The organism is Cryobacterium sandaracinum, assembly GCF_004403415.1.
Classification (GTDB): Bacteria; Actinomycetota; Actinomycetes; order Actinomycetales; family Microbacteriaceae; genus Cryobacterium; species Cryobacterium sandaracinum.
Genome location: NZ_SOGO01000033.1, coordinates 1 through 167,396 on the forward strand (window position 1 = coordinate 1; position 167,396 = coordinate 167,396).

A 167,396-nucleotide genomic window follows, 5' to 3' on the forward strand; every position below is an offset into this window, starting at 1 on the left:
CAAGGGGGGCGGTGGCCGGGGTGGCCGCCGTGGCCGGCGTGCCGAGCGGCACGAGCAGGGCGGCGGGCGCCGAGGCTTCGGCCTGCTTCAGGTTCACGGTGGCCGCGCGGTCACCGGCGACGGATGTCCCTGCGGCCGCGCCGAGGCCGGTGGGCGCCGTGAGGCCCGTGGGCGCCGTGCCCGCGACAGTCGCTCCGGCGGAAGATGCTGTCCCGGCTACGGGCCCTGCGGTGGCACCGGGCCCTGCGGCGGTGACGGGCGCGGCGGTGACGGGCGCGGCGGTGACGGGCGCTACGGCGGCGGGTGCTACGGTGGCGGGTGCTACGGTGGCGGGTGCTGCGGCGGCGGGTGCCGGTGGCACCGGCATCGGGGCAGCGAGAGTCCCGGCCGGAAGCGCGGTACCGCCAGCGGCGTTCGCTGCGGTGAAAGTGTTGGAGTCTGCGGCGGACGTCTCCGTGGAGTCTGAGTCGGCTTCGGATTCGGTGGCGGCGATGGTGGAAGTCTCGGCGGTGCCGGCGGTGCCGGCGGCGGCGGTCGGGATGGTCACGGCCTCGGTCCCGACGGAGTCGGCGAGGGCAGCACTGTCGGCTCCGGTGGCTTTCGCACCGGTCGGCAGTGGCGAGAGGCTGAACCCGGCGGCGGTCGGGATGGCGCGCGGCTGCTGGTGCTCCGGGGCCGGCGCCGCGCCGGTCAGGGCGTTCCTCAGATCAGTGGTCGGTCCGGAGGCCGGTTCGGCGGTGCGCTCCGAGGTCGGCTCGGGAGCCCGGGATGAGGTTGACGCGGAACCCGGCGGAGACGCGATCGCCGAGGTGCGCGGGCCCACGAGGGTGCCCTGCAGCACGGACGCGAATGAGCCGGCACCCGGGCGGGCACCCAGCGGGCCACGCGAAGCCGAGGGGGAGGCGGCGGCGGAGGAGGCGGATGAGGACGCGGCAGCGGATGAGGACGCGGATGCCAGCGCCTGCGCCGCGGTGTGGGGCGTCGGCGCCAGCCGGACGGACGTGGCGCTCATCGGGAGGCTCCGTTCATGAATGAGGCCAGTGCGGCGCTGAGCTGGCTGCCGGCGGCTGACGAAGCGGAGGCCGTGCTCGAGGACGCCGGGCTCGCGGTGGCGGCCGGGGCATCCGGAATCACACGGCGGATGGTGTCGATCTCGGAGTCGTCCATGTAGGCCTCGACCAGTGAGACCGTGCGGCCCTCGTAGGGCGCGTGGATGACCTTGTTGTCGCCGGCGTAGATCAGGATGTGCTCGCCGCCGCCGGTGACGATCAGGTCACCGGGCTTGGCCTCGGCGAGGGAGCCGACCTCGGTGCCGATCTTCATCTGGCCCGACACGAGGCGCGGCACGTCTATGCCCATTTCGGCATACACGGTTTGCACCAACCCGGAACAGTCCATGCCGCTGGCGTCTTCACCGCCGAAGACGTAGGGCACGCCCAGGTACTTCTTCGCGGCGTCGACCACGTCGGCGCCGGTGGCCCCACCCGGGCTCGGTGCGGCCGGGCCGACCGCGGCGGCGCCCGACGCCGACGCGAGGGCGTCGGCGAAGGTGTTCGCCGAGGTGCTCGCGCCCGCCCCGGCGGTGGCGCTGCCGGCTGCGGCAGTAGCCTGCGCCTTCTGGGCGTTCGCCCCGGCCGAGAGCTGAACGAGTGTCGCCTGGATCTCGCTGACCCGGCTCATCGCCGCGATCATGGTCATCGCGGGTCACCGCCCGCGCCCCGGTTGCGGTGCCAGCCGGTCGACGCAATCTCGTCGAGGATGGCCTGTTCGCGGTGCAGGTCGTTGGCCGCGACCAGGGCTCCGTGCCTGCCCTCGAGCTTCTCCAACCGCACCGTATCGGCACGGGTCGCTTCGAAGGCGACCTGCGCCTCGCCGACGGCAACCTGGTAGTTGCGGCCGAGGGCCTCCATGTCGGCCAACATGCTGTGCGCCGAGGCGCGGGCGGAGGCGATCGCCGACAGCGTGTCAGCCCCGCTGGCCAGACTCGGCGCGTGCCGCAGAGTGGCCCTGGTCGCGGCCCGGCGAGCCGCGTTCGCCTGAACGACGGCGTTGGCCTGGGCTAGGTCGCCGGCGGCCTGGTCCTGCTGCAGGTGCCTAAGCCGGAGGAGCCCGGCCAAAGCGAAAGTGCGTTTCATCAGAGCGCCCCCAGCGTTCGAGTAAGTGTCGTGAGTTGGTCCCAAGCGAGCGGGGCCGAGGTCTGGTCGTCCATGCGCTGCTGGAGGAACGCGTTGATGGCGCCCTCGTTGTCGACGGCGGCGTCGACAAGCGGGTTCGTGCCCCGCCGGTACGCGCCGACGTCGAGCAGGTCCTGCGCGGTGCGGCGTGCGGCGAGCACCCGGCGCAACAGGCCGGCGACCTGGTTCTGCTCGGGGCTGTTGACCCGGGAGGCGACACGGGAGATCGAGGAGAGCGCGTCGACAGCGGGGAAATGGCCGAGGACAGCCAGTTTGCGGTCGAGTACGACGTGTCCGTCGAGGATCGAGCGGGCGGCATCCGCAATCGGTTCATTGTGGTCGTCGCCGTCGACGAGCACCGTGTAGACGCCCGTGATCGACCCGGTTTCGTCGGTGCCGGCCCGTTCGAGTAGGCGGGCGAGCAGGGAGAAGGTCGAGGGCGGATAACCGCGGGTGGCAGGGGGTTCGCCGACCGAGAGGCCGATCTCGCGCTGGGCCATCGCCACCCGGGTGAGTGAATCCATCATCAGCATCACGTCGGCTCCCTCGTCACGGAACGACTCGGCGATCCGGGTGGCCAGGAAGGCGGCGCGCAGCCGCATCATGGCCGGTTCGTCGGAGGTGGACACGACCACGATCGAACGGGCGAGCCCCTCGGGTCCGAGGTCGTCTTCAAGGAATTCGCGCACCTCGCGGCCGCGCTCCCCCACCAGGGCGATGACCGAGACCTCCGCGTCGGTGCCGCGGGCGATCATCGAAAGCAGCGAGGACTTGCCGACGCCGGAGCCGGCGAACAGGCCCATCCGCTGTCCCTTCCCGACGGTGGTGAGGGTGTCGAGCACGCGCACACCCAACTGGAGCGGCGTCTGGATGCGGGAGCGGGCCATCGCGGAGGGGCTGTCGTGATCGAGGCCGACGAACCGGGCACCGGAGAGAGGGCCTTTGCCGTCGATGGGCCGGCCGAGGCCGTCGATGACGCGCCCGAACAGGCCGGCGCCGGTGGGCACGAGGTGCGGGGTTCCGTCCGAGCGCACGGGCGCGCCGATCCGAATACCGGTCATCCGGCCGAGCGGCATGCACCGGATGCCGCCCTGCGTCGTGGCGACCACCTCGGCGTCGATCTCCCCGCCGTCGCCGACCGTGACCAGATCGCCGATCGCGGAATTGAGCCCGCGCACCTCCAGACCGAGACCGACGATCGAAGAGACGACGCCCACCCGCTGGGGCCGCGCGGCGTCGAGGGCGGAGCGGATCTTTCCCGCGCGCGGACGCCAGGCGGGGGCCTGCGCCAGGGTCACGACCGGGCTCCGGTGAGGGCGGCCTTCGCGCGGGTAAGCGCGGTGCCGATCCGGGCGTCAAGGAATCCATCGGGGAACTCGGCGATCGCGTCGCCACGGGCGAGGTCGGCGTCCGCCGTGAAGTCCACGCCGGCATCCGCGCGGGTGATCAGGTCGATCAGAGCAAGGTCGGCGGGGTTCATCCGCACGGAGTGCGGGCGAACGGTACCGAGTGCGCCGGTGGTGACGGTCGCACCGGTCACTCCGGTCGCGAGGGCGCGGCCCAGTGCGGCCCGCGCCGAGGCGTCGGCGTCGCCGAGTGAGTAGCTGAGGATCGCTTCGGCCAGCTCGAGCGCGGTCGCGACAAGGGTGTCCTCCGCCTCCTGGATCACCGGAACGGTGCGCTCGTGCAGCGCGGCGGCGGCGGCACCCAGCAGCGCGACCGCCCGGTCGATCCGCGCCTGGCCGATGGCACCGGCGGCGGCCTGCTCGGCGTCGAGCCGCGCGATCCGGGCATCCACCTCGGCGGCGGCCGCCCGGAGTCCCGCGGTGTAGCCGGCGGCGTGCCCCCGGGCCCGGGAGGCGTCGCCGCCTGCGTCCCGCTCGCCCTGCAGGCTGGGGAAGGTCACGGCGGAGAAGTTCGACCGGGCGGTCGCTGCGTCAAACAACATAGTCGTCCTCCTCGGCACGTTGCACGGTGATGCTCCCCTGCGCCTCGAGGTCGCGGATGGCCCGCACGATCGTGGCGCGCGCTTCCTCGACCTGCGACACCCGCACGGGCGCCATGGCTTTGACCTCGTCGTCGAGGATCTCCCGGTTGCGCTCGGACAGGTTGGTGCGAATGATCGAGACCACAGCGTCCGCGGAGCCCTTCATGGCGATGGCGAGGATGCCCGCGTCGATGCCGCGGAGCACCTGCTGTACGTCTCGGTTTTCGAGCTTGACGATGTCGGCGAAGGTCAGCATCCGTGACCGGACCTCTTCGGCCAGGGCCGGATCGCGCGCATCGAGGGCTTCGAGAAGGGCGCGTTCGGTGGCCACATCGGCCCGGTTGATGATCTCGACGAGCGGCTGGATACCGCCGACGATCTCCACCGAGTCGCGGGAGGAGGCGACGGCGCCGACCCGGGCCTTGAGGGTCTCGGTGACCACGCGCACGGCCTCGGGGGTGGCCGTGCCCATGCCGGCGATGCACTGCGCCACCTCCGCGCGCAGGTCGGCGTCGAGGCCGCCGAGCACGGCGGAGGCGTGCCCGGGGCGCAGGTGCGCGAGCACGAGCGCGATGGTCTGGGGCAATTCGCCGTCAAGCAGGGTGAGGATCTGCAACGGCTCGGCGGCGTCGAGAAACTCGAAGGCCTTGCCGGCCATCGACGAGGCCACCTTGACCATGACGCCGGCCGCTCGTTCCGCGCCGAAGGATGCCTCAAGCAGGCCGATCGCATAGGCGTGACCGCCGCGCCGGGTATGGGCACCCTTGACCGTGAGTTCGTGGAACTCCAGAACGGTGGTTTCGGTCACCTCCGGGTCGACCCGGCGCAACTGCACCATCTCCGCGGCGATATCGGCCGCCTCGGCCTCGGTGAACTGCTTCATCACTTCGGTGGCGCGCTGGTGCTCCATGCTCATCAGCACCACGGCGACCTTCTGCGTGCCGGTCAGGGCCGGCTGGGCGTCGATCATGCGGGCTGCCGGTCATCCATCAGGCCGCGGAGGTATTCCGCGGTCTTCGCAGGGTCACGCTGAGCGAGTGCGTCGATCTCCACCCGCATCCGGTCGGAGGCCGGCGGCAGATAGGCCACGGTCGGGGTGGGGTCGATCATGATCGGCGCGATCGGGGCGCTCAGCGGGAACGGCACCTCCGGCACGGACAGCGCGGGCCGGACCTCCATCATTTCGTCAAGCTCGATGGACTCGCGGCTCTGGCGGCGCGAACGACGCGCGTAGAGGATGAGCCCCAGCACGAAAGTGATGACAATCCCCGCGGTGATGATGGCGATGCGCATGATCTCTGCGAACCGGTCGGCGGCGGCCGCCGCTTCGGTCGCCGCGAGGGCCGCGGCGGCATCCTCTGCCGCGCCGCCGTTGAAGCTGACTACCTCCACGGTGACCGCGTCGCCGCGCTGCACGTCGATGCCGGCGGCCGAGGCCACCAGCGAGGTGACGTCGGCGACGTTGAGCTGACCCACGACGTCGGCGTTCACGGCCACCGAGACCGTCTGCCGGTTGATCTCCCCGGCCGGGATGGTGCGGGTCTCGGTGACCTTGTTGACCGCGTTGTTCTTGGTGGTGTCCTCGGAGGTGAAGGTTCCATCGCCCTCGGTGCCCGCCGGGACGGCGATGTTGTCCGGGCCGAGGACGCCGGCCGCGGAGCCGCCGGAGCCCGTGTACGACTCGGTTTTGACGGCCTCGTTGAGGGCCGGGGCATCCGTCGGGGTGGTGAACGATTCCTCGACCCGCTGGGCCGACTGGTAGCTCATGTCGGCGGCCACGACGACGGTGGCGTTGCCGGGCCCGACGACCTTGTCCAGCATGGCCTGCACGGCCCCCCGCACGCGGTCCTCGTAGGCGCCGGCCTGCTGGTCGGCGGATCCGGTCGCTCCCACGCCGACCGCCGAGAGCACGACACCCGTGGAGTCGATGACGGCCACGTCGGTGGGTGCCATCCCGGCGATGGAGGCCGAGGTGAGGTGCACGATGGACTGCACCTGGTCGGCGTTCAGGGTGCTGCCGGTGGCCGTCTCCACGAAGACGGATGCCGTGGGGTCGCTCTGCTCCGACGCGAACACGGTCTCTTCGGGGATCGCCAGGCGCACCGAGGCGTTCTTGACGCCCTTCATGGCCTTGACGGTGTTGGCGAGTTCGCCCTCGAGCGCCCGCTTGTAGGTGACCGACTGCTGGAACTCGCTGGAAGTGACACCCATGGTGTCGAGCAGCCCGTAGCCGCCCGTGCTGGAGGACGGCAGGCCGGCTGCGGCGGCCTTGAGGCGCTCGTCGTAGACGTTCTGCTGCGGCACCAGGATCGTCGCGCCACCGTCGCTGAGCTCGTAGGCGACGCCGTCGGTGCGAAGCTGCTCGACGATGGTATTCGCGTCGGAACCGCTCAGCCCGGAGAACAGGGGCGTGAAGGCCGGCTTGGTGGCCCACATGCTCAGGGCGGCGATGCCTAGGGCAAGCACGGCGACGCCGATGATGGCGACCGTGCGCTGGGCGACGGAGAAGGACCGGATGCTCTGGCCGAGGCGTGCGAAGGCCGACGTGATCGGGCGCGGCATCAGGCCTGCATCCTCATGATCTCGTTGAACGCGTCGACACCCTTATTGCGCACGGCGGCCACGAGTTCGAGGGTGACCTGGGCGCGAGTCGAGGCCAGGGTGGCCGAGTGGATGTCGGTCAGGTTTCCGGTTACGGCCTGCACCGTGAGGGTGGTGGAGGTGGCCTGCAGCTGCTGCAGATTGTCGACAGCGCCGACCAGGGCGCTGCCGAAGGCCGAACCGTCGGTGCCCTGGCTCCCCGTGGTTCCCTGCACACCCTGCATGCCCTGCACGCCGGAGAGGTATCCCGTGCCGGTCACGGACTGGATCGGGTTGATCGAACCGATGGTCATCAGGAGCGTCCAATCTGGAGTGCGGCTTCGTAGGTCGTCTTGGCACGGTCGACGACGGCGGCGTTGGCCTGGTAGCCGCGCTGCGCCATGATCAGCGCGCCCATCTGCTCGGCCATGTCGACGTCCGGGCGGCGCACGTAGCCGGCCTCGTCGGCGAGTGGGTTGCTCGGGTCGAAGGTCAGGATTCCCTCGGCGTCGCCGAGTGCCGTCCCGGCCGCATAGGCTCCGGTGGTGCCTTGGCCGGCCTGGGCGACGATGTAGCGCGCCTGGAAGGCGTCACCGTCGGTGGCGGTGACCGTGTTGGCGTTGGCGATGTTGTCCGCGACGGCGTCGAGCCATTTGCGGTGCAGGGTGAGGCCGCTGCCGGCAATCCCGATGGCGTCGAGGGTCATCAGCTGGTTCGCATCGCGGAGCGCATGGCCGTGAACGGTCCGTTGACGGCCTGCGCCGCGAACTGGTACCGCAGCACGGTGTCGATGTTGGAGAGGGTCTCGGTGTCGAGGTTGACGTTGTTGCCGTCGAGGCGGGTGGGCTCGAGGGAACTGGCGGTGGTGGCGACAGTGCTGCCGCTGCCGGCCTGCACAGACTGCGCCAGGGCATCCTCGAACGCCACACGCTTGGCGTGGTAGTTCGGCGTGTTCACGTTCGCGATGTTGTTCGCGATGGTGCGCTGGCGCAGGGCCAGCCCGTCCAGCGCGCTGGAGAGCGCCGTCATGGTCACGGATTCAAACACGGATACCCGATTCGTCGGCAAAACGAGGGCGGCCGATCCGTGGCCTGTGGTCGAGCAATCCCTGCTCGCTCCTAGCTATCGGCCGGTGGCCGAGGCGCGTAAGGAGTTGTCGCGGAACTTCTTTCCTCACGTTTTCGAGCGGAACCCCGCAACTGTTGTCGAAACGGACAACTGTTGCCCGCGCACGGGCAACAAATGTCCGAGCGGGCAACAGTTGGCCCGCAGCGGCGGTAGCCGGCAACGGGCGCGAGGTGGGCGGGCAGTCAGCCGGCTATGTCGAGGTAGACGGCCTGGTCGGTGTGCTGGGCCGAGATGATGGTGCGCACTGCGGCGAGGTGCACGCCGGCGGAGCGCCGGGCATCCTCGATCTCGCTGATCAGTTCGAGCTGGCCGGAGAGCAGGCGCCGGGCGCGCGTCTCGAGGTCGGCGGGCAGCTGGCCCAGGTGTTCGGGCGCACGCCACTGCACGCCGGCAGAGAAGCGCTCCCCCGGGCCGGCCAGCACGGCGTCGCGGGCGCCCGAGCCGAGGCTCGACTCGAGCTGGTCGAGCACATCCAGCCACTCCTGGCGGTCGTTCGCAGATTCGTGGGTGTCGAGCAGAACCCTAGGCAAGACCGTACTCCCCGCCGGCACGCGCCGCGCTCTGGGCCGGCAGCAGCTCGGCCGCTTCGTGCCAGGTCTGCCGCAGCGGCTCGAGCAGGGCGATGGCCTCCCGGGTACGGGCGACATCCCGATGGATGTTGGCGCTCATCAACGCGTTGGACACGTAGGTGTACAGGGCGAACAGACCCTCGCCGCCCTCCCAGGCCTCCACGTTGAGCGAGGTCGACAGTTCGGAGACGATCGCCTGGGCGTGCAGGAGGTGCTCCGAGGCGACGGCCCAGTCCTCGATATTCTGGGCGATCTCGGCGCGGCCGAGATCGAGCAGCAACCGGTCGTAGAGCATCGTGAGCAGGCGCACCGGCGTGGCCGAGAGCACCGCTTCGCGGTTCAACTGTGCGCGCCGGGCCTGTGCCCCACCCATCATGCTCATAACAGCCATCATCATCCTGTGCTCGAGGTCGGGAGCCCGGCAACCTGGGCACTCAGCCACGAGGACTGTGCTTTCAGGGCGCTGAGCTGGGTTTCCAGTGCGGTGTAGGTGCTCTGCAGGGTCGCCCGGCGGGTGGCCAGGCTGCGGTCCCAGTCGGCGATGCGGTCGCCTAAGTTCTTGACCGTGGACTGCTGACCGGTGATCTTCGCGGTGATCTGACCGTCGTATTTGTCCGAGGCCGATGACGCCGCTGCTGCGACGCGGGTCGCGATCTCCTGCACTGCTGCTTTGACGGTTACCGGGTCCTTGGCGAGGGCCGCGGCGAACTTGGCCGCGTCGAACTCCATGGTGCCGGATCGGGTGATGCTGATGCCGTACTCCGACGGCGAGTGCCCGTTGATCGGTGCCGAGGCGGCCGTGAGAATGCGCTGCTTAACGTCGCGCACGGTGCTGTCGCTGGTGAAGATGCCGGCCGACAACACGGCGGCCCCCGACGCGTTGGTGCTGTTGACGACCGCGGACTTGGTGGAGATCAGCGCGAAGACGCCGTTCAGGGAGCTAACCAGACCCGAGGCCAGGGAGCCGATCTGCGCGTCGTCACGAGCGACCTTGATGGTGACGGGGTCAACGGAGACGGCGGATACCGTGATCGCGACGCCGGGCAGCAGGTTCGCGAACGTGTTGGTAGCCGAGGTGATCGTCTGGGCGGCGGTGCTACCGGCCCACAGGGTGACGCTGGCGTCCTGGGCGGTGCGGATGACGGCGGCACCCGCGGCGGCCAGCAAATCGGGCGCGCTGTTCGCCGTGACCTCGGCGGCGGTGCCCTGATAGACACTGAAGGCCTTGGCCGCACCGGAGTCATTCCCGGTGAACTGGAGCCGGTACTGGGCGACGCCGCCGGCATCCACTCCGGACGCGACCTTCGTGGCGGTAACTCCTGTGTTGGCGGCGTTGATGGCCGTGGCGACGGCGTCGAGAGAGGTCGAGCTGACGGAGATCTCGGTCGTGACACCGCCGGAGACGATGGTCAGCACGGCCGGGTCGGCGGGCCAGGCGGTCATGGCCGCGGAGACGCCGACCTGGCTGCGAGCGAGGTTGGTGACGACGACGTCGAGTTGCCCGGCGCTGGCGTTGGCCGAGACCGCCGTCGTGACGGTGGGAGAGGTACTGGTGGCCGAATAGAGGTCGAGTGCGGCCGGCTTCGCGGCCTTGCCGGCCAGATCGGCCAGGCCGGCGATCTGGGTGTTGAGGCCCTGCAGCGCCGAGATCAGGTTCTGCGACGAGGAGACCTTGGCCTTCAGCAGCGTCTGCGGAACGGCTTCGACCTGCATCAGGGAGTTGATCAGGGAGGTGGTGTCGAGCCCGGAGACGAGTCCGTCGATGGCGTTCGTCATGTCTTCCCCTCCTTACGTTTCTGCGATCAAGCTGGATGGTGCGGGTGTAAACGTGAATGGCTGGTGGCGACCGAGGGATGAGGTCCAGTTCATCTCTTAGGTCACCACCAGCCATAGTTCACCGTGCGGTTTCCCGAAAGGTTCAGCTACTCAGGGTTAGCGGAGCAGCGACAGCACGCCCTGAGCGGACTGGTTGGCCTGCGCGAGCATGGCGGTACCGGCCTGCGAGAGGATGCTGGAACGGGTGTACTTGACCATTTCCTCGGCCATGTCGGTGTCGCGGATGCGCGAGCCGGCAGCGGTGAGGTTCTCCTTGGAGACGGCCAGGTTCTTGATGACGCTCTCGAACCGGTTCTGGTTCGCGCCAAGCTCGGCGCGTGACGTGGACACGGCCTTGATGTTCAGGTCCAGTGCGGCGATGGTGGACAGGGCCGTTGCTGCGTCCTTGAAACCGTCAGTCGCTGCAGTGCCCAGCACCTCAATGGCGGCACCGATAGTAGACACGTTCGTGAGATTCACGACAATCTGGTCGGTTGCAGCGACGCTGCCAGCGCCGACCTGGAAGGTCAGCGACGCCTTGACGCCGTCGAGCAGGGCCGTACCGTTGAAGTTGGTCGAGGCCCCGATACGGGTAAGTTCCTTGCCCAGGGCAAGAACCTCGGTCGTGATCGCGGTACGCGAATCGGTGTTGTTCGAGTCGTTGCCGGCCTGGACTGCGAGGTCACGAACGCGCTGCAGGATCGAGGTGACCTCGTTCAAGGAGCCCTCAGCGGTCTGGATGACCGAGATGCCGTCCTGGGCGTTGCGGCTGGCGACCGTGAGGCCACCGACCTGCGACTTGAGACCCTCGGAGATGGCCAGGCCGGCCGCGTCATCCGCTGCGCGGTTGATGCGGAGGCCGCTGGAGAGCTTCTCCAGGGACTTGGACATGTCGTTCTGCGTGGCGGCCAGGTTGCGGTACGTGTTGTTGGCCGCGAGGTTGGTGTTGATCTGCATACCCATGATGAAATCCTCCGTGATTGGGTGGTGAACGCCAGGCCATCCATGGCCTGACACTGTGAGCTATCGGCCTCTGCTGTGACCGCGTTAGCCGTTGATCGAAAAAACTTCCCGGGTGTCTGAACCGGCAGGATCGGCAGCATCCGTCGACCCGGCGGCGTACGCCACCCCGCTCGCGGTGGCGAGGCCGAGCATGGCCTGGTCGGCGAGGCGGGCGAGGTAGGCGCTGCGGCGGGCCGGCGCGATGCGGGACTCGGGAACGTATTCCACCTCGGCGTCGTCGGAGTAGTGCGTGCCCAGGCCGTCGCGGAGCAGACGGATGGCCTCCGCCCGCTGCTGAGACACCGCCGAGTGGGTGATTCCGAGCTCGACCGCGATCTCCTTGACCGAGCGGTCGTCGAAGTAGACCTGCTGCACGATCACGCGCATCTTATCCGGCAGTGCCGCGATGGCGGCGTGCAGGTAGGCCAGGCGCTCGGCGGAGAGCAGCGAGTCGCCGGGGAGTTCGGTTCCGGAAACCAGGAACTCGGCGGTGGCGTCGTCGAGGGTCGAGACGGTGCGCTCGGAGTCGGACAGGCCGGCGATCGCGGTCTCCCGGTCGACGCCGAGGGCGGCGGCAACCTCGTCGACGGATGCCGCGCGGCCGAGGGCGCCGGCCAGCGTCTGCTGAACGGCACGGGTCTCCTTGATGCGGCGGCGGGCCATCCGAGTGGCCCAGTCATTGGAGCGCATCTCGTCGGCGAAGGCGCCGATGATGCGGCGCCGGGCGAACGCTCCGAACGGAACGCCGAGGTCGGCGTTGAAGGCATCCGCCGAGGTGATCAGGGCGAGAGCTCCGGCCGAGGCCAGGTCGTCGCGGGAGAGGTGCCGGGCCTTGGCCCAGGTTTCGGAAACGAGGTAGCCGACGAGCGGGAGGTTATCCATCACCAACTGGTTGCGTTCTGCACGATTCACACGGAACTCCCTGAGTGCTTGACACCTGAATTGTCCCGATCGATCAGGCAAGGGCCTGGTCGAACGAGTGGCCGGGTAGGCACGGGGACGTTGCGAGAAAGCGGGGATGTGACGCAGGGTTTCGGGGCCCAGGCCACAGAACTTCGCGGCCATGATTAAAACGTAAAGGTGCGGTCGGTGGCCGAATGCGCAACGGTGCCCCCACAACGGGGCCAGGCACCCCCACATCGGGGCGGATCACCCCGCAACGGGGGCCAGGCATCCGGTGTCTGCCGGAATCGTGTCCTCTCTTTAGTGGACACCTTCAGTCTCGGCTGGCAGTCTGAAATCCACACCGTGGCTAACCGGGGGCCGTCACCTGCCGATAGTCGTAGTAACAAGCCGTTGACCTGCGCGATTTTGCGCGGACCGGCCGCACCAGACGACAGGCAGTTGGAGGAGACGTGGGCGCCAATGAACTATCAGCGTTGCTGTGGCGCGAGCGGGAGCTCCTCGAACTGCTCGTCTTCAAACTCGACGAGGAACAGCTGCTGCTGACCAACGGCAAGACCCGCTGGCTGCAACAGGGCACCCGTGAGGTGGAGCAGGTGCTCGGCCACGTTCGGGATGCCGGCCTCGCCCGCTCGGTCGAGGTTGCCGCCGTCGCCCTCGATTGGGGAACGGCCGAAGACGCCACCCTGCGCGAGCTCGTGGCTCACGCCCCCGCCGGCCCATGGTCCGAGATCATGGCCGCGCACCTCAAGGCGATGGGTGAACTGACCACCCAGATCAAGGAACTGCGCGACGCCAACGAGCAGCTGCTGCGCTCCGCCGCCCGCTCCAGCCAGGAGACCCTGGCCGACGTGCGCGCGAACACTCAGACGTATGACGCCACCGGGGCCGCCGGTGCGCGCCCCACCGGCTCCCGACTTTTCGACCAGATTCTGTGAGGGTGCCGCGATGAGCACCTTCGGAGGACTCAACACCGCCTACACCGGCCTGGTCGCCGCCCGGCAGGGTCTCGACGTCGTGGGCCAGAACATCGCCAACGCGAGCACGGAGGGGTACACCCGGCAGCGGGTGACGACCTCCGCGGTAGACGCGTCGACCCGTGTGGGCCTGATGAATTCCGGGGTGCGCCCCGGCCAGGGTGTCAGCGTCGACGGAATCGCCCGCCTCGGCAGCGCGTCGCTGGACGCCCAGGTGCGCGGCACCGCCGCGGTCGCCGGATACTCCGCGGTGCGGGCGAACGCGCTGAGCGCCGTCGAGGCCTCGCTGAAGGAGCCCGGCGAGAACGGGCTCTCCGCCCAGCTGCAGGAGTTCTGGGCCGGCTGGCACGACGTGGCCAACGCCGCCGGTGAGACCGCGCCCGCCGGGGTGCTGCTGGCCCAGGCCGGCGCCGTCACCACCCAGATCAGGCAGGGGTACCAGGCGGTCGCCGCAAAGTGGTCGTCGGAACGCGGAAGCGTGGACACCATGGTCGCCGAGATTAACGGCGCCGCCGCCCAGGTGGCCGAGCTGAACGCGCGCATCCGTCAGTCGATTGCTGGCGGCGGAAACGCCAACGAGCTGATCGACCAGCGCAGCGGTCTCACCACGACCCTGGCCGCCCTCACCGGCGGCACCGTCGTCAACCGCCCCGACGGCACCGTCGACGTGCTCGTGGGCGGCAACGCGCTGGTCACCGGCGACACCGCCCGCCCACTCGTTGCGCTCGGTGCCCGCACCCTCGACGGTCCGAACGGCCTCACCGACCCGGTCGGCACCGCCGGGCCCGTGCGCGTGGAGTGGGCCGACCGCACCGGCGCGATCCCCGTCGACGGCGGCGAGCTCGCCGGCGCGCTCTCCCTGCTCACGAAAACGGATGCCGCCGGCACCGGCGGCGCCCTCGCCGAAGCCGCCGCGGCGTACAACTCCTTCGCCACGGGCCTGGCCGCGAAGGTCAACGCGATCTATTCCACCGGCGACAACTCGACCCGCCCCGGCCCCTTCTTCGGCTCGGCGGGAACGGGACCGGCCGCGCTCGGCCTGTCCGTCCTGCCGACGAACGCCGCCGAGCTCTCAACCGGGCTCACCGCGAACGGCGCCCTCGACGGCTCCATCGCCGACAGGATCGCCCAGCTCGGCGCCGGCACGGTCGTGGACGCCGCGGGAAACCCGGTGCGGTCCCCCAGCACCGACTGGTCGAACATTGTCACCTCGCTGGCCGTGACCACGAAGAACGCGCTGCGCCAGGCATCCCTCGCCGACCTCACCTCGACCGCCGCGGTGGGCGCTCAGCTCTCGAACTCCTCCGTCGATCTCGACGAGGAGAACGTCAACCTGCTTATGTTCCAGCACGCGTACCAGGGCGCCGCCCGGGTGCTGACCGCCGTGGACGAAATGCTCGACACCCTGATCAATCGCACCGGACTGGTGGGAAGGTAACCCATGATCGCCCGCGTCACCTCCCAGACCCAGATGCGCTCCGCGCAGACCAATCTGCAGGCCAACCTCGCCCGGATGGCGCAGTTGCAGGAGCAGGCCACCTCGCTCAAGGCCATCGCCCGCCCCTCCGACGACCCCGCTCGGGCAGCCGATTCCCTCACCGTGCGCGCCGAGCAGCGCGCGGTCACGCAGTACGCCCGCAACGCCGACAACGGCGACGGCTGGCTCACCACCGCCAGCATGGCACTGGCCGAGGCCACGAACCTGCTGAACCAGGTGCGCGACCTGACCGTGCAGGGTGCCAACGACGGTGCTCTCTCCCCCGCCGCGAAGGAGGCCATCGCGGCCCGCCTCGACGGCCTCACCCAGAACCTGCTCGCGCAGGCGAACGCCGACTACCTGGGCCGCAGCGTCTTCGCCGGAAATTCGGATGCCGGGCTCGCCTTCCGGGACGACCCCGACTTCACCTTCACGGGCACCGCGACCGCGAGCGTCGACCGCCGCATCGGCGCGGACACCACCGTGAGGGTCGACGCCGACGGCGCCGCCATCTTCGGCACGGCTACGAATTCGATTTTTGCTCTGATCGGCACCATCGCCGACGACTTGCGCACCGGCACGAACGTGGGTACCCACCTCACAGCCATAGACTTGGCAATGAAGACCGTGCTCACGGCGCAGACCGATGTCGGTGTGCGTCAGGCCCAGATCCAGAAAGCCGGGGAAGCACTCGTGCAGCACAAGGGAAATCTCGAGGCCCAGCGGGCCGGAATCGAGGATGTCGACCTCGGCCAGGCCATCCTCGACCTGAAACTGCAGGAGGTCACCTACCAGGCGGCCCTGTCGGTCACCGCCCGGGTGCTCCAGCCGACGCTGATGGACTTCCTCCGATGAGCGCCGTTTCGACCGCCGGCACCGTGACCGCCGCCCTGAGCTTCGTGTCCCCGCCGCCCGGGCTGGACCCGCTGACCGAGTTCAGCCTGACCGAGATTCCCGGCGCCGACGGCCTGTTCTCGCTGCAGTCCGCAGAGGACCAGCGAACCCGTCTGTTCGTGCTCGACGCATCCGTCTACTTGCCCGACTACTCCCCCGTGATCAGCGACGAGCACGCGGCATCGCTCGACCTGACCGGGCCGGATGACGCGCTGCTGCTCGTGGTGACGAACCCCGGCGAGGACGGAACGACCGTGAACCTGATGGCGCCGATCGTCGTCAATGCCGCCACCGGTCGCTCGGCGCAGATCATCCTCGACGGCCAGGACTGGCCGCTCCGCGCCGAGCTGGGTGCCCACTCGGCCTGAGCGGACGGCTCACCCTGCCGGCTTGGCGACCGAGTGGCTGCACTGCTGGGTGTCGCCCGGCGGATAGCCTTCGGATATGACCCAGGGCATCGATCTGCATTCCGGCGCAGACCACCTCCCCGCAGCACTCGACGTTGAGACGCTCCTGGCCGGCTGGATGCCGGTCGACCCGGCCCAGGCCCGGTTGCGAAGCGCGTATATCGACTTCGTGCGGGCGGGCCGCGGTTCTGCGCTCGACCGCGACGGCGGCGCCCAGCATCTGACCGCGAGTTGCTTCGTCTTCACTCCGGACATGAGTCGCGTGCTGCTCTGCTTCCATAAAAAGGGCCGGTTCTGGGTGCAACTCGGCGGGCACATCGAGGCATCCGACCTCTCCGTGGCCGCGGCCGCCCTGCGCGAGGCCCGCGAAGAGGGCGGCATCGCCGAACTCAGTCCTCTCGACGGCCGACTCGTCGCCGGGACCGGCGACCCGTTGCCGGTCGACGTGCACCGGCACGCGCTCAGTTCGCGGTTCGGGCGCTGCACCACGCACTGGGACATCGGTTTCGCGGCTGTCGCACGGGCCGATGCGATGCCCGTGACGAGCCACGAGAGCGAAGACGTCGCCTGGTGGCCGACGGATGCCCTGCCGCAGCAGGTCCCGCAGGGTTTCGGCGACCGCCTGGCCGTGGTGCTTCGCGAGTTGGCACACCGGCTGGCAGCGCACTGAGTACGCGCCGAGCACGCACCGGGCACGCGCCGAGCACGCGCCGAGCATGACGGCCAAGCGAGGGACCGGGCTGCGCCTCCGCGCCGCCCGGGATCGGTGAGTGGGGTGACTGGGGTGGCTAGATCGTCTGCGAGATGCAGATGAAGTTGCCTTCGGTGTCGCGGAACCAGGCCGATTTTATGTCTTCGGCCGTGACGACCCCGTTCACCGTCTTCATGCCGGGGATGTCGAATTCCTCGAAGACGACTCCGCGTTCGCGGAGCGTGCTCATCTCGGTGTCGAGGTCATCCGTGATCCAGCCCATCTGGGCGTTCTGGGCCGTGCCGGCGTTACTGGTCTCGTAGATCTCGAAGACCGATCCCGACCCGACGTGGTACACGAGGACTCCCTCGTTGGTTTCGTCGGGGTCGAGGACAAGCGCGTCGTGGTAGAACGACTGGGCTCGTTTGAGGTCCGCCGCCGGTAACACGGTGTGCAGTTCTTTCATCATTGTGAAACGCCTCCTTGGTGGTGCAGGTGATTCGTGGCGCGTGTGGAGGGGTAGACGTTGAAGCCGCCGCGTATCGGGCATCCCGCGCCGCACTGGATGTCGATCAGGGCGTGCTTCCGAGGCGGAGAGCCGACTGTCGGTGAAGCGGTGAGCGCGAATCGTGGCCGGAACTCCTCGCCCAGCAGGGGTAGGTTGACCACCCCGGCGGGCGTTGACTTTTCGCTTTTTCCACCTCAAACATACGCCGAAGGCCCGCCCGAGTGAAGAGCCGTTTCCGATGGCCAGCCCCGGTGGTCGGCCCGGTGGTCGGCCCGGTGGTCGAGCTTGTCGAGACCCGGTGCGTCGACCTCCAGAGGTTCGCCGGGGCATCCGTCGCGGTCGAATTCGCTGACCTCGGAGATTCTCGCGACACGCCGGGCAACCGGCGACCACAACCGGTTTTTTGCCAGAAATCTCCGCGTTTACGTGACAACGGATGCGTGCCGCCGGCCCAGTAGCGGATGCCCGCAGCGGGCCCTGGGCGCATTGCTCTACTCCTCCACAATACGGGTGTGATCAGGTTATCCACAGGGTACTGACGGGTGCCGATCTGGCCCCACGAATGTCAGTGGCCGCCCGTAACGTGTGACTCATGAAGCCCTCCTACCGTGAGCAGCTAGAACGCCTGGGTCGTCACTTCGATGCGATCCGGGAGACGCAGGCGGAGTCCGCCCGGGTCGACGCCCGCCTGGCCGAGCAGGTCGATCAGGCCCGCAGGTTCGCCGAGGTACTGGCCCTGGACGCGGTCCAGGCAGCCAAAGACAAGGCTCGGGAAGGTCCTCCGGCCATATCCGGGGTCACGGCCGGGGTGCCTCGTGCCCGGTGGGATGCCGCCATGGTCGCCAAACGGGAGTTCGTCACCGAGCTGGCGTGCACCCTGCGGCTGCCGGTGCGCTCGACCGAGACCCTGATCGCCGAAAGCCAGACCCTGATGAATGAGCTGCCCGCCACCCGGGCCGCGCTGCAGGACGGGTCGATCACGTACCGGCACGCGCAGGCGATCATGAACCAGGCCTGGTCACTCCCCGCCGAGGCACTGGCCGGGTTCGAAGAGGCGCTGTTGAAATCCGCTCCGCACCTGACCGTGGCCAACCTGAAGTACAAGGCACGCGTCATGCGGGAACGGCAGCACCCGGAGTCGATCACAGCCCGGCACCAGAAATCGGTGGCCGACCGCAAGGTGGTCTTCGAGCCGGAGCCCGACGGGATGGCGTCGCTGTACTGGTTCGACTCGGCGGAGAAGGTGAAGGCCGGGTACGACCGCCTCACCGTGATGGGGATGAGCCTGCAGGGCCCGAACGAGACCCGCGCGTTGACGCAGCTGCGGGCGGACGTCTTCGAAGACCTCATCCTCGACGGGGTCACCGCCTCCGGGGTGGGCAAGGGAATCCGGGGCTCGGTGCACGTGACCGTCCCGGTGATGACGCTCCTCGGCCACTCCGAGGAACCCGGGCACCTCGAGGGATACGGACCGATCGACCCCGACACCGCACGCGAGATCGCGGCTCGGGCACCCGGCTTCATCCGAGTCCTGATCCACCCGGAGACGGGAGTGGTGCTCTCGGTCGGGCGCACCCGCTACAAGGTGCCGAAGGAACTGCGACGGTACCTCCGGGTGCGAGACGAAACCTGCCGGTGGCCGGGCTGCCGCCGGGCGGCGACACAGTGCGACATCGACCACACCCTCGACTGGCAGTTCGACGGGCTGACGGAGCACGACAACCTGGCGCATCTGTGTCCGGCCGACCATGCGCTGAAGTCAGAGACCCGGTGGACCTACATGCACCTGTCGGACGGCACGCTGAAGTGGACATCGCCGACCGGGCGCACGTTTATCAGTGAGCCGGCCACGATCATCCGTGCGCCGGAGCGTCGACCGAAGCCGGGGCCGCATCCGCCGCCGAGGCCTTCATCTGACGCGAGGTCTCGGCCACCCGAAGCGGACGAGCCGCCACCGTTCTGATGTTCCACCGTTTTGATGCCCTGATGCTCGCAGCGTCGGACGCGCTCAGCGACCGACTCAGTGCGCGGCGTCGACGAATTTCAACCCGACGACGCACCCCACCAGGCCGAGGATGAGCACAATCTTCAGCAGGGAGGCCGGCTCAGCGCCGAAGACCATGGCGTAGAGCACGGTGAGCGCCGCGCCGATCCCGACCCAGACGGCATACGCGGTCCCGGTCGAGATGTCCCGCATGGCAAAGGCCAGCCCGCCCATGCTGAGCACGAGTGCCACCGCGAACACGACGGATGGCCACAGTCGGGTGAACCCGTCCGACTTACCGAGCGCCGTGGCCCAAACGGCTTCCAGGACCCCGGACATAATGAGGATGATCCACGACATGACAACAGCTCCCGTGGCCAGTCTTGTCGCGTGCCGGGTACTGAACCGTCGTCCGGAGCCGCGTCGCGCGGCCTCCGACCACCCTAGCCTCCGAGCCTGCGCGATCCCTGCGCAGACCTACACAAGCCCTACACGAGCCCTACCCCGCGAGCAGAGCCGCCTCGAACGCCACCCACGGCAGCATCGCGCACTTGACGCGGGCCGGGTAGCGGGAGACGCCGGCGAAGGCGGCAGCGTCACCGAGCACCTCCTCGTCGGGCTCGATCGTGCCGCGCGAGCGCAGCATCTCGCGGAAGGTATTCAGCACGGCCCGCGCGGTGGCGACGTTCTCGCCCCGCACGATGTCGTGCAGCACAGATGCCGAGGCCATCGAAATCGAGCATCCGTCGCCGGCCCAGGCGAACTCCTCGATCACGACGTCGTCGGCAGGCTCGCCGGCCGACGCGGGCGAGCCGCCGGATTCACCGGCACGCAGGCCGATGCGCACGGTCACCTCGTCCCCGCAGGTCGTGTTCAACTGGTGCGACTCCGTCACGCGCGACCCGGAACCCGCACCGGCAGGAGAAGCAGCGCCAAGAGAAGCACCGGCAGCAGTCCCGGCTGCCTCGAGCGGTGGCAGCCCCTCCGCCGAGGCACCGTTCCGGGACTTGGCGTGGTCGAGGATGATCTGCTGGTAGAGCTGCTGCATGGCACTTTGGGTCATGACTTCACTCCGAAGAACGGGGCAACCTCGGCCAGGGTCGCCAGGAACCGGTCCACCTCGTCGGTGGTCGTGTACAGGTAGGTGCTCGCCCGCGTCGACGCGGTCACGCCGAGCCGGCGGTGCAGCGGCTGGGCGCAATGGTGCCCGACGCGCACCGCGATACCGGCCTCGTCGAGGTACTGACCGACATCGTGGGCGTGCACCCCGGCCAGGTCGAAACTGGCCAGACCAATGCGGTCGACTCCGGCCGGCGGCCCGAGCAGACGCACCCCGGGGATGCCGACGAGCCCAGCCACGAGGCGCTGCCCCAGTTGGGCCTCGCGCGCGGCGATGCGTTCTATCCCGGTCTCGGTCAGGTACTCCACCGCGGCGGCCAGGGCGATCGCCTGGGAGATGCGCTGGGTACCGGCCTCGAACCGCTGCGGCGGGGCGAGGAACTCGGCGGTGTGCATGTCCACGGTGGTGATCATGGATCCGCCGGTGAGGAACGGCGGCATGCCCGCGAGCAGCTCGGCCTTGCCGTAGAGCACACCGATGCCGGTCGGGCCGAGCATCTTGTGCCCGGAGAAGACGGCGAAGTCCACGTCGAGGGCGGCGACATCCACAGGCAGATGCGGCACCGACTGGCAGGCGTCCAGCAGCACCAGCGCGCCCACCGAGCGGGCCAGAGCTACGAGCTCGGCGACCGGGTTGATCGTGCCCACCACGTTGGAGGCGTGCGTGAGCGCGAGCAGGCGGGTGCGGGCTCCGATGACTCCCGCCGCCGCGGCCAGGTCGAGCGTGCCGTCATCTAGAACCGGGATGAACCGCAGGGTCGCGCCGGTACGCAACGCGAGCTGCTGCCACGGAATCAGGTTGGCGTGGTGCTCCATCTCGGTGACGACGATCTCGTCGCCGGCGCCGAGTGAGAATCGTGTCGCCGCGGGGCCGCCGAGGCCGAGCGACGCGTTGGAAAAGGCGTAGGCGACGAGGTTGATGCCCTCGGTCGCGTTCGACGTCCAGACGATCTCGTCGGCCTTCGCCCCGATGAACGCGGCCACGGTCGCCCGGGCTGCCTCGAACGTCTCGGTGGCTCCGAACGCGAGCGTGTGGGCCCCGCGGTGCACGGCTGCGTTGCGCTGCTCGTAGAACTCCTGCTCGGCCTCCATGACGCTGAGCGGGTTCTGCGAGGTAGCGCCCGAGTCGAGGTAATTGAGCGGATGCCCATTGACCAGCTGATCGAGGATCGGGAAGTCGTTGCGGATGCGGTCGACTTCCTCGTCCGTCAGCGGGCGAGCCATCGCACGGGTGGACGGTGAAGCGGAAGACGTCATATCATCCAGCGTATTCCCTCCCCCGGGCAATGCACACCGAACTCTGACAGGGGTGTCACGGCGAGGCAGACAGGTCGAGCCCGAACGTCAGGGCCCGGGTGAACTCGGCCTGCGGGTGCGCGAACACCGAACGGGTCGGCCCCTCCTCGATGATGCGCCCGCCCTGCAGCACAATCACCCGGTCGGCCAGCGCGAGGGCGTCGAGCGGGTCGTGGGTGACCAGGATGACGGACCGATCGAGCAGTACCCGGTGCAGCAACTGTCGCTGGGCGGGCACCGCCGCCACGTCGAGCGCGGTCATGGGCTCGTCGAGCAGCAGCAGCCGCGGGCTGGCCGCGAGAGCCCGGGCCACCGCGACCCGCTGGGCCTGGCCGCCGGACAGCATCCCGGGCCGCCGGTCGGCGAAGTCGGACACCTCGGCGGCGGCGAGCCACTCGTCGGCGAGAAGTCGTGACGCAGCCCGGGATTCCCCCGAGCTGCGCGGCCCGAACGCCACATTGTCGCGCACGTTCAGGTGCGGGAAGAGCAGCGGCTCCTGGGCGAGCAGCACCGTGCGTCGGGCGTGCGGCGGTGTGAAGATGCCCGGCCGCCTACCATCGGCACGGTCTGCACCGTCGGCACGGTCTGCACCGTCGGCCGCCAGATCGAAGAAGACCTGCCCGTCGAGGGTGGCCCGACCCGAATCGGGCCGCAGCAGACCCGCGCAGAGCTCGAGAATGGTGGACTTGCCGGCCCCGTTGGAGCCGAGCAGCGCCACCGTCTCGCCCGGCGACACGGTGAAGGCGACCTCCAGTCCGCGCCGGCGCATCACGGCGGCCAGTTCGAAGGTCACGAGAGTCCGCGCGGCCGGTGGGTGGCGACCATCACGATCAGGGCGACGGCCACGAGGAGGAGAGCCAGGGCGACGGCCGCATCCGCATCCGTTTCCCGCTGCAGGTAGATCTCGAGCGGCAGCGTGCGGGTGACCCCCTGCAGGCTGCCGGCGAACGTGAGGGTCGCCCCGAACTCACCGAGCGCGCGCGCGAACGCGAGCACCGCGCCGGAGAGCAGACCGGGCAGCACCAGCGGAAGCGTCACCCGCCGGAAGACCGTGCCGGGGGTGGCGCCGAGCGTGGCGGCGACCGCCTCGAAGCGCGCGCCGGAGGCCCGCAGGGTCGCCTCCACGCTCAGCACCAGGAACGGCAGCGCCACGAAGGTCTGCGCGAGCACGACGGCGGTGGTCGAGAACGCGATCTGGATGCCGAGCACCTCGAAGGTCTCGCCGAGCAGGCCGCGGCGCCCGAAGGTCGACAGCAGGGCGATACCGCCCACAACGGGCGGCAGCACGAGCGGCAGCAGAACGACGGCGCGCACGAGGCGTTGTCCGGGAAACCGGCTGCGGGCCAGGCCGAGAGCCATCGGCACGCCGAACAGCAGGCAGAGCACGGTGCTCATCATGGCGGTGCGCAGGCTGAGCAGCAGCGCCGCGACCGCCGCTTCGGAGGTCACGAGCGCACCGAACCGGGACCAGTCAACGCGCAGGGTCATGCCCACGATCGGCAGCACGATGAACAGGACGCCGAGGGCAGCCACGAGGAGGGTCCAGCGGGGCACGCCGAGGGTGACCCGGCCGTCGTGGGGGCCGGTGTGGGAGTCGGAGCGACTCACCACCACCTCACGGCGCGCCAAAACCGGCCACCCCGAGCACGGTCTGACCGGTCGCTCCGGTCACGAACCGGGTGAAGGCTGCCCCGAGCAGCGCCTGCTCACTGCCCGCCACGACGGCGATCGGGTATTCATTCACGGCCTGATCTGCCTCCGGCACCGGGATGCCGAGAACCGCGTCGCCGGCGGAGGTGACGTCGGTCACATAGACGAGCCCGGCATCCGCGTCGCCCGATGTGACCTTGCCGAGCACGCCGGTGACGGCGTTCTCTTCGCTCACCGGCGCGAGCCGGACGCCGGCCGCCGCCTCGAGGGCCGGCAGCGCGGCGCCGCACGGCACCTGCGGCGCGCAGACCACTACGTCCACATTCGGCGCGGCGAGGTCGGCGAAGGAATCGATGCCGGCCGGGTTGTCGGCGGGCACGGCGATCATGAGGGTGTTGGTGGCGAAGACCACCGGGACGCCGTCGAGGAGGCCGTCGCCGCTGAGCTTGGCCATGGTCCTGGCGTCCGCCGCCGCGAACACATCGGCAGGGGCGCCCTCCCGGATCTGGGTCACGAGGTCGGCCGATCCCCCGAAGTTGAGCGCGACCGTTACGCCGGGATGGACGGCCTCGAACCGGTCGGCCAGCTCGGTGAAGGTCTCGGTGAGGGATGCCGCGGCGAACACGGTGAGCGTCTCGCCCTGCTCCGTAGACGCCCCGGTTGCCCCCGACGAGGCCCCGGCCGTTCCTGCGCAGCCGGCCAGCACGACGGATGCCGCCGCCAGCCCGACCGCGACGCGCACGCTCCACAATCGGGTCACGACTGGCCCTTCGGGGTTTCGACGATCACGGTGGTGGCCTTGACCACGGCCACGGCCACCGACCCCGGCACCAGGCCGAGGTCACGCACGGCCTCGGTGCTCATCAGGGACACCACCCGGTGGGGGCCGCACTGCAGCTCGACCTGGCTCATCACCGGATCGCTCACCACGCGGGTGACCAGCCCGACGAAACGGTTGCGGGCCGAGCTCGCCGTCGTGGACGGATCCGCGGGCGACAGCGCGTCCTCTCGGGCCAGCGCGGTCTCCCGGGCCAGGTGGGCCAGGTCGGATCCGTCGACGACCATGCGTCCGGCGTCGTCGGTGCTCGCGGCGAGCGCCCCATTGTCGATCCAGCGCCGCAGGGTGTCGTCGCTGACCCCGAGGTATCCGGCGGCTTCCTTAATCCGTATCTGAGACATATTGAGCATCTTATTACCGCATCTGCGGAATAGACACCGGGAGGGGCGGGAACGCGGCTGCCGCAGTGGGGCAGGATGGAGCGCGTGACCGCCACAGCGAACCTTCCGTCGACTCCGTCCGAACCCACCGAACCACGCGCACCGCGCGCACCGCGCCGCGCGCAGGTCATTGTCGCCTCCACCCGCGCCGCGGCCGGGGTCTACCCGGACCGCACCGGCCCCGTCCTCGATGCCTGGCTGCGAGAGCGCGGCTTCACGCTCGGCGAGCGCCGCATCGTGCCCGACGGCGCCCCGGTCGGCGCTGCCCTGATCGAGGCCCTCGACGCTGGCATCGACCTTGTGATCACCACGGGCGGCACGGGCGTCAGCCCCCACGACCTCACCCCCGAGCAGACCCTCCCGCACCTCGACCGGCTGCTCCCCGGGCTGATGGAGGAATTCCGCCGCCGCGGCGCCGCATCCACCCCTCTGGCCGTCATCTCGCGCGGTCACGCCGGGATCGCCCGCGGGCGCACCCTGGTGATCAACCTCCCCGGCTCCCCCAACGGCGTGAAGGATGGACTGGGTCTCCTCGCCGACGTGCTCGACCACATCCTCGACCAGCTCCACGGTGTGGACCACTAGCTGGACTAGCCCCACTGGCTCCAGTAGCCCCACTGGCCCCTCTGGCTCCACTAGCCCCACTGGCTCCGGCCCGAACGAATTCGACGGAGATTCTGGTCAAATCGGCACAAAACACGCCTAAAGTCCGCTTTTAGCTCAAAATCTCCGTCGAATTGGTTCGCCCCCGCCCTTCCGCGCACCCGTGCCCTGCGCGAAAACAGGGTGGCTCGCCGTGAGGATGCCGCGAGCGAGCGCGTCGACTCGCGGGGCGACACGGGCGAGTGGATAATTCAGGGTGTCGACCTGCACCCGAGCGGTCGAGTGAGGGAAACGATGGACCTCAACACCGTGCTCACGATCACCCCCGCCCGTCACCGGGGCGATCTCGCGCTCCTCGACGCCCAGGTGGCCCCGCTCGCGGGCGGCTCCGACCTGTTCGCCGACCCGCAGACGCACCTCACCGGGCTGGTCGACCTGCAGACCCTGGGCTGGCCCGCTCTGACCCTGACGACGGATGCCGGCACCCCGGACACCGGCCCAGGTGCCGCCACCGGCACGGATGCCCACACCGGCGAGCGCGCCACCGGCACCACCCCCGGCCTCGTCATCGCCGCCACCTGCACCATCGCCGAACTCTCCCGGCTGGCGGCCGCACCCGGCTGGACCGCGCATCCGCTGATCTACCAGTGCTGCACCGCCCTCTACGGCTCATTCAAGATCTGGAACGTCGCCACCGTCGGCGGCAACCTCTGCGCCTCCCTGCCGGCCGGCCCGATGACCAGCCTGGCTGCCGCCCTCGACGCGGAGGTGCTGATCTGGCGTCGTGACGGCAGCGACGAACGGATGCCCGCAGCGTCCTTCGTCACCGGCAACACCACCAACGCGCTCCGCACCGGCGATGTGCTGCGGTCCATCCACGTGCCGACCTCTTCGCTGGCGGCCCGCACCGCATACCGCAAGATCGCCCTCTCCCCACTCGGCCGCTCCGGCGCCGTGCTGATCGGCCGGCTCGACCGCGCCGACCTCTCCGACAGCGACGACACGACCGCCCGCGACGCCAGCGACGGCACCGGCCGCTTCGTGCTCACCGTCACCGCCGGCACTGTGCGTCCGGTGCAACTGCGCTACGATTCCCTGCCCGACGCGGGCACACTCGCCCAGGACATCGCCGCCATCGACTGCTGGTTCACGGATGCCCACGGCGCCGCCGACTGGCGCCGCGCCGTGAGCGGCGTGCTCGGCGAGGAGATCCGAGCAGAGCTGGAACAGCAGCCCGAACCGAGACAAGAACCCGAACCGGCCGCGCGAGACCAGGCGGCACCCCGGAACGGAGACCGCTCATGAGATTCCAGATCAACGGCGAACCCGTCGACGCCTCCCCTGCCCCCGGGCAGTGCCTGCGCTCCTTCATCCGCGACCAGGAGCACTTCGAAGTCAAGAAGGGCTGCGACACCGGCGACTGCGGCGCCTGCTCCGTGTTGGTCGACGGCACTCCGGTGCACTCCTGCATCTACCCGGCGTTCCGGGCCGAGGGCACAGAGGTCACGACCGTGGCCGGGCTCGGCCTGCCCGGTGATCTGGCCCCGATCCAGCAGCGCTTCGTCGACGCCGCCGGGTTCCAATGCGGGTTCTGCACCGCCGGCATGATCGTGACCGCGTCCGCCCTGACCGAGACCGACCTTGACGACCTCCCCCGCCTGCTCAAGGGCAACCTGTGCCGCTGTACCGGCTACCGCGCCATCGAGGACGCCATCCGCGGCAGCCACACCCCCGTCAACGGCTCAGCCAGGTCAGACAGCTCCTGTCGCACCGACGCACCGGCACGCACCGGCCTGGGCCCGGTCGTCCAGACCGGACCGCGCCCCGGCACGGTCGGCACCTCCCTGGCGGCCCCGGCCAGCGAACGCGTGGTCAGCGGGCAGGAGCCGTACACCCTCGACGTCACGGTGCCCGGCCTCCTGCACCTCAGCGTGCTGCAGAGCACGCAGGCGCACGCGCGCATCCGTTCAATCCAAACCGAGGCAGCCGCGGCCCTGCCCGGGGTGCACGCCGTGCTCACCCACGCCGACTCCCCGGCCACCCTGTTCTCCACCGCCCGGCACGAGGACCGCCTCGACGACCCCGACGACACCCTCGTGCTCGATTCGGTCGTGCGGTTCCGCGGCCAGCGCGTCGCGGCCGTCGTCGCCGACACCCTCGCCATCGCCGAGGCCGCCTGCCGCCTGATCGAGATCGACTACGAGACGCTCCCGGCCGTCTTCGACCCGCACGCCGCTCTCCTGCCCGGCGCTCCCCTGGTGCACGGCGACAAGGATGCCACCGCGAGCCGGCTGGCCGACCCGACCCGCAACCTGGTGGCCGAGCTGCACGGCGAATACGGCGACATCGCGGCCGGCCTGGCCGGCGCCGCCCACAGCGTTAGCGGAACCTGGCAGACCCAACGGGTGGCGCATACCCATTTGGAGACGCACGCCACCATCGGCTGGCTGGAGCCCGGCACGGCAGACGCATCGGCAAGCGGCGACCGGCTCATCCTGCGCACCAGTTCCCAGGTGCCGTTCCTGGTGCACCGCGAGATCTGCCGCCTGTTCGCCCTCGACCCGGGGCGGCTGCGCGTGTTCACAGCCCGGGTCGGCGGCGGCTTCGGCGGCAAGCAGGAAATTTTGACCGAGGACATCGTCGCGCTCGCGGTGCTGAAGACCGGGCGCCCCGTGCAATACGAGTTCAGCCGTTCCGACGAGTTCACCCTCTCCCCGTCCCGTCACCCCATGCGCATCGACGTCACCCTCGGCGCCGACGACGCCGGCCGCCTCACCGCACTGAAGCTGGGTGTACTCGCCGACACCGGCGCCTATGGCAACCACGGCCCCGGGGTGATGTTCCACGGCAGCTCCGAGTCGGTCAGCCTCTATCGGGTGCCCAACAAGCGGGTGGATGCCCGAAGCGTCTACACGAACAATCTCCCCTCGGGCGCCTTCCGCGGCTACGGCCTCGGCCAGGTGATCTTCGGCGTCGAGTCCGCACTCGACGAGCTCGCCCGCACCGTCGGCATCAACCCGTTCGACCTGCGCCGGCGAAACTCGGTCGGCCCGAACGACCCGCTCGTGGTCACCCACGTGGAGGGTGAGGACCTCATCTTCGGCAGCTACGGACTCGACCAGTGCTTCGACCTGGCCCAGACGGCCCTGGCCCGCGGCAACGGCGCCACCGTGCCGCTCGGCGAGCACTGGAAGACCGGCGAGGGCATGGCCACCGCCATGATCGCGACCACCCCGCCGCGCGGGCACTACGCGCAGGCCTCGGTCACCCTCGAAAACGCGGTCCTCGAATCCCCCACCCACTACACCGTCCGCGTCGGCACGGCCGAGTTCGGCAACGGCACCACCACGGTGCACGCGCAGCTCGCCGCCACGGCCCTGCACACGACTCCCGACCGGATCGAGATCCTGCAGTCCGACACGGATGCCATCGGCTACGACACCGGCGCGTTCGGCTCCGCGGGCGTCGTCATCGCCGGCAAGGCCGTGCTCGCGGCGGCGAACGACCTGGCCGACACGCTGCGGTCCGCCGCCACGGAGAGGCACCCGGAGATCCCCGCCGCCGCCTGGACCCTGGAACCCGACGGGCTGCGCAGCGGAGCGGTGTTCACGTCGCTGGCCGAACTGGCCGGGCAGGCATCCGTAACCGGGGCATCCGCGCCCGGGGCCTCCGCTCTCCGCGGTGTCGGCGCCGAAGACGGCGCCCGCCGCTCGGTGGCGTTCAACGTGCACGCGTTCCGGGTGGCCGTGAACACGCAGACCGGCGAGGTGCGCATTCTGCAGTCGATCCAGGCGGCGGATGCCGGGGTCGTGATGAACCCGGAGCAGTGCCGCGGCCAGATCGAGGGTGGGGTCGCGCAGGCGATCGGCACCGCGCTCTACGAGGAGGTCATCCTCGACGGGGCGGGCACCGTGACCACGAGCGTGCTGCGGAATTACCACATCCCGCAGCTCGCCGACCTGCCCGTGACCGAGGTGTACTTCGCGGACACGAGCGACGTGCTCGGCCCGTTCGGGGCGAAGTCGATGAGCGAGTCGCCCTACAACCCGGTGGCGCCCGCCCTGGCGAACGCGGTGCGCGACGCCATCGGCATCCGTCCCACCGAACTGCCGATGTCGCGCGACCGGATCTGGCGGCTGCTGCACCTCGTTCGCTCCTGAACGGGGTGCGATCCGCGGGTTACCGCTTCTTCGCCGTCCGCTCCTGCGCGTCGACGAGCACCGCGACCGTGCGGGCGGGAACCGTTACCGTGCCGGTCGCCGCGTCCCAGGTCGTCGACTTGACGAGCGCATCCGTCCCGGCGGCCTGGATGCCGCTGAGGGCGTAGCCGCGCCCGGCCAACTCGCTGAGCAGAACCGTCTGAGGTTCGGGGCTGGCGTTGAAGAGCACCAGCAGGCCGTCCAGTTTCTTGTCGACGTCGCCTCCCACCGTGTCGTCGACGCTCATCGCGATGACGCCGGGGGTGGCGTCCGGTCCGCTAGCCGGGAAGGTCAGCTTCTGGTTGATCAGCTTCGCATCGCCGAGCCGGAACAGTTCAGTCGACTGTTTGAGGCGCAGCAGGTCCTGGGCCTGGGCCGACGCGAAGCTGATGTCGTCCGGCGTCGGCTTGAGGGCCGGGTCCTCGAGCAGCGGGCGCATGATGGCCCACTTGTCCTCGTTGGCGGCCGCTGACGGCAGACCGACGCCGAAGTTGCTGGTCTGGCCGGTCCAGTCGATGCGGTTGAACCAGTCGCCCGAGTTGTAGCTGTCGCGGTCGAGCGACTTCGAGCGCAGCAGGTCGGTTCCGGCGTGCCAGAGCGATGGCGCCTGCGACAGGGTCGCGGTGGCAAGGGACAGGGTGTTCATTCGCACCCGGTCACTCATCCCGGTGTCGGCCGGCAGCTTGAGGGCGAGCAGGTCGTAGAGCGTCTCGTTGTCGTGCGCGTCGACGTAGTTGATCACCTCGTCCGGCTGGTCCGCATACCCGGCCGGCGACCCGTTGTAGTCGAGTTCGTCGCCGCGCTTCACCGTGCCGTCGCTGGTGACGAAGCTGAAGTCGCGCAGGTTCGCGGCCAGGCCGAGCCGCACCAGGTCGCTGGCCTGCCCGAGCCGGGCGAGCGCCTGCTCGGGGGTGCCGTTGATCGCCACGCCGTTGGGATCGGTGCCGAGCCCGGTGCCGAAGCCCTGCTGCTGCACGGTGCTGCCGTCGACGGGGCTGCCGCCATGCACCGCGTCGCGCAGCCGGTCGTTGAACGTGCCGATGCCGGTTCCGCCCAGCTGGCCCTGCGTCGCCTGCTCGAACAGGGCGTTGTTCGCGACCTCGCCGAAGTTCCAGCCCTCACCGTAGAGGTAGATCGCCTGGCCGTTCACGCCGTCCTTTTTCAGGGTGAGCGCGTCGAGGGCATCCCGCACGGCCAGCAGGTTGGCCTTCGAGTGGTGGCCCATCAGGTCGAACCGGAACCCGTCCACGCGGTACTCCTTCGCCCAGAGCACGACGGAGTCGACCATGAGCTTCTGGGCCAGTTCGTGCTCGGTGGCGATGTTCTGGCAGCAGGTGGAGGTCTCGACGGAGCCTTGCGGGTTGAGACGGTGGTAGTAACCGGGCACGACCTGGTCGAGCACCGATTTCTCCCCCTGGCCGCTCTGCGCGGTGTGGTTGAACACCTCGTCGAGTACGACCTGCAGGCCGTCCTCGTGCAGGGCCCCCACCATGCCGCGGAACTCGGCCACCCGGGCGCCGCCGTGGGCATTCACCGCGTAGGACCCCTCCGGCGCCGAGAAGTGGAACGGGTCGTAGCCCCAGTTGAATCCGTCCTGGTCCCTGATCGCCTGGATGCACGCCTGCTGGCCCGGCGAGGCCGGTCCGAAGGAGGCCAGGTCGCAGGCCGGAACGGCCTGGAGGGCGCGGTCTTCCTGGATCGTGGCGATGTCGAAGGTCGGCAGCAGGTGCACGGTGTTGAGCCCGGCAGCCGCCAGCTCGGACAGATGCCGGGTTCCCGCGCTGTCGACCCCGAACGCGCCGTAGGTGCCGCGGAGCTCTTCCGGCACGGTGTCGTCGGAGATCGAGAAGTCGCGCACGTGCAGTTCGTAGATCGACCGGTCCACGGCCTTCTCGATGACCGGCGCCTTCGCTTTCTCCCACGCCTTGGGGCGGTAAGCCTTATCGGCCAGGTCGATGAGCACCGACCGGGTGGAGTTCTGCGTCAGGGCGACCGAGTACGGGTCGGTGACCTGGTTCACCTCGATCTTCCCCGTCGTCGGCGCGAACACCGTGACCTCGAAGACGAAGGATGCGCCGGTCCAGTTCTTGGCGCCGGTCGCGGTCCACGTGCCGTCATCCTGGCGCGTCAACGCGATGCGCTCCGGGTCGGCCGTGTCGCCCGCCGTCCAGACGAGCGCGTCGACGTTCTGCGCCGTGGGAGCCCAGACCGCGATCGTGGGCCGCTTCTTGGACCAGGTGATGCCGAGCGTCCGGTCCGCTGCGGCATCCGCGTAGAGGTCGTCGAGCACGCCGGGCAGTTGCACGCCCGTGAACGCGGTGAGGATGCCTGTGGTGTCGTCGGTGCCGGTGCCGGTGCCGGACTGGGCCACCGCCAGCTGGGTGGTCAGCAGCCGTTCCAGCTCCACCCGGTCCACACCGACCGGGCGCAGGGCCACGGACCCGGCGAGGGCCGGGAAACGCGCTTTCTCCGCGTCGGAGAGACCGGCCGGGTCGTACTCGAGGGCGACCGTGTCACCGCCGGTCACCGCTCCGTCGACGACCGCCAGGTCGGCGGACGACGAGGAGTGCAGCGTGTAACCGAGCGCGGCCGGGTCGGCATTCGCGGGCAGCAGGTCACGCGGCCAGGCGAGGGTCTTCTCGCTCACCCAGTGCGCGCGCTGCGCTCCGGTGCCGGCCAGCGGCGGGTCGGTCACCGTGATCGTGAGCACGTGGGCGACGAGGTCGTAGCTGAACAGGGTTTCCTTGCCCTCGGTGGCCGTGAACGACAGGTTCGCTCCGTTCGGCACGCCGTCGGCGCCATAGTTCTCGTCCCAGCCGAGGTTGTGCGCGACCTTCGCCTCGTACGAGCCGGTCGGCAGGGTGTTCGAACTCAGGGTGAGGATGCCGTCGCCGTCCACGTCCTGCAGCCAGGTTGCGAGGCAGTCCGGTTTCCAGTCTCCGGGGCAACCGGCCTCCTCCTGGAAGGAACCGGCCGCGACGACGATATCGCCCTCGGCCGTGCCCTGAAAGAAGTTGTTGCGCGGGTCGAAGTAGAACGTGACCGGGCCGCCGTCGGTCGTGTAGCTCACGTTGTCGCCGCCGGGAACCCCGCCGGAACCGTAGTTGAGGTCCCAGGAGCCGTTGACGGCGATCTTGTACTCGTAGTCGCCGGCCGGAAGGTCGAAGGTGCCGGCGTAGATGCCGTCGGCCCGGAGGGTCAGTTTCGCGGCCTCACAGCCGGGCTGCCAGTCCCCGGCACAACCCATCTCGGAGTTGTGACTACCGGCCACCGTGACCAGGTCGATCGCGGCGTCGGGCGTGCCGGTATCGGCGAGCGAAACCGTGTTGCCCACGGAGGCGAAGCTGGACGCGGCGGCCCGCTGGCCGGCGGCATCCGTGGAGACGGCGCGGTACTCGACCAGGGTGCCCGTGGCGAGGCCGGCGGTGTCGTGGAAGACCCGCGGAGTGGTGTCTTCGGCGGTGCCGAGGCTGGTCCACGCAGTGTCACCCACGACCCGCCAGGCGAAGCCGGTCTCCTGCCAGGTCCCGTCGTCGACGGTGGCCCCGACGGGTGAGACGCCGGTGACGCCGGCTCCGGCTGCCGGGGCGGCGACCGTGATCGCGGCGGCCGCGGCCGGAGCGCTGACGGGTCGGTCGGCCACGAACACGACCGAGCCGCGGGCCGGCACGGTGACGGCCAGATCCCCGGTGTCGCCGGATACCGCGGAAGCGGTGTCGCCGAACAGCACCGAGTAGGACGCACCCGTGGTGAGGGTGGGGATCGTCACGGTTTTCGCCGCGGCCGAGTTGTTGACGGCGACGAGGTGTTCGATCTTCTCCGTGCGGTCGACCCGGCTGAACGCGTAGACGCCGGCCCCGGTGTCGGCGTAGCGCTCGATCTGGGCGCCCGTCGCGAGGGCCGGGTGGTCGCTCCGCAGCGCGGAGAGCTCAGCGATCCGACTGTAGAGCGGCGCATCCGTCCCGAACCGGTCGATCGAACCGGCGGTCTCGCCGGTGATCAGCGGCTGGTTCGCGTACTCGGGCACCTGGCTGGCGAACAGCGACTGGCGGGCGTCCTTGTCGCCGCCCGCGCCCATGAAACCCTGCTCGTCGCCGTAGTAGACCACCGGCTGGCCGCGGGTCAGGAACATGAGCTCGTGGGCGAGCACGTCGCGGGCAAGCGGGTCATCGGTGTTCTTCAGGAAGTAGCCGATCCGGCCCATGTCGTGGTTGCCGAGGAAGGTCGGCAGCGCGGAGGCGTTGGAGTCGGGAGTCGTGTAGAGGTCGTCGGAGGCGAACAGCTGGCTGAGCCCCTTCGCGGAGTTGCCGGCGGCGAAGCTGGTCGCCTGCGACTGGAATCCGAAGTCGAGCACCGAGTTGAGGTCGGTCTTGCGCACGTACGGGGACGTCTTCGCGGCATCCGCGTCGTAGACCTCACCGAACATGAAGAAGTCGGGCTTGCCCGCGGCGTGCGCGTAGTCGAGCACCTGCGTGGACCACGTGTCCCAGAACTCCAGGTTGACGTGCTTGACCGTGTCGATGCGGAAGCCGTCGATACCGAGGTCGACCCAGTCCGTGTATACGTCGACGAAGCCGTTCACGACGGCCGGGTTCTCGGTCATCAGGTCGTCGAGGCCGGAGAAGTCGCCGTCGAGGTTGCTCTCACCCTCGAAGGTCGAATCTCCCCGGTTGTGGTAAAGCGTCGGGTCGTTCAGCCAGGCCGGCACCTTGGCCGTGGCGTCGGCGGCCGCGACGAACGGCGTGTAGGGGAAGGATGTCCCGTCGAGGGTCGGGAATTCGTCGGTCCCCGCGTAGTCGGCCGGGTCGAAGGGCTCGCCGGCCGCGGTCGTGTAGGGCGACGTCGCCTTGTCGATGTAGGAGTACTGCTTCTCCTCGTTGTCGATGACGTCGGCGGTGTGGTTGGTGATGATGTCGAAGTACACCTTGATGCCGCGGGCGTGCGCGTCGTCGATGAGCGCCTTGAGCTCGGCGTTGGTGCCGAGGTGCGGGTCGATCTGGGTGAAGTCGGTGATCCAGTAGCCGTGGTAGCCCGCGGACGCGTTCGCGCCCTCGCCCTGCACGGCCCGGTTCTTGAAGGACGGCGTGAGCCAGAGGGCGCTCGTGCCGAGACCCTCGATGTAGTCGAGCTGGGAACGGAGCCCGGCGAGGTCGCCGCCGTTGTAGAAACCCTTGTTCGCGGGGTCGTAGCCGGATACCAGTGGGTCGTCGCCGAGGCCGGCGGTGTTGTTGGCCGGGTCGGCGTCCTTGAACCGGTCGGTCATCACGAAGTAGAACTGCTCGTCGCTGCCGGGCTGGCGGATGGGCGCGGCCGCCACGGCCTCGTCCTCCGCGGAGTAGGCACCGGCCAGGGAGAGTACCTCGAGGCCGACGCGCTTCCGGCCGAGGTCGAAGGTGAAGCTCATTCGGCTTTCACCGGCGATGGTCAGCGGGACGTTGTCGGCGCCACCGTCCAGCCCGTAGGTCTCGTCCCACGCGTCGTTGAGGGCGACCTTGTAGTCGTAGCTGCCGGCCGGCACCGTGAACTCGGCGGACCAGACCCCGTCGACGCCCGTCGGGGCCAGCTCGGTGGACTCGCAGGCCGGCTGCCAGTCCTCCGTGCAGCCCAACTCGCTCTGCAGGCTGCCGACCAGGGCGACCGTCGGGGTGGCGGCGGCCGCGGACATCTCGGAGAAGGCGAGACCGGAGAGAACGATCGCGCCGGCTCCGATCGTGGCCACAATGCGGCGGATGGCCGGGCGGCGTGTAGCGGTGCGTTTCGTCAACAGTGACTCCCCCTGTCTCGCGCCCGGTGGCGCTGAGAACAACAGATGTGACGCTACTCCGTCGCGTACCGCTTATGCAAGCGTTTGCTGCAAGCGTTTACTTGATCGCGCGGCGGTCGAGCCTGACGACCCCCAATACACTGAACGAGTCCGGTGGAAACGAGTCCAGTGGAAGAGAACGACGAACAGAGAACGGGCTCTCACGTGACACCGTCCAGCCGGGTCTACCGCGGCCACATCTTCCACATTGCCGGCTCCCCCACCGTGGCCGCCGCGCACCGGCACCTCGTGTCCCTGCCCGACGGCGTCCTGGTGACCACCGACACGGGCCGGATCGCCTGGGTGGGCTCATTCGTCGACCTCCCTGCCGTCTACGAAACCCTGGCGGTCACCGACAACCGGGGCGGTTTCATCCTGCCCGGCTTCGTCGACACCCACGTGCACTTCCCGCAGACCTATTCCACGGATTCCTATGGCGGCGGCCAGCTGCTCGAGTGGCTGGACAACTGCGTCTTCCCGGCCGAGGCTCGCCTGGCCGACCCCGGGTTCGGCGAGCAGATCGCCCGGGACTTCACCCGTCGCCGCGTCGCCGCGGGCACGACCAGCGCCCTGGTCTTCGGCTCCGCGTTCCCTCCCGCGCAGGACGCCCTGTTCGAGGAGTCGCACCGGGCCGGACTGCGCCTGGTCAGCGGGCGCGGAATCCAGACGGTCGGTTCGAAGCCCTCGCAGGCGCTGCTCACGAGCGAGGCCAGGGCCCTGGAGCTTGTGACGGATGAGATCGCCCGCTGGCACGCGGTCGACACCGGCGACGCCGCCACCGCGCTGCTTCAGGTGGCGGTGGTGCCGCGATTCAGCCTCTCCGTCACCCCCACGACCCTGGCGGGGCTCGGCGAGCTCTACGACGCGGTGCGCGGCCAGGGGGTCTACTTCCACAGCCACCTGAACGAGAACAACCGGCCCGGCACGGGCGAGATCGAGGCCGTGAAGTCGGTCTACCAGGTCGACACCTACCTCGACACCTACGACGGCCGGTTCCTGCCGGGTTCGGCGCGAGGCGGGTCGAGCCTGCTGGGGCGGCGCAGCATCCTCGCCCACGCCGTGCACTGCGAGAACAGCGAGCTGGCTCGCCTGGCCGAGACGGGAACGAGCGTGGCGCACTGCCCCACGTCGCAGCAGTTCCTGGGATCGGGCACCATGCCGTGGCTGCGCACGACGTCGTTCGGCGTGAATGTGGCGATCGGGTCGGATGTCGGCGCGGGCGACGAATGGCTCATCTCCCGGGTGCTCAACGACTGTTTCAAGGTGCACCTCTCCGAGCCCGGAGAGGCGGGCCTGTCGCTGGATCCGGCCGCCCTGCTCTTCACCGGCACCCTGGCCGGCGCGCGCGCACTCGACATGGAGGCCCGGTTCGGCAACTTCGACGTGGGCAAGGACGCCGACTTCCTCCTGATCGAGCCGGACCGCTGGGAGCCCCTTGCCACGGTGCTCGAGCGCGGCATCCGGGCCGACGACGAGGAGATGGCCACCGACCAGACCCTCTTCGCGCTTCTGCTGGCCCTCCGCCAGCCCGCGATCGCCGGCGTCTTCGTGCGCGGCCGCCGGGTGCTCGCCCCGACCGGTGGTTGAGCCGCCCGGCGATTGAGCCGCCCTCCCGCCTTCCAGTCCCGCCCTCAATCCCGTCCTGGCCGAACGAATTCGACGGAGATTTTGCTTAGAACCGGCCCCGAGCATCCGTTTGGGCGCGAAATCGGTGAAATCTCCGTCGAATTCGTCAGGGGTTGATGGACTAAAAGGTGAGAATCGTGCGGGCCGTGCCCGACCGACCTTCACACCCGTGCCCACACCCGCACCGCCCTACGATGGCAGGCATGGCCACTTCCTCCGCACCAATCGCCGGCCTCGTGCTCGCAGCCGGCGCCGGCTCCCGTTACGGCATGCCGAAGGCACTTGCGCGAGGCGACGACGGCATCCCCTGGCTGGTGCGCACGATCCGCACGCTCACGGATGCCGGCTGCTCACCGGTGATCGTCGTGCTCGGCGCCGAAACCGCAGAAGTCCGGGCACTGCTCCACCAATTCGGCATGACCCCGTCGGTCGTCCTCACGCAGGCTGAAGACTGGGCAGAGGGACTCTCCGCGTCCCTGCGGGCGGGCCTGCGACAAGCCACCGAGCTGCAGGCCACCGAGCTCCTGCCTGCTCCGGTCGCCGTGGCGATCGTCCCGGTCGATATCCCGGGTCTGCTGCCCGGCACGGTCGCACGACTGATCGGCACCCTGCCCATCGACACCCTGCCCATCGACACCCTGCCCGGTGACACCGTGCCCGGTGCCACGGATGCCGACGCGAACCCCGTCGGCCCGCTCACGCTCCGGCAGGCAGGCTTCGACGCCCGCCCGGGACACCCGGTGGTGATCGGGCGAGCACACTGGGGCGCGCTCATCGACACCGCCACCGGCGACACCGGCGCACGTCCCTACCTGCGTTCTCACAACACCCGGCTGGTCGATTGCGCCGACCTCGAGACCGGGCTCGACGTCGACACGCGCGATTGAGCACCGAAACCGCACCGCACCACGCCCCCGGACACCGGCCACACCGGGTTGGAATTGCCCCCCCTCCGTGTGAGGCTTAACCCGTGCCGAAGACTGACGAACGACTCGATCTGCGAGACGCCGTGTCCCTCGATCGCCCCTGGATCACCATCGTCTGGGACGACCCGGTGAACCTGATGTCCTACGTCTCCTACGTGTTCCGCAGCTACTTCGGCATCTCCGCCTTGGAGTCCGAGCGCCTCATGCTGCAGGTGCACAACGACGGGAAGGCCGTCGTCGCTTCCGGCAACCGGGAAGCAATGGAACGCCACGTCGAAGCCATGCACGGCTACGGGCTGTGGGCCACCCTCGCCAAGGCCGACGCATGATGCAGTTCATGACGGGCAGCGAGAACGCCCGCAGCGTGACCGCCCGGTTCGAACCCGTCGAGATCGGCCTGTTGCGCCTGGCCGCGAGCCAGCTGATTGACCTGCTGGAGGGCGCCGAAACCCACGCACTCGGCACATCCGGTGACCCGGCCCTGCGTCGGCTGCTGCCGGATGCCTACGCCGATGACCCCGAGGCCGCCGCGGAATTCCGCCGGTTCACCGCCGATGACCTGCTCGAGCGCAAGGTGCGGAACGCCCGGTGCATGCTTGCGACGCTCGGCGAGGAACCGCCCGCCGACATCGCCGACGAACCGAACGACGCCGAGCTACCTGCGACCGCCGACGCGGCCGCATCCGCCGAGGCGCCCGTGATTATCGACCTCGACGCCGACGACGTGCAGTCCTGGCTGCGCACGCTCACCGACCTGCGCCTCACCCTTGCCGAACGCCTCGAGATCGGGCCCGACGGGGTGCCGGCGCGGAGCGCCGACGCGGCACCGTTCCTGAACGACATCTACGATTGGTTCGGTATGGTGCAGGAATCCCTGGTCTACGCGATCGACGTCTGACCTCCCGGATACTCGCAACCTACAGCTCGACCGGCACCGCCAGCAGCGCCGCGTACGCGCGCTTGGGCCCGGCCCCGCCCTGCAGCGAGGAACTCAACCGATCCAGGCTTCGCCGGGCGTCCCCGTCGAGCGCGAGCAGTTCGGCTATTCCGGCCCGAAGCTCCTCAACCGTAGCCGTGTTGGGCGCGAGGGACAGCCCGAATCCGGCCGCTTCGACCGCGGCGGCCCCGGCGAACTGGTCGGTGGAGAAGGGCAGCAGCAGCAGTGGCACCCCCGAGGTCATCGCCTCGGTGACGCTGTTGTTGCCGCCGTGCGACACCGCCAGAGCCGAGCGCGCCAGCACGGTGACCTGCGGCAGGAACGCGCGCACGAGCCAGGAGTCGGGGATCGGCCCGAGTTCCGCGGGGTCGGTGGCACCGGTGGCGACGGCCACCCGCACGTCGAGTGCGGCAAGCGCCTCGGCCACCCGGGCGAGAACATCCCCGCGCACCGACAGGAAGCTGCCGAAACTGACATAGACGATGGGCCGGTCACTGTCGGCGGCGAGCCAGGCGTTCACCTCGCCGTCGGCGGCCTCGTTGCGCACGGCGGAGCCGAGGAACGCGTGCGGCGGCAGCAACTCGCCACGTGCGGTGTCGTGCAGCTCGGCCGGATAATTGAGCAGCAGGATGTCTCCGGACTCCATGAACGCATCCGGGCTCGGCAGCGCGGCCGGGTCGAGAACCCGCAGGGCGTCGTTCCACTGGGTGGTGAACGCATCCCGCACGCTCTCGCAGATCGTCAGGAGTGCGCCGAGGTCGTCGCTGTCGGGCGCGAAGGCGAGCGGCCACTCCGGCGGGAAACCGTAGACCTCCGCGCCCACGGGCAGCGCCGACGGGTGACCGAGCACCACATCGGCGTGACGGATGCCCGCACTCACCAAAGCGAGGCGCGCACTGAACGCCAGGTGATCGACGATCACGTGGTCGGGTTGCACCTCGGCCACGATGAGCTGTACCGCGCGGGCCACCTCCACCGGGTTCCAGAGCAGATCGCTGCTGCGTGCCTCGGCCTGGAAACAGAGCGTTTCCACCATTCCGAGCCGGGTGGCGTCGAAGAACCCGCGGAGCGCGTCGTCCTCGCCCGTCGGCTGTTCCTCGGCGCGGATCGTGCCGGGGTTCGAGCCGCGGCCCACTTGCAGGTGTATGCGCTCGAATCCGAACGCGGCCACGATGTCGGCAGTGGCCGAGCCGCTGGCCACCACGACGCGTTCGCCGGCCTCCAGCCACGCGGTGCCCAGAGTGGCCAGCGGGAACAGGTGGGAGGCGTAGTCCGGGCTGATGATCAGCAGCGTCATGAAACGCTCATCAGGTACGCGCCCGACTCGTTCGTGTCGGCGACGTCGCGGTAGACCCGGGTCAGCGTCTCAGCCATGGCCTGGATCGTGAAGGAACGCGACACCATTTCCCCGGCCCGGTCCGCGTACTCCGGTCCGAGGGGGCCGGCAGCCAAATCGAGTGCAGCGATGATCCCGCCCGCCAGGGCCGTTTGGTTGCCGGTGTCGACGAGGAAACCCGTCACTGCGTGCTCCACATAGGTGGCCGGGCCGCCGGAATTCGGGGCGACGACGGTGAGCCCGGTCGCCATGGCCTCAAGCAGGGCGATGCCGAATTCTTCCTTCATGCTCGCGCAGACATACGCCCCATTGGGGGCCGCCAGTCCGGGCCGGCCGTACCGGGCCGCGGCCAGCCAGTGCGCCACGGTGTCGTTGGTGCGGTGCCCGGCGAGCAGTAGGCCCTGGTCGGCCGCATTGGCGAGGTCGACGACCGCGGCCATCTGGTCCAGCTGGCTTTTCTCGTCGAGGGAGGGAGAATTCAGGTCCCCGCCGAGGATGAGCAGGTTGCAGCGGGCGCGCAGGTCAACATCCGCAGCCCACGCCTGCACCAGGGCAGCCATGCCCTTGACGCGGTGCAGGCGTCCGACGGTGACGGCGAGCGGAAGCCCGCGCCGGCTCAGCGGGAGGGTGGTGAGCAGGTCGTCCAGTTCGGCTAGCGCCGCTGCGCCCGCCGCGCCAGCCGCGCTGGTCACGCCGGTCGCGCCGGTCGCGTGCGCGGCGGGCGGGTCGGCCGCGAGTCGGGCATCCGCCAGGGCACGCTCGATCACGGCGAGGTCGATGCCCTCCGCGATCACGGAGTGGCGTTCCGGATGCTGCCGGATATCGATTCCCACAAGGTCGCGCATGTCACGCCGCAGCTCGGGCCTCGGGAAGAGAACGGTGTGCGCGGCATCCGCGGCCAGCCGCTGCACGAGCCGGGCCCGGAACCAGAAGTGCTCGGTCTCGTCGACCGTGCCGAAGTTCGCCCGGGTGAGCACCCCGGAACTGTCGAGGGAGTGGATGACGCTGTGCGGGTCGGGGGCCACCGTGAACACGATCGGAATGTCGAGCTCGCGGGCGACGGTGGAGGCAGCCAGCGTGCCGATGTCGGCCATTCGCAGGTGGATCGCGTCGACGGTGCCGGCGGCGCGCAGAATGCGACGGATGCCGCGCTGCGTCGCAATCCGCCGCGGCCAGGCATCGACCGAGGCGACGGGTTCGCCCAGGAAGGGCACGGTCGCGAAGGCGTGCTCCGCGAGGGAAGACCCGACCTCGGACAAAGAGGTGAGCGCGCCGGCGAAGCTGCCGCGGGAGAGGGTGAGCACCCGTTCCACGGAGCCGCCGCGCTCACTGCCGCCGCTGCCGCTGCCGCCGGAGACGAGCGCGTCGCCCAGGCGCACGAGCAGCGTGGCGATGCCGCCGTTATCGCCGGCTCCCACCTGGCTGAGTTCGCGGTCGATGTCGGCGTGCAGGAAGAGTTGGGCCACCGTCAGCCCCCGGCTCCACGGCGGGCGCGGGTAGGCCGGCACGGTCAGGTCGATCAGGGCGAGCCGGGCCACATCGGCAAGCACGCCGCTGCCCTGCGACAGGTCGCTCACGATACGGATGTTGGCCTCGTTCGGACCGAGGTCGCCGATGGCCGCGATCGCCGCCGCACGCACCGCGTTCGGCTCGGAGCCGTCGACTGCGACCCGGCGCAGCAGACGTTCGGGGATGCGCCCGGCGATGAGACCCATCGTTTCGACCAGGCGGGCGCGGGCGCCGCACTCATGCACGCCGATCAGGGTGCCCTCGAGGGCGAGCGCCACATGCACCGGCACCGACGAGCTCCACTGCTCCAGCGTGCGCTGGGCGATCATGCCGGAGAAGCCGCCGTCGACCACCATGCTCAGCAGTCCGGAGATCGCCTCGAACCGGGGCAGCCGGGCGCCGAACGCCCACGCCGTGTGTTCGCGGATGAAGAGGGAGTCGTGGGTGAGCAGCGACACGAGCACGTCATCCGCGGACTCGTCGAACACCTGGCCGAGCGAGTGAATGGCCGCGATCGCGGTCAGCTGGTCGCCAGGGTCGGTCGCCGCCTGCGCGAGCAGGCGCACGGCGCGGATGCCGCCGTCCCGGCTCGCTGCGATGGTCAGGTCGTCGGCGCAGCGAATGCCGTCCAGGATTGACCGGGTCTGCCGCATCGTGTCCAGCGTCGTGTGAGTTCCCACGGTGCCCCCTCTGTCTCCTGCTTCAAGCAGTCCGATCCGAACATACACGTAGCCGATGTCGGAACGTCCTGTGAAATGGAGCAAAATGGTTACATGACACGACGCGCTCCGATCGAAGACATCAACGAAGACAATCTGGTCGTCACGAAGCCGAAGAAGTCCGCGGCCGGAGTGGAAGCGGTTCTGGTGGCGCTCGATCGCGGGTTCGCGCAGGCCGGCGTTCCCCGCACGGCGAAGGCGCTGCTGCGCCTCAACCAGCGCGACGGCACCGACTGCCCGGGCTGCGCGTGGCCGGAGTCGCAGGGCCACCGCAAGACCGCGGAGTTCTGTGAGAACGGCGCCAAGGCCGTCGCCGAGGAGAGCACCCTGCGCACCGTGACGCCGGCGTTCTGGGCCGAGCACTCGATCGAGGAGCTCGCCACGAAGACCGAGTACTGGCTCGGCAACCAGGGCCGTATCACGCATCCGGTGGTCATCCGTCCCGGCGACACGCACTACTCCCAGATCTCCTGGAACGAAGCCTTCGAGCTCATCGGCGAGCGGATCCGAGCCACCGTTCCCGACCGTACGGTCTTCTACACCTCGGGACGCACCGCCAACGAGGCGGCGTTCCTCTACCAGCTGTTCGCCCGCTCGATCGGCACGAACAACCTGCCCGACTGCTCGAACATGTGCCACGAGTCCTCCGGAAGCGCCATGAACGCCACCATCGGCATCGGCAAGGGCACCGTTTCGCTCGAAGACATCCACCATGCCGAGCTGATCCTCGTCGTCGGCCAGAACCCGGGCACCAACCACCCGCGGATGCTGTCGGCCCTCAAGGAGTGCAAGGACAACGGTGGCCGGGTCGTCGCCGTCAACCCGCTGCCCGAGGCCGGGTTGTTCAATTTCAAGGATCCCCAGTCGGTCTCCGGCCTGATCGGCGATGGCACAGCACTCGCCGACGAGTACCTGCAGATCAAGGTCGGCGGCGACCTGGCCCTGTTCCAGGCCCTCGGCCACCTGCTGCTCGAAGCGGAGGAGCGCGTTCCCGGCTCCGTCGTCGACGCGGAGTTCGTCGCGGCGAACACCCAGGGCCTCGACGAGTACCGCGCCGCCCGCACGACCATCGACTGGGCCGAGACGGAGAGGGCCACCGGGCTCACCGCGGTGGAGATCTCCACCGTCGCGCAGATGATGATCGACTCCACGGCCACGATCATCTGCTGGGCGCTCGGACTCACTCAGCAGCCGCACTCGGTCAACACACTCAAGGAGATCATCAACCTGCTCCTGCTGCAGGGCAACTTCGGCAAGCCGGGCGCCGGCGCCTGCCCGGTTCGCGGCCACTCCAACGTGCAGGGCGACCGCACCATGGGCGTCTGGGAGAAGCCCAAGGAATCGATGCTCGCCGCGCTGGACAAGGAATTCGGCATCGAGTCCCCTCGCAAGCACGGCCTCGACTCGGTGGACACCGTCGCGGCCTTCGAGAACGACGACGTCGACGTGTTCGTGTCGATGGGCGGCAACTTCGCCCTCGCCTGCTCCGACACAGTGGCCCTCGAGGCGGCAATGCAGCGCGTGGGCCTGACCGTGCACGTGTCGACCAAGCCCAACCGGTCGCACATCATGCACGGCACGACCTCGCTGATCCTGCCGACGCTGGGGCGCACCGACACGGACGACAAGCACCCGGGTGGTCGCCAGGTGCTCTCGGTCGAGGACTCCATGTCGGTCGTGCGCACCACGCAGGGGCGTCTGGACCCGGTCTCCGAGCACTTGCTCGCCGAGCCCGTCATCGTCGCCCGGATGGCCAGCGCCACCCTCGGCGACGACCACGTGATCGACTGGAAGGCGATGGCCGACGACTACGACGTCATCCGTGACCGCATCTCGCGGGTTCTCCCGGGCTTCACCGATTTCAACGCGCGCCTCAAGACGAAGAACGGTTTCGTACTGCCCAACCCACCCCGCGACACCCGCAGCTTCGCCACCGACATCGGCCGGGCCCGGTTCACGGTCAGCCCGCTCGAGTACCTCACCCCGCCGGCCGGCCACCTGATCCTGCAGACCATGCGCAGCCACGACCAGTACAACACCACGTTCTACGGCCTGGATGACCGCTACCGCGGAATCTCCGGCGGCCGCCGGGTCATCCTGATCCACCAGGACGACGTCACCGAGCTGGGCTTTGCGGACCGCGACATGGTCGACGTGATCAGCACTTTCCGGGGCGAGGAGCGGCGCGCCAACGAGTTCCGCCTGGTGGTCTACCCCACCCCGCGGGGCTGCGCGGCCGCGTATTTCCCCGAGGCGAACGCCCTGATGCACCGCGAGCTCGTGGCCCGGGAGTCGAACACCCCCGGTTACAAGGCCATGTCCGTGCGATTCATCGCCCACGAGGCAGCGAATTCAGCACCGCTGACGTGAGCCGAGGCGTGAACACGGGCGCTGGGGCACAGCGCGTCACCCACTGGTGGCCGCTGCTCTCCGGGCTGGTCACCGTCGCGCTGGCGGTGGGTCTGGGCCTGGTCATCTCCCGGAACGGCAAGCCGTTCGCCCTGGACACGGAGTGGATGATCGCGGTGTCCGGCAATCGGGCACCGGTGTGGGATTCCCTCGCCCTCGTGATGAACAGCCTGGGCGGCGGTCTCACCGCCTCCGTCGTCGTGCCCGGTCTGCTCATCGGCCTGCTCCTGTTCTTCAAGCGCCCGTGGGCCGCGGGCTTCGCCCTCGCGGTAACCGTGGTCTCCGATGCCGCCGTGCACCTCCTCAAGTGGCTGTTCGGCCGGGCCCGCCCGGTCGAGCTCGACGATCTGTTGGTCAGCGTCGATTTCGGGTCGTTCCCCTCCGGCCATGTCGCCAATGCGGCGACGCTGGCGATAATCCTGGCGCTGCTCTTCCGGTTCTGGTGGGTGTGGCTGGCCGGGGCGCTGTACACGGCGCTGATGATGCTCAGCCGCACCTACCTGGGCGCTCACTGGCTGACCGACACCGTCGGGGCGGCACTGCTCGGCATCGGGATCGCGGTGGCGGTCTGGGCTCCCCTGGCCGTGACACTCGATCGCGAACGCCGACGCAGCCGCGCGTCGCATCCGTGGCGCACGTTCCACGACCGGTACGTCGTCGAGACGTGGGAACGCAATGCCCGGTCCCGCCGCATGCTCCAAGTCACCGCGATCGCCTGCCTGAGTTTCGGCGCCGTCGTCTTCACGCTCACGCTGCTGAGTGTGCTGAGCGGCGGCGGCGTCACCGCCATCGACCTCCCCGTGCAGGAGTGGCTGCTGGAAGCCCGGTCCCCCGTTCTGACGACCGTGATGGTGGTGCTGGCGGTCGTATTCGGGCCGGTCGCGCTGCCCCTGATCGTGCTGGTCGTGTGCGTCGGCTGGGGTCTTCTCACCCGGCACGCCTGGCGCCCCCTGCTGCTCGCCGGTGCCATGGCAACCGGCGTGGTGCTGGCCCAGGTCATCGGACGCACGGTCGGCCGCGAGCGGCCGCCGATCGACCTGATGCTGTACGGCACGGATCTCACGTTCTCGTTCCCCTCCGGCCACGTGCTGGGTGCATCCGACTTCCTGCTGGTGACCGCCTACCTTCTGCTCTCGCGCCGTTGCAGCATGCGGGCCACCACCCTCGGTCTCAGCATCGCCGTGGTCGGCACCGTGCTGGCGGCCCTCAGCCGCCTGTACCTCGGCTACCACTGGACCACGGATGCCCTGGCCTCCGTTTCGATCTCCCTGATAGTGGTGGGCTGCGTGATCACGGTCGACACCTGGCGCACCGGGCGGGTGGTCGAACCCGCGGAGCGCGGCTAGCCGGGGACGCTCTGCGGCGTCCGCTCGCCGCTCGTGATGCGTTCCGCCCCGGCGTAGATCACCATGGAGTCGCCGCGCAGGAACCCGACCACCGTCATGCCTACCTCGTCCGCGAACTCGGCGGCCAGCGACGACGGCGCCGACACGGCGGCGAGCACCGGAATCCCGGCCATCAGCGCCTTCTGCGCCAGTTCGAAGCTCGCCCGGCTCGACACCATCAGCACCGTGCCGGTGAGCGGAAGCAGGTCTTCCTTCAGCGCCCAGCCGATGACCTTGTCGACCGCGTTGTGGCGGCCGACGTCTTCGCGCAGCACCAGCATCCGACCGGTGGTCCCGTCGAAGAGGGCGGCCGCATGGATGCCGCCGGTCTTCTCGAAAACGTCCTGGGCGTCGCGCAAGACCTCGGGAAAGCTCGTCAGGAGCTCTGCGTCGACCTGAAGCGGGTCAGCCGTCACCGGGAACGCCGACTTCGTGCGCACGGCGTCGATACTGGCCTTGCCGCAGAGCCCGCAGGAACTGGTCGTCAGGAACGATCGCTCCAGGCTCGGGTCGGGCGGTGTGACCCCGGGCGCGAGCGACACGTCGAGCACGTTGTAGGTGTTCACGCCTTCGACGGTGGCGCCGGCGCAGTACCGGGCCGTGGAAAAGTGCTCGTTCCGGGTGATGACGCCCTCCGACACCAGGAACCCGGCGGCGAGGTCGAAATCGTTGCCGGGGGTTCGCATCGTGACGGCGAGGGAGCGGCCGTTCACGCGGATCTCGAGTGGCTCTTCGACCGCCAGCACGTCTTCCCGGCTGGTGGGATTCTCGCCCGCCGTCAGTCGCACGACCTTGCGCCTGGCCGTGATCCTGCTCATCTGGATTCACCCACCGATGTACGACATTTCGATTCTCTTCTTGCCGGATGCGCGCAGCCGGCCGGTCTCGGCGCTGCGCAGCTCCGAATAGCGGTCCGTGCGCTCGCGCCAGATCTGCTTCAGCACCTCGGTCAGCTGCTCATCGGTGCAACCGCCGCGCATCAGGGCACGCAGGTCGTGCCCCTCGGTCGCGAACAGGCAGGTGAACAGCTTGCCGTCGGTGGAGACCCGCGCCCGCGAGCAGGAATGGCAGAACGACTGGGTGACACTGGAGATCACGCCGATCTCCCCCTCGCCGTCGCGGTAGCGCCACCGGCGGCTGGTCTCACCGGTCTTGTTGGGGGCCACCTCCTCGAGAGGCAGTTCAGCGTTGATGCGGGCCACGACCTCGGCCGAGGGCACCACGTCACCCATCTCCCAGCCGTTGCTCGAGCCCACGTCCATGAACTCGATGAACCGGAGGATGTACGGGGTGCCTTTGAAGTGGCGCGCCATGGCAACGATGTCCTGATCGTTCTGCCCGCGCTTGAGCACCATGTTGATCTTGATCGGGCCGAGCCCGACCGAGTGGGCCACGTCCAGGCTGTTCAGCACCTTGGCGACCGGGAACTTCACGTCGTTCATGGCCCGGAACGTGGCGTCGTCGAGCGAATCCAACGACACCGTGACGCGCTTCAGCCCGGCGTCCTTCAGAGCCCGGGCCTTCAGCGCCAGCACCGAACCGTTGGTGGTCATCGCGATGTCGATCGGGCGGCCGTCCGGGGTGCGGAGCGCCGCCAGCATCGCCACCAGTTCCTCGATCCCTTTGCGCAGCAGCGGCTCACCGCCGGTGAGGCGGATCTTCTCGACCCCGTGCGCCACGCTGATCCGCGCCAGCCGGGTCATCTCTTCGAAGGAGAGCAGTTCGTCGCGTTCCATGAAAGCAAAGTCCTTGCCGAAGACCTCTTTGGGCATGCAGTACACGCAGCGGAAGTTGCAGCGGTCCGTGACCGAGATGCGCAGATCGTGCAGCGGGCGTTGGAACTGATCAATCATGTCTCCACACTAACCGCCGCCCTCCGCGGCAACAGTCCTTCGGGACGGTGACAAATGCCCGGCCTCAGCAGAACAGGGCATCCGGCCCGGGCGAACCGCGGGCCGGATGTCCTGTTACCGGTCGAACGCGCTTACTTGATGTACTGGTTCGGGTTCAGCACGTATTTGATCGACTTGCCGGCGTCGAACTCGGCGTAGCCGCGCGGGGCATCGTCCAGGCTGATCGCCTGAGCGTTGACGGCCTTCGCGATCTGCACCTTGTCGTGCAGGATCGCCATCATCAGCGACCGGTTGTACTTCATCACCGGGGTCTGACCGGTAGCGAAGGACAGGGACTTGGCCCAGCCGAGGCCCAGCCGGATGGACAGCGAGCCGACCTTCGCCGCCTCGTCGACCCCGCCCGGGTCACCCGTGACGTAGAGGCCCGGGATGCCCAGGCCACCACCGGCGGCCGTGACCGTCATCAGCGAGTTCAGCACCGTGGCCGGACGCTCCGTTCCGGCATCCTTGCCGTGGCCGCGGGCCTCGAAGCCGACCGCGTCCACGCCGCAGTCGACCTCGGGCACACCCAGGATCTGCTCGATCTGATCCTGCGGTTCGCCCTTCCGCAGGTCGATGGTCTCGCAGCCGAAGCTGCGGGCCTGCGCCAGCCGCTCCTCATTGAGGTCGGCGACGATGACGACGGCGGCCCCGAGCAGCTGAGCGGATGCCGCCGCGGCCAGACCCACCGGGCCCGCTCCGGCGATGTATACGGTCGATCCGACCCCGACGCCCGCGCTGAACGCTCCGTGGAAGCCGGTCGGGAAGATGTCCGAGAGCATGGTGAGGTCCATGATCTTCTCCAGCGCCTGGTCCCGGTCCGGGAACTTCAGGAGGTTCCAGTCCGCGTACGGCACCAGCACGTACTCGGCCTGGCCGCCGACCCAACCGCCCATGTCGACGTAGCCGTAGGCGCTGCCCGGGCGGTCGGGGTTGACGTTGAGACAGATTCCGGTTTTGCGCTCCTTACAGTTGCGGCACCGGCCGCAGGAGATGTTGAACGGCACCGAGACGATGTCGCCGACCTTGATGAACTCGACGTCGGGTCCGCATTCGACCACCTCGCCGGTGATCTCGTGGCCGAGGACGAGGTCCGACGGCGCGGTCGTGCGCCCGCGAACCATGTGCTGGTCCGAGCCGCAGATGTTGGTGGTGACCGTGCGGAGGATGACCCCGTGCGGCACCTTGCGGCCCACGTTCGCCGGGTTGACACCCGGTCCGTCTTTCAGCTCGAAGGTCGGGTAGTCGATGTCGATGACCTCGACGACGCCCGGGCTCTTGTAGGCAACTGCTCTGTTCCCAGTCATGAAGTACCTTCCTAGTTCCTGTTTGCTTCCCTCACAGCGAGACCCGTCGGGCCGCGCGAGACTGCATCGAAATTTCTAGTTGGTGCCTGTTTCACATCTAGAGGACTACATTGCGGCCTGAAATTCAAGGGGTGTGCTCAGATGACTGTTTTGGGTACACACCGGGCGCTGCCAACGCCTACCGTGGAAGCATGGCCATTCCCCCCCTTGTCGAGCCGATCGCCCGCCTGAGCGGCGCCGAATCCGTTCGCACCGCCCGCCAACGCCGTCTGCCCCAGCTCAACGAGCTCGGCCAGCGCCGCCTCGCCAACGCCCGGGTGCTCGTGCTCGGCGCCGGCGGGCTGGGGTCCCCCGCGCTCATCTACCTGGCTGCGGCCGGCGTGGGAACGATCGGCATCGTCGACGGCGACGACGTCGAACCCAGCAACCTGCAACGCCAGATCGTGCACGGCCAGGCGGATGTCGGACGCCCCAAGGTGGCCAGCGCCGCCGAATCGATCGCCCAGATCGCGCCGGAGGCCGTGGTCGTGCAGCACGCCGAACGGCTCGACGCCGGCAACGCCGCCGCGATCATCGGCGGTTACGACGTGGTCATCGACGGCACCGACAACTTCCCCACCCGTTTCCTGGTCAACGACACCTGCGCGGCCCTGGGCCTGCCACTGGTCTGGGCATCCGTTCTCCGTTTCGACGCCCAGCTGTCGGTGTTCTGGGCCACCCCACCGGCCGAGAGCGGCCTCACCGGGGTGCATCTGCGCGACCTGTTCCCGACCCCGCCCACAGAGGGTGAGGTGCCCAACTGCGCCGAAGCCGGCGTGCTCGGCGCGCTCTGCGGCCAGGTGGGCTCGCTGATGGCCACCGAGGCGATCAAGCTGATCGCCGGTATCGGCGCTCCGCTGATCGGGCGCGTGCTCGTGATCGACGCGCTCTCGGGCCGTTTCACCGAGGTGCCCCTGATCGGCACCGGCATCGCCGCCGCCGACCCGAACCCGGCAGCGACCCTCGCCGCCGCCCGCGGCTCCGCTCGGGCCGCCACCGCTGGGGCCTGGTCGACGCTCACCCCGGTGGAGCTCGTGGCCCGGCTCACTGCCCGCGCCGAGGGAACCGACCCGTTCGTGCTGGTCGACGTGCGCGAGCCCGACGAGCACGCCGAGAGCGCCATCCCGGATGCCGTCCTGCTGCCTCTCGGCGACCTGCTCACCGAGGCCGGAATGGCCACCCTGCCGCGGGACGTGCCGCTGGTGCTGCACTGCCATCTGGGGCCGCGGGCCGAACGCGCCGCGATGGCCCTGGACGCGGCCGGCTTCACCGGCCTCACCCTGCTCGCCGGCGGGATCGTCGCCTGGGACGTTGCCGTCGCCGCACGCACGGCTCCCGGCCGGGGCAGCAAGTGGGCCGGCGACGCCGTGTCCAACGAATCGACGACCACAGCGGGGAACTGACCATGACGGGGAACACGCACGAGCACACCCACGAGCACGACGCCGACGCTTGCGCCGTACCGGTCTCGGCCCGCAGCGTCGCCGACCAGCTCTCCTTCGTGCTCGCCGCGGTCGCCCCGCTGCCGCCCGTGCTGGTCTCGCTTGACGAGGCGCTGGGCCTGATGCTGGCCGAGGATGTTCGGAGCGCCACGGACACACCTCCCTTCGACAACTCGGCCATGGACGGCTATGCCGTCCGGCGTGCCGACCTGCTGCAGGCCTCCGCCGAGCACCCGGTGACGCTGCCGGTGGTCGCCGACCTCGCGGCCGGAACCAGCCAGAACCCGCACCTGGAGACCGGGCAGGTGGCCCGGATCATGACGGGGGCGCCGCTCCCGGACGGGGCGGATGCCGTGGTTCCGATCGAAGACACCGATCAGGGCATCGACACGGTCACCGTCGTGCGGGCGCCGCAGCCGGCAGCGCACATCCGTCGCGCCGGCGAAGACGCCCACGCCGGCGACACCGTGCTCACCCGCGGCTCAGTGCTCTGGCCGACCCGGGTTGCCGCGGCCGCCAGCGCCGGAACCTCGTCGCTCCGGGCGCACCCGGCTCCGCGCGTGGCCGTGATCTCCACCGGGAGCGAGCTCGTCACCCCCGGCGAACCCGCCCGGCGCGGCCAGATCCCCGACTCCAACTCCTACCTCCTCGCGTCGGCCGTCACCGCCGCCGGTGGGGTTCCGATCCGGCTCGGCGCGGTTCCCGACGACGAGAACACGCTCCGCAGCCTGCTGGCCAGCCTCGCCGGCACGGTCGACGCCATCGTGCTCTCCGGCGGGGTGAGCGTCGGCGCCTACGACATCGTCAAGGCCGTGCTCGCGCCGCTCGGCACCGTACGGTTCGGGCCGGTCAAGATGCAGCCGGGCAAGCCTCAGGGTTTCGGCCGCTGGCCGGCCGACGACAATGCAGTCGAGGGACCGCTCATCTTCGCCCTCCCCGGCAACCCGGTCAGCGCCTTCGTGTCGTTCGAGGTGTTCGTGCGGCCGGCCCTGCGCCGCCTCGGCGGGCACATCGACCTCTTTCGCCCCACGATCTCGGCGACCGCCGGGGAGAGCTGGGACTCCCCGCCCGGCCGTGCCCAGTACATGCCGGTGACCCTCGAGGGCGTGGGAATCCGCAGAGTGGTCCGCCGGTCCGCCGCGGGTGGGTCGGGATCCCACCTCGTCGCCGGGCTTGCTCAGGCCGTCGGGCTGGCCATCGTGCCGGAAAACGTGACGCGGATTGCCGAGGGCGACCGCGTCACTGTCATGCTGTTGACATGAGCATCCGCGACCTGTCCGCACACCCCTTCACGCATCTCGACTCTTCCGGCCAGGCCCGCATGGTCGACGTCACCGAGAAGCAGCCCACCGTGCGCAGCGCCACCGCCGCCGGCTTCGTGGCCTGCGGACCGACGGTCATCGCGGCCCTTCGCGACGGCAGCACCCCCAAGGGCGATGTGCTCGCCGTGGCCCGCATCGCCGGCATCCAGGGTGCCAAGAAGTGCGCCGACCTGCTCCCCCTCGCGCATGTGATCGGGGTGCACGGCGCCGCCGTCGACCTCGTCATCGAAAACACTGGGGTGCGCGTCACGGCCACCGTGCGCACGGCCGACCGCACCGGCGTCGAGATGGAGGCGCTGACCGCCGTGTCGGTCGCCGCCCTCGCCGTGGTCGATATGGTCAAAGGCCTCGACAAGTCCGTTTGGATCGAGAACGTGCGCCTCATCACGAAGACCGGAGGGAAGTCCGGCGACTGGCACCGCCCGAACGAGTAGCGATGACCCGAGCAGCCATGAGCGTCGACCTGATCGTGCTGGCGGGCGGGCGCGCCCGGCGCCTCGACGGCGCGGTCAAGCCCGCGGTCGAGGTGGCCGGGCGCACGCTGCTCTCCCGGGTGCTGGACGCCCGCGGTCTCGCCCGGAACGTTGTCGTGGTCGGGCCGGAGGAGGCCCGTGCGGCCGTCCCGGACGACGACACTTCCGAGCTGACCTGGACGCTCGAAGATCCCCCGTTCGGCGGCCCGGTCGCCGGCATCGTGGCGGGACTCGCGGCGCTCGAGCACGCGACCGCGTCCGGGTCTGCGGACTGGGTGCTCCTGCTGGCCTGCGACCTGCCGTGGGCAGCGGATGCCGCCCGCCTACTGGTGCCGGCGGCGTCCGACCCGGGGCTGCCGGCATCCGTTCACGGCCTGCACCTGGTCGACGCGGGCGGCCGCGCGCAGTGGCTCGCGGGGATCTACCGTCTGGCGCCGCTGCGGGCGGCCGCGCACCGGCTCGGCGCCGACGCCCACGGCGCCAGCATGCGCGGACTGCTGGCCCCGCTCGAGCTGCGGGGCGTCCGCGACCAGAACGGCGAGGGGAGCGACGTGGACACATGGCAGGATGTGGAGTGGAGTTCCGCACTGCTGACCAGCACCCCACCGTGGAGCAATCCGACCGCGGGGCAATCCGACCGCGGAGCGATCCGATGAGGAGTGATACCCAATGAGCGCCTCGACCCCGCTTCCCCCTGAGGCTCTCGACGAGTGGCTGGTGGCCCTCGCCGCCGCACTCGGCCTGGATCCGGCCGACATCCCCGTGGGCACGCTGCTCGACGTGGCCCGCGACGTTGCCCACAACGTGGCCCGGCCCGCCGCCCCGCTGAGCACGTTCCTGGTCGGTCTGGCCGCCGCCCGGAACGGCGGCACACCCGCCGCCATCGAGGCCGCCAGTGCGCTGGCCACCCGGCTCGCCCTCACCTGGCCGCCGGACCAGCCGGAGGTGACACGCTGATGGCGACCATCCGTTTCTTCGCCGCGGCAGCCGAATCCGCCGCCGCCGACGCGGCCGCGATCGATGCCGCCACCATCGGCGACTTGCGCGCCCAGCTCACCAGCCTCTACGGCGACGAGTTCGAGCGCATCCTCGGCCGGTGCTCCCTGCTCGTGAACGGCACGCGGGCGACGGATGACACGGTGCCGCTCTCCGGGAGCGACACCGTCGACGTGCTGCCGCCCTTCGCCGGCGGCTGACGCCCGCCGATTTCGGTTCTGTACGACCGAATCATTTTTCACGGCGTTCACGCGTTGTCGCATTTCCGCTGTACCGCGAGGGTGGAAGCTACGCGGGCCTGGTGCCCGGCAGCAACCAGCCGAGGAAGTCCATGTCAGTCGCAACGTCCCCGCAGTTCGCCTCGAAACTCAAACCGGATCTGTCCAACTGGGACCCGGAGAATGACGAGACCTGGGATCCGGGGCTCGCCTGGCGCACCCTGTGGATCACCACCTTCAGCCTGACTCTGAGCTTCGCGGCCTGGTACCTCGTCAGCGCGATCGCCCCGCGTCTGAACGACATCGGCTACTCCCTCGCACCCAGCCAGCTGTACTGGCTCGTCGCCCTCCCCGGGCTCGCCGGCGGCCTGCTGCGCCTGGTCTTCATGTTCCTGCCGCCGATGATGGGCACCCGCAACCTCGTCGCCATGTCGTCGGCCCTGCTCATGATCCCGATGCTCGGCTGGACCCTCGCCGCCCGGGACACGTCGACGCCGTACTGGGTGCTGCTCTCCCTGGCGTTCGCGGCCGGCATCGGCGGCGGAACCTTCTCCGGTTTCATGGCATCGACCAGCTACTTCTTCCCCAAACGCCTCGCCGGTACGGCTCTGGGCCTGCAGGCAGGCCTCGGCAACTTCGGCATCGGCCTGATGCAGCTGATCCTGCCCTGGGTCGTCGGATTCGGTCTGCTCGGCACCGCCGCCCTCACCCCCCAGAGCAGTGCCGACGGTGACCTCGTCTGGCTGCACAACGGTGGGCTGGTGCTCATCCCCTGGGCTCTGCTTGCCATCGTCCTGGCGGTGATGTACCTGCGCCGGGTGCCGATCACGGCGAACTTCCGCCAGCAGATGGACATCTTCCAGGTCAAGCACACCTGGATCATGACCGCCATCTACCTGATGAGCTTCGGCGCCTACAGTGGCCTCGCCGCCCAGATGGGCCTGATCATCCTCAACGTCTACGGCGACTTCCCGGATGCCCCGAACCCGCTGGCCTTCGCATTCATCGGCCCCGTCCTCGGCGCCCTGGTGCGGGCGGCGAGCGGCCCGTTCTGCGACAGGTGGGGCGGCGCGATCTTCACGTTCATCGGTGGCCTCGGCATGGTGGCGGGAACTGCCCTCACCGCCTTCTTCCTCACGCCGACCAGCGTGGACGAGTTCTGGGGCTTCCTCACCGGCATGTTGATCATCTTCTTCTTCGCCGGGCTGGCCAACGCCGGCACGTTCAAGCAGATGCCGATGATCTTCCCGAAGCGTCAGGCCGGCGGAGCCATCGCCTGGACCTCCGCCATCGCGGCCTTCGGACCGTTCGTCGTGGGCATCTCGCTCACCATGATCAGCCCGACCGCGTTCTTCGCCGGCTGCGCCGTGTTCTGCGTGTTCTGCACCTGGCTCGCCTGGTTCTACTACGCCCGCAAGGGTGCTCCCTTCCCCAGCTGATCGATCTGCCGGAGCGGAGTACGATCCCCGCATGGAACAGCTGCACTTCACGATTCGGATCGACGCTCCGGTACACGCCGTCTGGAGCACGATGCTGGACGCGTCGACCTACCGGGACTGGACCCGGGCGTTCCATGAGGGTTCCCACTACGTCGGAAGCTGGGCGGAGGGCAGCACGATCCGCTTCCTTGCCCCCGGCGAGGATGCTTCCCACAGCGGGCTGGTGGCCACGGTCGTCGAAAACCGGCTGGACGAGTTCATCTCCCTGGAAATCCACGGTGCTGTCTCCCGGGGCATCGACGACACCACGAGCGCTCACGCGCGGCGGTTCGCGGGCGCGCACGAGGACTACTCCTTCAGCGAGTCCGACGGGGTGACCACACTCGTGGTGGCCGTCGACACCGACGAGGAATTCACGGCCATGTTCGCTGCGGATTGGCCCCGCGCCCTCGCGCGGCTCGCGGAGCTCGCCGAGGAACGGGCCGCCACCGCCGACTAGCTGCCCGAATCCTGCCAGCCGTGGGCGATGAAGGGGTCGGACTGGGAGTTCCGCGCCCCGAACGGAGCGGAGCGGGTGGTCGACGCCCGATCCGCACCAGCGCTGCTGCCCATCCGGCTGGGGCTGTGGCCAACTCAGGAGATCCGTCCGGCCGGGCCGAACATCCACACTTGTTCCGCACTGATCCGTGGCGGCCGGTGCATGCCGGCAACGGATGTCCTGAGTTGGCCACACACACACACACACACACACACACGCTCGCGCGACCGGGCCTAACCCGCGGAAGAGTCAGGGGAGCCAGAATCTCCGCCGAGTGGACCCGCGAGGTTGCCGCCGGCGTGGGCGCCGACAGCTCCGTGACCGACTGAGTTCAGGCCGGCTCAGTCGTCGTCTTCGCCCCCGGCGGGCGCCGGTGCTCCCCCGGCCTCGGACCAGACGGCCGCCGCCCCGCTGTGACCGATGCGCACGGCCTGCACGATGGTTCCCATGGCGGCGCCCAGCGCGGCCACGGCCAGCACGATGGCCACCCACTTCGGGGTGCGGGCGACGGATGTCCGGCCGCCGACCTCCCGGTAGTTCCACCAGAGCAGAACGGCAGCGACCACGACCAGGGCGGCAACCCGGGGCAGCAGCCCGTCGGCCAGCTCGGAATGGGTCTCGACCAGTGCGGTCTCGGTGACCCGCTCTCTCAGCGCCTCCCCGGATTCGCGCGCCAGCGGCACGAGAACGAGTGCGGCCAATGCGAGGATCAGCGGCAGGAACTTCGCCCACCGGCGAAACCGGGGCCAGAGGGCCGCGACGACGACGACGAGGGCGGCCGTGGGAACGACGACCGCGGTCGCGTGCACCACGAGGGGGTGCACAGGCAAACCGAAGATGGTGTCGAGCAGCGCATCGAACATGTGTCTCCTTCTGGGGCATCCTCAGGCACGAAATTGGACCCGCACCGGCAATGCTAGGCACCGGAGTGGAACCCCGCCATACAGCGCAGGCTTCGCCTACCAGCCCGAGTGCGGCGGGATCAAGACGCCCTCGATCGCCTGCAGGCGGCCTGGCGCGCGCTGGCTAGCCCTTCGGGCAGCCCAGGTGCCGGCGGCCTGCATCATCCGTTACCCCTGCGCGACCCGCTCCCCCGGCTGCATATGGCGGCTGCGGGTCGCGCACCGGCGTCGACGTCCCTGGGATCTTCGGCTAGCGGCGACCGCCCACCTTTTCGCGGGTGTCCCTCGGTAGTTCGCTCTTCTCCCAGCCACGGCGGGCCTTCTGGGAGCCCGCACCGCGGTGGCCGTCCCGCGAGCGGTAGACGATGTAGGGACGCACGAAGTAGCCGAGCGGCGCCGAGAATACATGCACCAGTCGGGTGAAGGGCCACAGCAGGAAGAGCATCGTGGCGGAGAGCACGTGCAGTTGGAAGAAGAACGGCACGTCGCTCATCAGCGCCGGGTCCGGCTGAAAGGCGTACAGGCTGCGGATCCACGGCGAGATCGACCCACGGTAGTCGTAGCCGGCGCCGAGCACCTGGTAGAGCACGGTCGCCGTCGTGCCGAAGGCGATGGTGCCGGCGAGGAACAGGTACATGACCTTGTCCATCACGGTCGTGACCAGCTTGACCCGGGCGACCAGGCGGCGACGGATCAGCAGGATGGCAAGGCCGGCGATGGTCAGCACCGCGGCGACGCTGCCCAGCCAGGTGGCCCCGAGGTGGTAGATGTGCTCGGTGACGCCGAAGAACTCGAGCCACGGTTTGGGGATGAAGAGTCCGACAATGTGACCGCCGAAGACCATCAGGATGCCGTAGTGGAACATGGGCGAGCCCCAGCGGAGCCACTTGTTCTCGTAGGTCTGGCTCGACCGTGAGGTCCAGCCGAACTGGTCGAACCGGTACCGCAGAAGGTGGCCGACGATGAAGACCCCGGCGGCGGCGTAGGGGAACGCCACCCAAAGCAGAATGTCGAGCGGATTCATACCCGTACTTCCTCGCTGTTCGCGCCGGACGGCGAGAACGGTTTGAGATTGCCCAGGAAGGTCATGCCGACCGTCTCGGTCGGCGGACCCTCGTTCACCAGGTTGAGGTAACGCTGGCGCGTCTCCTCGTCGATCTTCGGGAGAGACAGGGAGACCGCCTCCACAATGTGCGCGTAGGGGCTCGGCACGGCCTCGAGTGCCATGCGGAGCACCTCAATCCCGTCGCGGTGCGCGGCGAGCAGTTCCTGGGCGATCGGCGAGTCGCTCCGCGCGGAGAATTCGAGCACCATCGGCAGGTAGTCGGGCAGTTCGTCGGCGGCGACCTCCCAGCCCGCGGCACGGTAGGCCTCGACGAAGCGCACGAGCGCCATGCCGCGGCGACGGGTGTCCCCGGCCGCAAAGTAGCTCAGGTACGGGCAGCACTTGCGCTTGAGGTCGAAAGTAGCCGTGAAGTGGATCTCCAACTCCTGCTGCGTCATCGCATCCGCTTTCGTCAGGAACGCCTCGAAGGCGTGGCGGAGCGGATCCGGCAGCAACGCCACCGACGCGGCGACAGCACCGAAACGGGCCCGTCGCTCCTGGCTGGGGTAATCCAGCAGAATGGATGCCGCCATGTGCGCCATCCGGCCGTCCTCCGCGGACAGAGGCAGCGCCGTGACCTTGCGGGTCGGGAGCTTCGGCAGCCTCATGCGGGACTCCCGGAGGCCTTCGGCGGGAACATGCCCTCCGGCACGCCGCCGCCGGTCCAGTTGAGCAGGTTGACCCTGCCGGGCGTGGTGGGCTTCGTGCGTTCGGAGCCCTTGCCGACCATCTCGTTGTAGTTGTCGACGGTCGCGTTCAGCGGCATCCCGGGGGTCTTGCCATAGGGGCCGGCCGCCGTGGCGACGCTGGGGCCACCCATACCGGGGCCGCCGTCGGTGTCGAGCGAGCAGGCGAGTTCCTCAAGCTCACGCGCCGTCTCGACGTGCGCCTTGGGGATGACGTAGCGATCCTCGTATTTGGCGATGGCCAGCAGGCGGTACATGGCCTCGATCTCGGGACCGGTCATGCCGACCGCTTCCGGGATCGACTCGTCGCGGTCGCGGCCCAGGTTGATGTCGCGCATGTACGACCTCATGGCGGCGAGCTTCCGCAGCGAGGACTCGACGGGAACGACGTCTCCGGCCGAGAACAGCCCGGCGAGGTATTCCACCGGGATGCGGAGCTTGTCGATGGCGGCGAACAGGGTGCGGGCATCCTCACCGTCGTTGTTGGTGGTCGAGATGACGTCGACCACCGGGGACAGCGGGGGGATGTACCAGACCATCGGCATGGTGCGGTACTCCGGATGCAGCGGCAGAGCCACCTTGTACTCGGAGATGAGCTTGTAGATCGGGCTGTTCTGGGCCGCGAGGATCCAGTCGTCCTCCATGCCTTCGGCCTTCGCCGCGGCGATGACCTCAGGGTCGAACGGGTCGAGGAAGCAGGCGCGCTGGGCATCCAGCAGGTCGTGCTCGTTCTCGACCGAGGCCTGCGCGAGGACCGCGTCGGCGTCGTAGAGCATCAGGCCGAGGTAGCGCAGCCGGCCGACGCAGGTCTCCGAGCAGATCGTGGGCTTGCCCTGCTCGATCAACGGGTAGCAGAGCGTGCACTTCTCGGCCTTACCCGTCTTGTGGTTGAAGTAGACCTTCTTGTACGGGCAGGCGGAGACGCACATGCGCCAGCCGCGGCATCCGTCTTCGTCGACGAGGACGATACCGTCCTCCTCGCGCTTGTACATGGCGCCCGAGGGGCAGGCCGCGACGCAGGCGGGGTTCAGGCAGTGCTCGCAGATGCGCGGCAGGTAGAACATGAAGGTGTTCTCGAACTCCATCTTCACGTGCTCGCTCATGGTGGCGAGGATGGGGTCGTCTGCCGCGGTCTCCTGCGAGCCGCCGAGGTCGTCGTCCCAGTTGCCGGACCACTTGATGTCCATGTTCTGGCCGGTGAGCAGCGACTTGGGCCGGGCGACGGGGCTTTCCGTGCTCAGCGGAGCCTTGGTCAGCATGTCGTAGTCGTAGGTCCACGGCTCGTAGTAGTCGTCGATCACCGGGAGGTCGGGGTTGTTGAAGATGGTGGCGAGGCGCTTGATGCGGCCACCGGAGCGCAGTTTCAGGCGTCCGCGCTTGTTGCGCTGCCAGCCGCCCTTCCACTTGTCCTGGTCTTCGTAGCGGCGCGGGTAGCCGACGCCGGGCTTGGTCTCCACGTTGTTGAACCAGACGTATTCGACGCCGGTGCGGTTGGTCCACACCTGCTTACAGGTGACCGAACAGGTGTGGCACCCGATGCACTTGTCGAGATTCATGATCATCGACATCTGAGCCATTACGCGCATTTAGTACTCAACCTCCTGGCTGCGTCGACGGATCACGGTGACCTCATCGCGTTGGTTCCCGGTCGGGCCGAGGTAATTGAAAGCGAAGGACAGCTGGGCGTAGCCACCGATCAGGTGACTCGGTTTCAGCAGGATCCGGGTGAGCGAGTTGTTCGTGCCACCGCGCATGCCGCTCGTCTCGGCGATCGGCACGTTGATGGTGCGGTCCTTCGCGTGGTACATGTACACGGTGCCCTCGGGCATCCGGTGCGAGACGACCGCACGGGCCACGACGACGCCGTTTCGGTTGTAGGACTCGATCCACTCGTTGTCGCGCACGCCGATCTTGTCGGCGTCCTGCGGTGACATCCAGATGGTGGGCCCGCCGCGGGACAGCGACAGCATCATCAGGTTGTCCTGGTACTCGGAGTGGATCGACCACTTGGAGTGCGGGGTGAGGTAGCGCACGGCCACCTCGGCCCGGCCCTTCGAGCCGGTCGCGCCGGTCGACGAGGTCGACCCGACGATGGAATCATCGAACAGGCGGTGCATGTCCAGCGGCGGCCGGAAGATCGGCATGGTCTCCCCCAGCTCGATCATCCAGTCGTGGTCGAGGTAGAAGTGTTGCCTCCCGGTGAGGGTGTGCCAGGGCTTGAGGTGCTCCACGTTGATCGTGAACGCGCTGTAGCGTCGGCCGCCGTGCTCGCTGCCGGACCATTCCGGGGAGGTGAGTACCGGGACCGGGGCACCCTGCACATCCGGGTAGGAGAAGCGACGGCCCTCGTTGTCGCTGGCCAGGTGCGCCAACTTCTGGCCGGTGCGCTCCTCCATCCTGCGGAAGCCTTGCGTACCGAGCCGTCCGTTGGTGGTGCCGGAGAGCGCGAGCACCATTTCGCAGGCCTGGATGGCGGTCTTCAGTTGCGGCCGCCCGGCGGCGGGGCCGCTCTCGACGAGCCCGTTCTTCTTCGCCAGGTAGGCCACCTCGACGTCGGGGTTGAACTTGACGCCCTTGGTCATCATGCCGAGCTTCTCGGTCAGCGGGCCGAGGGCACCGAGCCGCGCGGCGAAGGCCGGGTAGTCGCGTTCGACCACGACCAGTTTGGGCATGGTCACGCCGGGCACCAGCACCTGGTCGTATTCGACTATGCCGTGCGGGGCGCTCATCGCATCCGGGGTGTCGTGCAGCAGCGGAACGGCGACCAGGTCCTTCCGAACCCCGAGGTGCTCCACGGACATCTCGGAGATCTTCTCCGCGAGGATGTGGAAGATGTCGAAGTCGGTCTTCGCCTGCCACGGCGGGGCGATCGCCGGGTTGAACGAGTGGATGAAGGGGTGCATGTCGGTGGTCGACAGGTCGTTCTTCTCGTACCAGGTGGCCGGCGGCAGCACCACGTCGCTGAAGATGGTGGTGCTCGTCATGCGGAAGTCGCTGGTGACCATCAGGTCAAGCTTGCCCTCGGGGGCGGTCTCGTGCCACTTCATGGTCTTCGGGCGCTTCTCGGGCGGCGATTCGGGGGCGCGAACGGCGTTCTTGGTGCCCAGCAGGTGCTTCAGGAAGTACTCGTTGCCCTTGCCCGACGAGCCGATCACGTTGGCCCGCCACACGTCGAGGATGCGCGGGAAGTTCTCCGGCGCATCCGGGTCCTCGATGGCGTACTCGAGGGTGCCGTCGCCGAGGGACTCGACCACGTACTGGGCCGGGTCGACGCCCGCCCGGACCGCGTCGTCGACGAGGTCGAGCGAGTTGCGGTTGAAGGTGGGGTAGCCGGGCATCCAGCCGCGCTTGGTCGACTCGACCAGGCAGTCCGCGGTGGTGCGGCCGGCGAAGGTGCCTGCGCCGAGCGGGCTGGACAGGGTGTCGGCGGCGAGGCCGTCGTAGCGCCACTGGTCGGTGGCGAGGTAGAAGAAGCCCGTGCCGATCATCTGGCGGGGCGGGCGCACCCAGTCCAGGCCGAACGCGTACTGGCCGTAGCCGGTGAGCGGGCGCACCTTCTCCTGGCCGACGTAGTGAGCCCAGCCGCCACCGTTGACGCCCTGGCAGCCGGTCATGGTGGTCAGTGCCAGGAAGGCCCGGTAGATGGTGTCGGAATGGAACCAGTGGTTGGTTCCGGCACCCATCAGGATCATCGAGCGTCCATTGGAGTCTTCGGCGTTCTGCGCGAACTCGCGACCGATGCGTTCGGCGGCCTGCATCGGCACCGAGGTGATGCCCTCCTGCCAGGCAGGGGTACCGGGTGAGGTGGCGTCGTCGTAGCCGGTCGGCCAGACACCGGGCAGGCCTGGCCGTCCGACGCCGTACTGCGCGAGCAGCAGGTCGAACACGGTGGTGACCAGCTGGCCGGCCACCATCCGCACGGGGACGCCGCGACGGATGATGCCCGCACCGCCCGCGTGCTGCTCTCCGATCTCGTCGGTCTCCGGAGCAACGTCGAACCGGGGCATGTCGATGGCGACGGACGCCTGGTCGTAGTCGGGTGCGTCGGCGATGGACAGGAGCGGGTCGACACCCTCGAGGTCGAGGTTCCACTTGCCGACGTCGGTCTCGGAGAAACGGTGCCCGATCGAACCGTTGGGCACGACGACCTCGCCGTCGTGGCCCAGAAGCACCGGCTTGAACGCGGCGCTGGCGACCGTCGGGGCCAGGCCGGGCAGGGCATCCGCGGTCACGAACTTGCCGGGCACGTACGCGTCGCCGCGCCTGGTGAGGCTGATCAGGTAGGCGGAGTCGCTGTAACGCTTCATGTAGTCGACGAAGCGGGGCGTGCGGCGATCGACCAGGAATTCCTTGAGCACGACGTGGCCCATGGCCAGCGCGAGCGCGCCGTCGGTGCCGGGGTGCACGGCCAGCCACTCGTCGGCGAACTTGGAGTTGTCGGCGTAGTCGGGCGAGACGGTGATGACCTTCTGGCCCTTGTAGCGGGCCTCGACCATGAAGTGCGCGTCGGGCGTGCGGGTGACCGGCACGTTGGAGCCCCACATGATCAGGTAGGAGGAGTTCCACCAGTCTGCCGATTCCGGCACGTCGGTCTGGTCGCCGAACACCTGCGGGGACGCCACGGGCAGGTCGGCGTACCAGTCGTAGAACGAGAGCATGGTGCCACCGAGCATGGAGATGAACCGGTTGCCCACCCCCTGCGAGACGATCGACATGGCGGGGATCGGCGAGAAGCCGGCGATGCGGTCGGGGCCGTACTTTTTGATGGTGTGCACGTGGGCGGCGGCGACGATCTCGGACGCCTCGTCCCAGCTGGTGCGCACCAGGCCGCCCTTGCCGCGGGCGCTCTTGTAGGCGCGGGCGCTCTCGGGGTCGCCGGTGACCTCGGCCCAGGCGAGCACCGGGTCGCCGGTGCGGGCCTTCGCCGCACGGAACAGGTCGAGCAGCACGCCGCGCACGTAGGGGTACTTGACCCGGGTCGGCGAGTAGGTGTACCAGCTGAAGGCGGCGCCGCGGGGGCAGCCGCGGGGCTCGTATTCGGGTGAGTCGGGGCCGACGGAGGGATAGTCGGTCTGCTGGGTCTCCCAGGTGATGATGCCGTCCTTGACGTACACCTTCCAGGAGCAGGAGCCGGTGCAGTTCACACCGTGGGTGGACCGCACCTCTTTGTCGTGGGTCCAGCGGTCGCGGTAGAACGAGTCGGCGTCGCGGCCGCCCGCAAGGAACACGGATCGCAGGTCGGGTGAGGCCTTGCCTCGACGCAGGAACCGCCCGAGCTTCAGGATCGTGTCGTCGATGGGGCCGTCGATGCCGGGCTTGGCCGGCCGGGTCTTAGCCGGCTTCGAGAAAGCCGAATTCTTGAGTGTTTTCACAACGTACCCCTTGCACTGCCCGGGGTCACCATGGTCGGCAACCACCCTCGGACTCCAGTCTCAGGGGTGGCGAAATACGCTACAAGCCGGAAACGCCGTGATAAATGATTGCCGGCTTGAGCCGTTCCGGGGCGGTTTGTTCGGCGCCTGTTTCGACACCTGGGTCGGCGTCGGACCGGTGCAGGTCGAGGGTGCAGGTATTCAGTTCGACCAGCGGGTGCAGCGCGTCGGCGCTCAGGGGTCCCTCGGTCCTTTCGAGCAGGGTTTTCAGCAGCCCGAAGTGCACCCGGCAGACCTCGGGGTGCGCCTTGACCATCTCGCTGTACGGGCATTCGTGCAGGTGCACTCGGTTGCCGTCGGCACCGTCGATCTCGAGCCGCGCGTCGAAGCCGGACTCGTCGAGGTGGTCGTCGAGGGCGTCCAGCTGCCGCTGCAGCGGCGAGTGGATGACGGCCTCGACCCGCAGCATCCGTCGCACCTGGTCACCGTGGCGATCGGCGGCTTCGGCCTTCGCGGCCCGGATGGAGCCGTCGACGTGGTTCGGGCCGGCGGCGGCGCTGTACAACATCCGAGGCCGGCCCTTGGAGTCCTTGTTTTCCGGGTGACAGGTGACGAAACCGTCCCCGATCAGGCGCTGCAGGTGCTCCCGGGCCGTGTTGTGGTGCAGACCGGTGGCCTCAGCCAGGTCGCCCACCGTCATCGTTCCGCGCTGCTGCAGGAAGTACAGAAGCTGAATCCTGCTGAAGGACGCGAGCGTGCGGTAGCTCGACGAGGGGGAGGACGGCGTCACCTCCTAATCATCTCCTTATTTTCTGATTTCTCTGACTTTTTCGGGGACTGGACATGCGATTCGGACGAAATCCGACGTCGTGCTCTGCGTTCCGCGCGCTGCCCGGACCGGCGCAGCAGGCGCATCGCATTCACGATCACGATCAGTACGGATGCCTCATGCACGAGCATGCCGCCGAACATCGTCACGCCGCCGAACAGCACACCGGCCAGCAACAGCACCACCGTGACCAGCGCGAGGGCCACGTTCTGGTGCATGACGCGCACCGTGCGGCGGGCCAGGTCGATGGCGGCGGGGAGCATCAGCAGGTTGTCACCCATCAGCGCGATGTCGGCGGTCTCGACCGCGACGGCCGAACCGGCCGCCGCCATCGCGATGCCGATGTCCGCCGTGGCCAGGGCCGGGGCGTCGTTGACGCCGTCTCCCACCATCGCCACGACGTGGCCGTCCCGCCGGAGCCCGGTGACGACGTCGAGCTTGTCCTCCGGCAGCAGCGACGACCGGATCTCGTCGATTCCGACGTGGGCACCCACGGCCTGCGCCACGAGCGGCCCGTCGCCGGTGAGCATGACGACCCGAACAATCCCCGCCGCGTGCAGCGCGTCCACCATGTCGGCGGCGTCGGGACGCACCTCGTCGGCCACGGCGAGGACACCGGCGACGACGCCGTCGAGTACGACGATCAGCGGCGTGCGCCCGTGGGCGGCGAGTTTCTCGGCCAGCGTCGTGGCGGCATCCGTGCCCGCGATCCGGTGGGCGCGGAGCAGGGCCGGATTGCCGATCAGCACGGTGCGGCCGGCCACCGCGGCGACGATGCCCTGCCCGGGCACCGACGTGATGTGTTCCGGCAGGCCGGTCACCTGGGCGCCCTGCGCGGCTTCGCGTGCGGCCTCCCGCGCGGCGGCCTGCACGATCGCTCCGGCCAGCGGATGCTCGGAGCCGGCCTCCGCCCGTGAAGCCCAGTCGAGCACCTCGGCACGGGTCAGGGCGGGGTTCAGCACCACGACATCCGTCAGGACCGGACGGCCCCGGGTGAGGGTGCCCGTCTTGTCGACCGCGACGACCGTGATCTTCGCGGCGGTCTCGAGGAACTCGCCGCCCTTGATCAGGATTCCGAGCTGCGCGGCGCGGCCGATCCCGGCGACGATCGCGACCGGGATGGAGATGACCAGGGCGCCGGGACACCCGATCACGAGCAGGGTCAGCGCCAGGAATACGTCGCCGGTCACCACGCCGACGATGATCGCAAGCACCAGGATGCCGGGGGTGTACCAGGCCGAGAACCGGTCCATGAAGACCTGGGTCGGGGCCGTGGCCTCCTGCGCCTCCTCGACCCGGTGCACGATGTGGGCCAGGGTGGTAGCCGCGCCGACCTCGGTGGCCAGCACCTGCAAGAAGCCGCCGGTCGAGACCGTGCCGGCGAAGACGCGGTCGCCGGCGCGCTTCTCGGCCGGGGAGGACTCGCCCGTGATGGAGGCCTCGTCGATCGTGCCCGTGCCCTGCTGCACGGTGCCGTCGACGGGCACCCGCGCGCCGTTCTTGACCAGGACGGTCTCCCCGGTCCGCACGGACCCGGCCAGGACCTCGAGCTGCTCGCCGTTCCGTAGCACGAGGGCGACGTCCGGGGCCAGGGCCACGAGCGCGGTCAGGGCGGAGCGGGTGCGGTTGAGGGTGGCCGATTCGAGGGCATGCCCGATGGCGAACAGGAAGGTCACGGCGGCGGCCTCCCAGTATTCGCCGAGCACGATGGCGCCGACGGAGGCGACCGTGACAAGCAGGTCGATGCCCACGACCCGGGCGAGCAGCGCTCGCCCGGCGGTCCGCATGATCGGGAACCCGGCCACGACCGCGGCCGCCACCATCGCCGCGTCGGAGACAAGCGGCGGCACCGGCAGGAGGCCGAGCAGCCAGGCGGCGCCGATCAACGCGCCGGAAATGAGGGGAATCAGGTGGCGGCGCACGATGGTCATGTCACTCCCCCTGTCCGCCGGTCAGAACGCGGCCAGGCGGGCGGTGTAGCCGGCCTTGCCGACGGCGGCGATGAGGGCATCCGTGCTGACGACGGCCGGGTCGTGGTCGATCTCGATCCGGGCGGTGGCGAAGAACACGGTCACGGCGCTGACTCCGGCGAGGCGGCCGATCTGCTTCTCGATCTTGGCGACACAGGACGGGCAGGAAAAGCCGTCGGCCCGCAGGATGGTGTGGACGGTGGCCGGGGTGGATGTCGGGGTGGATGTCGGAGTGGATGTTGTGGTGGGGATGATTGTGGTCATGACTGCGACGTTACGAACCCGAGGCGGCGGCAACCATGACGGCCGTCACTTTGCCGCAACCAGACCGGAACGGTCGAGCACGGCGGTCCACCGTCGTCCGGAATCGATCAGCCCGTCCCGGCGCAGGCCGCTCATGGCGCGGGACACCGACTCGGCGCTCGTGCCGGTCATGGCGGCCAGGTCGGCGCGGGTCAGAGGCAGCTGGATCAGGGTGGTACCGGCGCCGTCCCCCGGCACGCCGAAGGTGTCGGCGAGGCGCAGCAGGGTCGCTGCCACCCGCGTCGTGACGGTAACGGAGGCCTGCTCGGCCTCCCTCGACCGCGCCCGATGAAGACGGTCGACGACGACATCCAGCACGCGCAGCGCCACCGGCGGATGCGCGAGCAACATCTGCCGGAAGGCGCCGGATTCGAGGCGCAGGGCGCAGGTGGTCACGAGGGCAACGGCCGTCTCGGGGTACCGACCCGCGTCCAGCGCGGTCAGGCTTCCCAGCACCGCTCCCGGGCCGAGGAAGTCGAGGCTCGTGAACTGCCCGGTCGAGGTCGATCGGAACACCTTCGCCTGGCCGGCCGCGAGTACGAACACGTGCTCGGACGGCTCGCCGGCGGTGAACAGCGTGTCTCCGGGACCCCAGGCGAGCGACAGCATCCGTTCGGCCAGGTCGGCGAGCTCGCCGGCCGACAGGTCCTGGAAGATCGGGATCTGGCCGAGAATGCTGTTCCGCATGGCGGAGGAGCACGGATGCGGCCGCGCACAGGTGCTGCGCAGCGGTGTGCGCCGGGCCACGCTCACGGCTTCGTCGCCGGGATCTCAAGGTGGGCGAGGCAGACGCCCGGGCGGGCGAACGGCTCGAGGGTGACGCCGACTCCGGGTGTGTGCAGGCGCTCGAGGGCGCCCTCCATCAGGCCGCGGTGCACCGCGCACACGACGTCGCTGTGCTCCTTGGCCACATCGAGGAACGGGCAGCGGTGCAGCTCGATCACGACGTCGACCGGAGCGGCGGCGCCGCCGAAAGCGACGTCATCGGCAGCACCGGCATCCCCGAGGCGCGGCTCGAAGCCGACCTCGTCAAGGATCTGAACGATACGCCCGACCGATGCTCCGTGGGCCGCCCCCGACTGCGCGTCGGAGAGTCCGGTATCCGTCTCGGCCATCTCCCTGCCCCAGCGCCGCCCGGCCTCCGCGGCCGCGGCCGCGCCTGCCCCCGAGGAAATATCCCTGCCCAGGCCGCCGGCCAGGAGACCGGCAAGAAGCCGGTAGGACTCGGCGGGGACCTCGGCGGCGGGTGACGTGGCGCGAAAGAAAAGCCGGGGCCGCCCGGGACGCACGCGCGCCTCGACGGTCTCGGCAACCAGGCCCACCTCGACCAGCCGGTCGAGGTGGGACCGAACCGTGTTCGCGTGCAGCCCCACCGCTTGGGCGATGGCCGGCACATCCATCGCCGCGTCGGCATCGCGCAGGAGTTCGAGAATGGCGACCCGACTGATGCCGGAGAGCACGCGGTGGGTGCGGGCGTCAAGGGGTTCGATAGGCACCAAACTAGTTTTCCCTATATCTATGGTAAAAACAACTGAGGGCCGAAATTCGGCGCTGAGCTAGGACTTGCCCCATGACCGACACGCACGTGCGCCCCATCCGGGTGCTGCACCACGACACCGCCGAACGGCCCTTCATCGTCATCTGGGAGGTGACGCGCGCCTGTCAACTGGTCTGCACCCACTGCCGGGCCGACGCCATCCGCACTCGCAATCCGTTCGAGCTGAGCACGGACCAGGGTCGCAAATTGTTGGACGACCTCGCCGCCTTCGGCACACCGCGCCCGCTGGTCGTGCTCACCGGCGGGGACCCGTTCGAGCGCCCCGACCTGCCGGAGCTCGTCGCCCACGGCACCAGCCTCGGCCTGAGCATGGCCCTCTCCCCCTCGGTCACCCCGCGCCTCACCCGTGAGGTCCTGGTCGAGCTCCACGACGCCGGGGCCAAGGCGGTCTCGCTCTCGCTGGACGGCGCCTCAGCGGCCACCCACGACGCCTTCCGCGGTGTCGACGGCGTCTTCGACGACACCATGATCGCCGCCCGAATGGTGCGCGAGGTCGGCTACCGGCTGCAGATCAACACGACCGTCACCCGCGACACCGTGCACGAGCTGCCCGGCATCCTGAAGACCGTCCTCGATCTCGGCACCACCCTGTGGAGTGTCTTCTTCCTCGTGCCCACCGGCCGCGGCAAGCTCCTGAACGCTCTGACCGCGGCCGAGGAGGAGGAGGTACTGCACTGGCTGCACGACGTCTCCGACCTGGTCGCCATCAAGACCACCGAGGCACCCCACTACCGACGCATCGCGCTTCAGCGGGCCGGCGTGGACGACGGGGTTGACCTCGACACCGCGTTCCCAGTCGGCCCACTGAGAGCCTCGCTGCGGGAGGCCACGGAGCGGTTGCTCACCGGTGACGAGCCGAGGCGGCGGCGTCCGCGGGCCCCCCTCGACGTCAATTCCGGGCGCGGGTTCGCCTTCGTCGACCATGTCGGTCTCGTTTACCCCAGCGGGTTCCTGCCCGTGTCCGTGGGGTCGGTGCACAAGCAGCCCTTCTCCGAGATCTACCGGGAGGCGCAGCTGCTCCAAGAGCTGCGCACCCCGGATCTCTTCGGCGGCCGGTGTGGTCACTGCGAATTTCGCACGGTCTGCGGCGGCTCCCGCTCGCACGCCTACGCGGTGACCGGGGACCCGCTCGCCGAGGACCCCAGCTGCGGCTACCAGCCCAGCACTGACTGAGCAGCCCGGAACGCTGATCGGTTTACAGCAGCTCACCGCACGCAGAAGCGCCCGGCCGATTACTCGGCCGGGCGCTTCTGCGTGCGGTGGTGCGCGGCAGGTCAGTCCAGGTGGTGCCCGCCCTTGACCCAGCGCAGGGCGCCAAGAATACCGATGGCCACGCCGAACATCCCGACGATCATGCCCACGAAGAGCCAGACGAAGAGCGGTTCCAGGCCGCCGACCGTCTGGTCGACTCCGACGATCGTGCCGCCGAGGAACCCGGCGATGGGTGCGAAGATGCCGGCGAAGGCTCCGATCAGCATCAGACGGATGCAGAGGGCGCGGTCGCGTGAAACGATGTCGGCCATTAGGAAGAAACCTCCGTTGTCTGTGCTGCGGCAGCCGCAACGGCGGCGGCGAAGGCCGCGGCGGCCCCCGCCGGGTCCGGCAGGGGAACCGTGTCCGCACCGGGGGGCGCGGCGCTCGGCTGGGCCACCTGCTGGGTGACCTTGCCGTTGAGGAACGGACCGAGAATGTCCATCGGAAGCGGGAAGACCACAGTCGATTTCTGGTCGGCGCCCAGCTCGAGCAGGGTCTGCAGGTAGCGCAGCTGAAGCGACGCGGGATTGCGGCTCAGGATTTCCGCCGCCTGGCCCAGCTCCTCCGACGCCTGCAGTTCACCGTGGGCATTGATGATCTTCGCCCGGCGGTCCCGCTCGGCTTCGGCTTCACGGGCCATGGCACGCTGCATCGCCTGCGGAATCTCGACATCCTTGATTTCGACGACCTTCACCTGCACGCCCCAGGGTTCGGTTTGCGCATTGATGTTGCGGGCGAGGTCTTCGTTCAGGTCGGCCCGGTGGGCGAGCAGGGTGTCGAGGTCGGCGCGGCCCACGACCGAGCGCAGCGTTGTTTGCGACATCTGGGAGGTGGCGATGGCGTGGTTCTCGACTGCCATCACCGAACGGACCGGGTCGGTGACCTGGAATAGGACGACGGCGTTGACCCGGGCCGGAACGTTGTCCTTGGTGATGACGTCCTGCGGCGGGATCGTGAGGGTCACGATCCGGAGGTCGACCCGCACCATCTTGTCCAGTCCGGGGAACACCATCTGCACACCCGGGTCCCGCACCGGGCCCAGCCGGCCGAATCGGAACGCCACGCCGCGCTCGTATTCCTGCAGCACCTTGAAGGAAGCTGCCAGCCAGACGAGCAGCAGCGCCACCACGATCAGGGCCGCGATCTGCCAGGCCATCACGAGTTGCCCCTCCGGCTCCAGCCCACGGCGGGGCCGGAACGACCTGGGTCGGCCTCCGTCTCCAGTTCAGCCCAACGGGCTGAGAATGAGGCGCTCACTGTGTTTCCTTTCATCGTTTCCGGATCGGCGTCGGTTTGCTCCGACGCCCGGGCGCTCGCGTACGGTTCGATTTGAACCGGCCGCGGGCCCGTTTTTCTGATGCTGCCGTAGCCGCTGCGCCGCTGCGCCTCGACCGCCGCCGTGGCGGCGCGGGCCGCGACGCTTTCGTCGAGCCCTACGACCTTGAGATGCTCGGGAAAGCGAGCGGGCGTGCGACGCAGGTGCGACCACAACGGCCAACTGCCGGCGGCGATGACGGCCGAGGCTAACCCCAGGATCAGCAATTCCACGCCCGTGCGGTTCTGGAACATGGACGCCAGCGGCCAGATGAGCCCGAGCACGACGACGGAGCAGGCGATCCCGCGATGGAACCGTTCTGCCTCCGAACTGGGCCAGGGGTCGATGTTTCGCGCGAGCTGCCGGCCCGCATCCGAGGTGGTGCAGGTGTCCTTGACCGGGCAGGGGTTGCAGACTGTGGGGCTGGCCTGGTATCGCGTCACCCGGTTATCCGGATCGAAGGAGATCGGCCAGAGCCACTGGTCCTCCTGGCACTTCCAGGCGTCGTGGTTTTCGTGGTACTCGAACCCGCTCGAACTCATGGCGGTGGTTTTCGCCCCGGTGCGTCTCGCCAGGAGGTCCAGCACGTGTGCTACGGCCAGCAGGAAGCCGCCGTAGACAAGCGCGAACCAGACCTCCGGATTGATGGACGCCATCACACGCCGCCGCCCGGGCGGTCCCCACCGAGCTCTCCGGTGCCGGTGGAGCGGTAGTCCGAGGAATATCCGGATGTCGGCTCCGCGCCGCCGGTGACCGTCGCGCCGGTGGGGACCGCCTCGACGAACAAAGCCTCCATCGGCACGTCGTGGGTGGTTGCCTTGATGCGGTAGCGAACCCCGAGCCAGGTGATCCAGACGAACGGCATCACGCCTCCGACGATGAAGACGATGTCACCGGGCATCCGCAGCCATTCGAGAACGGCGTTGCCGGGCTCGTTGATGAAGTTGAGGCTGCGGGCTTCGAAGTAACCGTCGTTGATGGAGTGCCAGAGCTGAATGACGCCGAGCGGCAGCAGCGTTGCGAACGTCATCCAGGCCAGGCCGATGTTGAGGCACCAGAACGAGATCTTGGCGAGCTTGTCCGGCCAGCGCTCGGCCGGGATCAGGTAGCGCAGGGCGAAGAGCGACAGACCGACGCCCATCATTCCGTACACGCCCATCATCGCCGCGTGGGCGTGGTTGGCCGTCAGCGCGGTACCGATCTCGTAGTACGAGACGATCGGCAGGTTGATCAGGAATCCGAAGACGCCGGCACCCAGGAAGTTCCAGAAGCCGACCGCGACAAGGAACATCACGGCCCAGCGGTGCGGGAACGGAGCCGAACTGCGCGACTCCTGCCGGGCACCGAGTTGGAGGAAGCTCCAGGCCTCGATCGTCAGGAAGGTCAACGGGATGACTTCCAGGGCGGAGAAGAAGGCTCCCAGCGCCATGTGCTCGACGGGGGTTCCGGAGAAGTACAGGTGGTGCATGGTGCCGAGGATGCCACCGGCGGAATACAGGATGACGTCGAGCAGGATGATCTGCATCGCGATCTTGCGGTGCACAACCCCGAGCATGACGAAGATGTAGGCCACCATCACGGTCGTGAACAGTTCCAGGAAGTCCTCAACCCAGAGGTGCACCACCCAGAAGCGCCAGAACTCGGCGACGCTCAGGTGAACCTCGGTGCCGGCGAGCATTCCGACGGCGTAGAACGCGGGGATCGCGAGACCGGCGTAGAAGAAGAGCCACGGCAGGTTGAAGCGGTGCTCAGACTTCAGACGCGCCCGGATGCCGCGGTAGATGATCGCGATCCAGAGGAAGAGTCCGACGACGAGCATGCCCTGCCACACCTTGGGCAGGTCGATGTACTCCCACTGCATGTCCCAGAACGGCGAGCCCTTCGCGGCCTCGACGCCGAAGATGCTCAAGGCTTCACCCACGAACGATCCGACGATGACCAGGGCGAGGGCGCCGAGCAAGCCGTAGGCCAACCAGTGCTGACGTTTGGGTTCACGCCCGGAGATATACGGGGCGAGGAAGATGCCTGCGGCCAGGAACGAAGTGGCCGTCCACAACAGCGAGAGCTGCACATGCCAGGTTCGGGCGAGGTTGAACGGCAGCAGCTGAGCCAGGTCGACCCCGAAGAAGCTCGACAGGTCGACCCGGTAGTGCTCGATGGCGGCACCCAGGAAGGCCTGGGCCAGGAACATCAAAGCCACCACGAAGAAGAACCAGGCCGTGGCGGTCTGGGCGGGTGTCACCGCCACCTCCCCCGGCTGTCGGAAGGACAGTGCCGGGGTTTCTTCCCCGTGCTGCCAGCCCATCCTCTTGCTCCACCGGCCGTAGAGGCCGAAGAGGGCGCCGAGGGCGACCATCAGGGCCACGAGCGAGAGGCCGCTCCACACGATGATGTCGGCGGTCGGAACGTTATCCACGAGCGGCTCGGCCGGCCAGTTGTTCGTGTACGAGTAGTTGTGACCGGGCCGCTCAGCAGAGGCTGCCCAGGACGTCCAGGCGAAGAAGGCGGTCAGGTCGTGGATGTCCGCCGAGTCCGTGATGGCATTCGGGATCAGACCGTATTGGGTGGTCGGGGAACCGAAGAAATCGGCGTAGTGCTGCTTGAGCGTGTCGAAGGCCTCGATCTGCAGATCGGTGAATTCGAGGTCGCCGGTGGCCTTGTCGTAGCGGTTGGTCCGCATCATCTCGACGAGGGCACCCTGTGGGTCCTGCACACCGGACGCGGTCAGGGCCTCGAGCACCTCGGTCGAGGAGCGCCGCAGGTAGTCGGCCGTATAGTCCGGTCCGAGGTAGCCGCCGTGACCCAGGATCGAGCCATACTGCTGCAGGCCGCGCCGCACGAAGGTCTGCTGGCCCGCGGTGATGTCGGCCGTCGTGAAGACAACCTCACCCTGCGAGTCGACGACCTGCTTGGGCTGGGGCATCGAGTCCGTATAGGTCCTCAAGGCCAGGAAGCCCATCACGGCGAAACCGAAGACCATTACCAGGGCTACGCCCTGCAACCATCCTTTGGAAACCATCAACTCCGATCGCAGTTTTCCTGCACCGGCTCTCAATCGGACCACGGTGGGCCCCTTTCCATGTTGCGTGATTCAAGGGCGCGGAAGCAGGTGCTGCCACCTGTCACGGTTCCTCCCCCGGATAGGTCACGCGGGGTGGTTGAAAGCTACCACAGGATTAAAAGTATGAGTGACATTTCTAATCACTTCACCAAACTCGCAGTGACGATATTCCACAATAAAAACCCTGTCCAACGGTGTAATACCCTCACACAGCAGACTGAGGCGACGGGCCGCCCATTTCTTCCACCTGACCGGCGACACGCCGCACACAATCATTTTTGGGGAAACTCGGACAAAGATCACGGACTGACCAGGACGACGCCGCGGGCGCCTTTCTCGGCATCAGACATGATGTGGCTGACGAAGGGGTAGCTGCCGGCCTCCGGGAAGGTCAACTCGACGAAGCCACCCTGGGCCACGGCCAGGTCGAGCACCTGGGAGCCGCCCGTGCCGGTGCTGCCGCCATCACGCAGCAGGTAGTCGCCCTCCTTGAAAACGGTGTCGAACTGGCCGCCCACGACGTGGAAGGAGCTGCCCACGTTGGGGCCCGCGTCCAGCACCCAGATGCGCACCTTCTCGCCAGCCTTCGCCGTCAGCGGGCGGGCACCGTACTGGTTGGCGATGCCGTTGAAGACCACCAGGTCGGGGAACTGCGCCGCCACCTTGTCGGCGTCGGCCTCCCCGCCCTGCGCACCGAGGTAGAGCTCGGACTGCACCAGGACGTATTCCCGATCGACCGCTGAAAGCCCGGGTGGATCAATGATCACGGCGCCGAACATGCCGTTCGCCATGTGCACCGACATGGGCATCGTGCCGCAGTGGTAGAGCCAGATCCCCGAGCGGGTCGCGGTGAAACGATAGGTCAGGCTCTCCCCCGGATTGATGCTGCGCATGGGCCGATCGGGTGCGAGGGCACCCGCGTGGAAGTCGATGGAGTGCTCGATCGACCCGTCGTTGACGAAGGTGATGTCGAAGACGTCGCCGACCTTGCCGTGCAGGGTCGGGCCGGGGGCTGTGCCGTTGAACGTCCACAGGGTCTGGGTGACGCCGGGAGACACCTCGGTCTCCACGTCTTCCACCCGCATGGTCAACGTGTGCACGGTCTCCGCCTCCGCCGCCCCCAGCGCCGGGTCGCGGGCGACGAAATCGGCGTCGGGCTCACGCATCAAATCGAGATCGTCTGCCGCGCTGGACGCGCCGCCGGCGGGCGCAGAGCCGTGGTCCATCGCTGGGGAGTCGTCGCCGGACTGAGGCTCGGCTCCGACGGCCACGACCGTGAGCACCATGCCCAGGACCTTGTGGCCGGCGATGGAGCACCAGCCCTCGACGTCGGCGCCCACGATGCCGGCGTCGACCTGCCGGCTGGTGCCGGGAGCGACGGAACCGGAGACCACGCCGGTGGCGAGCACGAGGTTGTGCACCATCTCGTCGTCGTTGGTCAGGTTGATCACCAGGGTGTCGCCGACGGGCACCTCAATGGTGTCCGGGCTGAAGCGCGTGTTCTTCATGACGACGTCGACCGTGGTCGTGTGGCCGGTCGACACCCTGTCGGCGGATGCCCCGCCGCTCGCGATTCCGGCGGCGGCCGGGTCCATGGCGATCCCCAGGGATACGGCCAGAAGCAGGGCGCCGACGGCCGTGATGGTCGCACCTGTGCGGCGCGACGGGGCCGCGGCAATCCGCGGGGCGGGCGGGGCCGTCGCATCCGTCGCCTGGCGGAGCCGGCGGTTCTGCCGCAGCGCCCGCGGCATCAGGACCAGGAAGGAGGCGAGCGTGCCGACGACGAGCAGCGAGACCGTGACCTTCACCAGGCTGGGCACCGGCATCAGATAGAGGACCAGGCCGACGTTGACGACGATGACCCGGAACAGGGCACCACGATCGAGCAGGGCGGCCGTGGCCTTCGAGACCGAGGGTCCGCCGCCGAGCACGACCGGCACCAGGTAGCTGAGGGCTCCGAGCAGGATCTGCGCGGCGAAACCGACCGCGAACACGGGCACGAGCTGCCCGAGCCGGTCGGTCGCGGCTACCCAGCTCGGTGCGAACGTCACGATCAGGCCGAACCCGAGCACGCAGGCGAAGAACCAGGTGAGGGCGGCACCGATGCTCCAACCGGCGAAGGTGACGGCCGGGGACTGCCTGGCCAGGCGCACGGCCTCAACCAGCACCAGGCCGAGGCTGACCAGGTAGAGCAGAACACCCGCGGCGGCGACCAGGCGCTGGTCGATCAGCAGGCCGATCCCGAGCACCGCGAGGCCGGCTAGGAACAGAGGCAGGGTTCCGCGGGCCGAGGCGCGCGTCGTCTGCACCCGGGCGTGCAGCACAGTCGGCCAGAGCAGGGCCACCGTGCTAATCACGGTCAGGCCGACCCAGCCGAGCAGGTTGAACCCGATATGGGCGATGTACATCCGCTCCGCGGACTCACCATCGATATCGGTTCGGGCCATCAGCACGCCCAGGGTCACACCGATGGCCAACGCGATTCCGGCCGCAATGTAGTAGCGCACGAGCGGTGCGAACCGTCCCGGCAGCGCTCCCCGCGACTGCCGGAACAGCAGCAGGGCGTGGGCGAGGGCATTCGTGCCGACCAGGATGCCGCCGGCAAGCACGACCGGCCACCAGCCGCCGACAATGCCGGTGATCACGAGCACCGCTCCGAGGGTGTGCGCGCCGAGCCTCGCCCCGAGCGAGACGCGGCCGCCGGGGGCCGGATGCCGGAGCAGAGTGTCGGCGAAGTGCTGGCTCCAGACCAGGATCGCGGTGCTCACGGCGCCCAGGAACAGGAGGTGCACCATGAGCCACGGCGCGACAGGGATGAAGCGGTGGATGAGCACGGCGATGAGAGTGAGAAGGAGCCACGCCGGAGTCAGAAGCCCGGTAATGAGGTGCCACAGTCGACGGTTCATGGTGTGACTTTCAGTTTGGTGTTTGGCTGGCGCCGCGGCACGCCGCGCACCACCGAGATCACGGCCAGCAGCACGAACAGGAGCACGGCCACGATGTTGGCCACGCCGCCCCACTGCACCAGTGCCGGCAGGTCGCGCGCGTCACCGAGCAGGATGCGCACCAGCAGGGAGACGTGCAGCAGCAGCACCGGCAGGTAGAGCACCGGCCGGTACGGCAGCGGCCGGCGCAGCACGGCCGGCAGGATGGTCGGGGCGTGCGCCATGATCATCGACATCACGAACCCGAGGAAGACGGCGTGCAGCACGGCGTCATAGCCGGGACCGGAGAAGCTCGGGCCGACGATGATCCAGCTGGCGCCCACCACGAGCAGCCAGCCGTAGCCGGCCAGCAGGCACGCGGCCATGTACCGGGGCAGGCCGGTGCTGCGGATGAGCCGGGTCGCCACGTCGTGCCGGAACAGCCAGGCGACGAGACCGAGCAGCCCGAGCCCGAGAACCGGATAGCCTACCCCGGGCCAGACGAGAGCGACGACCGTGCCGAGGGTCAGGAACAGGCCGGCGGCCAGCATCCGCATTTCGGCCCGGTGGTCGACGGAGGGCGAGATGCGCGCGAGTTCGAGCCGCTCACCGGCGATCGTGAGCACCAGGTAGAGCGTCATCGCGGGCACCAGGACAGGCACGGGCACGCCGCCGAGCCACAGCACGGTTGCCGTGAGACCGAGCAGGGCACCGAGTGCCTGCACCGCGGCGGACGTCGACGGCTGCCGGAGCCAGATCGCCCGGTAGATGGCCAGCAACACGGCCGACCCGGCCACGAGGGCAAGCTGGCCGACCACCAGGGGAAGCGGCGACACGAGTGACAGGCCGCCGAGGCCCAGCAGCCCCGGCGACAGGTAGGCCCAGTTCCGGCGCACGGCGACGGCCCGCTCGAGCACGACGACGGTGCCCACGAACCCGAAGACCATCAGGGGTCCGTGCACATCCGCCAGGCGTGCGGTCACGACCGGCGCCGGGAAACCCAGCAGGAGCAGCGCACCGTCGAGCCCGGCCAGCAGAGAGAGGCCGCCGAGCAGCAGAAACGCCAGTCGCCCGTTGCCGTGCACGGTGGTGTCGAATCTCGGGAGACTAGGCGGCGCGGGTGAAGCGGATGCGCCAGGCGTCCGGGCCACGCTCCACGTACGACACGGTGAACGCTCCCGGGCGTGCCTGCTCGAGCTGCGCCAGCAGAGGCAGCGGGTCGTGCGGGGCGATCAGGTCCAGCGAGAAGCCGAGCTGGATGGCCTCCAGGGCGCCGAAAATGGCCGCGTGGCGAACCGCGTGCGGGATGGTGCGACCGTCGAGCACAATGGTCTCGGCGTCGTCATGGTTGCAGTTGCAGGTGTGTGCGCTGCTCAGGGTGATGGGTTCGGCGGTCATAGGATGAATCCTCCTCGGTGGAACGACCGAGCCGGCCGCTAATAAACAGGATACACGTCCGGTTAATTATTCCAGAATCAGACCAGGTCGGATCACGTCAGGTCACGTCGGGTCCGGTCAGGTCAGGCCCACCCAGGCGGTGGACCCGTCGACCTCGTACTGCTTCTTCCAGATCGGCACCTCGAGCTTGACGGTCTCCACCAGGCGTTCGCAGGCTTCGAATGCGACGGCGCGGTGGGCGCTTGCCGCGGCCGCGACCAGGGCCAGGTCACCGACGTCGAGGTGGCCGATGCGGTGGCTGACCGACAGGTTCACCTGCGGGTACTCGCGGGAGTACCGGGCGACGATCTCGGACAGGATGCGACCGGCATCCGGATGCGCGCTGTAATCGAGGCCGGTCACCTGCCCGGCGGCGTCGGGGTCGTGGTCGCGCACCTGGCCGATGAAGGTCACGACGGCCCCGCAGGATCCGGTCGACACGGCAGCAACGTGCGCGGCCAGGTCGAGCGGTGCCGTGGCCACCTGGTTGACGGCACCCTCGCCAGGGTTCGCGTCGTTCTCATTCACGCCGCTTCGGTCAGTCGTTCCTGCTGAATTCACACATTCAGATTACGCGCGGAAGCGGAACGAGAAACGTACTCCACTGTTCCCGGAGCATCGAGGGCTAAAAAATCTGAGGCCGAGGCCCGCTGAGCAGCCCCGGAGTCCCGTTCGGCCCCTCTCGCGGGTCGTATTCTCGTGGTGGCTGCCAGGGGTCTCGAGCTGATCCACCGCACACGCTGCGTGGCCTGCCTGTACACGGGCTCCCGCGACCTCGACCGAGGGTCATCCCCGTTCCGCGGCGCGCGGCGGGCCCGGCAAGCGACACCACCGAACGGTTACGGCCCACTCAGCTAACCGACGATCTCTGCCACAGTCGGGCAGGCCGCCTCGGCAGCCAGTTCGGCTCGGGTCTGCGCAACCGTCCAGGGCAGCGCAACCGACGGTTCGTTCCCGCGCCCAGCCGGCGCCTCGGCGATGATGGCGGCCAGCTGACGGGCCAGTGTCAGGGCGAACTGGTCACCCGCGCTCGAGTTGTTCAGCATGACCACCACGGTCATGGTCTGGTCCGGATCCGCCAGGGTCGCCGAGATGAATCCGGGGATCGATCCGGTGCGCCCGCGGAGGGGCCCGACCTGCTCCGCGCCGAGGCCGTAGCGCTGCCACGGCGGCGTCGTCACGTCTTCGTTCACGGTGTCCCACTGGGCGCTCGCCGACGACTCGGACAAGAGACCACCCGCGGCGAGAGCGCCTGCCCAGGTCCTCATGTCGGCCAGCGTCGAAACGACACCGCCCGCCACGCCGCTCATCGAATTGGAGAGCAGGGTGTTGTCGGTGATGGCCGTGCACACCGGACCGTCGGCGCCCACCGCGGCGGCGTAGCCGTGCGAGTGTGGTGCGGGGAGGTCCACATCGCCGGCGTGAGGATATGAGGTGTCGTGCAGACCGAGCGGATGGAAGATGTACTCATCGTAGAGCGCCGCCCACTGCCGGCCCGTGGCCCGCTCGAGCGCCATCCCGAGCAGCACGATTCCGGTGTTTGAGGGACCCCACACGCTGCCCGGAGCACCGGTTCGGGGCGTGGCCAGCCCCTGGGAGACGAGTTCCATCGCCGGCCAGGTGCGCAGGGGGTTGTGCACGAACTCCCCGGCCAGAACGGGACTGTAGGACCCAAGCCCCGAAGTGCCCTGGCAGAGCTGGCCAAGCGTCACGCCCGCCACACCGACGAGGCGGGGCAGGTAGGTGGAGACCGGGTCGTCGAGCGTCACGGTTCCCTCGTCGACCAACCGGAGCAGCACCGTGCAGGTCATGGCCGTGGTGTTGGTGCCGATGCGGAAGTGCATCCCGCCGGTCATCGGGGCGGAACCGCCGATTTCCGTCGTGCCGTGCGCGACGGTCCATTCGCCGGCGGCGGACCAGACCCCGACCAGAGCGCCGGAGGAACCCGATAGCGCCATCGCCTCGCCCACGGCCGCGTCCAGCTGCCCGGCGATGTCCGCCGCGATCGGCGTGCTGTTCTGGTCGACGCTGTTCCGGCCCGCGGTGCAGCCGCTCAGCACGACGGCTGCGGCGACGCCGAGTGCGAGCAGCGCACGACGACGGGTGGTGGGCTTGGTGATGGCATCCCCCAATGCTCTCCACCAGCTTGCCCTATCGGGGCCCGGGCGCCTAACCCGTGCGCGAGACAGACTCCCTACACCCGCTCGAAGATGGCGGCGAGCCCCTGGCCGCTGGCGTTTCCGGCGGTGACGGTGGCGTCGGCGTCCGTCTCCAGCAGGATCGGGCGGAGGCCGGCCAGAGCCGTCAGGCTGCTGTCGGCCCGCGGAGTTTCGTCGGCGGAGTTTCGTCGGCGGAGACCACGACCGGGCCCGTGCGGCCCGGCACCGTGACCGGCACGATCTCGTCGTCGAACCGGCCCTCGGCCACGGCGACGCATGCCCGCGCCTGCGACCGGAGAGCCAGGTCGTCCTGTTCGGTGCGGCCCATGCCGTACTCGCGGCGCAGATTCTCGGCGGTTTCGAGCATGCCGCCGGGTACCGGGTAGCGGCGCCCGCCGGCGGTCTCGCGGCCGCGGCTGAGCGCGTCCCGGAGCAGGGTTCCGGCGCCGCCGCCCACACCGAAGCGGGAGTCGACGGTGTGGAACGGGGCCTGGCTCATCGATTCGACCCCGCCGGCGACGACGACGTCGCTGACACCGGTCTGCACCTGCATAACCTGCATAGCCGCGTCGAGGATGGCCTGTAGCCCTGAGCCGCATCGCCGGTCCACCTGCACGCCGCCGACCGTCACGGGCAGGCCGGCGTTCAGTGCGGCGACGCGCGCCACGAAGGCGGCCTCCGCGGTGGGATAGCTCTGGCCGAGGATCACGTCGTCGACCACGGCCCCGTCGATTCCGGTGCGTTCGATCAGCGCCGTGATCACGGCCGCGTCAGGTCGGCCGGCGCGACCGCCCTGAAGACGCCGCCGAACCGGCCGATCGGGGTGCGTAGCGGTTCGTAGATGACGACGTCTCTCACGATGCGGCCACCGTGTTCGGAGCGGAGAGGAGCGTGTGGATGACGGTCGGCGTCCCCGGCACGAGCAGCGGCACCTCGGTGGCGGCCTGCACCTCGGCCACGGTGAGTCCCGGCGCGATCTCGCGCAGCACAAGACCCTCCGGCGTCACGTCGATCACGGCCAGGTCGGTGATGATGCGGGTCACGACGCGCTTGCCGGTCAGCGGCAGGCCGCACTCGTTCACAATCTTGAAGTCGCCGTTCTTCGCAGTGTGCTCCATCACGACGATCACGGTGTCGGCGCCGTGCACGAGATCCATCGCACCGCCCATACCCTTGATCATCTTGCCGGGCACGGCCCAGTTGGCGATGTCGCCGGTGGCGGAGACCTGCATCGCGCCAAGCACGGCCACATCGATCATTCCGCCGCGGATCATGCCGAAGCTCTGCGCGGAGTCGAAGTAGCTGGCACCGGGGTTGACCGTGATGGTCTCCTTGCCGGCGTTGATCAGCTTCGGGTCCTCCTCGCCCTCCCACGGGTACGGTCCCACCCCGAGCACCCCGTTCTCGGAATGCAGGATGACGTCCACCCCCTCCGGCAGGAAGTTGGGGATCAGCGTGGGCAGCCCGATCCCGAGGTTGACATAGCTGTCGGGGGTGAGCTCCTGCGCGGCGCGCGCGGCCATTTCATTGCGGGTCAACGGCATAATCAGCTGTCCTTTACGACGGATGCGACGGATACGACGGATGCGACGGGCCGCGGCCGGGTGGTGGTCTTCTCGATCGGCAGGTCGGCGGACTCGGCGCCGGAGAGCGCCACGATGCGGTGCACGTAGATACCGGCGAGGTGGATGGCATCCGGATCGAGCTCCCCCGGCTCGACCAGCTCGTCGACCTCGGCGATGGTGATGCGGCCGGCCATGCCGGCGACCGGGTTGAAATTGCGGGCCGACTTCTCGAACACGAGGTTGCCGTGCCGGTCGCCCTTCGCCGCGCGAACGAGGGCGAAGTCGGTGACGATGGCCTCCTCGAGCACGTACTCCTTCTCCCCACCGCGGAGCGACGCGAAGGTGCGGGTCTCCTTGGGCGGCGACGACACCGTCACCGACCCATCCGGCCCGTAGCGCCAGGGCAGCCCGCCCTCGGCGACCATGGTGCCGACGCCGCTGGCGGTGTAGAAGGCGGGGATTCCGCTGCCGCCGGCCCGGAGCCGCTCGGCCAGGGTGCCCTGCGGGGTCAGTTCCACCTCGATGTCACCGCCGAGATAGCGGCGGGCGAAGTCCTTGTTCTCGCCGATGTAGGAGGCGATCACCCGGCTGATCCGCCCTTCCCGCAGCAGTTCGCCGAGCCCCCAGCCGTCGACGCCGCAGTTGTTGGATGCGACCCGGAGGTCGGTGCTGCCCTGGGCCAGGAGCGCCCGGATCAGCAGGATCGGGACGCCGACCAGGCCGAAGCCGCCGACGGCGAGGGAGGCCCCATCCGGGATGTCGGCGACGGCAGCCGCGGCGGAGGAGTACGTCTTGTCCATGGAGTGGTCCTTCAGCTTCAGTTCGTGGTGCCGATGTCGATCGTCTTGAAGGTATCGCGTGCCACCGCCAGAGCGGAATTCGCCGCCGGCACCCCCGCGTAGATCGCGGTGTGCAGGATGGCCTCGTTGATCTCCGCGCGGGTCAGCCCATGGGTCAGGGCCGCGCGCACGTGCATGCCCAGTTCATGTTCGTGGCCGCCGGTCACCAGGCAGGCCAGGGTCAGGAAGCTGCGGGTGCGCCGATCGCGGCCGGGCCTGGTCCAGATCTCCCCCCAGACATAGCGGGTGATGAAGTCCTGGAAATCCGCCGTCTCCGGGGTGGTGCAGGGCCAGTTCGAGTCCGACAGCGCCGCCGAACGACACCCCGGCGTAGTGGAAGGCTCCCCCGCCGACCAAGTCGACCAGGGTGATCACAACGTCGGCGACCTCAGCGACGGTGACCGGTTGCCGGGCGGCTGGGCTGAGGCCGGTGCCGGTGCCGGCGTGACCGTGCCGCGGATAATGGGCTGGGTCATAGTGAGGTCCCCTTGCTCGCGGTGGATTCGAGGTACCGGGCGAGCACCCGGTCGATTCCGGCGTCCGTCTGCCTGAGGCTGAGGTCGTCATCGAACGCGGACCAGGCCCGCGATCGGAGCTCCTCGGGATGTCCCCCGGCGGTGATCAGGGCGGAGAGCACCACCCGCAGCGGGCGGTTGGTGCGGTAGCACTCCTCCGACGCGCGCTGCACGAGGGCGAACGCGGCGGCCTTGCCGAGGACCTCCGCGAGCAGGGTGGTCACCCGTTCGCTGAACACCAGGCCGTCGGTGAGGTCGAGGTTGCTGCGCATCCGTTCCAGGTCCACGTCGAGCCGGGCCGGCGCGCCACGGGGACCGTCACCGACGCCGAATTCGACGCCAACAAGGCGGAGCAGCTCGCCCGCTTCTGAGTCGCTGCGGAGTCGCTTCCGAACGATCTGAGTCTGTGCCGGTAGCGTGGGGTCCATGCTCGAGCTCATGGATGACCGGCCGGACATTCTGCTGCGCCGCGACGGGCGGCTCGCCCAGATCATCCTGAACCGCCCGGCGGCCCTGAACGCCCTGACCCACGCGATGATCCGACGGATGTCCGCGGTGCTGACCGACTGGGCCGTCGACGGTCAGGTCGAGACCGTTCTGCTGACCGGTAGCGGCGACCGGGGCCTCTGCGCCGGGGGCGACATCGTGGCGATCTACCGCAGTGCGGACGCGGGCGCGGACGATCGAGCGGACGCTGACGCCGAGGCCGCCCGGTTCTTCGCCGACGAGTACCATCTGAACGCGCAGATCCACCGGTTCGCCAAACCGTACCTGGCCGTGATGGACGGCGTCGTGCTCGGCGGCGGGGTCGGCGTCTCCGGCCATGCGAACACCCGGATCGTGACCGAGCGCACGCGGCTGGGGATGCCGGAGACCGCGATCGGCTTCGTACCCGACGTCGGCGGAAGCTGGCTGTTGTCCCATACCCCCGGTGAGCTCGGCACCCACCTCGCCCTGACCGCCGCCCTGGTCTCCGGGTCCGACGCCATCGCACTGGGCCTGGCCGACCACTTCGTGCCGAGCGACCGGCTCCCTGCCCTGGTCCGCACCCTGGCCGAGACCGACGCGGCCGAGGCGGTGCGCGCCCTGGCCGAGACTCCCCCGCCCTCCGTCCTCCTCGCCCAGCGGCACTGGATCGACGAGTGCTACGCGTCCGATGACGTGGGCGAGATCGTCGCCGCCCTGCGGCGTTCCCCGGTGGAAGCCGCACGCGACGCCGCCGCCCTCATCCTCACGAGGTCGCCGACCGCACTCGCGGTCACCCTGGCCTCGCTGCGCCGGGCCCGGCGGCTCCCGAGCCTCGACGAGGCGCTCGATCAGGAGTACCGGGTGACGCTCCGTTTCCTGCAGCGGAGCGAGCTGCAGGAGGGCATCCGGGCCCAGGTGATCGACAAGGACCGCAGCCCCCGGTGGTCGCCGGCCGGCCTCGGCGAGGTGACGGAGGCATCCGTCGCCGCGTTCTTCGCGCCGCTCGGCGAGCAGGAGCTGGGGCTCGGAATGGGGCCCGGGCTGGGGCTCGGAATGGGGCCCGGGCTGGGCGAGGTGCCCTACGTCGACGCCGACCTGATCTTCGTCACCGATCTGCTCACCCCGGGTGAGCGCGCGCGGCTGGCCGCGGCGCGATCGTTCTATCAGGCCGAGGTGCGCCCTCTCGCCGTGGACTACTGGAACCGCGCCGCGTTCCCGTTCGAGCTGCTGCCCCGCCTCGCCGCGCAGAACCTCGCCGCGACCGGTGCTGCCGCGACCAGCCATCTGCTCACCGGGCTGCTGCAGATGGAGCTGACCCGGGCCGACACCTCGATCTCCACGTTCTACGGCGTGCACCACGAGCTGTTCGCCGCCGCCATCGACGAGCTCGGCTCACCCGAGCAGCGGGAACGTCTGCTGCCGGGCCTCCTGGCCCTGGATAAGATCGGGGCCTTCGCCCTGACGGAACCGGAACACGGCTCGGACATCTCCCGCATGATGGAGACCACGGCCACCCGCAGCGGCGACGAGTGGGTGCTCAACGGCACCAAACGCTGGATCGGCAACGGCGCCATGGCCGACTACGTGCTGGTCTGGGCCCGGGACACCGCGGACGGGCAGATCAAGGGATTCATCGTCGAGACGGAGCGGCCCGGGTTCACGGCCACCCCGATCGAGAACAAGATCGCGGTGCGGATCGTGCAGAACGCCGACATCACCCTCACGGAGGTGCGGATCCCGTACACGAACTGGCTGCCGGGCAGCCAGAGCTTTCAGGACACGAACGTGCTGCTCCGGAACTCGCGGATCTGGGTGTCGTGGCAGGCGGTCGGCCAGCAGCTCGCCGCCTTCGACGTGGCCCGCGCCTATGCGCTGGAGCGGCGCCAGTTCGGCATGCCCATCGCATCCTTCCAGCTGGTGCAGGAGCAGCTCTCCCGCATGATCGGCAACGCCACCCTGTCGCTGTCGCTGATGGTGCAGATGGCGCGACTGCAGGAGAGCGGGCGGCTCACGATGGACCAGGCGGCCCTCGCGAAGGCGACCTGCACGACCCGGATGCGCGAAACGGTGGCCCTGGGCCGCGGTCTGCTCGGCGGCAACGGCATCAGCACCCGGTACGAGATGGCCAAGATCTTCGCCGACGCCGAGGCGATCTACTCCTACGAGGGCAGCTACGAGATCAACGCGCTGTTGGTCGGCCGGGCCGTGACCGGCATCTCCGCCTTCAGCTGATCACCGCTCGCCCGAACGAATTCGACGGAGATTCTGCCCGAATCGGCCCTGAAAACTGCGAAAAGGCAGTTGTGAACGAGAATCTCCGTCGAATTGGTTCAACACCGAACCTGGCGCGCATCGGCTAGGGTGTCGCGCCGGCCGCCCCGAGCGGCGGGGCAGGCGGGGCCGATTCAACCGGCGCGACCGGCGCGACCGGCGACACCGGAACCGGCGCGACCGGAACCGGCGCGACCGGAACCGGCGGCGTGGGAGCGTTCCAGGCCTTGATGACGGCCCAGCCCACGGCGGCGATCGGCACCGAGATGACCGCGCCGACGATGCCGCCCAGGATCGTGCCGGCCGTCAGTGCCAGCAGGATCACCAGGCCGTGCAGGCGCAGTGACTTGCCGAGCACCACCGGGGACAGGAAGTTGCCCTCGAGCTGGTTGACTGCGACCACGATCGTGACCACGATGATGGCGGTGGTCAGGTCGTTCGTGACGAGGGCCACCAGTGCGGCCAGGATGCCGGCGGCCGTCGCCCCGACGATGGGGATGAAGGCGCCGACGAAGACGATGACGGCGAGCGGCAGCGCCAGCGGAACCTGCAGGATCCACAGTCCGATCCCGATGAACAGGGCGTCGACGAACGCGACGATCGCCGTGCCGCGCACGTAGTTGCCGAATACCTCGACGCTGCTCACGCCGACGCGTACGGCCCGCTCGTGCCGCTTGCCGGCGAGCGGCTGGATGAGGAAGCTCCAAATGCGGGGGCCGTCCTTCAGGAAATAGAAGAGCACGACGAGGCCGAGCACCACGCCGGCCACGATCTCGGCGGCCACGGAGACCCCGACCAGGGCCCCGGACCCAAACTGGCTGCTGGTGGCGAAGTCGATGACCGACTCGCGCACCGAATCGATCTGAGCGGAATCGATCGGCAGCGTGCCGCTGGTGAGCAGTTCCTGCAGGCTGTCGAGCCCCTCGCTGGCCGAGGTGAAGAGGGTGTCCCACTCGCCACGGATGCCGAACACCACGAGGGTGACGACGCCACCGAAGACCGCGACGCTCAAGATCAGGGTGATCGCCGCGGCAAGGGATTCGTTCGCCCCGCGGGCCAGCAGGAACCGCATGAAGGGGCGCAGTGCCGACGCCACGATCAGGGCGATCAGGAGCGGGGTGAAGACCAGCTTGAGCTGCGTGATCCCGTAGATGGCCACCACCAGCAGGGCGAGGACCAGCAGGGCCTGACCGGAGCGGATGGCGGCCCGGCCGAGATAGTCCGTCCAGGACGAAGTGGGCGTGGTCATGGGGATCTCCAAACGAGGCGAACGACGGCTGAGCCACCTAGCCTAGCCAGACTGCCTAGCCAGACTGCCGGTAGCGCGTGTCGGCCGTGTGACGTACACTCCCTACATCGAACATTTGTTCTATCTATCATCCGTCGACCTGCCCGCCAGAGGAGTACACACATGTTCGCACACCTCCACGTCGCGAGCGCCTATTCCACGCACTTCGGGGTCACTCTCCCCCAGGCGCTGGTGGAGCAGACGCAGGCGCAGAACGGCTCCTTCCTGGCCCTCACCGACCGGGACGGTCTCTACGGCGCGGTCAAGCACGTGCGCGCCTGCGCGGCCGCGGGCATCCGGCCGGGGCTGGGCGCCGACCTCGCGGTGCACGACGACGACGGGCATCCGTTGGGCCGGATCGTGGTGCTCGCCCATGGCGATCTGAACGGTCGTGGCTATGCGGCCCTCTGCCGCGCGGTCAGCGCCGCCCACAACAGCGCCGCGCACAGCGCGTCGGGGCGCCCCAGCATCGCCCGCTCGCACCTCGCCGAGCTGGCCGGACTGCGCTGCCTCACCGTGCTGCTCGGCCCTACCTCCGATGTGGGCCAATCGGTCGAGCGCCGCGACACCGACGCGGCCGGCGCCTGCCTCACCGCGTGGCTGCGCGCCCTGCCGCCGCAGTCGGTGGTGGGTGAAATCGTCTGCCATCTGGCGGCGCCGGGGACTCCCGGCAGCGTGACGCCGGCCACCCGCATGCTCGCCCTCTTCGAGCACGCCGCGCTGCCCGCCGTGCTCACCAACGCCGTGCGCTACGGCACCCCCGAGGAGGCCGTCACCGCCGACCTAGCCGACGCGGCCCGCACCCTGACGGCGCTGGCGAACCTGGAGCAGCTGCAGACCAACGGCCAGGCCTGGCTGAAAACCGAAGTCGCCATGAGGCAGGTGGCGCGCATGGTCGTCGACGCCGGGCTGCACGACGACGGCGCCGTCGACCGACTGTTCCGCGACACCGAGCAGCTTGCCGAGCGGTGCAGCCTCGACCCGGACTCCGACATCGGCCTGGGTCGCCCGCGCATGCCGGAGGCACGCATCATCGGCGTCAGCGGCGACCCGCTGACCGAGCTGCACGCCCGGGCCCGGGCCGGCATCGACGACCGCTACCCCGTCACGTCGCCGGCGGGCCGGTCGCTGGCGGATGCTGCGCACGCACGTCTCGTGCACGAGCTGAAGACGGTGGAGCACCTCGGTTTCGCCGGCTACTTCCTCACCGTCGCCCGGGTGGCGGACATCATCCGGGAGATGGGCATCCGCATCCAGGCGCGCGGGTCCGGGGTGGGCTCGGTGCTCAACTACGCCCTGCACACCTCCTCCGTCGAGCCCATCTCCAACGGGCTGCTCTGGGAGCGATTCCTCTCCCCCGAGCGGCAGACCCTGCCCGACATCGACCTCGACGTCGAGTCCGCCAGAAGGCACGACGTCTATCGCACGCTCTTCGACACCTTCGGCAGCGATCGGGTGTCGCTGATGTCCATGACGAACGCCTACCGCGGCCGCGGGGCCGTGCGCGACGCCGGCCTGGCCCTCGGCATGAATCACGAGCAGGTGGCCGCGGTGGCCAAGCAGATGTGGCGCTTCAACGCGCGCGACTTCCGCCGCGCCCTGGCCGAGAAGCCCGAGCTCGAGCCGTTGGCCGCCGAGGTGCGCGCCTCCTCGCAGCTCGACCTGCTGGTCGACCTGACCGCCAAACTCGACCGGCTTCCCCGGCACATCTCCGTGCACCCCTGCGGCGTCATCCTCTCCGACGCCTCCCTGCTCGACCGCACCCCGGTGCAGGCGTCCGGCATGGGGCTGCCCATGTCCCAGTTCGACAAGCACGACATGGACCCGATGGGCCTGATCAAGCTGGACATCCTCGGTGTGCGCATGCAGTCGGCCATGGCCCACGCCGTCGAGGAACATCACCGATTGTCGGGCGAGACCATTGACCTCGACCGAATCCCACTGAACGACCCGGACACCTTCGAACTGATCCGCTCCACTCGCACCCTCGGCATCTTCCAGATCGAATCTCCCGGCCAGATGGAGCTGGTCGGCAAGCTGCAGCCCGAGGTGTTCAACGACCTCACCGTGGAGATCTCCCTGTTCCGGCCCGGGCCGATGCAGAACAACATGCCCCTGAAATACCTTCAGGCCCGGCATGGGGAGGTGATGCCCGACTACATCCACCCTCGGTTCGAGCCGTTCCTCCGGGAGACCCAGGGTGTGGTGATCTTCCACGAGCAGGTGATGCGACTGTTCGACGAACTCACCGGCTGCGGGCTCGGCCGAGCGGATGTCTTCCGCCGCCACCTTGGCAAACCGGAGCAGCTTGCCCGGATCGAGGAGTACGTGCGGATGCGTGCCCTCGAGCGCGGGTTCACCCCCGCCGTGATCGACCGCGCCTGGACGGTGCTCGCCGGGTTCGGTAGTTTCGGTTTCGCCAAGGCGCACGGGGCGGCGTTCGCCCTGCCCACCTACCAGTCCGCCTGGCTCAAGACCCACCACCCCGCGGTGTTCCTGGCCGGACTCCTCACCCACGCCCCCGGTATGTGGCCGAAAGACCTGATCGTGGCCGAGGCTCGGCTGCTCGGCGTGCCGGTACTGGGCCTGGACGTGCAACACAGCGCCCTCGACTACCGGGTGGAGCAGATCGACGGCGAGCAGTCCGACGGCGGCCGGCGCGGCATCCGTCTCGCCCTGCCGGAACTCTCCGGCTGCACGGCCGCCGAACGCGCCCGCATCGTGCGCCACCAGCCGTTCACCTCGCTGCAGGACTTCCGGGACCGGGTGCGCCCGCGGCGCAGCACGTTCGAGGCGCTCGCCCGGGTGGGAGCGCTCGACAGCTTCATCGGGTACGACCGCACCCGTCGGCACGAGCTGCTCGCCCACATCCAGTCTCTCCGCGGCACAGCGGTCACCATCCACGACGACCAGCTCGCCTTCGACGTGCCTCTGCCGGTGCTCGAATACGAGGGGTCCCGGTTCAACGCGGTGACCTCGCTCGAGCTGCGCGGCCGCAGCCAGACCGACCTCGAACTCAGGGATCTGGGCCTGGCGGTGTCCGGGCACCAGATGGCCCGGTTCTACCCGCTGTTCACGGAGCTGGGCGTCACGCCGGCCTCCGAGCTGATCAACCTGCCCGGCGGCACCGAGGTGCTCCTGGCCGGGGTGCGCCGAGCCACGAACACGCCGCCGATGCGAAACGGGCGCCGGGTGGTCTTCGTCAGCCTCGACGACGGCACCGGACCGGTCTCGAACGTCGTGTTCTTCCACGACGCCCAGGAGCGCATCGGCGGCCCGGTGTTCCACACCGGCCAACTGCTGGTGCGCGGCCGCACCCGTCGGTCCGGCGCGAAGGGCGTCTCCGTCACGGGCGAGAACCTGTGGGATCTCACGGATGTCGCCCGCCGGGTCAAGCTGCGTCACGCGGGCGAGGCGGCCGCCCGGAACGCCGACCGCGCCCACGACCTGGCCGACGAACTGGCCGAGGACCTGGCGGCCATGGCGACCACGAATGTGCACCATCTATGGCCCCGACGCACCGCCTGACCCGCGCTTACACTGGTGTCCATGACCGAGAAACAGCGCTACGACGTGCTTCGTCAGTACGCCGACTTCGAACTGCGTCACTATCCCCGCACCGTGCTGGTGCAGGTGGAGGTGGCCGGGGACTTCTCCGCGGCCGGCAACCGCGGCTTCGGGCCGCTCTTCCAATACATCAGCGGCAACAACCAGACCTCGACACGCCTCGCGATGACCGCGCCCGTGATCCAGGAGACCACGACCGCGCAGAGCCACACCGTCAGCTTCGTCCTCCCCGACGGGATGCCGCCCGCGGAGGTGCCCGTGCCCCGCAACGCGCAGGTCAGCACGAAGGAGGTCCCCGAGCGCACGGTCGCCGCCCGCCGCTTCAACGGCGGCTGGAGCGAGGAAAGGTTCGCGCAGAACGGCACCCTCCTCGTCGACGCGGTGAGCCGCGAGGGTCTCCTGCTCGCAGGCCGACCCTATTTCGCCCGCTTCGACCCACCCTGGAAGCCGGGCTTCCTCAGGCACAACGAAGCGCTCATCGCCGTCACCGTCACCGGTTCCGGTTTCGGAATCTCCTAGTCGTCGGAATTGTCCGTCGAGCTGCCGTGTTGTCGGTCATCACCCGACGCGTCGCGTAGACCATGCCCGCGAAGGCACCGGCCATGGTCAGCGGAGCCACCTCATTCGTTCCGATCACGGCCGCCGCGGTCTGCACGAGCGGGCTGCCGTCGGCGCGATGCACTCCGAAAGCCGCGGCCGTCTGAAGGATGCCGCACAGGTCCAGTTTCTTCGCCATCCCGATGAAGCCCGCATTGATCGAGCCGAGGGTGGACTCGAGCGCGCTGGAGTTTCCGCCGCTCTCCCCGGCGTCGTTTCTCGGGTTCCAGTTCTGAAAATCATAGTTCTGCGGCCCCCGACAACTGTCGTTGTACGTGCCCTGGATGGCCGGTTGAACCGGTGTGGCCACGGCAGCCTGGAATTTCGCTGCGGTGATCTTCTCGTGCTCGACCATCTCGCGCGGGATGTAGTCCCGGCGTGCCTTGTTGACTGGGTAGCCGTTGGTCTCACTGCCGGGATTGTCGAGGCGAAACTTGGCCGGGTTGCCCACGATCGCCACCAGGCTTGCGGCCTGCGGCAGGGTGAGCTCTGCGGACGTCGTGCCGAAGTAGTAGTTCGCCGCGGCCTCGATGCCGTAGACGGTGCCGCCGAAACCGGTGATGTTGAGGTACTGGCGCAGGATGTCGTTCTGGGGGAATTTCTTCTCCGCCCCGATTGCGAGGCGCATTTTCTTGATCTCGCGGGCGGGGGTGGCGGCGATGACGGCATCCCGGGCGTAGGGGCTGATCTCGTCCCAGTCGACCTCGATGCGGTTCTGATCGTAGAAAGAGGCCAGCAGCACGGAGGTGCCGTCGTTCTGGGCGGCGTAGGTGTTGCTCTTCTGGGAGAGCGGTTCTATGTCCGGGTAGCCCGGCAGACCCTCGAACACGGTGATCGAAACCACGAGGCCCAGCCCTCCGATGAGCAGAAATGCGAGTCCGCCACCGAGCCCGCAAATGCCGACCAGTCGAACCACTCCGGCTTTTCTGCGGTTGGCAGGAGGCATCCTCTGGCTTACTGCGCAGAAAAGGCGTGGCACCGCTAGAGATGCCACGCCCCGTCTGGTTCGAGTGTGATTCGCGTCTAGAAGACCGTCAAGCCCCGCGCCTCGAACTGGGCCCTCACCCGCACCAGCAGTGCCTCATCCGGAGGATGAGAGCCGTGCAGCGGGTATGGAATGTTCAGCCGGTCCCATTTGTCCTCCCCCATCTGGTGGAAGGGCAGAACCTCGACGCGCTGCACGTTCGGCCAGCGCGACACGATCTCGGCGACGGCGTCGACGTTGTCGACGTTGTCGGTCAGACCCGGGACGAGAACGAAACGCGCCCAGACGGGAATGTTCCGCTCGCTCAGGCGGTCACCGAATGCGATCGTCGGAGCGAGGTCTCGGCCGGTCACCTCTTTGTACGTCTCGGGGATGCCGGACTTGACGTCGAGCAGCACGAGGTCGAGGTTGTCCAGCAGCGTGTCCGACGCGCTCTTGCCCAGGAACCCGGAGGTGTCCAGGGTGGTGTGCACGCCGAGCTTGTGGCACTCCTCGAAGAGTCGAGTCACAAAGGCAGGCTGCATGAGCGGTTCGCCACCGGAGATGGTCAGCCCTCCGCCGGTCGAGTCGAAGACGCCCTTATAGCGCTTGACCCTGGCGACGAGGTCGTCCAGCGTGGTGAGCAACCCATCCTTCATCTTCCAGGTGTCCGGGTTGTGGCAGTACTGGCAGCGCAGCAGACACCCGGAAAGGAAGAGTGTCATTCGCGTGCCGGGACCGTCAACGGCGGTGACCAGTTCCCACGAGTGGACACTGGCGACCGATCCGTTGTGAATCGCCTCCATTTCGAGGTGGTGGAGTTCAGCCAGTTCGGCTTGTTCACTGCTCACGGATGAACCGTCCACCAGGGCGATCGCCGCGCCGGCGCTGGGCAGACCGAGGTTTACTGCTGGCATTGTCTCGTCCTACTCAGCGTCGCCGCGTTGATATCAGTGATCAGTGCGAGTGGAACGTGCGGCTGATGACATCCATCTGCTGCTCGCGGGTCAGGCGGACGAAGTTCACCGCGTAGCCGGACACGCGAATCGTCAGCTGCGGGTAGTTCTCCGGGTGCGCCATGGCGTCTTCGAGAGTGTCGCGGTTGAGCACGTTCACGTTGATGTGATAGCCGGTTGCCGACGTGAACGCGTCGATGAGGCCGACCAGGCTGGTGATCTGCTCTTCCTTGGTGTGGCCGAGACCACTGGGAACCACCGTGTTGGTCAGCGAGATGCCGTCCTGCGCTTCACTGTAGGGGAGCTTGGCGACGCTGAGCGCCGACGCGAGCATCCCGTGGGTGTCGCGGCCGTTCATCGGGTTGGCACCCGGAGCGAACGACTCGCCCTTGCGGCGACCATCCGGCGTGTTGCCGGTGGCCTTGCCGTAGACCACGTTGGACGTGATCGTCAGGATCGACTGGGTGTGGATGGCGTCGCGGTAGGTCGGGTGCTTGCGGATCATTTTCATGAACCGCTCCATCACGTCGACGGCGATGGTGTCGACGCGGTCGTCATCGTTGCCGAACTGGGGGAACTCGCCCTCGATCGTGTAGTCGACGACCAGGCCGGTCTCGTCCCGCACCGGGCGGACCGTGGCGTACTTGATGGCCGACAGGGAGTCGGCGACCACACTCAGGCCGGCGATTCCGCAAGCCATCGTGCGGATGATCTCCTTGTCGTGCAGCGCCATTTCGAGACGCTCGTAGGCATACTTGTCGTGCATGTAGTGAATACAGTTCAAAGCCGTGACGTAGGTCTCGGCGAGCCACTCGAGCGTTTCCAGGTAGGCCGGGAAGACGGTGTCGTAGGAAAGCACCTCGTCGGCGTTCGGCGTGGTGGCCGGGGCAACCTGCTTGCCGGACACCTCGTCTTTTCCACCGTTGATCGAGTACAGCAGCGCCTTGACGGCGTTGACGCGTGCACCGAAGAACTGCATCTGCTTGCCGACGCGCATGGGAGAGACGCAGCAGGCGATCGCGGCGTCGTCACCCATCTCGGCGCGGATGATCTCGTCGGACTCGAACTGGATGGCCGAGGTGTCGATCGACACCTGCGCACAGAAACGCTTGAAGCCCTCGGGCAGGGCGTCGCTCCAGAGAACGGTGAGGTTCGGCTCGGGCGCTGCGCCGATGTTGTAAAGCGTCTGCAGGAAACGGAACGTGGTCTTGGTGACGAGCGGGCGGCCGTCTTCACCGATGCCGGCGAGCGACTCGGTGACCCAGGTCGGGTCGCCGGCGAAAATCTCGTCGTATTCGGGGGTGCGCAGGAAGCGCACGATGCGCAGCTTGATGACGAGGTCGTCGATCAGCTCCTGGGCGCCCTCTTCGGTCAGGGTGCCGGCGACGAGTTCGCGCTCGATGTAGGTGTCGAGGAAGGCCGCGTTGCGGCCGAACGACATTGCAGCACCGTTCTGTTCCTTGACGGCGCCGAGGTAGGCGAAGTAGAGCCATTGCACGGCTTCGCGCGCGGTGGTGGCCGGCTTGGAGATGTCGGAGCCGTAGGAGGCCGCCATCTGGATGAGTTCCTTGAGGGCCCGGATCTGCTCCGAGTTTTCCTCGCGGGCGCGAATGATGTCCTCGGTCGAGGGCTCCATGTCGAGCTCGGCGCGGTCGTTCTTCTTGCCCGAGATGAGGGCATCGACGCCGTAGAGGGCGACACGGCGGTAGTCGCCGATGATACGGCCGCGGCCGTAGGCGTCGGGCAGTCCGGTGATCAGGTGGCTGTTTCGTGCGCGACGGACCCCGGGAGGGTAGACGTCGAAGACGGCGGTGTTGTGAGTCTTGCGGTAATCGGTAAAGACTTTTTCAAGTTCGGGAGACACGGGGTAGCCGTAGGTCTCGAGCGAGGTGGCAACCATGCGCCACCCGCCGAAAGGCATAATGGCGCGCTTGAGCGGAGCATCCGTCTGCAGTCCGACGATTACCTCGTTTGCCTGGTCGATGTAGCCCGGAGCGTGGGCCGTAATGGACGACGGCGTGGTGGCGTCGACGTCGTAGACGCCTTTACGGCGTTCCTCGGGGAACATCTCGGACAGCTTGGCCCAGATCCCCGTGGTGCGTGCGGTCGCTCCGACAAGGAAGCTCGAGTCGCCCAGGTAGGGGGTGTAATTGCGCTGGATGAAATCGCGCAGATCGATCGAATCCTGCCAGGGGCCGGAGGCGAAGTCAGTCCGACCGGCATCATCCGTTCCGCTGCGAACACCTTCAGTGATTGTCATGTAGATTGCTCTCCTCGTGGGATCGAGACACCCTCCGCGAAAGTGTCTCTCCCGCAGTCGGGCCGAGAGAGCAGGACCACGAGGCTCCGGCTAATGCAACGATGCACCGTGTGACTTGCCCTCTTTTCCAACACTACTCCCGTCAGACCCACCCGAACGCGAAATTTATGAGATTGCATCCATTGATGCATTTATAGATAGGTGCATGTGTGACTAAGGTTGAGGCATGAGCTTCCTCCCGATGTCCCGCGGAGCCGCCAGGCCCCCCGCCGCGGCCCCCTCCGCCGTCGACCGGATCTACACGACCGTCGCCGACGCCATCATCTCCGGCACCTTGGCCGCAAGCTCGCTGATCACCGAGGGCGAAATTGCCGAGGCCCTCTCCACCAGCCGCACCCCCGTGCGGGAGGCCTTCCTCGAACTCCAAGCTCACGGGCTCCTGACGCTCTTCCCCAAGAAGGGCGCGGTCGTCACAGCCCTGGGCGACACGGAGACGGCCGAGCTGCTACAGGTGCGCGTCATGCTGGAGAACACGGCGGTGACCCTGCTCAGCGAGCGGCCGGACGACATCCCGGGCGTCGACGCCGAGTTGCAGGACCTTATTCGGGTCCAGTCCGACGCCGCCCTGGCCGGCGACCTGCTCACGTTCGCCCGGGCCGACCACCGGTTCCATGCCCGCATCGTCGACGAGACGCGTAACCGGGTCATCGACGGGATCTACACCCGGCTCGGCCCCAGGCTTGAGCGCCTCGTGCACCGGGCAGCCCTGCGCGACCTGCGCAACCTCGACCGTCTGGTGGCCGAACACCGAATCCTTGCCCACCACCTGCGCGGCGGCGACACCCTCGCCTACGAGGTCGCTCTGCGCCAGCACGTCGAAGACGGTCATCACGCGCAGCTGGCGCCCTGACCGTCCCCCACCTTCCCGCACCTGCTTTTCAGAAAAGACCCATGACTTTCCGCCGTACCGTTCCCGCCTGGCAGCTCGCCGCTCCTGCCCTGTTCGTCATGGCTTGGGGTGGGAACCACTTCACGCCCCTCCTGCACATGTATGAATCGCTCGGCCACTATTCCGTCGTCATGACCGACCTCTTCCTCGGCTTCTACGTGGTGGGCCTGGTCCCCGGGCTGCTGCTCGCCGGCGCACTCTCGGACCGCTACGGGCGCAAACCCTTGACCCTGGCAGGCGTCGTCCTGGGAATTCTCGCCAGCATCCTGCTGGGTCTGGGATTCTCAAGCGGGATCATGCTCTCCGCCGGGCGCCTGCTGGCGGGGCTGAGCGTCGCCGTGGCGATGGCGGTGGGAACCGCGTGGCTCAAGGAACTGTCCAGCCCGCCGTTCGACAACCAGGCCGGCCGCACGGCAGGGGCACGGCGGCCTTCACTCACCCTCACGGTCGGGTTCGGGCTCGGGGCCGGGGTGGCCGGAGTGCTCGCGCAGTGGGGGCCGATGCCGACCCTCTCCCCTTATGTCGTGCACATCGTGCTCAGCCTGCTTGTGCTCCCCCGCCTGCTGAGGGCCCCGGAGACCGTGCCGCGCTACCGGGCACACCGGCCCTTCTGGCAGGACCTGGCGGTTCCGCTGGCCGGACACCGCCGCTTCGTGCGCGTGATCATTCCGTCAGCTCCCTGGGTCTTCGGCGCCGCCGGCATCGCCTACGCGATCATGCCCACTCTGGTCCAGGACCAACTCGGCAGCCTCAACCTCGCCTACGCGACCCTGCTCACGGTTGTGACCCTCGGCACCGGCGCGCTCGTGCAACCGCAGGTGGCTCGGATCAACCGGGTCACCGATGGGCGTGCACTCATGGTCGGGATGTCCGTGATGCTGCTGGGAGTGGGTCTCAGCGTGGCCACGGCGATCGTGCTGTCCCCGGTGCTCGCGTTCCTCACGGCCGTCGTGCTCGGCGCCGCCTACGGTGTGAGCATCGTGGCCGGGCTCGTGGAGATCCAGAAGATCTCCACGGCGGCCGACCTGGCGGGCATCACCGGGGTCTACTACAGCCTCACCTACATCGGCTTCCTGCTGCCGGTCGCCTTCGCCTGGCTCAATGCCGTGGCCGGTTACCCGGTGCTTCTGAGCATTCTGTTCGTGGTCTGCGCGCTCTGCCTGGCCCTGGTGGCGAACGGGATGCGCCGGCGCGTCACCGAGTAGGCGGCACCTGGATTATCGTCATCCCATGCCCTATTCGCTCCGCCATCTCCTTCCCGCCGACGCCGCACCGGTGCTCGGACTCAACAACGCCGCTGTGCCTGCCGTCAACGCCCATGACGAGGCGAGCCTCTCCGCCCTGCTCGCGGCCAGCAGCCACGCCCTCGCGGTCGTGCACGACGACGCGCCGGGAGAGGTGCTCGGCTTCGCCGTGCTGTTCGGGGTCGACGCCGACTACGCGAGCGAGAACTACCGATGGTTCTCCGCCCGGTCGGAGTCCTTTCTCTACGTGGACCGCATCGTGGTGTCGGACCAGGCCCGCAACCAGGGTCTCGGCGCCCTGCTCTACACCGCGATTTTCGCGGCGGCCCGCGCGGCCGAGGTCGGCCAGGTCTTCTGCGAAGTGAACATCGCACCTCCGAACCCTCGGTCGCTGGCGTTCCACTCCCGGCTCGGCTTCGAGCCGATCGGCGAGCAGTCGACGAAGGGTGGCACCGTCGTGGTGTCCCTGCTGTCGGCTCCCGTCGGCGCGGGCGTACGCTGAGGCCATGACTGTCGACGGTCGCGCAATCCCACTTCCGGATTACCTCAACCACTGGGTGGCGACGCAGCGATGGTTCGCCGACAAGGGCCGTGTGCCGAGACTGGTCAGCATCGGGCGCTGGGTGCTTCCGAGCGAGGAAGCCGAGGTGGACATCCGCACTGAGCTCGTCTTCGATGCCGCAGCCCCGACCCGCACCCTCTACCAGTTGCCCCTGACCCAGCGGACCACTCCCCTCCCCGCAGGCGGGCAGGGCCTCATCGTCACCCTCGCCGACGGCAGCGCGGTCTACGACGGCACCGCCGACCCGGCCTACGGGCGCGCTCTGCTGGGTTTCATCCTGCGCCAGGCCTCCTCACCTGAGCCCGAAAACCTCGGCGCGCGGGCTCGCGGCGAACTCCACTCGAGCGCAGATCCCGCCGAACGGCCGGCCCGGGTTGTCGCCGGCCGTCTGCTGCGCGGAGAACAGTCGAACACCTCGATCATCCTGGACTGCGTCGACGCCGCCGGGCGCCCGGCTCGTCCCGTCATCTGCAAGGTGTTCCGGATGCTGCATCCCGGCGAGAATCCAGACGTGTCCGTGCAATCGGCCCTGGCCCGGGCCGGCTCACGCTTCGTGCCGGAACCGGTGGGCTGCGTGGTCGGCGAGTGGACCGAGCCGGAGCAACCGCGGGTCACCCTCACGGGCCATCTCGTCTTCGCGCAGGAGTTCCTGCCGGGCGCCCCGGATGCCTGGCGGGCCGCCCTGGCCTCGGCCGGGGCCGGGGAGGACTTCAGCGAACAGGCGCGGGCGCTGGGCGTGGCGACGGCAGCCGTGCACGCCGACCTGGCCGCCGTGATGCCCACTCACGACGCCACCCCCGCGGTCATCGCCGCCGAACTCGGCCGGATGCGCGAGCGCTACCGCAGCGCCGCCGCCGAGGTGCCCGCCCTGACCGGCTACGATACGGCCGTCGAGGCGATCTTCGAGCGGGCGGAGAGGGCCTGCTGGCCCCGGCTGCAGCGCATCCACGGCGATTTCCACCTCGGCCAGGCCCTCGAGGTCCCCGGCCGCGGCTGGGTGCTGGTGGATTTCGAGGGCGAACCGCTGCGCCCCCTCGACGATCGCACCCAGCCGGATGTGCCGTTGAAGGACATCGCCGGGATGCTGCGGTCCTTCTCCTATGTGGCCGGCACGGTGGAGCGGTCCTCGCCCGGCGACCAGACGGCGTCGGCCGAAGCGTGGGCCGCGGCGTGCCAGCACGCGTTCCTCGACGGCTACACGCTGCGATCCGGCCAGAGCCTGGCCGGTCAGGAGCCCCTGCTCGACGCGTTCGAGCTGGACAAGGCCCTCTACGAGGCCGTCTACGAGACCCGCAACCGACCCTCCTGGCTGCCGATCCCGCTCGCGGCCATCCGCGGCCTCGTCCTGGAGGTCTCCGCTGGATTGCCGTGAGCGGCCGGAACGGCCGGTCAGCGCTTGAGCTCGGGGAATTGGTCGTCGCGCCACTCACCGGGGAGCCGGGTGTTCTCGGCGGCCGCGGCATCCTCGCGCATGCGCAGTTCCACCCGGCGGATCTTGCCGGAACTGGTCTTGGGCAGCTCGTAGAACTCGACCCGCCGCACCCGCATGTACGGGGGCAGACCGGTGCGGGCGTGGCGCAGCACCGAGAGCGCCGTTTCGCCGTTGGACTCCCAGCCCGCCGCCAGGGCGATGTAGGCCTTGGCGATGTTCAGCCGGGTGTCGTCGGGCGCGGGCACGACGGCCGCCTCGGCCACGGCCGGGTGCTCCAGCAGCACGCTCTCGACCTCGAACGGGGAGACCTTGTAGTCGGAGGACTTGAAGATGTCGTCGGTGCGGCCGATGAACGTGATGTAGCCTTCGGCGTCGCGGCTGGCGACATCACCGGTGTGGAAGTAACCGTCCCGCACGGCCTCCCGCGTGCGTTCGGGATCCCCGTGGTAGCCGGCCATCAGGTTGACCGCGGTGCGGGACAGGTCGAGGCAGATCTCGCCCTCGTCGCTCTCCTCACCTGTGATGGGATCGAGCAGCGTGATCGCGACGCCCGGCAGGGGCATCCCCATCGAACCGGCCAGAAGTGCGGAACCCGGGGCGTTGCCCACGATCGCCGTGGTCTCGGTCTGGCCGTAGCCATCCCGGATGGTGAGTCCCCAGGAACGCTGGATCTGGTGGATGACCTCCGGGTTGAGCGGCTCGCCGGCCGAGATGATCTCGCGCAGGCCTACCGGCTTGGCGCCGACGTCGGATTGGATCAGCATGCGCCACACGGTCGGCGGGGCGCAGAAGGTGGTCACTTTCGCGCGGTGCAGCTGGTCGGCGAGGGCGAACGGGTCGAACCGGGCGTAGTTGTAGACGAAGACGGTGGCCTCGGCGATCCACGGGGCGAAGAAGCTGCTCCAGGCGTGCTTGCCCCAGCCGGGCGAGCTGATGGCCAAGTGCACGTCGTCCGGGCGGAGTCCGATCCAGTACATGGTGGTCAGGTGCCCCACGGGATAGGACGTCTGGGTGTGCACCACCATCTTCGGCTTGCTGGTGGTGCCCGAGGTGAAGTAGATCAGGGACGCGTCGTCGGAGGACACGACCACGGCGGGCTTCTCGGCCGCGACGAGCGCGGCATCCGCGTAGTCGGCCCAGCCGGGGGTGGCCGCACCGACGCAGACCCGCGAGAAGTCGCCGGGCACCGCGTCGAACTTGGCGGCGTCGCCGGCGTTGGCGATGACGTGCTGCACACCGCCGCGCAGAACCCGGTCGGCCAGGTCGCCGGTCGCAAGCACCGTGGACGTGGGCAGGATGACCGCGCCCACTTTCATGATGGCGAGCATCAGCTCCCAGAGCTCGACCTGGTTGCCCAGCATCAGCATGACGTGGTCGCCGTGCCCGACGCCCCGGGAGATCAGCCAGGTGGCCACCTGGTCGGAGCGCGCCGACATCTCACTGAAGGTCACCGTCAGTTCGCGGCCATCCTCCTCCACGATCCACAGGGCGGTCTTGTCGTTGCCCGCGGCGATGACGTCGAACCAGTCGACGGCCCAGTTGAAGTTCGCCCCCACATCCGGCCACTCGAACTCGGCCTGGGCGCGCGCATGATCGTCTCGGAGCTGCAGAAGGTGGTCGCGCGCGCCTCGAAGGGCGGTGGTGCTCTGGGGGGTGGTCATCCGTCCCATCTTCCTCGGTTCAAATGCCCAAAACGGAATACGACACCCGGCCGCGGGGCCGGCAGGTCCCGCAGGTTCCGCAGCTCGGCGCCGTTCGGGCCGACAGCGCGAAGATCTTCCTCGGCGTGATGAAGCGCTTCAGGAAATGGCGCGGATCGCGTCCACCAGGGCGGCGAAGCGGGCGTTGCCGGGCAGGTCGTCGATGAGCACGGACTTTCCGTCGGGGCCGGCCAGCGGGATGCGCCAGTTCGGGTACTCGTTCGAGGTCCCGGGCTGGTTCTGGGTCCGGCGCTCGCCGACCGCATCCACCAGAGCCACGCCAAGGAGCGACGAGGGCGTCAGTGCGGTGTACGCGTAGAGCGCCTCAACCGTCTCCTGCACGGTCGGGGCTGGCTCGGTGCCGAGCGGCGGCAGCAGGCCGCGTTCGCGAAGCGCGGCCAGCATGGCGGACTGCTCGGCAAGGTCCGCGGTGCGCTCTTCCTCGACCGATCGCCCGAGCAGACCGAGCGATTCGCGCAGGGCCACGTGGTCGCCGGCGAGATAGCCGGCCGTCGGAGGCAGATCGTGGGTGTTCACACTGGTCAGGCAGGCCTGGCGGTACCGTTCGGGGGCCAGCGGCACGCCGTTGTCTCGTTCGAACCAGAGGATCGAGGTTCCGAAGATGCCGCGTTCGGCGAGGTATTCGCGCACCCAGGGCTCGAAGACGCCGAGGTCTTCGCCGATCACCACGGCGCCGGCGCGCTGGGCCTCGAGGGCCAGGATGCCGATGAGTGCCTCGTGGTCGTAGTGCACGTAGGTGCCCTCTCCCGGTCCGGCGCCGACCGGGATCCACCACAGGCGGAACAGACCCAGAATGTGGTCCACCCGGATGCCGCCGGCGTGGTGCAGGATGCTGCGGAGCATGTCCCGGTAGGCGACGTAGCCCGACTCGGCCAGCCGGCCGGGGTGCCACGGCGGCTGCGACCAGTTCTGGCCCTGCTGGTTGAACATGTCCGGCGGGGCGCCCACGGTCATGCCCGGGGCGAGAACGCCCTGCAGGGTCCAGGCGTCGGACCCGGTGAACTGCACCCCGACCGCGAGGTCGTGCACGATGCCGATGGCCATCCCGGCATCCGTCGCCGCGCGTTGAGCGGTCTCCAACTGCTGGTCGCAGAGCCACTGGAGCCAGCTGTGGAATTCAATGCGGTCCGCGAGCTGCTTCCGGTGCTCGGCGGCGAAGGGACCGCGGGGGCCGCGCGGCTCGATCGACCATTCCGGCGCATCCGCCGGGAACAACTCGGCCAGGGCGCACCAGAGCGCGAAGTCGACCAGACCCTGACCCTGCTCGGCGCAGAATTCCTCGAACCGGTGGGCACGGGAGGGGCTCGGCCGCACCTCGTGCACGGCTTCCAGTGCGGTCAGTTTGGCGGCATAGGCACAGTCGCGGTCGAGGTGGTCCGCCTCCAGGTTGGCCGAGTGCTGCCGGTCAGCGAGGGACTCGACAACGGCTCGTGCCGCCGGGGCGAGGTAGGCGTATTCGGGCACGTCCTCGACCCGGATGTACAGCGGGTGGAAAAAGCGCCGGCTCGACGGCAGGTAGGGGGAGGGCTCGACCGGCGGGGCAGGCTCGGACGCGTGCAGCGGATTGACCAGGACGAAGTCGGCTCCGTACTGGGAGCCGGAGATGGCGGCCAGGTCGGCAAGGTCGGCGAAGTCGCCGATCCCCCAGCTCCGGGAGGAGCGCACCGAGTAGAGCTGGGCCATCAGACCCCAGTCGCGATGCCCGGCCAGGTTGCGGGTGGTCTCGAGCCGGGGCGGGGTCACGACGAGGCCGCAGCGCGCCGTGTGGTCTCCGCTCTCTGCGTGCAGGGTATGCCAGCCCAGAGGCAGGCCGGCCGGAATTTGGAACATCGCCCGGCTCGTCGGCCGACCGTCGACGGTGCGGGGTTTCTCCCAGAGCCCCGTCTGCAACACCTCGTGCCGGGTGCCGTCCTCGGCGACGATCCAGACGAGGGCCGTCGAACCTGCGCCGGCGTGCACGGGCACCTCGGCCTCGCCGCCCGCGCGGAGCACCACGACGGGAGGCAGGAGCCGGCGCCAGGGCGCGAGGCTCTGCTCGGTCAGGGCCGCATCAACCTCGGCAGGCGTGCCGGCGGGAACGCCGAGGGCACCCAGGACCTTACGCAGGGTGCCGAAGTCGACCGCCCGTGAAGCACCGTCCCAGCCGGTGAAAGAGGTGTCAACCCCGAGTGATCGTGCCAGTTCCAGCAGCGCCGCCGCAGAACGGTCGGTTGGTTCGAGTTCCATGGGACCACTCTAGATCCGGGACCGGTTCCGGACCCGCGCCGGACCCCGCCGGCTCTACCTGCCGAAGCGCGAGACGAAGGCCTTCATCAGCTTGGCCGGCTCGGTGACGATGGATGCGTCGATCGCCGCGATGACGTCGTCCAGGGCGTCGGGATCGAAGTAGCCGGACTCGCGGTAGATGCGGATGCGGGTCAGGATGCCGGCATTGGTCAGTTCCGGATGGAATTGCGTCGCGTAGACGTTGTTGCCGACCCGGAACGCCTGCACGGGACAGTTCTGCCCGGTCGCCAGCAGGACGGCGCCGGGCGGCAGCTCTGAACAGGCCTCCTTGTGCCCGACGAAAGCCTGGAAGGTGGGCACGAGCGCGGCGAACAGCTGGTCGGCTGCGCCTGCCTCGGTGAGGGAGATCCAGGTCGGCCCGGCCTCCTCGGACCAGGTGCGGTCCAGCCTGCCGCTCAGATGGCTGGTGAGCAGTCCGACACCGTAGCAGGCACCGAGGAAGGGGAAGTCCCGGGCCAGCACCTGGTCGAGGAGGGCGGCCAACTCGGCCTCGACGCGGCGTTGCACGGACGACTTGATCTCGGCGGAATCGCTCGCGTTGAAGGGGCTGCCGCCCACGATGATGCCCGAGTATCCGTTCAGGTCGATCGGCGGCATCGGCGCAGCCTCGAGCCGCACCCGGTGGAGCTGGTCGGGTTCCAGATCGCCGGCCGCGAGGAAGCCGGCGTACTCGTCATCGGCGGCTTCGTCCTCAGAACGGGTGGCGAGCAGCAGGAAGGGCTTCACAGCATCATCGTAGTGGCGGGCCTCGGTAGACGCGGCTCCGGCTTCGACCTGGCTGTGAGCGCGTCGAAGACCTGGTCTCCCCCTGCACCAGGAGCTGCTGCATCTGCGCGGCGTCGAATGCGAACCCCCCACCACCGACCTATGCGGGTGCGCCGGCGATGTTGACCATCCAGCTCACGCCGAATCTATCGACGCACATGCCGAAGTTGTCGCCCCACGGCGACGGCTCGAGCGGCATGACAACGGTGCCCCCGGCCGCGAGCTTGTCCCAGTAGCCGCGCAGCACCGGTTCGTCGTCGCCGCTGAGCGACACGGAATAGTTGGTGCCCGGACGGTACTCCATCCGGTTCGGAGTGTCGGAAGCCATCAGCACCAGGCCGTCGTCGGTGGTCAGCATGGCGTGCATGATCTTGTCCTGCTCAGCCTTGTCGTCGCTCGCCTCGAACTCGGCGAACGTGCTCAGCGTCAGCTCGCCGCCGAACACCGTCCGGTAGAACTCCATCGCTTCCCGGGTCGTATCCCGGAACCCCAGGTAGGGATTGAGTTGGGTCGTCATGGTGGAGCCTCTTTCTGTCATGGGGCGAATGCTCCGATTATCGGCTCAACCCCGCGCCAGCACGAGGCGTGCGGGGAAGTCTTCTACGCTGGAACCATGGACTCCCCCAGGGCCGCCCTGCTGCGGCCGATTCTCACCCTCACCATCAACCCGGCTCTCGACGTGAGCACGTCAACCGAGCACGTGGTCAGCGAGCACAAGATGCGCTGCGGCCGGTCCCGCCTCGACCCGGGCGGCGGCGGCGTGAACGTGGCTCGGGTAGTGCAACGTCTCGGCGGGCAGGCCCTGGCCGTGTACACCGCGGGCGGCCCTACCGGGGAGGCCTTCCGCCGGCTGATCGAAGCCGAACGCATCCCGACCATCGCGGTGCCGATCCACGGCAGCACCCGCGAGAGCTTCACCGTCGACGAGACTGGCACCGGCAAGCAGTTCCGTTTCGTGCTGGAAGGCCCCGAGCTCAGTGAAACCGAGTGGCGGGCCTGTCTCGCGGTCGTCGGAGAGTCGATTCCGGTCGGCGGCTATGTGGTCGCCAGCGGCAGCCTGCCGCCGGGAGTCCCGGATGATTTCTACGCCCGGGTCACCCGTCTGGCGCACGGGCACGACGCCCGCTGCATCGTGGACACGTCCGGTCCCGCTCTCGCGGCCGCGCTCGACGAGGGGGTCTACCTGGTCAAACCGAGCGGGCGTGAGCTGGGAGAGCTCGTCGGCGCAACCCTCGACACCGAACAGAGCAAGATCGACGCGGCCGCCGAGCTCGTCGCCCGCGGGTCCGCGGAAGTCGTCGCGCTGACGCTCGGCGGAGCGGGAGCCGTGCTCGCCTCGGCGAGCGGGATCATCCGTCTGGGGGTGCCGCAGGTCACGGTGCAGAGCACCGTCGGGGCCGGCGACAGCTTTCTCGGTGCGTTCGTGCTGCGGATCGCGCAGGGGTTCCCGGTGGACCGGGCGTTCCGGGCCGCCGTCGCCGCCGGCAGCGCCACCGCGATGACACCGGCCACGGAACTCTGCCACCGGGTCGATGTGGAACGCCTGGAGGCCGAACTGGTGGCACTCGCGTGAAGCTCACCGACATTGACCCGCCCAGCCGTAGCTTTTCCCGGTGGCTCACCGACGAAGAGGTGGGGCAGGTGCTCGCCTCCAGCCGCGGCTGGAGGCTTGCGCCGGACGGCGGCGTGATGGCCGGCAAGATTCGCAAGACCCGGATCGCGCCGTCTCTGACCGCGCTCGGCGCCACCGCGGCCGCCGAGCGTTGGATCAGCCGCGCGGCGGCGCCCGGCAGGGACGGCAGCGGCCCGACGCACATCATGTGGGGTATCTTCAACGCCCGAACGGACGCCGAGATCGCGGCTAAAGTCGATTCATGACCGCTGACCCTGCCACCGGCACCCGCACCCCCCGCACCTCGATCCCCCGCTTGATCGGCCGATTGGCTCTGGGGGCATTCCTGCTCTTCGCCGGGATCAGCCACCTCGCCTGGAACCGTGAGGCGTTCCTCGCCCAGGTGCCCACCTGGTTGCCGCTCGAGGGTGATTTCGTCGTGGTTGCGTCGGGCCTGGTCGAGATCGCTCTGGGCCTGTCGCTGCTGCTGCTGGCCAGGCGCAAGGTGCAGGTGGGTTGGGTCGTGGCCCTGTTCTTCCTGGCAATCTTCCCTGGCAACATCTCCCAGTTCGTCACGGCCACCGATTCGTTCGGCCTGGATTCGGACCTGTCCCGTGGCATCCGCCTGCTCTTCCAGCCGGTGCTCGTGGCGTGGGCGCTGTGGTCGACCGGTGCGTGGCGCGCCTGGCAGGCACGCCGTGCAGCATAAGTGATACCCCATGGGGTATATTGGGCGGACGAGTTCAACGAAAGGGTTCAACGGATGTGCCGTCAAGTTACGTGTAAGAAATGTGGAAAAACGACCTGGGCCGGGTGCGGCCAGCACGTCGACCAGGTGATGCGAGGCGTTCCGGGTGCACAACGGTGCCGCGGACACGAGAAAGACGCCCCGACTCCCGGCTTCTTCGCGCGGCTCTTCACCCGCAACTGAGTCCGGAGTCAGTAGTCGCTGGCGGACAGGTCGGTCGCGGCGTCGTGCTTGAGCTTCAAAAGGGCGAGGTCGATGTGCAGAAACACCTCGGTGCGGGCCTCCCGCCGGGCCTCGTAATCGGGGTCATGCCAGTCGATGTTCAGCCTGATCAGGCGTGACGACACCGCGTCACTGACCTCGTCGCTGGCGGCCCGCTGGGCCCGCCGCACGAGACGCGCGACCTTGTCGTCGTCGGCGGCCACGGCCTCGAGGGCCTCGGCGAGCTTCTCATGCACGCGTCGGCGCAGTTTGAGCTGAATGATGTCGTGGTGCTGGTCTTCCGTGAGATCGGAGGTCCACCGTGACCTGGTCAGCTCTGTGCGCAGGTCCTTGACCCGGCGGGCGTACTGCTCGTTCTGCCGGGTGAGCAGGTGCAGCTCGTGCCGGGCTGTCGCCGCGTAGCGTTCCGGATCGTAGTCGGCGTGATCACCGAGAGCGCCCACGATGATGTCGTTCTTCACCGCCATTCGGACGGCGGAAAGCGCGATCTTGAGCCCCTCGTCGACGATCACCTTAATTGCGGCCACGCTACAAAATCTTACTGTGCAGGCCTGCCGAAATCAGGGCTCCCCCTGTCGCGGTAGGGTCCTGCGCGGAGCTTAATGCGAGCGCACCGACGACGAGAGCGGCGTGATGTAGGAGAACCCGGTGCTGTTGTTCTTGGTCATCGAGAGCACCAGCTCCATGTGCGGCTCAAGCGCGGTGACCTTGTCGAGCGGGGAACCGATGATGAGCTGGAAGCCCAGCCCCTTCCACGCCGACACGGCACGGCCGGCGAACTCGGAGTCCGATTTCACGAAGCCCTCATCGAGGAAGACCGGCGCGAAACGCGGGCGGGTGCGACTCTCGTCGCCGAGCTGGAACCGCAGGGCGGCTCCCACGACGAACGCCACCAGTTCCTGGGACTCGCCACCGCTCTTGCCGCCGAGCGACGAGTAGGTGCTGACTTCCACGCCCTCCGGGGTGGTGCGCACGGCGGTGATCTCCACGTGCCGGCGCACGTCGAGCAGCAGATCGCGCTGGGATTCCTGGCGCGGACCGTCGGCGGACTTGCGGATCAGGTTCATGAACGCCTGCAACCGGGTGAACCGGCTTTCGGTCTGCTCGTCGGTGAAGGCATCCGTGGATCCGGAGGACAGCACCTTGAGTTCCGTGCGAAACGCGGTGGCGTCATCGCGGTGGAGGCGACGCAACGCGATCTTGAGGCGGTCGCGCCCGGCTCCGAACGGCAGTGTGGTGAGGATCTCGTTGATGGGACGGAGACGATCTTCGATTTCCTCGATGGAGGAGGTGAATGCCCCGACCAGGGGAACCAGGTCCTGGCCGCTCCAGAGCGCGAGGCGGCGCTTCCACTCCTGGCGCCGATCGTGCAAGCCGAGTGTGTAGACGGCGTCAAGGATGTCCCGGTAGCTCGGGTAGGAATCGAGCGAGACGCCGATGTTCGGGTCGGGCCAGCGGCTCTGAAAGGTCTCGAAGATGCCGATCAGGGTGTTGCGGGCGCCCGCGGCGCTGTCCCGGTCCTGACTGGACTGCTCGGTGAGGCGCTCGCGCAGCCGCCTGATGGCCCCGTCGAACGCGTCGAGGTCGTGCTGGTCGGCGACAGCCGCGAACTGGGCGTCGAGGTGGGTGGCGTGCTCCTCCGACAGGGACAGCGCGGCTTCCGGGTCACCGTCGATGCGGTCGAGGCGGCTGCTCACCGCATCCTGCCGGTCCACGAAGCGGCCCTGCTCGGCGACGAGGGCCTGCAGGGCAAGCTCCGTGGCGTGCTTCAGCTTCTGGGCTGTTCCCAGTTCGGCGGCCAGACGCTCTTCCTCGTCTTTCAGGGCGCGCAGCACGTCACTGTCGGCGAGCACGCGCTCGCGCTCGGCCCGCTTGTCAGTGATGCGGACATCCGCGGCTTGCACGTCGATGGCCGGCCAGGCCGCGTCGACGACGAACTGGTGTGCGGCCCTGCGGGCCCGGAGGTCGGCGAGGCTCGCCCCGTGCGCAAAGGCTTCACGCGCCAGGCTGTCGGCCTCAAGCCGCAGGCGGGCCAGCTCCTCGTCGATGTCGTGCAGGCGGGTGCGGCTGGAGAAGCCGATGATCGACTTCTGGTCGCTGTTCCAGCCATGGGCGCCGCGGGAACCGTTGCGGGTCTGCCCACTCGGGGTGACCCTCGGGCCGTCCCCGACGAGGTCGGCGGCCGTGGCGACGCACTCCGCGTCGAGGTTCGCGGCCTGTACCCGGTCCCGCACCCAGCCACTGAAGGGCGAGTCCTTGAAGACGAGCTTTCCCGACACGAAGCGCGGGTCACCGTCGATCTGCTCGTGCGAGCGCAGCGGCACCCCGTCGAAGTGGATGCGCACGGGGATGCGAAGCGGGTCGATGGCCAGGCTGAGCGCGCGCAGACGAGTCTCGTCGACGAGCAGTACGCGCACGACGGAGGCCAAGGTGACCTCGGCCGCCTGGCGCCAGGCGTCCTCGCCGGGGGCCAGATCGATCAGTTCGGCGACAAAGGGCAGCTCCTCGGCGGGGATGCCCGACGCCTCGGCGATCAGCAGGCGTGCGCTGTGCAGGTGCTGGGGAACCAGACTCGCCCGCCCGGACAGGAACTGGTGCTCCTGCCCCAGGGTGCGGAGGTTCTCCTCGACCGGATAGGCCGTGCGTTGCAGCGCGCTTCTCTTGTTCTCGAGGTCGATTTCGGCAGTGGGAAAGCCGGACAGGAACCCGTCGGCCGCGGCGCGGGCCCGATCGAAGTCGTCGCCGGAGTCGATGGAGAGGCCGAGAGGCCGGATGCGCCCGTCGAACTTGGAGCGCTCGGCGGCCACGTCGTCGCGTTTGTCGGTGAGCTGGCCAAGCTCGTTCTGCAGGCTGACGAGCACGTCGCCGCCGTTGTCACGCTGCTGGCGCTGCAGGTCGGCGACGCGCGCTTTCAACGCGGTCTCGGCATCCCGGGCCGTCGTGGAGCGAAGCTGGGTGTCGCGCCGCTGCACCCGGTTGACGTCGGCGGCTTCCTCGAGCAGGCTCTGCTCCGTGCGGAGCTGCCACAGCACGAACGGCGTGTCTCCGGAGCGGTGCACGCCGAAGGTGTCGATCAGGTCGGCCTTATCGGTCGCCGTCTCGTAGACGCGGTGCAGGACGGGCAGGCGTTCCAGCACCTTGGCCTTCTGCGCCTCGGCGACCATGGCGCCGTAGGACCGTTCGAGGTCTTCGAAGTGGGCGACGGCCTTGTCGGCGGCCCCGTAGGTGGACGGTTCCTCAAGCACCATCGACTTGTAGAGCCCGTCGACCGTCTTGACCTGCTGGCCGGCCTGGATGCGTGCGAGCAGCCTGAGCGCCTTGCCGCCCTCGCCGTTGGCGCCGATGCCCAGGCGGGTGTACAGGGTCTGGGCGAACGCCGCATAGGTGTCGAAGACATCCAGTTCGGGGAACCGGGATTTGAGGGCGCGCTTGTCGAACCGGGACTCGGTCACGTCGGCCAGGTCGCGCAGGTCGAGGTATCCGTCGATCGTGGCCATCTTCATGGTGATGTCGGCGAACCGGGTGGCGCCACGGGGCACGAAGTAGGCCCGTAACACTGTGAAACGGCGCTGGTTGTCGTCGATGAAGGTCATCGACACGGCACCCCAGGTGGACTCGTGGGCACCGCGGAGCACCTGGTCCTGCAGCTCCCCCGTGCCGGCCTCCCGGTTGGCGTCGGTCTTGCCCTTGAGGTAGGTCATCAGGCTGCGCTGGTCGGCGCTGCGCGCCCGCCCGGAGCCGGCGTCGTTGGAGGCGCCGTTGAAGGGGGTGTCCGACGGCATCATCAGGGCGAGGTAGGCGTCGAGCAGGCTGCTCTTGCCGGTTCCGGACGCGCCGGACACCAGGGTGGCGCTGGGCGCGAACGCAACCTCGTGGTGGCCCTGAAAGCCGCCCCAGTTCACCATCTGGAACGACTCGGCGCGCCACTGCGTGGTGCCTTCGGTGAGGCCGTCAACATAGAAGAGCGGGGAATCGTTCATGACAGGGCCTCCGGCAGGGCTTCGGACAGGAGAGGCAGATCGTCAAGATCGGTGGCTTCCGGGCCGGGATCAGCGTTCTGGGTGACCAGCCACTCCAGCAGTTCGCTCAGCCGTTCCACCGGCAGCAGCACCTCGATCACGGCGGAGATGCGGAATCGGTCGGGATCGCTGGTCTTCAGCAGCACCCGCGCCTTCGCGAGGCTGTCGACGGCGGCCGTGGCCTTTCGGGCGTCGCCCCACCGGTCGGTGGCGTGTTCGGGCCGGAAATGGCCGACGTTCTCCACCAGGTTGTCGCGGTCCACGATAACGATGTCGTGGCCGTTGGCACGCTCGCTGCGGAACCGCTGCCGCAGCAGCACGAGCAGAATGGTCTCCTCCCGCGTGTAGGACACGTCGTGCAGCAGGGTCGGGAACCGGTCTCCGCCCTCGGCGACCGCCTGCCGTTTGAATGCCACCTCGTAGTGCAGGTCGACATGCAGATCGAGGAACATGTCGTTCAGGCGCGATTTGAGCAGGCTCTGGGAGCACAGCAGCGTCTGCCATTCGGCCGGCTGCAGCGCGGCGGAGATGTAGCGGTGCTTCAGCAGCAGCACCAGGGTGCGACGCTGCTCCACGGTGAGTCCGCCCTCGTCGCCCTCGAAGAGGGAAAAGCTGGGCATATCGATGTCGGGGTGCTCGGCGGTGGGCTCGTCAGTCATTGTCGGATCCGTAGTTCAGGGCGGACAGCGCCGCAGTTTCGTCGTCGCTGAGCATGATTCGGGGCACCTCGAAGCTGCGGGTGGAGCCGTCGGGTCGCACGGTTTCGAATCGTTCGAGCGTCTGGGACCGGCTGACCGCATCGATCTGGGTGGCGATCTGAAGCATCCCCAGAATCTCGACCGGGCGGCGCAGGGTGACGTCGAGATCGTTGAAGGCGTCACCGACGGATGCGGCGTCGCCGTGGTTGAAGGCCGTCACGATCGCGTCGCGCAGCTCCCCCAGCAGCGGGCCGCCCTGCGTGCGCATCTCGTCGAGACTCGGTGGCGGCGGGGCGTCGTCGGAGACATCCTGCAGCTCGGGCGGCGCGCGGTGGGCGCCCGGGTCGTAGAAGCGTTCGCGGAGGTGCGGGGCGTCGAGGGTTCCCGGCATGAGTTCGGCGGTGACCGTGGAGCGGGGCCCGGCGGTCTGCATCCAGGTCGCGAGTTCCTTGTTGATCTCGCGCAGCAGGCGTTCGAGTTCGCGGTCCTTGACCACGTCGTGGTTGACGATGTGCTCGCGCAGGGTGGTCGTCAGCCCGTTGCGCTGGGTGAGCACGTCGTCGATGCCCTTGCGGATCAGGCGCACGGTGCCCATGAAGCTGCGGCGGTCGGTGGCGCTGAGTTCGAGGGCGAACGGATGCAGCAGGATCGTCTCCAGGTCGTCCCCCAGCTCCCGCAGCAGGTCGTCGTTACGCAGCAGGGTGAAGGCCCCCTCGAAGGCGCGACCTTCCGGGGTCGAGGTCATCAGGGCATCCGTTTTCGCGAGGTACTCGTCGAGTACCTCGCTGATCGGGCGTTCCTCACCGCGGAAATCGTTGACGATCTGCCGGTGCATGGCGGCGACGGATTCCTCGACGCGTTTGAAATCGCTGGGCAGCTGGCCGATCAGGTCGACCAGGTCGGCGTAGCCCTCACGCATCTGCTCGTTCGAGACGGGCGCGATCTCGCCGCCGGCTGCGAGGCGGTCGCGCTCGGCGGCGTTCTCGGCGATCGCCCGGTCGAGGCGGCGGATGCGCTCCTCCCGATCAGGGTTGGCCTGCGTGGCGCGGTGGCGCACCGTGTCGACGATCGTGGTGAGACGGGATTCGCTGATCAAAGCCCGATCGCGGGACAGACTCTCGACCAGGAGCAGCGCCTCGAGTGCGTGCGAGGTGAGCGAGTAGTGTTCTTCGTCGCCCTCCCCCGTTTCGCGGTAGAGCCACTGGTCGTTCATCCACTGCACGCAGAGGGCCCGACCGGTCTTGCCCGGCACATCGCTGCCGACCGAGCGCAGGTCGGCAAGGTAGGCGTCGACCTGAATGTGCAGCAGATCGGCCCGCACGCTGCGCCGGTCGCGGCTAAAGGAGGACTTGAACACGAAGAGCACGAACGGCGCCCACTTGCGGTCCAGCAGGCGCAGGGTGGGTTTGTCGAAGGCTTCGCGCACCCGCGCCAGTTCACCCGCAAGCTCGCTCATATAGAAGTTCCTTCCCGGGCCTCCTCAAGGGTAACGGTCCTCGCGTGCGGGCCGACACGCGGGCAGGCGCTCGTGGCGCGTGTGAGACTGTCAGGACAAGCTGAAGGAGCGACACGTGACCGACCCGCGCGCGAATATGGAGGGCAACAACCTGCTCAATCTCGGTGCGCCCCACCTGGACTGGTCGAAGACGCCCGGCCGGGTGCCGGGTTTCTGGGTGTCGGTCGTCAGCGTCGTCCTCGCGGTGCTGCTGCCGTTTCCCGCGCTGTTCGTTGCCCTGATCGGGCTTTCCCTTTCATTGCGGGCTTTCAGTGTGATCCCGGCCGGCGCCCGAGGGCGAGGGCTGGTGCTCGCGTCGCTGGCCCTGTCGGGAGTCGCGATTCTGGCTGTCGTCGTGCGGCTGGTTCTGGTCTTCGTCTAGCCGTCGTGTTTCAGCCGTCGTGTTTCAGCCGTCGTGTTCCAGCCGTCGTGTTCCTCTCCGCGTTCTGAACGAATTCGACGGAGACCTTGGCCGAAATGTCCCAAAACCCGGCCGAAAAGCACTTGTGCTCCAAAATCTCCGTCGAATTGGTTCACCACGTCACGGCTTCAGCCGGCCCATCCCGGGGAGGAAGCGGCCGGCGCGGGCGCCGTAAGCGGCGTAGTCCGGGTGCTCGGCCACGAGCATCCGCTCTTCCCAGCGTGCCTTGCCCGCCAGCAGCAGAACGAGGGCGAGCCAGGCTACGAGATGCCAGACCGATGCGCCGAGCAGCACGAGCCCAAGGCCGCAGATCATCAGACCGGTGTAGATGGGGCTGCGCACAAGACCGTAGACACCAGTGGTGACCAGAGGCGCGTGTTCCCGCGGAATCGGGCTCGCGGTGAGGGCCGGTCCGAGGCCGAGCATGCCGAGCACGGCGAAGACCGCGCCGGCGACAGCAAGCACGATCGCGCCAAAGACAACGGCGAGGTGCACCGGCCACAGTGTGCCGTGGGGCAGGAGGGCCAGGGCCAGGAGCAGCAGGAACTGGGCCGACACCAGGGCACTTGCGAGCGCACGCTTCATGGCTTGAGGCTACGCCCTGACCTGCCTCGGCTTGCACGTGTTCGCGACCCCGGAGGAGATCGCGGATGTCACGAACACTGCGGCCGTTACGATCCCGGCCAGCTTCTTGTCCTCCTCGTAGCCAGCCAATGCCCAGCCGCCCTTGTCGGTCTGGGCTCCCGCGAGCACGAGAGGGAGCTTCAGCAGACATTGTGACCCTGGACGCCGGCCCTAGAAGGGCGGTGGGTCGTCGACGGCGCCCGGAGGCTCGAAGGGTATTGCCGGATCGGACCTGTAGTGGAGACCGCTGGGCGCAGTCCAGTGGAGCTCGCCGCCCGGCGACTGGGTCACCGTCCAGTTGGTTTGGGTCTTCAACCGGTGGTCGGGCGCGCAGAGGCTGGCGAGGTTGTCGTACCGAGTGATGCCGTCTTCTTGCCATTCGTGGCTGTGGTCCATCTCGGCGCGGGCCGCCGGTCGGTTGCAGCCGGCGAATCGACAGGTTTCGTCTCGAATCACAAGGAGCCGCCGGAGGTCCTTCGGCACCCGGTACTGATCTCGGCCGACCGACAGCATCACGCCGGTCTCGGGATGGACCAGGATGCGAGTAAAGCTCGGCGCTCCGGCCGCCAGTTCCCGGGCCGTCTCGGGGTCGATCGGCCCGCACCCCTCAAGGTGACCCGGCTCGTCGCTGCGGCCGAGGAGGGTGAGCACCGGCACCGTCACGTTCACGGTGGCGCGGATGCCCCGGCCGAGCCCCGCGGGGGTGACGCCGTCGACCACCAGTGCCGCGAAGGCATCCGCTCGGAGCTGGGCCAGGGTGCGGTGCTCGTCGGGGCCCTGCAGACTGGCCGCCATGTCGTTGACTCGGTGGAAAATCGCCTGGGCAACCGGCAGCTGCTGGTAGCTGTGCAGCCACCCCATGCCGTCTGCGGCCGGCTCGAACATGAGGGTGCGGTCGGCCTGGCTCTTGCTGCGGCGCACGGTAATCGACTCCGGATGCGACTTCTCCCGCAGGCGGCGGGCCGTGCGGTCGAACTGGGGCACGGTGAGCCGTTTCGCCTGGGGCAGCATCTCGGCCTCGAAGGCGGCGCGGGCCGCCGTCGGAAGAATATTGGCGTGCTCGATCAGGACCCGCACGTGCGCGTAACTGATCTGGCCGGCCGCGAGGGCATTGCGGCTGGCGGTGAACGTGCCGGTGAGCGCCTCGCTCTGCGCCATCAGATTGGAGGCCGAAGCCTGGGAGATGTGCAACGCACAGGCGAGTTCGGAGATCGCGGTGCGGTAGGCGATCTCAAGGGCGTTCCACCGGGAACCGGCCACGCCGGCCGAAACCGAACCGCTGTCAACCGCGCTGTCGGCCGCGCTGTCGGCAGGCGGCGTGAGCCCCTGTTCGACGGCCTCGGCCCGAGCCGTCCGGCGGGCGCGATCACGTTCGACGGCAAGCTCATTGGACAGGCACCAGGCCCGCACCTCGTCGACCGCCTCGGCCCGCGCCGCCGACGCCGCGGCGAGCAGTCGGTCGGCGGCCGCGGCCGCGGAGACCAGCTCGGCCAGGACACTCATTCTGCGATCGAGGGAAGCCGCATCACCGGACGTGTCGGCCGTCACGACGCCGAGCGCGCCACCGTCGTCAAGCTCTTCGATGTCGAAGTCCTCGATGTCGCTGAGATCGGCCAGGTTTTCCATACCCTGATTTTAGCACTGATGGAATCTCAGTTCTAGTAATACGCAGAAAATCTACATTACTTTTCGAAGATGTTGACCATCAGTACCAGCCCGAGGCCACCGACTTGTACCACGCTCCACAGGGGTCGCCGTAGCGCTCCGCGATGTAGTTCAGACCCCAGGAGATCTGGGTGGCCGGGTTGGTCGCCCAGTCGGCGCCGGCCGAGGCCATCTTGCTGCCGGGCAGGGCCTGCGGGATGCCGGTGGCGCCGCTCGAGGCGTTGTAGGCGTTGACGTTCCAGCCGGACTCCTTGTTCCAGAGACTGACCAGGCATCCGAGCTGGTCGGCGCCCCAGCCGTACTTGGACGCCATCATGTCCCGGGCGATCGCCTGGGCTCCGCTGGGGTTCGTGGGGGCGGCGGGGCGGGGCGGTGCCGGGGCGGGCGCGACCGGCTTGGGTGCTGCCGGCTTCGGTGCCGCCGCCTGGGCCGCGGCCTGCGCCTGGGCATCCGCGGCAGCCTGAGCAGCTGCGGCAGCCTGAGCAGCTGCGGCAGCCTGACCAGCAGCCGCGGCCTGCTCCGCAGCGATGCGATCGGCCTCGGCGGTCGAGGCCTTCACGACCTCGGCTTCGGCAGTGACCTGCTCCACAAGATCGAAAACTCGTTCGGGAGCCAGAAGCGTGTACTCGCTGAGCGAGGCGACGGTGCTCGAGAGGGCCGAGACATCCGTCTTGCCCTGGGCCGCCGCGATCACGCCGGTGGCACCGGCAAGGGCGGTGCGGGCGCTCGCGGAGGCGTGGGCCGGGACGACTCCGTCGAGACTGCCTGCCTGCTCGGGATGAGGGCCGGTGGCGGCTGCCAGAGCTGCGGTGGCAATGATGCGTTTCTTTTGCTCGTCCGCGGCAGCCTGCGACGCAGACTGGGCGGAGAATCCACTGCCCACGATGGCGCCAACGGCGATGACGGCGCCGGCCACGAGTAGGCGGCTTCGTCCACGCCGGCGACGCGTTTCCTGATGGCGGGTGAGTCCGACGTCGGTGCCGATCGCGGCTGCCGCACGGACCGGAGTGGCGTCTGATTCAGGGTTTGAACTGGGGAAAAGGACGGACAAAGGGGAAGACGAGTCTGAGTTTGGCATAACTTTCACTGGGCAAATCGCGCACGCGGCTGCGCTCACGCTTCTTTTTCGACGTTCCTCGGTCGGGGACCCGGCCGGGCGAACCTCCAAGACTGCCCGGGATTTCTGGACATATCCTCATTTTTAGCTGGCAAAGCACTGGCAAAGCAGGGTGGCGGGATTGCCCAAAAGTCGACCTGGTGGGCCGAAATCCGGATGGTCGTGATGCAATGGTCCGTGATGTCACAACGCACCGCCCCACCGCACCGCTTCGTCTATTCGGCCGATGGAGTCAACCTGGCCACCTACGAATTCGGAGATTCGAGCGCCCCCACCGTGCTCGCCGTGCACGGCTTCGCCTCCAGCGCCGTCGCCAATTGGCACGTCACCGGCTGGACGCGCGATCTCATCCGCGCCGGCTTCCACCTGATCGCGATCGACCAGCGCGGGCACGGCCTGAGCGACAAGCCCCGCTCCCCCGCCGACTACACGATGGAGGCGTTGGTCGACGACGTGTTGCAGGTACTCGACGCCTACCTGCTCGACGAGGTCGCCTACGCGGGATACTCCCTCGGCGCCCGCGTGGGCTGGCAGGCCGCCCGCAAACTGGAGGGACGCATCTCGCGGGCCGTGCTCGGCGGCATACCCGACGGCGACCCCCTCAGACGCTTCAAGGTCACGGATGCCCGCGCTCATATCGAGCACGGCACCGAGGTCGCCGACCGCCTTACCGGGGCCTACCTGACCATGGCCCGCGCGCTGCCCGGCAACGACCTCAAAGCCCTCGTGGCCCTCGTCGAGGGAATGCGCGGCGGCCCCCAACCCGGCGCCGACAACGCGCCGACTCAGCCCGTGCTCTTCGCCACCGGGACCAAAGACAGCATCCTCGAGGCCTCCAAGGTACTTGCCGCGGCCACGCCGAGCGGAGGATTCTTCGAGATCCCCGGGCGCAATCACTTCAACGCCCCGACGTCACGCGCGTTCCGGGAGGCGGCGATCGAGTTCTTCCGGAGCGGGAGCAGCAGCGGGAGGGTCGAGGTCCCCCTACTCTGCTGATCTGCGCTCATCGGGGCAAAGACTTTCGATCGCGGCGTCGGCGTCGTCATCGGGCTTGTGGCTGGAGGTGCAGCGGCCCTCCTCTGGTTTGTCGTCGCCGCAGGAATTGCGATGCTCGAACGAGGAACGTCGAGCAAGGCCCGTCGGTCTTTGAACCAGCGCACCACTCCCCTCTCGGCGGGAATCGCGATGGCAAGAACGCGCGGAGTCTTCGCCGGCGCCGTGACCGTGACCGTTCTGGTGCCCGCGCACAACGAAGAGGCATCGATCTTCGCGACACTGTCATCGCTGCTCGCCCAGTCGCACCGCCCGGAACGCGTCGTGGTCGTGGCGGATAACTGCACCGACGGGACCGTCGACATTGCCCGATCGCTGGGGGTGGAGAACTTCGAATCTCGCCGGAACACATTCAAGAAAGCCGGGGCGCTCAATCAAATCCTGAAGGTGCTCCTACCGGGCCAGGGCGACAACGACCTCATCATGGTCCTGGATGCCGACACACGTCTCGACGACGGCTTTCTGGAAGCCGCCGTTGGTCGCTTCACCAGCGATCGTGCGCTGATGGCGGTCGGTGGGTTGTTCTACGGAGAGGAAGGTTCCGGGCTTCTCGGTCAGTTCCAGCGCAACGAGTACATTCGGTACTCCCGTGACAGTCGCCGTCGCCGGGGCCACGTCTTCGTGCTCACGGGCACCGCTTCGCTCTTCCGGCCCGTCGCCTTGCGTACGGTGGCTGAAAGTCGCGGCGACACGATTCCCGATGCCAGCGGGGATGTCTATGACACCGCCGCGCTCACGGAAGACAACGAACTCACCATTGCCCTGAAGTCGCTGGGAGCGCTCATCATCTCTCCCTCAAAGTGCACGGTGGTCACCGAGGTAATGCCAACCGTTCGCACTCTGTGGGTACAACGCCTGCGCTGGCAACGGGGCGCGTTGGAGAACATCGGGGCATACGGCGTCTCACCCTTCACCTTCCGGTACTGGGCCCAGCAGTTGGGCCTGGGCTACAGCTTCATCGCGCTCAGCGCGTTCCTGCTGCTCATGCTTGTGACGCTTCTGGCGATCGATTCGTGGGTCTGGTTTCCGTTCGGGCTGGCCTCGGTCTCGTTTTCATCGCCGAACGTGTCGTGTCGGTCTGGGCGGGCGGTCTACGGGCACGCCTGCTGGCGCTCACGCTTTTCCCCGAGCTGATCTTCGATGTGTTCCTAGACCTCGTCTTTGTCAAGGGGATCATCGACATCACCCTGGGCCGGCAGGCACAGTGGGGCCATGTCATCCAATCCGCAGCCAACGACGAACTGCAAAGGGTGGCCTGATCCATCATGGTTGATGCTCTCCACGCCCTGGTTCCGGTCGGAATCCTCCTTCCGTCAACGGTGTTCCAATCGGACGAATTCGCCATCCTTGCGGCGTTCGTCGCCATCAAAACGGTCATGTTCGCCGCACTCGTGGTCGCGGTCGCGAAGATCCTCCCGAAGCCACACCCCACGGATTGGTTTCGCGGACGCAACCGCCGGGCTTCAACCAGGAGCATCCATCCGGACGAATGCCTCTAGCGTCGAACGCCTGAGCCCTCAGGCGGCCGCGGCCGCCTGACTGGTGAACGCAGCACGACGGTCGAGGTGGATCCCGGCGAGCATGCACCGCACTGAGCCGCCGGCGAGTTCGATCGTGGGCACGTCAAGCGGCAGGATCGTGCAGCTCTGCTCGATGATCCGGCGCTGCTCGGCAGTCAGACTGCCGAGGGCGCGGCGGGAGAGCGCCAGCATTCGTCCGTTCCGGCCGTGCAGTTCGATCGCGTTGCCGGCGTAGTTGCGGATCTGATCGCGGTCGAGGGCGAGCACCTGCCGATCCTGCGCCGCCAGGCGCTCCACGACGTGGCTGCGCCGGGCCGGCGACTCGATCAGGTCGAGACCGACCAGGGCGAAGTCCGTGGCGATGCACATCATGACGTTGGTGTGGTAGATCGGCGTGCCGTTCTCGTCAGACGCGTCGAAGACGATGGGCTCGTAGCCGAAGTTGGTGCAGAACCGTTCGAGCGCGATCGGGTCGGCCCGCCGCGACCGGGCCACATAGGCGATGCGCGCCGCATGGTCGAGAACCATGGCGCCGGTTCCCTCGAGGAAGACGTCGTCGAGTTCGAGACCGGAGTAGTCGACGACATCCTGCACGCGGTAGCGCTGCTTGAGCATCTCGACGATGTCACCCCGGCGCTCGGTGCGCCGGTTCGGCGCGTGCATCGGATAGAGCGCCACGTGACCCCCGGCGTGGGTCGAGATCCAGTTGTTGGGGAACACGCTGTCGGGGCGGCCCGGCCCGTCGTCATCGAACAGGTGCACCGCGATGCCCTGCGCCTCCAGGGTGCCTGCTACCTGGGTCACCTCGGCGTAGGCGGCCTCGGCCACCAGGGCGGCGTCGTGCCCGGCGTCCCGTGACTGGAAAGCGTTGTCATGGGCCGTCTCGGGGTTCGGCGAGAAGAAATGTGGCCGGATGAGCACCACGGCCGATGGGGCCTGCACGGACACCGGGGTCAGACGAGGACGGGCGCGCCCGCGGTGACCAGACCGAAGAGGTCTTTCGGGTCATCGGGGTCGGCGACGAGGTCGATATCGGTGTAGAACGAGGTCTGGTCGACGGCATCCTGCAGGAAGCGGAGCGCCGAGAAGTCCTCGATGGCGAAGCCCACGGAGTCGAAGACCGTGATCTGCTCTGCCGAGGTGCGGCCGGCGGCCTCGCCGAGGAGCACCTGCCAGATCTCGGTGACCGGGAATTCGGGGTGCATCTGCTGGATTTCGCCCTCGATACGGGTCTGCGCGGTGAATTCCACGAAGACGTCGGCGCGGTGCAGGATGCCCGCGTCGAGCTCCGTCTTGCCCGGGCAGTCGCCGCCGATGGCGTTGATGTGCACGCCGGGGCCGACCATGGCGTCGGTGAGTACGGTGGCATTCGCCTTGTCCGCGGTGCAGGTCGTGATGATGTCGGCGCCGGTCACGGCATCCGTCGCCCCGGTGGCGACCATGATCTCGAAACCGAGCGGAGCCAGGTTGCGCACGAATTTGGCGATGGCATCGGGATCGGTGTCCCAGACGCGGAGCCGGTTGATGCCGAGGAGCCCACGGAAGGCGAGCGCCTGGAACTCCGACTGGGTGCCCGTGCCGATCATGGCCATGGTGTGGGCGTCGGGGCGGGCGAGCGCGCGCGCGACCATGGCCGAGGTCGCGGCGGTGCGGAAGGCCGTGAGCACGGTCATCTCGGACCAGAAGGTGGGGTAGCCGCTCTGCACGTCGGCGAGGACGCCGAACGCGGTGACGGTCTGCAGGCCCCGCGACGGGTTCGACGGATGACCGTTGACGTACTTGAAGCCGTAGGTGACGCCGTCGCTCGTGGGCATGAGTTCGATCACGCCGAGTGGTGAGTGGCTGGCCACGCGCGGCGCCTTGTCGAAGGTAGGCCAGCGGCGGAAGTCCCGTTCGAGGTACTCGACCATGTCCGTGAGGATGCGTTCCACACCCGTCGCGGCGGCCCAGCGGTTGATGTTTCCTACGTCTACAAAGCGCACCACGTGCGTCTCCCCTCGTTCAGGTCTACAACCATATGCATGGGCGATGTGCAGCCGCCATTCGATTATTGCCGCATTCTGTCCAGATGACTATGCATTGTGCGCTCTATATACATACACTATGTGCAATGTATCCCCTCGATGACCTCGACCGCCGCCTGCTCTCCGTCCTCCGCGTGAATGGCCGCGAGCCCGTGGCCAGCCTCGCCCGCGACCTCGGTGTCACCCGGTCCACGGTCAACAGCAGGCTCAAGAGGCTGACCGATTCGGGAACCGTCGTGGGTTTCGGCGTGCGGATCAGGGAGGACCGCGACCCGAACTCGATTCGGGCCATCACCCTGATCGAAGTGGAGGGGCGCGCGATCACGAAGGTGATCCACGCCCTTCGCGGCTTTCCGGAGGTGAAGGCTCTGCACTCGACCAACGGCGGTTGGGACCTCGTCGCCGAGCTGCGCACCGACACCCTGGCCGACTTCGACCGGCTGCTCGGGCAGGTGCGCTCGATCGAGGGCGTGCTCAACAGCGAGACCAGCCTGTTGCTCAGCTCGGTGTCGAGCGAGGAACTGCCGGGCACCCGCGGGTTGTCGCAGAACTGAGGCTGCCCGCACCTCCGCGCCTCACCCGCGCTACATTCATGCCGGCTTCTTGACGACGCGGCACTTCGAGACCTCCCTGATGGGGCGTGGGCGCACGTTCGTTGACCGGATGCGGGAGGTGGAGGCAGGCTACCGGGAGGTGAGCCGGGAGCTGACGCTGTCGGACTGGAACAACGAGCCCCACAGCAAGACCGTGCTCGACGGCCTCGCGCGGCTGACCTCGGCGCTGCAGTAGCCTGCCTCCGGGGCGAGGCTAGTCGCGCGTGATCTTCCAGATGCCGTCGGCGAGGTCCTTGTCGGGGTGCTGCACCGTAGCGAACAGCTCCTTCGGGTTCTTGCCGAAGTAGATCCCGGTGGTCTCGGCGCCTTCATCCGTCAGCGAGGCGAAGAGCTCGACGCTGTCGGACGCTCCGTCGTGGTCTCGGTCCTTTTCGGCCCGGAAGATGTCGCTGAAGCTGTTGTCTTCCGTGATCCAGAGGGCGCCGTCGGGGCCCTCTGCAAGGTTGTCCGGGTTGTTGAACCCGCTGACCCCGGCGGCCTTGTCCTCGACCGGCACGTTCACGCCGGCCTCGACGAAGCTGCTGACGGTGAGCTTCGACAGGTCGATCGCGACCACACGCTCCTCGGAAGTGTTGGCCACGTAAAGGGTCTGGCCGATGATCTCGACGTCTTCCGGGCGACCGAATTCGGTGGCGCTCACCGCGTTGGCCGCGGCATCCGCGTCGACGCGCACCTGCGCCTGGTCGAGGGCCACCCATTCGAAGGCGCCGACCTTCTCGGTGAAGGTGGCCTGGTTCCACTTTTGCGCGGCATCCGTCAGCCCGGTGATCTTGAGGGCGTGCAGCCGGCCCTGGGAGAGGTCGCCGCGAACGGTCGGCACGAACTTGAAGATTGAGCCGCCGTTGAGTTCGTCGATGACGATGACGGAGCCGTCGGCCGTGACGTCGATGCCCTCGTGACGTTGCGCTCCGAGCTCGGTGCGCTCCTCGATACGCTCGACCGTGGTCGGGTCGTTCTTCGCGAAGAACAGTTCGAAGACCTTGCCGCCGGTGGTCTCTTCCGTGACGAGGAGGCTGCCCCAGGGGGTCCAGCGGATGCCATCGAGACGGTTCCAGTCCGCGCGCTGCGCGATGACGCTGACCGCACCGGTCTTCAGGTCGGTCACAGAGACGGCGCCGTTCGAGCCGACCTCGTAAGTGTTGTAGAGGAAGCGGCCGGCCTGAGCACCGGTCTCGTTCTGGGTGTTCATGTCATGCAGGTCGTCGACGCCGGGGTAGACGTCGAGCACGGTTTCGTCGTGCACGAGGGTCTGGGTGAAGCCCTCCGGTAGCAGGTACGGCTGGGTCCAGTCGGTGCTGCCCATGCCGTAGGCGGAACCGGCGAGAGGCACGAAATCGAACGGGCCGGTCGCGGCGAGCGCGGCAGGGGCGATGCCGACGACTGCGGTGGCAGTGGCGGTGGCGGTGAGGGCAAAGACAGCGATCTTTTTGCGCAAGGCGCGACTCCTTCATAGGGGGTAGGTACAACGCCATCGAATCTATGAGCCTCATGCTGACGCCCGGAGGTCTCCCGGTCTCCAGCCGGTGTCGGCCCGGTGAACACTCGGTGCCCCCGTCTCAGCGCGTGACAGGAACCAGACTTCACCCGCCGCTGGGTATTCTGGAGCACATGAAGCTGACAGCACTGGCCACCCTGACCCTGGTGGGGGCGCTGGCCTTGAGCGGATGCACCACCGGCGCGCCCGAGACCGACACCACCCCCGCCGCCGCCTCCGCCACCGCCACCGCCGCTCCGGCCGACGGGGCCTGTGCCGGCGTGAGCGTCGTCGTCGACTTCGGCGCGCTCGACGCCCCCGAGATCACGGACTGCGTCGACACCGCCACCGCCACCGCCGGGACGATCACGGCCAGCACGGTTCTGGCGACCGCCGGTGTGGAAACCGAGGGCACCGTGGAGTGGGGCGACCAGGTGGTCTGCCGCGTGGGCGGCCGCCCGGCCGCCGACGAAACCATCAAGGTGGCCGGCGAAACCCCGTTCACCGAAACCTGCGCGTCCATGCCCGCCGCTGCCGCTTACTGGGCGCTCTGGGTCAAGCCCACCGCCGACGCGGAGTGGGAGTACGCCCAGGAGGGCCTCGGCAGCCTCGAGCTGGAACCGGGCCAGTCCGTCGGCCTCATCTTCACGACCGGCACCGAGACGCCCACCCCCGGAAGCTAATGCTGCGCTTCCGGTTTTCCCCCCTGCGCTCGGCGGCGCTGCTTGCCGGAGCGTTCGTGGGCATCCGGGTGCTCTACCGGGTGGCCTTCAGCGGGGCATCCGGCGGCGGCCTGTTGCTGCTCGACCTCCCGCGCCTGCCGCTCGATGGGCCGTTCAACCACATCGCGTTGTTCGGGCCCGTCACGACCGGAGGCCTCGGCAATGCCGCCCTGAGCGCGCTGCCCTTCGCTCTGGTGATCCTCGGGTTCGGAGTGCTCAACGCGCTCGTCGACGTGCGCCGCTTCTTCGCCCGGGGCGCTAACCGGGGCCCGCTGCGCGCCCTGTCGCGGTCGCTCGTGATCGCCTGGGCAACGTTCCCGGCACTGATCGACGCGGTGCGCCGGGTGCGCACGGCCAGTGCGTTGCGCGGCGAACGGTCGGCACCGGCCCTGCTGTTGCCGGTCTTCGAGCAGACCGTGGAACGGGCGCTCGGCCTGGCTGCGTCCATGGAGTCCCGCGGGTTCGCCGCCACGCGGGCGGCAGCCGGCGAGTGTGAGAAGCCGGTCGTGATGACGGATGCCGCACTCGGCTTCGAGGGTGAGCGCTGGCACCTCGAGGGACTCACCCTCGACCTCGCTCCCGGCACGCTGACCGTGATCGCCGGTTCGACCGGATCGGGAAAGACCAGCCTGCTGCACAGCATGAGCGGTCTCTTCCAGCACTTCGCCGAAGGCACCCAGCACGGTTCGATCGAGGTGGGCGGCGCCGACCGCGCCGCCACTCCCCCGCGCGAAACGGCCGGCTTCGTCGGACTTGTCACCCAGAACGTGCGGCTCTCCTTCGTGGCCGAAACCGTGCCGGACGAGATCGGCTTCGCCCTCGCGGTGCGCGGCATCGCACCGGTCCTCGTGGAGCAGCGGGTGCGCGACGTGGCCGAGCGGCTGGGGATCGAGCATCTGCTCGGCCGCGGCACCTCGGAGCTCTCGGCGGGCGAGGCCAGTCTCGTCGCCATCGGCGCCGCCCTGGTCAACCAGCCGATCCTGCTGCTCGTGGACGAACCTCTGGCCGATCTCGACACCCCGGCGCGGGAGCGCGTGGTGCAGGTGCTCGACCGCCTGGCCCACGAGACCCAGGTCTGCGTCGTGGTCGCCGAGCACAACACCCGGGAGTGGTCGAATTCGGCGGATGCCTGGCTCGAGCTCCGCGGTGCGCGCGTGCATGCGCTCGGCCCGGGCGAGCGGCCGAGTGCGCTGGTCGCGGCGGAGCAGGCGGCGGAGCAGGCGGCACAGCAGGGTCAGAGCACCCTGACCACCCCCGCCACCGGGCCTGCGGGGCCGCTCGCGAGTATCCGTCACCTCACGGTTCTGCACGGGAGCGAGCGGGCGGTCGACGATGTGTCGCTGGACCTCTACGCGGGCGACCTGGTGGCGCTCGAGGGTCGGAACGGCGCGGGCAAGAGCAGCCTGCTGCGCGCGATCGCCCTTTCGGCGACGCGAGGCAGCGTGCTCGTGGCCGGGCGGGACGTGGCGCAGCTGCGCCCCCGATACCGCCGCACGGCTGTGGCCCTGGTGCCGGAGAATTTCGACGATCTGCTCTTCGCCGTCACGGTGGCCGAGGAGTGCCGCCGGGCCGACCGCCGGCTGAAGCCCCCGGCCGGGAAGGGAACCGGGATCGGAACCGCGCTCCGGTTCGCGAACCTACTCGGGCTTGGCACCATGGCGGAGGCGGCGCACCTGATGCGGCGGCATCCGCGGGACCTCTCGGCCGGCGAACGCCTCTGCCTCGTGATGGCCATCCAGCTGGCCGCCGAGCCGCGGGTGCTGCTGGTGGACGAACCGACGCGCGGCCTCGATCCACAGGCCCGGGCGATCGTCGCCGCCGCGCTAGTGCGCGCCTCGAGTGACACGTCGGCGGTCCTGTTCGCCACCCACGACCGCGACTTCGCCCGGTCCCTGGCGACGAAGACGGTCATCATGGCCGCCGGCCTGCTCACCGAACCGGAACCGGTGCGGTCATGAGGCGCACCGGCTGGACGGGCTGGACCGCCTGGGTGCTCGGCGGCGGCAGTATCCTCGCGGCCGCCGGCTTCGCCTGGCCGTTCTTCGCCTCGGCGCTGCCGGAGAACGCCCAGTCGGCCGCGCCGGTCGTGGCCTTCGCGCTCGTGCCGGCCCTGATCGTGGCCCTCGCTCTCACCCTCGACGGGGAGATGTACACGGCCAAGACCGTGGCCCTGCTGGGGGTGCTCTCCGCGGTCGGCGCCGCCGTGCGCATCGCGGGCACCGGCGTCGGCGGCGTCGAGGCCGTGTTCATCCTGCTGATCCTGGCCGGTCGCGCCTACGGGGCCCGCTTCGGGTTCCTGCTCGGCCTGCTCACCATCGCGGTGTCCTCGGCCCTGTGGGGTGGGTTCGGCCCGTGGACCCCGTTCCAGATGTTCGCCTGCGGCTGGGTGGGAGCCGGGGCGGCGCTGCTGCCGCGCATCCGTTCCGCACATATCGGCGCGGCCCGCCTCGAGATCGCGATGCTCGTGGCCTACGGCATCGTGGCGTCCTACCTCTTCGGACTGGTGATGAACCTCTGGTTCTGGCCGTTCGCGGTGGGCTCGGGCACCGACATCTCCTATGCGGCCGACGCCACGCTCGGCGAGAACCTCGCCTCCTTCGCCCTGTACACGCTCGTGACGTCGACCCTCACCTGGGACACCGTGCGCGCCATCACCACCACGGTCGGGATCGTGCTGGTAGGCCCGGCCGCACTGGCCGCTCTCCGCCGAGCGAAGCTGGGCCGGCCAGGCAGGGCCGCCCGACCACCCCAGGCCGAACCGGCTACACCGGCTACACCGGCTACACCGAGAAGTACTTCCCTTCCGGGTGGTGGAACACGAACGCATCCGTCGACTGCTCCGGGTGCAGCTGCAGCTCCTCCGACAGCACCACACCCATCCGCTTAGGCCTGAGTAGTTCGACGACCGTGTGGCGGTCCTCCATCTCGGGACAGGCCGGGTAGCCCAGCGAGAACAGGGTGCCGCGGTACTCGAGCTTGAACATGCCGGCCAGTTCGACCGGGTCTTCGGCACCCAGGCCGAGCTCCTCCCGCACCCGGGAGTGCCAGTATTCGGCCAGCGCCTCGGTGAGCTGCATGGTCAGCCCGTTGAGCTCCATGTAGTCGCGGTATTTGTTCTCGGCGAAGAGCTTTGCCGTGACCGTGTCGACGTTCGCTCCGGCCGTGACCAGTTGGAGGGCGACGACATCCGTCTGGCCGGATTCGCGTGGGCGAACGAAGTCCGCCAGGCACAGGTGCCGGTCGCGCCGCTGCCGGGGGAAAACGAATCGCAGGCGTTCGGAATCCACGGTGCCGCCGGAGCCGCCGTCGGGGGCGGGCAGGCCGGCGACCCCCAGCACGCCCGACGGGTCGTCGCCGTGGTGCAGCACGACGAGGTCGTTGCCCTCGCTTGGTGCCGGGAAGTAGCCGTAGGCGACGGAGGCGTCGAGTATGCCCTCGGCGAGGATGCGGTCGAGCCAGTAGCGCAGCCGGGGTCGGCCCTCGGTGTCCACCAGATGCTGGTAGCTCTTGCCGTCGCCGCCGCGGCTGGGCTTCAGACCCCACTTCCCCATGAACGTGGCCCGCTCGTCGAGGAACGTGGAGTACTCGGCCAGCGCGATCCCCTTGACGATGCGGGTGCCCCAGAACGGCGGAACGGGCACGGGGTTGTCGGCGACCACATCGGAGCGGGCTGGCATGGCGTCCGGCTCCGTGACGGTGAGCAGACTGCGCTTGTGGATGCGCTTTTTGAGCGGCGGCAGACCCACGGATTCCGGGTCGGCGCCCCGCGCGACGGCGACCAGCGGCTCCATCACCGCCAACCCCTCAAAGGCATCCCGCGCGTGGCGCACCGTGCCGTCGAACAATTCGGCACGGTCCTCCTCGACGTAGGCCCGTCCTACAGCATGGTGCCCATGGCGCCGTCGGCGATGACGACCCGGACGTTCAACGCATCCAGCAGAGCCTGGGCCCGCATCGGTCGCACGGCGTCGGTGTGCAGGGCGTCGTGTGCACGGGGTTCGCTCATCGGCCCAGCTCGACCGGGCCGCCCGCCGCGCAGCTCCGTGTAACGCGCCGTGGCCTCGGGCACCGCAGGGGACGCGACTGCGTCAGGCCGACGAGCCGCCGGCGATCTCGTAGGACCACAGCTCACTGCTGATGCCCATGGGCCGGGCCGGTGCTTCGCCCTCCGTCGGGGCGTCGCCGCGGTGACCCTGCGCGAAAGACGGCGAGGTCAGCCAAGCCTGGAAGGACTCCTCGTCGGCCCAGCGGGTGACGACCAGCCAGGTGCTGCGACCATCCGTCGGCTTGAGTAGTTCGAAACCCTCGAAACCCGGTCGGTCGTCGACCGCACCGGCTCGGGCGGCAAACCGGAGGGCCAGCTCGTCGCCGTTGTCGCCGGGCACCGTGATGGCGTTGATTTTGATGATCGTCATGGGGTTTCTCCCTCTCGTGGATGCACTGTTTATTCCTCCCATGCTGTCACCCTCGGCGGCAACGACCTCACCCTGCGGGCTCTCGCCAGGCCCGATGCCTATGTTGGTGTCACAATGCGACTCTTTCTGATCCGTCACGGCCAGACGCCCGCGAATGTGCTCGGCCAGCTCGACACCGCTCACCCTGGCCCCGGCCTGACCGAGCTCGGGTTCCGGCAGGCCTCAGTGATTCCGGATGCCCTGCGCCTCGAGTCAATCGACGCCATCTTCGCGTCGACGCTCGTACGCACCCGGCTCACGGCCGAGCCGCTGGCGACCGCGTTGCAGCTCGACGTTCAGGTGGCCACCGGGCTGCACGAGATCGAAGCGGGCGCGCTCGAGGGACTTAGCGACCGAGCATCCATTCGCACCTATTTTGAAACCGTGCTGACCTGGGTCACCGGGGACCTCGCGGCCAGGATGCCCGAAGGCCTGGACGGGAACAGCTTCTTCTCCCGGTTCGACGCCGATATCGCTTCTGCCGCCGCCGGTGCCGACACGGCGGCGGTGTTCAGCCACGGCGCGGCGATCCGCGTGTGGACCGCGGCCCGCCCCAGCAATGTGTCGCCCCTGTTCGCGGGCACGACCGACCTCGAGAACACGGGGATGGTCGAGTTGTCCGGCTCTCCCGAAGACGGTTGGACCCTCGTTTCGTGGGCCGGCCTCAGCGTGGGCTCACCGGGCGGACCGCAGCTGCTGTCGCTCAAGGTGCACTGAGTCCTCCGCCATTGGTTGTCTCGCGCGGTTGTATCGCGCGGTTGTATTACGCCCGGAGGGCCGAACCAATTCGACGGAGATTTTAAGGAAAAATCCGGTTTTCGGGCTGTTTTGGGGCAATTTGGGCAGAATCTCGGCTCCCCTGCTCTATCCGTCGAATTCGTTCGGGACGAGACGCTACACCGGCCTGACCGACGCCCAGCGCCTGTCCATGATCGGCATCACGCCGATGATCGGGCTGAACGACACGGGAGGTCTGCTCGCTCACCGACACGACCAAGGTCGGCAAGTTCGCCAAGGCGAACGCGCTGAACTACCTCGGCTGGTGGGAAATGACCCGGGACCAGCCGTGCACCGGCGGGATCGCCGCGTACATGTGCTCCGGGGTGAGCAACCCGCAGTGGTCGTTCTCCCGGGCGTTCGTGGCGGTCACCAACTAGCCGCACGCCACTCAGCACCGAAAAGACGGATGCCCCTGCCCGGCCGGGTGGGGGCATCCGTTGCTTCATCGGCTGAAACGGCTACACGTGGTCGCGCCAGCTGTGCTGCGGTGCGTAGCCGAGCATCCGTCGGGCCTTGTCGATGGAGAGCAAGGTGTCGTTCTCGCCGACCTCCCGGAGTTCGACGCCGGGGAAGACCTCGGCGGCCAGCTCGGCGTTCGGCCGGCTCATCACCGTGTCGGCGGCGGCGATGATGAACGCCTCGAAGCCCGGCTTCGCGTTCTGCAATGCCCGCAGCACGGCCTGGGCGCCGTCACGGCCGTCGATGTAGCCCCACAGGTTCCACTTGCGCAGGGTGGCGTCGGCGTCGAAGGCGGGGAAGGCCGCGTAGTCCTCCGGGTCCTTCACGTTGGAGAAGCGCAGAGCCGTGATGCTGAGTTCGGGATCCCAGCGGGTGAGCTGGATCGCCAGCTGCTCCTCGAGGTGCTTCACCAGCGAGTAGGTGCTCTCGGGCCGGGCCGGGTACTCCTCGTCTACGGGAATATAGGGCGGGTCGATGTCGAACGGGAGACCGAGCACAGTCTCGCTGGACGCGTAGACCAGCTTCTTGATGCCCGCCCGCCGGGCCGCCTGGAACACGTTGTAGGTGGAGAGGATGTTGTTGTGGAACGTGGCCACGTCGGGAACCAGGCCGGGAGCCGGGATCGCGCCGAGGTGCACGATGGCGTCGAACCCGCTATGCCGGTCATCGACACCGAGGACCGCGTCGACGACCTGGCCGTAGTCTGTGAGGTCCACGACCACCAGATCGTGGCTGCGGGCACCGTCGCGGTCGAGGTTCAGTACCTCGTGGCCCTCGGCGACGAGGTACGTCACGACGGTCCGGCCGAGCTTTCCGCTTCCACCAGTGACAACGATCTTCATGCGGGACTCCTTTGTGTGGGCGGTGCTGCGGATGCAGCGCTGCGGCATCCGTGCCGGGTCTCGGCAGCTAGGACGACACGAACAAGCGTACGACTGCACGGTGGGCGCGCTGTGCGTGCAATGCGCGTGCAATGCGCGTGCAACGCGCGTGCACTAGCCTCCAGACATGGAAACGTGGGACGTCATCGTGGTCGGTGCGGGCGTCTGCGGTCTGACCATCGCCCGGAACCTGCAGGAGCGCGGTCGTGCGGTCCTCCTCCTCGACAAGGGATCGCGGCCGGGCGGGCGGCTCGCGAGCCGCCCGCTCGGCGGCCGGTTGTTGAACCCGTCCGTCGACACGGTTCACAGTCACGACGCCGAGGTCACCCGCGAGATCACCCGCCGAACGGGAGCCCGGTTCGTGCCCGACACCGAGGGCTACGCGAAGTGGATGTTCGACGAGCCCGCGGGCGATATCGCCAAGCGGTGGGCGGGCGGCACGACGCTCCGGCGCACCTTCGTCACCCACCTCGCCGTGCAGGATTCCGGTCTTATCCACGTCGTGCCGCACAACTCGGGGGAACCGTTCGGGGGCCGGGCGGTGGTTCTCACAGCGCCGGTTCCACAGAACCTGCAGATGCTGCGCGGCAGCGGGATCGCTGTCGCGCCCGGCCTGCTCGAGGCTGCCTACGACAGGCGGGCCGTTCTGCTGTGCATCGTCGACGGCGCCGACGTCGTGAATGACGTCGTGGGCTGGTCCGCTCCCGACGGAGTCATCGAGACGATTAGAGTCAGGCACCGGGACGATGCCCGACAGGTGTGGCTCGAGGTCATTGCAAGCCCGCTCTGGAGCGAGGCGACCTGGGACGCGGACGCCACATTCTCGCAGGCGGAGCTGCTGGCCGAGCTGATCCGGCTGCTGCCCTGCGTGCGCGTTCTGGACTCAGCGTTGAAGCGCTGGCGGTATGCGAATGCTGTGGTGCCTGCAGATTCGGGGTCGGATTCCACGTTCTTCCGCAGCGCGGACCAGCCCGGCATCTTCGTGGCGGGAGACGGTTTCGGGCGGCTGCACGGGCATCCGTCGGGCATCTCTCGGGCCGTGCGCTCCGGACTGGACGTGGCCCGCGCGCTCGCCTAGCCCGTTTGAGCCCGGCGGTCGAGCTCGTCTTCCGGCGGTCGAGCCCGTCGAGACCCGGCGCGCCGTCGCTAACTTCGGAGATTTTGGCGACACGCCGCTCAGGCGCCAAGACCGGCGTTTACCAAAAAATCTTCGTATTAACGTGACGACGGATGCGGGTGGCAGACCCGGTGACGGATGCCCGAAGCAGGCCTGGTCGCTCCCCGCCGAGGCACTGGCCGGGTTCGAGCAGGCCCTGCTGGAGTCGGCCCCGCACCTGACGGTGTCGAACCTCGCCTAGAGCAGCACGCCCCACACCACGTGCGCGGCCAGCAGCGTGGTGCCGAGCGTGACGAGGGTGATCTGCACGATCTCCACTCGGTGCGGATGCGCCCATGCGCCGTGGGCTCGCCGGCCGAGCCAGGCGTTGGTCCAGACCAAGGCCGCCACCGCGAGCAGCGAGAGGGTGACGGTGCGCACGAAGAGTTCGGGCACGTCATGGAGGACCCCGGCGCCGACCTGGTAGAAGGCGATGATGCCCCACGGCACGATGCCGACCATGGCTCCGAAGACGAAGGGCCGGAGCGAGCCGCCGGCCGGTTCACGCTCCTGCAGTGCGAGGAACAGCGTGGCACCCGCCGTGATGGCGTAGAGCGCCACCAGCGTGCCGACCTCCGTGACGCCGTTGAACTGGGCGATGAGGAACACCGTGATCGCGGAGACCTGCGAGTACTCGACCCAGCGCAGCGGATTGCGCGCGGCGGCCAGGCCGCGCCGGTAGCTGCCGGCGACCGTCGGGGTCACGGCGGCGAGGCGTAGGAGCGCGGAGAAGGCGAGCAGGACGACGACGGCCACCCCGAGGTTCACGGCGGCCAGGTCGACGACCTGCGCTTCGGCCTGGGAACCCACCGGCCCGCCGGGGAAGCCGGCCGTGACCGGCAGCAGCACCGGGGCGCTCTGGGCCAGGACGACCACGGAGACCAGAACGGCCTGTGCGATCAGGAGGAGTGCGGCGGCGAGGTTGACGCTGCTCAGGCGGGTGGATCGGGCGTCCGTCACGGTGTTCTCCGATGCCGTCGTCATGCGCTCAGCGTAACGGCCGGGGTGCGCCGGCAGCCTCCGGAAACGCGAGAATGAAGGGGTGAGTGACGCCGGCAGCTTCGTAGACGCGACGCTGCAGGCCGAGGGGGATCCGTACCGGGCGGCGGCGGCGCAGGAGCGGCTGGGCAGCGACCTGCGGTTCTACGGTGCCTCGGTCGGCGCGGTGCGCGGAACGATCCGGGACGCCGGCCGCCGGTATCCCGGCCTGACGCACGACGACATCACAGCATTGAGTTCCGAGCTGTGGGCGGTGCCGGTGTTCGAGCGCCGTCTCGCGGCCGTCGTGCTGCTGCAATCGAATGTGCGGGTGCTGGACAACTCCGACCTGAGCCGGATCGAGGGATTTGTGCGAAGTGCCCGCCTGCGCGAGTTGGTCGACCCGCTCGCCGTCGACGTGGTGGGTCCGCTGGTGGAGCGGTTGGATGCGCCGGGCCGGGCCCGGGCAGACGGGGTGCTCAATCGCTGGGCCGGCGACGGCGATCCGTGGTTGCGCCGGGCCTACCTGCTCACGAAGCGTCGGCTCGAGCAGCACCTCTGATCAGTCTCAGAGCCCCGGCAGAACCTGCTCGCGCACCTGCTTGCGCAGGATCTTGCCGAGCATGGAGCGGGGCATGTCCTCGATCGTGACGATCCGGCGCGGGATCTTGTAGGCGGCGAGGTGCTCGCGGCAGTGCTCCCGCAGTGCATCCTCATCGAGCGGCACTCCGGGCTTCAGCTCGACTGCCGCGACGACCATTTCCCCGCCGCGTTCGAGAGCCTTGCCGACGACGGCCGCGTCGACGACATCCGCGTGCAGTCGCAGCACCGCCTCGACCTCCGAGGGCGAGACGTTGAAGCCGCCGGTGATGACGAGTTCCTTGGCGCGGTCCACGATCGTGGTGAAGCCGTCTGCGTCGACGGTCACGATGTCCCCCGTGCGCATCCAGCCGCCGGGGAGGAGGGCCTTCGCGGTCTCCTCGGGGTTGTTCCAGTAGCCCTGGAAAACCTGGGGGCCCTTCAGGAGCAGCTCGCCGGGCCGGCCCTGCACTACCTCCACGGTGGGGTCGTCCAGGTCGACCACCTTCATCAGCGTGGAGGGAAAGGGCACGCCGACCGTGCCGGGCCGGCGGGTGGGGTGGAACGGGTTGCCGAGGGCCACCGGCGACGTCTCCGTCATGCCATAGCCCTCCACCAGCAGCCCGCCCGACACCGATTCCCACAGTTCCACGACATGGTCGGGCAGGTTCATCGCACCCGAGATGCAGTACTTGCAGGAGCGCAGCGAGATTCCGCGCTCCTTCGCCACCACGGCCGTGCGCTCGTAGATCGGCGGCACCGCGCAATACACCGTGGCGGGCGACTTCTTCATGGCGTCGAGAATCAAGTTGGGGTCGAACTTGGGGAACAAGACGAGCAGACCTTGCTTACGGATGCCGTAGGTCAGGTAGAGGGTCATACCGAACGCGTGGAACATCGGCAGGATCGCGTAGAAGACCTCCTTGCGGTACTCGGCCCCGTGCATCCATGCCTCGCCCTGCAGAGCGTTGGAGTACAGGTTGAAGTGGGTGAGCATGGCGCCCTTGGGCTGGCCCGTGGTGCCCGAGGTGTACTGGAGGGCCGCGAGGTCGTCGACCGACGGGCGCGGATGCGCGGGATCGATCGGGAGATGGCTGAGCAGTTCCTTCCACGGGATCGTGCCCGGCGCGGCAATCGTGAGGGCCTCGCGGGATTCGCGCAATTTCTTCACCGGCAGGTGCAGGGCGAGGCGCTTGAGGGTCGGGAACGCCAGGAGCAGGTTCACGGACACGATGTGGTCGATCTCGATGTCGCGCGGGAAGGCGCGAACGGAGGCCACGGACTTGTCCCAGGCGATCACGATGCGCGCCTGGTGGTCCTCGAACTGGTGGCGGAGTTCCCGCGAGGTGTACAGCGGATTGTGCTCGACCACCACGGCACCCAGGCGCAGCACCGCGTAGAAGGCGACGACGTGCTGGGGGCAGTTCGGCAGGATCAGGGCCACCCGGTCTCCCGCTCGCACCCCGAGGTGCCGCAGACCCTCCGCAACCCGGTCGACCTGGTCGCCGAGCTCGGTGTACGTCGTGCGGCGCCCGAAGAACTCGAGTGCGGGGTGGTCACCGGCCTCGGCCACGGCCCGCTCGAGCATCGCGACGAGCGACTCCGTGGGGAGCTCGATCTCGGCCGGGACGCCCGGCTGATAGTTCTTTACCCAGGGTTGCTGCTGCGTTGTCGACATGGTCTTATCCTCCCGCACGAACGGGGCGCACTCTCCGATGGATTACCGTTGTAGTATGCACACCCCTGACACGACCCCCACGCAGAGCGAGGCAGATACTGCCCGCGACACGAAAACCTTCGCCGACCTTGGGCTCAATGATTCGATGCTCAAGGCGCTCAAGGACGTCGGGTACGAAACTCCCTCCGCCATTCAGGCCGCCACCATCCCCCCGCTTCTCGCCGGGCGCGACGTCGTCGGCCTCGCCCAGACCGGAACCGGCAAGACTGCCGCGTTCGCGCTGCCGATTCTTTCGCGCCTCGACCTGGCGCAGAAGACCCCGCAGGCACTCGTGCTCTCCCCGACCCGTGAGCTTGCCCTACAGGTCTGTGAGGCATTCGAGAAGTACGCCGGTCATATGCGCGGCGTGCACGTGCTCCCCGTCTACGGCGGCCAGGGCTATGGCGTGCAGCTCTCCGCGCTGCGTCGTGGGGTGCACATCGTCGTCGGTACGCCCGGCCGCATCATGGACCACCTCGAAAAGGGCACGCTCGACCTGTCGCAGCTGAAGTACCTGGTGCTCGACGAGGCCGATGAGATGCTCAAGATGGGCTTCGCCGAGGACGTCGAGACGATCCTCGCCGACACCCCGAACGACAAGCAGGTCGCCCTGTTCTCGGCGACCATGCCGCCGCAGATCAGGCGGATTTCGAAGAAGTACCTGAACGACCCTGAAGAGATCACGATCAAGAACAAGACCACGACCTCCGCGAACACGACCCAGCGCTACCTGATGGTGTCGTACCCGCAGAAGGTCGACGCGCTCACCCGCATCCTCGAAGTGGAGAACTTCGAGGGCATGATCGTCTTCACCCGCACCAAGAACGAGACCGAACTGCTCGCCGAGAAGCTGCGCGCGCGCGGCTACTCCGCCGCTGCCATCAACGGCGATGTGGCCCAAGTGCAGCGCGAGCGCACCGTCAACCAGCTCAAGTCCGGCAAGCTGGACATCCTGGTCGCAACGGATGTCGCCGCGCGCGGCCTCGACGTCGACCGCATCAGCCACGTCGTCAACTACGACATCCCGATCGACACCGAGTCGTACGTGCACCGCATCGGCCGCACCGGCCGAGCCGGCCGCAGCGGCGCAGCGATCAGCTTCGTCACGCCGCGCGAGCGACACCTGCTCAACGCCATCGAGCGGGCGACCCGCCAGCCGCTGACGCAGATGCAGCTGCCCAGCTTCGAAGACGTCAATGTCACCCGCCTGGCACGCTTCGACGACGCCATCACCGAGGCCCTCGGCCAGTCCGAACGGATCGGCGCCTTCCGCGACATCATCGGTCACTACGTCGCACATCACGACGTGCCCGAAGCGGATGTCGCGGCGGCCCTGGCGGTCGTCGCCCAGGGAGAGACTCCCCTGCTGCTCACCCAGGCGGATGCCCGCGCGCAGCGGCCCGAGCGTGCCGACCGCGGCGACCGGGCAGAGCGCGCCCGCGCCGACGCCGGTCGCGGCGACCGCCGTGACGAACGCGCAGAGCGCGGCGAACGCGTGGAGCGGGTGGAACGCCGCCCCCGCGACAACAACCGCGCGATGGCCTCGTACCGCATCGAGGTCGGCAAGCGCCACAAGGTGGAACCGCGCCAGATCGTCGGCGCTCTCGCCAACGAGGGTGGCCTGAGCCGCGAAGACTTCGGTCACATCCAGATCAACCCGGAATACTCGCTCGTCGAGCTGCCGGCCGACATGCCGGGCGACGTGCTGGGCCGACTGGAGAACACCCGCATCAGCGGCAAGCTCATCGAAATCCGTGCCGACGGCGGCGGACCGGTCCGTCGCGAGGGCCGCACCGAGCGCCCGCCGCGCCAGCCGCGCAGCTACTAGGCACCTGCCTCGGCAGGGCACGGGTCTGCGATCCGCTACCCTGCCGGGGGCTATCCAACTCTGGTGCAGAGTGCAATCGTCGTCGGCGAACCACATGGTTCCTGACGAAGGAGATTGACATGTTCACCAGTTCCGAGGCCTTCAGTTCGTTCTCCGTTGACGACATCGACAAGGCAAAACGCTTCTACGGTGAGACCCTCGGTCTCTCCGTCACGGAGGGCATGATGGGCAACCTCGAGGTTCGGCTCGGCAACGGCGCGCAGCTGTTCATTTACGTCAAGCCCGATCATGTGCCGGCGTCCTTCACCGTTCTCAACTTCATGACCGACGACGTCGAGAAGACGGTCGACGAGCTCAACGCCCGCGGCGTGACCACGAAGATCTACGGCGATGCGGATCTGGCCGACATGCCGCCCAACGACGAGAAGGGCATCATGCGCGACGAGGAAGACCGGGCCCAAATCGCCTGGTTCACGGACCCGGCCGCCAACGTGCTGGCCGTGGTCGCGGAATCCATGTAGCGGTGTACCCGGTGATCTGGAACGGGGAGACCAGCCAAAACATCATCGGCCGTTGGAGACCTTCGTCGGGAGCAGACCGGAACTCGGCGGTCTCAGCGCGCAGGAACGTGACCTCCTGAGCACCACGGTCTTCCGGGCAGTGGAGCGTCGGTGCGACTGTTGGGGGTTTGACTTCCTGTGGTTGCCGGTCGGCTCGACCCTCTGGCGCCCTAACGGTGTCAGCGGCTCCGCGTCGCCGGGAACAGCGGCTTGCAGGTCGTGCAGACCTCGCCGTCCTCACCGTTTACACTCCGATCGTCGACGGCACGGTGCTCGATGCCCAGACGCTCGAGCAGCGCCCATGCCAGCAGCGCGATCGCGGCGACGGCGACGACCGGGCGAACGGCGGCCGCGATAAGTGGAACGGCCTCCCGCAGTTCGGTGGTGAGATAAACCGCGATCAGGCCGAGCACGGGCCAGCGCACGTCACACCGGGTGGCTTCCCCGCCGATCGGGGCATCGAAGTAGCTGGCGACGACCAGGCCGATCAGCCCGGCCCCGACGACCGTGACCGCATAGGCCCAGACGGCACCGGGGAACATCAGTGATCCGCCGGCCACGGCAACGGAGCCCGAGGCGAGTGTCAGCGCGGTTAACGCCGCCGCCGCGATGCCGGCTGCGACCATCCGTCTTCGGCGAGGCCAGATGCGGAGGTCGGTGAACGTTCTAGAGATTCTCATGGTGTGGCTGATTCCTCGATTGTCAAGAGGGTTGATACCCCACGGGGTATTTTATACACATGTAGTCAGACCCGACAAGGCCAGATGATCTGCGCAAGACCATGAGCCGGCTCAAGCGCGCCCAGGGGCAACTCGTCGCGGTGATCGCCGCCGTCGAAGCAGGCACCGACTGCCGGGCGGTCGTCACCCAGCTCGCCGCCGTCTCCAGCGCCATCGACCGCGCCGGCTTCACGATCATCACCTCCGCGATGAAGGAGTGTCTCCCCGACCAGGGCGACACCGTTGACAAGAAGCCCCTCCACGTGGAGGAACTCGAAAAGCTGTTCCTAGCGCTGTCCTAGTCGACAAGCGCCACCACGGCCTGCACGGCCACATAGACCGCGACGAGCAGAACCAGAACGGCGAATCCGCGTTTCAGCACAGTGTCGGACAGTCCGCGGGCGAGCCGGCCGGCGATCAGCGACGCAGCCATGGCCGTCACGGCGAACGCACCGGTCACGGCCCAGTCGATCTGCACGTCACCCAGGTGCGCGGTGAACCCGGCCAACGAGTTGATGACGATGATGACCAGCGAGGTTCCCACGGTCACGCTCATGGGCAGGCCGAGCACGAGGGTGAGCGCGGGCACGATGAGGAAGCCTCCACCGACTCCGAGCAGCCCGGTCAGGAAACCGACCACCGCGCCGGTGGCGAGCGCGCGGGGCAGGCAGCTGCGCCACCTGATCTCCCCGCCCGGGAGCGCACAGGGGCCGCCGCCAGGTCGGGGCGGCATGAACATGCGGATGCCGGCGATCACCATGATCACGGCGAAAATCAGCAACAGAACTCCCGGGTTAAGCAGCCGGTTGACCATGGTGCCCAGGTAGGCGGTCGCCACCCCGGCCGACCCGACGATGGTGGCCAGCCGCCAGTTGACGCCGCGACGCAGCCGCGGGAGCACGGCGACGGCGGAGGCCGCTCCGACAACGATCAGGGAGGTGGGGATCGCCTCCTCCAACGGCAGCCCGACCCCGTAGACGAGGGCCGGCACGGCGATGATCGCCCCGCCCCCACCGACCAGGCCCAGCAGGGACCCGACGATGAGCCCGAGGACGAGGGCCGCGATGATCACGGGCGCTGAGGCAGAACAGTGGGCAGCCGCTCAGCAGTCCACTCGAGCATTCCGCCCGTCATCGTATTCGCGTCGAATCCCGCGGCAGCCACGTAGTCGGCGGCGCTGGCGCTGCGACTCCCGCTGCGACAGCCCAGGATCACGGGTCGCTTCGGGTCCAGAGCTGCGGTGTTCTCCGGAATCGTACTGAGCGGAATGTGCCGGGCTCCGGCGATCATGCCGTCGAGAAGCTCGGGGGTTTCCCGCACTTCGACGATCTGCGCCTCGGCCAGGCGGCTGAAGACTTGCTGCGGGGTGAGTTCCATTATGAGTGCCTTTCCAGGGACAGATTGGGGCGGAATGGTGCCCACAGAACCAGGAGGACTCCGGTCAGCGCGACGACGCCGAACAGGACCGCTCCCAGAAGACGATGGGGAGCACCAGGGCCGCGTACCAAAACAGGCCCGGCGTGAGCACCCCGGGCAAAAACGGAGAGACTGATCGAGACGACAGTGTCGAGGCCAGAACCGAAGAGCACACCGATCGGCAGCATCTTCCAGGGACGGTCCACGAGCCGGGACTGCGCTTCTCGGCCGGGTGGATCGCCGTTCGCTTTCCCGGCATGGGGTTAGACGGTCAGCTCGGCCAGGGTGAGTCCGGCAGCCGTGGCCTCGTCGAAGTTCCCGTCGACGTGCACGACCTCACGGCCGGCGCGCTGCAGAAGGCTGGCGGCGACCCCGGCACGGTAGCCGGAACCGCAGTGCACCCAGATTGTGCCGGCCGGGATCTCCTCCATCCGGGAGAGCAACTCGTGCAGCGGAACATTCACCGCACCGAGCAGGTGGGAACCGGCGAACTCGTCGGCGCGACGGGTGTCCAGGAGGACATCCTGTTCGGCGCGGCCCTGCAGCATCCCGACCCAGCCCACACGCGGGTAGGTGGCGACCGGGGCATCCGGGGCCAGGGCGTGCGGCTCGGTGCCGATGGCGGCATCCGGCGAGTCGATGCCGATGCGCGACAGGTCACGGATGGCGTCCTCGACGTCTGCGCGGTCGCCGACCAGGGTGAGCTGCTCCTTCCAGGGCAGAACCCAGCCCAGGTAGGTGGTGAAGTTCGAGCCGTTGCCGTATTCGAAGCTCACGGCACCCTGCAGGTGGTTACTCGAGAACGCGACCCGGTTGCGCAGGTCGACGACCCACTCCCCCTCGGCCAGGCGCCGGGTGAGCTCGACGGCGTCGAGGGACTCGGGCACCTGCAGGTTCGGCGCGCCGGGACCCTGCGTATTCGCGGGGGCCATGTGCGCGTAGTAGGAGGGGTAGGCGGTGAGGTTGGTGATCAGGTCGCGCACGAAGTGCTCCTCATCGGAGTCGGTCAGGGCGTGGTTCGCCGTGAGCTGTTCGCCGATGGTGGATGCTCCGGCGCCGGTGGCCGGGCCGCTGGAGCAGAAGGAGCCGAACCCGTGGGTCGGGAAGAGCGCGGCGTCATGCTCGGCCTTGTGCACGAGCCGGCGCACCGAGGCATACTGGTCGTGGGTGAGCGCGACCGTGTCGGTCGTGGCTACCAGGTCGGTGCGTCCGACCGAGCCGAACAGCAGGCTGCCGCCGGAGAAGACCGCCTCTTCGCTGCCGTCTCTGACGATGTAGGACACGTGGGTGTGGGTGTGCCCCGGCGTGGCCACCACGGTGACGGTCAGGCCGCCGACTGGGAAGACCTGGCCGTCGGTGACCGGCTCCCGCTCGAAAGTGACGGAGTCGGCGGCGTTGACCAGGTACTTCGCGCCGTGCACCCGGGCGAGCGCGAAGCCGCCGGTCACGTAGTCGTTGTGCAGGTGGGTCTCGGCGACGTGGGTGATGGTGACTCCGGCCTCGCGTGCCGCGCTCTCCACCCGGTCGGTGTCGCGCTGCGGGTCGATGACCAGCGCGACCGCGCCGTCGTGCACCAGGTAGCTGCGGTCTCCCAGCTGCGGGGTTTCGATAACGATAACGTCCATGGTTCGAAGTCCTCCAAGTCTTGCGTGCGTCGTGCTGACGTCTTGCCTGCGTTGTGCGTGCGATCGGATCGCACATTGGATACGATACCCCCAGGGGTATCTGAAAAGCAACCTGTCGGGCCGCTCCGGGCGCCGCCCGACGCTTGACCAAAATACCCCATGGGGTATATTCTGGAGTCATGGCAACCATTGACACCACCGAGAAAACCTTCGACCAGACCATCACCGACAACTCCATCGTGCTGGTGGACTTCTGGGCGGCCTGGTGCGGCCCGTGCCGCATGTTCGCGCCCACCTTCACCGCCGCGTCCGAGAAGCACCCCGACATCGTGTTCGCCAAGGTCGACACCGAGGCCGAGCAGAGCCTGGCCGCCGCCGCGGGCATCCGTTCGATCCCGACGCTGATGGCCTTCCGCGATAAAGTGCTGGTGTTCTCCCAGCCCGGCGCCCTGAACGCCTCCTCACTGGAAGAGGTCATCACCGCCGTGCGGAGCCTCGACATGGACGAGGTGCACGCCAGCATCGCAGCACGCCAGGCCGCCGACAAGGCGTCTGCCTGACCGGCCTCTCCGCCTTACCGACTCCCGGCGACGCCCCCCAGGCCGGCCAGTCGAACCCGAGCGGCATGGTCATGGGCACGCTGACCGAGGACCAGAAGTCAGAGCTCGCGGCGATGAGCGAAGAAGAGAAGCTCGCGTACGACCTGTACGCCGCATTCGACGCCCATTACGACCCGGCGCTCTCTACCCGCATCGCCAAGTCGGAATCCAAGCACCTGGATGCCGTGTGCACCCTCCTGGAGCGGTATGAGCTCACCGACCCGACCGTCGGACTGGAGGCCGACGAGTTCCTGACCGACGACACCCAGGACCTCTACGACACCCTCCTCGCCGAGGGCTCGGTCAGCGTGGACACCGCTATGGAGGCCGGACGCGCGGTCGAGGAGACCGACATCGCCGATCTGACCATCGCGGTCGAGGGCGTCACCGCCCCCGACGTGCTGAAGGTCTACGAGCGACTGCTGGCCGCTTTCGAAAGCACCTCGTCGCTTTCGGCGGCTAAGCACCGGCAACACCGCGAAGGGCACCCACGCTCGTGGGTGCCCTTCGCGGTGTTGTGGGTGGTGCCGGTGTTGCGGGCACTACGGGGTCGTGACGATCGGCAGACCGGTGGAGACGGTGGCGGCAGACATGGCGCCGGCATCCGTCACCGAGGTGAACCCGAGATCGGCCAGACGGGCCGCCGCGGCGGCCGAACGGCTGCCCGAGCGGCAGTACACGACGTAGTCGCCGTCGGTCGGCAACGCCGCAACCTGGCTGTCGAAGTCGGATGACTGCACATCGATGTTCAGCGCGTCTTCGAGGTGACCGGCGGCGTACTCCCCGGGGGTGCGCACGTCGATCACGACGGTGCCGGCCGCCATGGCGGACTCAGCCGCCGGGGCGACCGGAGCGGAGCACGCGGTGAGGCCGAACAGGGCGGCACCGGCCAGGACGAGTGCTGCGACGAGGTTCTTCATGCCTAGTTGCAGGTGCAGCGCTGAGCGGGCGGGATGTCGGCCATGACGCTGTCGACGTGCTCACCGCAACCGGTCCAGGTGATCTTGCCGCAACGGTTACAACGAATGGGGCTGCACATAGCTGACTCCTTCTCGATTCACTGAAAGTATCAGTATACCCCCTAGGGTATCCAGAGCGCCACCATCGGCCTCGGTCTCTTTCCCGACAGCCCTTGCCCCCAGACCACGGCCCGCCCGAACGAATTCGACGGAGATTTTCCGATTTTCGACCTGTGTGGGCCACAAACCGGGCTCCAGAGCCAAAATCTCCGTCGAATTCGTTAGGGGCGATGGGCGGGGTGCGAGTCGCGGGCGAGCTGGGTGGCCAGTTCGCCGAGGGCGGTGATGGTGTGGTCCGGTGCCGCGAAGAAGCTGGGGTAGATCTCATCGGCGCGGTTCAGCCACGCAGTGCGGAGGCCTGCCTGCGCGGCCCCGTGGATGTCCCAGGGGTGCACGGCCACCAGGAGCAGGTCGCCCGGCTTCACTCCGCAGACATCCGCGGCGTAGTCGTAGGCGGCCCGAACCGGCTTCCAAGCCGGGGCGTCCTCCACCGTGAGCAGAGCCTCGAACTCCCCTCGGAGACCCGCCCGGGTCAGGAGGGACTCGGCCACCTGCGCGGATCCGTTGGAGAAGGTCACCAGGCGCAACCCTGCACTTTTCAGATCACGGATGCCGTCGGCAATGTCCGGATGCAGGCTCAACGTCTCGAAGCCGTCCATCACGTGGCGCACCGAGTCGTCGAGGCTACGGGTCAGGTCGACGTCGCGGAGGACCCCGCGCAGGATCTCGGATCCGATCATGGAGAATTGCGCGGTTCCTCCCGCGGCGGCGAGGGCGAAGCCGTCCCGCAGCAGCGAGGCGAACCAGACCCGGGCCAGGTGGGCCGGGGCTCCGATCTCCACGAACCGGGCGCTCAGCGGGGACATATCGGAGAGGGTTTCGTTGACGTCGAAAACGATTACTGAAGGTGTGCTGTTCATAGTGATTTCCTTTGATTGGTGCGGTTCTGCCGCCGTGCCTTTCCCGCGAGGAACACCCCAGCCACGGTCAGGGCTCAGGTGGTCCTCCTGTCAAAGCTTTCTTCCGCGCAACACCCTAGTCGCGCGGGGAGGGATCCACCGGGGTGGCCTCCCCTCCGATCCCACCTGGGTCGTCGATCTCGGCATATTCCCGGTCACGATCCGGCTCGCTCAGGGAATTCTTCTCAAACGAAGAAGAATCCCAAAAGTTCTGCCGGGAATCGTGAAGAAGACCGCTTGTTATTGCAGCAGTCTTCAATTAGCAGCCGATAACGGGCCGCCGGAAGCCGTCCAACGCTCTGCACAATTCAACGTCGAAGGAATGCACATGACCATCTATCAAGACGACACCCAGGCTGTCGAAGCTCTCAAGAACGCGGCCGGAAGCAGCTGGGACGCGATCAACCCTGAGTCGGTCGCCCGCATGCGTGCACAGAACCGCTTCAAGACCGGCCTCGAAATCGCCCAGTACACCGCCGACATCATGCGCAAGGACATGGCGGAGTACGACGCGGACTCCTCCGTCTACACACAGTCCCTCGGAGTCTGGCACGGCTTCATCGGCCAGCAGAAGATGATCTCGATCAAGAAGCACCTGAAGACCACGAACAAGCGCTACCTGTACCTGTCCGGCTGGATGGTCGCTGCTCTGCGAAGCGACTTCGGCCCGCTGCCCGACCAGTCCATGCACGAGAAGACGGCCGTTCCCACGCTGGTCGAGGAGCTCTACACCTTCCTCCGCCAGGCCGACGCCCGCGAGCTGGACCTGCTATTCACCGCCCTGGACGGGGCCCGTACCGCCGGCAACGACGCCAAGGCCGCGGACATCCAGGAACAGATCGACAACTACGAGACCCACGTCGTGCCGATCATCGCGGACATCGACGCCGGTTTCGGTAACCCCGAGGCGACGTACCTTCTGGCCAAGAAGATGATCGAGGCAGGCGCCTGCGCCATCCAGATCGAGAATCAGGTCTCGGACGAGAAGCAGTGCGGCCACCAGGACGGCAAGGTCACCGTTCCCCACGAGGACTTCATCGCGAAGATCAACGCCGTGCGGTACGCGTTCCTCGAGCTCGGCATCGACAACGGCATCATCGTCTCGCGCACCGACTCGCTCGGTGCCGGCCTGACGCAGAAGCTCGCCGTGACCTACCAACCCGGGGACCTGGGCGACCAGTACAACTCCTTCCTCGACGTCGACGAGATCACCGAGGCCGAGTTGGGTAACGGGGATGTTGTCATCAAGCGCGACGGCAAGCTGCTGCGCCCCAAGCGCCTGGCAAGCAACCTGTTCCAGTTCCGTCAGGGAACCGGTGAGGCCCGTTGCGTTCTCGACAGCATCACCTCGCTGCAGAACGGCGCGGACCTGCTCTGGATTGAGACGGAGAAGCCGCACGTCGCCCAGATCGCCGGAATGATGAACGAGGTCCGCAAGGTCATCCCGAACGCCAAGTTGGTCTACAACAACAGCCCGTCGTTCAACTGGACGCTCAACTTCCGTCAGCAGGCGTACGACAACCTGCTCGCCGAGGGCAGGGACGTGTCGGCCTACGACCGCGCGAAGCTGATGAGCGTCGCCTACGACGAGACCGAGCTCGCTCAAATCGCCGACGAGAGCATCCGCACCTTCCAGCGCGACGGCTCGGCCGAGGCCGGCATCTTCCACCACCTCATCACTTTGCCGACCTACCACACGGCCGCGCTGTCCACCGATGACCTGGCCAAGGGCTACTTCGCCGACCAGGGCATGCTCGCCTACGTCAAGGGTGTGCAGCGTCGAGAGATCCGTGAGGGGATTGCCACGGTCAAGCACCAGAACATGTCCGGCTCCGACATCGGTGACAACCACAAGGAGTACTTCGCCGGCGAGGCCGCCCTGAAGGCCGGCGGCACCAACAACACGATGAACCAGTTCGAGGAACCGGCACTGAGCCACTAGCCCGAGTTCTGCAGAGGTCGCAATGAAGAAGCCCCAGTCGCAGAACTGGGGTTTCTTCGTTGGCCCTCCACCTTGGCCGGCAGGCTGAGGTTGTGCCAATCCTTGCCCGCAAAGGCTTCCACGTGCTCGTCGCCCCCTCGGGGCTGGCCAGACGCCTGCCGATGCCGATGCCGATGCCGATGCCGATCGAGCGTCGGTCACCGAGGCCCCGTTCTTCGCCTCGAGCAACCACCTCACGACGCACGAGCCAAACCCGCGGCGAGCGGGGTCGGCGGCTTGCCGGTGAGGCACGCGAGGACACCGGTGGTCTCACCGAGCAGGCCGTCACGGATGTCGGTGTCGAGCCCCACAACAAAGCCCACCAGGCCCGCGTCGAGTCCGAATCCCGTCAGCATGTCCGCGTGCGCGGCCGGGGTGAGGTTGCGGAAGGTGACGTCGCTCCCGATGAGGGTGCCAATGGTCGCCGCCAGCTCGTCGAAGTCTTAGGCGTGGTCGCCCGGGAGCCCGAGGTCTGACCGGCCAGTACGTCGTCCAGCAGGGCCACCGCCTCGGCATCCGCATATTCGGGGCGGCTGGCCGTGTGCTCGGGAGCCAGCAACCGGGCGGAGGTCGTGGCCTTGGGGCACTCGTGTCGACACGGAGTTGGGCCACGCGCTCGCCATGCGACTCCTGCCGTTCTGGACTGGATCGCCGGCAACGCCGTGTAACACGTGCACGCGAAATCGCGGATCCCGAGTCAGAACGGCGCAGGCTCGTCGCGGTCCGCCTGCCGTACGGTCTTCTCCGGGGAGGGCAACTTCTCCGCCCGACGCATGCCCGAGAACGCGACCGCGACCGCGACCGCCCAACGATGCTGGCGCGGCGTGGTTGCTGATGCAGGGTCATACGCAGCTCGCCCGACTATGCTGACCGCGGCGGCAGCGAGTTGCCAATGCGGAAACGGCGGTGGCGGTGAAGCCTTCGGGGTTCGACCTGGATGCCCGGTTGCGGCGCTACCCGTGGGTGTCGCGGGCCATGAACGCGGAGGCCGTCTACGGCACTGTGCTGACCGCGGGTCTCATTTCCGCGTTCTCCCTGTACAACCCCGGCCTGCCGGCCCTCATCGCCCGTACCGTGGGAACCGTCCTGGTGTTCTGGGGCGCGCATGTGTACGCCGAGATCGTCGGCAATCGGGACCTGAGCTGGCGGGAGGCGGTCCGTGAGGCGCTGCAACGCTCAGCCGGGCTGTTATGGGCGCTCATCGTGCCGGTAGCCTGCCTGATCCTCGCCGCACTCCTCGGGTGGTCGATAGATGCGGCCGTAGACCTTTCACTGTGGGCTGCTGTGATCACCCTCGCGGTGCTGGGTTGGTGGGCTGCCCGGCAACGGCAGGCCGGTTCACGCGCGAAGCTCGCCACCGCGGCGGGAACGGCGGGCATGGGCTTGGCACTGATCGCACTCAAGGCGCTCGTGCACTGAGCGAGGCGCGACCGCCGGCGACGGCGCTCCGGTCAGGCGCTGTCGTCTTCAGCGAGAAGCCTGTCGATCTGCCCCATGGCCTGGCGCATACCCTCCTCCATACCCAGCTCGGAAATCTGTTGCATTTGCTCGAGACTCGCAAACGTCGACACCGTGGTCATGCGGGTACGACCGTCGGCCTCCTCCAGAGTCACCACGGCCCGCACCGAGCCCATCTCGAGAATCGGGTCACCGTTCTCGTCGGCGAAGCCGTCCTCGAATTCCAACCGGCGCGGCGGCTGGATCAGCGTGGTCACCCACCAGCCGGGCCCCTTCTCGCCGTCCGGGCCGGTCATGTAGTAGTTCGACCGGCCGCCGGGCACGAAGTCGTGCCGCTCGAAGGTGGCCGGCCAGGTCGGCGGGCCCCACCAGCGCTCGAGCTGACGCGGGTCCTCCCAGAGCTGCCACACCCGCTCCGGGCTCGCGTCGAAATCGGCCACGAAGGTGAGCGTCAGCGCCTCGGTGTCGGTGTTCGAACTGATGACGGTCATGATTTCTCCTTCGGGGTTTTCGCTTTCTGGTCTCAGAACAGGATCTCGCTTATGTCTTCCGTGGTGAATACCCCGTGGGTATGAAAACAGGGACAGATCGACGGCACGGAGGGCACCTGGCCGTTCGAGAAGTGCACCGGCATGCCGTCGGGTGCGATGGGCAAGGTCGTGGCGGCGACCGGTCCGGCTCGAGCACCGGGCCTAAAAACCGACCACGCGCAAGCGCTGCGCGACCGCCGCCTCACCGTAGGGATAGTCGGAAACGACCGGTGAACTGAGTGCGCCTAACAGTTCCAGGTGCTCTGGGCTCAGTTGCACGTCGGCCGCGGACAGGTTTTCCGCGAGCTGCTTCACACTCCGCGCCCCGAGGATGACCGAGGTCACCGCCGGTTGCACCTCAAGCCAGGCAAGGGACACCTGCGCGCTCGTGGCACCGATCTCGGCTGCAACCTCAGCGACGCCGTCGATTATACGCCAGGTGCGTTCCTGCTTGTTGCGCGGACCCCAGGCTTCCATCCCGCGCGCGGGATCCTCACCGAGGCGCGTTGCTCCGGTGGGGTCCGTGTCGCGCCGGTACTTACCCGACAACCAGCCTCCGCCGAGGGGCGACCAAGGGAGAAGCCCCAGGCCCGCGTCGAGTGCGGCCGGCACGATCTCCGATTCGATTTCGCGCACGAGGAGGCTGTACTGCGGTTGCAGGGTGACCGGCGGCGTGAAACCGAGCGCCCGCGCCACGTACACGGCCTTCATCAGCTGCCAACCCAGAAAGTTGGAGAAGCCGTAGTAGCCGATTTTCCCGCTCCGGATGGCGTCGTCGAGAAAGCGCAGGGTCTCCTCCAGCGGCGTCAACGCGTCCCAGGCGTGCAGTTGATATAGGTCGACGTGATCCGTGCCCAGCCGGCGCAGCGAATCGTCAAGTGCCCGGTTCAGATGCCGGCGGCTGGTTCCCCGATCGTTGGGGCCGGTGCCCATCGGAAACCTGCCCTTGGTCGCGAGAACGATCTGCGCACGCTCGGTCGGGTGCGAAGCCAGCCAGGACCCGATCATTTCCTCCGAGACCCCGGAGCTGTAGACATCCGCGGTGTCGACGAAGTTGCCGCCTGCCTCTACATATGTGTCCAGAAGTGTGTGTGCCATCTCCTGATCGGCCTCCGCGCCGAAAGTCATGGTGCCGAGGGCGTAGGTCGAAACGACCGCGCCGCTGTTGCCGAGTGAGCGATATTCCATGTGCGATTCCTGTTCTTTTTCGAGGCGGAGTGCCCGAGACCCTGCCATCAGTTTCACACGTTCGACTACGTCGATACCGCCCGTCCGTTGACCTGAGGGCCACCCCGGGCGACCCTGTTCGACACCCATCCATTCCATGCCTTCTTCACCACCAGCACCGTCGACACCGTCGCCGCCGACACAACCCACCGCACTCACGCCACGATAGCGCTCGTGAATGCCGACCTTAGAGCAGTTCCTTGGCGCACCTGCCCGAGCACTGGCCCTCGGAGAAACCCAGGACGGCCCTGTTCGACCAGAACTTTCGACCGCGACAACCCGACCCCACCTGACCAAGCAGCGGACACCGGCATCAACAGGAACACCAGCGGAACACCCCGGGCCGCGAGACCCGGACCGCATCCGCGCCTGAAACTCTCAAAGCCCCCCACAAAACCGATATCAGAATTCCCTCACAAGCCAGCCGGTGGACTCAGGCTAAGCAGCCGTGCTCGTCGGCCGTGCGGCGCGAGTCCTCACGGTCGAGCCAGTCTCCCAAAAGCTGTCTCTCGGTCGCGGTGAGCACGGTTGTGTCGGCTAAAGACGCTCGAAGCCGCACAGCAGCAGTGACCGCAGCGGACCCGACTGTCGGTCCGGCGTCGTTCAGGACTGATGCGAGAACCGCTTCACGAGTGCGATGGGATACCTGGAAGGTCGGAAGCGTCGAGCATCCCGGCTTTGGCTGCGCGATGGAGAGGACCGGCGAGAATGGTTGCTGCCGCCACAGAAGCGGGAGTGGTTTGACCTGGCCGCGATCCGCTATATGGCGGGTGGCTGCACACCGGCCGCGCGGCTGACGGCACGCGTGGACACTCCATCACGCCCGACGTTGACAAGGAGGGTCGTCGCGGCAGCGATGAGCCGAGCGCGGGTCTTGCGCCCGGTGTGAGTCAATTCCTTTTGCACATTCCGACGGTGACAGACGGCAGTTGGCGGCAGCCAGGGTCGTGATAATGTGCCAGTGGCATCATTGTACGTAACTCTTGAAATCTGAATCTCCCAGACCCAGCTGAAGGATCCCTGCATGGATTTTAGCAGACGTCATTTCTTGATCGGCTCCGGAGCGGTGTCATTACCCCTGCTCTTGTCAGGATGCGGTTTCGCGCCGCAGCAGTCAACCTCTACGGCCACGGGGTCAAAAACGTTGACATTCACTACGTGGGGCACAGACGCGGAGCTCGCAAGTTTCGCTCGTGCCATCGCGTCGTTCGAGGAGGCTAACGCGGGAACGAAGATCGAGCTGAACTCGGTTCCCTACGGACAGATGTTCACCAACATTGATGCCCAGCTGCAGGCGGGGAATCCGCCGGACATCTTCCGCGTGCCGTATTACACGTTTGGCAGTTACGCCGGTCGGGACCAGCTTTTGGACTTGAGCCCGTACCTGGAATCCGGATTTTCCGATCGCTTCACCGACGCGGCCTGGGCGGCCGTGCAGGGTAACGATAAGCCGTTCGGGGTGCCTCACCACACCGATACCTCAGTGATCCTGTACAACAAAGCCATTCTGGAACTGGCCGGGATCACGTCGGTTCCCACCTCTCTCGACAGCGCCTGGACGTGGGACGAGCTGTCCGAGGTCGCCGCGACCCTGCGTGCCGCCCAACCCGCAGAGGCCTACCCCATGGCCTACAACTGGCAGGGTAATGGCGTCACCCGCTGGCTTAGCCTGCTCTTCCAGGCGGACGGCCGGTTCCTGGACACGAACCTCACCGACCCTGCGATCGACTCGGCCGCAGGGTTGGCTGCCCTGGAATTCTCGTCAAGCTTTTTCACGAAGAACTTCGTCCCGCCGAACAACACCATCAAGTCGGCCACGTTCGCGAGCGACACCTGGTATTCGCAGACCTCGGCGATGGTTTGGTCCGGTGCGTTCGCTATCCCGGATGCCACGAACACACTCGACTTCGAGTGGGGCGCGACCTTCGCGCCACGTGGCAAGCGCGGTGGGGGCGACTTCGGGGGGAATGCGCTCGTCGCCACTGCGGGCACCGCCAACCCGGAGCTCGCCGCAGCCTTCCTTGACTTCGTCACGGGCGGCACGCAAATGCGCGACTTCTGCGAGACCGCCTCACTCCTGCCGACCCGTAAGGATCTCAGCGAATCGGGCATCGCTTTCGATGTACGTCCCGAGCTCGCCCCCATCTTTCTCAGCCAGGCTTCAACGGTGCGCGCCAAGGACTCAAGCCAGGTGGCGTCCCCCGACATGTCGAGAATCATCACCGTACTCCAGGACAACCTGGAATCGGCCTTCGCCGGTTCGACAAGTACCGCAGACACTCTGAAATCAATCGCAGAAGGGATCGCCCAAACCACGGGCAATTCGTGACAAAAGTCGCCGTCGAGCAGGACCGCGTCGCGGGCACCGTCGCGCCGTCGCTTACGCTTCCAAGGCGCCCGGGGCGTCGTAATCGTAAAACCGTGCGCGAGGCACTCGCGGGGTGGCTGTTTCTGACCCCGAATATGCTGCTGCTTTGCCTATTCGTGCTCGTCCCGCTCGTGTGGACCGTGGTGATCAGCTTTCAGGAGACCAACGGGTTCGGGGTCGGTGAATACGTCGGTGTCGCCAACTATGAGCGCCTTCTTGGCGATCCGCTCTTTTGGAGATCCACGGCGAACACCCTGCTGTTCACAATCATCGTGACGCCTCTGTCGATGGTCCTTGGCCTCGGCGCAGCCGTGCTATTCAACTCGATCCTTCCCGCCCGAGGCGTGTTCCGTTCCATTCTCATCATCCCGATGGCTATCTCGGGCGTCGCCACCGCACTGATCGGTGTACTCGTTTTCAACGAGAACAACGGCATCCTCGACAATTTGATCCGATTTATCGGACTTCCGAGCGTTAACTGGCAGTCCGGTGGATTCGCCGCGTTCGTGTCTGTTGTTCTCGTGACGTTGTGGTGGAGGGTCGGATTCAACATGCTCATCTACCTGGCGGGCCTTCAGAGCATCGGCCCCGAACTCTATGAAGCGGCCGAACTGGATGGGGCGGGTTTCTGGGTCCGATTCCGGAATGTGACAGTGCCCCTGCTTGGCCCGTCGTCATTCTTTCTGCTCATTCTGAACGTCATCTATTCCTTCCAAGTCTTCGACATCGCGTTCGTGATGACCGGCGGCGGCCCACAGAATGCCACATCCGTGCTTGTCACCTACGCCTATGACACGGGTTTCGTGACTCGCGACCAGGGTTACGCCGCCGCTATCGGTGTCGTGCTTCTTCTCGTAACCTTTATCTTCACTGCGGTACGGTGGCGAACCAGCCGCAGCCGGGACCTGGTCGAATAAGGACACAATCGTGACAACATCCACCCTCTCGCCAGCGCCGGCGACCCGCAGGCAGAAGACAACAAGATTAGGGGCGCCGCGCTCGCGCAGAGGCTCGCGACGGGGGCTCTTCGCCCGCATCGTTGCGGCGATCCTCATCAGCATCGTTGTGCTGTTCCCGCTGTACTGGATGCTTGTAGTCGCGTTCTCATCACGGTCCGAGCTGCTGGGTGGCACACTGCGTCTCTGGCCGCGTACCCTGACAGTCGGAAACTTTGAGCGCGTCCTCGCAGGGTTCCCGATTGCCACCTGGTTTAGCAATTCCATGGCGATCTCGATCACGGTGGCAGTTCTCACGGTGCTCGTCAACCTGTTAGGCGGGTATGCCCTGTCGCAGCTCAAGTTCCGCGGTTCGAACGTCGTTTTTCTCATCGCCCTGACAACGTTGATGATCCCCGTGCAGGTGATTATGGTGCCGCTGTTTCGGCTCGTAACGAACCTCGGGCTTTACGGCAGCTACTGGGCGGTCATCCTGCCCACGGCCGCGAGCGCTTTCGGGTTGTTCCTCGCACGCCAATTCATTCTCTCCATCCCACGCGACCTGATCGAGGCGGCGCGCATCGACGGGGCTAGCCACTTTAGAGTGTTCACGAGTATAGTTCTGCCGCTCTCAAAGCCGCTGATCGCTGTGCTGTTCTTCATGACGCTGCTGCAGTCCTGGAATGATTTCGCCTGGCCACTTATCGCCCTCAAGCAGAACGAACTCTTCACCCTGCCGATCGGCCTGCTCTACTTGCAGGGCCAATTCGGGTCGGATTTCGGTGCAACGATGGCGTTTGCCCTTATCAACGTGGTGCCCATGGTGGTGCTGTTTCTGGTGTTCCAGCGCTTCTTCGTGCAGGGATTCGCGCGTAGCGGCATCAAATAGGTGTGAATTGTAAATTCGTCAAGTATCCGACCCGATGTGGCCGGGCTGGGACCGGGTCGAGGCGGCGATCCGCCCGACGTTGCGCGCATCGATGAAAGCTGTTCGTGGCCGACCACGATGACGTCAGCGCTTCGGGTCCGGCTGCGGCATCCGCACGTGTCGAGCCGACCATTGTTTTTGAGTCGAGCACGCTGGGTAAGCAAGCGTGGCCGCGGCATCCGCGGGCCAGCACCAACCTGGCTGATCACCGTTCCGCGCTCGAACTGGTGGGCGCTGGTCTGCTCAACCCGGAGAACCGGTGGCAACCTGTGAAGATCCACAACAAGGCGACGGAGGTGGACGCATGATCGTGCTGCTCTCGCTGTTCGTCAGCGATGGTCGAGCGAAAGTCGAACTCGCGGTCGCCCACGGAAAACGCGGGTTCGGCGTTCGCTAGGCGCTGCGTGAACGCCAGGACGACCACGAGGCGGCACGAGCAGTTTTCGCGTGCCGCACACTCGGCGACTGAACGGCGTTCGCCGGGGTCTGCGATGGGTCTAGCCGATACGAATGAGTTTCTTGTTCACGAATTCGCTGGCACCGTAGCGTCCGAGTTCGCGCCCGAAGCCGCTTCTTTTCACTCCGCCGAACGGTAGCTCCGCGCTGCCGGCGTTGACGAGGTTGACGTAGACCATGCCGGCCTCGATGCGGTCGGCAACCCGCAGTGCCTGCTCGGGATCGGTCGTGAACAGGTAGGAGCCGAGCCCGAACGGAGTGTCGTTCGCGAGGGCGATGGCTTCATCTTCTGAGCCTGCCCGGTAGACGAACGCTACGGGGCCGAAGAACTCCTCGTGGTATGTGTCGTTGTCTCGCGTGACATCGGTGAGCACGCCAGACGGGTAGAAGTTACCAGACCGTTTGCCAGTGCCCGCCAAGGTCGCTCCCTGTGCGACTGCACGCTCGACCTGCTCCGCGAGATGTTCGGCCGCGTCGAGGGACGAGAGGGGTCCGTAGTCTGCCCCGGGGACGGTCGGGTCGCTGGGAGAGCAAGCCAGGATGGCGGCGGTGAACTTCTCCGTGAACTCATCGTAAAGTTCATCGATCACGATAAATCGCTTGGCGGCGTCGCAGGCCTGCCCGCCATTGCGGAGGCGACCGGCAACGGCGGCATCCACTGCGGCGGCCATGTCGTCGGTGCTCAGCAGAATGAACGGGTCTGATCCGCCCAGCTCCAGCACGACCTTCTTGAGGTGACGACCGGCCACCTCGGCAACGGCCGCGCCGGCGCCCTCCGAACCGGTGAGGGAGACGCCCTGCACCCGCGGGTCGGCGATGATCGTGGCGACCTGCTCGCTGTCCGCGTACACATTGGTATAGGCACCAGCCGGAAAGCCTGCGTCGTGAAAGATTTGCTCAATCGCCGCGGACGACTCCGGGCACTGCGACGCATGCTTGAGGATGATCGTGTTGCCTGTCATGAGGTTCGGTGCGGCGAAGCGCGCAACCTGGTAGTACGGGAAATTCCACGGCATGACACCGATCAGCACACCGAGCGATTTGGAACGCATGAACGCGGAACCCTCGCCGCTCAGCAGGGTGATTGGTTCGTCCTTCAGAAATTCCTGCGCGTTGTCGGCGTAGTACCGGTAGATGTCGGCGGCGTAGTCGACCTCGCCGAGCGCTTGATCGACGGGCTTGCCCATCTCGCGCACGATCATGGCCGCCAGCTTGTCACGGCGCTCCTCATGCAAATCGCCGACCCTGCGCAGGAGTGTGGCCCGCTCGTTGGTTGAAGAGCTGCGTGACCAGCCGCGGTGGGCCTCATCCGCCGATGCGATAACCTGCTCGATTTCATCAGCAGAAAGCTGGGCGTAAGTTTTGATGGTTTCGCCTGTGGCGGGGTTGACAACGGCATGGTGGCTCACGAGCCACCTCCTTTCACGGTCGGACTATGTTCCGGAAATTGGCACTGATACGAGCCAACCATGTTCGCGGGATTTGTCAAGGCGAATGAGGCCAGCGGAAGTTGCGACGGCTCGTTTCGTCTCGGTGTGGTCTTCTTAGCCTGAATCCACGGGTCGACGTGGGATTTTGACGGCGCGATATACCAAGAATACCCAGGTGATCAGGTAGATAGAACTTGTCTAGAGTATAAATTTACCAAACAGATGAGCATCTTGTAGATGCAAGCTACCCACACCAACCGCACCGTTTCTGCATCATTTACCGACCCGAATCTTGTGTCGTGCGCTGAGTTGGTCCCGATCATGAAATTGGCCGCCCGAGCGGGGCTGGCGACCCTGGCCGATCAGTGGCTGACCGTCCCCGCCGACAAGGGTGCCAACGCCGGCTTGAAAGTCACCTCACTGGTCGGAGGGATGGTCGCCGGCGCAGACTCGATCGACGACCTCGCGATTCTTCATCACGGAGGCATGCGGAAGGTCTTCACCAACTGATACGCGCCGTCGACGTCGGGGTCGTTCTTGCGCGAGTTCGCGTTCGGTCACGTCCGGCAGCTCGACGCCGTCGCCTCACGCTTCATGCGGGGCCTCGCGCCCGAAACCCCACTGCTCGTGCACGACACCGACGGCTACATCTTCCTCGACATTGACGACACCATCATCGAAGTCCACGGGTACCAGAAGGAAGGCTCCGGCTACAGGTACTCCGGCGTGCGCGGCCTCAACGTGTTGCTCGACGCGCTGAAAACTGACGTGTCAGTGCCGATCATCATCAGCGCCGATCATCATTGGTCAACGGCTCCGCCGCGGTGCGTGCTAGTCACAGCGCGGCGCCGCCCGTTTGATCCGTGATGCCCTCGCCACTACCAAACGGCTCCACGGAGCCGAAAAAACGCGCGCGCTCCTCCGCGCCACTCTGCCTGCTACGGTCACGCCTCAATCAGTGCGGCCCTCACAGCCGGTGCCGACGTCTCCGTCACCGCCCGCGTGAACCCCGCCATCAAACGAGCGATCGGAACGATCCCCGACAACGCCTGGACAGCGATTGCGTACACCAACGCGATCTATGACAACAGCACGAAAACGTGGATCACGTAGCACCGAAGTCGCCGAGGTCCCGTTCACCGCGTTCACGTCCCGCAAGAAGGCTGAGAACATCACCGGACGCCTGGCTGCCTCGTGTTCGCGGGGCGTGACACGGCCGGCAAGGGCGGCACTACCAACGCACCACCGCGCAGGTGAGCCCCCGGGTCTTCCGAGTCGCGGCACTTGCCGTTCCCACTGAACGCGAGAAGTCCCAGCTGTACATCCAGCGTTACCTGGAGCATTTCCCCGCAGCCGGCGAGCTGGTCCTCTTCGACCGCAGCTGGAACAACCATGCGGGCGTGGAGCGGGTGATGGGTTTCTGCACTCCGGATCAGACCGAGCACTTCCTGCGGATGACGCCGCTGGGCGCTTTGGTATGTCGCGCATACCGACGACAAGAAGAGGGTTCGCCTCGACATCATCAGCCACCTCCTCAGCCTGGTGCCGTACGTGCCGTTCCCTGGGCTCGACGTCAGGCTCCCCCAGCGCCAGAAGCGCGGTGACTACCGGGGGCCGAAGCTGACGGTTCGACAGATTCCGACCCCGTTCATAGTCACGTCGCGATGCCCGTCGCGATGGGGAGCCGGTGATGCAAGCCACAACCGCAGCATCCACTGCCCCGGTGCCGGCCATCGCCTGAACCAGCTTTCCTGAACTAGCCTTGACCTGCACGGTCCAACGGCGGGTGGGGGTAGATGTGACATTGCTTGAAGGTGCGATCATCCTGATCGCCGGGCTGGCCGCGGGAGTCATCAACGTGGTCGCCGGCGCCGGAACACTCATCACCTTCCCCGTTCTCCTGGCGTTGGGCGTGCCGCCGATCACGGCGAACGTGTCCAATACCGTGGGTCTGATCCCTGCGTCCATTGCCGGCGCCCACGGCTACCGACGCGAGTTGCGGTCGCAGTGGCGCCCCGTAGCTGTGATGGCGATCTTCTCCGCCGTGGGCGGCATCGTCGGCGGTCTGCTCCTGCTCGCCCTGCCCGCACAGGCGTTCGCCGGCGTCGTGCCCTTCCTGCTGCTGCTGGCCGCGGTGCTCTCGGCGATCCAGCCTCGGGTGGCCGGCTTCGTGCGACGTAAGGCGCCGGCGGCACCCGCCGGCACACTGCTGACCAAAACGGATACGCGTCCCCTCACCCTCGGGCTCATTCTCGGGGTGCTCGCGACGGGCGTGTACGGCGGGTATTTCGGTGCCGCCCAGGGGGTCGTGCTGCTCGCACTGCTGGGCATACTCTGGTCCACCGACATACACCGGGCCAACGGCACCAAGAACGTGCTCGCCGGAGTCGCGAACATCGTTTCGGCGATCATCTTCATCTCCAGCGGGACCGTGGACTGGAGAATCGCTCTCCTCATCGGCATCGGCTCCGCGGCGGGCGGCTGGTTGGGTGCCCGTATCGGCCGCACGCTCTCCGCGCCGGTACTGCGCACCATCCTGGTCGTGGTCGCGGTGACCGCCGCAGTGGTGCTCTTCCTGAGCTAGGGGGCGGAGCCGCCCGGGCCCGGCGCCGAACCAATTCGACGGAGATTTTGCGGCAGCGCGCAGTTTTGGGCAGGTTTGGAGCCGTTTCGGCCCAAATCTCCGTCGAATTCGTCAGGGAGACCGGATGCCGCAGTCTGGCGCGGGCGGGTGGCGCGCCACCGTCTGAGACGGGCGGCGCGCCACCGCGTGTCACCTGAGGATGCGAATGAGCTTCTTGTTGGCAAACTCCGCGATGCCGAAGCGTCCCAGTTCACGGCCGAAGCCAGATCTCTTCACTCCACCGAAGGGCAGCTCTGCTCCGTCGAGGAGCGAGCCGTTGATGAAGACCATCCCGGCGTCGATCTGGTCCGCCACCCGCAGGGCCTGTTCCGGGTCGGTGGTGAAGAGATACGAACCCAGGCCGTACGGGACGTCGTTGGCCACCTGCACAGCCTCGGCCTCGTTCGCCACGCGATAGACGGCGGCGACCGGGCCGAAGAACTCTTCCCGGTAAGCGTCACTCTGAGGGGACACATCGGTCAGGACCGTCGGCGAGAAGAAGGCGCCCATGCGGTTTCCCCGCGCGGTGACGGTTGCGCCCTGGGCTTCGGCGCGCTGGAGCTGTTCCTCGAGGCCCTCGGCGGCACCGAGGGAGGACAGCGGGCCGAGCGTGGTGTCCGGCGACGTGGGGTCTCCGGGAACGTTGCCGGTGATCTTCGCTGTGAAGCTCGCCAGGAAGGCGTCGTACAGGCCGTCGATCACGATGAAGCGCTTGGCCGCGTTGCAGGACTGGCCGGAGTTGTCGAGGCGAGCGTCGACGGCGGCGTCGACCGCTTCGTCCATATTGTCCGTGCTGAGCAGGATGAACGGGTCGGATCCGCCCAGTTCGAGCACGACCTTCTTGAGGTTGCGGCCGGCGACCTCCGCGACCGCCGCACCCGCGCCTTCAGAACCGGTCAGCGACACACCGCAGACACGGGGGTCCGGAATGATGATGTCGGAGATCTGAGCACTGGAGGCGTAGACGTTGCGGTATGCGCCGTCGGGGAAACCGGCATCCGTGAAGATCGCCTCGATCGCGGCAGCGGACTCGGGGCACTGCGAGGCGTGCTTGAGCAGGATTGTGTTGCCGAGAACCAGGTTCGGACCGGCGAAGCGGGCGACCTGGTAGTAGGGGAAGTTCCACGGCATGATCCCGACGAGCACTCCGAGGGAGGCGCTCCGAATGAACGCCGAGCCTTCACCACCGAGCAGCTCGATCGGTTCGTCGGCGAGGAAGGCCTCGCCGTGGGTCGCGTAGTACGAGTAGATGTCGGCCGCGAAGTCGACCTCGCCGAGGGCCTGCGCGACGGGCTTGCCCATCTCGCGCACGATGAGCTCGGCCAGATTCTCACGCCGCTCGGTGTGCAGGTGCGCGACACGCTGCATCAGGGCCGCGCGCTCGGCGACCGACGTGCGGCGAGAGAACTCACTGTGCGCACGGTCTGCGGCTCCGATGGCCTCGGTCACCTCAGCATCGGTTGCCAGAGTAAAACTCGGTCCGCTGTCCCCGGTGGCGGGGTTCGTGACTGTGTACTTGTTCATATTTTCTCCCCAAGCTTGCTTCGTTGACGCCGATCAAGACGGGACCGCTACTGCCGGAGCCGGTCGCGCCCGTGTCGTTACAGTCTGCCGCTGTCAGGGGTTTTGGCCAGCCATTTTGGTGAACTTTTTCGGCCTTCCGGGTCTGTCACCGGATTCCGTTCAACTGTCAGGCGGCACAACCCGTCGGCGTTTCAGTCGAGGCCGCGAGCGCAAAGCGCCGCGAGCTCGGCGCGGGGGTGCTCGGCGCGGGGGTGGTCAAGCACGTCGTGCACGCTACCAGCCGCCCTGCAGCACCTCGTCGAGTCGGTCGACGAAGAAGTCCGCGCTCTCCCGACTCAAGCACAGGGGCGGCTTGATCTTCAGCACGTTCTGCCTCTCCGAGGTGGGCTGCACGATCACGCCGAGCTCCAGCATCCGTTCGCAGATGGCGGCGGTCTCGCTGACCGCCGGCTCCAGGGTGTCCCGGTCGCGCACGAGTTCCACCCCCATGTACAGGCCCAGGCCGTGCACCATCCCGATCAACGGATGCCGTTCCGCGAGTTCTGCAAGCCGGCCTGCCAGGTGCCGGCCGACGGCATCCGCATTCTGCTGGAGGGATTCGTCCCGGATGACGTCGAGCACGGCCAGCCCCGCGACGCAGCTGACCGGACTGCCGCCGGCCGAGGAGAAGAAGTTGCCCTCCCTGGCCAGGGATTCGGCGATGTCCCGGCGGGTGAGCACCGCGCCGAGCGGGTATCCGTTGCCCATCGCCTTGGCCACCGTGAGGATGTCGGGCACGACGCCCTGCTGCTGCACGCCCCAGAAGTGGCTGCCCAGCCGGCCGTAGCCGACCTGCACCTCGTCGGCGATGCACAGCCCGCCGCGTGCACGGACCTGCTCGTAGACACGGGCGAGGTATCCCGCCGGGGGCACGACGCCGCCGGCATTGCCCAGCACGGGCTCGCAGATGAACGCGGCCAGGTCAGCCCCCGGGCCGTCCGGATCGGCCAACAGCCGGGCCAGGTCGGCCGCGTACTCCCCTGCCGCCCCGGCACCGCGATGCGTCCCGCGATAGGAGTTCGGAACATCCGCGATGTGCACCCAGTCGGGCCGGGAGGCCAAGGAGAAAGGGTTGTCGTAGGCCGAGGTCGACACCGCGTCGGAGGCCGACGTCCAGCCGTGGTAGCCCTCTCGTAAGGCGACGACGTTGCTGCGACCGGTGTGGATCCGGGCCAGGCGCAGGGCCAGGTCCACGGCCTCGCTGCCGCTGTTGACCAGAAGCACGGTGTCGAGGATGGGATCCGGTGATGTCGCCACGATGTGTTCGCAGAGGTCGGCCAACGCCGAGTAGAGGAACCGGGAGTTCGTGTTGAGCAACGCCAGCTGATCGCTCACGGCACGGGTGAACCGGGGGTGGCTGTGCCCGATCACGGCGACGTTGTTGACCATGTCAACGTAGGAGCGCCCGTGAGTGTCGATCAGCAGTTCCTGCCAGCCGCGTTCGATCTGCGGCGGCCGTTCGTAGTACTTCTCCTGCGCCGCGGCCATCGTGGTACCGCGACGGGCCAGTTCGATCGCCGGGTCGACGACGGATGCCTGCGGCGCCAGCCCAAGCAGCCGCGCCGGGTCCGGTGCGAGGGTTGCCCACGCGGCGGCCCGGGAGGGCTGGGTGAAGTGCGGGACCGGCAGACCCGGGCGAGCGAGCTCCTGCACGGTCACCCGAGCAACCGGGCTCGCGACGCCCACGGGCTCCCCTGCGGCGATCGCGGCCCCCGGCACGAGGTTCGACACGATGCCGCCGATGCGCAGCCCGAAACCGGCCAGCGTCAGAACCAGAGTGTCGCCTCCGATCTCGGTGACCGAGGCAGCCGCGGGCGCGACGATCACCGAACCGGCAGGCAGGAAGACCTCGGTGAACAGCGCGAACGTGTCGGGTTCCCGGCGCGAGTGCGGCGGGGTTCGGGTGAGCCGGAACTGGCCGTAGGGGGCGACGGCGGCGCTGCGTCGGGCGAGGGCGGCCTGCGCGAGCCGCCACTCGGCATCCGTTGTCTGCCAGAGGCCGTCGGCCAGGGCCGGGCTGGTCACGGTGAAATCGAGCATTTCGTAGTCGCCGTCGGCGAGCGCGGGGATCATCGGCACGGTCGTGTGTTCGGGCACGGTCGTGTGTTCGGCACCAGTGTGCGGCCGCCGACCGAGCGCCTGCCGGATGGCCGCGTCCGCTTCCTCCCAGCCGATCGCGCTGGCTGCGGCGAAGACCTGCCACTCGGCGTCCATCCGGTGCCTCGCGTAGTCGTTGTCCGCGTCGATCTGCACCTGCTGCTCGCCGCTGGCCACCAGCACCGCCCCGCGGAGCACGATCAGCGGCCAGAGCGCGGTGATCTCGGCCTCGGTCAGGGGAACGACCTCGTCGAAGGCGACGATCGCCTCGAGGGCCGCCAGCGGATTGTCCGGCATGTGGTGCAGAACGGATGCCGCCGTGACCGCCAGCTCCGCGACCAGCCACCCGGTGGCCAGATCGCCGAAGTCGATGACCCCCTCGGGCACGTGGTGGCCGTTCGGCAGCACCCGGCAGATCACGTTGTCGTCGGTGATGTCCCCGTGGATGGTCTGCAGCCGCAGCACGGACGCCACAGCCGCCAGACGTGCGGCGGCGCTGTCGGCGATGGCACGGAGCTGATCCCTGGTCTCTTCCGCCGGCACCCAGCGCATCAGCAGGTCGACCACGGTCTTCGCATTGCGCAGGTCCCACTGCAGCGTGCGGTCGAGGCCGTCCGCCGCGAAGTCACGCAGGTGCAGCGACGTGGTGCCCGAGAGCCGGCCGAGCGCCCGGACCACCGGCGGGGCCAGATAGCCCCGCGCCTCGAGCGACGGGCCCTCGAGGAAGGTGAGCAGCCGCACCGGGAGGAGGGCGGCATCCGTTGCGTGCCAGTGCTGGCGGCTGAGGCCGTTCAGCCCCCGCACGGGCTGCGGCACGCGCATGCCGCGCTCGGTTAGGAACACCATCACCGCGTCCTGCGCGGCCAGCTCGGCGGCTGAGAAGGCCGGGTTGTCGACCTTGAGCACGTAGCGCTGCGTCGCTCCCCCCGCAGAGTCACCGGCGGAGTCACCCGCGGAGTCACCCGAGGAGTCACCGGTGGCGGCACTGGTGGCGGTGATCAAAAAGTTGCGGTCCTGTTGGCTGCCGAGCTCGCGGGCCGTGCCGGTGATCCCGAAGAGCGAGGACGCCATCGATTCGGCGTCGGCCGCGGTGATATCCGGGCGCACGAGCCCCTGGCCGCTGAAGAAATCAAAACCAGGCACGTCGACGCTCCTCGCAGATAGTGCAATGAATCCTGCCAGTTTGGCACCAGGGCCGCTCGTTCTGTGCGCCCAACGCTCAGTTCGCGCGCAACTCGGAGCCCGGCGGGCAGAGATGACATCATCGAGAGAGACAGCGTCGTCGTCACAGACCAAGGGACGCGAGCGAACACTCGTGGATTCCGGGAACGAACAACGACCGAAAGCCGCCGCAGTGAACCACTTAGCAGAGCCCTCCGACATCCGACTCATCGTTTCAGACATGGATGGCACTCTTCTCGACGACGACGGCAACGTGCCCGACGCGTTCTGGCCGCTCCTCGACGACCTCCATCGGGCCGGGATCCTGTTCGTGCCGGCCAGCGGACGCCAGTATCAGACACTGCACGGCATCTTCGGCGAGCATGACGGACTCATCTACATCGCGGAAAACGGATCCAACGTGGTGCAGGACGGCATCAGCATCGACGTCGAACCCGTCATGTCCGAGATCATCGCCCCCATCGTGGACTGGGTGCGCGGCACCGCCGCCACGGGTGCCGACCTGGGGCTCGTCGTCTGCGGCGCCCGGAGCGCCTACATCGAGCGCAGCGACGAGCGCTTCGTCGACCAGGTTCGCCGGTACTACGCAGCGGTCGAGGTCGTAGCGGATGTGCATGCGGCCGCCCTCGACGATGTCATCTTGAAACTGGCGATCTACGACCCTGCCCGCGCCGAACAGCGAAGCGGACCGGCCTTGCGCGGCCTGGGGCTGCCCGCGGAGGTCGTGGTCTCGGGCGAGAACTGGGTCGATGTGATGCGCCAGGGAGCGAACAAGGGTCGAGCGTTGGAACGGCTCCAGCAGCAGCTCGGCATCAGCCGGGCCCAGACGATGGCGTTCGGCGACTACCTCAACGACGCCGAGATGCTCGATGCCGCCGGGCACTCCTATGCCATGGCCAACGGCCACCCGAGCATCCTGGCGCGCGCCGCGAACATCGCGCCGTCGAGCTCGGAGGCCGGCGTGGTCAGCAGTATCCTCGCCGCCCTACCGCACCTGCAAAGTGCGCACGTGACCGCCTGATCGCCCGGTAGCTCCCTGCCGCGCCTCCGTCCCGAACGAATTCGACGGAGATTTTGCCCATAGCGGGCCCGAACACGACGGAATGGCTGTTTTCGACGAGAATCTCCGTCGAATTGGTTCGCCGCCTCTCATCTAGTCCTGGCCAGCCGGATGATATATGATCCGAGAAGCGATAATAGAACTTTGTGTTCGATTATCGAACACGTCAGGACATGCACGCCACGACAGTGACGTCCGATTCACCCACGCAGAGCCCACAAAGAAGTGAGGAAGCCGTGCAGTTTCACCACCACGGATACGTGTCCACCGATCCCCGCATCCAGGATGCCGCCGGGGTCGGCCTCAATCGCCCGGGCGAGCTCCCCGAGAACGTCGACGTTCTCATCGTCGGAACGGGCCCAGCCGGCATGATCACCGCCGCGCAACTCTCCCAGTTCCCCGGTATCACGACCCGCATCGTCGAGCGCCGCGGTAAGCGCCTTGCAATCGGGCAAGCCGACGGCATCCAGGCCCGCAGCGTCGAGACCTTCCACGCGTTCGGTTTCGCGGAACGCATCATCGCCGAGGCCTACCGCATCACCGAAATGGCCTTCTGGACACCGGACCCCGCCGACGTGACCCGCATCATCCGTTCGGCCCGTGCCGTGGACGACCCCACCGGCATCAGCGAATTCCCGCACCTGATCGTCAACCAGGCGCGTGTTCTCGACTACTTCGCCGAAGTGATGGCGCACTCCCCCACGCGAATGGAGCCGGATTTCGGCTTCGACTTCCGCAGCCTGGAGAACACCGACGAGGGCGAGTATCCCGTCACGGTGACGCTCATGCACACCACCGGGGAGAAGCAGGGCCAGGAACGCGTCGTGCACGCCAAGTACGTGGTGGGCGCCGACGGTGCCCGCAGCGCTGTGCGCGACTCGATCGGCTGTACGCTCGCCGGCGACCAGGCATTCCACGCCTGGGGCGTTATGGACGTGCTCGCGGTCACCGACTTCCCGGACATCCGCATGAAGTGCGCGATCCAATCCGAATCCGGCGGCAACATCCTGCTCATCCCGCGCGAGGGCGGATACCTATTCCGCATGTATGTGGATCTCGGCGAGGTGGCCGCTGACGACAACGGGGCAGTGCGCACGACGACGATCGAGGAGATCATCGCGAAGGCCAACGGCATCCTCCACCCGTATACCCTCGACGTGAAGAATGTCGCCTGGCACAGCGTGTACGAGGTCGCCCATCGTCTCACCGATCGGTTCGACGACCTCCTCCCCCACGAGATCGGCACACGCACCCCGCGGGTGTTCATCACCGGGGACGCCTGCCACACGCATAGCGCCAAGGCCGGCCAGGGCATGAACGTGTCGATGCAGGACGGCTTCAACCTGGCCTGGAAACTCGGCTACGTGATCGAAGGCCGCAGCCCCGAATCCCTGCTCGGTACCTACTCTGCCGAGCGCCAGGTCATCGCAAAGAACCTGATCAATTTCGACAAGACCTGGTCGACCCTGATGGCGACGAAGTCGGAGGACCTGGAAGTTCCACTGGAGGAGTTCTATACGAAGACGGCCGAGTTCCCGTCGGGTTTCATGACGGAATACCCGCCGTCGATGCTGACCGGCGAGGCAACACACCAGCACCTCGCCACGGGATTCCCGCTCGGCAAGCGCTTTAAGTCCGCCCCGGTGGTGCGCGTCGGCGACGCCAACCCCGTGCAGCTCGGACACCACCACCGCGCCGACGGCCGGTGGCGCCTGTACGCGTTCGCGGATGCCGCTGTGTCCGGCGATGCCTCGGCGCTGACCGAGTGGGCCGAGTGGATTCGCACCTCACTCGAGTCGCCGCTGCTCGCGTACACCCCTACCGGGAGCGACATCGACAGTGTCTTCGACGTCAAAGTGGTCTACCAGCAAGAGCACACCGGGGTGGACATCGGCCGGGTTCCGGGCGTTTTCCTGCCGATAAGAGGACCCTTTGAGCTGATCGACTACGAAAAGCTCTATGCAACCGACCCGGCGCACGACATCTTCGAGCTGCGCGGGATCGACCGCGGCGGTGCCGTCGTGGTGGTGCGCCCGGACATGTATGTGGCCAACGTGCTGCCGCTGACCGCGACCGCTGAGCTCGCGGCGTTCTTCCGACAGATGTTGCTGGTGCGGTAGCCGCTCCTGCGTTAGCCGCTCCTGCGTTAGCCGCTCCTGCGGACACCTCAGGCAGCGAGAACGGGTGACTCGTCGCTTTGAGCTGCGCTGTTCGACGATTCACCCGCTCTCGCAGCTAGTCGGCGGACGGCCTCTGCCGCTGCTTCTTGGTGGCCGACCGCTGTTGCTTCGCGGCGAGGTGCCTTCGGCCCGAACCACGAGTGGGTTTGGTCGGCCGGCGGATGGGCGCATCGGGAGCCAGGCCCGCGGCCACGATGTCGGCGAGCTTCGCCAAAGCGAGCTCGCGGTTGCGCAGCTGGGAGCGCCGCTCGGACGCGGTCACGGTGATCGCCCCGTCGACGAGGCGTTTGGCGAGGCGGGCGAGCAGGCGCATCCGCTGGTCGTCGGAAAGCTTCTCCGACTCGGCAACGCTCCAGATGAGCTCGACGCGGCTGTCGGAGGTGTTCACGTGCTGGCCGCCCGGCCCTGACGACCGCGAGAACCGCCAGCCGAGTTCGCGCTCGGGAATAATCAGCGCGGGCGACACCTCCAGATCCATGTGACCAGCGTGACACGATCTTGGGGTTGGTGTCGGCTGGAGTGCTCCGGTGGCCAAACAGCACCGTGATCGCGCCTGTCGAACTGTGGGGGCACTGTGCGCCCGGGTGGTGGCGGACGAAGCCACGTTCCTAGGAGGCGGTGGTGACCCGATTTCGGGAAGGCACGTTGACGCTGGTCGAGCCCGCCGAGACCGGTGAGCGGCTGGCCGGGTTCCCTCCCCCAGGCCGCCAGGTGCGGGTGGGGTCGAAGCAGTAGGGTGCCCTGACTTCGGGTGTGCCCCGGATCATGCGGATGTTCCAGCCCGAGGTGTCGATGCTGTGGTGGTGGTACCAGCACAACAGGACCCCGTTGTCGATCTCGGTTTTTCCGCCGCGGTGCCAGGGGATGACGTGGTGTACTTCGCACCAGGCTGCGGGCACGGTGCAGCCGGGGATGACGCAGCCGCCGTCGCGGGCGGCGATGGCGCGGCGTTGGGCCCGGTTGAAGAAACGATTCTCGGTGCTGAGGCTGAGCACCTTGT

General features: G+C 68.1%; 152 protein-coding genes, 5 pseudogenes and 1 riboswitch. Of the genes and pseudogenes, 65 read left to right on the forward strand and 92 right to left on the reverse strand.

The genetic code is table 11. The features are described from left to right. The 15 genes and pseudogenes from E3T25_RS16815 to E3T25_RS11510 all read right to left on the reverse strand — a co-directional run. Window positions 1-1,012 (reverse strand): annotated as a pseudogene (locus E3T25_RS16815) (hypothetical protein); the annotation flags it as partial. After that, window positions 1,009-1,698 carry a C40 family peptidase gene (locus E3T25_RS11445; protein WP_134374350.1) on the reverse strand — a complete coding sequence of 230 codons (690 nt, stop codon included), beginning with the start codon at window positions 1,696-1,698 and terminating at the stop codon, window positions 1,009-1,011. The gene E3T25_RS11445 and the pseudogene E3T25_RS16815, both read right to left, overlap by 4 nt. Continuing rightward, complete coding sequence (locus E3T25_RS11450; protein ID WP_134374352.1) at window positions 1,695-2,135, reverse strand: flagellar export protein FliJ; 441 nt, start codon at window positions 2,133-2,135, stop codon at window positions 1,695-1,697. Before E3T25_RS11450 ends, E3T25_RS11445 begins: the two co-directional genes overlap by 4 nt. After that, window positions 2,135-3,472, reverse strand: a complete 1,338-nt coding sequence (locus tag E3T25_RS11455; protein ID WP_370295424.1) for a FliI/YscN family ATPase — start codon at window positions 3,470-3,472, stop codon at window positions 2,135-2,137. The genes E3T25_RS11450 and E3T25_RS11455 overlap by 1 nt, the downstream gene beginning before the upstream one ends. After that, a complete protein-coding gene (locus E3T25_RS11460; protein ID WP_134374354.1) occupies window positions 3,469-4,122 on the reverse strand; it encodes a FliH/SctL family protein in 654 nt (217 codons plus the stop codon). Before E3T25_RS11460 ends, E3T25_RS11455 begins: the two co-directional genes overlap by 4 nt. Continuing rightward, a complete protein-coding gene (gene fliG, locus E3T25_RS11465; protein ID WP_104099360.1) occupies window positions 4,112-5,131 on the reverse strand; it encodes a flagellar motor switch protein FliG in 1,020 nt (339 codons plus the stop codon). The genes E3T25_RS11460 and fliG overlap by 11 nt, the downstream gene beginning before the upstream one ends. Then, a complete protein-coding gene (gene fliF / locus E3T25_RS11470; RefSeq protein ID WP_134342029.1) occupies window positions 5,128-6,723 on the reverse strand; it encodes a flagellar basal-body MS-ring/collar protein FliF in 1,596 nt (531 codons plus the stop codon). Before fliF ends, fliG begins: the two co-directional genes overlap by 4 nt. Next, window positions 6,723-7,055 carry a flagellar hook-basal body complex protein FliE gene (fliE, locus tag E3T25_RS11475; RefSeq protein ID WP_134374356.1) on the reverse strand — a complete coding sequence of 111 codons (333 nt, stop codon included), beginning with the start codon at window positions 7,053-7,055 and terminating at the stop codon, window positions 6,723-6,725. The genes fliF and fliE overlap by 1 nt, the downstream gene beginning before the upstream one ends. Further along, entirely contained in the window at window positions 7,055-7,447 is a 393-nt protein-coding gene (locus E3T25_RS11480) for a flagellar basal body rod protein FlgC (protein ID WP_104099363.1), read from the reverse strand. Before E3T25_RS11480 ends, fliE begins: the two co-directional genes overlap by 1 nt. Next, window positions 7,447-7,788, reverse strand: coding sequence for a flagellar basal body rod protein FlgB (locus E3T25_RS11485; protein ID WP_104099364.1), 342 nt, complete (start codon window positions 7,786-7,788; stop codon window positions 7,447-7,449). The genes E3T25_RS11480 and E3T25_RS11485 overlap by 1 nt, the downstream gene beginning before the upstream one ends. A 263-nt stretch (window positions 7,789-8,051) precedes the next feature. Beyond that, window positions 8,052-8,399: a hypothetical protein gene (locus tag E3T25_RS11490; protein ID WP_134374358.1), complete on the reverse strand. Its 348-nt coding sequence runs from the start codon at window positions 8,397-8,399 to the stop codon at window positions 8,052-8,054. Next, window positions 8,392-8,829 (reverse strand): flagellar export chaperone FliS, encoded by a 438-nt coding sequence (gene fliS, locus E3T25_RS11495; RefSeq protein WP_174720112.1) that lies wholly within the window; start codon window positions 8,827-8,829, stop codon window positions 8,392-8,394. Before fliS ends, E3T25_RS11490 begins: the two co-directional genes overlap by 8 nt. A gap of 2 nt (window positions 8,830-8,831) precedes the next feature. Further along, the gene (gene fliD, locus E3T25_RS11500) at window positions 8,832-10,214 is read right to left on the reverse strand and encodes a flagellar filament capping protein FliD (RefSeq protein WP_134374360.1); all 1,383 of its coding nucleotides are present in this window, start codon (window positions 10,212-10,214) and stop codon (window positions 8,832-8,834) included. Window positions 10,215-10,370: 156 nt separating this feature from the next. Beyond that, window positions 10,371-11,216, reverse strand: a complete 846-nt coding sequence (locus E3T25_RS11505) for a flagellin N-terminal helical domain-containing protein (RefSeq protein WP_194085914.1) — start codon at window positions 11,214-11,216, stop codon at window positions 10,371-10,373. Window positions 11,217-11,300: 84 nt separating this feature from the next. Next, window positions 11,301-12,167: a sigma-70 family RNA polymerase sigma factor gene (locus tag E3T25_RS11510; RefSeq protein WP_134374362.1), complete on the reverse strand. Its 867-nt coding sequence runs from the start codon at window positions 12,165-12,167 to the stop codon at window positions 11,301-11,303. Between the two features lie 443 nt (window positions 12,168-12,610). Here E3T25_RS11510 and E3T25_RS11515 point away from each other — a divergent pair, with 443 nt between their 5' ends. From E3T25_RS11515 to E3T25_RS11535, 5 genes are all read left to right on the forward strand, one after another. Further along, window positions 12,611-13,096 carry a flagellar protein FlgN gene (locus E3T25_RS11515; protein ID WP_104171319.1) on the forward strand — a complete coding sequence of 162 codons (486 nt, stop codon included), beginning with the start codon at window positions 12,611-12,613 and terminating at the stop codon, window positions 13,094-13,096. Window positions 13,097-13,106: 10 nt separating this feature from the next. Next, entirely contained in the window at window positions 13,107-14,573 is a 1,467-nt protein-coding gene (flgK, locus tag E3T25_RS11520) for a flagellar hook-associated protein FlgK (protein ID WP_134374364.1), read from the forward strand. A 3-nt stretch (window positions 14,574-14,576) separates the two neighbouring features. Beyond that, window positions 14,577-15,467, forward strand: a complete 891-nt coding sequence (gene flgL / locus E3T25_RS11525; RefSeq protein ID WP_134374366.1) for a flagellar hook-associated protein FlgL — start codon at window positions 14,577-14,579, stop codon at window positions 15,465-15,467. Further along, window positions 15,464-15,874, forward strand: coding sequence for a flagellar assembly protein FliW (locus tag E3T25_RS11530; protein WP_134342035.1), 411 nt, complete (start codon window positions 15,464-15,466; stop codon window positions 15,872-15,874). Before flgL ends, E3T25_RS11530 begins: the two co-directional genes overlap by 4 nt. A gap of 76 nt (window positions 15,875-15,950) precedes the next feature. Further along, window positions 15,951-16,583 carry an NUDIX domain-containing protein gene (locus E3T25_RS11535; RefSeq protein ID WP_241980818.1) on the forward strand — a complete coding sequence of 211 codons (633 nt, stop codon included), beginning with the start codon at window positions 15,951-15,953 and terminating at the stop codon, window positions 16,581-16,583. 118 nt (window positions 16,584-16,701) lie between these two features. Here the strand turns inward: E3T25_RS11535 and E3T25_RS11540 are convergent, their stop codons facing one another. Beyond that, window positions 16,702-17,073, reverse strand: coding sequence for a VOC family protein (locus E3T25_RS11540; RefSeq protein WP_104099374.1), 372 nt, complete (start codon window positions 17,071-17,073; stop codon window positions 16,702-16,704). Between the two features lie 631 nt (window positions 17,074-17,704). On the opposite strand from E3T25_RS11540, the gene E3T25_RS11545 reads away from it, so the two are divergent. After that, window positions 17,705-19,075 (forward strand): HNH endonuclease signature motif containing protein, encoded by a 1,371-nt coding sequence (locus tag E3T25_RS11545; RefSeq protein WP_134374368.1) that lies wholly within the window; start codon window positions 17,705-17,707, stop codon window positions 19,073-19,075. A 57-nt stretch (window positions 19,076-19,132) separates the two neighbouring features. On the opposite strand, the gene E3T25_RS11550 is transcribed toward E3T25_RS11545, so the two are convergent. The 7 genes from E3T25_RS11550 to E3T25_RS11580 all read right to left on the reverse strand — a co-directional run bounded on the left by E3T25_RS11550 (window position 19,133) and on the right by E3T25_RS11580 (window position 24,340). Then, window positions 19,133-19,456, reverse strand: coding sequence for a DMT family transporter (locus tag E3T25_RS11550; protein WP_134374370.1), 324 nt, complete (start codon window positions 19,454-19,456; stop codon window positions 19,133-19,135). Window positions 19,457-19,468: 12 nt separating this feature from the next. Then, window positions 19,469-19,532, reverse strand: a riboswitch (guanidine-III (ykkC-III) riboswitch). Between the two features lie 63 nt (window positions 19,533-19,595). Further along, window positions 19,596-20,159 (reverse strand): Fe-S cluster assembly sulfur transfer protein SufU, encoded by a 564-nt coding sequence (gene sufU, locus E3T25_RS11555; RefSeq protein WP_134374372.1) that lies wholly within the window; start codon window positions 20,157-20,159, stop codon window positions 19,596-19,598. Continuing rightward, complete coding sequence (locus E3T25_RS11560; protein WP_134374374.1) at window positions 20,156-21,472, reverse strand: cysteine desulfurase; 1,317 nt, start codon at window positions 21,470-21,472, stop codon at window positions 20,156-20,158. The genes sufU and E3T25_RS11560 overlap by 4 nt, the downstream gene beginning before the upstream one ends. A 55-nt stretch (window positions 21,473-21,527) precedes the next feature. Beyond that, complete coding sequence (locus E3T25_RS11565) at window positions 21,528-22,304, reverse strand: sulfate/molybdate ABC transporter ATP-binding protein (RefSeq protein WP_134374376.1); 777 nt, start codon at window positions 22,302-22,304, stop codon at window positions 21,528-21,530. Continuing rightward, window positions 22,301-23,119, reverse strand: a complete 819-nt coding sequence (locus E3T25_RS11570; protein ID WP_241972988.1) for an ABC transporter permease — start codon at window positions 23,117-23,119, stop codon at window positions 22,301-22,303. Before E3T25_RS11570 ends, E3T25_RS11565 begins: the two co-directional genes overlap by 4 nt. A gap of 7 nt (window positions 23,120-23,126) precedes the next feature. After that, window positions 23,127-23,921 (reverse strand): molybdate ABC transporter substrate-binding protein, encoded by a 795-nt coding sequence (gene modA / locus E3T25_RS11575; protein ID WP_198415657.1) that lies wholly within the window; start codon window positions 23,919-23,921, stop codon window positions 23,127-23,129. Beyond that, window positions 23,918-24,340, reverse strand: a complete 423-nt coding sequence (locus E3T25_RS11580) for a TOBE domain-containing protein (protein WP_104171331.1) — start codon at window positions 24,338-24,340, stop codon at window positions 23,918-23,920. Before E3T25_RS11580 ends, modA begins: the two co-directional genes overlap by 4 nt. Window positions 24,341-24,424: 84 nt before the next feature. Here E3T25_RS11580 and E3T25_RS11585 point away from each other — a divergent pair, with 84 nt between their 5' ends. From E3T25_RS11585 to E3T25_RS11600, 3 genes are all read left to right on the forward strand, one after another. After that, a complete protein-coding gene (locus tag E3T25_RS11585) occupies window positions 24,425-24,964 on the forward strand; it encodes a MogA/MoaB family molybdenum cofactor biosynthesis protein (RefSeq protein ID WP_370295423.1) in 540 nt (179 codons plus the stop codon). Between the two features lie 312 nt (window positions 24,965-25,276). Next, on the forward strand, window positions 25,277-26,287 hold the full coding sequence (locus E3T25_RS11595; RefSeq protein ID WP_134374380.1) for an FAD binding domain-containing protein: 1,011 nt from the start codon (window positions 25,277-25,279) through the stop codon (window positions 26,285-26,287). Then, on the forward strand, window positions 26,284-29,142 hold the full coding sequence (locus E3T25_RS11600) for a molybdopterin-dependent oxidoreductase (protein WP_134374382.1): 2,859 nt from the start codon (window positions 26,284-26,286) through the stop codon (window positions 29,140-29,142). The genes E3T25_RS11595 and E3T25_RS11600 overlap by 4 nt, the downstream gene beginning before the upstream one ends. 19 nt (window positions 29,143-29,161) lie before the next feature. On the opposite strand, the gene pulA is transcribed toward E3T25_RS11600, so the two are convergent. Continuing rightward, window positions 29,162-34,945 (reverse strand): pullulanase-type alpha-1,6-glucosidase, encoded by a 5,784-nt coding sequence (gene pulA / locus E3T25_RS11605; RefSeq protein ID WP_241980820.1) that lies wholly within the window; start codon window positions 34,943-34,945, stop codon window positions 29,162-29,164. A 204-nt stretch (window positions 34,946-35,149) separates the two neighbouring features. Between pulA and E3T25_RS11610 the strand changes: the two genes are divergently transcribed. From E3T25_RS11610 to E3T25_RS11625, 4 genes are all read left to right on the forward strand, one after another. Continuing rightward, on the forward strand, window positions 35,150-36,571 hold the full coding sequence (locus E3T25_RS11610) for an amidohydrolase family protein (RefSeq protein ID WP_104099389.1): 1,422 nt from the start codon (window positions 35,150-35,152) through the stop codon (window positions 36,569-36,571). Between the two features lie 242 nt (window positions 36,572-36,813). Continuing rightward, the gene (locus E3T25_RS11615) at window positions 36,814-37,497 is read left to right on the forward strand and encodes a nucleotidyltransferase family protein (RefSeq protein WP_134374384.1); all 684 of its coding nucleotides are present in this window, start codon (window positions 36,814-36,816) and stop codon (window positions 37,495-37,497) included. Window positions 37,498-37,580: 83 nt separating this feature from the next. Further along, a complete protein-coding gene (gene clpS / locus E3T25_RS11620; protein ID WP_233191428.1) occupies window positions 37,581-37,865 on the forward strand; it encodes an ATP-dependent Clp protease adapter ClpS in 285 nt (94 codons plus the stop codon). Further along, entirely contained in the window at window positions 37,862-38,434 is a 573-nt protein-coding gene (locus E3T25_RS11625) for a DUF2017 family protein (RefSeq protein WP_134374386.1), read from the forward strand. The genes clpS and E3T25_RS11625 overlap by 4 nt, the downstream gene beginning before the upstream one ends. A 19-nt stretch (window positions 38,435-38,453) precedes the next feature. Here the strand turns inward: E3T25_RS11625 and E3T25_RS11630 are convergent, their stop codons facing one another. Beyond that, complete coding sequence (locus E3T25_RS11630; protein ID WP_134374388.1) at window positions 38,454-39,770, reverse strand: nucleotide disphospho-sugar-binding domain-containing protein; 1,317 nt, start codon at window positions 39,768-39,770, stop codon at window positions 38,454-38,456. Beyond that, window positions 39,767-41,998, reverse strand: coding sequence for a glycosyltransferase (locus E3T25_RS11635; RefSeq protein ID WP_134374390.1), 2,232 nt, complete (start codon window positions 41,996-41,998; stop codon window positions 39,767-39,769). Before E3T25_RS11635 ends, E3T25_RS11630 begins: the two co-directional genes overlap by 4 nt. A gap of 93 nt (window positions 41,999-42,091) precedes the next feature. Here E3T25_RS11635 and E3T25_RS11640 point away from each other — a divergent pair, with 93 nt between their 5' ends. Beyond that, entirely contained in the window at window positions 42,092-44,407 is a 2,316-nt protein-coding gene (locus E3T25_RS11640; RefSeq protein ID WP_134374392.1) for an FdhF/YdeP family oxidoreductase, read from the forward strand. Next, window positions 44,404-45,792, forward strand: coding sequence for a phosphatase PAP2 family protein (locus E3T25_RS11645; protein ID WP_174843941.1), 1,389 nt, complete (start codon window positions 44,404-44,406; stop codon window positions 45,790-45,792). The genes E3T25_RS11640 and E3T25_RS11645 overlap by 4 nt, the downstream gene beginning before the upstream one ends. Here the strand turns inward: E3T25_RS11645 and fdhD are convergent. The 3 genes from fdhD to fdhA form a co-directional block, all read right to left on the reverse strand. Continuing rightward, window positions 45,789-46,649, reverse strand: coding sequence for a formate dehydrogenase accessory sulfurtransferase FdhD (fdhD, locus tag E3T25_RS11650; protein WP_104101323.1), 861 nt, complete (start codon window positions 46,647-46,649; stop codon window positions 45,789-45,791). The two genes, E3T25_RS11645 and fdhD, sit on opposite strands and share 4 nt — an antisense overlap. A 6-nt stretch (window positions 46,650-46,655) precedes the next feature. After that, on the reverse strand, window positions 46,656-47,684 hold the full coding sequence (gene moaA / locus E3T25_RS11655) for a GTP 3',8-cyclase MoaA (protein ID WP_134342182.1): 1,029 nt from the start codon (window positions 47,682-47,684) through the stop codon (window positions 46,656-46,658). A gap of 131 nt (window positions 47,685-47,815) precedes the next feature. Continuing rightward, on the reverse strand, window positions 47,816-49,030 hold the full coding sequence (gene fdhA, locus E3T25_RS11660; protein WP_104101328.1) for a formaldehyde dehydrogenase, glutathione-independent: 1,215 nt from the start codon (window positions 49,028-49,030) through the stop codon (window positions 47,816-47,818). 191 nt (window positions 49,031-49,221) lie between these two features. Between fdhA and E3T25_RS11665 the strand changes: the two genes are divergently transcribed. The 8 genes from E3T25_RS11665 to E3T25_RS11700 all read left to right on the forward strand — a co-directional run bounded on the left by E3T25_RS11665 (window position 49,222) and on the right by E3T25_RS11700 (window position 55,458). Beyond that, the gene (locus tag E3T25_RS11665; protein WP_104101331.1) at window positions 49,222-50,472 is read left to right on the forward strand and encodes a ThiF family adenylyltransferase; all 1,251 of its coding nucleotides are present in this window, start codon (window positions 49,222-49,224) and stop codon (window positions 50,470-50,472) included. Window positions 50,473-50,474: 2 nt separating this feature from the next. Next, window positions 50,475-51,773, forward strand: a complete 1,299-nt coding sequence (locus E3T25_RS11670) for a molybdopterin molybdotransferase MoeA (RefSeq protein ID WP_104101334.1) — start codon at window positions 50,475-50,477, stop codon at window positions 51,771-51,773. Continuing rightward, window positions 51,770-52,267: a cyclic pyranopterin monophosphate synthase MoaC gene (gene moaC / locus E3T25_RS11675; protein WP_104170175.1), complete on the forward strand. Its 498-nt coding sequence runs from the start codon at window positions 51,770-51,772 to the stop codon at window positions 52,265-52,267. The genes E3T25_RS11670 and moaC overlap by 4 nt, the downstream gene beginning before the upstream one ends. A gap of 2 nt (window positions 52,268-52,269) precedes the next feature. After that, window positions 52,270-52,962 (forward strand): molybdenum cofactor guanylyltransferase, encoded by a 693-nt coding sequence (mobA, locus tag E3T25_RS11680; RefSeq protein WP_198415658.1) that lies wholly within the window; start codon window positions 52,270-52,272, stop codon window positions 52,960-52,962. 13 nt (window positions 52,963-52,975) lie between these two features. Further along, on the forward strand, window positions 52,976-53,263 hold the full coding sequence (locus E3T25_RS11685; protein WP_174843942.1) for a DUF6457 domain-containing protein: 288 nt from the start codon (window positions 52,976-52,978) through the stop codon (window positions 53,261-53,263). Then, window positions 53,263-53,502: a MoaD/ThiS family protein gene (locus E3T25_RS11690; RefSeq protein ID WP_104101341.1), complete on the forward strand. Its 240-nt coding sequence runs from the start codon at window positions 53,263-53,265 to the stop codon at window positions 53,500-53,502. Before E3T25_RS11685 ends, E3T25_RS11690 begins: the two co-directional genes overlap by 1 nt. 131 nt (window positions 53,503-53,633) lie before the next feature. Further along, window positions 53,634-54,959, forward strand: a complete 1,326-nt coding sequence (locus E3T25_RS11695) for an MFS transporter (RefSeq protein ID WP_104101344.1) — start codon at window positions 53,634-53,636, stop codon at window positions 54,957-54,959. A 31-nt stretch (window positions 54,960-54,990) separates the two neighbouring features. Then, window positions 54,991-55,458: an SRPBCC family protein gene (locus E3T25_RS11700; protein ID WP_134342347.1), complete on the forward strand. Its 468-nt coding sequence runs from the start codon at window positions 54,991-54,993 to the stop codon at window positions 55,456-55,458. Window positions 55,459-55,838: 380 nt separating this feature from the next. Here E3T25_RS11700 and E3T25_RS16820 read toward each other — a convergent pair whose 3' ends face one another. The 10 genes from E3T25_RS16820 to E3T25_RS11750 form a co-directional block, all read right to left on the reverse strand. Next, window positions 55,839-56,360, reverse strand: a complete 522-nt coding sequence (locus tag E3T25_RS16820; RefSeq protein ID WP_166786000.1) for a DUF2231 domain-containing protein — start codon at window positions 56,358-56,360, stop codon at window positions 55,839-55,841. Window positions 56,361-56,649: 289 nt separating this feature from the next. Continuing rightward, on the reverse strand, window positions 56,650-57,423 hold the full coding sequence (gene narI, locus E3T25_RS11710) for a respiratory nitrate reductase subunit gamma (protein ID WP_104194627.1): 774 nt from the start codon (window positions 57,421-57,423) through the stop codon (window positions 56,650-56,652). After that, entirely contained in the window at window positions 57,420-58,112 is a 693-nt protein-coding gene (gene narJ, locus E3T25_RS11715; protein ID WP_104101355.1) for a nitrate reductase molybdenum cofactor assembly chaperone, read from the reverse strand. Before narJ ends, narI begins: the two co-directional genes overlap by 4 nt. Continuing rightward, entirely contained in the window at window positions 58,109-59,776 is a 1,668-nt protein-coding gene (narH, locus tag E3T25_RS11720) for a nitrate reductase subunit beta (protein WP_104101357.1), read from the reverse strand. The genes narJ and narH overlap by 4 nt, the downstream gene beginning before the upstream one ends. Then, a complete protein-coding gene (locus E3T25_RS11725) occupies window positions 59,777-63,562 on the reverse strand; it encodes a nitrate reductase subunit alpha (protein WP_104101691.1) in 3,786 nt (1,261 codons plus the stop codon). A 79-nt stretch (window positions 63,563-63,641) separates the two neighbouring features. Next, complete coding sequence (locus E3T25_RS11730) at window positions 63,642-64,352, reverse strand: helix-turn-helix transcriptional regulator (protein WP_104101360.1); 711 nt, start codon at window positions 64,350-64,352, stop codon at window positions 63,642-63,644. Further along, on the reverse strand, window positions 64,349-66,322 hold the full coding sequence (locus tag E3T25_RS11735) for a heavy metal translocating P-type ATPase (RefSeq protein ID WP_134374394.1): 1,974 nt from the start codon (window positions 66,320-66,322) through the stop codon (window positions 64,349-64,351). Before E3T25_RS11735 ends, E3T25_RS11730 begins: the two co-directional genes overlap by 4 nt. A 21-nt stretch (window positions 66,323-66,343) precedes the next feature. Next, window positions 66,344-66,625: a heavy-metal-associated domain-containing protein gene (locus E3T25_RS11740; protein ID WP_104101365.1), complete on the reverse strand. Its 282-nt coding sequence runs from the start codon at window positions 66,623-66,625 to the stop codon at window positions 66,344-66,346. A 45-nt stretch (window positions 66,626-66,670) separates the two neighbouring features. After that, window positions 66,671-67,351, reverse strand: coding sequence for a Crp/Fnr family transcriptional regulator (locus E3T25_RS11745; protein ID WP_104101694.1), 681 nt, complete (start codon window positions 67,349-67,351; stop codon window positions 66,671-66,673). A gap of 62 nt (window positions 67,352-67,413) precedes the next feature. Next, window positions 67,414-68,160: a helix-turn-helix transcriptional regulator gene (locus tag E3T25_RS11750; RefSeq protein ID WP_134374396.1), complete on the reverse strand. Its 747-nt coding sequence runs from the start codon at window positions 68,158-68,160 to the stop codon at window positions 67,414-67,416. A 74-nt stretch (window positions 68,161-68,234) separates the two neighbouring features. Here E3T25_RS11750 and E3T25_RS11755 point away from each other — a divergent pair, with 74 nt between their 5' ends. After that, window positions 68,235-69,395 carry a TIGR04053 family radical SAM/SPASM domain-containing protein gene (locus E3T25_RS11755; RefSeq protein ID WP_104101370.1) on the forward strand — a complete coding sequence of 387 codons (1,161 nt, stop codon included), beginning with the start codon at window positions 68,235-68,237 and terminating at the stop codon, window positions 69,393-69,395. A 101-nt stretch (window positions 69,396-69,496) separates the two neighbouring features. Here the strand turns inward: E3T25_RS11755 and E3T25_RS11760 are convergent, their stop codons facing one another. From E3T25_RS11760 to E3T25_RS11825, 14 genes are all read right to left on the reverse strand, one after another. Then, window positions 69,497-69,745 (reverse strand): hypothetical protein, encoded by a 249-nt coding sequence (locus tag E3T25_RS11760; RefSeq protein WP_134374398.1) that lies wholly within the window; start codon window positions 69,743-69,745, stop codon window positions 69,497-69,499. Continuing rightward, entirely contained in the window at window positions 69,745-70,632 is an 888-nt protein-coding gene (locus E3T25_RS11765; RefSeq protein ID WP_134374496.1) for a slipin family protein, read from the reverse strand. Before E3T25_RS11765 ends, E3T25_RS11760 begins: the two co-directional genes overlap by 1 nt. Beyond that, entirely contained in the window at window positions 70,632-71,447 is an 816-nt protein-coding gene (locus E3T25_RS11770; RefSeq protein WP_174843943.1) for a hypothetical protein, read from the reverse strand. The genes E3T25_RS11765 and E3T25_RS11770 overlap by 1 nt, the downstream gene beginning before the upstream one ends. Further along, window positions 71,447-73,810, reverse strand: coding sequence for a nitric-oxide reductase large subunit (locus E3T25_RS11775; RefSeq protein WP_104101377.1), 2,364 nt, complete (start codon window positions 73,808-73,810; stop codon window positions 71,447-71,449). Before E3T25_RS11775 ends, E3T25_RS11770 begins: the two co-directional genes overlap by 1 nt. A gap of 341 nt (window positions 73,811-74,151) precedes the next feature. Further along, window positions 74,152-76,758 carry a multicopper oxidase domain-containing protein gene (locus E3T25_RS11780; protein ID WP_134374399.1) on the reverse strand — a complete coding sequence of 869 codons (2,607 nt, stop codon included), beginning with the start codon at window positions 76,756-76,758 and terminating at the stop codon, window positions 74,152-74,154. Continuing rightward, the gene (locus E3T25_RS11785) at window positions 76,755-77,861 is read right to left on the reverse strand and encodes a hypothetical protein (protein ID WP_233191430.1); all 1,107 of its coding nucleotides are present in this window, start codon (window positions 77,859-77,861) and stop codon (window positions 76,755-76,757) included. Before E3T25_RS11785 ends, E3T25_RS11780 begins: the two co-directional genes overlap by 4 nt. Before the next feature lie 22 nt (window positions 77,862-77,883). Beyond that, a complete protein-coding gene (locus tag E3T25_RS11790; RefSeq protein WP_104101381.1) occupies window positions 77,884-78,174 on the reverse strand; it encodes a DUF2249 domain-containing protein in 291 nt (96 codons plus the stop codon). 117 nt (window positions 78,175-78,291) lie between these two features. Then, window positions 78,292-78,741, reverse strand: coding sequence for a molybdenum cofactor biosynthesis protein MoaE (locus tag E3T25_RS11795; RefSeq protein ID WP_104101383.1), 450 nt, complete (start codon window positions 78,739-78,741; stop codon window positions 78,292-78,294). 326 nt (window positions 78,742-79,067) lie between these two features. Continuing rightward, window positions 79,068-80,345: a serine hydrolase domain-containing protein gene (locus E3T25_RS11800; protein WP_134374400.1), complete on the reverse strand. Its 1,278-nt coding sequence runs from the start codon at window positions 80,343-80,345 to the stop codon at window positions 79,068-79,070. A gap of 172 nt (window positions 80,346-80,517) precedes the next feature. Next, window positions 80,518-81,135 carry a thiolase family protein gene (locus E3T25_RS11805; RefSeq protein ID WP_241980822.1) on the reverse strand — a complete coding sequence of 206 codons (618 nt, stop codon included), beginning with the start codon at window positions 81,133-81,135 and terminating at the stop codon, window positions 80,518-80,520. A 91-nt stretch (window positions 81,136-81,226) separates the two neighbouring features. Further along, window positions 81,227-81,916, reverse strand: a complete 690-nt coding sequence (locus tag E3T25_RS11810; RefSeq protein ID WP_134374402.1) for a CoA transferase subunit B — start codon at window positions 81,914-81,916, stop codon at window positions 81,227-81,229. 2 nt (window positions 81,917-81,918) lie between these two features. Further along, on the reverse strand, window positions 81,919-82,737 hold the full coding sequence (locus tag E3T25_RS11815; protein ID WP_134374404.1) for a CoA transferase subunit A: 819 nt from the start codon (window positions 82,735-82,737) through the stop codon (window positions 81,919-81,921). 17 nt (window positions 82,738-82,754) lie between these two features. Then, a complete protein-coding gene (locus tag E3T25_RS11820) occupies window positions 82,755-83,084 on the reverse strand; it encodes a carboxymuconolactone decarboxylase family protein (RefSeq protein ID WP_134374406.1) in 330 nt (109 codons plus the stop codon). Between the two features lie 164 nt (window positions 83,085-83,248). Then, window positions 83,249-83,719, reverse strand: a complete 471-nt coding sequence (locus tag E3T25_RS11825) for a hypothetical protein (protein ID WP_134374408.1) — start codon at window positions 83,717-83,719, stop codon at window positions 83,249-83,251. On the opposite strand from E3T25_RS11825, the gene E3T25_RS17810 reads away from it, so the two are divergent. Next, window positions 83,718-85,991, forward strand: a complete 2,274-nt coding sequence (locus E3T25_RS17810; RefSeq protein ID WP_338145479.1) for a 3-hydroxyisobutyryl-CoA hydrolase — start codon at window positions 83,718-83,720, stop codon at window positions 85,989-85,991. The two genes, E3T25_RS11825 and E3T25_RS17810, sit on opposite strands and share 2 nt — an antisense overlap. Window positions 85,992-86,115: 124 nt before the next feature. Here the strand turns inward: E3T25_RS17810 and E3T25_RS11840 are convergent, their stop codons facing one another. Beyond that, a complete protein-coding gene (locus E3T25_RS11840; RefSeq protein ID WP_134374410.1) occupies window positions 86,116-87,279 on the reverse strand; it encodes an AI-2E family transporter in 1,164 nt (387 codons plus the stop codon). 162 nt (window positions 87,280-87,441) lie between these two features. On the opposite strand from E3T25_RS11840, the gene E3T25_RS11845 reads away from it, so the two are divergent. Further along, window positions 87,442-90,846 carry a DNA polymerase III subunit alpha gene (locus tag E3T25_RS11845; protein ID WP_134374412.1) on the forward strand — a complete coding sequence of 1,135 codons (3,405 nt, stop codon included), beginning with the start codon at window positions 87,442-87,444 and terminating at the stop codon, window positions 90,844-90,846. A gap of 21 nt (window positions 90,847-90,867) precedes the next feature. Further along, complete coding sequence (locus E3T25_RS11850; protein ID WP_134374414.1) at window positions 90,868-91,404, forward strand: SOUL family heme-binding protein; 537 nt, start codon at window positions 90,868-90,870, stop codon at window positions 91,402-91,404. On the opposite strand, the gene E3T25_RS11855 is transcribed toward E3T25_RS11850, so the two are convergent. The 3 genes from E3T25_RS11855 to pflB form a co-directional block, all read right to left on the reverse strand. After that, a complete protein-coding gene (locus E3T25_RS11855; RefSeq protein WP_166786001.1) occupies window positions 91,376-92,398 on the reverse strand; it encodes a biosynthetic peptidoglycan transglycosylase in 1,023 nt (340 codons plus the stop codon). The genes E3T25_RS11850 and E3T25_RS11855 overlap by 29 nt on opposite strands. A gap of 107 nt (window positions 92,399-92,505) precedes the next feature. Continuing rightward, window positions 92,506-93,363 carry a pyruvate formate-lyase-activating protein gene (gene pflA, locus E3T25_RS11860; protein WP_134374418.1) on the reverse strand — a complete coding sequence of 286 codons (858 nt, stop codon included), beginning with the start codon at window positions 93,361-93,363 and terminating at the stop codon, window positions 92,506-92,508. A gap of 40 nt (window positions 93,364-93,403) precedes the next feature. After that, window positions 93,404-95,662 carry a formate C-acetyltransferase gene (gene pflB / locus E3T25_RS11865; protein ID WP_134342363.1) on the reverse strand — a complete coding sequence of 753 codons (2,259 nt, stop codon included), beginning with the start codon at window positions 95,660-95,662 and terminating at the stop codon, window positions 93,404-93,406. Between the two features lie 226 nt (window positions 95,663-95,888). Between pflB and E3T25_RS11870 the strand changes: the two genes are divergently transcribed. The 4 genes from E3T25_RS11870 to E3T25_RS11885 are packed head-to-tail and all read left to right on the forward strand — an operon-like array spanning window position 95,889 to window position 99,789. Next, window positions 95,889-96,572 (forward strand): GntR family transcriptional regulator, encoded by a 684-nt coding sequence (locus E3T25_RS11870; protein WP_134374420.1) that lies wholly within the window; start codon window positions 95,889-95,891, stop codon window positions 96,570-96,572. Window positions 96,573-96,613: 41 nt separating this feature from the next. Further along, entirely contained in the window at window positions 96,614-97,816 is a 1,203-nt protein-coding gene (locus tag E3T25_RS11875; RefSeq protein ID WP_134374422.1) for an MFS transporter, read from the forward strand. Between the two features lie 25 nt (window positions 97,817-97,841). Next, entirely contained in the window at window positions 97,842-98,357 is a 516-nt protein-coding gene (locus tag E3T25_RS11880) for a GNAT family N-acetyltransferase (protein WP_104101418.1), read from the forward strand. A gap of 4 nt (window positions 98,358-98,361) precedes the next feature. After that, on the forward strand, window positions 98,362-99,789 hold the full coding sequence (locus E3T25_RS11885) for a maltokinase N-terminal cap-like domain-containing protein (RefSeq protein WP_134374424.1): 1,428 nt from the start codon (window positions 98,362-98,364) through the stop codon (window positions 99,787-99,789). Window positions 99,790-99,806: 17 nt separating this feature from the next. Here the strand turns inward: E3T25_RS11885 and E3T25_RS11890 are convergent, their stop codons facing one another. From E3T25_RS11890 to E3T25_RS11905, 4 genes are all read right to left on the reverse strand, one after another. After that, complete coding sequence (locus E3T25_RS11890) at window positions 99,807-101,510, reverse strand: AMP-binding protein (protein WP_104101422.1); 1,704 nt, start codon at window positions 101,508-101,510, stop codon at window positions 99,807-99,809. Between the two features lie 138 nt (window positions 101,511-101,648). Continuing rightward, window positions 101,649-103,796 carry a 4-alpha-glucanotransferase gene (gene malQ / locus E3T25_RS11895; RefSeq protein ID WP_134374426.1) on the reverse strand — a complete coding sequence of 716 codons (2,148 nt, stop codon included), beginning with the start codon at window positions 103,794-103,796 and terminating at the stop codon, window positions 101,649-101,651. Between the two features lie 54 nt (window positions 103,797-103,850). Beyond that, window positions 103,851-104,582, reverse strand: coding sequence for a glutamine amidotransferase (locus tag E3T25_RS11900; RefSeq protein WP_104101427.1), 732 nt, complete (start codon window positions 104,580-104,582; stop codon window positions 103,851-103,853). 139 nt (window positions 104,583-104,721) lie between these two features. Beyond that, entirely contained in the window at window positions 104,722-105,138 is a 417-nt protein-coding gene (locus tag E3T25_RS11905) for a VOC family protein (RefSeq protein ID WP_134374428.1), read from the reverse strand. A 96-nt stretch (window positions 105,139-105,234) separates the two neighbouring features. Here E3T25_RS11905 and E3T25_RS11910 point away from each other — a divergent pair, with 96 nt between their 5' ends. From E3T25_RS11910 to E3T25_RS11920, 3 genes are read left to right on the forward strand one after another with little or no spacing between them, the layout of a single operon-like run. Next, entirely contained in the window at window positions 105,235-106,194 is a 960-nt protein-coding gene (locus E3T25_RS11910; RefSeq protein ID WP_174843015.1) for a 1-phosphofructokinase family hexose kinase, read from the forward strand. Further along, window positions 106,191-106,499: a hypothetical protein gene (locus E3T25_RS11915; protein WP_104101432.1), complete on the forward strand. Its 309-nt coding sequence runs from the start codon at window positions 106,191-106,193 to the stop codon at window positions 106,497-106,499. The genes E3T25_RS11910 and E3T25_RS11915 overlap by 4 nt, the downstream gene beginning before the upstream one ends. Next, window positions 106,496-106,942 (forward strand): DoxX family protein, encoded by a 447-nt coding sequence (locus tag E3T25_RS11920; RefSeq protein WP_134374430.1) that lies wholly within the window; start codon window positions 106,496-106,498, stop codon window positions 106,940-106,942. The genes E3T25_RS11915 and E3T25_RS11920 overlap by 4 nt, the downstream gene beginning before the upstream one ends. Window positions 106,943-107,172: 230 nt before the next feature. Here the strand turns inward: E3T25_RS11920 and E3T25_RS11925 are convergent, their stop codons facing one another. The 4 genes from E3T25_RS11925 to E3T25_RS11940 form a co-directional block, all read right to left on the reverse strand. Continuing rightward, the gene (locus E3T25_RS11925) at window positions 107,173-107,730 is read right to left on the reverse strand and encodes a hypothetical protein (RefSeq protein WP_104101439.1); all 558 of its coding nucleotides are present in this window, start codon (window positions 107,728-107,730) and stop codon (window positions 107,173-107,175) included. A gap of 72 nt (window positions 107,731-107,802) precedes the next feature. Next, window positions 107,803-111,183 carry an ATP-binding protein gene (locus E3T25_RS11930; RefSeq protein WP_134374432.1) on the reverse strand — a complete coding sequence of 1,127 codons (3,381 nt, stop codon included), beginning with the start codon at window positions 111,181-111,183 and terminating at the stop codon, window positions 107,803-107,805. Then, window positions 111,180-111,881 carry a DUF4194 domain-containing protein gene (locus E3T25_RS11935; RefSeq protein ID WP_134374434.1) on the reverse strand — a complete coding sequence of 234 codons (702 nt, stop codon included), beginning with the start codon at window positions 111,879-111,881 and terminating at the stop codon, window positions 111,180-111,182. Before E3T25_RS11935 ends, E3T25_RS11930 begins: the two co-directional genes overlap by 4 nt. Continuing rightward, on the reverse strand, window positions 111,874-113,376 hold the full coding sequence (locus E3T25_RS11940; protein WP_104101447.1) for a DUF3375 domain-containing protein: 1,503 nt from the start codon (window positions 113,374-113,376) through the stop codon (window positions 111,874-111,876). The genes E3T25_RS11935 and E3T25_RS11940 overlap by 8 nt, the downstream gene beginning before the upstream one ends. Before the next feature lie 115 nt (window positions 113,377-113,491). Here E3T25_RS11940 and E3T25_RS11945 point away from each other — a divergent pair, with 115 nt between their 5' ends. Further along, on the forward strand, window positions 113,492-113,797 hold the full coding sequence (locus E3T25_RS11945; RefSeq protein ID WP_104101449.1) for a hypothetical protein: 306 nt from the start codon (window positions 113,492-113,494) through the stop codon (window positions 113,795-113,797). Window positions 113,798-113,956: 159 nt separating this feature from the next. On the opposite strand, the gene E3T25_RS11950 is transcribed toward E3T25_RS11945, so the two are convergent. From E3T25_RS11950 to E3T25_RS11960, 4 genes are all read right to left on the reverse strand, one after another. Continuing rightward, window positions 113,957-114,421 carry a methyltransferase family protein gene (locus E3T25_RS11950; RefSeq protein ID WP_134374436.1) on the reverse strand — a complete coding sequence of 155 codons (465 nt, stop codon included), beginning with the start codon at window positions 114,419-114,421 and terminating at the stop codon, window positions 113,957-113,959. A gap of 9 nt (window positions 114,422-114,430) precedes the next feature. After that, window positions 114,431-114,589 (reverse strand): hypothetical protein, encoded by a 159-nt coding sequence (locus E3T25_RS16825; RefSeq protein WP_166784718.1) that lies wholly within the window; start codon window positions 114,587-114,589, stop codon window positions 114,431-114,433. A gap of 42 nt (window positions 114,590-114,631) precedes the next feature. Further along, window positions 114,632-116,086 (reverse strand): HNH endonuclease, encoded by a 1,455-nt coding sequence (locus E3T25_RS11955; protein WP_134374438.1) that lies wholly within the window; start codon window positions 116,084-116,086, stop codon window positions 114,632-114,634. A gap of 79 nt (window positions 116,087-116,165) precedes the next feature. Continuing rightward, the gene (locus E3T25_RS11960) at window positions 116,166-117,041 is read right to left on the reverse strand and encodes an aggregation-promoting factor C-terminal-like domain-containing protein (protein WP_241980823.1); all 876 of its coding nucleotides are present in this window, start codon (window positions 117,039-117,041) and stop codon (window positions 116,166-116,168) included. Between the two features lie 381 nt (window positions 117,042-117,422). Here E3T25_RS11960 and E3T25_RS11965 point away from each other — a divergent pair, with 381 nt between their 5' ends. The 3 genes from E3T25_RS11965 (at window position 117,423) to E3T25_RS11975 (ending at window position 119,794) form a co-directional block, all read left to right on the forward strand. Then, window positions 117,423-118,238 (forward strand): alpha/beta fold hydrolase, encoded by an 816-nt coding sequence (locus tag E3T25_RS11965; protein WP_241980825.1) that lies wholly within the window; start codon window positions 117,423-117,425, stop codon window positions 118,236-118,238. 189 nt (window positions 118,239-118,427) lie between these two features. Beyond that, window positions 118,428-119,429, forward strand: coding sequence for a glycosyltransferase family 2 protein (locus E3T25_RS11970; protein ID WP_241980826.1), 1,002 nt, complete (start codon window positions 118,428-118,430; stop codon window positions 119,427-119,429). A 131-nt stretch (window positions 119,430-119,560) separates the two neighbouring features. Then, window positions 119,561-119,794, forward strand: coding sequence for a hypothetical protein (locus tag E3T25_RS11975; protein WP_198412907.1), 234 nt, complete (start codon window positions 119,561-119,563; stop codon window positions 119,792-119,794). 18 nt (window positions 119,795-119,812) lie between these two features. Here the strand turns inward: E3T25_RS11975 and ctlX are convergent, their stop codons facing one another. Together ctlX and E3T25_RS11985 are read right to left on the reverse strand one after the other, a co-directional pair. Next, on the reverse strand, window positions 119,813-120,763 hold the full coding sequence (ctlX, locus tag E3T25_RS11980) for a citrulline utilization hydrolase CtlX (RefSeq protein WP_198411465.1): 951 nt from the start codon (window positions 120,761-120,763) through the stop codon (window positions 119,813-119,815). Window positions 120,764-120,768: 5 nt separating this feature from the next. Further along, window positions 120,769-121,800, reverse strand: coding sequence for an ornithine cyclodeaminase (locus tag E3T25_RS11985; RefSeq protein ID WP_104171237.1), 1,032 nt, complete (start codon window positions 121,798-121,800; stop codon window positions 120,769-120,771). Window positions 121,801-121,925: 125 nt separating this feature from the next. On the opposite strand from E3T25_RS11985, the gene E3T25_RS11990 reads away from it, so the two are divergent. Both E3T25_RS11990 and E3T25_RS11995 read left to right on the forward strand, forming a co-directional pair. Continuing rightward, window positions 121,926-122,393 carry an Lrp/AsnC family transcriptional regulator gene (locus E3T25_RS11990; RefSeq protein ID WP_134342377.1) on the forward strand — a complete coding sequence of 156 codons (468 nt, stop codon included), beginning with the start codon at window positions 121,926-121,928 and terminating at the stop codon, window positions 122,391-122,393. A gap of 49 nt (window positions 122,394-122,442) precedes the next feature. Further along, on the forward strand, window positions 122,443-122,628 hold the full coding sequence (locus tag E3T25_RS11995) for a hypothetical protein (RefSeq protein ID WP_134374442.1): 186 nt from the start codon (window positions 122,443-122,445) through the stop codon (window positions 122,626-122,628). Between the two features lie 18 nt (window positions 122,629-122,646). Here E3T25_RS11995 and E3T25_RS12000 read toward each other — a convergent pair whose 3' ends face one another. Beyond that, window positions 122,647-123,888, reverse strand: coding sequence for an alkaline phosphatase PhoX (locus tag E3T25_RS12000; protein WP_233191436.1), 1,242 nt, complete (start codon window positions 123,886-123,888; stop codon window positions 122,647-122,649). 173 nt (window positions 123,889-124,061) lie between these two features. On the opposite strand from E3T25_RS12000, the gene E3T25_RS16830 reads away from it, so the two are divergent. Genes E3T25_RS16830 through E3T25_RS17510 form a run of 3 tightly spaced genes read left to right on the forward strand, consistent with a single transcriptional unit; the run spans window position 124,062 to window position 127,536 of the window. Continuing rightward, window positions 124,062-124,610, forward strand: a complete 549-nt coding sequence (locus tag E3T25_RS16830; protein WP_166786002.1) for a hypothetical protein — start codon at window positions 124,062-124,064, stop codon at window positions 124,608-124,610. Then, window positions 124,610-126,607: an ATP-binding cassette domain-containing protein gene (locus tag E3T25_RS12010; protein WP_241980833.1), complete on the forward strand. Its 1,998-nt coding sequence runs from the start codon at window positions 124,610-124,612 to the stop codon at window positions 126,605-126,607. The genes E3T25_RS16830 and E3T25_RS12010 overlap by 1 nt, the downstream gene beginning before the upstream one ends. Further along, a complete protein-coding gene (locus E3T25_RS17510) occupies window positions 126,604-127,536 on the forward strand; it encodes an ECF transporter S component (RefSeq protein ID WP_241980835.1) in 933 nt (310 codons plus the stop codon). The genes E3T25_RS12010 and E3T25_RS17510 overlap by 4 nt, the downstream gene beginning before the upstream one ends. Here E3T25_RS17510 and E3T25_RS12015 read toward each other — a convergent pair. The 3 genes and pseudogenes from E3T25_RS12015 to E3T25_RS12020 all read right to left on the reverse strand — a co-directional run. Beyond that, window positions 127,430-128,542 (reverse strand): annotated as a pseudogene (locus tag E3T25_RS12015) (vitamin B12 dependent-methionine synthase activation domain-containing protein); the annotation flags it as partial. The gene E3T25_RS17510 and the pseudogene E3T25_RS12015 overlap by 107 nt on opposite strands. After that, window positions 128,527-128,655 (reverse strand): hypothetical protein, encoded by a 129-nt coding sequence (locus E3T25_RS17705; protein ID WP_255409034.1) that lies wholly within the window; start codon window positions 128,653-128,655, stop codon window positions 128,527-128,529. The gene E3T25_RS17705 and the pseudogene E3T25_RS12015, both read right to left, overlap by 16 nt. An 82-nt stretch (window positions 128,656-128,737) precedes the next feature. Next, window positions 128,738-129,064, reverse strand: coding sequence for an antibiotic biosynthesis monooxygenase family protein (locus tag E3T25_RS12020; protein ID WP_134374446.1), 327 nt, complete (start codon window positions 129,062-129,064; stop codon window positions 128,738-128,740). Between the two features lie 114 nt (window positions 129,065-129,178). On the opposite strand from E3T25_RS12020, the gene E3T25_RS12025 reads away from it, so the two are divergent. Next, the gene (locus E3T25_RS12025) at window positions 129,179-129,820 is read left to right on the forward strand and encodes a histidine phosphatase family protein (RefSeq protein WP_134374448.1); all 642 of its coding nucleotides are present in this window, start codon (window positions 129,179-129,181) and stop codon (window positions 129,818-129,820) included. A gap of 521 nt (window positions 129,821-130,341) precedes the next feature. Here the strand turns inward: E3T25_RS12025 and E3T25_RS12030 are convergent. After that, the gene (locus E3T25_RS12030; RefSeq protein WP_134374450.1) at window positions 130,342-131,184 is read right to left on the reverse strand and encodes an NAD-dependent epimerase/dehydratase family protein; all 843 of its coding nucleotides are present in this window, start codon (window positions 131,182-131,184) and stop codon (window positions 130,342-130,344) included. A 166-nt stretch (window positions 131,185-131,350) separates the two neighbouring features. Between E3T25_RS12030 and E3T25_RS12035 the strand changes: the two genes are divergently transcribed. Together E3T25_RS12035 and E3T25_RS16835 are read left to right on the forward strand one after the other, a co-directional pair. After that, window positions 131,351-132,301: an FAD-dependent oxidoreductase gene (locus E3T25_RS12035; protein ID WP_134374452.1), complete on the forward strand. Its 951-nt coding sequence runs from the start codon at window positions 131,351-131,353 to the stop codon at window positions 132,299-132,301. Between the two features lie 142 nt (window positions 132,302-132,443). Continuing rightward, window positions 132,444-132,581, forward strand: coding sequence for a hypothetical protein (locus E3T25_RS16835; RefSeq protein WP_158250276.1), 138 nt, complete (start codon window positions 132,444-132,446; stop codon window positions 132,579-132,581). Here the strand turns inward: E3T25_RS16835 and heR are convergent. Continuing rightward, complete coding sequence (heR, locus tag E3T25_RS12040; RefSeq protein WP_134374454.1) at window positions 132,578-133,363, reverse strand: heliorhodopsin HeR; 786 nt, start codon at window positions 133,361-133,363, stop codon at window positions 132,578-132,580. The genes E3T25_RS16835 and heR overlap by 4 nt on opposite strands. 58 nt (window positions 133,364-133,421) lie before the next feature. On the opposite strand from heR, the gene E3T25_RS12045 reads away from it, so the two are divergent. Beyond that, entirely contained in the window at window positions 133,422-133,919 is a 498-nt protein-coding gene (locus tag E3T25_RS12045; RefSeq protein ID WP_134374456.1) for a DNA alkylation repair protein, read from the forward strand. A 6-nt stretch (window positions 133,920-133,925) separates the two neighbouring features. Here E3T25_RS12045 and E3T25_RS12050 read toward each other — a convergent pair whose 3' ends face one another. Continuing rightward, a complete protein-coding gene (locus E3T25_RS12050) occupies window positions 133,926-135,614 on the reverse strand; it encodes a long-chain-fatty-acid--CoA ligase (RefSeq protein ID WP_134342388.1) in 1,689 nt (562 codons plus the stop codon). A gap of 55 nt (window positions 135,615-135,669) precedes the next feature. On the opposite strand from E3T25_RS12050, the gene E3T25_RS12055 reads away from it, so the two are divergent. Together E3T25_RS12055 and E3T25_RS12060 are read left to right on the forward strand one after the other, a co-directional pair. Continuing rightward, window positions 135,670-137,481 (forward strand): DEAD/DEAH box helicase, encoded by a 1,812-nt coding sequence (locus tag E3T25_RS12055; RefSeq protein WP_104101489.1) that lies wholly within the window; start codon window positions 135,670-135,672, stop codon window positions 137,479-137,481. 119 nt (window positions 137,482-137,600) lie between these two features. Continuing rightward, window positions 137,601-138,002, forward strand: a complete 402-nt coding sequence (locus E3T25_RS12060) for a VOC family protein (protein ID WP_104101492.1) — start codon at window positions 137,601-137,603, stop codon at window positions 138,000-138,002. 218 nt (window positions 138,003-138,220) lie between these two features. Here E3T25_RS12060 and E3T25_RS12065 read toward each other — a convergent pair whose 3' ends face one another. Next, window positions 138,221-138,721, reverse strand: a complete 501-nt coding sequence (locus tag E3T25_RS12065) for a hypothetical protein (protein ID WP_134342389.1) — start codon at window positions 138,719-138,721, stop codon at window positions 138,221-138,223. Between the two features lie 101 nt (window positions 138,722-138,822). On the opposite strand from E3T25_RS12065, the gene E3T25_RS12070 reads away from it, so the two are divergent. Next, the gene (locus tag E3T25_RS12070) at window positions 138,823-139,062 is read left to right on the forward strand and encodes a metal-sensitive transcriptional regulator (RefSeq protein WP_134342390.1); all 240 of its coding nucleotides are present in this window, start codon (window positions 138,823-138,825) and stop codon (window positions 139,060-139,062) included. Here E3T25_RS12070 and E3T25_RS12075 read toward each other — a convergent pair. From E3T25_RS12075 to E3T25_RS12085, 3 genes are all read right to left on the reverse strand, one after another. Beyond that, on the reverse strand, window positions 139,059-139,832 hold the full coding sequence (locus E3T25_RS12075) for a sulfite exporter TauE/SafE family protein (RefSeq protein WP_338145480.1): 774 nt from the start codon (window positions 139,830-139,832) through the stop codon (window positions 139,059-139,061). The two genes, E3T25_RS12070 and E3T25_RS12075, sit on opposite strands and share 4 nt — an antisense overlap. Continuing rightward, window positions 139,829-140,137, reverse strand: coding sequence for a rhodanese-like domain-containing protein (locus E3T25_RS12080; protein ID WP_134342391.1), 309 nt, complete (start codon window positions 140,135-140,137; stop codon window positions 139,829-139,831). Before E3T25_RS12080 ends, E3T25_RS12075 begins: the two co-directional genes overlap by 4 nt. 302 nt (window positions 140,138-140,439) lie before the next feature. Further along, entirely contained in the window at window positions 140,440-141,801 is a 1,362-nt protein-coding gene (locus E3T25_RS12085) for an MBL fold metallo-hydrolase (RefSeq protein WP_134374458.1), read from the reverse strand. 179 nt (window positions 141,802-141,980) lie between these two features. Here E3T25_RS12085 and trxA point away from each other — a divergent pair, with 179 nt between their 5' ends. Next, a complete protein-coding gene (trxA, locus tag E3T25_RS12090; RefSeq protein ID WP_104101506.1) occupies window positions 141,981-142,361 on the forward strand; it encodes a thioredoxin in 381 nt (126 codons plus the stop codon). A gap of 113 nt (window positions 142,362-142,474) precedes the next feature. Further along, window positions 142,475-142,768: pseudogene (locus E3T25_RS17975) on the forward strand (DUF2202 domain-containing protein); the annotation flags it as partial. 174 nt (window positions 142,769-142,942) lie between these two features. On the opposite strand, the gene E3T25_RS12100 reads toward E3T25_RS17975, so the two are convergent. Both E3T25_RS12100 and E3T25_RS12105 read right to left on the reverse strand, forming a co-directional pair. Further along, complete coding sequence (locus E3T25_RS12100; protein WP_104101511.1) at window positions 142,943-143,320, reverse strand: rhodanese-like domain-containing protein; 378 nt, start codon at window positions 143,318-143,320, stop codon at window positions 142,943-142,945. 320 nt (window positions 143,321-143,640) lie between these two features. Then, entirely contained in the window at window positions 143,641-144,339 is a 699-nt protein-coding gene (locus E3T25_RS12105; protein ID WP_104171164.1) for a haloacid dehalogenase type II, read from the reverse strand. Between the two features lie 367 nt (window positions 144,340-144,706). Between E3T25_RS12105 and E3T25_RS12110 the strand changes: the two genes are divergently transcribed. After that, entirely contained in the window at window positions 144,707-146,320 is a 1,614-nt protein-coding gene (locus tag E3T25_RS12110) for an isocitrate lyase (RefSeq protein ID WP_134374462.1), read from the forward strand. A gap of 233 nt (window positions 146,321-146,553) precedes the next feature. On the opposite strand, the gene E3T25_RS16845 is transcribed toward E3T25_RS12110, so the two are convergent. After that, window positions 146,554-146,715, reverse strand: a complete 162-nt coding sequence (locus tag E3T25_RS16845; protein ID WP_166786003.1) for a hypothetical protein — start codon at window positions 146,713-146,715, stop codon at window positions 146,554-146,556. A gap of 556 nt (window positions 146,716-147,271) precedes the next feature. On the opposite strand from E3T25_RS16845, the gene E3T25_RS12115 reads away from it, so the two are divergent. Next, a complete protein-coding gene (locus tag E3T25_RS12115; RefSeq protein ID WP_134374464.1) occupies window positions 147,272-147,778 on the forward strand; it encodes a hypothetical protein in 507 nt (168 codons plus the stop codon). 32 nt (window positions 147,779-147,810) lie between these two features. Here E3T25_RS12115 and E3T25_RS12120 read toward each other — a convergent pair whose 3' ends face one another. Beyond that, window positions 147,811-148,308, reverse strand: coding sequence for an SRPBCC family protein (locus E3T25_RS12120; protein ID WP_134342397.1), 498 nt, complete (start codon window positions 148,306-148,308; stop codon window positions 147,811-147,813). A 201-nt stretch (window positions 148,309-148,509) separates the two neighbouring features. Further along, a complete protein-coding gene (locus E3T25_RS12125) occupies window positions 148,510-149,535 on the reverse strand; it encodes an aldo/keto reductase (RefSeq protein WP_134374508.1) in 1,026 nt (341 codons plus the stop codon). Window positions 149,536-149,640: 105 nt separating this feature from the next. On the opposite strand from E3T25_RS12125, the pseudogene E3T25_RS17980 reads away from it, so the two are divergent. From E3T25_RS17980 to E3T25_RS17765, 6 genes and pseudogenes are all read left to right on the forward strand, one after another. Beyond that, a pseudogene (locus E3T25_RS17980) lies at window positions 149,641-149,789 on the forward strand (IS1380 family transposase); the annotation flags it as partial. Window positions 149,790-150,622: 833 nt separating this feature from the next. Further along, window positions 150,623-151,903, forward strand: a complete 1,281-nt coding sequence (locus tag E3T25_RS12140) for an ABC transporter substrate-binding protein (protein WP_241980837.1) — start codon at window positions 150,623-150,625, stop codon at window positions 151,901-151,903. 92 nt (window positions 151,904-151,995) lie between these two features. Next, on the forward strand, window positions 151,996-152,859 hold the full coding sequence (locus E3T25_RS12145; protein ID WP_241980839.1) for a carbohydrate ABC transporter permease: 864 nt from the start codon (window positions 151,996-151,998) through the stop codon (window positions 152,857-152,859). Between the two features lie 10 nt (window positions 152,860-152,869). Beyond that, window positions 152,870-153,766 (forward strand): carbohydrate ABC transporter permease, encoded by an 897-nt coding sequence (locus E3T25_RS12150; protein ID WP_241980841.1) that lies wholly within the window; start codon window positions 152,870-152,872, stop codon window positions 153,764-153,766. A 104-nt stretch (window positions 153,767-153,870) separates the two neighbouring features. Then, window positions 153,871-154,113, forward strand: a complete 243-nt coding sequence (locus E3T25_RS12155; RefSeq protein ID WP_134374466.1) for a hypothetical protein — start codon at window positions 153,871-153,873, stop codon at window positions 154,111-154,113. Continuing rightward, window positions 154,110-154,202 (forward strand): SsrA-binding protein, encoded by a 93-nt coding sequence (locus tag E3T25_RS17765; protein WP_166785073.1) that lies wholly within the window; start codon window positions 154,110-154,112, stop codon window positions 154,200-154,202. The genes E3T25_RS12155 and E3T25_RS17765 overlap by 4 nt, the downstream gene beginning before the upstream one ends. Before the next feature lie 100 nt (window positions 154,203-154,302). Here the strand turns inward: E3T25_RS17765 and E3T25_RS12160 are convergent, their stop codons facing one another. Next, window positions 154,303-155,670 (reverse strand): NAD-dependent succinate-semialdehyde dehydrogenase, encoded by a 1,368-nt coding sequence (locus E3T25_RS12160; RefSeq protein WP_104101534.1) that lies wholly within the window; start codon window positions 155,668-155,670, stop codon window positions 154,303-154,305. Between the two features lie 258 nt (window positions 155,671-155,928). Here E3T25_RS12160 and E3T25_RS17515 point away from each other — a divergent pair. From E3T25_RS17515 to E3T25_RS12180, 3 genes and pseudogenes are all read left to right on the forward strand, one after another. Beyond that, window positions 155,929-156,877, forward strand: a pseudogene (locus tag E3T25_RS17515) (IS1380 family transposase); the annotation flags it as partial. 67 nt (window positions 156,878-156,944) lie between these two features. After that, window positions 156,945-157,295 carry a polyphosphate kinase 2 family protein gene (locus tag E3T25_RS17520; RefSeq protein WP_241980843.1) on the forward strand — a complete coding sequence of 117 codons (351 nt, stop codon included), beginning with the start codon at window positions 156,945-156,947 and terminating at the stop codon, window positions 157,293-157,295. Between the two features lie 194 nt (window positions 157,296-157,489). Then, a complete protein-coding gene (locus tag E3T25_RS12180; protein ID WP_134342404.1) occupies window positions 157,490-158,275 on the forward strand; it encodes a sulfite exporter TauE/SafE family protein in 786 nt (261 codons plus the stop codon). Between the two features lie 189 nt (window positions 158,276-158,464). On the opposite strand, the gene E3T25_RS12185 is transcribed toward E3T25_RS12180, so the two are convergent. Beyond that, window positions 158,465-159,838, reverse strand: a complete 1,374-nt coding sequence (locus E3T25_RS12185) for an NAD-dependent succinate-semialdehyde dehydrogenase (protein WP_134374470.1) — start codon at window positions 159,836-159,838, stop codon at window positions 158,465-158,467. Between the two features lie 273 nt (window positions 159,839-160,111). After that, window positions 160,112-163,117 carry an aminotransferase gene (locus E3T25_RS12190; RefSeq protein WP_134374472.1) on the reverse strand — a complete coding sequence of 1,002 codons (3,006 nt, stop codon included), beginning with the start codon at window positions 163,115-163,117 and terminating at the stop codon, window positions 160,112-160,114. Window positions 163,118-163,328: 211 nt separating this feature from the next. On the opposite strand from E3T25_RS12190, the gene E3T25_RS12195 reads away from it, so the two are divergent. Together E3T25_RS12195 and E3T25_RS12200 are read left to right on the forward strand one after the other, a co-directional pair. Beyond that, on the forward strand, window positions 163,329-164,177 hold the full coding sequence (locus E3T25_RS12195) for a Cof-type HAD-IIB family hydrolase (protein ID WP_255573019.1): 849 nt from the start codon (window positions 163,329-163,331) through the stop codon (window positions 164,175-164,177). Window positions 164,178-164,452: 275 nt separating this feature from the next. Next, entirely contained in the window at window positions 164,453-166,336 is a 1,884-nt protein-coding gene (locus E3T25_RS12200; RefSeq protein WP_134374476.1) for an FAD-binding monooxygenase, read from the forward strand. A 115-nt stretch (window positions 166,337-166,451) separates the two neighbouring features. On the opposite strand, the gene arfB is transcribed toward E3T25_RS12200, so the two are convergent. Both arfB and E3T25_RS12210 read right to left on the reverse strand, forming a co-directional pair. Continuing rightward, window positions 166,452-166,874: an alternative ribosome rescue aminoacyl-tRNA hydrolase ArfB gene (gene arfB / locus E3T25_RS12205; RefSeq protein ID WP_134374478.1), complete on the reverse strand. Its 423-nt coding sequence runs from the start codon at window positions 166,872-166,874 to the stop codon at window positions 166,452-166,454. Between the two features lie 130 nt (window positions 166,875-167,004). After that, window positions 167,005-167,396 (reverse strand): HNH endonuclease signature motif containing protein (locus tag E3T25_RS12210; protein ID WP_134374480.1); only part of this gene is annotated, 392 nt, incomplete at its 5' end.

Excerpts from the sequence above, each read along its gene's own strand:
- E3T25_RS11905 (WP_134374428.1), bottom strand. The coding sequence starts at position 105,138 with ATGACGACCCAACTCAATCCCTACCTGGGGTTCCGGGATACGACCCGG.
- E3T25_RS11815 (WP_134374404.1), bottom strand. The coding sequence starts at position 82,737 with ATGGACAAGACGTACTCCTCCGCCGCGGCTGCCGTCGCCGACATCCCG.
- E3T25_RS12050 (WP_134342388.1), bottom strand. The coding sequence starts at position 135,614 with ATGTCGACAACGCAGCAGCAACCCTGGGTAAAGAACTATCAGCCGGGC.
- pflB (WP_134342363.1), bottom strand. The coding sequence starts at position 95,662 with ATGACAATCACTGAAGGTGTTCGCAGCGGAACGGATGATGCCGGTCGG.
- pflA (WP_134374418.1), bottom strand. The coding sequence starts at position 93,363 with ATGCCAGCAGTAAACCTCGGTCTGCCCAGCGCCGGCGCGGCGATCGCC.
- E3T25_RS11930 (WP_134374432.1), bottom strand. The coding sequence starts at position 111,183 with ATGAACGATTCCCCGCTCTTCTATGTTGACGGCCTCACCGAAGGCACC.
- E3T25_RS11460 (WP_134374354.1), bottom strand. The coding sequence starts at position 4,122 with ATGTTGTTTGACGCAGCGACCGCCCGGTCGAACTTCTCCGCCGTGACC.
- E3T25_RS11580 (WP_104171331.1), bottom strand. The coding sequence starts at position 24,340 with ATGTCTCAGATACGGATTAAGGAAGCCGCCGGATACCTCGGGGTCAGC.
- E3T25_RS12025 (WP_134374448.1), top strand. The coding sequence starts at position 129,179 with ATGCGACTCTTTCTGATCCGTCACGGCCAGACGCCCGCGAATGTGCTC.
- trxA (WP_104101506.1), top strand. The coding sequence starts at position 141,981 with ATGGCAACCATTGACACCACCGAGAAAACCTTCGACCAGACCATCACC.
- E3T25_RS11955 (WP_134374438.1), bottom strand. The coding sequence starts at position 116,086 with ATGGAAAACCTGGCCGATCTCAGCGACATCGAGGACTTCGACATCGAA.
- E3T25_RS12185 (WP_134374470.1), bottom strand. The coding sequence starts at position 159,838 with ATGAACAAGTACACAGTCACGAACCCCGCCACCGGGGACAGCGGACCG.
- fliS (WP_174720112.1), bottom strand. The coding sequence starts at position 8,829 with ATGGCTGTTATGAGCATGATGGGTGGGGCACAGGCCCGGCGCGCACAG.
- E3T25_RS11685 (WP_174843942.1), top strand. The coding sequence starts at position 52,976 with ATGAGCGCCTCGACCCCGCTTCCCCCTGAGGCTCTCGACGAGTGGCTG.
- E3T25_RS11870 (WP_134374420.1), top strand. The coding sequence starts at position 95,889 with ATGAGCTTCCTCCCGATGTCCCGCGGAGCCGCCAGGCCCCCCGCCGCG.
- E3T25_RS11775 (WP_104101377.1), bottom strand. The coding sequence starts at position 73,810 with ATGGTTTCCAAAGGATGGTTGCAGGGCGTAGCCCTGGTAATGGTCTTC.
- E3T25_RS16820 (WP_166786000.1), bottom strand. The coding sequence starts at position 56,360 with ATGTTCGATGCGCTGCTCGACACCATCTTCGGTTTGCCTGTGCACCCC.
- E3T25_RS11760 (WP_134374398.1), bottom strand. The coding sequence starts at position 69,745 with ATGGCCGACATCGTTTCACGCGACCGCGCCCTCTGCATCCGTCTGATG.
- E3T25_RS11825 (WP_134374408.1), bottom strand. The coding sequence starts at position 83,719 with ATGGACCCCACGCTACCGGCACAGACTCAGATCGTTCGGAAGCGACTC.
- E3T25_RS11735 (WP_134374394.1), bottom strand. The coding sequence starts at position 66,322 with ATGACCATCGTGCGCCGCCACCTGATTCCCCTCATTTCCGGCGCGTTG.
- E3T25_RS11625 (WP_134374386.1), top strand. The coding sequence starts at position 37,862 with ATGATGCAGTTCATGACGGGCAGCGAGAACGCCCGCAGCGTGACCGCC.
- narI (WP_104194627.1), bottom strand. The coding sequence starts at position 57,423 with ATGAATCCGCTCGACATTCTGCTTTGGGTGGCGTTCCCCTACGCCGCC.
- E3T25_RS16845 (WP_166786003.1), bottom strand. The coding sequence starts at position 146,715 with ATGCTGACGGGATTCGGACTCGACGCGGGCCTGGTGGGCTTTGTTGTG.
- moaC (WP_104170175.1), top strand. The coding sequence starts at position 51,770 with ATGAGCATCCGCGACCTGTCCGCACACCCCTTCACGCATCTCGACTCT.
- flgK (WP_134374364.1), top strand. The coding sequence starts at position 13,107 with ATGAGCACCTTCGGAGGACTCAACACCGCCTACACCGGCCTGGTCGCC.
- arfB (WP_134374478.1), bottom strand. The coding sequence starts at position 166,874 with ATGGATCTGGAGGTGTCGCCCGCGCTGATTATTCCCGAGCGCGAACTC.
- E3T25_RS11770 (WP_174843943.1), bottom strand. The coding sequence starts at position 71,447 with ATGGCGTCCATCAATCCGGAGGTCTGGTTCGCGCTTGTCTACGGCGGC.
- E3T25_RS11940 (WP_104101447.1), bottom strand. The coding sequence starts at position 113,376 with ATGAGCGAGCTTGCGGGTGAACTGGCGCGGGTGCGCGAAGCCTTCGAC.
- E3T25_RS12020 (WP_134374446.1), bottom strand. The coding sequence starts at position 129,064 with ATGACGATCATCAAAATCAACGCCATCACGGTGCCCGGCGACAACGGC.
- E3T25_RS11690 (WP_104101341.1), top strand. The coding sequence starts at position 53,263 with ATGGCGACCATCCGTTTCTTCGCCGCGGCAGCCGAATCCGCCGCCGCC.
- E3T25_RS12085 (WP_134374458.1), bottom strand. The coding sequence starts at position 141,801 with ATGGACGTTATCGTTATCGAAACCCCGCAGCTGGGAGACCGCAGCTAC.
- E3T25_RS16830 (WP_166786002.1), top strand. The coding sequence starts at position 124,062 with ATGAAGCTGACAGCACTGGCCACCCTGACCCTGGTGGGGGCGCTGGCC.
- E3T25_RS11540 (WP_104099374.1), bottom strand. The coding sequence starts at position 17,073 with ATGATGAAAGAACTGCACACCGTGTTACCGGCGGCGGACCTCAAACGA.
- E3T25_RS11850 (WP_134374414.1), top strand. The coding sequence starts at position 90,868 with ATGACCGAGAAACAGCGCTACGACGTGCTTCGTCAGTACGCCGACTTC.
- E3T25_RS12100 (WP_104101511.1), bottom strand. The coding sequence starts at position 143,320 with ATGAAGAACCTCGTCGCAGCACTCGTCCTGGCCGGTGCCGCCCTGTTC.
- E3T25_RS17510 (WP_241980835.1), top strand. The coding sequence starts at position 126,604 with ATGAGGCGCACCGGCTGGACGGGCTGGACCGCCTGGGTGCTCGGCGGC.
- E3T25_RS11765 (WP_134374496.1), bottom strand. The coding sequence starts at position 70,632 with ATGGCCTGGCAGATCGCGGCCCTGATCGTGGTGGCGCTGCTGCTCGTC.
- E3T25_RS12125 (WP_134374508.1), bottom strand. The coding sequence starts at position 149,535 with ATGGAATATCGCTCACTCGGCAACAGCGGCGCGGTCGTTTCGACCTAC.
- moaA (WP_134342182.1), bottom strand. The coding sequence starts at position 47,684 with ATGATTGATCAGTTCCAACGCCCGCTGCACGATCTGCGCATCTCGGTC.
- fliF (WP_134342029.1), bottom strand. The coding sequence starts at position 6,723 with ATGCCGCGCCCGATCACGTCGGCCTTCGCACGCCTCGGCCAGAGCATC.
- E3T25_RS12030 (WP_134374450.1), bottom strand. The coding sequence starts at position 131,184 with ATGAAGATCGTTGTCACTGGTGGAAGCGGAAAGCTCGGCCGGACCGTC.
- E3T25_RS12080 (WP_134342391.1), bottom strand. The coding sequence starts at position 140,137 with ATGGAACTCACCCCGCAGCAAGTCTTCAGCCGCCTGGCCGAGGCGCAG.
- E3T25_RS11545 (WP_134374368.1), top strand. The coding sequence starts at position 17,705 with ATGAAGCCCTCCTACCGTGAGCAGCTAGAACGCCTGGGTCGTCACTTC.
- E3T25_RS12065 (WP_134342389.1), bottom strand. The coding sequence starts at position 138,721 with ATGAGAATCTCTAGAACGTTCACCGACCTCCGCATCTGGCCTCGCCGA.
- E3T25_RS11550 (WP_134374370.1), bottom strand. The coding sequence starts at position 19,456 with ATGTCGTGGATCATCCTCATTATGTCCGGGGTCCTGGAAGCCGTTTGG.
- E3T25_RS12035 (WP_134374452.1), top strand. The coding sequence starts at position 131,351 with ATGGAAACGTGGGACGTCATCGTGGTCGGTGCGGGCGTCTGCGGTCTG.
- E3T25_RS11600 (WP_134374382.1), top strand. The coding sequence starts at position 26,284 with ATGAGATTCCAGATCAACGGCGAACCCGTCGACGCCTCCCCTGCCCCC.
- E3T25_RS11885 (WP_134374424.1), top strand. The coding sequence starts at position 98,362 with ATGACTGTCGACGGTCGCGCAATCCCACTTCCGGATTACCTCAACCAC.
- E3T25_RS12060 (WP_104101492.1), top strand. The coding sequence starts at position 137,601 with ATGTTCACCAGTTCCGAGGCCTTCAGTTCGTTCTCCGTTGACGACATC.
- E3T25_RS11920 (WP_134374430.1), top strand. The coding sequence starts at position 106,496 with ATGACCGCTGACCCTGCCACCGGCACCCGCACCCCCCGCACCTCGATC.
- E3T25_RS11845 (WP_134374412.1), top strand. The coding sequence starts at position 87,442 with ATGTTCGCACACCTCCACGTCGCGAGCGCCTATTCCACGCACTTCGGG.
- E3T25_RS11755 (WP_104101370.1), top strand. The coding sequence starts at position 68,235 with ATGACCGACACGCACGTGCGCCCCATCCGGGTGCTGCACCACGACACC.
- E3T25_RS11530 (WP_134342035.1), top strand. The coding sequence starts at position 15,464 with ATGAGCGCCGTTTCGACCGCCGGCACCGTGACCGCCGCCCTGAGCTTC.
- E3T25_RS11950 (WP_134374436.1), bottom strand. The coding sequence starts at position 114,421 with ATGAAGCGTGCGCTCGCAAGTGCCCTGGTGTCGGCCCAGTTCCTGCTG.
- fdhA (WP_104101328.1), bottom strand. The coding sequence starts at position 49,030 with ATGACTGGGAACAGAGCAGTTGCCTACAAGAGCCCGGGCGTCGTCGAG.
- E3T25_RS11990 (WP_134342377.1), top strand. The coding sequence starts at position 121,926 with ATGTATCCCCTCGATGACCTCGACCGCCGCCTGCTCTCCGTCCTCCGC.
- E3T25_RS12055 (WP_104101489.1), top strand. The coding sequence starts at position 135,670 with ATGCACACCCCTGACACGACCCCCACGCAGAGCGAGGCAGATACTGCC.
- fliD (WP_134374360.1), bottom strand. The coding sequence starts at position 10,214 with ATGACGAACGCCATCGACGGACTCGTCTCCGGGCTCGACACCACCTCC.
- E3T25_RS11535 (WP_241980818.1), top strand. The coding sequence starts at position 15,951 with ATGACCCAGGGCATCGATCTGCATTCCGGCGCAGACCACCTCCCCGCA.
- E3T25_RS11740 (WP_104101365.1), bottom strand. The coding sequence starts at position 66,625 with ATGACCACAATCATCCCCACCACAACATCCACTCCGACATCCACCCCG.
- fliG (WP_104099360.1), bottom strand. The coding sequence starts at position 5,131 with ATGATCGACGCCCAGCCGGCCCTGACCGGCACGCAGAAGGTCGCCGTG.
- E3T25_RS11790 (WP_104101381.1), bottom strand. The coding sequence starts at position 78,174 with ATGACCGCCGAACCCATCACCCTGAGCAGCGCACACACCTGCAACTGC.
- E3T25_RS11880 (WP_104101418.1), top strand. The coding sequence starts at position 97,842 with ATGCCCTATTCGCTCCGCCATCTCCTTCCCGCCGACGCCGCACCGGTG.
- E3T25_RS11840 (WP_134374410.1), bottom strand. The coding sequence starts at position 87,279 with ATGACCACGCCCACTTCGTCCTGGACGGACTATCTCGGCCGGGCCGCC.
- E3T25_RS11560 (WP_134374374.1), bottom strand. The coding sequence starts at position 21,472 with ATGACGTCTTCCGCTTCACCGTCCACCCGTGCGATGGCTCGCCCGCTG.
- E3T25_RS11480 (WP_104099363.1), bottom strand. The coding sequence starts at position 7,447 with ATGACCCTCGACGCCATCGGGATTGCCGGCAGCGGCCTCACCCTGCAC.
- E3T25_RS11875 (WP_134374422.1), top strand. The coding sequence starts at position 96,614 with ATGACTTTCCGCCGTACCGTTCCCGCCTGGCAGCTCGCCGCTCCTGCC.
- E3T25_RS11935 (WP_134374434.1), bottom strand. The coding sequence starts at position 111,881 with ATGACTGACGAGCCCACCGCCGAGCACCCCGACATCGATATGCCCAGC.
- fliE (WP_134374356.1), bottom strand. The coding sequence starts at position 7,055 with ATGACCATCGGTTCGATCAACCCGATCCAGTCCGTGACCGGCACGGGA.
- flgL (WP_134374366.1), top strand. The coding sequence starts at position 14,577 with ATGATCGCCCGCGTCACCTCCCAGACCCAGATGCGCTCCGCGCAGACC.
- E3T25_RS11745 (WP_104101694.1), bottom strand. The coding sequence starts at position 67,351 with ATGCGGAACAGCATTCTCGGCCAGATCCCGATCTTCCAGGACCTGTCG.
- E3T25_RS12110 (WP_134374462.1), top strand. The coding sequence starts at position 144,707 with ATGACCATCTATCAAGACGACACCCAGGCTGTCGAAGCTCTCAAGAAC.
- E3T25_RS11445 (WP_134374350.1), bottom strand. The coding sequence starts at position 1,698 with ATGACCATGATCGCGGCGATGAGCCGGGTCAGCGAGATCCAGGCGACA.
- E3T25_RS11450 (WP_134374352.1), bottom strand. The coding sequence starts at position 2,135 with ATGAAACGCACTTTCGCTTTGGCCGGGCTCCTCCGGCTTAGGCACCTG.
- E3T25_RS17810 (WP_338145479.1), top strand. The coding sequence starts at position 83,718 with ATGCTCGAGCTCATGGATGACCGGCCGGACATTCTGCTGCGCCGCGAC.
- E3T25_RS11780 (WP_134374399.1), bottom strand. The coding sequence starts at position 76,758 with ATGAACCGTCGACTGTGGCACCTCATTACCGGGCTTCTGACTCCGGCG.
- E3T25_RS17765 (WP_166785073.1), top strand. The coding sequence starts at position 154,110 with ATGATCGTGCTGCTCTCGCTGTTCGTCAGCGATGGTCGAGCGAAAGTC.
- fdhD (WP_104101323.1), bottom strand. The coding sequence starts at position 46,649 with ATGAGCAGGATCACGGCCAGGCGCAAGGTCGTGCGACTGACGGCGGGC.
- E3T25_RS11670 (WP_104101334.1), top strand. The coding sequence starts at position 50,475 with ATGACGGGGAACACGCACGAGCACACCCACGAGCACGACGCCGACGCT.
- E3T25_RS11975 (WP_198412907.1), top strand. The coding sequence starts at position 119,561 with ATGGTTGATGCTCTCCACGCCCTGGTTCCGGTCGGAATCCTCCTTCCG.
- E3T25_RS17705 (WP_255409034.1), bottom strand. The coding sequence starts at position 128,655 with ATGAGCGAACCCCGTGCACACGACGCCCTGCACACCGACGCCGTGCGA.
- E3T25_RS11505 (WP_194085914.1), bottom strand. The coding sequence starts at position 11,216 with ATGGGTATGCAGATCAACACCAACCTCGCGGCCAACAACACGTACCGC.
- E3T25_RS12070 (WP_134342390.1), top strand. The coding sequence starts at position 138,823 with ATGAGCCGGCTCAAGCGCGCCCAGGGGCAACTCGTCGCGGTGATCGCC.
- E3T25_RS11910 (WP_174843015.1), top strand. The coding sequence starts at position 105,235 with ATGGACTCCCCCAGGGCCGCCCTGCTGCGGCCGATTCTCACCCTCACC.
- narJ (WP_104101355.1), bottom strand. The coding sequence starts at position 58,112 with ATGAGGCTGCCGAAGCTCCCGACCCGCAAGGTCACGGCGCTGCCTCTG.
- E3T25_RS11665 (WP_104101331.1), top strand. The coding sequence starts at position 49,222 with ATGGCCATTCCCCCCCTTGTCGAGCCGATCGCCCGCCTGAGCGGCGCC.
- E3T25_RS11630 (WP_134374388.1), bottom strand. The coding sequence starts at position 39,770 with ATGACGCTGCTGATCATCAGCCCGGACTACGCCTCCCACCTGTTCCCG.
- E3T25_RS11640 (WP_134374392.1), top strand. The coding sequence starts at position 42,092 with ATGACACGACGCGCTCCGATCGAAGACATCAACGAAGACAATCTGGTC.
- E3T25_RS11810 (WP_134374402.1), bottom strand. The coding sequence starts at position 81,916 with ATGCCGTTGACCCGCAATGAAATGGCCGCGCGCGCCGCGCAGGAGCTC.
- E3T25_RS12105 (WP_104171164.1), bottom strand. The coding sequence starts at position 144,339 with ATGAACAGCACACCTTCAGTAATCGTTTTCGACGTCAACGAAACCCTC.
- E3T25_RS11695 (WP_104101344.1), top strand. The coding sequence starts at position 53,634 with ATGTCAGTCGCAACGTCCCCGCAGTTCGCCTCGAAACTCAAACCGGAT.
- E3T25_RS11615 (WP_134374384.1), top strand. The coding sequence starts at position 36,814 with ATGGCCACTTCCTCCGCACCAATCGCCGGCCTCGTGCTCGCAGCCGGC.
- malQ (WP_134374426.1), bottom strand. The coding sequence starts at position 103,796 with ATGGAACTCGAACCAACCGACCGTTCTGCGGCGGCGCTGCTGGAACTG.
- narH (WP_104101357.1), bottom strand. The coding sequence starts at position 59,776 with ATGCGCGTAATGGCTCAGATGTCGATGATCATGAATCTCGACAAGTGC.
- E3T25_RS12010 (WP_241980833.1), top strand. The coding sequence starts at position 124,610 with ATGCTGCGCTTCCGGTTTTCCCCCCTGCGCTCGGCGGCGCTGCTTGCC.
- heR (WP_134374454.1), bottom strand. The coding sequence starts at position 133,363 with ATGACGACGGCATCGGAGAACACCGTGACGGACGCCCGATCCACCCGC.
- mobA (WP_198415658.1), top strand. The coding sequence starts at position 52,270 with ATGACCCGAGCAGCCATGAGCGTCGACCTGATCGTGCTGGCGGGCGGG.
- E3T25_RS11965 (WP_241980825.1), top strand. The coding sequence starts at position 117,423 with ATGTCACAACGCACCGCCCCACCGCACCGCTTCGTCTATTCGGCCGAT.
- E3T25_RS11970 (WP_241980826.1), top strand. The coding sequence starts at position 118,428 with ATGGCAAGAACGCGCGGAGTCTTCGCCGGCGCCGTGACCGTGACCGTT.
- E3T25_RS12120 (WP_134342397.1), bottom strand. The coding sequence starts at position 148,308 with ATGACCGTCATCAGTTCGAACACCGACACCGAGGCGCTGACGCTCACC.
- E3T25_RS11595 (WP_134374380.1), top strand. The coding sequence starts at position 25,277 with ATGGACCTCAACACCGTGCTCACGATCACCCCCGCCCGTCACCGGGGC.
- sufU (WP_134374372.1), bottom strand. The coding sequence starts at position 20,159 with ATGACCCAAAGTGCCATGCAGCAGCTCTACCAGCAGATCATCCTCGAC.
- E3T25_RS11890 (WP_104101422.1), bottom strand. The coding sequence starts at position 101,510 with ATGACCACCCCCCAGAGCACCACCGCCCTTCGAGGCGCGCGCGACCAC.
- E3T25_RS11700 (WP_134342347.1), top strand. The coding sequence starts at position 54,991 with ATGGAACAGCTGCACTTCACGATTCGGATCGACGCTCCGGTACACGCC.